Below are 226680 nucleotides of genomic sequence, written 5' to 3' on the forward strand. Positions count from 1 at the left end.
CTCAATATAGCCACGTCGATCACTCCGTTCCCCTGCCCGTTGCCGAGCAGGTCAGTGTTCTACGTGGGTCAATATTCGATGCAAATTACTGCGTAGGGTGGGTCAGGATTCCGTGCAAATCAACAATACAGTCCATTGCCGTCGGTAAGTTTGGTAGGCTTGTTGCCTGCCTTCGCTTGTCGGATCTTGATGTCGGTAAGTGGCACGGTGAAAAAGGGGGTATCGTCTCTGGAAGCTCGAAATGATACCCCCTTTTATACCCCCTTTTTTCTCGGCTGGACACGATTTTCGGCGAACGCGAGCGAACAGTGGAAGGGCGTAGAATGCCCAACTAGTAAGGGCTTTGGGCAGATTGCCGAACCAACACGAACAGGAGCGAACGAAGTGATTAGGCATATCGTCATGTGGAAGTTGAAGGAATCCGCCGAAGGCGCGACGCGCGCACAGAACGCGCTGAAGCTGAAGGAAAAACTCGAAGGCTGCCGCGACCTCGTGCCCGGCACCCTGCAGATCGACGTCGGCCTCGCGACGCCTGGCCTCGACGCGACCGCCGACATCGTGCTCGTCTCCGATTTCACCGACAAGGCGGCGCTCGACGCGTACCAGGTGCATCCGGTTCACCAGGAAGTGAAAAAGTTCGTCGTCGCGGTGGCCGAATCGCGCGAGTGCGTCGACTACATCGTCGACGTCGCACGATGAGCGACGCGGCAACCCCGACGGAAGGCCCGTCGATCGAAAGCCCGTTCGTCGATCTGCTCGGCGTGCAGCTCGTGTCCGCGAAGGATGGTGCGAGCGAGATCGTGTTGCCGCTCGAGGAGCGCCACATGAACACGTGGAGCATCGCGCACGGCGGCGTGACGATGACGCTCGCCGATATCGCGCTCGCGATGGCGGCGCGCAGCCTGACCGACGACGGCATCGGCGTCGTCACGGTCGAGATGAAGGTGAATTTCATGCAGCCGGGCCGCGGCGAGCTGCGCGCTTACGGGCGCGTGATGCACCGCTCGACGACGATGGCCTACTGCGAAGGCGAAGTGCGCGACAGCGACGGCAATTTCGTCGCGAAGGCGCTCGGTACGTTCAAGTACATGCGGCGGCTCGCGGTCGGTCGCGACATCAAGCGGCAACGCTCGCGCACCGCGCCTGACGCCCATCCCGGCCCGAGCGACGCGTAAGCATTCGCCACGCGCGGCCCTGTCTCTTCGATGCGGCAGGGCCGTTTCGTCTGGCAGCATGGAATGCCGGCACACGGCGCGGCGCGCCGCGGCTGTCCGGCCCCCCACGTGGCATCATGTCACGCTTGTCCGTTCACGGCGCCACGCCGCGCCGTCCACTCCGATGCCGCTGAATCCGAAGATCGCCCAGGTGCTCGACATGATCGAGCGCGCGAAACGTCCGTCGTATCACCATCAGACGCCGCAGCAGGCGCGCGCCGCGTACGAGAAGAGCGCGCCGATCCTCGACGTCGCGCCGGCCCCGATGCATTCGGTGGAGGAATGCGTGGTGCCGACGCGCGACGGCCGCACGATCGGCGCGCGGCTGTATCTGCCGGTCGCGCCGAGTCTGGCGGAGCCGCTGCCCGCGCTCGTGTACTACCACGGCGGCGGCTTCACGGTCGGCAGCGTCGACACGCACGATGCGCTGTGCCGGATGTTCGCGCGCGATGCGCAATGCGCGGTGCTGTCGGTCGGCTACCGGCTCGCGCCCGAACACAAATTTCCGACCGCGGTGAACGACGCGGACGACGCGCTGCAATGGCTGCATCGCGAGGCCGCCGCGTTCGGCGTCGACGCCGCGCGGCTGGCGGTCGGCGGCGACAGCGCGGGCGGGACGCTCGCGACGGTCTGCGCGGTGCTCGCGCGCGACGCGGGCATTCGTCTTGCGCTGCAGCTGCTGATCTATCCGGGCGTGACGCGTGACCAGGACACCGAATCGCACGCGCGGCTCGCCAGCGGCCACCTGCTGACGCAGGACACGATCCAGTGGTTCTTCACGCAATACGTGCGCGATCGCGCGGATCGCGACGACTGGCGTTTCGCGCCGCTCGACGGCACGCGCGATGCGCCGTCGTTCGCGGGCGTCGCGCCGGCGTGGATCGCGACGGCCGAATACGATCCGCTGAGCGACGAGGGCGCCGCGTACGCGGACAAGTTGCGTGCGGCCGGCAACGCGGTCACGCTGGTCTGCTATCCGGGGATGATCCACGAATTCTTCAAGATGGGCGGCTACGTGCCGGAGGTGCGGGCCGCGCATGCCGATGCGGTCGCGGCGCTGAAGGCTGCATTCGACGAGGTTTGACGGCGAGCGCCGGAAGGCGCGCGCGCCGCGGGAGGATGGCGATGACGAACGGCGTGGGCGGGGTGGAAACGGGCGACTGGGCGGTGCTGGGCGGCGACGCCGCGCGGATTCGCGACGCGGTGTTCGTGCGCGAGCAGCAGATTCCGCCGGAATGGGAACTCGACGACGACGATCCGCTGTCGCTGCATGCGGTCGCGTACCGGACCGACGCGGCGACCGGGCTGCGCCGTGCGGTCGCGACGGGGCGGCTGCTGCCGTCCGGCACGATCGGCCGTGTCGCGGTACTGGCCGACATGCGCGGGCAGGGTGTCGGGTCGGCCGTGCTGAATGCGCTGCTGGACGCCGCGCGGCGCCGCGGCGAAGCCGTCGTGCGGCTGTACGCGCAGGATTCGGCGGTGTCGTTCTATCTGCGGCACGGCTTCGCGGCGGTCGGCGAGCCGTTCGTCGAAGCCGGCGTGCCGCACGTCGAGATGGCGCGCGCGCCGTAGCGCGCCGCGTGTGCGCTCAGCGCGGCCGCGCCGCGTCGATATCGAACGTAACCGCGCGTTCGAACGCGCCGGGGCGGACGGTGCGGTGCGAGCCGTCGTCGTCGCTGCGCTCCTTCACCTCGACCGTCAGCCGCACGCCTTCCTTCATCGTGACGCGCAGCGCGGTCGTGCCGCGCGTGCCGTATTCGGGCGTTTCGATGAACGCGGCCGACAGCGCGCGCTCGCGCTCGATCGGAATGCCCGTGTGCGGCAGTGCGTCGTCGTCCGCGACGTGCGGGTCGCGCATCAGCGCGATCAGTTCGTCGAGCGACGGCGTCGGGTTGTCGGTGAGCAACGTGCCGAGCTCCGCGCGCTTGCGCACCACTTTCGGCCAGGGCGTATCGAGCCGCGCATTCGACAGCGCATGCACGCCCGGCGCGATCGCGACGGGCGCGGCGACACGGCTTTCGCCTTCGGGCGCACGGTTGCAGAACCACGCGAGCTCGCGCCGGCGCCAGTCGCCGACGAGCAGGTTGAAGCCGTTGTACACGGCCGCATGCTCGGCCAGCTGCGCGAGATAGTCGAGCGGCGCGACAGGCGAGCCGCCGAGAAAGTCGGAGACCAGCTTGCCGCGGGTCGGCGCGCCCGCGCGGATGTCGAACGGCGCGCGGTAGTTGGTCAGCGCCGCGAAGCGGCCGTCGCGCGACACGCCGAGCCACGTGCCGCCCGCTTCGAGATCGCGGCCGGCCAGCACGCCCGGCACGTCCTCCCACCACGAGAGCGGCGCGCTGGTCCGGCGAAAGAACTCGTCGCGATTGGCGACGAGGGTAAAGACGGGACCGGCGGCGGCATCGGGCTGCCAGTCGAAGGCAATCAGACACATCGGGCGAATCTCTCGCAGGAAACGTCGCGCAGCCGGCTGCGACTCGCGAGCCGGCGCGCGAACGGGTTGTCAGTGCATCACGCTTCGGTCGGCCACGCGTACGGCAGCGCGTCGAACGCGAGCGCCGGGCCGTCGGCCGAGCCGAGGTGCACCGTGCCGCTGTCGAGCGCGGCGAGCTTGATCTCGACGAGCGCGTCGACGCCGCCCGCCGGCGCGGCCGCCGCGTTGACGATCATCCCGCACGGCTGGCCCGGGTCGTCGCTGTGGAACAGCTCGACGCCGGCATGCACGGTATCGGTCTCGCCGGCGACGTGCGCGAGCGCGGTGCGGCGCTTGATCGTGCCGCGGTACTGGCTGCGCGCCACCACTTCCTGGCCCGGGTAGCACCCTTTCCTGAAGTTAACGGCACCGATCACGTCGAAGTTGACCATTTGCGGCACGAACTGTTCGACGGCCGGCTGCGTGATGCGCGGCTCGCCCGCGCGCACGTCGAGCCAGTCCCACACGGCGGGCGACACGACGGGCAGCGTGCCGGCGAGCGCCGCGAGGCGCGCGTCGACCTCGGCGCGCGGGCCGATCCACAGATAGCGCTTGCGGCCGGCCGCATCGGGCACGCGGATCAGCGCGCCGGCCGGGCCGTCGACCTTCACGTGCACGCCGTCGGGCAGCGCATCGAAGATGCCCGACAGCGCGTCGCGCACGTCGCCCGCGAAGCCGGCCACCGCGAGCGTGTCGCTGGCGTCGGTCAGCTTCGCCTTCGCGCGCAGCACGAACATCGACAGCCGCTTCTGCACGGCCGGCTGTACGTCCTTCGACACGAGCAGGCGCACGTCGTGGCCGGCGCGCCACGTGAGGAACGACGCGAGCAGCCGGCCCTTCGGCGAGCAATACCCGGACAGCCGCGCGCTGCCGGCATCGAGATGCTCGATGTCGTTGGTGAGCTGGCTGTGCAGGAACGTCGCGGCGTCGTCGCCGGCCACGTCGATCACGCCGAACTGCGGCAGCGGCATGCAGGCGCCCGGCGCATCGAAATCGGCGGCGGACGGGCGGGGGAAAACGGGGAGCGAGGCAGATGCGGCCTGGGCAGCCGGTGAAGCGAACGGTGTGCTCATGGAATGAGGGAACAGTCAACCCTGACTTTGACGGAGGCGAGCAAGTATTATATGGGTCTTACCTGAGTCACGTTTCCATGTCCCTACTGAAGAAATGCGCCGCGACGATCGTGGCGCTGGCCGTCGTTGTGGCCGCTGCCGGCGCGGGCGGCGGGTATTACTGGGCGACCCGGCCGCTGTTGCTGGGCTCGGCATCGCTCGACGTCACGATCAAGCCGCGCAGCAGCGTGAAGAGCGTCGCGCTGCAGCTCAAGCACGGCGGCGTGCCGGTCGAGCCGTTCGCGTTCGTCGCGATGACGCGCGTGCTCGGGCTGTCGAGCCGGCTCAAATCGGGCAACTACGAATTCAAGACCGGCATCACGCCTTACGACGTGCTGCAGAAGATCGCGCGGGGCGACGTGAACGAGTACGTCGCGACGGTCATCGAGGGCTGGACCTTCAAGCGGATGCGCGCGGAGCTCGACGCGAACCCGGATCTGGCGCACGCGACGGCCGGCATGAGCGATGCCGAGCTGCTGCGCGCGATCGGCGCATCGGACGGCGCGGTGCAGCGCGGCAGCGGCGAGGGGCTGTTCTTCCCCGATACCTACCTGTTCGACAAGGGCACGAGCGACCTGAACATCTACCGGCGCGCGTACCACCTGATGCAGACGCGCATCGACGAGGCATGGGCCGCACGCACGCCGGGGCTGCCGTACAAGACGCCTTACGAAATGCTGACGATCGCGTCGATCGTCGAGAAGGAGACCGGCCACGCGGCCGATCGCGCGTTCGTCGCGGCCGTGTTCGCGAACCGGCTGCGCATCGGCATGCCGCTGCAGACCGATCCGTCGGTGATCTACGGGCTCGGCGACGCGTACGACGGCCGTCTGCGCAAGCGCGACCTGCAGGCCGACACTCCCTACAATACCTACACCCGACGCGGGCTGCCGCCCACGCCGATCGCGTTGCCGGGTGTCGCCGCGCTGCAGGCGGCGATCAATCCGGCGCCGACGAGCGCGCTCTATTTCGTCGCGAAGGGCGACGGCACGAGCGTGTTCTCGGACACGCTCGGCGACCACAACAAGGCCGTGGATAAATACATACGAGGTCAATAATGGCGAGCGGTAAATTCATCACGTTCGAAGGCATCGACGGGGCGGGGAAGACCACCCACCTGCAATGGTTCTGCGAACGCCTCCAGGGCCGCCTGGCCGCGGCCGGCCGACAGGTCGTCGTGACCCGCGAGCCGGGCGGCACGCAGCTCGGCGAGAAACTGCGCGAGATCCTGCTGAACCAGCCGATGGATCTCGAGACGGAAGCGCTGCTGATGTTCGCCGCGCGTCGCGAGCACCTCGCGCTCGTAATCGAGCCGGCGCTCGCGCGCGGCGACTGGGTCGTGTCGGATCGCTTCACCGACGCGACGTTCGCGTACCAGGGCGGCGGCCGCGGGCTGCCGCGCGACAAGCTCGAGACGCTCGAGCGCTGGGTGCAGGGCGGCTTCCAGCCCGACCTCACGGTGCTGTTCGACGTCGCGCCGCAGGTCGCGAGCGAGCGTCGCGGCGCCGCGCGCATGCCCGACAAGTTCGAAAGCGAGTCCGACGCGTTCTTTGCCCGCACGCGCGCCGAATACCTGCGGCGCGCGGAAGAGGCGCCGCACCGCTTCGCGATCGTCGACGCGACGCGATCGATCCCGGAGATCCGCCAGCAGCTCGAACGCGTGCTCGCCGCGCTGTAACCCGCAAGGAACGCACCCATGATCTATCCGTGGCAAACCGACGACTGGAACCGCCTGCAGCAACTGCGCGCGCAATGGCCGCATGCGCTGCTGCTGCACGGTCAGGCCGGGATCGGCAAGCTGCAGTTCGCGCAGCATCTCGCGCAGGGCTTCCTGTGCGAATCGCCGCAGCCGAACGGCGAGCCGTGCGGCGCCTGCGCGGCCTGCAACTGGTTCTCGCAGGGCAACCATCCGGACTACCGGATCGTGCTGCCCGAGGCGCTGGCGGGCGAGGCGCCGGGCGCGGCCGACGACGCGAAGCCGGCCGACGCGGACGAAGGCGGCAAGAAGACGCGGGCGCCGAGCAAGGAAATCAAGATCGAGCAGGTGCGTGCGCTGCTCGACTTCTGCGGAGTCGGCTCGCATCGCGGCGGCGCGCGCGTCGTCGTGCTGTATCCGGCCGAGGCGCTCAATGTCGCCGCGTCGAACGCGCTGCTGAAAACGCTGGAGGAGCCGCCGCCGGGCGTCGTGTTCCTGCTCGTGTCGGCGCGCATCGACCGGCTGTTGCCGACGATCATCAGCCGCTGCCGGCAGTGGCCGATGACCGTGCCGGCGCCGGAGGCCGCCGCCGCGTGGCTCGCGGCGCAGGGCGTCGACCACGCCAGCGCGCTGCTCGCCGAGGCCGGCGGCGCGCCACTCGCCGCGCTGGCGCTCGCGAGCGACGAGAACCGCCCGCTGCGCGATTACACGCTGGGGCAACTGGCCGCCGGCGCGGGCTGCGATCCGTTCGCGTGCGGCGAGGCGCTGCAGAAGCTGCCGGTGCCGCTGGTGCTCGGCTGGCTGCAGCGCTGGCTGTACGATCTGCTCGCGCAGCGGATGGCCGGCGCGCCGCGCTACTTCCCGACGCACACGGCCGCCCTGGCGCGCTGCGCCGAAGCGGTCGATGCGAACGCATTCGCGCGCTTCATGAAGGCCGTGACACGGCAGCGGACGGTCGAGAACCATCCGCTCAACGCGCGGCTCGTATTCGAGGAATTGTTTCTCGGATATCGGGAAATATTTGGTTGATCCGGCATTGTTTCCGATGCGTTGCGAAACGATGAACGGATCACGCGGCGGCGCGACCGTGGCCGGCCGGCCCGCCTACGTCGCCCGGTGCCGCATGCCGGCGGGCGCATGAGCGCCCGTCTCACGTATTCAGGAAACACGATGTTCGTCGACTCTCACTGCCACATCAATTTCAAGGGCCTGGCCGACCGCCTGCCGGCCGTTCTCGAGAACATGCGCGAGCACGACGTCACGCACGCGCTGTGCGTGTCGGTCGATCTCGAGACGCTGCCCGACGTGCTCGCGATCGCCGAAGCGCACGACAACGTGTACGCGTCGGTCGGCGTGCATCCCGATCACGAGGACATGCGCGAGCCGACGCTCGCGGAGCTCATCGAGCTGGCCGCGCATCCGAAGGTCGTCGCGATCGGCGAAACCGGCCTCGACTACTACCGTCTCGAAGGCCGCTCGATCGCCGACATGGAATGGCAGCGCGAACGCTTCCGCACGCACATCCGCGCGGCGACCGCGACGATGAAGCCGCTGATCATCCACACGCGTTCGTCGTCGGAAGACACGCTGCGGATCATGGCCGAGGAGCGCGCGGAGGTGCCGGGCGGCGTGATGCACTGCTTCACCGAGCCGTGGCCGGTCGCCGAGCAGGCGCTCGCGCAGAACTTCCACATCTCGCTGTCGGGCATCGTCACATTCAAGAACGCGACCGACGTGCAGGACGTCGCGCGGCGCGTGCCGCTCGACCGGCTGCTGATCGAGACCGACTCGCCGTACCTCGCGCCGGTGCCGTATCGCGGCAAGCCGAATGAACCTGCGTACGTCAGCCATGTCGGACGCTTTATCGCATCCGAGCGCGGGATCGCCGTCGAGGCGCTCGCCGATGCGACGACGCAGAACTTTTTCCGGCTGTTCAAGATCGCCCGCTAACGACGGGCGCGCAGCCGACAACCCAGGGAAGGAGCCCACAACAATGACGAAGCCGACCAACCATCTGCCCAAACGCGCACTCGTTGCCGCCGCATTTGTCGCGAGCGGCCTGTTCGCCGCCGCCGGCGCGCATGCCGAGTCGCTCGACGCGATCGTCAAGGCCGTCAAGTTCGACGACATCGCCGATATCGGCAAGCAACTCAAGAGCGGCAAGCTCGACCCGAACACGATCGCGTCGAACGGCGACCCGATCCTCGTGATCGCCGCACGCGAGAAGTCCGACAAGGTCGCGGCGGCGATCGCCGCGACGCCGAACGTCGATCTCGAGAAGGAAGACAAGGCCGGCGAAAACGCGCTGATGCTCGCGTCGTTGAACGGCGACCTCAATCTCGTCAAGCTGCTGATCGACAAGGGCGCGGAAGTGAGCAAGAAGGGCTGGGCGCCGCTGCACTACGCGGCGACCAACGGCCAGGACGCGGTCGTCAAGGTGCTGCTCGACCACGACGCGTACATCGACACCGCATCGCCGAACGGCACGACGCCGCTGATGATGGCCGCGCGCGGCAACCATGCGTCGACGGTCACGCTGCTGCTCGACCAGGGTGCCGATCCGCAGGTGAAGAACCAGCTCGGCATCACCGCGCTCGAGTTCGCGAAGCACTACAACGCGCCGGACGCGATCGAGATCCTGAGCAAGCGAACGACGCGTATCGGTGCGGCGACGCCGGCAGATGCTCAAAAGAGTGCAAAATAACGGTTTTTGGTGCGGCGGCGCGTGTCCGCCCCGGCCGGCTTTCCGGCCGGAGCAGGGCGTCCGGCGCCGCACCGGCCCAGGCAGCAGGCGGTCTCCGGCCGCATTGACATAAGAAGGAACACCATGTTGCGCGCAATGTTTTGTGCCGCGGCGTTTGCCGTGCCGTTGTCGGCGGCGGCTTTCACGGGCGCGGATCTCGACCGGCTGTGCGCGAAGACGGACGTCAAGTCGCGGGCGTCGTGCGCGGCCTATATCGAAGGCGCCGCCGACGGCGTCTACAACACGATCGATGCGATCGGCGGCACCACGGGGCCGCGTGTCGGCCAGTACTTCTGCCTGCCGCCCGACATCCGGGCGCAACAGATGACGGACGCGGTACGCAAGTACATCGCGGAAAATCCGAAGCTGGCCGACTACAACGCGAGCACCGCGGTGTCGCTCGGTCTCGGCAAGGCGTTTCCCTGCAGGAGCGGCAACTGATCTGACGCCGTGTCCGGGCGCGTGCGTGGCCCGGACGTCGCCGACGCATCCAGGACGAAGCCTGTGCGCTTCATCACTCGAGGGCGCCGATGATTTCAATCGAGGAACTGCAGCGCATCGCCGATGCGCCGTTGCATTCGTGGCTCGGCACGGTGTTCGTGTCGGTCATCGTCATACTGGTCGTCACGGTCGTGCACCGCCTCGGCGCACGCATCGTGAAGCGCATCGCGCAGCCGTATCCGCTGATGAGCGCGATCCTGCGCTACATCGACAAGCCGTCGCTCGTCGTGCTGGCGCTGCTGGCGCTCGAATTGCTGTGGGTCCAGGCCGACGACGGCATATCGTTCGTGCGCGGCATGCGCGCCGCGGCCGCGGTCGGCTCGATCGTGTCGCTCACGTGGCTGCTGGTGCGGCTCGCGGCCGGCGTCGGGGACGCGATCATCCAGGCTCATCCGATCGACACGGCCGACAACCTCCAGGCCCGGCGCGTCCATACGCAGGCCAAGGTGCTCGTGCGGACGGTGATGGTGCTGATCGTGATCATCGGCACCGGCGCCGCGCTGATGACGTTCCCCAACGTACGGCAGGTCGGCGCGAGCCTGCTGGCATCGGCCGGTGTGGCCGGGCTGGTCGCCGGTATCGCCGCGCGGCCGGTGCTCGGCAACCTGATCGCCGGGTTGCAGATCGCGCTCACGCAGCCGATCCGGCTCGACGACGTGGTCGTGATCCAGGGCGAGTGGGGGCGCATCGAGGAAATCACCGGCTCGTTCGTGTCGGTGCGGCTGTGGGACCAGCGGCGTCTCGTCGTGCCGCTGCAGTGGATCATCGAGAACCCGTTCACGAACTGGACGCGCAGCAGCGCGGAGATCATCGGCACCGTCTATCTGTCGGTCGACTACCGCACGCCGCTCGCGCCGCTGCGCGAGGAACTCGCGCGGCTCGTCCATGCCGCGCCCGAGTGGGACGGCCGCGTGCAGGTGCTGCAGGTGACCGACGCGACGGAACGCACGATGCAGTTGCGCGCGCTCGTCAGCGCGGCCGATTCGTCGTCGTGCTGGGATCTGCGCTGCCGCGTGCGCGAAGGGCTGATCGCCTATCTGCAGAACCGCTATCCGCAATGCCTGCCGCGCAGCCGGATGGAGCTGTATCCGCACGAATCGGCGCCGGCCGCGCCGAATCCCGAACGGCCGCATGCGCGGTCGCCTGCCGCCAGTACCGCGGCCAACACCGCAGCCGATCCGCAGGCTGTCGACGGCCGCTGAACGCGGCCCGGCCTGCCATTCCCGCTCCCATTCCCATGACCGCGCTGAAGACGCTCGCCATCGCCAATTACCGCTCGCTGCGCGAGCTGATCGTGCCGCTCGCGGCGCTCAACGTCGTCACGGGACCGAACGGCAGCGGCAAGTCGAGCGTGTACCGCGCGCTGCGGCTGCTCGCCGATACCGCACAGGGCCGCGTGATCCCGTCGCTCGCGCGCGAAGGCGGCTTGCCGTCGACGCTGTGGGCCGGCCCCGAGCGCTTTTCGCGCGCGATGCTGGCGGGCGACGTGCCGGTGACGGGCACCGTGCGCAATGGCCCGGTGAGCCTGAAGCTCGGCTTCGCGTGCGACGATTTCGGCTATTCGATCGATCTCGGCCTGCCGCTGCCGAGCCGCTCGCAGTTCGCGCTCGATCCGGTGGTCAAGCGCGAATGCATCTGGGGCGGCGCGGTGCCGCGCCCGTCCACGCTGCTGGTCGACCGGCAGGGCGCGCAGATCCGTGCGCGCACCGCATCGGGCGACTGGCGGACGATTCCGCAGCCGGTCGCGAGCTTCGACAGCATGATGACCGAGTTCGCCGATCCGACCGGCGCGCCCGAGATGATCGCGATGCGCGAACGGATCCGCTCGTGGCGCTTCTACGACCATTTCCGGACCGATGCGCAGGCGCCGGCGCGCCAGTCGCACATCGGCACCCATACGCCGGTGCTCGCGGACGACGGGGCCGACCTGGCCGCCGCGCTGCAGACGATTCGCGAAATCGGCGACGCGGCGGCGCTCGACGCGGCGATCGACGACGCGTTTCCCGGCGCGTCGGTCGAGATCGACAATCCGGGCGGCCGCGGCCGCTTCGACGTGCTGATGCGCCAGCCGGGGCTGCTGCGGCCGCTGGCGGCGGCCGAGCTGTCCGACGGCACGCTGCGCTACCTGCTGCTCGCGGCCGCGCTGCTGACGCCGCGGCCGCCCGCGTTGATGGTACTGAACGAACCGGAGACGAGCCTGCATCCCGATCTGCTGCCCGCGCTCGGCCGCCTGATCGCGCAGGCGGCCCGGCACTCGCAGGTGCTGGTCGTGTCGCACGCGGCGCGGCTCATCGCGACGCTCGAGCGCGAGGCCGGCTGCGAATCGCTGGTGCTCGACAAGCAGCTCGGCGCGACCGCGCTCGTCGATGCCGATTCGCGCGACCTGCCGGCGTGGAAGTGGCCGTCGCGTTGACAGCCCGCTCGCGTGCTTGGGGGCGCGAGCGGCGCCCCGGTGGCGCCGGATCGGCCCGACCGGGGCCCGACGCGAGGCGGCCGGGCCCGCTCGGTCGAATGTATCCGGTCTGTAACAACCCCCAAAAAATGCAAGACCTGCGGTCCCGCTCGTCGGGATCGCGAATAATAATGAGATATCCGGCCGGCGCCACGCCGGCCGGCGCGGCAGGGAGGGACGGCGCGCGAGCGCGGCCGGGCCGGCCGCGCCGCAACGGACAGGACACAGGAGACGTGGACCATGAGAATTGCCCAGATCGCCCCGCTGACCGAATCCGTGCCGCCGAAGCTGTACGGCGGCACGGAGCGCGTCGTGTCCTACATCACCGAGGCGCTCGTCGAGCTCGGCCACGACGTGACGCTGTTCGCGAGCGGCGATTCGACGACGCGGGCGAAACTCGAGCCCGTGTGGCCGCGCGCGCTGCGGCTCGATTCGTCGATCCGCGATCGCGTCGCGCCGCACATGCTGTTGATGGAGACGGTCGCGCGCCGCGCGAAGGATTTCGACGTGCTCCATTTCCACATGGACTACTACTCGTTCTCGGTCTTCAACCGGCAGGAAACGCCTTACGTGACGACGCTGCACGGCCGGCTCGACCTGCCCGAGCAGCAACCGGTGTTCGACACGTTCAACACGGCGCCGGTGATCTCGATTTCCAATTCGCAGCGCCAGCCGTTGCCGCAGGCGAAATGGCTGACGACCGTCTATCACGGGCTACCCGATACGCTGTACATGCCGCAGCCGGTCGAGCCGCGCTATCTCGCGTTCCTCGGCCGCATCTCGCCGGAAAAACGCGTCGACACCGCGATCCGCATTGCCCGCCAGTGCGGGCTGCCGATCCGGATCGCCGCGAAGATCGACACGGCCGACCAGGAATACTTCGACCGCGAGATCAAGCCGCTCTTCGCGTTGCCGCACGTCGAATACATCGGCGAGATCGCCGATCACGAGAAGGCCGAATTCCTGTCGGGCGCGCATGCGCTGCTGTTTCCGATCGACTGGCCGGAGCCGTTCGGCCTGGTGATGATCGAGGCGATGTCGTGCGGCACGCCGGTGATCGCGTTCAACCGCGGCGCGGTGCCCGAAGTGGTGGACGAGGGCGTATCGGGTTTCATCGTCGAGGATGAAATCAGCGCGGTGGCCGCCGTGAACCGGCTGCATCTGCTGCCGCGTGCGCGCGTGCGGCAGCGCTTCGAGGAGCGCTTCACGTCGCGCCGGATGGCGCAGCAGTACGTTGACGTGTACCAGTCGGTGATCCGCGCGCAGAAGCGCTCGCGCTTCAAGGTGATCGATTCGACGACCTGATCGGCCTGAGCAACCTGTCCGACCTGGCGCGTGGCGCCGGCGGATAAAAAAACGGCGATGCCCGCAAGGACATCGCCGTTTGCGCATGCCCCGCGCGCAATGCGCGCGGGCAGTGCGTCGACGTCAGATCTTGAGCTTCGTGACCTTCGTGCCGTTGATCGACACGTCGCCCATCAGGCCCGCGTTGGTCAGCACGACGACCTGGATCGGCGCCGTGGCCGTGTTGGAGTCGACCGCACCGTTCGCGCCCATCTTCACGAGTGCGACCGATGCGCCGGCGCCGGCTGCCCAGCCGTCCGAGTTGCGGAATTCGTCGAGCGCCTGCTGCGTCATGAACAGGAACACGACCGCCTTCGACTGCGCGCCCGCCTGCAGGCCGACCGACAGCGACGACGTGTTGTAGTAGCCGACGGTGCTGCCGCCCACGCGCAGCGCGCCGTTGCCGGACTGGGCGCCGACGATGAAGCCGGCCTGGAGCACTTCGGGGAAGACCAGCACGCCGCGCGATTTCGCGACGAGCTCGCGCGAACCCTTGACGGTGGAGTACATGCGCGACAGCGTGGCGTCGACGCTCGCGTCGATCGACTGACGCTTCGACGCGTTGGTCGCGGCGTTGTCCGGCTTGTCCGGGGTGGTGGTGCAACCGGTGAGCGCGAGGCTACCGACGATGAGCGCGGCGGCGGCTTTGAGCACAAGAGTCCGTTTTTGCATCGTTGTTCTCCATCGGATGACGTTCGGAGTGAGTCTCGCTCAAGGAGCGGATCACGTCGGCAGTTATATCACAGCGGATTACGGCCTCTTTTCGTTGCCGTGTGAAAAAGCGTCAAATCGCGCGGGGATGTCGCGGCGCGCCAACGGACGAAACGACGCCGACGCGCGACGCGTGGCCCGCGCGTTGCCGGCGTGCGGCGAACGCGAGGGGCGAGCGGAGAGCGGCGGCGCTTGCGGTGTGCGTCGATGTGCGTCGGTGTCAGTGCGTGACGGGCGGAACGGGCGGCTTGATCGGCGGGCGGCGCAGCGCACGGCGGATCAGCGCGATCACGACGCCGCATGCGAACAGGAACGCCGCCGGGACGACCCAGTAGCCGACGAACGCATGCCACAGGTAACCGGCGAGCGTATTGCGGCGCACCACGTATTCGTCGCGGGCCGCCTGCTGGCGCGGCGCGTTGGCGGCGAGCACGTCGGCCGGGCAGCCGGCCGCGCGCGCTTCGTCAGGATCCCCGTGGCACTTCGCGGCGGCGCCGGCGGCCTGTTGCGCGTCGGTGAGCTGCCAGGTGGTCAGCGCGAGTTGCAGGTCCGCCTTGTTGTACGCCATTTCCTCGCGGATCTCGCGCACGGCGATGATCGCGACGGGCACCGCCCAGAACACGATCACGATCAACCAGCGGCGGAACCAGCGGTGTTGTCTCCATGCCATCCAAGCCTCCGTTTGACGCGCGTGCGCGTCTGTCTCGAGGGCGGCCCGATGGCGCTTCTTGGTCTTGGGTGGGCCGCGTTGCAGCCATCATAGAAGAAAACGCGGCGAATTGCCGCACCATGTGGCGGGGCCGGGGCGGCGGGTCGCAAAAACGGGGCGGGAAACGCTGGAATACGTGCGTCGATGCGCGTGCAACGAAAACAAAAATGCCGCGCCCGCCGAAGCGGGGCGCGGCATTCGAGACGGGAGCGCCGGAACTCAGGCGGCCGGCTGGTTGCTCAGGCAGCTCTTCATGAACGCCTTGCGATCGTCGCCCTTCTTGCCGGTGGCCTGCGTGTTGCACGCCTTCATCTTTTCCTGCTGCGTCATCGCCTTCGCGGGCTTCGCCGACAGGCAGTCCTTCATGAACGCCTTGCGTTCATCGCCCGTCTTGCCGGCTGCCTGCGTGTTACAGGCCTTCATCTTGTCCTGCTGGCTGTTCGCCGCGAATGCGGGGGAAGCCAGCATGCCGCCGAGAAGCACTGCGGCTACGAGCGATTGGATTTTCATTTCGACACTCCCATGGGGTGAATTGCGTTTTATATCGACGCCGTCACGAAGCCCGGCGCGACGTGAACAGGGTCGCATCGCGCCGCGCGCTCCGATTATGGCAAATCAATGTGAAAACACCAAAACGGCATTTCTATAACGCGGTGGGGGGCATGGCCGTTGACGGCGCGCACGCGCCGGCGATCGGGACAAACCATGACACGGGGCGCGCAGCGCGCGTTCGCGCCGGACCTACCGGATGCCGGGCGCGAGCCATTACAATCGCGGCCATGAATACACCGAACACCGCATCCCCTTCGTCCGCGGCGGCGCTGCCGCGCATCGCCGTACTCGCCACCGGCGGCACCATCGCCGGCGCCGCGCCCGACGCGGCCAGCACGGCCGGCTATCAGGCCGGCGCGCTCGGCGTCAATTTTCTGGTCGATGCCGTGCCGGCGCTCGCGTCGGTCGCACGCATCGACGCCGAGCAGGTCGCCAGCATCGACAGCAAGGATCTCGCGCTGCCGCTATGGAACACGCTTGCCGCGCGGATCGACGCGCTGATGGCCGATCCGGCCATCGACGGCATCGTGATCACCCACGGCACCGATACGCTCGAGGAAACCGCGTACGCGCTGCATCTGGTCGTCCGGGGCGACAAGCCGGTCGTGCTGACGGCCGCGATGCGGCCGGCCACCGCGCTATCGTCCGACGGCCCGTTGAACCTGTTGAACGCGGTGACCGTGGCTGCCCATCCGGCCGCGCGCGGGCAGGGCGTGCTGGTCGCGTTCAACAACCGGATCCACGGCGCGCGCGACGTCGTGAAGACGAGCACGTACGCGGTCGATGCGTTCCAGTCGCCGGAGCTCGGTGCGCTTGGCTGGGTGCAGGACGGCCGCGTCGAATTCGCCCGCCGGGTCACGCGCACGCGCGACGCGCAACTGGCGATCGCCGCGACCTGGCCGCCGGTCGAAGTCGTCGCGAGCTATGCGGGTGTGACGCGGACGGCCGTCGACGCGCTCGTCGCGGCCGGCGTGCGCGGCCTCGTCGTCGCGGGCACCGGTAACGGGTCGATCCATGCGACGCTGCAGACGGCGCTCGCCGATGCGGTGAGCGCGGGCGTGGCCGTGGTCCGTGCGTCGCGCGTCGGTTCGGGGCACGTGATGCGTAACGGCGCCGCGAGCGACGATGCGCTCGGTTTCGTGAGCGCGGGCTCGCTGCACCCGTTCAAGGCGCGCGTGCTGCTGATGCTCGCGCTCGCGAACGGCATTCACGATCGCGACGCACTCCAACGCGTATTCGACACGCTGTGACCGATGGCCGCCGCTCGGGCGGCGCGTAGAAAGCATAAAAAATGGCAGGCCAATGAATAGCCTGCCATTTTTACGTCAGTGCTGCGCGAATGCTCAGGACTGCGGCGGAATCACGAGCTTCTGGCCCGGGTAGATCCGGTCCGGGCTCGACAGCATCGGCTTGTTCGCCTCGAAGATCGCCGGATACTTGTTCGCGTCGCCGTACACTTCCTTGGCGATCGCCGACAGCGTGTCGCCCGGCTTCACGTCGTGGTACCGCACTTCCGGATCGTCTGGCTGCAGATCGTCGTCGTTGACGCCCGCGACACCCTGCACGTTGCCGGCCGCGACCTTGACCTTCGCCTTCGTGTCGAGATCGGCGACGCTGCCCGACAGCGTGACGGTGCGCGACGCGCCATCGAACGCGACGGTCAGGTTCGACGTGTCGAGACCTTGCGAGTTGATGTAATTCTTGATCGCATCGGCCGCGGTCTGGTTCGCGGCATTCGGATCTTCCGCTGCCTGTGCATCGGCGTGACCCAGCAGTTTTTCACCCGCCTCCTTGATAAACGAAAGAAGACCCATCGTTGCACTCCTTAGGTGGTTGAAAAGAAAACGCGCCGTGAAGTGGCGAAAAAAACACCGCGCTGGGTGCGGGCCCGGAAGGGGCGCGCAGGCGCGGCGGTTTTCTCGAAAGGCGTGGCGAAAGTGTAGGCGTTCATCGCGACGAATGCATGAAAAATCGCACGCTCGAACGTAAAGAAATGTAATACGCGAAATCCGACAGGCGGACACCCGACGACGACGTCTGACCGACCAAGGCTTCCCCGGCGCCGCCGGGTGCCGCTGCGGACCCCACCACGCCGCTCTCAGCCCAGAGCGGCGTTTTTCGCCCCGTCCCGCATGCTTTTCAGCGATGCGGGCGGGGCGCCCCACCGTAATGCGCGTGCGTCGCGCATCGATGCGACCGGCCGTAACCGGATCGCGTGTGTTCGTGATACGCGTTTCACCATTGCAGCGAAACGCGCGTTGCTGCATCCGCGTTACGCGGCCGGCGTCTGGCCGATCTCGAAGTTCGACATGATCTCGAGCGCGCGCACGAGCGCCGAGTGATCCCACGCCTTGCCGCCGTGCGACGCGCATACGCTGAACAGCTGCTGCGCGCTCGCGGTGTGCGGCAGCGCGAGGCTGAGCTTGCGTGCGCCGTCGAGCGCGAGGTTCAGGTCCTTCTGGTGCAGCTCGATGCGGAAGCCCGGATCGAACGTGCGCTTGGTCATCCTCGCGCCGTGCACTTCGAGGATGCGCGACGCGGCGAAGCCGCCCATCAGCGCTTGCCGCACGCGCTCCGGATCGGCGCCCGAGCGCGCGGCGAACAGCAGCGCTTCGCCGACCGCTTCGATATTCAGCGCGACGATGATCTGGTTCGCGACCTTGCAGGTCTGACCCGCGCCGTTGTCGCCGACGAGCGTGATGTTCTTGCCCATCTTCTCGAACAGCGGCTTCGCGCGCTCGAACGCCTTTTCCGGCCCGCCGACCATGATCGTCAGCGTCGCTTCGCGTGCGCCGACTTCGCCGCCGGACACCGGCGCGTCGAGGTAGTCGCAGCCGAGCGCATTGATCTGCTTCGCGAATGCCTGCGTGTCGAGCGGCGAGATCGAGCTCATGTCGATCACGAGCTTGCCGGCCGTCAGGCCCTTCGCGACGCCGTCGTCGGCGAACAGCACGTTACGCACGTCGGGCGTGTCCGGTACCATCGCGATGATGATGTCCGCGTGCTGCGCGACTTCGGTCGAGTTCGCGACGACCTTCGCGCTGCCGCGCAGATCGTCCGGGATCGGGAACGCGCCGTTCACGACGAGCTGATGATCGCCTTTGAGCAGGTTGCGCGCCATGTGCGCGCCCATGATGCCGAGGCCGATGAAACCGATGGTTGCCATGAAAGTCTCCTATGGGGCTGAAAACGGGAAGGGCGCGACTCAGGCGGCGCGACGCGCCGAGGCCGGTGCGCAGCCGGCCACGCTTTGCAGCCAGCCGAGCCCTTCCGTCGTGGTGGTGCGGGGCTTGTATTCGCAGCCGACGTAGCCGGCATAGCCGAGCCTGTCGAGCAGCGCGAACAGGAACGCATAGTTGATTTCGCCGGTGCCCGGCTCGTTGCGGCCCGGGTTGTCCGCGAGCTGGACGTGCCCGATCGATGCGAGGTTGCGTTCGATCGTCGCGGCCAGTTCGCCTTCCATGCGTTGCATGTGATAGATGTCGTACTGCAGGAACAGGTTGTCCGAGCCGACCGCGCGGATCACGTCGAGCCCTTCGGACGAGCGGTTCAGCGCGAAGCCCGGAATGTCGAAGCGGTTGCACGGCTCGACGAGCAGGCGGATGCCTTCGCGCTCGAGCGCATCGGCCGCGAAGCGCAGGTTGTCGACGATCGTCACGAACGTCTTGTCGCGCGCGGTGCTCGCCGACGGAATGCCGACCAGGCAGTTCACCTGCGGCACCTTCAGCGCCTTCGCGTAGTCGATCGCGCGGCCGACCCCTTCCTGGAACTCGCCGACGCGATCGGGCAGGCACGCGATGCCGCGCTCGCCCTGATCCCAGTTGCCGGCGGGCAGATTGTGCAGCAGGAGGCGCAGGCGGTGCGACTCGAGCCGCTCGGCGAGTGCCTCTTTCGCGTACGGGTACGGGAACAGGAACTCGACGGCGTCGAAGCCTGCGTCCGCGGCCGCCTTGAAGCGGTCGAGGAACGGCACTTCGTTGAACAGCATGGTCAGGTTTGCAGCAAACTTCGGCATGAGCTAAGCCTCTTCGGTCGGTCGGTCAAAAATGTCGTGCGGTTCAGTCGAGCATCGAGATCGCGGTCGGTGCGTGCTCGGCCTTATCGGCGAGATCCTCGAATTCGTTGATCGCGTCGATTTCGGTGCCCATCGAGATGTTCGTCACGCGTTCGAGGATCACCTCGACGACCACCGGCACGCTGAACTCTTCCGCGAGCGTTTGCGCCTGGCGCAGCGCCGGCTCGATCTCTTCCGGCTTGAACACACGCAGCGCCTTGCAGCCGAGGCCTTCCGCGACGGCCACGTGGTCGACGCCATACCCGTTCAGTTCCGGCGCGTTCACGTTGTCGAACGCGAGCTGCACGCAGTAGTCCATGTCGAACGCGCGCTGCGCCTGGCGGATCAGCCCGAGGTACGAGTTGTTCACGACGACGTGCACGTACGGCAGCTTGAATTGCGCACCGGCGGCGAGCTCCTCGATCATGAACTGGAAGTCGTAGTCGCCGGACAGCGCGACGATCGGGCGGCTCGGGTCGGCCGCACGCACGCCGAGCGCGGCGGGGATCGTCCAGCCGAGCGGGCCGGCCTGGCCGCAGTTGATCCAGTTGCGCGCCTTGAACACGTGCAGGAACTGCGCGGCGGCGATCTGCGACAGGCCGATCGTGCTGACGTAGCAGGTATCGCGGCCGAACACCTTGTTCATCTCTTCGTACACGCGCTGCGGCTTGACCGGCACGTTGTCGAAGTGCGTCTTGCGCTGCAGCGTGCGCTTGCGTGCCTGGCAGTCGGCGACCCACGCGCTGCGATCCTTCAGCTTGCCGGCGGCCTTCCATTCCTGCGCGACCGCGACGAACAGCTCGAGGGCGGCCTTCGCGTCGGACACGATGCCGAGATCCGGGCCGAACACGCGGCCGATCTGCGTCGGCTCGATGTCGACGTGCACGAACTTGCGGCCCTTCGTGTAGACCTCGACGCTGCCCGTGTGGCGGTTCGCCCAGCGGTTGCCGATGCCGAGCACGAAGTCGGACGCGAGCAGCGTCGCGTTGCCGTAGCGGTGCGACGTCTGCAGCCCGACCATGCCGGCCATCAGCGGGTGGTCGTCGGCAATCGCGCCCCACGACATCAGCGTCGGGATCACCGGCACGCCGATTGTTTCCGCGAACTGCACGAGCAGGTCTTCGGCCGCCGCGTTCAGCACGCCGCCGCCCGACACGATCAGCGGCTTGTCCGCGTCGTTGAGCATCGCGAGCGCCTTCTCGATCTGCGCGCGGGTGGCCGCGGGCTTGTAGACCGGCAGCGGTTCGTACGTGTCGATGTCGAATTCGATTTCGGCGAGCTGCACGTCGATCGGCAGGTCGACCAGCACCGGGCCCGGACGGCCCGAGCGCATCAGGTGGAATGCCTGCTGGAACACGCGCGGCACGAGCGCCGGTTCGCGCACGGTGACCGCCCACTTCGTGACCGGCTTCGCGATCGACTCGATGTCGACGGCCTGGAAATCTTCCTTGTAGAGACGCGCGCGCGGCGCCTGGCCGGTGATCGCGAGGATCGGAATCGAGTCGGCGGACGCGGAGTAGAGGCCGGTGATCATGTCGGTGCCGGCGGGGCCCGATGTGCCGATGCACACGCCGATGTTGCCCGGCGCCGCCCGCGTGAAGCCTTCGGCCATGTGCGATGCGCCTTCGACGTGGCGCGCCAGCACGTGGCTGATGCCGCCCGACTTGCGCATGGCCGAGTAGAACGGGTTGATCGCTGCGCCCGGCACGCCGAACGCGGTCTGGATGCCTTCCTTCTCGAGCACGAGTACGGCTGCGTCGACGGCTCTCATCTTGGCCATGAATGTCTCCTTGGATAGTTGGATCTTGCGAATCGGTCTGTTGAGGACACTTTAGGGATGCAGGAAAGGTTTGATAAGATCAGCCGAAGTCGCTTATTTCGAAACTAAAAGTATGGAATGACGGCCGGACGGGGCTTCCCGCCGGTGTCGGAGCCGGCACGGAGACAGCAGATGGATCGTTTCAAGCAGATCGAGACGTTCGTGCGGGTCGCGGACGCGGGCAGCCTCGCGGCGGCCGCGCTCGAGGAGGGCGTGTCGCCGGTGGTGCTCGGGCGGCGGATCGACGCGCTGGAGAAGCGCCTCGGCGTGAAGCTGATGTACCGCTCGACGCGGCGGCTGGTGGTCAGCGAGGAGGGCGCCGCGTTCCTCGAGCGCTGCCGTGGGCTGCTGTCCGAATGGGATCAGGCCGAGAACGAGCTGGCCGCCGGGCGGCGCGCGGTCAGCGGGCACCTGATCGTGTCGGCGCCGGCCGCGTTCGGCCGCAAGCACGTCGCGCCGCACGCGCCGGGTTTTCTCGCCGACAAGCCGGAAATGCAGCTGTCGTTCAACCTGACCGACCGCGTCGTCGATCTCGTGCGCGAGGGCTATGACCTGTCGATCCGGATCGGCGGCGCGGTCGATCCGAACTTCGTCGCGGTGAAGCTCGCGTCGAACCGGCGCGTGGTGTGCGGCACGCCGGAGTATTTCCGCAAGCACGGCCGCCCGAAGTCGCTCGACGACCTGCTCAAGCACAACTGCCTGGCGTTCAACCTGCAGGGCGGGCAGAACCGCGGCTGGTATTTCCAGCGCCACGGCAAGATCGCGACGATGCGCGTGACCGGCAATCTCGACTGCAACGACGGCGAGCTGCTGCATCGCTGGGTGGCCGAAGGGCTCGGGCTCGGCTGGCGCTCGACGTGGGAAATCGCCGCGCAGCTCGAAACGGGCGAACTCGAGACCGTGCTCGACGAGTACGCGCTGCCCGACTACGACATCCTCGCGGTCTACCCGCAGCAGCGCTACGTGCCGGCGCGCGTGCGCTATTTCATCGACTACCTGCGCGAAGCGTATGCGCGCCCCGGTTACTGGAGCACCACGCCGTAACGGGGCGGGCTGCCCGGCCGTCCGCCGATTTTTTACGCTTCATGCGCGCGGCGCGGGAATAAACTCGACGCAGCAGCGGTAAGGTCATCGAGCGCGCACGTTGCCGGTCTGTCCGGGCGCCGTGCGCGGAACGGGCGCGGCGTCGGCCGCCGGGACCAGGGAGGCCATGTGGGGCAAGCCGGACAGGCGGTCGATGAACGGGCGGCGGACGATGCGCTCGCGCGCGGCGAGCGGTTTCGCGCGCTCGTGCTGCCGCATCTCGACGCCGCGTACAACCTCGCGCGCTGGCTGAGCGGCAGCGCCGGCGACGCGGACGACGTCGTGCAGGACGCGTGCATGCGCGCGCTGCGCTTCGTCGACTCGTGTCGCGGCGACAACGCGCGGCCGTGGCTGCTGACGATCGTGCGCCACACCTGGTACACCGAGTGGCGGCGGCGCACGCAGGCGCATGAGGTCGCGCTGCCCGACACGCTCGACGACGCCGACGTGCCCGACGACTGGCAGCCGGCGACGGAGGACCCGCTCGCGCACCTGCTGCGCGGCGAGAACGTGCGGCTCGTGAACGCGGCGCTCGCGAAGCTGCCGCCCGAATACCGCGAGGTGCTCGTGTTGCGCGAGATGGAGGACCTGAGCTACCGCGAGATCGCGGCGATCGCGGACGTGCCGGTCGGCACGGTGATGTCGCGGCTCGCGCGCGGCCGGCGCAAGCTTGCCGCGCTGCTGGGCGAGGCACAGGCGCCGGCGACCGAAGGCCGGCCGGGCCGTGCGCCGGCGGGCGGAACCGCATCGGAGGCGATCGATGGACTGTAACGAAGCGCGAGCGTTGCTGGACGCGGACGTCGACCGCGAGCTGTCGGCGCCCGATGCGTTGCGGGTCCAGCAGCATGTCGAAGGGTGCGACGCGTGCCGCCGCGAACGCGCACGGATCGTCACGCTGGTGCAGGCGGTGCGGCAGGCCGATTATCACCGTGCGCCGGACGCGCTGCGGGCGAGTATCCTCGCGAGCCTGCCGGCCGCGGCCGACGCGCCGGCCCGTGAGCCGTCGCGGGCCGTGCCGCGGCCTGAACGGCAGTCAGCGCCGCCCCGGCGGCCGCGCGGACGCGACTGGTTCGCCTGGCTGACCGGGCGGGGCGGGTCGGCAGGGGCCGGGTCGGCTGGTACAGGCGCCGGGCCGCGCGTGGCCGCGTGGCCAGGCCTCGGCTGGGGCGTCGCGCTGCTGATGGCGGTCGCGGCGGCGGGCGGCATCACATGGTCCGCCCGCCACGCGGACACCGACCGCACGGTCGACGAACTGGTCGCGAGCCACGTGCGGGCCGACCTGTCGGCGCGAGACATCGACGTGATCTCGACCGACCAGCACACGGTCAAGCCGTGGTTCAACGGCCGGCTCGACTACGCGCCGCCGGTCGAGGATCTCGCCACGGACGGTTTCGCGCTGGTCGGCGGCCGGCTCGACTACGTCGGGCGGCGTCGCGTCGCGGTGCTCGTCTACCGCCACCGGCAGCACGTGATCGACGTCTACGTGCAGCCGGCCGGCGAACGGCCGGCTGCCCCGTACGCGACCGTGTCGCAGGGCTATGCGCTGGACCGCTGGAACGCGGCCGGCATGACGTGGTGGGCGGTGACCGACGCCGAGCCGTCGGCGCTCGCGGCGTTCCGGACGGCGCTCGACGCGCGGCTGGCCGGCGCGCACGGCGAATGACCATGCCGTTATGGGGGGGCGCACTCTTGTTCCGACCCCGGCGGCGAAAGGGCGAAGGGCTGTCACGGGCCCGCATACCCGTTCAAGTCTTTGAAAACACGGCCGAATCAGTCGGCGAATCGTCGATTGGCCTTGCATGCGCCCCGTAACCGGGTTAGAATCTTCGGCTTCTCACTTGCCACACCGGTTCAGACGCCCGGGTGGCTTTAATCCACAAGGAGTGTGTATGCGTCATTACGAAATCGTATTCATCGTGCACCCGGATCAAAGCGAGCAAGTGCCCGCGATGATCGAGCGCTACAAGTCCACGATCACGTCGCACGGCGGCCAGATCCACCGCGTCGAAGACTGGGGCCGTCGCCAGCTGGCCTACATGATCGAGAAACTCGCGAAGGCTCACTACGTCTGCATGAACATCGAGTGCGACCAGACGACGCTCGACGAACTCGAACACGCGTTCAAGTTCAACGACGCCGTGCTGCGTCACCTCATCGTCAAGATGAAGAAGGCCGAAACCGGCCCGTCGCCGATGATGAAGGAAGTTCAGCGCGAAGAAGCCAAGAAGGCGGCTGCCGCTCAGCCGGCCGAAGCGCAGGCTTAAGTTCGTCACTTATTAAGCCATCAAGGAGCGCGCCACTCACGTGAACAGGTTGCAATTGACGGCGAGCGTCGTCGAACGCGCACCGGTGCGATATACGCCGGCCGGTGTTCCGATCGCAAGCGCCACGTTGCATCACCGCACGGAAGTCGTCGAAGCAGGCATTCCCCGTCAGGTCGAAATGACGATCGAGGCGGTGGCGGCCGGTGAGGCGAGCGGCAAGCTGGAAAGTCGTGAAATGGGCGTCGAGACGCTGTTCACGGGCTTCCTGGCCAAGAAAAGCCGCAACGCGAGAACCTTGGTGTTTCACATCACTGCATTGCAGGACACAGGAAAGGACTGAAATCATGGCCCGCCCGACTGGTAAGAAATTCGACAAGCGTCGTCAGCAACAAAACCCGCTCTTCAAGCGCAAGAAGTTCTGCCGTTTCACGGCTGCCGGCGTCGAGCAGATCGACTACAAGGACACGGAAACGCTGAAGGACTTCATCGGCGAAAACGGCAAGATCACGCCGGCTCGCCTGACGGGTACGAAGGCGCACTATCAGCGTCAGCTGGATACGGCGATCAAGCGTGCGCGTTTCCTCGCGCTGCTGCCGTACACCGATCAGCACAAGGCGTAATCAGGCGACGCAATAAGGAGAATTCGAATGCAAATCATTCTGTTGGAAAAAGTCGCCAATCTGGGCAACCTCGGCGACATCGTCAAGGTCAAGGACGGTTACGCTCGCAACTTCCTGATCCCGAACCGCAAGGCTCGCCGTGCAACGAAGGAAGCGATCGCCGAATTCGAAGTGCGCCGCGCTGAACTCGAAAAGATCGCCGCTGAAAAGCTGGCGGCATCGCAGGCAGTCGGCGAGAAGCTGAACGGCCAGTCGTTCGAAATCACGCAGAAGTCGGGCGTCGACGGCCGTCTGTTCGGCTCGGTCACGAACGGCGACGTCGCGGAACTGCTGAAGAAGGCAGGCTACGAAGTCGAGAAGCTGCAAGTTCGCATGCCGGAAGGCCCGCTGAAGATGATCGGCGAGCACAACGTGCAAGTCGCGCTGCATACGGACGTCGTCGTCGACGTCACGATCAACGTGATCGGCGACCACGCGTAAGCGTAGACGCAAGCTTGCCGGGCGGCTTCCGCCGTCCGGACAAGGGCAGGCGCCCGGGTAACCGGGGCCTGCCTTTTTTATTGCCTGCTCGCCGGCAAGCGGTGGTAGCGCTGCCGCCATCTATTCGCGATAATCCCAACCCATGAACGCGCCGCAAGATCCCCAAATCGAATCGCTGAAAGTCCCGCCGCATTCGGTGGAAGCCGAGCAGTCGGTGCTCGGCGGCCTGTTGCTCGACAACGCGGCATGGGACCGGATTGCCGACTTCCTGTCGCAGGGCGACTTCTACCGCTACGACCACCGGATCATCTACGAGCACATCGGCCGCCTGATCGCGTCGACGCGCCCGGCCGACGTCGTGACCGTGTACGAAGCGCTGACCACGTCCGGCAAGGCCGACGACGTCGGCGGGCTCGCGTACCTGAACGCCCTCGCGCAGAACACGCCGAGCGCGGCGAACATCCGCCGCTATGCGGAAATCGTGCGCGACCGTGCGGTGCTGCGCCGGCTCGTGTCGGTCGCCGACGAGATCTCGGCCGACGCGTTCAATCCGCAGGGCAAGGAGGTCCGCCAGCTGCTCGACGAGGCCGAATCGAAGGTGTTCTCGATCGCCGAAGAGGGCGCGCGCGGCAACCAGGGCTTCCTCGAGATCGGCCCGCTGCTCACGCAGGTGGTCGAGCGTATCGACACGCTGTACCACACCGCGAACCCGAGCGACGTCACCGGCACGCCGACCGGCTTCGTCGACCTCGACCGGATGACGTCGGGGATGCATGGCGGCGAGTTGATCATCGTGGCGGGGCGCCCGTCGATGGGTAAGGCGCAGCCGCTCGATGCGCGCGTCAGGACGTTGACGGGCTGGAAGCCGATGGGCGAGCTGGCGGTCGGTGATGCGCTCGCTTCGGTCGACGGCGCACCGTCGATCGTGACCGGCATCTACCCGCAGGGCGAACGCCAGGTGTATCGGGTCCGCTTTTCGGATGGGCGTTCGGCCGAATGCTGCGACGAACACCTGTGGTGCGTCCATTTCCGCGAGTGGGAAAAGCCCCGTGTGCTGTCGACCGCGGAGATTCGCACGTTGCTGACGCGCGAACGCTACCGGAACCGGTTGTGGATCGACATGCCGAGCGGCGAGTTTGGTCATCGCGAGGCGCTGCCGGTTGACCCGTGGGTACTCGGCGCGCTGCTGGGCGACGGTGCGCTCGGCGGGACTGCCGTGCGTTTCAGCGTGAAGGCCGAGGAAACGTTGAACCGGATGCGCGAGCGTGTCGACGCGTCGCTCGAACTCGAATACGCAGGCCAGTACGACTGGCGCATCAAGCGCCGGCCGTCGACGGCCACCGTGGCCCGGCCGTCCGCCAACCCGCTCAAGGCTGCACTCGAGCAACTCGGTGTGTGGGGAAGGACGAGTTACGACAAGTTCATCCCGCGTCTCTACCTCGATGCGGACAAGGACACGCGGCTGGATGTGTTGCGCGGGCTGCTCGACACGGATGGCTGGGTCGAATCGTGGGGTACGGTGCGTTATTCGACCGCCAGTGCGCAGTTGGCGAGCGACGTGCGCGAACTGGCGCGTTCGCTCGGCGCGTGGTGCCAGGTTGCCGAAAAGGCGACGAGCTTCACGGTCGACGGCGAACGCAAGGCCGGTGCGACGGCTTATATTTGCACGATCAGTCATCCGGATCCGCAGAGCCTGTTCCTGTTTGAGGGCAAGCGCGAGCGGCTGACGGCCGGCCGGACGTGCCGCAAGCTGCCGGTAATTATGGGTATCGAGCCGTCGCGCCGGACCGCCACGCAGTGCATCTCGGTGTCGCATCCGTCTCGGCTGTACGTGACCGACGATTACGTCGTCACGCACAACACGGCCTTCTCGATGAACATCGGCGAATACGTCGCGGTCGAGTACGGGTTGCCGGTCGCGGTGTTCTCGATGGAAATGCCGGGCACCCAGCTCGTGATGCGTATGCTCGGCTCGATCGGCCGGCTCGACCAGCACCGGATGCGTACCGGCCGCCTGACCGACGAGGACTGGCCGAAGCTGACGCACGCGGTGCAGAAGATGAGCGAGGCGCAGCTCTTCATCGACGAGACGGGCGGCTTGAACCCGATGGAACTGCGCTCGCGCGCGCGGCGCCTCGCGCGTCAGTGCGGCAAGCTCGGCCTGATCATCGTCGACTACCTGCAGCTGATGTCAGGTTCGTCGCAGGGCGAGAACCGCGCGACCGAAATTTCGGAAATCTCGCGCTCGCTGAAGAGTCTCGCGAAGGAGCTCGACGTGCCGGTGATCGCGCTGTCGCAGCTGAACCGCGGCCTCGAACAGCGCCCGAACAAGCGTCCGGTGATGTCGGATTTGCGCGAATCGGGCGCAATCGAACAGGACGCGGACGTGATCCTGTTCATTTATCGCGATGAGGTCTACAATCCGGACAGCCCCGACAAGGGGACGGCCGAAATCATCATCGGCAAGCAGCGTAACGGCCCGATCGGGCCTGTTCGGCTCACGTTCCTGGGGCAATACACGAAGTTCGACAATTTTGCCGGGGCGCAGACCTTCTACGGCGAGTAAAGCCGGTTGTAAACACCTATTTCGCCAATTGTTGTATCCAATCCCGGCGTGCGCATATGCGCACGTCGCGTCGGGACCGAAACCGGTACAATGTCGCCCGTTTTCGTGACAGTAGTTTGACAATCTCTCAGGAATCCCATGTTCGGTCGATTCATGCCCACCGAGGGCAAGTTCTTTGAACTCTTCAACGCGCACGCGAAGCACATCGTTTCCGGTGGCCGCGAACTCGAACTGCTGATCGACAATCTCGCCGACGCCGAGATTCACAAGCAAAACGTGCAAATCGCCGAGAAGGCCGCCGACAAGCTCACGCACGAGGCGATCGATCTGCTGCACAAGACCTTCATCACGCCGCTCGATCGCGACGAGATCCACAAGCTGATCACGACGATGGACGACATCCTCGACCTGATGGAGGACGTCGCGACGGCCGTGTCGCTGTACGACGTGCAGTCCGTCACGTCCGAGGCGAGCCAGCTCGCGCACATCGTCACGCAGTCGGCGCAGCACGTGCAGCAGGCCGTCGGCTTGCTGTCCGACATGAAGCAGTCGGCACAGATCCTCAAGCAATGCGAGGAAATCGACCGCTGGGAGTCGGAGGCCGATCGCGTGCTGCGCGCGGCGATGTCGAAGCTGTTCCGCGAGGAAGACGACGTGAAGACGCTCATCAAGCTGAAGGCGATCTACGAGCTGCTCGAAGAGATCACCGACAAGTGCGAGGACGTCGCGAACATCATCGAAGGCATCGTGCTGGAAAACGCCTGAGCGGACCACGATGCATTCGATACAACTCGCCCTATGGATGGTCGCGACGCTGGTGCTCGTCGCGCTCGTATTCGACTTCATGAACGGCTTTCACGACGCGGCGAACTCGATCGCCACCGTCGTGTCGACGGGGGTGCTGAAGCCCCAGCAGGCCGTGGTGTTCGCGGCCGCGTTCAACGTGATCGCGTATTTCATCTTCCACCTGAAAGTCGCGCAGACCGTCGGTAAAGGCACGATCGATCCCGAGATCGTCGACCATTACGTCGTGTTCGGCGCGCTGGTCGGTGCGATCGGCTGGAACGTGATTACCTGGTATTACGGGATTCCGTCGAGCTCGTCGCACGCGCTGATCGGCGGCCTCGTCGGCGCGGCGCTCGCGAAGTCCGGCTGGGGTGCGCTGAACGTCGACGGTCTGCTCAAGACGATCGCGTTCATCTTCATTTCGCCGCTGCTCGGTTTCATCCTCGGTTCGCTGTTCATGCTCGGCGTGTCGTGGCTGTATTTCCGCACCGCACCCAGCAAGGTCGACCGGCGCTTCCGCCGGCTGCAGCTGCTGTCGGCGGGCCTGTACAGCCTGGGCCACGGCGGCAACGACGCACAGAAGACGATCGGCATCATCTGGATGCTGCTGATCGCGAGCGGCTACGCGTCGGCGACCGCCGATGCGCCGCCGGCGTGGGTGATCGGCGCGTGCTACCTGTCGATGGGCCTCGGCACGCTGTTCGGCGGCTGGCGTATCGTGCGCACGATGGGTCAGAAGATCACGAAGCTCAAGCCGGTCGGCGGCTTCTGCGCGGAAAGCGGTGGCGCGATCACGCTGTTCGTCGCGTCGTTCCTCGGCATTCCGGTGTCGACCACGCACACGATTACCGGCGCGATCGTCGGTGTCGGCGCGACGCAGAAGCTGTCGGCCGTGCGCTGGGGCGTGGCCGGCAACATCGTGTGGGCGTGGGTGCTGACGCTGCCGGCAGCCGCGCTGTTCGCGGCCGGCGGGTGGTGGCTCGGGCATCAGATCTTCTGATCGCCGACACGCCCGGATCGACATGAAAAATGCGCCGCAAGCCGAAAGGCTGCGGCGCATTTCTTTTGGGGTGGCCAAAGCGTGCTGCGGCGTGGCTAGGGCGGCTGCGAATGCCGTCGACGTCACCGTCGCTCGGCAAGAACGAGCGGTCAGTAACTGCCGTTCGCGAATCGCGCGATCGGATCGTCGGCCGTACTCGTGCGCGGACTGACGGGCGCGGATTGCGTCGACGCGCGCCACACCTGCACGGGCGCGGACTCGCTGCTGCGTACGGGTGCCGACGCGGTGGCGGGCGGCGGTTCGGCATCGAACGCGGCGGCCTGGGCGGCCGTCAGCGCGGTCGTCGGAATCTGCGTGCCGACTTCCGTCGGCGCGGCCGGTACGGCATTGGCCGTCATCGCGGTTGCATCGTCATTTACCGACGTGGCCTGCTGCCGGGCCACCTGCATCCGCGGTGGCGGCGGTTCGTACGGATCGGCGGCCCGGGCTGCCGGTGCAACTGCGGCAGCCGTCACGACCGGCGTGCTCGGAACGGCCGGAGCGGGAGCCGGCGCCTGCGTCGCTCTCGCTTGCGACGACGCAGTCGCGGGCTGCCGCGGCGCGGTGGCAGCCGTCACGACCACCGGCGCGGCTGCGACAGCCGGCGAATTGCGCGGCTCGTCGCGCTTGGCCTCGTAGGTCGGCGCATCGAACGGCGTCGGGGCCGAGCGCGGCGGCGCGACGCGGCGAATGCCGTCGAATCGCTTGGCCCAGTACGGGTTCGTCAGATAGTCGAGCCGCACGGTGCCGCCCGTCGACGGCGCATTGACGAAGCGCAGTTTGCCGACATAGATGCCGACGTGCGAATGCGGCCGTCCGGTCGTGTTGAAGAAAATCAGGTCGCCCGGCGCGATCTCGTCAGGTTCGATCGACACGCCGCGACCGCTCATGTCGGCGGTCGTGCGCGGCAGGTTCACGTCGGCCGCGCGCCCGATCACGTAGCGCACGAGCCCGCTGCAGTCGAAGCCGCTCGTCGGCGTGTTGCCGCCCCAGCGATACGGGACGCCGACGAGACTCATCGCCTGGATCGAGATTTCTTCCTGACCGACGCTGTGGTCGACGAATTTCGGGAAATTGGCGGGCGCGGGGAACGCGCGCGGCGTCGTGATCTTCATGCCCGACGCGGAACGCGATGCCGACTGCGGCGGCACGCTGGAGCAGGCCGCAAGCAGGGAGACGACGGCGACGGGAACCCAGATTCGAAGCATGGCAAGGCGGGCGAGCGCGACGCGCTCGCGAATCGTATGACAACAGACAGACCCGATGGTAGACGCTCGGACGGGGCTTAAGCAACCATTCTTGAGAATTTACTTGAAGTTTCGCGCGTAAACTGCATTGTTGCGTGACGAAGCGTTACCTTTGTCTTCGACCCCAAATAAAAACGGCGCTCCGAAAACGGAGCGCCGCGTGGCGTCGAAAGCCGGCCGATCGGCCGGCGGGCGCGTTACAGAATGTCCGACGCGTAGTCGGCGAGCCGCGAGCGTTCGCCGCGCGCGAGGGTCACGTGGCCGCTGTGGCCCCAGCCCTTGAAGCGGTCGACGACGTAGGTCAGGCCCGAGCTACCTTCGGTCAGGTAGGGCGTGTCGATCTGCGCGATGTTGCCGAGGCACACGATCTTCGTGCCGGGGCCCGCGCGCGTGACGAGCGTCTTCATCTGCTTCGGCGTCAGGTTCTGCGCCTCGTCGATGATCAGGTACTTGTCGACGAACGTGCGGCCGCGCATGAAGTTCATGCTCTTCACCTTCAGACGCGAACGAATCAGCTCCTGCGTCGCCGCACGGCCCCATTCGCCGGCCGCGTCGTCGGTCTTCTGCAGCACCTCGAGGTTGTCGTCGAATGCGCCCATCCACGGCTGCATCTTCTCTTCCTCGGTGCCGGGCAGGAAACCGATGTCCTCACCGACGGGCACGGTCGCGCGCGTCACGATGATCTCGTTGTAGCGCTTGTCGTCGAGCACCTGCGCGAGGCCGGCCGCGAGCGCGACGAGCGTCTTGCCGGTGCCGGCCTGGCCGAGCAGCGTGACGAAGTCGATCTCGGGGTTCATCAGCAGGTTCAGCGCGAAATTCTGCTCGCGGTTGCGCGCGGTGATGCCCCACACGTTATTCTTGTGGTGGCTGTAGTCGCGCAGCGTTTGCAACAGCGCCGTCTTGCCGTTCAGCTCGCGGACGATCGCATGGAACGTCGGCTCGCCGTTCTGCGGCTCGAGATAGACGAACTCGTTGACGAGCATCGACGCGACCAGCGGGCCGGTCACGCGGTAATACGTGGTACCCGTCTTCGTGTCCTGCCAGCTCTCCATGCCCTTCGCATGCTTGGTCCAGAAGTCCTGCGGCAGCTCGCGCACGCCGTTGTACAGGAGATCCGAATCCTCGAGCACCTGGTCGTTGAAGTAGTCTTCCGCGGGCAGGCCGAGTGCGTGCGCCTTGATCCGCATGTTGATGTCTTTCGACACCAGCACGACCTGGCGATCGGGCCGGTCGCGCTGCAGCGCGCGCACGACGCCGAGGATCTGGTTGTCGGCCTTGCCTTCGGGCAGGCCTTCGATGGGCGCGATGTCGGCGAGCTTCGTCTGGAAGTACAGGCGGCCGAGCGCGTCGCGGCTGCCGAGGCGCGACAGCGGAATGCCGGCCGAGATCGGGCCGCCGTCGGCGACGAGCGCGTCGAGCGTACGGCTGACCTGGCGCGCATTGCGTGCGACTTCGGACATCCCCTTCTTGTGGTTGTCGAGTTCCTCGAGCGTCATCATCGGCAGATAGACGTCGTGTTCCTCGAAGCGGAAGAGGCTGCTCGGGTCGTGCATCAGCACGTTGGTGTCGAGCACGAACAGCTTCTGCAGTTCGGCTTCGGCGGGCTTGCGGCTGCGCGACTTCGTCGCGGCGCCGGCATCGCGCGCGGGCGCGGCGGCCGGTTTGTCGGCGGCCGGCTTGTCGTTGCGTGCGACGACCGGTGCCGCCGGTTCGGCGGGCGTCTGCAGCGGCTGCAGCAGCGCGGCCGTCTGCCTCGTCTTGCGGCCGCGCGCGGGGGCGCTTGCGGCCTCGGGCGCCGAAGACGCGACGGCGCGCAGCGGCGCGGCCGTGTTCGCGGCTTCGATCATCGGTTGGGCCACGCTGGCCGGACCATAGTCACCGGCTGTGGATGCGTCCCCTTCGGCGGATTTCTTCGCGGCTTTCGCGGGCCGCGCTTTCGCCTTGTATTCGTCGGGCGGCAGCAGGCTGCCGAGCTTGCTGGGGGGAGTAGGCAAAGGCATGGTGTCCCTCGGGAGGAATCGTGTCGCATGGCGTGCGCCGCTGATCGCATCCTGCGTGACGTAGACGCATGCAGTTTGCGCGCGGTGGCGCACAGGAATTTCGTCTAGCCGGTTCGCCTAAGTGTCGATCAGCTCCTCGATGCGGTAAAGGCCGGACCGGGGCGGGCCGGCGCGCGTTCCATAAAAAAAGCCGCTGCCCCGTCGACAGGGACATGCGGCTCGGCTGATGCCGTCGCGATGCGCGTCAGGTGCCGTGAAGCATTGCAACAGGCACCGGCGCAGCTACGAGAAATATGGGGCGAACTGGCATTCATTGCGGCCCAATATAACGCGCCTCAAAGCGCTTGTACAGCCTTTAGCACGTCGTCCACGTGACCCGGTACCTTGATGCCGCGCCATGCCTGTCGGAGCACGCCGTCGGCGTCGATCAGGAACGTCGAGCGCTCGATTCCGCGCACTTCCTTGCCATACATTTTCTTCATCTTGATGACATCGAACAACGCGCACAGCGCTTCGTCGGCATCGGAGATCAGCGGGAACGGCAGTTCGAGCTTGGCCTTGAAATTGTCGTGCGAGCGGAGGCTGTCGCGCGACACGCCGATGACTTCCGCACCGGCTTTCTTGAACTTCGGATAGAGATCGCGGAACTGCAGCCCTTCGGTCGTGCAGCCCGGCGTGTTGTCCTTCGGATAGAAGTACAGCACGAGCTTCTTGCCCTTCAGGCCGGACAGCGAAATGTCGCCGCCCGTGGCCGGTGCGGTGAAATCGGGAACTTGACGGTCAACTTCGACGGACACGTGCTTCTCCTGTTGTTATGGAATGGCGCCGCTGCGGCGGCGCGGTTCGGCGGGGCGTCGCGGCAGCGCGCCGCAAGGGCGGGGCGGCGACGCCGGCTCGCGCGAATTCAGTCGGGCTGGACGACCAGTTCGCCGGAGCGGCCGGGGATTTCGCCCCACGCGACAGGGTACGATGGCAGCGAGTCGCGGTCCAGCGTCGCGTGGTAGTCGCCCATCGTCGCGAACGTATGGCCTTGCGCGCGCCAGCCGGCGAGCAGTTGCTCGAACACCGGCGCGAGCTTCTGGCCTTCCAGCTCCGCATGCAGCGTGAATACCTGGTCGTGCGGATTGGTTTCGGTGAACTTGAGGATGTGCGCGGCGACGTTGTGCGTGTCGATGCCGTCGACGCCGAGCACTTCGTCGAGCGTCGGCAGCGTGGTCGGCATCTGCACGTGCGACAGCGTGCGGCCGCCGACGACGGGCAGGTACGGCGAATGGCCGCGACCGTCGGATGCGTAGCGCATTCCCCATGCGTCGATCTGCTCGAACGCGGCGTCGTTCATCTGCCAGCCGGCCGCGCCGTGCGTGACGGGCGGCGCGCCGAAGATCTCGACGAAGCGCGCGTGACTCTTCTGCATTTCACGGGCGGTCCAGTCGCGATCGCGTGCACGCACGTTGTCCTGCCAGACCACGTGATCCCACGTGTGGATCCCGCATTCGAAGCCGGCCTCGTGAATCGCGCGCATGTCGGCGATCGCGCGACGGCCGATGTCGGGGCCGGGCAGCAGCACGCCGTACATCAGCTGCTTCACGCCGTAGTGTTCGACCACCGACGTGCGCGACACCTTCTTCAGGAAGCCGGGGCGGAACACGCGCCGCAGCGCCCAGCCCGTGTGATCGGGCCCGAGACTGAAGAGGAAGGTCGCGCGCGCGTTGAAGCGGTCGAAGATGCGCGCGAGGTTCGGCACGCCTTCGCGCGTGCCGCGCAGCGTGTCGACGTCGATCTTGAGGACGATGCGAGCCAAGCGAACGTCCCGGTCAGCCTTGCTGTTCGACGAGCGCGCGCGCGTCGGCGACGTGGCCGCGATACGCTTCGAAGATGTTGCGCAGCGCGTCGTCGAACGTCGCCTGCGGCGCCCAGCCGAGTTCCTGCATCGTGTTGTCGATCTTCGGCACGCGGTTCTGCACGTCCTGGTAGCCGTTGCCGTAGTAGGCGCCGGACGTCGTTTCGACGAGCTTCACCTGCTTGGCCGAATCGGCGTACTCGGGGAATTCCGCGGCCAGTTCGAGCATCTTGTGCGCGAGTTCGCGAACCGAGAAGTTGTTCTTCGGATTCCCGATGTTGTAGATCTTGCCCGACGCGACGCCGCCCTGGTTGTCGATGATCTTCATCAGCGCGCTGATGCCGTCGCCGATGTCGGTGAACGCGCGCTTCTGCGAGCCGCCGTCGACGAGGCTGATGTTCTCGCCGCGCACGATGTGGCCGAGGAACTGCGTGACCACGCGCGAGCTGCCTTCCTTCGGCGTGTAAATCGAGTCGAGGCCCGGGCCGATCCAGTTGAACGGACGGAACAGCGTGAAGTTCAGGCCTTCCATCCCGTAGCCCCAGATCACGCGGTCCATCAGCTGCTTCGAGCACGCGTAGATCCAGCGCGGCTTGTTGATCGGACCGTAGGTGAGCGCCGACGCGTCCGGGTCGAACTGCTCGTCCGAGCACATGCCGTAGACCTCGGAGGTCGACGGGAATACGAGGTGCTTGCCGTACTTGACGGCCGAGCGCACGATCGGCAGGTTCGCCTCGAAGTCGAGCTCGAACACGCGCAGCGGCTGCTGGACGTAGGTCGCCGGCGTCGCGATTGCGACGAGCGGCAGGATCACGTCGCACTTCTTCACGTGATACTCGACCCACTCCTTGTTGATCGTGATGTCGCCTTCGAAGAAATGCATCCGCTCGTGGTTGACGAGGTCGCCCAGCCGGTCGGTCTGCATGTCCATGCCGAACACTTCCCAATCGGTGGTTTCAAGAATGCGCTTCGACAGGTGATGGCCGATGAAGCCGTTCACACCCAGGATCAGGACTTTTTTTGCTTTCATGAATGACGGGAAGAATGAATGAACTGCGCGAATTCCGCGGGCGTCACGACGGTTTCGCTGCCGTCGCGCTGCTGCCAGAGCTCGAGAATGGATAGGGCGCGGCTGTCGCCGCAGACGCCGAATAGCGCATTATCGCTTACGTGCAGGCCGGGCGGCAAATCCGCCGCGGCGGCCGCTGCCGCGCTGCCGGGCGCTGCAAGGCGCGCACGCGCGATCACGAAGCGCGCGCCGTCGACGTCCGTGAATGCGCCCGGATACGGGGGCGCGACCGCGCGCACCAGGTTGTAGACCTGCGCGGCCGGCTTCGACCAGTCGACGCGGCCGTCCTCGGGCTTGCGCCCGCCGTAGTAGCTGCCGGTCGCGAGATCGTTCGGCAGGTGCGGCGCCTCGCCCGCGAGCAGCGCGGGCAGCACGCGCCACAGCGTCTGCTCGGCGGCCACCGTGACCTTGTCGAACACCTGCGCGGCCGTATCGTCCGGCAGGATCGGCACCGCCGTCTGGCCGATGATCGCGCCCGCGTCGGGCTTCGCGGCCATCTCGTGCAGCGTCGCGCCGGTCTCGGTCTCGCCGTTCAGCACGGCCCAGTTGGTCGGTACCCGACCCCGGTATTTCGGCAGCAGCGAACCGTGCATGTTGTACGCGCCGCGCGGCGCGATCGCGAGCAGGTCCACCGGCAGCATGTGCCGGTAGTAGAACGAGAAGATGAAATCGGGCCGCGCGTCGGACACCGCGCGGCGCAGCGCCGGATCGGCCGGGTCGGCCGGCGTGAGCACCGGAATGCCGTGCTCGGCCGCGACGGACGCGACGCTGCCGAACCAGATGTTCTCGTTCGGATTGTCCTCGTGCGTGACGACCAGCGCGACGTCGACGCCGCGCGCGAGCAGCACCTGCAAGCACCGCACGCCGACGTTGTGATACGCGAAGACGACCGCGCGCGGCTTCATTGCGCGGCTCCCGGGCGGTTCGCGGCGGCCGGCACCGGCGGCATGCCGTCGTGCTGCTCGAGCACGGCCTGGATCAGGTAGCGGGGACGCGCGCGCACCTGCTGGTAGATGCGACCGACGTATTCGCCGAGCAGGCCGAGCGCGAAGATGATCACGCCGAGCAGGAAGAACGTGATCGCGAACAGCGTGAACACGCCTTGCACTTCCGCGCCGACGATGAAGCGGCGCACCAGCAGCAGCACGAACAGCGCGGCGGAGCCGAGCGACAGGATCACGCCGATGAACGACAGCCACTGCAGCGGCACGACCGAGAAGCCCGTCACGAGGTCGAAGTTCAGCCGGATCAGGCTGTACAGCGAATACTTCGATTCGCCCGCGAAGCGTTCCTCGTGCGCGACTTCGATCTCGGTCGGGTTCTGCGCGAACGTGTACGCGAGCGCGGGGATGAACGTGTTGACTTCGCCGCACACGTTGATCGTGTCGATGATGCGGCGGCTGTACGCGCGCAGCATGCAGCCCTGGTCGGTCATCTTGATGCGCGTGATGCGCTCGCGCAGCCGGTTCATCATCTGCGACGCCTTGCGCCGCCACAGGCTGTCCTGGCGCTGCTTGCGGATCGAGCCGACGTAGTCGTAGCCCTCGCGCATCTTCGCGATCAGCTTGCCGATTTCCTCGGGCGGGTTCTGCAGGTCGGCGTCGAGCGTGATGACGATCTCGCCGCGCGATTGCGCGAAGCCCGCGAGGATCGCCATGTGCTGGCCGTAGTTGCCGTTGAGCAGCACGACGCGCGTCGTGTCGGGCCGTACGTGGAACTGATCGGCGAGCATCGCGGCCGAGCGGTCGCGGCTGCCGTCGTTGATCAGGATCACTTCGTACGACGTGTCGAGTGCGTCGAGCGCCGGATACAGCCGCGCGAACAGCGCGGCGAGGCCGTCTTCCTCGTTGTATACGGGGATGATGACCGATACTTCGGGCCGGTCGGTGTCCAGATGCGCGGCGCCCGAATGCCCGGCGCGTGCTTCAAGGTGACTCATGTACGCTTATTTTCCGTATTGTTCGCAAATCTGATTGACGGCGTCGGCCACGCGACGCACGTCGCCTTCCGTCATCTGCGTAAACAGCGGCAGCGTGACGGTCGACGCGCCGTACCGTTCGGCGTGGGGGAACATGCCCTCCTTGAAACCGCGCGCACGGTACAGCGTGAAAAGATGGATCGCCGGGTAGTGGATGCCGGTGCCGATGCCGCGTTCCTTCATCTGCGCCATGAATTCGGCGCGCGTGATCGTCAGCCGCTCGAGCGGCAGCGTGACCAGGAACATGTGCCAGTTGCCGTTCTCGAATTCGGCGACCGGCAGGCCAAGGCCCAGCTTCACGGCCGCGCCGCCGTCGAACGCGGCGAAATACGCGCGGGCGAGCGCGCGGCGCTGCGCGGTGAAGCGCTCGATGTGCGGCAGCTGGCCGAGGCCGACGCGCGCGGCGACGTCGGTCAGGTTGTACTTGCCGCCGAGCACGTCGCAGTCCATCCCGTCGAAGCCGGTGCGCGTGATGCCCTGCAGCCGGTACTTCTGCGCGAGCACGGCTTCGTCCTCGTTGTTCAGCACGAGCGCGCCGCCTTCGATCGTCGTCAGATTCTTGTTCGCGTGGAAGCTGAACGACACGATGTCGCCGATCGCGCCGATGCGCTTGCCGTGCCACGTCGAGCCGAACGCCTGCGCGGCATCCTCGATCACGCGCAGTTTGTGCGCGCGGGCGATCGCGTACAGGCGGTCCAGGTCGACCGGCAGGCCGGACAGGAACACGGGGATGATCGCCTTCGTGCGCGGCGTGATCGCCTGCTCGAGCTTGTCGAGGTCGATGTTGCGCGTGACGGGATCGATGTCCGCGAACACGGGCGTCGCGCCGGTTTCGATGATCACGTTGCTGGTCGAGACCCACGACGCCGGCGTCGTGATCACCTCGTCGCCGGGGCCGACGCCCGCGATGCGCAGGCCGATCTCGAGCGTGCAGGTGCCCGAATTGAACGCGCGGACCGGACGGCCGCCGCAGTACTCGGACAGCGCGGCTTCGAATTTCTGGCACTGCGGGCCGGTGGTGATCCAGCCCGAACGGAGCACGTCCACGACGCCCTGGATGGTTTCCTCATCGATCTCGGGGCGGGTGAACGGCAGAAACGGAGCGGTAGTCTGGCTCATGAACGCGTTGGGCCTGTAATGGCGTGTAATAAAAGGGTCGGGCGATCCGTCCGAAACCGGCATTAAACACCGGTTGGCCGATTCGCACCGTGATTTTTTGTAGGCGGACGCTTAACGAACGCCGGGGCCGCGGGCCGCGCTCAACTGCGCGCGAGCACGAGCACGCCGATCAGGATGATGCCGATGCCGACGAATTTCTGGATCGACAGCACCTCGCCGAACAGATACCACGCCGCGAACGCGTTGACGACGTAGCCGAGCGACAGCATCGGGTATGCGATCGACACGTCGACCCGCGACAGCCCGACGATCCACACGACGACGCTCAGCACGTAGCAGCCGAGCCCGCCGATGATCGGCAGCTGGGTCGCGATCTTGAACCCGACCGGGATGATGTTCGCACGGCTGAATTCGAAGTGTCCAACGGCGTTGACGCCGGCTTTCAGCAGAAGTTGCGCACAGGCGTTGAGCATCACGCCGGTGATGATGCAGACGAACGAAACGGGATTCATGCGAAGGACGTCCTTACGATTGCGGTTTCTCGACGATCACGCGGCGGTTGTCGCGCGCGACCACGCGCATCGGCACGCCTTCCTTGGCCAGCGCGTCGTACTGGCCGGGCGGCATGATCGCGAGCGCATGGGTGTCCTGCTTCCAGCGCGTGACCCATTCGCCGACGGTCGGGATCCACTTGTTCGGCTCGACCGAGATTCCGAACGCGAGCTCGTCCTGGCGCTGGACCATGATCGTCGTGTGGCCCATGTAGAACGGGAACGTGTGATCGAGCATTTCGATCGAGTAGAACGGCGTGTCGGGCGGCAGCTTCGCCAGTTCGGCGCGCACGGCCGGCGCGAGCAGCGCGCCCGAGCTGTAGCGGCCGAATTCGTCGTGCCCGGTGCCGCCGATCGTGCCGAACGCGAGCCATGCGGCGCCGAACGCGGCGAGCGCGGCGGCCACGCCCGCGCGGCGGTTCAGCCACGCGGCCGCGAGCGTCAGCGCGGCCGAGACCGCGAGACCGGCGTACAGCCACATCTGGAACGCGCGGTACAGCGCGTTCGGCGTGCGGGCGTCGCCCTGGTACGCGAGGAAGATGATCCCGAACGCCGCGGCGACGAAGAACACGAGATAGCCGAGCAGGTGGCGGCGGAAGCGCTCGGCCGTCATCAGCGGCAGGTACGCGCCGATGATCAGCGCGAGCGCCGGCGCGACCGGCAGCACGTACGAGATCAGCTTCGAATGCGACGCGCTGAAGAACAGGAAGATGAACGCGCTCCAGATCAGCAGCACGAGCATCGGCGAGAAGCCGTTCGGCTGGCGCGGCATGCGCAGCGCATGGCGGATGCTCTGCCACGCGACCGACAGCCACGGCAGGAAGCCGACCAGCAGCACCGGCAGGAAGTAGTACAGCGGGCCCGGGCGGTTCTGTTCCGGGGTCAGGTACCGGCGGAACTGCTGGACGACGAAGAAGAAGTTGAAGAATTCGGGGTTGCGCTGCTGGACGAGCACGAACCACGGCGTGACGATCGCGAAGAAGATCACGAGCCCGCTGACCAGATACAGGCGCTTCCACAGCGCCCAGTCGCGCGCGATCATCGTATACAGCACGAGCACGGCGCCCGGCAGGATCAGCCCGACGAGGCCCTTGGACAGCACCGCGAACGCCATCGCGGCCCAGCATGCCCACATCCAGCCGCGCACCGCGGCCGGGCGCAGCCCGGGCCGCTGCGCGAGCAGCAGCGAGCACAGCGACAGCGCCATCCAGAACGCGAGCCCCATGTCGAGCGCGTTGAAGTGACCCATCAGGTTCCAGTAAGGCGCGCTGGCCAGCACGACGGCCGCGAGGAAGCCCGACAGCGGGTTGAACAGGCGCGCGCCGGTGTAGCCGACGAGCAGCACGCCGGCGAAGCTCGCGACGGCGGTATACAGGCGCGCCTGCCATTCGCCGATGCCGAACCACGCGAACGTCAGCGCGTTCAGCCAGGTTTGCAGCGGCGGCTTCTCGAAGTACTTGTAGCCGTTGTAGCGCGGCGTGATCCAGTCGCCGGTGACGAACATCTCGCGCGCCATTTCCGCATAGCGGCCTTCGTCGCTCGGGATCAGGTGGCGCAGCCCGAGCGGCGCGAACCAGACGATCGCGAACGCGACGAGCAGGAGGACGAGCGTGATGCGATTGAGCGGTAGCCTCGACGGCGTATCGTTCATGGGTTTTCAGCCTGTTGGTTGTTGTGACGGGCCGCCGGCGGGGTGCGCCGGGGGCGGGCGGCCTGGCCGGGGCGATCCGGGGATCGACCCGCTGCGCCGGCCCGTGTTTTACCGCATCGGGGATTAACGTTCAATTAAGAGCGCGGCGGCGACTTTGCGGCCTTCGGCCATCAGGATGTTGTAGGTGCGGCAGGCGGCCTGGAAATCCATCGTCTCGACGCCGATCCGCTTCGCGGTGAGCGCCGCGACGAGCCGCGGGTGCGGGAAGCGCAGCCGCGCGCCGCTGCCGAAGATCACGAGTTCGGGCGTCGGGTCGAGCAGCATCGCGAAATGCTCGGGCGCGAGCGCGTCGAACGACGACACGGGCCAGGCCTGGACCGGCGCGCCGGGCAGCACGATGACGCTCGTTTCATGGCGTTCGAGATTGACGTCGACATAATCGGGGCCGTAGCCGGTGACGGTGTTGAGCGCGCCGCTCGTGTCCTGGTGCAGTTTCAAATCGGTATTCCGCGGTTCCGTAGGGGAATGGATTGGCCCGGCCGCAAGGGCCCGGCGGGCCGGTTTCGCGCGCCCGGCCACGCGCGGACGCCCGACGGCGCGGGCCCGGCGCGGCTATGGTGCATTGCGAAAGTCGGCCAAAATCCGCTAAATTATAACTTTTTGGTCGCCTGCGGGCGCCACTTGCGTCGTGCGTCGCCACAAGCCGCGTCCGACCGCCGCTTTTTCCCAGTCTAGACAGCGCGCACAGACCGGCCGCTTTCCAGTTTTGATCCCGTCCCCCGGCCGCAAGGCCAACCCAGGAACCGTGTCGTCGTGAAACCGATTCAGAAGTCGAACAAGCTGCTCAACGTCTGCTACGACATCCGTGGCCCGGTGCTCGAGCACGCGAAGCGCCTCGAGGAAGAAGGCCACCGCATCATCAAGCTGAACATCGGCAACCTCGCGCCGTTCGGTTTCGACGCGCCGGACGAAATCATCCAGGACATGATCCGCAACCTGCCGGCATCGTCCGGCTATTCGGATTCGAAGGGCGTGTTCTCGGCGCGCAAGGCCGTGATGCACTACACGCAGGAAAAGGGCGTGGTCGGCGTCGGCCTCGACGACATCTACATCGGCAACGGCGCGTCCGAGCTGATCGTGATGGCGACCCAGGCGCTGCTGAACGACGGCGACGAAGTGCTGCTGCCCGCGCCCGACTACCCGCTGTGGACGGCGGCCGTGAGCCTGTCGGGCGGCACGCCCGTGCACTACGTGTGCGACGAGCAGAACGCGTGGATGCCCGATCTCGACGACATCCGCAGCAAGATCACGCCGAACACGAAGGCGATCGTCGTGATCAACCCGAACAACCCGACCGGCGCGCTTTATTCCGACGAATTGCTGCTCGAGCTGCTCGCGATCGCGCGCGAGCACGGGCTGATCGTGTTCGCGGACGAGGTCTACGACAAGATCGTCTACGACGGCCTCGAGCACACGGCGCTCGGCGCGCTGTCGGAGGACGTGATCACCGTCACGTTCAACAGTTTGTCGAAGAGCTATCGGTCGTGCGGCTATCGCGCGGGCTGGATGGCCGTGTCGGGCCTCGGCGGCGACAACCGCCGGCGCGCGAAGGATTACCTGGAAGGGCTCGGCATCCTGTCGTCGATGCGCCTGTGCGCGAACGTGCCCGGCCAGTTCGCGATCCAGACGGCGCTCGGCGGCTACCAGAGCATCAACGAGCTGATCGTGCCGAGCGGGCGCCTGTACAAGCAGCGCGAACTCGCGTATGACATGCTGACGTCGATCCCGGGCGTGACCTGCGTGAAGCCGCAGGCCGCGCTGTACATGTTTCCGCGCCTCGACCCGAAGCTCTACCCGATCCAGAACGACCAGCAGTTCATCCTCGACCTGTTGCTCGAGGAGCGCGTGCTGCTGGTGCAGGGCACGGGTTTCAACTGGGCGACGCCGGACCACTTCCGCGTGGTCTTCCTGCCGAACCTCGACGACCTGACCGATTCGATCAACCGGATCGCACGCTTCCTCGACGGCTACCGCAAGCGCCATTCGGTCTGAGCGGGCAGCGTCTCACGGAACTCACTACTTCTTACTCATCGATCACACGCAGCATGGAACCGATCAAAGTTGGCCTGTTGGGCTTCGGCACCGTCGGCAGCGGCACCTTCACGGTGTTGCACCGCAACCAGGAAGAAATCAAACGACGCGCGGGGCGCGGCATCGAGGTCGCGCGCATTGCCGTGCGCAACCCGGCCAAGGCGCAGGCGGCGCTCGGCGCGCACGCCGGCACCGCGCAGATCACCGACGATTTCAACGCGGTCGTCGACGATCCGTCGATCGCGATCATCGCCGAGATGATCGGCGGCACGGGCATCGCGCGCGAGCTCGTGCTGCGCGCGATCGCGAACGGCAAGCACGTCGTGACGGCGAACAAGGCGCTGCTCGCGGTGCACGGCACCGAGATCTTCGAAGCCGCGCGCGAGAAGGGCGTGATGGTCGCGTTCGAGGCGGCCGTCGCCGGCGGCATCCCGATCATCAAGGCGCTGCGCGAGGGCCTGACCGCGAACCGCATCCAGTACATCGCCGGCATCATCAACGGCACGACGAACTACATCCTGTCCGAAATGCGCGACCGCGGGCTCGACTTCGCGACCGCGCTGAAGGCCGCGCAGGCGCTCGGCTACGCGGAGGCCGATCCGACCTTCGACATCGAGGGCGTCGACGCCGCGCACAAGGCGACGATCATGAGCGCGATCGCGTTCGGCGTGCCGGTGCAGTTCGACCGCGCGTATGTCGAGGGCATCAGCAAGCTCGACGCGACCGACATCCGCTACGCGGAAGAGCTCGGCTACCGGATCAAGCTGCTCGGCATCGCGCGCCGCGCCGCAAACGGCATCGAGCTGCGTGTGCACCCGACGCTGATCCCGGAAAAGCGCTTGCTCGCGAACGTCGAGGGCGCGATGAACGCGGTCGTCGTGCACGGCGACGCAGTCGGCACGACGCTGTACTACGGCAAGGGCGCGGGCGCGGAGCCGACCGCTTCGGCCGTCGTCGCGGATCTCGTCGACGTCACGCGCCTGCATACGGCCGATCCCGAGCATCGCGTGCCGCACCTCGCGTTCCAGCCGGACAGCCTGTCGAACACGCCGATTCTGCCGATCGAGGAAGTGACGAGCGGCTACTACCTGCGCCTGCGCGTCGCCGATCAGACCGGCGTGCTCGCCGCGATCACGCGCATCCTCGCCGAATCGGGCATCTCGATCGACGCGCTGCTGCAGAAGGAGTCCGAGCAGATCGACGGCGCGAACGGCGAAACCGACATCATCCTGATCACGCACGAGACGGTCGAGAAGAACGTCAACGCGGCGATCGCGCAAATCGAGAGCCTCGCGACCGTCGTGTCGAAGGTGACGAAGCTGCGCATGGAAGCGCTGAACTGAGGCTGACGACATGAACTACATCTCCACGCGCGGCGCCGGCATCGGCGAGCGCCATACGTTCTCCGACATCCTGCTCGGCGGTCTCGCGAAGGACGGCGGGCTCTACCTGCCGGCCGAGTATCCGAAGGTGTCCGCCGACGAGCTCGCGCGCTGGCGCACGCTGCCGTACGCGGATCTCGCGTTCGAGATCCTGTCGAAGTTCTGCGACGACGTGCCGGCCGACGACCTGCGCGCGATCACGCGCCGCACGTACACGGCTGCCGTGTACAGCAACACGCGCCACGGCGAGAACGCATCCGACATCACGCCGCTGAAGACGCTCGGCACCGAGCACGGCACGGCGCTGTCGCTGCTCGAACTGTCGAACGGCCCGACGCTCGCGTTCAAGGACATGGCGATGCAGCTGCTCGGCAACCTGTTCGAGTACACGCTTGCGAAGCACGGCGAAGCGCTGAACATCCTCGGCGCGACGTCGGGCGATACCGGCAGCGCGGCCGAATACGCGATGCGCGGCAAGGCCGGCGTGCGCGTGTTCATGCTGTCGCCGCACAAGAAGATGAGCGCGTTCCAGACGGCCCAGATGTTCAGCCTGCAGGATCCGAACATCTTCAACCTCGCGGTCGAAGGCGTGTTCGACGACTGCCAGGACATCGTGAAGGCCGTATCGAACGATCACGCATTCAAGGCGCAGCAGAAGATCGGCACCGTCAACTCGATCAACTGGGCGCGCGTCGTCGCGCAGGTCGTGTACTACTTCAAGGGCTATTTCGCGGCGACGCAGTCCAACGACGAGCGCGTGTCGTTCACGGTGCCGTCGGGCAACTTCGGCAACGTCTGCGCGGGCCACATCGCGCGGATGATGGGGCTGCCGATCGCGAAGCTGGTGGTCGCGACCAACGAGAACGACGTGCTCGACGAGTTCTTCCGCACCGGCGCATACCGCGTGCGCAGCGCCGAGCACACCTATCACACGAGCAGCCCGAGCATGGACATCTCGAAGGCATCGAACTTCGAGCGCTTCGTGTTCGACCTGCTCGGCCGCGATCCGGCCCGCGTGATGCAACTGTTCCGCGACGTCGAGGAGAAGGGCGGCTTCGATCTCGCGGCCAGCGGCGATTTCGCGCGCGTCGCCGAATTCGGTTTCGTGTCCGGCCGCAGCAGCCACGCCGACCGCATCGCGACGATCCGAGACGTGTTCTCGCGCTACGACACGATGATCGATACGCATACGGCCGACGGCGTGAAGGTCGCGCGCGAGCATCTGGAGGCCGGCGTGCCGATGGTCGTGCTCGAGACGGCGCAGCCGATCAAGTTCGGCGAGACGATCCGCGAAGCGCTCGATCGCGAAGCCGAGCGGCCGGCCGCATTCGACGGGCTCGAGGCGCTGCCGCAGCGCTTCGAGGTCGTGAAGGCCGACGCGCAGCAGGTGAAGGACTTCATCGCCGCCCATACGGGCGCATGATGTGCCGCCGGGCGCGAGCCCGGCGTGCAGGCAGGACGGCCGGAATGCCGATTCGTCGAACGGATCGGGGTTCCGGCCGTTTCGTTTGGCCCGCGGGTTGGGTACGCGGACATCGCATGTGGCGCGAAATGCGCGAAACAAGTGTCAGACCTGCGGGTTCGCGCCGATCACAGTCTTCGCATGTTCGCCATGTCGCGCATGCGTACGGCGGCGTCGCTACAATGACGTATTGATTCCAACGATCCCCGATTCCATCGATGTCGAACCCGAATCCCGCGGCGCCGCGCGCGCCGATGCTGTCGACCGCCGAGGCGCTCGCCGCGCTGCTCGATGCCGCGAAGCCGCTGCCCGGCGCCGAAACCGTCGCCACGCTCGACGCGCTCGGCCGCGTGCTAGCGGCCGACGTCAGCTCGCCGCTCGACGTGCCGCCGATGCATACCAGCGCGATGGACGGCTATGCGGTGCGCGTGGCCGACCTGCTGCACGGCGATCGGCGCTTGCCGGTGTCGCAACGCATTCCGGCCGGGCATCCGGCCGCGCCGCTCGCGGCCGGCACGGCCGCGCGGATCTTCACCGGCGCGACGGTGCCGCCCGGCGCCGACGCCGTCGTGATGCAGGAGCAGACGTTGGCCGACGGCGACGCTGTCGAGATCCTGCACACGCCGAAGGCCGGCGAATGGATCACCGCGCAGGGCGCGGACATTCGTCAGGGTTCGGTGATCCTGTCGGCCGGCACGCGGCTCACGCCGCAGGCGCTCGGCCTCGCCGCATCGGTCGGCTGCGCGCAACTGTCGGTCGCGCGGCGGATTCGCGTGGCGGTGTTCTTCACCGGCGACGAACTGACGATGCCCGGCGAGCCGCTGAAGCCCGGCGCGATCTACAACTCGAACCGCTTCACGCTGCGCGGGCTGCTCGAGCGGCTCGGCTGCCACGTGACCGACTACGGAATCGTGCCCGACTCGCTGGCCGCGACGCGCGACACGCTGCGCGAGGCCGCCCGCGATCACGACGTGATCCTGACGAGCGGCGGCGTGTCGGTCGGCGACGAGGATCACGTGAAGCCGGCCGTCGAGGCCGAAGGGCGGCTCGCGCTGTGGCAGATCGCGATGAAGCCCGGCAAGCCGCTCGCGTACGGCGCGGTGCGCCGCGGCGACGCGCGCGCCGACGCGCACTTCATCGGGCTGCCCGGCAACCCGGTTTCGAGCTTCGTCACGTTCCTGCTGTTCGTGCGGCCGTTCCTGCTGCGCCTGTCCGGCGTGCGCGACGTCGCGCCGCGCGCGTTGTCGCTGCGTGCCGATTTTTCGCAGAGCAAGGGCGACCGGCGCAACGAATTCCTGCGCGCGCGCGTCAATGCGGCCGGCGGCCTCGACCTGTTCCCGAACCAGAGTTCGGCCGTGCTCACGTCGACGGTCTGGGGCGACGGCCTGATCGATAATCCGCCGCAGCACGCGATCAGCGCGGGCGAGACCGTGCGTTTCATTCCGTTTTCCGAATTGCTGTCGTAACGCGGCGGCTTCCGAACCATGAAGATTCAGCTTAAATTTTTTGCAAGCGTGCGTGAAGCATTGGGCGTGGCCGACGAAGAAGCCGACGTGCCGGACAGCGTGACGACCGTCGGCGACGTGCGCGCGTGGCTGCGCGTGCGCGGCGGCGCGTGGGCCGACACGCTCGCCGAAGGGCGCGCGTTGCGCATGGCGTGCAACCACGAGATGACCGATCCCGACACGCGGCTCACCGAAGGCTGCGAGGTCGCGTTTTTCCCGCCGGTGACGGGCGGTTGAGGCGGGCGTCATGGCAACGATACGAGTCCAGACCGACGATTTCGACCTGAACGCCGAAGTGGCGGCATTGCGCGCGCGCAACCCGAAGATCGGCGCGCTCGCGTGCTTCGTCGGCACGGTGCGCGACCTGAACGAAGGCGATGCGGTCGCCGCGCTGGAGCTCGAGCACTATCCGGGCATGACCGAGAAGGCGCTCGAGAAGATCGCGGCGGAGGCCGGCCGGCGCTGGCCGGGCATCGACGTCGCGATCGTGCATCGCGTCGGCAGGCTGCTGCCGCTCGACCAGATCGTGATGGTCGCGACGGTCGCGTCGCACCGCGGCGATGCGTTCGCGTCATGCGAGTTCGTGATGGACTATCTGAAGACCGAAGCGCCGTTCTGGAAGAAGGAAACGACACCGGACGGCGAGCGTTGGGTCGATGCGCGCAGTACCGACGACGCCGCGCTCGCGCGCTGGGGCGTCGAGTCGGGCAATACGCGGCGCTGAGTGCGGCGCGCGGACGATGCGGCGATGTACCGCAGGTGCGGCGTCGTCGCGCGTGACGGGTATTACGCGTCCGGGTCGACGCCGCGCCCGATGATCTTCGTCGGAAACGGCTCGCCGCGAGCGCGCGACGGCAACGCGTGCGGATCGTCGCCCGTGTCGCGACGGCGCGGCGCGACCGCGTCGAGCAGTGCCTGCTGTTCGGGCGGAATCCGGTAGTCCCAGCCGAACCGGCTCAACTGCAGGCTCTGCGCGATCCGCAGCGCGGGCTCCATGAAACGGATCGCCGCGGCCGGCGCGTAACGCGCTTCGACGGTGTTCAGGAACAGCGACAGCCAGCGGCTGAAATGGGCCGGCTCGATGCCGTCGAGCGGCTGGTGCGCCTGCTGCACGTTGCCGCGATAGCCCTTGGTGCCGAGCACGAGGCTCGACCAGAACATCACCATCTTCGGCAGATGATCGTCCCAGCGGCCGGCGAGCTTCGCGTCGAACACGGGCCCGAGCAGCGGATCGGCGCGCACGCGGTCGTAAAACGCGTAGACGAGAGCGCGGATGTTGTCTTCGGTCGGCTCGGCGTCGCGGGGGCGGGCCGGTACGGGTTCGGGCGAGGCAGGCAGGGCAGTCATGACAAAAAGGGCCGGTGGAGCAGGGCAGCGACGGGGCGCCGGCGTAGGCAACGAGCAGGACGCCGGCCGGATTTTGACGCAAAATAGCGTCCTGTAACCCCTGGAAAACGTGCAGATATCACGCATCTTATTGCGCGCACGCGATCCCGGCAACCCGGGGCCGCGCCGCGGGATCCTCGATCGGCGTTGCACGCGTCGCGATCGGCCCGGCTCACGTCGTTGGGGCACGATCGATCTTTTCCGTATTCGCTCATGAGACTCACCGACTACACCGACTATTCGCTGCGCGTGATGCTGTACCTCGCCGTGCGCGGCGAGGGACTCGCGACGATCCAGGAGATCTCGGACGCCTACGGCATCTCGAAGAACCATCTGATGAAAGTCGTCCAGCAGCTCGGCGAGCTGGGCTGGGTCGACACCGTTCGCGGCCGCAACGGCGGGCTGCGGCTGTTCGCCGATTCGCTGCAACTGACGGTCGGCCAGGTCGTGCGGGCGACCGAAAACGACTTCGCGCTGGTCGGCTGCTTTTCGCCCGACGGCGGCGAGTCGCGCGGCTGCGCGATCGAGCCGCAGTGCCGGCTGAAGGGCGTGCTGGCGGCCGCACGCGATGCGTTCTTCGCGGAACTCGATCGTCACACGCTCGGCGAACTGGCCGAGCCCGCGTCGCCGCTCGCGGCGCTGCTCGGCATCCGTCCGGTCGCGCTCGTGCGCGCCGCGCCGACGCCGGACGAAGCGCCGACGGCCGCCGAGCCGTCGTCCAACGCCCACTGACGCGCGGGCGCCGCGGGTCCCTGCGTCCATCCGATCACACCGCCGGGCCGTTTTCAGGGTATCCGGCATTTTTTGCGCTGAATCAACCCGAATTTCGCTTGAAAGCCGCATAACCATCCTCATCTTGGTGTTAATCGAAAATTGGAGGTCTCAACCAAATGAGAATCGACAAGCTCACCACCAAGTTCCAGGAAGCACTCGCGGACGCGCAAAGCCTCGCGGCCGGCCGCGACAATCAATACATCGAACCCGTTCACGTGCTCGCGGCGCTGGTCGCGCAGCAGGACGGGTCGGCCCGCTCGCTGATGTCGCGCGCGGGCGTTCACGTGCAGGCGCTGCAAGGCGCGCTGAACGAAGCCATTTCGCGCCTGCCGCAAGTGACGGGCACGGGCGGCGACATCCAGATCGGCCGTGAGTTGGCCGGGCTGCTGAACCAGGCCGACAAGGAAGCGCAGAAGCTCAACGACACGTTCATCGCGAGCGAGATGTTCCTGCTCGCCGTGTCCGACGACAAGGGCGACGCCGGCAAGCTCGCGCGTCAGCACGGCCTCACGCGCAAGGCGCTCGAAGCCGCGATCGCCGCGGTGCGCGGCGGCTCGCAGGTGCACAGCCAGGACGCGGAAAGCCAGCGCGAGGCGCTGAAGAAATACACGGTCGACCTGACCGAGCGCGCCCGTGCGGGCAAGCTCGATCCGGTGATCGGCCGCGACGACGAAATCCGCCGCTCGATCCAGATCCTGCAACGCCGCACCAAGAACAACCCGGTGCTGATCGGCGAGCCGGGCGTCGGCAAGACCGCGATCGTCGAAGGGCTCGCGCAGCGGATCGTCAACGGCGAGGTGCCCGAGACGCTGAAGGGCAAGCGCGTGCTGTCGCTCGACATGGCCGCGCTGCTCGCCGGCGCGAAGTACCGCGGCGAGTTCGAGGAACGCCTGAAGGCGGTCCTCAACGACATCGCGAAGGACGAAGGCCGGACGATCGTCTTCATCGACGAGATTCACACGATGGTCGGCGCGGGCAAGGCCGAAGGCGCGATGGATGCGGGCAACATGCTGAAGCCGGCGCTGTCGCGCGGCGAACTGCACTGCATCGGTGCGACCACGCTCGACGAATACCGCAAGTACATCGAGAAGGACGCCGCGCTCGAACGCCGCTTCCAGAAGGTGCTCGTCGACGAGCCGAGCGTCGAGGCGACGATCGCGATCCTGCGCGGGCTGCAGGAGAAGTACGAACTGCACCACGGTGTCGACATCACCGATCCGGCGATCGTCGCCGCGGCCGAGCTGTCGCATCGCTACATCACCGACCGCTTCCTGCCCGACAAGGCGATCGACCTGATCGACGAAGCCGCTTCGAAGATCAAGATGGAAATCGATTCGAAGCCCGAAGAGATGGACAAGCTCGACCGTCGTCTGATCCAGCTGAAGATCGAGCGCGAAGCCGTGAAGAAGGAGCAGGACGAAGCGTCGCAGAAGCGCCTGCAGCTGATCGAGGAAGAGATCGACCGCCTCGGCCGCGAATATGCGGACCTGGAAGAGATCTGGACCGCCGAGAAGGCCGCGGTGCAGGGCAGCGCGCAACTGAAGGAAGAGATCGAGAAGGTGCGGGCGGACATCGCGCGCCTGCAGCGTGAAGGCAAACTCGAGAAGGTCGCCGAGCTGCAGTACGGCAAGCTGCCGCAGCTCGAGTCACAGCTCAAGCAGGTCACGCAGGCCGAAGAGCAGGAGCAGCACAACCCGACGCGCCCGCGCCTGCTGCGCACGCAGGTCGGCGCCGAGGAAATCGCGGAAGTCGTGTCGCGTTCGACCGGGATTCCGGTGTCGCGGATGATGCAGGGCGAACGCGAGAAGCTGCTGCACATCGAGGAAAAGCTGCACGAGCGCGTGGTCGGCCAGGACGAGGCGATCAGCGCGGTGGCCGACGCGATCCGTCGTTCGCGCGCGGGTCTCGCCGATCCGAACCGTCCGTACGGCTCGTTCCTGTTCCTCGGCCCGACGGGGGTCGGCAAGACCGAGCTGTGCAAGGCGCTGGCGTCGTTCCTGTTCGATTCGGAAGAGCATCTGATCCGCATCGACATGAGCGAGTTCATGGAGAAGCACAGCGTCGCGCGGCTGATCGGCGCGCCGCCGGGCTATGTCGGCTACGAGGAAGGCGGCTACCTGACGGAAGCCGTGCGCCGCAAGCCGTATAGCGTGATCCTGCTCGACGAGATCGAGAAGGCGCATCCGGACGTATTCAACGTGCTGCTGCAGGTGCTCGACGACGGCCGCATGACCGACGGGCAGGGGCGCACGGTCGACTTCAAGAACACGGTGATCGTGATGACGTCGAACCTCGGCTCGCAGGTGATCCAGGCGATGACGGGCGCGCCGCAGGACGAGATCAAGGAGGCGGTGTGGCTCGAGGTGAAGCAGCATTTCCGCCCCGAGTTCCTGAACCGGATCGACGACGTCGTCGTGTTCCATGCGCTCGACCGCAGCAACATCGAGTCGATCGCGAAGATCCAGCTCGCCCGCCTGCACGACCGGCTCGCGAAACTCGACATGGCGCTCGACGTGTCGCCGTCGGCGCTCGAGCAGATCGCGAAGGTCGGCTACGATCCGGTGTTCGGCGCGCGGCCGCTGAAGCGCGCGATCCAGCAGGAGATCGAGAACCCGGTCGCGAAGCTGATCCTCGCCGGCCGCTTCGGTCCGAAGGACGTGATCCCGGTCGACGTCAACGACGGCCAGTTCGTGTTCGACCGCGTCGTGCACTGATCGGCGGTAATCGGCGGTGCGTCCGGTTTGCACCGCCGGGCGCGCAAAAACAAACACCCCGCTCAGGCGGGGTGTTTGCTTATGGAGCGGCCGAAACGTTCGAAGCGGCCGCCCGGGCTGTCAGGCGTGCGGGCTCAGGCCTTGTTGCCGCCGAACATGCCGGCGAGCTGCGTGAGCGTGCCGAGCACGTTCGACGTGTCGAGCTGGCCGCTGGCCGGCACTTCGCCGTTCGGCGTCGCGCCGTTGACGACGTGCGGCAGCACCTGCGCGAGGATCGACGACGCTTGCGACGGATCGATGCCGACCTTGCTCGCGAGCGAGCCGACGACGTCCGAGCCGAGCACGTTTTGCAGCGTATCCGGCGAGATCGGCTGGTTTTCGCCGGTGCCGACCCACGAACCGATGATCTCGCCGGCGCCGCCGGCCTTGAACTTCTCGATCAGCCCGTTCAGGCCGCCCGGCTGGTTGTTGATGAATTCGAGCGCGGTCGCGATGAGCGCGCTTTGCGAGTTGCCGCCGGCCTGGCCGCCGATCAGACCGCCAACGATGTCGAGGAGACCCATGGTTCTTCACCTTCACTGAAAAGGGCGCCGTGACGACGGCGCCCGTTGAACGAATGCCGCGCGCATGCCGTCGCGCGCGCGGCGCACATCAGGCGCCCGACGCCGCGGCGGCGGAGGCGGCCTTGTCCTTCTTGCTCTTCTTCTTCGAACCCTTGGTCGCCTTCGCGGACGACGCGGCGGCCGGTGCGCTCGCGCCGGCGTCGGCGGATGCCGCCGCAGCCGCTGCCGCTTTTTCCTTCTTCGACGCGCGCTTGGTCTTGGCCGGCTTGCTCGCCGCTTCCGGTGCGCTCGCCGACGGCGCGGGCGCCGCGGTCGTCGTGCCGGCCGTCGCGGTCGTGGACGTCGAGGCAGTACCTGCCGACGTCGTGGTCGACGTGCCCGCCGACGTCGTCGCGGCCGGCTTCGACAGCTTCACGCCCTTCGGCGGCGTCGACGCGCCGCCGATCGTCAGGCCGTTTTCCTCGAGATGCCCGACCGACTTCGTGCCGAGGCCCTTCACGCGGTTCGCGAGATCGTCGGCGTCCTTGAACGGGCCGTTCTTGGTGCGTTCGTCGATGATCGCCTTCGACTTCACGGGCCCGAGCCCCTTCACGGATTCGAGCGCGGCCTGGTCGGCCGTGTTGACTTCGACGGCCGCGGCAAGGCCGGCGGCGAGCGACAGCGACAGCGCGACGAACAGCATCAGCAGCTTTTTCAGCATGGCAAGGGCTCCCTGGTTCTGACGGATGAATGGCTGTTGCAACGGACGACGACGCGCGAGCGGGCCGGGCGTCGCCGTTAAGCATAGGACAAATGCGTGCCCTTTTTGAGACAGGCTGACCGAATCTTGCTGAAGGCTTGCGGTGCTGTAAAGGCCGAAACCGCTGCGGGGCGCCGATTTTGACCATTCTTTACGGTGTCGCCGGGTATCGCGAGCGGATCGCGGGCGAACGCCGCACTGGCCGTCAGACAATGCTTGACTTAGAGTGAACTCTAACTCCTAACCTTGTTCCTGCCATGTCGAAAACCGTATCCCAACCCTCCGCCGCCGGTCCGCTGACGATCGGGCAAGTCGCCGAACTGACGGGCGTGTCGACGCACACGCTGCGGTATTACGAGCAGGCCGGCCTGCTGCGCGCGATTTCGCGCACGGCGGCCGGGCACCGGCTCTATGCGCCGGCCGACCTTGACTGGCTGGCCTTCGTGATGCGCCTGAAGGCGACCGGCATGCCGATCGCGCAGATGCAGGCGTTCGCGGTGCTGCGCGAGCAGGGCGCGTCGACGTTCGGCGCGCGGCGCGACTTGCTGGTCGCGCATCGCGACGCGGTGCGTGCGCATATCGCGGAGCTGCAGGCAAGCCTCGATGCGATCGGCGACAAGATCGCGTACTACGAGGCGCAGGAACGGGAAACGGAACGACGGGCGAAACCTTCTCACTCTTTATCGGAACAGGACGGACACGATGGAACGACTCGTTGAGGATCGCTACACGCGCGGCTGGAACAAACTGAAGGAAATCGACGGCGAAGCGGGCGAACGCGTGATCGCGGCGCTTGCGCCGATCGCGCCGGACTTCGCGCGGCTCCTGGTCGAATTCAGCTTCGGCGACATCTACAGCCGGCCGCAGCTCGACCTGAAGGCGCGCGAAATCGCGACGATCGCGGCGCTGGCCGCGCTCGGCAACGCGCAGCCGCAACTGAAGGTGCACATCGAGGCCGCGCTGAACGTCGGCTGCACGCGCGACGAAATCGTCGAGGTGTTCATGCAGATGGCCGTGTATGCGGGGATGCCGGCCGCGCTGAACGCGCTGTTCGCCGCGCGCGAGGTGTTCGCGCGGCGCGACGAAGCGGCCGGCGTGACGGACCACGCGAACGAAGCGGCCGGACAGCCCGCATGACGGGGCGTGCGCCCGTGCGTCACGCGCGGTGCGGCGCGACGATCCGGTACTTCGCGATGCGCCGGTACAGCGTCGCGCGCGACATGCCGAGCGCCCGGGCGGTCGCGTCGGGCCGCCAGCGATGCGCGGTGAGCGCGGCGACGATGCGGCCGCGTTCGTCGTCGGGCAGCGCGCCCGGCGGCGCGCCGCCGAGTTGCGCGGCAAGGTCGGCCGGCAGGTCGCGACGCGTCACGCGCGCGGCGTCGCACACCGCGCACGCATAGCGCAGCACGTTGCGCAGTTGCCGCACGTTGCCCGGCCATGCATACGCGGCGAGCTGTTCGGCGAGCGTCGCGTCGAGCGTGAGCACGTGGCCGGTCGCCTGCGCTTCCTCGGCGAACACGGCGGCGATCACGTCGCGCACGTCCGCGCGTTCGCGCAGCGGCGGCAGGTCGAACGTCGCGCCGCTCAACCGGTAGTACAGATCCTCGCGGAACGTGCCGTCGGCGACCATCCGCGCGAGATCGCGGTGTGTCGCGCAGATCACGTCGAGATCGACGCGCACGGGCGTATCGCTGCCGAGCGGCACGACCTCGCCGTCGGCGAGCACGCGCAGCAAGCGCGTCTGCAGCGCGAGCGGCATGTCGCCGATTTCGTCGAGAAACAGCGTGCCGCCGTCGGCGAGCGCGATCTTGCCGCGTGCGCCGTGCTTGCGTGCGCCGGTGAACGCGCCGGCCGCATAGCCGAACAGTTCGCTCTCGATCAGCGCTTCCGGCAGCGCGCCGCAGTTGACGGCGACGAACGGCCGCGCGCGACGCGCGCCGGCGTCGTGGATCGCGCGGGCGAACACTTCCTTGCCCGCGCCGGTTTCGCCGAGCACGAGGATCGGCAGCCGCTTGCTCGCGACGCGCAGCGCGAGTTCGGCCTGTTGCGCGATGCGCGCATCGCTGCTGTGCAGGAACGGCGTCAGCGCGCCGACGTGACGCGGCGCGGCGGTGCCCGGGCGGCGCGACGCCGCGCCGGGGTCGCGGCCGGCGCGTCGTAGCGGCGCACGCAGCCGCGCGTAGAGCGGGGCGCCGGTCGCGCGCACGCGCAGCGCGACGATCGCATCGAGCCGCGCGGCGTCGCGCAGCGGCATCTCGGTCGCATCGAAGATCTCGTCGATATGGCGCGGCTCGCGCAGCGCCGGCAGCGCGTCGCGCGCCTGCCGGTTCGCGGCGACGATGTTGCCGCATTCGTCGAATGCGATCAGCCACTCGGGCTGCGCCTCGACGTAGTGACGGTTCGGATGCCCGAACAATATCCAGTGCTGCGCGGTGCTGTGCACGAAGTAGCCGTCCTCGATCAGCGCCGCGCTCTGCCGCACGAGCTGGTAGACGAGACGCTGGCTGTCGCGGCCGTCGGGCGAATGCACGGCCGACGCGTCGAGCACGCCGATCAGTTCGCCGCCCGGCGAGAAGATCGGCGCCGCGCTGCACGTGAGCGTCGTGAACGCCGCGCGAAAGTGATCGGTCTTGTGCACGGTGATCGGTGCGAGATCGGTCAGCACGCTCGCGACGCCGCACGTTCCTTCCTCGCTTTCCGACCAGCACGAGCCGATGTGCAGCCCCGCATGGCGGAAGTCGTTGCGGCGTTCGCGGTCGATCCGGTAGTCGATCGTCACGCCATGCGCGTCGGTCAGCATCACGCAGTAGTCGGCGACGCGAATCATGTCGTGCAGCCGCGTCAGGCACTGGCCCGACGCGCGCAGGAAGGCTTCCTCCTTGTCGCGCACTTCGCGCAGCTCCGCCGCGGTCAGCACGCGCGGGCCGATCGACGAAGCGGGGTCGAGACGGTAGCGCTCCAGCGACCGTTGCCACGACGACACGAGGCGCGCGGAATCCGCCGGCGCGGGCAGGCGTCCGGCGAGCGCGCCGAGTACACGGTCGGCGTGCTGGGCCTGGGGGACGGCGTAGGGCATGGTCGGCTCCGGTTCCGTACGGCGGGGATGTCGCTGTTCTTGTAGCACATCCGGTTCGGCGAATCACATTGCATCGCAGCACGCGGCGCGCATGAGACGGTCGTCTCACCGGTATCGCGCCGTGTCTCGCGCAGTTGAGACGGCCGCATGCGCGGCGCGCGGCGGCCGTGCGGCGGGGCGTCGCGTGCGCGGCGCCGTGCGAACGCTGGGTTTGCGGGCGCAACGCCGCGCATGCACGGGGCGCCGCGGCAATCGCGTCGCCGTATCGGCGACGTGAGACGTCAGCGCGAATTCGACGCGCGCTGCGTCGTCACGGCTGCGCATCCGGAACCCGCGCATGCCCGCCGCGCCAGCGTCCACGCGGGTTTCGCGGCGATCGCACGCACGATGGCACGCCGCTTGCAGTAATGACGGGCAAGCCGCCGCGATCGCGTCGGCGACGACGATCCGCCGCCCGTCGATGGCTGCGGACGAAACAGGCGGAGCCGGCGCGCGTCAATGCGCCGGCTCCGTCGACTGGATGGAGACAAACCCGTGACGACGCCCGTTACCGTCGGCGTGATCGCGAACCCCGCATCGGGGCGCGACATCCGCCGCCTCACGACGCATGCATCCGTGTTTCCGACCGCGGAGAAGGCGAACATGATCGTGCGCCTGCTGGCCGGCCTCGGCGCGATGGGCGTCGAGCGCGTGCTGACGCTGCGCGACCGCACGGGCATCGCGACGCTGCTGCTGCGCGCGATCGACACGCATCGCGCGGTCGCGCCGCACGAGCGCTGGCCCCAGGTCGAATTCGTCGACCTGCCGATCACCGACAGCGTCGCCGACACGCAAGCGGGCGCGGCCTATCTGCACCGGATGGAAGTGTCGCTGATCGTCGTGCTCGGCGGCGATGGCACCCATCGCGCGGTGGCCGCGCATTGCGGCGCGACGCCGCTCGTCGCGCTGTCCACCGGCACCAACAACACGTTTCCCGAACATCGCGAGGCAACCGTCGCCGGCGTCGCCGCAGGGCTCGCCGCGACCGGCGCCGTGCCGGCCGAGGTCGCGTTCGTGCGTAACAAGCGGCTCGTCGTGCGCTGCGTCGCGGGCGCGCAGCCGGGGCGCGAGGAGATCGCGCTCGTCGACGTGTGCGCCGCGCGGCAGCGCTTCATCGGCGCGCGCGCGATTTCCGGGTCCGACGACATCGACTCGCTCTACCTGACGTTTGCGGAACCGGACGGCATCGGTCTGTCCGCGCTCGGCGGCGCGTGGGCGCCGCTCGAGCGCAGCGCGCCGCACGGGCTCGCGATGCGCTTCGCGCAAGCCGGCAACGCGGCCGGCACGCCGCTCGTCGCGCCGATCGCGCCGGGGCGCGTCGACCGTGTCGTGATGCGCAGTTGCGAGCGGCTCGAACCCGGCACGTGGCACGCGATTCCGTTCGAGCGCGGCACGCTCGCGTTCGACGGCGAGCGCGAGATCGAGGTCGCGCGCGGCGATCGCTACGAGATCGCGCTCGACTGGCGTGGACCGTTGACGGTCGACGTCGGCCGCACGCTGCGCTACGCATCGTCGCGACAGCTGCTGCGCGACGCCGGCGCGTGGCACGACTGATACACCGGTTTGACGAAGACGCTTCGCCATCCATAACGATCATCAAGGAGACATCGCATGACAGCCCCCCTCGAAGGACAGGTCGCCATCGTCACGGGCGGCGCGCGCGGCATCGGCCGCGGCATCGCGCTGACGCTTGCCGGCGCCGGCGCGGACATCCTGCTGGCCGACCTGCTCGACGACGCGCTCGACGCCACCGCGCGCGAGGTCCGCGCGCTCGGCCGCCGGGCCGCGATCGCGAAGGTCGACGTCACGCAGGCCGCGCAGGTCGACGCGATGGTCGCGCAGGCGCTCGCCGAGCTAGGCCGGCTCGACATCCTCGTGAATTGCGCGGGCGTGATCAGCATTCATCCGGTCGCCGAACTGACCGAGCGCGACTGGGATTTCGTGATGGACGTGAACGCAAAGGGCACGTTCCTCGGCTGCCGGGCGGCACTGGCCCACCTGAAGACGCAGGGCCGCGGCCGGATCATCAACGTCGCGTCGATCGCGGGCAAGGAAGGCTTTCCGAATCTCGCGCATTACAGCGCATCGAAATTCGCGGTCGTCGGCTTCACCAACGCGCTGGCGAAGGAACTCGCGCGCGACGGCGTGACCGTCAACGCGATCTGTCCCGGCATCGTCCGCACTTACATGTGGGACCGGCTGTCCGACGAATGGAAGACCGACGGCGAATCGGTCGAGCAATCGTGGCAGCGGCACCAGTTGACGCTGATTCCGCAGGGCCGCGCGCAGACGCCGGAAGACATGGGCCGGCTCGCGCTGTTCTTCGCGACGATGGACAACGTGACGGGCCAGGCCGTGAACGTCGACGGCGGCTTCACGTTTCACTGACGGCCGCGAGGCCGTGCAATCCGCCGCCACGGCACGGCCGGGGCGGCATTCGCAGTCAGACCTAACCAGGAGACACACATGACCGCTTCGACACAGCTCGGCAGGGACACGCTGCTGGATGCCTATCGGCTGATGCGCACGATCCGCGAATTCGAGGAACGCCTGCACGTCGAATTCGCGACCGGCGAGATTCCCGGCTTCGTTCACCTGTACGCGGGCGAGGAGGCGTCCGCCGTCGGCACGATCCTGCACCTCGGCCTCGACGACTACGTGGCGACCACGCACCGCGGCCACGGCCATTGCATCGCGAAGGGCGTCGACGTGCACGGGATGATGGCCGAGATCTACGGCAAGAAGACGGGCGTTTGCCGCGGCAAGGGCGGCTCGATGCACATCGCCGACCTGTCGATGGGGATGCTCGGCGCGAACGGGATCGTCGGCGCGGGCGGCCCGCTCGTGTGCGGCGCGGCGCTCGCGGCCAAGCACAAGAAGACGGGCGGCGTCGGCGTGTGCTTCTTCGGCGACGGCGCGTCGAACCAGGGCGTGATCTTCGAATCGATGAACCTCGCGTCGGTGTGGCGGCTGCCCGCGATCTTCGTCGCCGAAAACAACGGCTATGCGGAAGCGACGTCGTCGAGCTGGTCGGTCGCGACCGACAACATCGCCGATCGCGCGAACGGGTTCGGGATGCCGGGCGTGATCGTCGACGGCTTCGATTTCTTCGCGGTGCACGAGGCGCTCGGCGAGGCCGTCGAGCGCGCGCGCAACGGCGGCGGCCCGACGCTCGTCGAGGTGAAGTTCACGCGCTATTTCGGCCACTTCGAGGGTGATGCGCAAACCTACCGCGCGCCGGGCGAAGTGCAGAAGCTGCGCGACGAGAAGGACTGCCTGAAGCATTTCGAAACGCGCGTCGTGCGCGCCGAAGCGCTGACGACCGACGACCTGCGCGCGGTCGATGCGCAAGTGAAGGCGCTGATCGACGACGCGGTCGCACAGGCGAAGGCCGCGCCGCTGCCGGATGCCGCCGACCTGCTGGCCGACGTCTACGTGTCGTATCCGTGAGCGCGAGCTGACCCGGCAGCCGGCACGGCAACCCAACATTCCAGGAGACAGACATGGCAAGGAAGATCACTTATTCGCAGGCGATCAACGAGGCGCTCGCGCAGGAAATGGCGCGCGACGACAGCGTGATCGTGATGGGCGAGGACAACGCGGGCGGCGCGGGCGCGCCGGGCGAGGACGACGCATGGGGCGGCGTGCTCGGCGTGACGAAGGGGCTGTTCCACAAGTTTCCGGGCCGCGTGCTCGATACGCCGCTGTCGGAGGGCGGCTACATCGGCGCGGCGGTCGGCGCGGCCGCGTGCGGGATGCGGCCCGTCGCGGAACTGATGTTCATCGATTTCATGGGCGTGTGCTTCGACCAGATCTTCAACCAGGCCGCGAAATTCCGCTACATGTTCGGCGGCAAGGCCGTGACGCCCGTCGTGATTCGCGCGATGTACGGCGCGGGCCTGCGCGCGGCCGCGCAGCACTCGCAGATGCTCACGTCGCTGTTCACGCACATTCCCGGGCTGAAGGTCGTGTGCCCGTCGACGCCGTACGACGCGAAGGGGCTCCTGATTCAGGCGATCCGCGACAACGATCCCGTGATCTTTCTCGAACACAAGCTGCTCTATACGCGCGAGGGTGACGTACCGGAGGAGTCCTATGCGATTCCGTTCGGCGAGGCGAACGTGCTGCGCGACGGCGACGACGCGACGATCGTCACGTACGGCCGGATGGTGCATCTCGCGATGGACGCGGCCGCGACGCTCGCGAAGGACGGCATCCAGTGCGACGTGATCGACCTGCGCACGACGTCGCCGCTCGACGAGGAAACGATCCTCGAAAGCGCGGCGCGCACCGGGCGCGTGGTGGTCGTCGACGAAGCGAATCCGCGCTGCTCGATCGCGACCGACATCGCCGCGCTCGTCGCGCAGCGTGCGTTCCATTCGCTGAAGGCGCCGATCGAGCTCGTGACCGCGCCGCATACGCCCACGCCGTTCGCCGGTGTATTGGAAGACCTGTATATCCCGTCCGCCGATGCGATCGCGCAGGCGGTACTCAAGACGAGGAGCTGACACGATGTCGATTCACATGATCACGATGCCCAAGTGGGGGCTGTCGATGGAGCAGGGGCAGGTCAACGGCTGGCTGAAGGCGATCGGCGAACGCGTGGCGAAGGGCGACGAGGTGCTCGACGTCGAGACCGACAAGATCTCGTCGGGCGTCGAATGCGCGTTCGACGGCACGCTGCGCCGGCAGGTCGCGCAGGAGGGCGAGACGCTGCCCGTCGGCGCGCTGCTCGGCGTCGTCGCGGCGGCCGATGCGAGCGACGCCGACATCGACGCGGCGATCGCCGACTTCCAGCGCGATTTCGTGCCGAGCGCGGCGTCCGACGAGGCGGCCGGCCCGCAGCCGGAGAAGGCGCAGATCGGCGGACGCACGATCCGTTTCCTGAAGCTCGGTGACGGTTCGGGCACGCCGGCCGTGCTGATCCACGGCTTCGGCGGCGACCTGAACAACTGGCTGTTCAATCACGCGGAGCTCGCCGCGCACCGGCCGGTGTGGGCGCTCGATCTGCCCGGCCACGGCGAATCGGGCAAGGCGGTCGAGAGCGGCAGCCTCGACGAACTGGCCGACGCGGTGCTCGCGCTGCTCGATGCGCAGCACATCGAGCGCGCGCACCTGATCGGCCATTCGATGGGCGGCGCGGTGGCGATGACGTTGGCCGACAGCGCGCCGGCGCGCGTGGCGTCGCTCACGCTGATCGCGAGCGCCGGGCTCGGCGCCGACATCAACCGCGCGTACATCGACGGCTTCGTCGCCGGCAACAGCCGCAACACGCTGAAGCCGCACCTCGGCGCGCTGTTCGCGGACGACGCGCTGGTCACGCGGCAACTGGTCGAGGATCTCGTCAAGTACAAGCGGCTCGAAGGCGTGCAGGCCGCGCTGGAGAAAATCGCGCATGCCGCGTTCGACGGCACGATCCAGCGCCGCGTGTTCCGTGAGCGCATCGCGTCGCTGGCGCCGCGCACGCTCGTGATCTGGGGTGAGCGCGACCAGGTGATTCCGGCGCAGCATGCGCAGGGCTTGCCGGACGGCGTGCGCGCCGAGGTGATCGCCGGCAGCGGGCACATGGTGCAGATGGAGTCGGCCGCCGACGTGAACCGCCTGATCGTCGCATTCCTCGGAGACTGACGATGGCCGCCGCGCTCGAACGACCCAGCCTCACGGCGCTCGGCCAGCCCGGCGCGAGAAGTCGCGACAAGCTCGCGCGCATTCCGGTGCGCGTCGAGCCCGCGGCCGGCGCGGCGCTGCCGAAGCCGCCGTGGCTGCGCGCGCGGCCGATGATGAGCGCGGCGGTGGCCGACATGGCCGCCGTGCTGCGCGAGCATCGGCTGCATTCCGTCTGCGAGGAGGCGATGTGTCCGAACATCGGCGAATGCTTCGCGCAGCGCACCGCGACCTTCATGATCATGGGCGGGCTGTGTACGCGGCGCTGTCCGTTCTGCGACGTCGCGCACGGTCGTCCCGAGCCGCTCGATCCCGCCGAGCCCGCGCGGCTGGCCGACGCGGCGGCGGCGCTCGGGTTGCGCTACGTCGTGATCACGTCGGTCGACCGCGACGATCTGCGCGACGGCGGCGCCGCGCATTTCGCCGCATGCATCGCGGCGGTGCGCGCGAGCGTGCCGGGCATCGGCGTCGAGGTGCTGACGCCGGACTTCCGCGGCCGCGCGGCGCGTGCGCTCGACGCGCTGTCGTCGGCGTGGCCCGACGTGTTCAACCACAACATCGAGACGGTGCCGTCGCTGTACCGGGCGGCGCGGCCGGGCGCCGACTATCGCGGCTCGCTCGAACTGCTCGCGCACGCGAAGGCCGCGCGGCCGACGCTCGTGACGAAATCGGGATTGATGCTCGGGCTCGGCGAACGCGACGACGAGGTGCGCGACACGTTGCGCGACCTGCGCGCGCACGAGGTCGACGTGCTGACGCTCGGCCAGTATCTCGCGCCGTCGGCGCACCATTTGCCGGTGCGGCGCTACGTGAGCCCGGACGCGTTCGCCGCGTGGCGCGACGAGGCGCTCGCGCTCGGTTTCAGGGAAGTCGTCGCCGGCCCGCTCGTGCGGTCGTCATATCACGCAGCCGACGTGCTGGAGGACGCGTAGCGCACCCGCGCGTCAGGCGGCGGCCACGGCGGCGTGCGCGCGACTGATGCGGCGCAGGTACAGCACGAGCCCCGCGCCCGCCAGCATCAGGCTGACCGTGTTCGCGAACCAGAAGCCGCGCGCGCCGGTCAGCCACGCGGGCGCGATGCCGCCGACGTCGAAGCCGAGCACGTAGCCGCCGCTGAGGCCGACGCCCCACAGCGCGACCGCGTAGATCACGGTCGGCACGACCGCCACCTTGTACGCGCGCAGCACGAACGCCGACGTGACCTGCAGCGCATCGAACACGTGGTAGCACGCGACGATCGCGACGAGCGGCATCGCGGCCGCGGCGACGGCCGGGTTCGGCGTATAGCCGCCGATGATCAGCGGGCGCAGCGCGAACACGAGCACGCCGTACGCGGCGGCAACCCCGCACGCGAACATCACGCTGTGCCGGCCGAGCAGCCGGGCTTCGTCCGCGCGTCCGGCGCCGAGCGCGCGTGCGACCAGCGTCGACGCCGCCACGCCGATCGACAGCGGCGTCATGTACAGCACCGCGCCGATGTTGCCGGCGATCTGGTGGCCGGCGAGCGTCGTCGTGCCGAACTGCGCGATGAACAGCGCCATGCACGTGTACGACGTGACCTCGATCAGGTACGACAGGCCCATCGGCACGCCGAGCTTCAGGATGGCCTTCTGCCGTTCCCACACGGGCCAGCAGAAGCGCGAGAAGATCGCGAGCGGCGCGAATACGTCGAGCCTCGCGAGCAGCGTGTAGCCGATCAGCGCGAGCGCCCAGTTGATCAGCGTGCTGGCGAGCCCGCAGCCGGGGCCGCCGAGTGCCGGTACGCCGAAGCCGCCGAAGATGAACCACACGTTCAGCGGAAACTTGAGCAGCAGCGCGCCGATCTGCAGGATCATCGCGAGCCGCGGCTTGCCGGCCGCGTTCGTCAGCGCGTTGTAGATGCGGAACACGAGGCTGGCGGGCAGCCCGTACGACAGGATGCGCAGGTAGTCGACGGTGCGCTCGTGCAGCGCGGCGGGTGCGTGCGCGACGCGCAGCAGCGGTTCCGGAAAATGCAGCAGCAGGAAGCCGGGAATCGAGAGCAGCAGCGCAAGCCACAGCGCCTGGCGCACTTCCTCGCCGATCTCCGCATAGCGCCGCGCGCCGTACAGTTGCCCGGTGATCGGCTGCAGTGCGGACAGGATGCCGGTCAGGCCGATGTAGATCGATACGTAGATCGACGAGCCGAGCCCGAGCGCGGCGAGATCGACGGCCGAGTAGCGGCCGACCATCGCGGTGTCGATCACGCCGAACGCGATGATCGCGAGCTGGCCGACCAGGACCGGCCACGCGAGACCGACGATCCGGCGGATGTCGCCGAACATCGTCAATCGGCCGCCTGGCGGCGCGGCGGACGTCGCTTGACGGGCGTCTTCGGCCGTTCGATGCGCTCGTACAGGCGGAAGCGCTCGTCGCGGTCGGCGACGCGGCGGCCTTCCCAGACGAGACGCCACACGTATTGCGACATCGAACTCGGCTCGCCGAAGTCCGCGCGGTCCTGACGCAGGATCACGTCGCAGTCGCCGGAGAAATCGAAGTGCATGTTGCCGAAGTACGCGAAGGTCGCGATCTGTGCGTCGCCGAGCCGCACCGGCGAGATGCACTCGTAGTCGGACGGCAGGTGCACGGCGATCTGTTGCGCGACGTCGCGATAGGTCCGGCCGTAGTTGACGATCGGCAGCCACAGCGTCATCAGCAGCACCCACATCAGCGTGGTGCCCGCGCCCGACAGCACGACGCTGCGCCACAGCACCTTCGGCTGTCGCGACACGCGCCAGCGCACGATGAAGCACCAGCACACGGTGACGATCACCGCGCAGATGAACGACAGGATCTTGAAATGCGGTTCGTAGCCGGGCACGAGGCGCGCGAGGTTGCGCGCGAGCGGATGCGGGAAGCCGGTGAGCGACGCGAGCCACACCAGCCACACGAAGGTGCCGAGGATCGTGAAGCTCAGCACCGCGAACCAGTCGATCGCGTTGATCGCGCCGCGCTTGAGGGTCGGCAGCGCGAACGTCGCGAGCACCGCGAGCGGCGGCAGCAGCAGCATGTACATACGGTTCGACTGCTGGCTTTGCAGGATCACGAGCGCGACGAGCGGTACGGCGACCGACAGCGGAATCGCGATGTGCGCACGGCGGCGCATGCCGGCCCAGCTCCACCACGCCCAGATCGCGAGCGGCCACGCGGGCCACGTAAACAGCGGCAGGTTCTTCGCCGCATAGCCGAGCACGGCCGTCGGCGGGCCCGAAAAGCGCATCAGGCTGCCGTGGATCCACTGGTTGAAGAACCACGCGGCGTCGTCGGGCGCCGCGACGTACGCGGCGAGCGGCCACAGCGCGGAGATCGCGGCCGCGAGCGGCAGGCCGAGCAGCGGCAGGCGCAGATTGCGCATCTCGGGCGTGACGAGCCACAGCGCGGCCGTGCCGGCGAGCAGCGCGACGACCAGCACCGGATTGCCGGACAGCGCGACGAGGCCCATCGCGAGGCCCCACCACAGTGCGCCCTGCAGCGGCTTGTCGATGCCGCGCACGATCCCGTACACGAGCATCGCGATCCACGCGAACTGCGCGAGCTGCGGCGTCGTTTCGTGCCCGCGTTCCGCGAGACCGAAGCACGCGACGAGCACCAGCAGCGCGCCGTCCGCGAGCGTGCGGCCGTAGTCGCGCGGCTCGGGTTCGCCGCCGAATGCGTACTTGAACGGTTGAACCTCGGCGCGCCGGCCGAGCAGGTAGGCCGCGTACCAGACGAACGCGCACGCGACGCAGAACAGCACGCCGGTATCGACGCGCGACGCGTTGCTCGCGTCGACCCACGGGCCGAGGCCGCGGATCGACAGCGCGCCGAGCCAGTAGCCGAGCGGCCCGTCGGTCGTGATGAACTTGCCGACCAGGTTCGGCAGCAGCCAGTCGTGCCAGCCGCCCTTGGCCATCGTCCACATCACGCCGAAGCCCGCCGCGTCCTCGTTTTTCCACGGGTCGCGGCCGAACAGGCCGAACGCCGCGTAGACGAAGCAGAGCGTGAGCAGCAGCCAGCGCGGCAGCGCGCGCGTGGCGGAGGCGGTGAGACGGACGACAGGCTTCATGCAGATGAGCGATTTGTTATGGGCGGGCAGCCGGCGCGATCGCGCGCGGCCGAGCCGGTTTCGAGCATCCGGCATTGTAGTCGCGCCCGCTGTTGTGCGTCAGGTCGTTTCCCGGGCGCCGGCCGGCGCCTTCCGGGCGAGCAGAGACAAAAAAGGGCAGCCTGGGCTGCCCTTTCGTGCGGTACCGGTGCGTTGCCGCCGCCGGATCGGTGCAAGGCTTACTTTGCTGCAGCCTTGCCGTTGGCGCGTGCGCCGAACTTGTTCTTGAACTTCTCGACACGGCCTGCCGTGTCCATGATCTTTTGCTGACCCGTGTAGAACGAGTGCGATTCCGACGACACTTCGATCTTGGCGAGCGGGTAGGTCTTGCCGTCGAGTTCGATGTTTTCGCGCGTCTGGATCGTCGAGCGCGTGATGAACTTGAAGCCGTTCGACATGTCTTGGAAGACGACTTCGCGGTAATTCGGGTGGATGCCTTCTTTCATGGTCTTTCCTTGGTGAGAGCGGTAGCCAACCCGCCGCTTGCCGTGCCGGGTACGCCCATTTGCGTATCACCAGACGACGCCAAGCCCGGCGCGAGCCACTTGCCTAAGGTCGAAAAACGGCGATTATGCCAGAAAATCAGACGGTTGACGAATAATTTTCACGGTGCGTCGAGCGCGCCGGTGCCGGCCGGATCCTGCCGGTAGTAGCGCGCGAGCAGCCGGTACAGCTCCGGAAATTCGGACTCGAACGCCTTCGGCCGCACGAACAGCGCCTCGCTGCACACCGCGAAGAATTCCGACGGGTGGTGGGCCGCATAGGGATCGATCAGCGAATCCCGCTCGAAGCGCGCCCACGCGCGGTCCGGCACCGCGTCGACGCGCGCGCAAAACTGGTCGTACGCATGTTCGAACACGTCGGCCCACGCCTGCGCGTCCAGGTGCGGCGCATGCCAGCGGCGAAAAAGGGGCGGATAGCCGTCGGCCGCGCCGTTGACCATGTCGATCTTGTGCGCGAACTCGTGGATCACGACGTTGTACGCGTCCCGGCCGTCCGTCATCTGCGCGTCTTCCCACGACAGGATCACCGGGCCGCCTTCCCATGCCTCGCCGCTCGCATCCTGCTCGACTTCGTGGACGACGCCGTCCTCGTCCTGCACGGTCTTGCGGATCACGAATTCGCCCGGATACACGACGACGCCGACCCAGCCGTCGTACAGCGACAGGTCGAGATTCAGCACGGGCAGGCAGGCCTGCGCGGCGATCGCGACGATCATCGCGTCGGTCAGCTCGAGCCCGTGCGCGGTCGAAAACGATTTTTTCGCGACGAACAGGCTCGTCAGTTCGCGCAGCCGGCCGAGCGCGTTGGGCGGGAGGGCGGCGAGGAACGGCAGGCGCTCGACGGTTTCTTGCCACAGCGCGTCCGGAATCGGATGGCTGCGCAGCGCGCGGTCGCGGCGGCGGTCGTCGAACCAGCGGGTCAGTTTCGAGAGCATGGAGGCTGCGGACGAAAATCCAAAGCCTGTCTTTTAACTCAATCGATCTGTTTTTGCCATGCCGCGAAGAGGCCGCCGACGAGCGCGACGCCCGCGAGAAAGTAAAAGCCGTCGAGCGATGCGAGGAACGACGCCTGTTGCGCGACCATCCGCGCGATCGACGCGATCGCGAGGCTGTGCGCGTCATTCAGCGCGTGGCCGGCGGCCGCATAGCCGCGCGTCAGTGCGTCGGCGGTCTGCTGGAACAGCGGATCGAACACGTTCGCGCGCTCGACGAGCCGCGTCTGATGCATGGCCAGCCGGTGCTGCTCGACGATGATCACCGAGGACGTCGCGAACGAGATCGTCAGTTGCCGCACGATGTTCTTCACCCGATAGCCATGCGAGTATTCGTCGATCGCGAAGATCCGGAACGTGAGGTTCGCGACCGGCAGCACGATGAACAGCAGCAACAATCCGCGCAACAGCAGCGGGACGACCAGCGCCGCTTCGCCGACCTGCGGCGTCATCCGCGTCATCGATAGCGCGGCCGTGACGGCGATCGCGAACCCCGGTACGACGAACCACTTCTTGTGCGTGACGAATTTCGCGTAGCGCAGGTAGGCGAACAGCGCGGTGGCCGAAAGCAGCGACGTCGTGCCGACGAGGCGCCCGGCATTCTCGACCGGATAGCCGAGGCCGCCCTCGAGCAACCGCGCCGTCAGGTAGCTGAAGCCCGTCGTCTCGTAGTAATAGAACATATAGAGCAGCAGCCCGACCTGGAACGTCCGCTCGCGAAACGCATGCAGCCGCACGAGCGGCGTCGGGTGATGCCACTGGTGATACGCAAACCATGCGAGCGCGCCGAGCCCCGCGATCGTCAGCACGATCAGCATTGGCGAGCCGCTGTAGAGCTGGTAATGCACCTGCTGCAGCACGATCTGCAGCGCGCCTTGTGCGAGCGCGAACACGACGTACGGCCAGAAATGGCCGGAGCCGCGTTCGTCGTCGGGCGTGCGGCCCGAATCGGGCAGCGTGAGCAACGCGAGGACCGCGAACGCGATGCCGGCCGGCGCCGTGCACGCGAACAGCGCGCGCCACGTCGAATGCGCGACCAGCAGCCCGCCGACGATCGGCGCGAGCGCGCTGCCGAGCAGGATCATGATCAGGAACGCGCGCGTCGCGGGCGGCCGTGCCTGCGGCTTGAAGCTGATCTGGATCAGGATCCGGCACGCGCCCATCATCGGGCCGATGAAATAGCCCTGGAAGCCGCGCGCGAACGCGAGCGCCAGCGACGTGTCGGCCAGCGCAGCCGCGATTGCGCCGAACGAGAACATCAGCATGCAGCCCGCGACGTAGCGGCGATGGCCGAGCCGGTCGACCCACCATTGCTGCTGCAGGATGCCGAGCACGGCCGTGACCGCGTAGGCGCTCGACGACCACACGAGTTCGTCGGGCGACGCGTTGATGCCGCCCGCAATGTAGCTCGCGAAGAACGAGAAGACGGCGTTGTCGAAGTAGTCGATGCCGGTGACGAGCGCGAGCGCCCATGGAAACAGGCCCGCACGCAGGTTCGCGCGGCTCCACAGCGGCCGGCCCGGCACCGCGTTCATTCGCGATCCTTGCGTGCGCGCCGCGTGCCGGCCTCGGCCCGTCGCTGGGCGATCAGCGCATCGGCGTTCTCGCCGGCGAGGCGTCGCTCGACGTAGTCGATGTCGTGCTGCAGTTCCTTGCGCAGCGAAACGGCTTCCTTCAGTTCGCGCTGGACGGCCGCGATCCGCCGATCGAGCGTGTCGATCTGCTCGGCGAGGCCGGCGCGGATGTCGCGCAGCGACGCATCCGAATAGCGGCGCCGGCCGTCGCCGGTTTCTTCCAGCGGGCGCTTGAGCATTTCGGTGATGCCGTGCAGCGAGAAGCCGAGCGCGCGCAGCCGCAGGATGCGCGCGAAGCGCTCGAGGTCGGCTTCGTCGTAGAGGCGGTAGCGGCCTTCGCTGCGCGATGGCGTGACGAGCCCGCGCTCTTCGTAGTATTTGAGCGTGCGTGGCGTCACGCCGAGCCGCGACGCGGCGTCGCCGACGGTCAATAGCGGGGCGGAGGCGTCGTTCGGCATCGGAGGTGGGGAATTCGGCGGGACAATGACGCGATTATAGATCAACCTGTACGTTCACGTTCAGGTTGGGATCGAAAAACGGCCGCCGGGCAGGATGCGCGGGCGGCCGCGTTGCGGAGCGGGACGGCGATCAGCCGCCGCGGCGCATCAGGTCGAAGAACTCGGAATTGCTCTTCGTCTGGCGGATCTTGTCGAGCAGGAATTCCATCGCCTCGACTTCGTCCATGTCGTGGATGAACTTGCGCAGCACCCAGATCTTCTGAAGGATCTCGGGCTTGATCAGCATTTCCTCGCGACGCGTGCCCGATTTGTTCAGGTTGATCGACGGGTACACGCGCTTTTCCGCGAGACGGCGCTCGAGGTGCACTTCCATGTTGCCGGTGCCCTTGAACTCTTCGTAGATCACGTCGTCCATGCGGCTGCCGGTTTCGATCAGCGCGGTGCCGATGATCGTCAGCGAGCCGCCTTCCTCGATGTTGCGCGCCGCGCCGAAGAAGCGCTTCGGACGCTGCAGCGCGTTCGCGTCGACACCGCCCGTCAGCACCTTGCCCGACGCCGGGATCACGGTGTTGTACGCACGCGCCAGACGCGTGATCGAGTCGAGCAGAATCACGACGTCGTGCTTCATTTCGACGAGGCGCTTCGCCTTCTCGATCACCATTTCGGCGACCTGGACGTGGCGCGTGGCCGGTTCGTCGAACGTCGACGCGATCACTTCGCCGGCGACGGAGCGCTGCATTTCGGTCACTTCTTCCGGACGCTCGTCGATCAGCAGCACGAACAGGATCACGTCCGGGTGGTTCTGCTTGATCGCGTGCGCGATGTGCTGGAGCATCACGGTCTTGCCCGACTTCGGCGACGCGACGAGCAGGCCGCGCTGGCCCTTGCCGATCGGCGCGATCATGTCGATGATGCGGCCCGTGACGTTTTCCTCGCCGCGCATTTCGCGTTCGAGCGACAGCGGCTTGTTCGGGTGCAGCGGCGTGAGGTTCTCGAACATGATCTTGTGTTTCGAGGCCTCGGGCGGCTGCCCGTTGACTTTGTCGACCTTCACCAGCGCGAAGTAGCGCTCGCCGTCCTTCGGCGTGCGGACTTCACCTTCGATGGTGTCGCCGGTGTGCAGGTTGAAGCGGCGGATTTGCGACGGGCTGATATAGATGTCGTCGGTGCTCGCGAGGTACGACATTTCCGGCGAGCGCAGGAAGCCGAAGCCGTCCGGCAGCACTTCGAGCGTACCGTCGCCGAAGATCGTCTCTCCCGTCTTGGCGCGCTTTTTGAGAATGGCGAACATCAGCTCCTGCTTGCGCAGGCGGTTCGCGTTTTCGATCTCCAGGCCATTGGCCATTTCGATCAGTTCGGAGACGTGCAGAGACTTGAGCTCGGATAAATGCATACGGAGAACCCGCCAGGGAGGAGATGCGACGAAAGAAAATAAGGGAGGAGGGCGAGCGGAAGCGCTCAGAGACTTAAATGCGTCTTGTCGACGTTTTTTAATTCTAGCATAGCCCGATTCGCGCTTGAGCGAGCGATCGGCGGCTTGACAACGGACGTGTTGCCGACTGACAACACGTCCGCGGAACTGCCGGTATTACAGGTGGCTGTCCAGGAATGCGGTGAGCTGCGACTTCGACAGCGCGCCGACCTTCTGCGCGGCGGCCGCGCCGTTCTTGAACAGGATCAGCGTCGGGATGCCGCGCACGCCGAACTTCGCGGGCGTGGCCTGGTTGTCGTCGACGTTGATTTTCGCGATCTGCAGCTTGTCGCCGTAGTCCTTCGCGACTTCGTCGAGGATCGGGGCGATCATCTTGCACGGGCCGCACCATTCGGCCCAGAAATCGACGAGCACGGGCTTGTCGGACTTGACGACGTCCTGTTCGAACGATGCGTCGCTGATGTGTTTGATCTGTTCGCTCATTGGGTCAATACCTCTTACGGTTCGGGGACTGCCTGCTTGCGCGTTGCAGCGTACCGGCCGCCGCAGGCTGCCGGCCGCTGTGGCAGGGCACTCCGCCTTCCGGGAAGGAGGGACGTAAGCGCTGCATGCCGCGGCTCGCGGGTCGTTCGGGCGTCATATTAGCCTAAATTGCTATCTGCTGCGGGCGGCGATAGTAGCCGCTACGCGAGTAGGGGTACGACGCGACGTTCGACCGTTGTGTCACGCAGGTGGAGGCCGGTTCGCCGATTACAAGGGGCGGCCGCGTGCAACGCGTCTGAATGAGTGACGCGCCGGTTTGCCCGGCGAGATTCGCATTGATGCGAACAAACGGTCGCATTCGTCCGGAAGCGGTGATAGAATATGCCGTGACGGGCCTCCTCGCATGGTGGGGCGGTGAACCTGGTCAGGTCGGGAACGAAGCAGCCACAATCGTTTTCCGCCAGTGCCGAGGGTTGGGCTCGTCACCTTCCTTCTCGCCCCGTTCGCAGGGCGTTTTTTATTTCTGCGTCACACTCCGTTCGACCTGCGCCTTGCCCGTGTTCCGCACCGTTTCGCGTGTCGGCGCGACGCAGCGTTACTGATACAATTTCCCGATGACCTATCAAGTTCTCGCACGCAAGTGGCGTCCGAAGGATTTCGCTTCGCTCGTCGGCCAGGAGCACGTCGTCAGGGCGCTCACGCACGCGCTCGACGGCGGGCGTCTCCATCACGCCTATCTGTTTACCGGAACCCGCGGTGTCGGCAAGACGACGCTGTCGCGGATCTTCGCGAAGGCGCTCAACTGTGAAACCGGCGTCACGTCGCAGCCGTGCGGCGTGTGTCGCGCCTGTCGCGAGATCGACGAGGGCCGTTTCGTCGATTACGTCGAGATGGACGCGGCGAGCAACCGCGGCGTCGACGAGATGGCCGCGCTGCTCGAGCGCGCGGTGTACGCGCCCGTCGATGCGCGCTTCAAGGTCTACATGATCGACGAAGTGCACATGCTGACGAACCACGCGTTCAACGCGATGCTGAAGACGCTCGAAGAGCCGCCGCCGCACGTCAAGTTCATCCTCGCGACGACCGATCCGCAGAAAATCCCCGTCACCGTGCTGTCGCGCTGCCTGCAGTTCAACCTGAAGCAGATGCCGGCCGGGCACATCGTGTCGCATCTCGAGCGGATCCTCGGCGAAGAGCAGATCACGTTCGAGCCGCAGGCGCTGCGCCTGCTCGCGCGCGCCGCGCAGGGCAGCATGCGCGACGCGCTGTCGCTGACCGACCAGGCGATCGCCTATTCGGCGAACGAGGTGACCGAGTCGGCGGTGTCGGGCATGCTCGGCGCGCTCGACCAGACTTACATGGTGCGCCTGCTCGACGCGCTCGCGGCCGGCAACGGCCCGGAAATCCTCGCGATTGCCGACGAGATGTCGCTGCGCAGCCTGTCGTTCTCGACCGCGCTGCAGGATCTCGCGAGCCTGCTGCACCGGATCGCGTGGGCGCAGTTCGCGCCGGGCTCGGTGCTCGACGAATGGCCGGAAGCGGCCGACCTGCGCCGTTTCGCGGAGACGCTGAGCCCCGAGCAGGTGCAATTGTTCTATCAGATCGCGACGGTCGGGCGCGCCGAGCTCGGCCTGGCGCCGGACGAATACGCCGGCTTCACGATGACGCTGCTGCGGATGCTCGCGTTCGAGCCGGCCGCTGGTGCCGGCAGTGCGCCGGCCGGTCAGCCGTCCGTGCCGCCGCGTGCGGTGCCGGCCCCGCGCGCTGCTGCGGCGAAGCCGGTAGCGGCCGCGCCCGCTGCCGCAGCACGGCCGCAAGTCGCGGCGCCGGCTGCGCCGGTCGCGCGTTCGGCGCCGGCGCAGTCCAGTGACGAAGCCGCCCGGCCGGTCGCCAAGCCGGCGGTCGTTTCGGCACCGGCAGAAGCACCCGTTTCGGCGCCCGAAAAGGCAGCACCGGCACCGGTCGCGGCCGACGTTCAAGCGGTCGAGCCGCCGCAGCCGCAGCCGGAGGAGAAGGCTTCGCCCGCTGGCGACGCGCCGCCTCCCGCCCGCAAGGAACCCGAGCCGCCTGCCGTTGCCGCCGTGCAGCGAAACGACGAACCGGCGCCGCAGCCCGAACCGGCGCCGCGCGCCGCGCCGCCCGAGCCGGCCGCCGCCCGTCCGGCGGCGCGCGCGGGCGGTGCCGCCGCCGCGCTCGACGTGCTGCGCAATGCAGGGATGCGCGTGTCGTCGGACCGCGGGCGCGCAGGCGCTGCTGCCAAGCCGGCGGCGGCCCAGCCGGCCGCCGAAAAACCGGCCGCGCCGCGTCCCGCCGTTCAGGTGCCGACGCCGCGTGCCGCTGCGCGTGCGCCGCAAGCAGCCGATTCGCGCCAGCCGTCGCCGCCGTGGGAAGACATCCCGCCGGACGACTACGTGCCGCTCAGCGCCGACGAGATGTTCGGCGGTTCCGACGACGGCTTCGTGCCGGTGTTCGACAGCGGTCCCGACGATGTGCGCGTGACGCCGAAGCCGGCGGAAGCCCGTCCGGCCGCGCCGATCGACACGCGCCCGTTGCCGCCGGCGATCGCGCTCGATCCGATCGGCTTCGACGGCGAATGGCCGGCGCTGGCCGCGCGGCTGCCGCTGAAGGGCGTCGCGTATCAGCTTGCGTTCAACAGCGAACTGACGGCCGTTGATGCGAGCGCATTGAAATTGTCGGTGCCGGTGCCGCAGTATGCGGACGCCGCGCAGGTGGCGAAGCTGAAGGCCGCACTGGCCGATGCGCTCGGCAAGCCGGTCGAGGTGAGCGTCGAGGTCGGGCCCGCCCGGCGCACCGCGGCGGCGCTCGATGCGGCCGCGCGCGCGGCACGCCAGCGCGAAGCCGAGCAGGAGATTCACGGCGACCCGTTCGTCCAGCAGCTCGTGCGCGACTTCGGTGCGCGCATCGTCGAGGGCTCGGTGCGCCCGCTCGCCGATTCGGCGCCGGACGGCGCGCCGCCTACGCTGCATTGAACTGACCGCCCCGCGACAGGCACAATCACGCCCCGCACACATTGGCCGGCACGCGCCGCGTGCCGGTTTTCACACGATCAAGAAGGAGTATTCCCATGTTGAAAGGCAACCTCGCCGGACTGATGAAGCAAGCGCAGCAAATGCAGGAAAACATGAAGAAGATGCAGGAGCAGCTTGCGCTGATCGAGGTCGAAGGGCAGTCGGGCGCCGGCCTCGTCAAGGTGACGATGACGTGCCGCAACGAAGTGCGCCGCGTGTCGATCGACCCGAGCCTGCTCGCGGACGACAAGGACATGCTCGAGGATCTCGTCGCCGCTGCGTTCAACGACGCGGTGCGCAAGGCCGAAGCCACGTCGCAGGAAAAGATGAGCGGCATGACGTCGGGCCTGCCGCTGCCCCCGGGCTTCAAGCTGCCGTTCTGAGCGCCGCGTCCTTGCCACCGTTTGCCGCCGTATGAAACAGCCGTCCGCCTTGTCCGCTCTCGTCGAAGCGTTGCGCGTGCTGCCCGGCGTCGGGCCGAAATCCGCGCAGCGCATGGCGGTTCACCTGATGCAGCACGACCGCGAGGGCGCGGAGCGGCTCGGCCGGTCGCTGCTGTTCGCGACCGAGCACCTGCAGCACTGCGAGAAGTGCAACACGTTCACCGAAGCGCAGATCTGCGAGGTCTGCAGCGACGAGGAGCGTGATCCGACGCTGCTGTGCGTCGTCGAGACGCCTGCCGACCAGATCATGCTCGAGCAGACGATGACCTACCGCGGGCTGTATTTCGTGCTGATGGGCCGACTGAGCCCGCTCGACGGAATCGGTCCGAAGGAAATCCATTTCGACCGCCTCGTGCGGCGCGCATCCGACGGCGTCGTCAAGGAAGTCGTGCTCGCGACCAACTTCACGAACGAAGGCGAAGCCACCGCCCACTACCTCGGCCAGACGCTCAAGGCGCGCGGGCTGGCCGTCACGCGCCTCGCGCGCGGCGTGCCGGTGGGCGGCGAGCTCGAGTACGTCGACGCGGGCACTATCGCCCGCGCGATGCTCGACCGCCGCACGATGTAAGCCGGGCGCCGCCTGCCGGCGGCGTCGTTCCTCATGCCAGGGAGACACATGAGCACCAGCCAGGGCCCGCTCGCGGGCGTCAAAGTGCTCGAATTCGGAACGCTGATCGCGGGGCCGTTCGCGTCGCGGCTGTTCGCCGAATTCGGCGCGGAAGTGATCAAGATCGAGGATCCGAACGGCGGCGACCCGCTGCGCAAGTGGCGCAAGCTCCATCCGGAGCAGGGCGGCACGTCGCTGTGGTGGTCGGTGCAGGCGCGCAACAAGAAATCGGTGACGCTGAACCTGAAAGCCGACGCCGGCAAGGCGATCGCGCGGCAGCTCGCGAGCGAGGCCGACATCGTGATCGAGAATTTCCGTCCGGGCCTGCTCGAAAAGCTCGGGCTCGGCTACGACGTGCTGTCGGCCGACAATCCGGGCCTCGTGATGGTGCGCCTGTCCGGCTACGGGCAGACGGGCCCGTACCGCGACCGCCCCGGCTTCGGCGCGATCGCCGAATCGATGGGCGGGCTGCGCCACATCACCGGCTATCCGGATCTGCCGCCGCCGCGCATCGGGATCTCGATCGGCGATTCGATCGCCGCGCTGCACGGCGTGATCGGCGCGCTGATGGCGCTCCATCACCGCAAGGTCAACGGCGGCGCGGGGCAGGTGGTCGACGTTGCACTCTATGAAGCCGTCTTCAACATGATGGAAAGCGTGGTGCCCGAGTACGGCGTGTACGGGATGGTGCGCGAGCGCACCGGCGCGTCGCTGCCGGGCATCGTGCCGTCGAATACGTACGCGTGCCGCGACGGCAGCATCGTGATCGGCGGCAACAGCGATCCGATCTTCAAGCGGCTGATGAAGGCGATCGAGCGCGACGACCTCGCCGACGATCCCGCGCTCGCGCAAAACGACGGGCGGGTGCCGCGCACGCAGGAAATCGACGACGCGATCGCCGCGTGGCTCGCGCCGCGCACGATCGACGAGGCGCTCGTCGTGCTCAATGCGGCCGACGTGCCGGCCGGGCGCATCTACAGCGCGGCCGACATGTTCACCGATCCGCAGTTCGTCGCGCGCGAGATGATCCAGCGTTTCAAGCTGGCCGACGGCACCGACATTCCGCTGCCGAACATCACGCCGAAGCTGTCGGACACGCCGGGCGAAACGCGCTGGCTCGGTCCCGAGCTCGGCGAGCATACCGACGAGGTGCTGCGCGGCCTCGGCTACGACGCGCCCGCGATTGCCGCGCTGCGCGAGGCGGGCGCGATCTGAGCGCAGCCGGCGCGGCGCTTTGCGCCGGGCCGCTCGACGAAGGGTTCCCCGACGAGATTTTCGGCGGGCGGAAAACTCGGCGGCCCGGTGTTTTCCCCAACGCGCGGAACGCCGCCGCGCAGTGCGGCGGCGCATCGCGTGCCCATGCGTATACCCGCCCGTCCGCGGCGGCCGGACTGTCGCTCTCGCGCCATCTTTCCTCGGTTACAATCGCCGGATGCGAATCCTACTCAGCAACGACGACGGCTATCTCGCCCCCGGTCTCGCCGCGCTCAGCGAAGCGCTGCAGCCGCTGGCCGAGCTTACGGTGATCGCGCCCGAGCAGAACTGCAGCGGCGCGTCGAATTCCCTCACGTTGTCGCGGCCGCTGTCGGTGCAGCGCGCAGCGGGTACGGGTTTCTTCTACGTGAACGGCACGCCGACCGATTCGGTGCACGTCGCGCTGACGGGGATGGCCGACGCGCGGCCGGACATCGTCGTGTCCGGCATCAACAACGGCCAGAACATGGGCGAAGACACGCTCTATTCGGGGACAGTTGCGGCCGCCACCGAAGGCATCATGTTCGGCGTGCCGGCCATCGCGTTCTCGCTGGTCGACAAGGGCTGGGCCCATCTGGCCGACGCCGCGCGCGTCGCCGCGGAAATCGTCGAGCACTACCTCGCGCATCCGCTGCCGGGCAACCCGTTGCTGAACGTCAATATTCCGAACCTGCCGTACGATCAACTGAAGGGCTGGCAGGTCACGCGCCTCGGCAAGCGTCATCCGTCGCAGCCAGTGATTCGCCAGACCGATCCGCGCGGCGAGCCGATCTACTGGATCGGCGCCGCGGGCGACGCGCTGGACGCCAGCGATGGCACCGATTTCCACGCCGTCGCAAACGGTTTCGTATCGATCACGCCGCTGCAGCTCGATCTCACGCATACGCAGATGCTGCCCGCGACGCGCGAATGGGCGCGCGCCGGAGGGCGGGCTTCATGAGCGGCGAGCGCGCGAAGCGGTTCCCGCTCGCGCTCGAAGATCTCAAACGAGCGCCACGCAAATCGGAAGGTCGGCCCGGCGAACGCCAAGCGGCGGGTGCGGTGCCGAAGGCCGCCGACAAACCCGCAGCCGTACTGAAACCGGTTGCGGCGAAGCCGGCCGCCGCGCGGGCGCCGCTGCCGGGTATCGCCGCCGCGAAGCCGGCGACCGCACCGAAGCCGACCGCGCTGAAACCCGCGCTGCCGAAGCCGGCTGCGCCGAGCATCGCGCCGACCGGCGCGTTCGCGCTCACGTCGGAACGTGTGCGCGAGCGGATGGTCGAACGGCTGCGCGCGAACGGCGTGACCGATGCGCGCGTGCTGGACGCAATGGCCGCGGTGCCGCGCCACCTGTTCGTGGATCCCGGGCTCGCGACGCAGGCCTACGAGGATTCGGCGTTGCCGATCGGCCACCAGCAGACCATTTCAAAGCCGTCGGTCGTCGCGCGCATGATCGAGCTCGCGATGGCCGGCCGCACGCTCGAGCGCGTGCTCGAGATCGGCACGGGTTGCGGCTATCAGGCCGCCGTGCTGAGCCACGTGGCACGCGACGTGTATTCGATTGAACGCATCAAGCCGCTCTACGAGCGCGCGAAGCTGAACCTGCGGCCGCTGCGCGTGCCGAACATCCGTCTGCATTACGGCGACGGGCGTGTCGGCCTGCCGTCCGCGGCCCCGTTCGACGCGATCGTGATCGCCGCGGCGGGGCTCGACGTGCCGCAGGCGCTGCTCGAGCAGCTCGCGATCGGCGGGCGGCTCGTCGCGCCGGTCGGCGCGCAGAGCGGGCAGCACCAGGTGCTCACGCTCGTCGAGCGCGTCGCGCACGCGCAATGGCGAGAGTCCCGGCTTGATCGCGTTTTCTTTGTCCCTTTAAAATCCGGAGTGATTTGAAACCGATGAGTATGTTGCGCGCGATGCAAAACAACCGATCCAGGGAACCGCTCACGCTCGCTCAGCGCGCGATCTGTGTGGCTGCGTTCTCCACGCTACTGGCCGCCTGTGCGACGCGGCTCGACAACGCGCCCGTCGTCGACCGCTCCGGGTCGCTCGGCACGACCGCCGCCGCGCAGCCCGCGGCGCCGCTTCCGCCGGCGCCACCGGGTTACTACCGGGTGAAGCCGGGCGACACGCTGTACCGGATCGCACTCGAGAACGGGCAGAACTATCGCGACATCGCGGCGTGGAACAATCTGTCGAACCCGAATCAGATCGAAGTCGACCAGCTGCTGCGCGTGTCGCCGCAGGCCGGTGCCGCGGTCGCGGGTACGCAGGTCGCCGCGCCGATCGGAGGCGCCGCCGTTGCGACCGCGCCGCTCAGCAGTGGCCCCGCGACGCCGGCTGCCGGTACGTCGTCGTCGAGCGCGACGGCGCCTGCCGCGGCAGCCGCGTCGAGCGATACGGCGGCTGCTCCGAGCGGCCCCGTGACGTTCGCGTGGCCCGCGCGCGGCCCCGTGCTGAACGGGTTCGACGATGCGAAGAACAAGGGTGTCAATATCGGCGGGACGGCTGGCGAGGCCGTGAAGGCGGCGGCGGACGGCCGCGTCGTTTACTCCGGCAACGGTCTGCGTGGCTACGGCAACCTCATTATCATCAAACACGATGCAACTTACCTCACGGCGTATGCACACAATCGCGCTTTGATGGTAAAAGAGGGGGACGCGGTAACGAAGGGGCAGAAGATCGCCGAGATGGGTAACAGCGATGCCGACCGCGTGATGCTGCATTTCGAGGTTCGCCGGCAGGGTAAGCCTGTCGATCCGCTGAAGTATTTGCCGCCTCAATAACCGAGACGACCATGCCGAAATCGAAGCGCCACGAGCCGCAAGCCGAGTCTGAGAAGATCAGTCGTGCCACGCAAGCATCGGTGGGGCGAGCAGGTGCTTCGACGGACGACGAGGACGACGTCGCGGAAAACGAACGCGATCTCGAGGCGCGCGACGCCGACACGGACGGCGGCGACGACGAGCGCGAAGGCCGCCAGGAAGCCGCGCCCGACGTCGACGATTTCCGCACGCTGCTGCAGGCCGAGCTCACGGCCGACACGATCCAGCATTACCTGAACCGCATCAGCGTGAAGCCGCTGCTGACCGTCGAGGAAGAGCAGCGCTATTCGCGCCTGGCGAAGGCCGGCGAATTCGAGGCGCGGCAGGTGATGATCGAGCGCAACCTGCGTCTCGTCGTCAGTATCGCGAAGGGGTACCTGAACCGCGGCGTGCCGCTGCTCGACCTGATCGAGGAAGGCAATCTCGGCCTGATGCACGCGATCGAGAAATTCGACCCGACGCGCGGTTTCCGCTTCTCGACCTACGCGACGTGGTGGATCCGGCAGAGCATCGAGCGGGCGATCATGAACCAGGCCCGCACGGTGCGCCTGCCCGTGCACGTGATCCGCGAACTGAACCAGGTGCTGCGCGCGAAGCGCCATCTCGAAAAGAACTCGATGTCGACGGGCGAGGCGGCCGAGCGCCGCGAAGCCAGCATCGACGACATCGCCTATCTCACCGGCAAGACCGCCGAGGAAGTCACCGATATCCTCGCGCTCAACGAACACACGGCGTCGCTCGACGCGCCGCTCGATCTTGATCCCGCGAGCAGCCTGCTCGACCTGCTGCCCGACGACCAGAGCCAGTCGCCCGACGCCGAAGTGCAGCACCGCGAGCTCGAAACGCTGACGCGCGCGTGGCTGTCGCGGCTGTCCGACAAGCACCGGCATGTGATCGAGCGCCGCTTCGGCCTGAACCACATCGAACCGGCGACGCTCGAGGAGCTCGCCGACGAGATGGGGCTCACGCGCGAGCGCGTGCGGCAGATCCAGCAGGAAGCGCTGGTGCGCCTCAAGCGGTTCTTCGCCTCCAACGGCGTGCGCAAGGACGCCGTTCTGTAACCGATGACTCCGATTCTTGTTTTTGACATCGAGACGATTCCCGATGTCGACGGCATTCGCCGTCTGGAAGACCTGCCCGCGACGCTCGACGATGCGGCGGTGGCCGAACATGCGTTTGCCGCACGCCGCGAGAAGACCGGCGGCGATTTCCTGCCGCATCATCTGCAGCGGATCGCGGCGATCTCGTGCGTGTTCCGCGACAACAACGGTTTTCGCGTGCGCTCGCTCGGGACGCCGCAGGACAACGAAGCGACGTTGATCCAGTCGTTCTACCGCGTGATCGAGAAATACACGCCGCAGCTCGTGTCGTGGAACGGCGGCGGTTTCGATCTGCCGGTCCTCCACTACCGCGCACTCGTGCACGGCATTCCCGCCACCCGCTACTGGGATCTCGGCGAGGACGACCGCGAATTCAAGTGGAACAACTACATCGCACGCTATCACTCGCGGCATACCGACCTGATGGACGTGCTCGCGATGTATCAGGCGCGCGCGAACGCGCCGCTCGACGCGCTGGCGAAGCTGTGCGGTTTCCCGGGCAAGCTCGGGATGGACGGCAGCCAGGTGTGGCCGGCGTTCCGGGACGGCCGGATCGACGAAATCCGCAACTATTGCGAAACCGACGTCGTCAATACATACCTGCTGTATTGCCGGTTCCAGTTGATGCGCGGTGGCCTGACGCCGAGCGAGTACGCGGACGAGATCCTGCTCGTGAAGAACGCGCTCGCGCTGGAGCCGGCGCCGCACTGGGCCGAATACCTGGCCGGCTTCGACGCGTAGTGCGGGCAGGTCGCGCCGTAGCCGGCGCGATCAGCCGAGTTCGAGCAGCACCGGCTGGTGATCGGACGCGCGTACGTCGCCGTCGATCTCGCAGCGGATGACGCGCGGCAACAGCGTGTCGGTCACGAACACGAAGTCGCACGCGAGCGGCCCGTCCGACCATTGCACCGTATCGTAGACGCCGGCCGTCGGCGGCGGCGTACGACCGGGATGCCGTGCGACCCACGCGTCGACGAAACCTGGTGCGTCGGCAATCGGCTCCAGGAAGCGGCGGTACGCATCGGCGCCGAATGCACTGTTGAAATCGCCGCAAACGATCGCATCGCGCGGTTGTCCGGTCGCGCTGAACGGCCCGTCGGCGGTTTCGGCGGGAGCGGGATGGTCCGCATGCGCGCAGGCTTCGCGATGCCGGTCGCGTAGCGCATCGACCTGCGCCAGCCGCTGGCGCGCCGAGTAATACTCCAGATGCGTGGTGACCACGCGCAACCACCCGAAAGGCGCCCGCAACGCGATATCGAGCGCGACGCGCGGCATCGACGGCGCGCCGGCGTCGGCTGGCCACGGCAGCGATTGGCGCAGCACGCGCCCGACCGGCAGCCGCGTCGCGATCGCGTTGCCGAACTGGCGGCGCGGTGCACCTGGCCGGATGGCCGGCAGATCCGCGCCGATGGCGTCGACGATCGTATAACCAGGCAGCAACGCCGCGAGTTCGGCGAACTGGTCCGGCCCTGGCCGGCCGGGCAGTGCGTCGAAGCCGCGCGTGATTTCCTGCACGCACAGCACGTCGAAATCGCTCAACTGCCGGGCGGCGGCGATCGTGCGCGGGAGGTCGACGATGCCGTCCGCATCCCGACCCCATTGGATGTTCCAGTCGATCAATCGCATGGTCGAGTCTCCTTGGCTCGGTGCTGCGAGCAGAACCCGTGCCGCGGTGGGGCCGCGGCACGCATTGCGCGCGGCAGGTCGGCGCGCAACGGGCGCGCGGTTGTCAGCCGCTCACGCGCCACGCGCCACGCATCGCGCCATGCGCATCGGCATCGGCATCGGCGCTTGCGTGACGAAAGCGCGCGACGGGAGCCTTCGTCGTCTACAATCTCGCCTTCTTCAACGTTTGTCAGGAAAAGCAGGTGTCCGAAGCCGTCCCCACTTCTGCGCGCAAATCGAAAAACGCGCCCGTCGCGCCCGGGCCCGCCCCGGTTCTCGAGATCGAATCGCTCGACATGGAAGCGCGCGGTGTCGGCCGCACGATGACCGAGGACGGTCAGCCGGGCAAGGTGATCTTCGTCGAAGGCGCGCTGCCGGGCGAGCGCGTGACCTATTCGAGCTATCGCCGCAAGCCCAGCTACGAGCAGGCGACGGTTGTCGACATTCTGCGCCCGAGCGTGATGCGCACGCAGCCGAAGTGCGCATTCTTCGGCACCTGCGGCGGCTGCTCGATGCAGCATCTCGACATGCGTGCGCAGGTGGCGGTCAAGCAACGCGTGCTGGAAGACAATCTGTGGCATCTGGCGAAGCTGCGCGCGGAAACGATGTTCGCGCCGATCCACGGCCCGTCGTGGGGCTATCGCTACCGGGCGCGCCTGACCGTGCGCAACGTCGCGAAGAAGGGCGGTGTGCTGGTCGGGTTCCACGAGAAGAAGAGCAGCTACGTGGCCGACATGACGAGCTGCGAAGTGCTGCCGCCGCACGTGTCGGCGATGCTCGTGCCGCTGCGCCGGCTCGTCGAGGGGCTGTCGATTCGCGACCGGATGCCGCAGATCGAACTCGCGGTCGGCTCGGCCGTCACCGCGCTCGTGCTGCGCGTGCTGGAGCCGATCAACGCGGACGACGAAGCGCTGCTGCGCGCGTTCGCGGACGAGCACAACGTGCAGTTCTGGCTGCAGCCGAAGGGGCCGGACACGGTGACGCCGTTCTACCCGCTCGACGTATCGCTCGATTACACGCTGCCGGAATTCGGCATCCGCATGCCATTCAAGCCGACCGACTTCACGCAGGTCAATCACCAGATCAACCGTGTGCTGGTGGGCCGTGCGCTGCGTCTGCTCGCGCCGTCGCGCGACGATCGCGTGCTCGACCTGTTCTGCGGGATCGGCAACTTCACGCTGCCGCTCGCGCGGCTGTCGCGCGAAGTGATGGGCATCGAGGGCAGCGACACGCTGACCACGCGTGCGCTCGCGAACGCCCGCGAGAACGGTGTCGACGGCCACACGACGTTCGCGTGCCGGAACCTGTTCGAGGTGACGGGCGACGATCTGCGCGCGCTCGGCGCATTCGACAAGTTCCTGATCGACCCGCCGCGCGAGGGCGCGCTTGCGGTGTCGAAGGCGCTGGCCGAGATCGCGCAGAGCGGCGAAGGCCCGCTGCCGAAGCGCATCGTCTACGTATCGTGCAACCCGTCGACGCTCGCGCGCGATGCGGGGCTGCTCGTGCACGAAGCCGGCTATCGGCTGAAGGGCGCCGGGGTCGTGAACATGTTCCCGAATACGTCGCACGTCGAATCGATCGCGCTGTTCGAGCGCGACTGAGCCGAGCGGCGGACGTAAAAAAACCGGCCCGCGGGCCGGTTTTTCATGGCGCGTGCCGAACGTCAGTTGCGGTTGCCGCCGAAGATGCCGAGCAGCGCGAGCAGGTTCGTGAACACGTTGTACAGGTCGAGGTAGATCGCGAGCGTGGCCGAGATGTAGTTCGTCTCGCCGCCGTTCACGACGCGCTGGACGTCGAACAGCATGTAGGCCGAGAAGATCGCGATCGCGAGCACCGACACGGTGAGCATCAGCGCCGGCAGTTGCAGGAAGATGTTCGCGACCGACGCGAGCAGGATCACGATCACGCCCATGAACAGCCACTTGCCGAGCCCGGAAAAGTCGCGCTTGCTGACGGTGGCGATCGTCGCCATCGTGGCGAAGATGATGCCGGTGCCGCCGAACGCGAGCATGATCAGCGACGGGCCGTTCGAGAAGCCGAGGATGAAGCTCAGCAGCCGCGACAGCATCAGGCCCATGAAGAACGTGAAGCCGAGCAGCACGAACACGCCGGCCGCGCTGTTCTTGGTCCGCTCGATCGCGAACATGAAGCCGAACGCGATCGCGAAGAACGCGAGCAGGCTCATCATCGGGCTCGTGGCCGCGAACAGCGAGAAGCCCGTCGCGACGCCGACCCAGGCGCCCAGCACGGTCGGCACCATCGACAGCGCGAGCAGCCAGTACGTGTTCCGCAGCACGCGGTTGCGAACCTCGGCGGTGCTGACGGAACCGCCGCGGCCGAAATTGTACGGATAGTCGTTCATGGTTTCTCCTAACATTGAACGCGTGGGCGTCCGGGGCCGGTTCGGCGCGCGCGATGTGCGGCGCAGCAAACCGGGGCAGCTATGGCTAAGATACGTTCCGTGCCCGGAGGTTTCAATGGCCCGGCGGAACAAAACATACGGATTCTGAACCTTTCATGCGTGTAAGGGTTCAATCGCAATGATACACGGGATCGTGCTACAATAGCGGATTCATTTGAACCTGTAACTTCTTAATTTTTTGGAGTTTTTATGGCAATCGAGCGCACCCTGTCGATCATCAAGCCGGATGCGGTGGCAAAGAACGTGATCGGCCAGATCTATAGCCGTTTCGAAGGCGCCGGCCTGAAGATCGTCGCATCGCGCATGGCGCACCTGTCGCGTGCTGACGCAGAGAAGTTCTACGCAGTTCACGCAGCGCGTCCGTTCTTCAAGGATCTCGTCGATTTCATGATCTCGGGCCCGGTGATGATCCAGGTTCTGGAAGGCGAAGGCGCGATCCTGAAGAACCGCGACCTGATGGGCGCGACGGATCCGAAGAAGGCGGAAAAGGGCACGATCCGCGCCGACTTCGCCGACAGCATCGACGCGAACGCCGTGCACGGCTCGGACGCTGCGGAAACGGCAGCGGTCGAAATCGCGTTCTTCTTCCCGGAAATGAACGTTTACTCGCGTTAAGCCCTGGCTGACAGCAAGTAGGCAGGATTCAGCGCACGCGGCAAGGCAGCACATCATGACGAGCGAAACTTCCGTCAATCTTCTCGACTTCGACGCCGAGGGTCTTGTCGCGTACTGCGGCAGCCTGGGCGAGAAGCCGTTCCGCGCCAAGCAGTTGCAGCGCTGGATCCACCAATACAACGCCGGCGATTTCGACGGCATGACCGATCTCGCGAAGTCCCTGAGGGAAAAACTCAAGGGCCGCGCATCGATCGTGATGCCGGACATCGCCAGCGATCACGTTTCCGCCGACGGCACGCGCAAGTGGCTGATCGACGTCGGAAACGGCAATGCGGTCGAAACCGTGTTCATCCCGGAAGAGACGCGCGGCACGCTGTGCGTGTCGTCGCAGGCCGGGTGCGCGGTGAACTGCCGCTTCTGTTCGACGGGCAAGCAGGGCTTCTCCCGCAACCTGTCGACAGCCGAAATCATCGGCCAGCTCCGGATGGCCGAATTTGCATTGCGAGCGTCGCTGGGCCGCGCGCCCGGACCGAACGGCAAGGCCGAACGGGTCGTCACCAACGTGGTGATGATGGGCATGGGCGAGCCGCTGCTGAATTACAGCGCGGTCGTACCCGCGATGCGGCTGATGCTCGACGACAACGCATACGGCCTGTCGCGCCGTCGCGTCACGCTGTCGACGTCCGGCGTGGTGCCGATGATGGACCGCCTCGGCGCCGAGTTGCCGGTCGCGCTGGCCGTTTCGCTGCACGCGCCGAACGATGCGCTGCGCGACGAGCTGGTGCCGCTCAACAAGAAGTATCCGCTGCGCGAGCTGATGGCCGCGTGCCAGCGTTATCTGAAAGTCGCGCCGCGCGATTTCATTACATTCGAATACTGCATGCTCGACGGCGTCAACGACACCGAAGCGCATGCGCGCGAACTGCTGGCCGTCACGCGCGACGTGCCGTGCAAGTTCAACCTGATCCCGTTCAATCCGTTTCCGGAGTCGGGCCTCATCCGCTCGAAGCCGGAGCAGATCAAGCGCTTCGCGCAGGTCCTCATCGACGCGGGTGTCGTCACGACCGTGCGCAAGACGCGCGGCGACGACATCGATGCCGCGTGCGGGCAGCTGGCCGGCGCGGTGAAGGATCGCACGCGCCTCGCGGAGCGGACGGGCGCAGCAGGAAAAATCATCGAAGTTCGGGCAGTTTGACGGGGGCACCTGGCCGGGGTGCCCGAACCCTTTGGCGGTGCAACACGCGAATAGCGATCGGTCGCGGCGCCTCGGCGCCGCGCATGGTATGAACCGTAGCGGGTGCCGGCCGGCAGGAGCCGGCGGCAGCCGCCAGTGAAGAAGAATCGACGCGAGGACAAGGATGAGTGAGCCGCAGCCGTCTAACGGCGCAGAGACGAATGCCGCGAAGCCGGCACCGGCGGGACTGGAAACGCTGGTCGCGGTCGGCAGCCGCCTGGCGCAGCTTCGGGAGACGAAGGGCTGGTCGGTCGACGACGTGTCGGCGCGACTCAAGGTCGCACCGCAAAAGCTCCGGGCGCTCGAGGCCGGCGACATCAGCCATTTGCCCGGCGTGACGTTCGCGCTCGGCGTCGTGCGCAGCTACGCGAAGATGCTCGGCGTCGATCCGGAACCGTTCGCGCAGGCACTGCGCCGCGAGCGCGGGGTGCCGGAAGTCGACCTGTCGATGCCTGCGTCGTCGGGCACGGATCTGCCGCGCGGCCGCGTGTCGATTCCGCTGGGCGGCTCGTCGCGCCACCATCCGTGGCTGTGGGGAACGGGGATCGTCATCGTCGCGGTGGTCGCCGTACTGATGTGGCACACTGGCGGCGATTCGTCGAGCCTGCTCGCGCGCTTCAAGGGCGGCGACGCCGAACATGCGTCGGCCGCGAGCGCGGCGGCGGCATCGTCGTCCGCCGAAGAGGCGGCGGCGAACGGCGCGTCGGCGGCGGTTGCGAATGAGGTTCCGGCCCCGGCTGCTGCATCGGCTGCTCCGGCGCAGGCGATCGCGTCGGCCGTTCCCGCGCCCGCGGCCCCGGTCGCGACGGCGGCTGCGTCGCAGCCCGTGGCGGAAACGGCGGCGGCAAGCACGGCCGCGCCGGCCCAGCCGGCGAGCGTCGTGGTGGCGGCAGGCCAGTCGATGATCGAACTGAAGGTCAAGCAGGATTGCTGGTTCAGCGTGCGCGACAAGAACGGCAAGGAGCTGTTCTCGGCGCTCGTGCGCGCCGGCGAGACGAAACAGGTGGCCGGCGACGGGCCGTTCAAGGTCACGATCGGCAACAAGGCCGGCCTCGACGCGGTTGCGTTCGACGGAAAACCGGTCGATCCGGCAAAATATTCGGCAGCGCGGGGTAACGTGGCGCGGTTCACGTTGCCCTGACGTCAAGCGCCGTGGCGAAGGCTTGCCGTCGATACCGGCAGGCCGTGAGGGCACGGCGCTTTTTCAATTCATGCGCCGCGTCGCGGCGCATTCCGCGTAAATGGATCTATCGATGCAATCCGAAGCTCAATCCCCACGCAGCAGTCAGATTTGTTCAACCGAGCCGGTGTTCGGCGGGCATCAGCCGCGCCGCGTATCGCATGCGGTGGATGTCCGCTGGGGCGGGCAACTCGTGACGATCGGCGGCGACGCGCCGGTGCGCGTGCAGTCGATGACGAATACCGACACGGCCGATGCGATCGGCACAGCGATCCAGATCAAGGAACTCGCGAACGCGGGCTCCGAACTGGTGCGCATCACGGTCAACACGCCCGAAGCCGCGGCCGCCGTGCCGGCGATTCGCGAGCAGCTCGACCGGATGGGCGTGACCGTGCCGCTCGTCGGCGATTTCCACTACAACGGCCACCTGCTGCTGCGCGACTACCCGGGCTGCGCGGAGTCGCTGTCGAAGTACCGGATCAACCCCGGTAACGTCGGTCAGGGCGCGAAGCGCGACACGCAGTTCGCGCAGATGATCGAGGCCGCGGCGAAGTACGACAAGCCGGTGCGGATCGGCGTGAACTGGGGCAGTCTCGACCAGGACCTGCTCGCGCGCATGATGGACGAGAACGGCGCGCGTGCGCAGCCGTGGGACGCGCAGAGCGTGATGTACGAGGCGCTGATCCAGTCGGCGATCGGCTCTGCCGAACGCGCGGTCGAGCTCGGCCTCGGCCGCGACCGCATCGTGCTGTCGTGCAAGGTCAGCGGCGTGCAGGACCTGATCGCCGTGTATCGCGAACTCGGCCGCCGCTGCGGCTTCGCGCTGCACCTCGGGCTGACCGAGGCCGGCATGGGCTCGAAGGGCATCGTCGCGTCGACGGCGGCGCTTGGCGTGCTGCTGCAGGAAGGGATCGGCGACACGATCCGCATCTCGCTGACGCCGGAACCGGGCGCGTCGCGCACGGGCGAGGTGATCGTCGGCCAGGAAATCCTGCAGACGATGGGCCTGCGCTCGTTCGCGCCGATGGTGATCGCGTGCCCGGGCTGCGGCCGCACGACGAGCACGCTGTTCCAGGAACTCGCGATGCAGATCCAGACGTATCTGCGCGAACAGATGCCGGCGTGGCGCAAGGAATATCCGGGCGTCGAGAAGATGAACGTCGCGGTGATGGGTTGCATCGTCAACGGCCCGGGCGAATCGAAGCACGCGAACATCGGCATCAGCCTGCCGGGTTCGGGCGAGAACCCGGCCGCGCCCGTCTTCATCGACGGCGAGAAGGTCAAGACGCTGCGCGGCGAGCGGATCGCCGAGGAATTCCAGCAGATCGTCAGCGACTACGTCGCACGCAATTACGGCCGCACCGAGGCCCTGAACTAATTCGTCCACACACACGAACGATGACTGAACAGAAACGCAAGATCGAGAAGCTCACCGGCGTCAAAGGCATGAACGACATCCTTCCGCAGGATGCCGGCCTGTGGGAATTCTTCGAAGCTACCGTGAAATCGCTGCTGCGCGCGTACGGCTACCAGAACATCCGCACGCCGATCGTCGAACACACGCAGCTGTTCACCCGCGGCATCGGCGAAGTCACGGACATCGTCGAGAAGGAGATGTACAGCTTCACCGACGCGCTGAACGGCGAGAACCTGACGATGCGTCCGGAAAACACCGCGGCCGTCGTGCGTGCGTCGATCGAGCACAACATGCTGTACGACGGCCCGAAGCGCCTGTGGTACATCGGCCCGATGTTCCGTCACGAGCGTCCGCAGCGCGGCCGCTATCGCCAGTTCCACCAGGTGGGCGTCGAGGCGCTCGGCTTCGCGGGTCCCGATGCGGATGCCGAGATCATCATGATGTGCCAGCGCCTGTGGGACGACCTCGGCCTGACCGGCATCAAGCTCGAGATCAACTCGCTCGGCCTCGCCGAGGAGCGCGCCGCGCACCGCGTCGAGCTGATCAAGTACCTCGAGCAGTTCGCCGACGTGCTCGACGAGGACGCGAAGCGCCGCCTGTATACGAACCCGCTGCGCGTGCTCGACACGAAGAATCCCGCGCTGCAGGACATCGCGCAGAACGCGCCGAAGCTGATCGACTTCCTCGGCGACGAATCGCGCGCGCACTTCGAGGGGCTGCAGCGCCTGCTGCTCGCGAATAACATTCCGTTCAAGATCAATCCGCGTCTCGTGCGCGGCCTCGATTACTACAACCTGACCGTGTTCGAGTGGGTCACCGACAAGCTCGGCGCGCAGGGCACGGTCGCGGCCGGCGGCCGCTACGATCCGCTGATCGAGCAGCTCGGCGGCAAGCCGACCGCCGCGTGCGGCTGGGCGATGGGCATCGAGCGCATCCTCGAACTGCTGAAGGAAGAAGATCTGACGCCCGAGCAGGAAGGCGTCGACGTGTACGTCGTGCACCAGGGCGAGACCGCGCGCGAACAGGCGTTCATCGCGGCCGAGCGCCTGCGCGACACGGGCCTCGACGTGATCTTCCACTGCAGCGCCGACGGCGCGCCGGCGAGCTTCAAGTCGCAGATGAAGCGGGCCGATGCGAGCGGCGCCGCGTTCGCGGTGATCTTCGGCGAAGAAGAGGTCGCGAACGGCACGGTGGGCGTGAAAGCGTTGCGCGGCGCGGGTGCGGAAGGGGAAAAGAACGTTCAGCAGACCGTACCGGTCGAAAGCTTGACCGAATTCCTAATCAATGCGATGGTTGCATCCGCCGAAGACGGCGACGACTGATCGCGCTGGCATCCGCTCGACAAGAAAAGCCTGAACAGGAAGAAGGAATCGCTCGCCGATGAGTTATCACGACGAACAAGAATCGATTGAAAGTCTCAAGGCGTGGTGGGCCCGCTGGGGCAACCTCACCACGTGGATCGTGCTCGCGGCGCTCGTCGTCGCGGCCGGTTTCAACGGCTGGAACTACTGGCAGCGCCGTCAGGCTGCCGAGGCGTCCGGGCTGTACGAGCAGGTCCAGAAGGCCGCCGCCGCGAACGACAAGGCGACGATGGCCCGCGCGGCCGCCGACATGGAAGACAAGTTCGGCAGCACGCCGTATGCGCAGATGACGGCGCTCGCGGCCGCGAAGACGCTGTACGCGGCCGGCGACGCGGCAGGCGCGAAGGCGCAGCTGCAATGGGCCGTCGATCACGCCAAGGACGACGAGTACAAGCAGATCGCGAAGCTGCGTCTCGCGTCGCTGCTGCTCGACGAGAAGGCGTACGATGCGGGCCTCGCGTTGCTGTCGGGCACGCCGGTCGATGCATTCAAGGGCCTCGTGGCCGATCGTCGCGGCGATCTGCTTGCCGCGCAAGGCAAGACCGACGATGCGCGCGCGGCTTACAAGCTCGCGCTCGACGGCCTGTCGAAGGACGACCAGTCCGCGCGCCAGCTCGTGCAGTTCAAGCTGGACGCGCTCGGCGGCTGAATCCCGGTCCCCTCAACCTCTTAACTCTGCTTCGCTAACCGATGAATTTGCTGAAACGTTACGCTGTGCCCGTTGCCTGCGCGGCGGCTGTCCTCGCTTTGGCGGCTTGCTCGTCGTCGAAGGACGCGCGCCGCGTGCCGACGCCGCTCACCGAGTTCAAGCCCGTCATGGACGTGCAACAGGTCTGGAAGGCGAGCGTCGGCAAGGGCGGACGCTACCTGTTCTCGCCGGTGGCCGTGGGCGACGCCATCTATGCGGCGGGCGAAAACGGTTCGGTCGAGAAGATCGACGCGAAGACGGGCCAGACGCTGTGGCGCTCGAAGGTCGGTTCCGACCTGTCGGCCGGTGTCGGCAGCGACGGCAACCTCACCGCGGTCGGTGCGCTGAAGGGCGGCGTGTTCGTGCTGGGCCCGGACGGCAAGCAGCTGTGGAAGACCAGCGTGCAGGGCGAGATCTTCTCGCCGCCGCTCGTCGGCAACGGCCTCGTGGTCGTCCGCACGATCGACGGCCAGGTGATCGCGTTCAACGCGCAGACGGGCGAGCAGAAGTGGAACTACCGCAACCGTGCGGTGCCGCTGAACCTGCGCGTGTCGGCCGGCATGACGTTCGCGGGCGACGCGGCCGTGCTCGCGGGCTTCCCGGGCGGCGGTCTGGTCGCGATCAACCTGCAGACGGGCGAGCCGTTCTGGCAGACCCCGGTGTCGTTCCCGAAGGGCGTGACCGAAGTCGAGCGCATCAACGACGTCAGCGGTCCGCCGACGCTCGTGGGCGCGCAAGCCTGCGCGGTGACGTTCCAGGGTCAGCTCGGCTGCTTCGATGCGAACTCGGGCCGGCCGCTGTGGGAAAAGCCGTTCTCAAGCCGCAGCGGCCTCGCGCAGGACGATTCGGTGGTCGCCGGCGGCGACGACTGGTCGGTCGTCACCGCGTACGACGCGGCCACGGGCAACCAGCTCTGGCGCAACGACAAGCTGAAGAGCCGTGACGTCGGCGTGCCGTACCTGCTCGGGCACGCGGTCGTGATGGGCGATTACCAGGGCTTCGTGCACTTCCTGTCGCGCGAAGACGGCAGCTTCATCGCGCGGATGAAGACCGACGGCAGCGCGATCACGGCGGCGCCGGTCCTCGCGGGCAATACGCTCGTCGTGCAGACGAAGGACGGCGGCCTGTACGGGTTCCGCCCGCGCTGACGCGCAGGAAACCGATGCGGCCGTGGCGCGGCGGGCAGGTCCCGCACGCCGCGGCCGCGCGACTTGAAGGCGGCCGGCGTTCCCGGCCGCTCGGTATTTGAAAGGCAGTTCGAGACGAAAGACGACGGCGCGCAACGCGCGCCGGGCGCGCGCATCCGGCGCGGCGCGAATTCGTGATATTTTCATTCAGCGCAGCCGCCCGCAGCAGCGGGCCTCCCGCTGCTGCGCATCACCGTAGAAAACACAGATGAAACCGGTCATTGCCCTCGTTGGGCGCCCCAATGTGGGGAAATCCACGCTGTTCAACCGGCTCACGCGCTCGCGCGATGCGCTGGTCGCCGACTTGCCGGGCCTCACGCGCGATCGCCATTACGGCGAAGGGCGCGTCGGCGAACGACCGTACCTGGTCGTCGATACCGGCGGCTTCGAGCCCGTCGCGAAGGACGGCATCCTGCACGAAATGGCGCGCCAGACGCGGCAGGCCGTCGAGGAAGCCGACGTCGTCGTGTTCATCGTCGACGGCCGTAACGGACTCGCGCCGCAGGACAAGTCGATCGCCGACTACCTGCGCAAGACCGGCCGGCCGATCTTCCTCGTCGTCAACAAGGCCGAGGGGATGAAGTACACGGCGGTCGCGACGGACTTCTACGAGCTCGGGCTCGGCGACCCGCGCGCGATCTCGGCCGCGCACGGCGACGGCGTGACCGACATGATCAACGAGGCGCTGGAAGTCGCGTATGCGGGCCAGCCCGAGGAAGCGGACGAGGACGATCCGTCGCGCGGCATCAAGATCGCGATCGTCGGCCGCCCGAACGTCGGCAAGTCGACGCTCGTCAACGCGCTGATCGGCGAGGACCGCGTGATCGCGTTCGACATGCCGGGCACGACGCGCGACTCGATCTACGTCGACTTCGAGCGTAACGGCAAGAAATACACGCTGATCGACACGGCCGGCCTGCGACGCCGCGGCAAGGTGTTCGAGGCGATCGAGAAGTTCTCGGTCGTGAAGACGCTGCAGTCGATCTCCGACGCGAACGTCGTCATTCTTCTGCTGGATGCGCAGCAGGACATTTCCGACCAGGACGCGCACATCGCCGGCTTCGTCGTCGAGCAGGGCCGCGCGCTCGTGATCGGCGTCAACAAGTGGGACGGCCTCGACGATCACGCGCGCGACCGTGCGAAAGCGGATTTGACCCGCAAGCTGAAATTCCTCGACTTCGCGAAGTCGCACTTCATTTCGGCCGCGAAGAAGACGGGTATCGGCACGCTGATGCGCTCGGTCGACGACGCGTACGCGGCGGCGATGGCGAAGCTGCCGACGCCGAAGCTCACGCGCGCGCTGATCGACGCCGTCGAATTCCAGCAGCCGCGCCGTCGCGGCCCGGTGCGTCCGAAGCTGCGCTATGCGCACCAGGGCGGCCAGAATCCGCCGATCATCGTGATCCACGGCAACGCGCTCGACGCGGTGACGGAAACCTACAAGCGTTACCTCGAAAACCGATTCCGCGAAACTTTCTCGCTGACCGGGACTCCATTGCGCATAGAGTTCCGTTCGTCGAACAACCCGTACGCGGACAAGGGCTGAAGCACGCCCCGCAAGGCATCGGCCGCATGGCCAGTGGCCGGGCGGGGCAGGCAAAATCAGCTATAGTGTAGCGATTGGCGCCGGATCTCTTTTTCTTCGCCGCCAATCCAGATCAACCTGCAAAAAAAGATGGAGTACGCCATGAGCAACAAAGGGCAATTGTTACAAGACCCGTTTTTGAACGCACTGCGCAAAGAGCACGTTCCCGTTTCGATCTACCTCGTCAACGGCATCAAGCTTCAAGGGAACATTGAATCGTTCGACCAGTACGTCGTGTTGCTCCGTAATACGGTGACCCAGATGGTTTACAAGCACGCCATCTCGACGGTCGTGCCGGCGCGTCCGGTGAATTTCCACCCGGACGCGGAAGCCTCGTCCTAACCTATCGCAGCGGCCGGCATCCGGTCGCCGCGAGCGACCGATGCCAGCCGCCTTATCTTGACACCCGATAATTTGATCAACGCAGCGCTCGTCGGCATCGATTTCGGCAAGACCGATTTCGAAGCCAGTCTCGAAGAACTCAGTCTTCTCGCCTCCAGTGCGGGGGCCCGTCCCGCCGTCACCCTCACGGGTCGTCGCGCCAGTCCCGATGCCAAGATGTTCATCGGCAGCGGCAAAGCCGAAGAACTGCGGCTTGCCTGCGACGCGCACAACGTCGAAATCGTCATCTTCAACCACGCGTTGGCGCCCGCCCAGCAACGTAATCTGGAGCAGGCGCTTAACAGGCGCGTGGTCGATCGCACGAGCCTCATCCTCGACATCTTCGCGCAGCGCGCCCGCAGCCACGAAGGCAAGCTGCAGGTCGAGCTCGCGCAGCTTCAATATCTGTCGACCCGGCTCATTCGCGCGTGGACCCACCTCGAGCGGCAAAAGGGCGGTATCGGCCTGCGCGGCCCCGGCGAAACCCAGCTCGAAACCGACCGCCGGCTGATCGGCGAACGCATCAAGATGCTGAAGTCGCGGCTCGACCGGCTGCGCCGCCAGCACAGCACGCAGCGCCGGCAGCGCGCGCGCAGCGGCACGATGTCGGTGTCGCTCGTCGGCTATACGAACGCGGGCAAGTCGACGCTGTTCAATGCGCTGACGAAAGCACAGGCGTATGCGGCCGACCAGTTGTTCGCGACGCTCGATACGACGTCGCGGCGCGTGTACCTCGGCGACGAGGTCGGCCAGATCGTCGTGTCCGATACGGTCGGGTTCATTCGCGAGCTGCCTCACCAGCTCGTCGCGGCGTTCCGCGCGACCCTCGAGGAAACGATCCACGCAGATCTGCTGCTGCATGTGGTCGATGCGTCGAGCGCGGTCCGACTCGAGCAGATCGAGCAGGTCAACGGCGTGCTGCACGAGATCGGCGCGGACACGATCCGCCAGGTGCTGGTGTTCAACAAGATCGACGCCGTGCCCGAGCTGGCGGCCCGCGGCGACGCGGTCGAGCGGGACGAGTATGGTAATATTTCGCGCGTCTTTTTGAGCGCGCGCACCGGTCAGGGTCTCGATACGTTGCGTGCCGCCATCGCCGAAATCGCCTCCGCGGAACATCTCTCCAGCGCGACGTTGTCCGACGCGCTCGATGGCACGTCCGCTGAACCGCACGAAGACCACACGATTTCCGAACACGGGCGCTAACCGGTCCCGGCCGGTTCGCCGGCGTCCAATCTGGTGAACAAACTCTGGTGAACGAATACAACGAGCGGAGTACCTGGCGGCGGATGCGCGCCTTGCTGTCGATCAACGATCCCCGCTGGGGACGCGGCGAAGGCAATGGCAAGGACGGATCCCGCCCCCGCGCGAACGAATCGAAGCGTCCGCAAGGCGGCGACGGCGACGGTCCGCCCGATCTCGACGAGATGTGGCGCAACTTCAACCGGCGCCTGAGCGGCCTGTTCGGCGGCAAGGGCGGCAACGGCTTCCGTCCCGACAACGGCCGGGCCGCCCGGGTCGGCGTCGGCATCGTGATCGGCGTGCTGGTCGCGGTGTATGCGGGCAGCGGGCTGTTCGTCGTGCAGGAAGGCCAGACGGGCGTCGTGCTGCAGTTCGGCAAGCTGTCGGGCACGGTCGGCCAGGGCGTGCACTGGCGCGCGCCGTATCCGTTCGCGTCGCACGAGATCGTCGACACGTCGCAGGTCCGCTCGATCGAGATCGGCCGCAACAACGTCGTGCGCCTCGCGAACGTGAAGGAAGCCGCGATGCTGACGCGCGATGCCGACATCGTCGACGTGCGCTTCATCGTCCAGTACCGGATCCGTTCCGCCACCGATTATCTGTTCCGCAGCGTCGATCCCGAGCGCAGCGTGTCGCAGGCCGCGCAGGCCGCGGTGCGCGCGATCGTCGGCACGCGCAGCGCGGCCGACATGCTGAATCAGGATCGCGATGCGCTGCGCGAGCAGCTGTCCACCGCGATCCAGCGCGATCTCGACCGCTACCAGTCGGGGCTCGAGGTGACGGCCGTCACGATACAGAGCGTCGCGGCGCCCGAGCAGACCCAGGCCGCGTACGCCGAAGTCGCGAAGGCGCGCGACGAGCGCGAGGCCGCGAAGCGCGCCGCGCAGGCGTATGCGAGCGACCTGCTGCCGAAGGCCCAGGGCGATGCGGCGAAGCTCGTCGACGAAGCGAAGGCGTATGCCGATCGCGTGGTCACGCAAGCCGAGGGCGACGCGGACCGCTTCAAGCAGGTCTATGCGCAGTACTCGAAGGCGCCTGCGGTCATCCGCGAGCGGATGTACCTCGAGACGATGCAGGAAATCTATTCGAACGCGACGAAGGTGTTCGTCGGCAACAAGGGCGGCAACAGCGTCGTGTACCTGCCGCTCGACAAGCTCGTCGAGCAGGGGCGGCAAAACGCCGCGGCGTCGACCGGCGCGTCCGCGCCCGATGCGGCGTCGGTACCGGCGGCCACGGCGCCGGCGGCAGCCGCGCCGGCGAGCGCCGCACCGGCGGCCACGGCGTCGGGTGTCGACGTGCTGCGATCGCGTGAAGCGTTTCGCAGCCGGTCGCGTGAAGACGATACGAAGTAACGGGGAGCGCAGAACATGAACCGAATCATTGCGCTCGTCGTCGCAATCGTGATCGTTGCCTTCGCGGCGTCGTCGACGGTCCTCACCGTCGATCCGCGCCATGCGGCCGTGCTGTCGGGTCGCGACGGCGCGCAGCCGGAGCTCGCGGGCCCCGGCGTCCATTTCAAGCTGCCGCCGCCGTTGCAGACGGCCACGCTGATCGACACGCGCGTGCAGTCGCTCGAGTCGTCCGATCCGCTGCAGTTGGCGACCGAAGACAAGCACGACCTGCTCGTCGCGTATGCGGTGAAGTACCGGATCAGCGATCCGATGAAATATTTCACCGCGACGGGCGGCGATTCGGCGGCGGCGGCCGACCGGCTGTCCGGCGCGCTGAAGGGCGCGCTCGGCGACGCATTCGGCAAGCGCGCGCTCGACGACGCCCTCGGCGGTCAGCGCGCGATCGCCGATGCGGCGCGCGATACGGCGAAGGCGCAAGCGTCCGGTTTCGGCGTCGACGTGGTCGACGTGCAGCTGACGCGTGTCGACCTGCCCGCCGCGCAGACGGACGCGGTCTATCAGCGGATGATCGGCGCGCTGCGCGATCAGGCGGCCCAGGTGCGTGCGCAAGGCGCGGCCGACGTCGAGCAGATCAAGGCCGACGCCGAACGCGAGCAGCAGGCCGTGCTCGCGAACGCATACAAGTCCGCGCAGACGATCAAGGGCGAGGGCGATGCGAAGGCCGCGACGATCGCCGCCGACGCGTTCGGCCGCGATCCGCAGTTCTATCAGTTCTACGCGAGCCTGCAGGCGTACCGGAACACGTTCAAGCGCAACGACATCATCGTCGTCGATCCCGACAGCGAGTTCTTCCGCTTCATGCGCAGCCCGACGGGCGGTGCCGCACCGGCGGCGCCTGCTCCCCGCAAACATTGACCTTGGGGCGCCGCGTCGAGCGGCGCCGTCGCTCGCATGGACCTGGCTGGCTCGTTGTTGCTCGCAGTAGCGCTGATGCTGATTATCGAGGGTGCATTCCCCTTCGTGTTTCCGTCCGCATGGCGCGACACGTTTCGTAGAATAGCGGAGCGACCGCCGCATCATATCCGGATCGGCGGGCTGATCGTGATGGTGCTCGGGCTCGTGCTGCTGTTGCTCGCGACCTGACCGGCACCCCGATCCGGACGGCGCATCCGCCGTTCGTTCCGCCCGATTTCGAAGTTCCGATTCAACTCGCGGCGCGCGTGACGCGCGCCGTTTCCCGTCGTAGGACCGTACCGATGTCGACCTGGTTACTTCCCGAGAATATCGCCGACGTACTGCCGTCGGAAGCGCGCAAGATCGAGGAGCTGCGCCGCAGGCTGCTCGACCGCTTCCGTTCGTACGGCTACGAAATGGTGATGCCGCCGCTGCTCGAATATCTCGAGTCGCTGCTGACGAGCGGCGGCGCCGATCTGCGCCTGCGCACCTTCAAGCTGGTCGATCAGCTGTCGGGCCGCACGCTCGGCCTGCGCGCGGACATCACGCCGCAGGTCGCACGGATCGACGCGCACCTGCTGAACCGTCAGGGCGTGACGCGCCTTTGCTACGCGGGCCACGTGATGCATACGCGTCCGCGCGGCCTGCACGCGACGCGCGAGCAGATCCAGATCGGCGCCGAAATCTACGGGCACGCCGGGCTCGAAGCCGATCTCGAGATCCAGCAACTGATGCTCGACGCGCTGCATCTCGCGGGCCTGTCGCGCATCCGGCTCGACCTCGGTCACGCGGGCGTGCTCGCGGCGCTGCTGGCGCGCGACGCGCAGGCCGCCGAGCGCGGCGAGTCGCTGTACGACGCGCTGTCGGGCAAGGACGTGCCGCTGCTGAACGAACTCACCGACGATCTCGGCGCCGATACGCGCGCCGCGCTGCGCGCGCTGCCGAATCTGTACGGCGATGCGAGCGTGCTCGCCGAGGCGCGCACGCGCCTGCCGGTGCTGCCCGAAATCACGCGGGCGCTCGACGATCTCGCGCAGCTTGCGTCGCAGGCGAAGGGCGTCGAAGTCGCGATCGATCTCGCCGACCTGCGCGGCTACGCATATCACAGCGGCGCGATGTTCAGCGCCTACGTCGACGGCGTGCCGAACGCGATCGCGCGCGGCGGCCGTTACGACCACGTGGGGCAGGCCTATGGTCGTGCCCGTCCGGCGACCGGCTTCTCGCTCGACCTGCGCGAGCTCGCGCGGATTTCGCCGGTCGAGGCGCGCGGCACCGCGATTCTCGCGCCGTGGGCGCAGGACGACGCGCTGGGCGCGGCCGTCGCGGCGCTGCGGGATGCGGGCGAGGTCGTGATCCAGGCGCTGCCGGGCCACGACCACGTGCTCGACGAGTTCGCGTGCGATCGTTCGCTCGTCGAGCGCAACGGCGCATGGGTGGTCGAACCCCGATAAAGAGGTGTTCGCGGGCCGTGCTTCGGCGTGCATATCGTTGAAGCGAAACGGAAAAATTCGGAAACGCCCGCGAACATAGGTAGAATACGTTTTTAACCAGCTAACGAATCAACATGTCTGCCAGCGCAGTGAACGTGACTCCCGGGCGCAATGTCGTCGTCGTGGGAACGCAATGGGGTGATGAAGGCAAGGGCAAGATCGTCGACTGGCTGACGGACCACGCTCAGGGCGTCGTGCGTTTCCAGGGCGGTCACAACGCCGGCCACACCCTCATCATCGGCGGCAAGAAAACGATCTTGCGCCTCATTCCGTCGGGCATCATGCGTGAAGGCGTCGCCTGCTACATCGGCAACGGCGTCGTGCTGTCCCCCGAAGCACTGTTCAAGGAAATCGGCGAGCTTGAAGAAGCCGGCGTGAACGTGCGCGACCGTCTGTTCATCTCCGAAGCCACGACGCTGATCCTGCCGTACCACATCGCGATCGACCAGGCGCGCGAAGCGCGCAAGGGCGCGGGCAAGATCGGCACGACCGGCCGCGGCATCGGCCCCGCGTACGAAGACAAGGTCGGCCGCCGCGCGCTGCGCGTGCAGGACCTGTTCGACGCGAAGACCTTCGCCGATCGTCTGCGCGAAAATCTCGATTTCCACAATTTCGTGCTGACCCAGTATCTGGGCGGCGCGGCCGTCGATTTTCAGGCCACGCTCGACACGATGCTCGGCTATGCCGACCGCCTGAAGCCGATGGTGGCCGATGTGTCGCGCCGTCTGTACGACGCGAACAACGCGGGCCAGAACCTGCTGTTCGAAGGCGCGCAAGGCACGCTGCTCGACATCGACCACGGCACCTATCCGTTCGTCACGTCGAGCAACTGCGTCGCGGGTGCGGCGTCGGCCGGCGCGGGCGTCGGTCCGCAGAAGCTCAACTACATCCTCGGCATCACGAAGGCGTATTGCACGCGCGTCGGCTCGGGCCCGTTCCCGAGCGAGCTGTACGATGCGGACAACCCGCAGCGTCAGGACCAGATCGGCGTCACGCTCGCGAACGTCGGCAAGGAATTCGGTTCGGTCACCGGCCGTCCGCGCCGCACCGGCTGGCTCGATGCGGCTGCGCTGCGTCGCTCGATCCAGATCAACGGCGTGTCGGGCCTGTGCATGACGAAGCTCGACGTGCTCGACGGCCTCGACGAAGTGAAGCTGTGCGTCGGCTACCGGGTCGACGGCAAGGACGTGGACATCCTGCCGCGCGGCGCGGTCGACGTCGCGCGTTGCGAGCCGGTGTACGAGACGTTCCCCGGCTGGAAGGAAAGCACCGTCGGGATCAATACGTGGGACGCGCTGCCGGCGAATGCGCAGGCCTACCTCGCCCGCGTCCAGGAAGTGGCTGGCGTGCCGGTCGACATGGTGTCGACGGGCCCGGACCGCGACGAAACGATCCTGCTCCGCCATCCGTTCAAGGTGTAATTGCCAGATGACGCAGCAAATCACGATGACGGCGGCAGACTTGATGACCGATCCGCGCAACGACGACAAGAATCTGTGGGTAGGCTGGGACGAGTATCACCGTCTGATCGAGCTGCTCGCGCTCCAGGTGCATGCGTCGGGCTGGAAGTTCGACCAGATCCTGTGCCTCGCGCGCGGCGGCCTGCGCGTCGGCGACCAGCTGTCGCGCATCTATGACGTGCCGCTCGCGATCCTCGCGACGAGCTCGTACCGGGAAGCGGCCGGCACCGAGCAGGGCGAGCTCGACATCGCGCAGTACATCACGATGACGCGCGGCCATCTCGCGGGCAACGTGCTGCTGGTCGACGATCTCGTCGATTCGGGCGTCACGCTCGCGCGCGTGCAGGAGCACCTGAAGGAGCGCTATCCGGCGGTCACGGCCGTGCGTTCGGCCGTGCTCTGGTACAAGGGTTGCTCGAAGGTCAAGCCGGACTATCACACGCAGTTCCTGCCCACGAATCCGTGGATTCATCAGCCGTTCGAGGAGTGGGACACCGTGCGTCCGCACAACCTCGAGGCGTGGATCAAGCGCGGTCGCGCGCAGCGCGACGGTTCGGGCGCATAAGCGGCCGGCCGATCGAAGGAAAGCCTTGTACGGCGCCGCTTGCGGCGCCGTTTTTCGTTGGCGCGCGCGGTGCGCCACGCGGTGCGCGTTGCGCACCCGATAGGCAGGCGGCGCGGCCCCGGCTATGATGGCAGCCCTGCCACAGCTCGCGTCGGATTGCATGCGCAGCGTGGATCGCGTGGTTCCACGGCAACACGGCAGGGCGGTGTTTCACGGGGGCGCGAGTAGAATAGCGCTCGTTTTGTCCGACCCGGACCCGATTATTACGCTTCATATGAACGACACGACTCACGCGACCGACGCCGCACACGCGCCGCATTCGACGCAACAACACTCGATGCGGGCGCTAGCGATAGCAGCCATCGGCGTCGTGTTCGGCGACATCGGCACCAGCCCGTTGTATTCGCTCAAGGAGGCGTTCAGCCCCGCGCACGGCATCCCGCTGACCGAAGGGTCGATTCTCGGCGTGATTTCGCTGCTGTTCTGGGCGATCGTGCTGGTGGTCGGCGTCAAGTACCTGCTGTTCGTGATGCGGGCGGACAACAACGGCGAAGGCGGCGTGCTCGCGCTGATGGCGCTGTCACTGCGGCCGCTCGATTCCAAAACCCGGGTCGCGGGCGCGCTGATGGCGCTCGGGATATTCGGCGCGTGCATGTTCTACGGGGACGCGGTGATCACGCCGGCGATCTCGGTGATGTCGGCCGTCGAAGGTCTGGAGATCGCGACGCCGCACCTGTCCCATCTCGTGCTGCCGATCACGATCGTGATCCTGATCGCGCTGTTCTGGATCCAGCGGCACGGCACCGCGCTGGTCGGCAAGCTGTTCGGCCCGATCATGGTGCTGTGGTTCGTCGTGATCGCGGCGCTCGGCGTGTACCACATCGTGCGCGTGCCGGGCATCATCGCGGCAATCAATCCGTATTACGCGGCGTCGTTCATGGCCGACCACCTGCTGCAGGCGTACGTCGTGCTCGGCTCGGTCGTGCTGGTGCTGACCGGCGCGGAAGCGCTCTACGCGGACATGGGGCACTTCGGCGCAAAGCCGATCCGGTACGCCGCGTACGGGCTCGTGATGCCGTCGCTCGTGCTGAACTACTTCGGCCAGGGCGCGCTGCTGATCCAGAATCCGAAGGCGATCGAAAACCCGTTCTTCCTGCTGGCGCCCGAATGGGGGCTGCTGCCGCTCGTCGTGCTGTCGACGGTCGCGACCGTGATCGCGTCGCAAGCGGTGATCTCGGGTGCGTATTCGTTGACGTCGCAGGCGATCCAGCTCGGCTACGTGCCGCGCATGAAGGTGCTGCATACGTCCGAACTCGCGATCGGCCAGATCTACGTGCCGGTCGTGAACTGGCTGCTGCTGGCCGTGATCCTCTGTATCGTCGTCGGCTTCAAGAGCTCCGACAACCTCGCGGCCGCGTACGGCATCGCGGTGACGGCGACGATGGTGATCACGACCGTGCTCGCGTGCGTCGTGATGGTCAAGGTGTGGAACTGGAACCGGCTGCTGGTCGGTGCGATCATCACCGTGTTCCTCGCGATCGACCTCGGCTTTTTCGGCGCGAACCTGCTGAAGGTCGCGCAGGGCGGCTGGCTGCCGCTCGGCATCGGCGCGCTGTTGTTCTTCCTGTTGATGACCTGGTACAAGGGGCGTCACATCGTCAAGGAACGCACGGCGGCCGACGGTATCCCGCTCGAGCCGTTCCTGCAAGGGCTGCTCGCGCATCCGCCGCACCGCGTGTCGGGCACCGCGATCTACCTGACCGGCAACGACAAGCTCGTGCCCGTCAGCCTGCTGCACAACCTGAAGCACAACAAGGTGCTGCACGAACGGACCATTTTCCTGACGTTCGTCACGCGCGACATTCCGTACGTGCGCGACGACAAGCGCCTGAGTTCGCGCGATGCGAGCGGCGGGCTGTACATCGTCAAGGCCGAGTACGGCTTCAACGAGACGCCGGACGTGAAGGCCGTGCTCGAGGAATTCGGTCGCACGCACGACATGACGTTCGAACTGATGGACACGTCGTTCTTCCTCGCGCGCGAAACGGTGGTGCCGACGCATCTGCCGGGCATGTCGATCTGGCGCGAGCGCGTGTTCGCGTGGATGCATCAGAACGCGGCGAAGCCGACCGACTTCTTCTCGATTCCGGCGAACCGCGTCGTCGAGCTCGGCACCAAGATCGAGATCTGACGGGCGCGATGGGGCCGCCCATGCGGCGGCCCATGCCGAGCAGGCGACGCGTGTCGCCGAAGCAATAAAAAACCCGCCTTTCGGCGGGTTTTTTGTGCGTCGACGCTTCGCGTGCTCAGCGCTTCAGCTTCGCGAATGCGGCGGCCATCGCGCCGGCCGGTTCCGGCTCGCGCGAACGCTGCGGGCGGGCGGCGCCGCGGCCCGCGTTGCCGCGATCCTGGCCGCCGCGCGACGTCATGCCGGGCGCTGCCGCGTCGTCGTCGAGGCGCATCGTCAGCGCAATGCGCTGGCGCTTCACGTCGACGTCGATCACCTTCACCTTGACGACCTGGCCGGCCTTCACGACTTCGTGCGGGTCCTTGACGAACTTCGTCGACATCGCGGACACGTGGACGAGGCCGTCCTGGTGCACGCCGATATCCACGAACGCGCCGAACGCGGCGACGTTCGTCACGACGCCTTCGAGCGTCATGCCCGGCACGAGATCCGATACCTTCTCGACGCCTTCGCGGAACGTGGCCGTCTTGAATTCCGGGCGCGGATCGCGGCCCGGCTTCTCCAGTTCGGCCAGGATGTCGCGCACGGTCGGCAGGCCGAAACGTTCGTCAACAAATTCCGTCGGGGACAGGCCCGACAGCGCTTCGCGGTTGCCGAGCACGTCGTCGATGCGCTTGTTGATCTTCGCGAGCATCCGTTCGACGACCGGATACGCTTCCGGGTGCACCGACGAGCGGTCGAGCGGATTCTCGCCGCCGTTGATGCGCAGGAAGCCGGCGGCTTGTTCGAAGGTCTTGTCGCCGAGGCGCGGCACCTTGCGCAGGTGCTCGCGCGACGGGAACGGGCCGTTCGCATCGCGGTAGTCGACGATGTTGCGCGCGAGCGTCGCGTTCAGGCCCGACACGCGGGCGAGCAGCGGGGCCGACGCCGTGTTCGCGTCGACGCCGACCGCGTTCACGCAATCCTCGACGACCGCGTCGAGCGAGCGGGCGAGTTCGCGCTGGTTCACGTCGTGCTGGTACTGGCCGACGCCGATCGCCTTCGGCTCGATCTTCACGAGCTCGGCGAGCGGGTCCTGCAGGCGGCGGGCGATCGACACGGCGCCGCGCAGCGACACGTCGAGGTCCGGGAATTCCTTCGCGGCGAGCTCGGACGCCGAGTAGACCGACGCGCCGGCCTCGGACACGACGATCTTCTGCAGCCGCAGCTCCGGGTGTTTCGCGATCAGTTCGCTCGCGAGCTTGTCGGTTTCGCGCGATGCGGTGCCGTTGCCGATGCTGATCAGTTCGGCCTGCGTCTGCGCGGCGATGCGCGCGAGTTTCGCGATCGAGCCGTCCCAGTCGCGGCGCGGCTCGTGCGGGTAGATCGTATCGGTCGCGAGCACCTTCCCGGTGCGGTCGACGACCGCGACCTTCACGCCCGTGCGCAGGCCCGGGTCGAGGCCGATCACGGCCTTCGGGCCGGCCGGCGCGGCCAGCAGCAGGTCGTTCAGATTGCGTGCGAACACGCGGATTGCTTCGGTTTCGGCCGTTTCGCGCAGCTGCGTGAGCAGTTCGTTTTCGATATGCGGCTGCACCTTCACGCGCCAGCACCAGCGGCAGACGTCGGACAGCCATTTGTCGGCCGGACGGTTCTGGTTCGCGATGCCGAAATGGCGCGCGATCATCGCCTCGCCCGGATGCGGCACCTGCGCGTCGAGTTCCTCGCCGAGGCCGAGCTTGATCGTCAGCACGCCCGCGTTGCGGCCGCGGAACAGCGCGAGCGCGCGGTGCGACGGCACGGTCTTGATCGTTTCCGCGTAGTCGTAATAGTCGCGGAATTTCTCGCCTTCCTCGTTTTCCTTGCCCTCGACGACGGCCGACGACACGACGCCCTGGCTGTGCAGGTAGTCGCGCAGCTTGCCGAGCAGCTCCGCCGTCTCGCCGAACTGCTCGGACAGGATGTCGCGCGCGCCATCGAGCGCCGCTTTCACGTCGGCGACGCCCTTGTCGGCGTCGACATACGCGGCCGCCTCGGCCTGCGGGTCGAGCAGCGGGTTCGCGAGCAGCGCGTGCGCGAGCGGCTCGAGGCCGGCCTCGCGGGCGATCTGCGCCCGGGTGCGGCGCTTCGGCTTATACGGCAGATAAAGGTCCTCGAGCACCTGCTTGCTGTCGGCCGCATCGATCGCGGCGCGCAGTTCGTCGGTCAGCTTGCCCTGTTCGTCGATGCTCGACAGGATCGCGGCGCGGCGATCCTCGAGCTCGCGCAGGTACAGGAGGCGTTCCTCGAGGTTGCGCAGCTGCGTGTCGTCCAGGTTGCCGGTCACTTCCTTGCGGTACCGGGCAATGAACGGAACGGTCGAGCCTTCGTCGAGGAGTTGCACGGCCGCCGCGACCTGGCGCGGCTGGACGGACAGTTCGGTGGCGATGCGCTGTACGATCTTGAGTGCTACGGTTTCCGTCATGTCGTGGATGGTCTGTCTGCCTGCTGAAATCGCGGTGCGGGCCGGCAGGCCCGAAGCGGCGGGCTGCTCGGCGGGCCCGGCGGGCCAGAGGCCGCGGGTGAATGAAGCGGGGCATTTTGCCATAAATGGCGGAGCGTCCAGCCGGGGGTGATAGAATTTGACACATGTCCCGCAGCTTTCCTACGACGTTGCCAACTTCCCGTATTTCTCTCGTCGCGCTCGGCGCAGCGCTCGCCGCGGCTTTGTCTGCCGGGCCTTCCGGTGCATTCGCGCAGGCCTCGGACGCCGCCGCGTCCGCGCCCGTTGCCGCCTCCGCCGCCCCGGATTTCGACGCCCGTCAAAAAGTGCTCAATCAACGCTCCGCGGAAAACGATTATCGTTATGCGGTGGCGGAGCATGAGTGCTACAGCAAATTCTTCGTCAATCACTGTCTGGGCAAGGCGCGCGACCAGATGCGCGAGGAGCGCGCGAGCATCCGCCAGGAGCAGCTCGCGCTCAACGACGAGCAGCGCGCGGTGCGGGCGCAGCAGCGCGACCAGCAGCAGGCGCTGAAGCAGGCCCAGAACGCGGCGGAAGCGCCGCAGCGGGCGGCGAACGACGCGGCCAACGCGGCTGCATTCCGCGACAAGCAGGAGCAGAATGCACTGAAGCAGGCGCAGCGCGGCGCGGAAGGGCCGCAACGCGCGGCGAGCAAGCAGGCATACGACCAGAAGCAGGCGGATTTCCAGCGCAAGCTCGACCAGGCGCACCAGCAGGCCGCGCAGAAGGCGCAGGAGCGGGCGGACAACGCCACGCGCTACGAGCAGAAGCAGAAGGAAGCCGCGCAGCACAAGGCCGATGTCGAGCGGCGTCAGCAGGAAGCGGCCCAGAAGGCCAAGCAGCAGCAACAGCAGGGGCAGTAACGTGTTGAATTGATCGGGATCAGTCTCGGGCGCGTCGGCACGCCAGTCGTCGCGCTGCTTCGATGAGGAGGCAAGTATGCAAAACCGTCACACGGAACAGCAGCAGGAATTGCACAACCGTTTGGCTGCATTGCAGGAGCAGCACCAGCAGCTCGCTCGGGAGATCGAGCTGAAGGAAGGACACTCCGACATCGACGACATCACGCTGCACCGGCTGAAGAAGGAAAAGCTGGCGGCCAAGGACAAAATCATTTTGCTGCAATCGCAGCTCGAACCGGATAAGCGCGCCTGAGCGCGGCCTGGCAAGCGCCGGCGCCGCCCGGGCGCTGGACACAGGAACGCTTGCCTTGAATTCACCGCTTGAAGCCACCCCCGATGCCCGGCGTGACACGACGTCCGCCGGGCGCGCTCGTGCGCCCGAAGGCACCTTCGAGCTGAGCCGTAAGCGCGTCGACGAACTCGACACGATCTTCGGCGTTGGCGGGTTGCTGGCGCGCGCGCTCGACGGCTATCGGCCGCGTACGTCGCAGATCGAGATGGCGCGCGCGGTCGCGTCCGCGATGGAAGCGTCGGCACGCCGGATGCCCGAGCCCGAGATCTTCGAAACCCGCAAGCGGCCGGCGCGCCGCCTGGGCGACGCCGACAAGCCGGGCGGGCCGGCCGCGGAGGATGCGGCGGCAACCGAATCCGACAGCGACGCCGGCGACAACACGCTGATCGTCGAGGCCGGCACGGGTACCGGCAAGACCTACGCGTATCTGGTGCCCGCGATGCTGTGGGGCGGCAAGGTGATCGTGTCGACCGGCACGAAGCACCTGCAGGACCAGCTGTTCCAGCGCGATATCCCCACCGTGCGCAACGCGCTCGCGGTGCCGGTGACGGTCGCGATGCTCAAGGGCCGCGCCAACTACCTGTGCCACTACTACCTGCAGCGCACGGCCGACAACGGCCGGCTGCCGTCGCGGCAAGATACCGCTTATCTGCAGGAAATCGTCCGCTTCGCGAAAATCACGAAGAGCGGCGACAAGGCCGAACTCGCGAGCGTGCCGGAAAACGCGCCCGTGTGGTCGATGGTCACGTCGACGCGCGACAACTGCCTCGGCCAGGAATGCCCGCACTACAAGGAATGCTTCGTGATGCAGGCGCGGCGCGAGGCCCAGCAGGCCGACGTCGTCGTCGTCAACCATCACCTGTTCTTCGCGGACATCATGCTGCGCGACACGGGGATGGCCGAACTGCTGCCGAACGCGAACACGATCATCTTCGACGAAGCGCACCAGTTGCCGGAGACGGCGACGCTGTTCTTCGGCGAGACGCTGTCGACGACGCAGATCCTCGAGCTCGCGCGCGACACGGTGGCCGAAGGCCTGAGCCATGCGCGCGACGCGGTCGAGTGGGTGAAGCTCGGCGGCGATCTCGAGCGCGCGGCGCGCGACTTGCGCCTCGCGTTCGCGAACGACCAGATCGTGCGCATGTCGCTCGCGCAGCTCGGCGACGATCACCCGATGTTCGGTGCGCTCGACGCGCTCGACGCTGCGCTCGATGCGCTCGCATCGGCGCTCGCGGGCCAGGCAGAGCGCGCGGAATCGCTCGGTGCGTGCCTGCGGCGGGCCCGCGAGCTGCAGGACCTGCTGGCCGGCTGGGTCGCGCCCGGCGCGGCGGAAGCAGCCGCGCAGGCCGATGCGTCGGTGGCCGGCGACAAGGCGGCCGCCGACGGCGATCCGAACGAGAAGGTGCGCTGGGTCGAGGTGTTCGCGCATACCGTGCAGCTGCACGAAACGCCGCTGTCGGTCGCGCCGATTTTCGCGAAGCAGCGGGCGGGCGTGCCGCGCGCATGGGTGTTTACGTCGGCCACGTTGTCGGTGCGCGGCGATTTCACGCACTACGCGGCGCAGATGGGCCTCAGTTCGCGTCGTTCGATGACGCTCGCGAGCCCGTTCGATTACCAGTCGCAGGGGCTGCTGTACGTGCCGCGCAACCTGCCGCAGCCGTCGTCGCCGGCGTTTACCGATGCCGTCTTCGATGCCGCGCTGCCGGCGATCGAGGCATCTGGCGGCGGCGTGTTCATGCTGTGCACGACGCTGCGCGCGGTCGACCGGATCGCGTCGAAGCTGCGCGACGTGATCGAATCGCGCGGCTGGAACATGCCGCTGCTCGTGCAGGGCGACGCCAGCCGCACCGAGTTGCTCGACCGCTTTCGCGCGTACGGCAATGCGATCCTGGTCGGCAGTCAGAGTTTCTGGGAAGGCGTCGACGTGCGCGGCGATGCGTTGTCGCTGGTCGTGATCGACAAGCTGCCGTTCGCGCCGCCGGACGATCCGGTGCTGGCCGCGCGGCTCGATGCATTGACGAAGAAGGGGCTGAGCCCGTTCGCCGTGCACCAGTTGCCGCAGGCCGTGATCACGCTGAAGCAGGGCGCGGGCCGGCTGATTCGGGCGGAGACGGATCGCGGCGTGCTGATGATCTGCGACACGCGGCTCGTCGACAAGCCGTACGGGCGCCGGATCTGGCAAAGCCTGCCGCCGTTCAAGCGCACGCGCGAGATCGCGGTCGTGCAGGATTTCTTCGACGAGCGCCGCTCCGACAAGGGCGCGTGACGCACGCGCGGCGCATGCCGCGCGAACGCCCCGGCGCCGCCCGAATGCGGCGCCAATAAAAAACCCGGCTCGATGGCCGGGTTTTTTGCGTGCGCAACGGATGTTACATCGCGCCGTGCGTCAGAACTGCCACCATGACTTCTTCGTGCCGGGGCGCGAATGGCCGGTCACGTACGGGCTGTCGGGGAACGTGCCGGCGAGCACGCGCTTGGTGTCCTCGGCGAGTTCCGGCTGGTTCAGCTTGCCGTACGACAGGATCATGATGTGCAGCGCATCCTCGATCGCCGGCGCGCCCTTGTAGTCCTTGATCGCGAGCTGCGCGCGGTTGATGGCCGCGACATACGCGCCACGCCGGTAGTAGTAGTCGGCCGCGTGCACTTCGTGCGATGCGAGCGCGTTGACGATGTAGCGCATCCGTGCAGCCGCGTCGGGCGCGTACTTGCTCTTCGGGAAGCGGTCGACGACGACCTTGAACGCATCGTACGATTCGCGCAGCGCCTGTGGATCGCGCTCGCTCATGTCCTGGCCGGAGAAGCGCCCGAACAGGCCGAGATCGTCGTTGAAGTGGATCATCCCCTTCAGGTAGTACGCGTACGGGATGTCCGGATGATCGGGGTGGAGCTGGATGAAGCGATCGACGGCCTGGTCGGCGGCTGCCGCTTCGTTGTCCTTCCAGTTGCAGTAGGCAACGTTGATCTGCGCCTGTTGCGCGAAATGGCCGAACGGATCGCGGCCTTGCAGCGATTCGAAATATTTCGCGCACTTGCCCCAGTCGCCGCCGGACAGTGCGTCCTGGGCCTCTGAGTATAATTTGTTGTTCGACCAGGTAGCCGTCTCGTCCTGCTTCTGCGGCAAGCCGTGGCAGCCGGCGATGAGGGCCGCGGCCGCTACCGCCGCAGCCCGGGCGGCGACGGTTCTGGCCGTGCGTTTGGTCGAATTCATCATGCTCGCATGTCCTAGCTTCAAGTCTCGGTGACCCAGTCTAAATGACCCGTTCAAGTTCGCAGAATGCCCAGCCGGGCACACCAAATCGCGAAGATTATAGCCCAAGCGATCGGCCCGCCGACGCTGCGTCGGGGGATTCCCTCGATGACGATCTGGCCGGCGACGCATTGCAGCCGCCCGTGGTGCCGTCCGCGGCGCGCGACGACGCGCCGCGTATCGTCGAAGTGCCGCTGTCGCTCGCGGGCGAACGCCTCGACAAGGCGCTTGCCCAACTGTTCCCCGAATTCTCGCGCAGCCGCCTGCAGAGCTGGATCGACGCGCAGCGCGTGCTCGTCGACGGCGCGCCGGCGAAGATCCGTCAGCCGGTGCCGCTCGGCGCGAAGATCCAGCTCGTGCCCGATCTGCTGCCCGAGCAGCTCGCGTTCACGCCGGAGCCGGTGCCGCTCGACGTGATCTACGAGGACGACGCGCTCGTCGTCATCAACAAGCCCGCCGGCCTCGTCGTCCATCCGGCCGCCGGCAACTGGAGCGGCACGATCCTCAACGGTCTGCTGCATCGTTATGGCGACGCGGCGGCCGGCCTGCCGCGCGCGGGGATCGTCCACCGGCTCGACAAGGAAACCTCCGGCCTGATGGTGGTCGCCCGCACGCTGGCCGCGCAGACGGACCTCGTGCGCCAACTGCAGGCCCGCACGGTGAAGCGCCGTTATTTCGCGCTGGTGTGGGGCACGATGCCCGAGGAGGGCACGATCGACGCGCCGATCGGCCGCGACCCGCGCGAGCGCACGCGCATGGCTGTCGTCACCGGCGCGTCGGGCAAGCCCGCGCGTACGCATTTCCGAACGGTTGACACATGCCTGTGGCAACGTCAGCCGGTATCGGCGATTCAGTGCGATCTCGAGACCGGCCGCACGCACCAGATCCGCGTGCACTGCGCGCACGCCGGGCACCCGCTGCTCGGCGATCCCGTCTACGGGCGCGCGCGCGGCAAGCGCTCGGTCGCGCCGCTGCCGGACGGGTTCGCGCGACAGGCGCTGCATGCGTGGCGGCTCGGCCTCGTGCATCCGGTCACGGGCAAGGCGATGCAGTGGCGCTGCCCGCTGCCGGACGACATGAACGCACTGGTCGCGGCGCTCGGCTTCGGGCAGGGCGACGAGGAATTCGACGACGACGACGGTGTCTACGACGATGACGATTTCGGCGGCGAGTATCACGACGACGAGCCGTACCTGGACGATGAGGAGGAGTGAGTGTCGATGACGAACCTGGCGCCGTTGACGTGGCAGGACTGCGTGCGGCCCGACTGGCGGGTATCGCCGCGCGTGCGCGCGCTGATCACGACGCGCGACGGCGGTGTGAGCGAAGGCCCGTACGGGCGTTGGCGGGACGGTGCCGCGCTGCCGGGCGGAATGAATCTCGGCCTGCATACCGGTGACGATCCCGACCATGTCGCCGTCAATCGCGCGCGCGTGCTCGCCCTCGCCGGCCAGTCGGGCGCCGCGTGGCTCGAGCAGGTTCACGGCGCGCAGATCGTGCAGGCGGACGAGGTGATCGCCGCGGCGCCCGCTGCAACGGCGCCGGTGCGGGCCGACGCGAGCGTCACGAACCGGCCAGGCGCCGTCTGCGTGGTGATGGTGGCCGATTGCCTGCCCGTGCTGCTGTGCGACGCGCAGGGCCGCGCGGTCGGCGCCGCGCATGCAGGCTGGCGCGGGCTTGCGGCGGGCATCGTCGAGCAGACGGCCGCGCGCGTCGCGGCGCTCGCGGGCGGCGCGATCGACGCGCTGCATGCGTATCTCGGTCCGGCGATCGGTCCGCAGGCGTTTGAGGTCGGCGCCGACGTGCGCGACGCGTTTCTCGACACGGCTCCGCAGTCGGAGCATGATGAAACCCGTCATGCGTTCGTCGCGATCGACGGCGCGCCCGGCAAGTTTCTGGCCGACCTCTACGCGCTTGCGCGCCTGCGCCTCGCGCGTGCGGGCGTGGCGCACGTGAGCGGCGGGACGGCGTGCACGGTCGCCGAACGCGCGCGCTTCTATTCGTACCGGCGCGACCGCGTGACGGGCCGCATGGCCGCGGCAATCTGGCTGGCCGATTGACGGCATGCGCATGCGCGCGTGGTTTTGTTGCGCCGCGAAATCAGGTTATCTCGATATTGAGGCGACAATGCGGCGTTGCATGCGCGACTGAATGAAAAATCCCGAGGTCAAGCCGGAAAAAATGTTTTATGTTTTGCCGGAACCCTTGTCCCGTCTGTCGTGCACGGATTATCTCCGTGCTGAAATGTTCAGTGGTTTGACCGTGCGCTTCACATGGGGGAAAACGATAATGATAAAAATACCGCACTGCGGCAGAATCTGGAGACGCCTCTCCAGAGCATGACGGCCCGGCTCGCAGCCGGCACGCCGCGCGCGAGCAGGATTTCACGATTGACGCTCACGAATCACCGGTAAGGCAGGTAATGACAGCATCGAAAAATTCGTCGACGTCCGCGCATGCGGGCACTTCCGCGGGCAGCGCCGGTGTCGATCCGGCCGCCCAGCCGATGCAGCAGATGTTCGAGTCGTGGTTGAACGCGTGGCGCGGTTTTGCCGATCCGGCGCGTGCCGCGACGGTATCGGCCTCCGTCAATCCGTTCGCGACATTCCAGTTTCCGACGTCGTTTCCGTTCCAGATGCCGTCGATGCCCGACTTCGGCGCGATGGCGTCGCCGTTCGCGGGGCTGAAGCTGCCGGTGGCCGCGATTCCGCCGGAACGGCTCCAGGCATTGCAGGCCGATTACGCGCGCGACTGCATGACGCTGATGCAGCAGGCGGCCGCCGCGAAGCTCGAGTCGCCGGAATTGAAAGACCGCCGCTTCAGCGGCGACGCGTGGAAGGCGTCGCCCGCGCATGCGTTCGCGGCCGCCTGGTATCTGCTCAACGCGCGCTATCTGCAAGAACTGGCCGACGCGCTGCAGACCGATCCGAAGACGCGCGAGCGCATCCGTTTCACGGTCCAGCAATGGACGGCCGCCGCCGCGCCGAGCAACTTCCTCGCACTCAATCCCGACGCACAGAAATCGATCCTCGAAACGCACGGCGAAAGCCTGCGGCAGGGGATGATGAATCTGCTCGGCGACTTGCAGCGCGGCAAGATTTCGCAGACCGACGAATCGCAGTTCGTGGTCGGCAAGAACCTTGGGTGTACCGAAGGCGCGGTCGTGTACGAGAACGACCTGATCCAGCTGATCCAGTACACGCCGAAGACGGACAAGGTGTTCGAGCGGCCGCTGCTGATCGTCCCGCCGTGCATCAACAAGTTCTACATCCTCGACCTGCAACCCGAGAATTCGCTCGTCGCGCACGCGCTGTCGAGCGGCCATCAGGTGTTCCTCGTGTCGTGGCGCAATGCGGACGCATCGGTCGCGCACAAGACGTGGGACGACTACATGAACGAAGGGCTGCTCGCGGCGATCGACGCGGTGCAGCAGGTCAGCGGCCGCGAACAGATCAACACGCTCGGCTTCTGCGTCGGCGGCACGATGCTCGCGACCGCGCTCGCGGTGCTCGCCGCGCGCGGCGAACATCCGGCCGCATCGATGACGCTGCTCACCGCGATGCTCGACTTCACCGATACGGGCATCCTCGACGTGTTCGTCGACGAGGCGCACGTGCAGATGCGCGAGCAGACCATCGGCGGCAAGAACGGGGCGCAACCGGGGCTGATGCGCGGCGTCGAGTTCGCGAACACGTTCTCGTTCCTGCGGCCGAACGATCTCGTGTGGAACTACGTCGTCGACAACTACCTGAAGGGCCGCACGCCCGCGCCGTTCGACCTGCTGTACTGGAACAGCGACTCGACGAGCCTGCCGGGCCCGATGTACGCGTGGTACTTGCGCCATACCTATCTCGAAAACAAGCTGCGCGAACCGGGCGCGCTGACTGTATGCGGCGAATCGGTCGACCTGTCGCTGATCGACGTGCCGACCTTCATCTACGGTTCGCGCGAGGATCACATCGTGCCGTGGCAGACGGCCTACGCGTCGACGTCGATCCTGTCGGGGCCGCTGAAGTTCGTGCTCGGTGCATCGGGGCACATCGCGGGCGTGATCAATCCGCCGGCGAAGAAGAAACGCAGCTACTGGATCAACGACGACCTGCCCGAATCCGCGGACGACTGGTTCGCCGCGGCGACCGAGCAGCCGGGAAGCTGGTGGACGACGTGGGTCGAGTGGCTCGACGCGTACGGCGGCCGCAAGGTCGCGCCGCCGGCCCAGCCGGGTTCCGCGCAATTCCCGGTGATCGAGCCGGCGCCCGGGCGCTACGTATTGCAGCGCGATTGACGAAAACCGGACAGCGGCGCACGCTGTCCGGCGCACCGCAGTTTTTTTAACAGGGCCGGTAACGATGCGCCGTGTCGTGCGGGCCTGGAGGAAAGGGAAATGACGGATGTAGTGATCGTATCGGCCGCGCGGACCGCGGTCGGCAAATTCGGCGGCTCGCTCGCGAAGATTGCGGCGCCGGAACTGGGCGCGACGGTGATCCGCGCGGTGCTGGAGCGTGCGGGCGTGAAGCCCGACCAGGTCAGCGAAGTGATCATGGGCCAGGTGCTGACGGCCGGCTCGGGGCAGAACCCGGCGCGGCAGTCGCTGATCAAGGCCGGGCTGCCGAGCGCGGTGCCGGGCATGACGATCAACAAGGTGTGCGGCTCGGGCCTGAAGGCCGTGATGCTGGCGGCGAACGCGATCGTCGCGGGCGACGCGGAGATCGTGATCGCGGGCGGCCAGGAGAACATGAGCGCGGCGCCGCACGTGCTGCCGGGCTCGCGCGACGGGTTCCGGATGGGCGACGCGAAGCTGGTCGACACGATGATCGTCGACGGGCTGTGGGACGTGTACAACCAGTACCACATGGGCATCACGGCGGAGAACGTCGCGAAGGAATACGGGATCACGCGCGAAGAGCAGGACGCGTTCGCGGCGCTGTCGCAGAACAAGGCGGAAGCCGCGCAGAAGGCCGGGCGCTTCGACGACGAGATCGTGCCGGTGTCGATCCCGCAACGCAAGGGCGAGCCGCTGCAGTTCGCGACCGACGAGTTCGTGCGGCACGGCGTGACGGCGGAGTCGCTGGCCGGGCTGAAGCCGGCGTTCGCGAAGGATGGCTCGGTGACGGCGGCGAACGCGTCGGGGCTGAACGACGGCGCGGCGGCGGTGCTGGTGATGTCGGCGCAGAAGGCGGCGGCGCTGGGCCTGACGCCGCTGGCGCGGATCAAGGCGTACGCGAACGCGGGCGTGGATCCGAGCGTGATGGGCATGGGCCCGGTGCCGGCGTCGCGCCGGGCGCTGGAGCGCGCGGGCTGGACGCCGGGCGACCTGGACCTGATGGAGATCAACGAAGCGTTCGCGGCGCAGGCGCTGGCGGTGCACAAGCAGATGGGCTGGGACACGTCGAAGGTGAACGTGAACGGCGGGGCGATCGCGATCGGCCACCCGATCGGCGCGTCGGGCTGCCGGATCCTGGTGACGCTGCTGCACGAGATGGTCAAGCGCGACGCGAAGCGCGGGCTGGCGTCGCTGTGCATCGGCGGCGGGATGGGCGTCGCGCTCGCGGTCGAGCGTCCGTGACCGGCCGTCCGTAACCGGCTCTCCGTCACCGGCCGTTCGCCACTGGCGAACCGAATTCGTGCGCCGGCCGATTGCGGCTTCGGCCGGCGTCACGTGAAGTCAGAGGGGGCTCCGGCAGCTCTCGAAACCAAAAAATGGAGTGAGATTTATGTCTCAGCGAATTGCGTACGTAACGGGCGGGATGGGCGGCATCGGCACCAGCATCTGCCAGCGCCTGTCGAAAGACGGCTTCAAGGTGGTCGCAGGTTGTGGCCCGAACTCGCCGCGCCGGGTGAAATGGCTCGAGGACCAGAAGGCGCTCGGGTACGACTTCATCGCGTCGGAAGGCAACGTCGGCGACTGGGACTCGACCAAGGAAGCGTTCGACAAGGTCAAGGCCGAAGTCGGCGAGATCGACGTGCTGGTCAACAACGCGGGCATCACGCGCGACGTCGTGTTCCGCAAGATGACGCATGAAGACTGGACGGCCGTGATCGACACCAACCTGACGAGCCTGTTCAACGTGACGAAGCAGGTGATCGACGGCATGGTCGAACGTGGCTGGGGCCGCATCATCAACATTTCGTCGGTGAACGGCCAGAAGGGGCAATTCGGCCAGACCAACTACTCGACCGCGAAGGCCGGTATTCACGGCTTCACGATGTCGCTCGCGCAGGAAGTCGCGACGAAGGGCGTGACGGTCAACACCGTGTCGCCGGGCTACATCGGCACCGACATGGTGAAGGCGATCCGTCCGGACGTGCTGGAGAAGATCGTCGCGACGATTCCGGTGCGGCGTCTCGGCGGCCCGGAGGAAATCGGCTCGATCGTCGCGTGGCTCGCGTCGAACGATTCCGGCTTCGCGACGGGCGCCGACTTCTCGCTGAACGGCGGCCTGCACATGGGCTGAGCGTCCGGGCTGCGCGAGCCGGACGGCCGCGCAGCCGGGCGTTTTCCGAAGGCCCCCGCCTCCCGGATTCGGGCGGCGGGGATTCGTCACTTGCGCTACGCTGCACTCAAAGGCGTTACATGACTACTACAAAGAAGACGGCCGAACGGCTCATCAAGAAATACCCGAACCGCCGGCTCTACGATACCGAGACAAGCACGTACATTACGCTGACCGACGTGAAGCAACTCGTGCTGGAGCAGGAGGATTTCAAGGTCGTCGATGCGAAATCCAATGAAGACCTGACGCGCAGCATCCTCTTGCAGATCATCCTCGAAGAGGAAAGCGGTGGCGTGCCGATGTTCTCGTCGTCGATGCTGTCGCAGATCATCCGTTTCTACGGTCATGCGATGCAGGGCATGATGGGCACGTACCTGGAAAAGAACATCCAGGCATTCATCGACATCCAGAACAAGCTCGCGGATCAATCGAAGAACCTCTACGAAGGTAACGCGATGAATCCGGAAGTCTGGTCGCAGTTCATGAACATGCAGGCGCCGATGATGCAAGGGATGATGACCAGCTACATCGAGCAGTCGAAGAACATGTTCGTGCAGATGCAGGAGCAGATGCAGAACCAGGCGAAGTCGATGTTCAGCACGTTCCCGTTCAAGCAGCCGGGCGCGCCGGAGCCCGAAAAGAAGTAAGCGGCGAGCCGGCGTGGACGCGCAAAGTGTCGCGCCGGCATCGTGCGGGACGGCCGTTTGGGACGACCCATTCGGGACGGCAACGGGCCGCGTCGCGGAACGATTGTTCGCACGGCGGCATCGCACGCGCGTGCATGGGCGTCGTCGTGCCGTAGCGCCTCAGTGCAAATAAAACGCACAAGGCCGACCGGCAAAGCCTGGTCGGCCGAATATCAGATAAAGCGCTGATTGTAAAAGATGCCGATGGCCGGAATTTCGGCCGGCTTATCGAACTGCAAAGCGGCTTGCCGCCGATCCGTTCGAGCAGTTATTTCCGTAAATAAAGAGATTTCTATTTTCGGAAAATGCCGAGTAGATGATCGGGAAAACTTCCTTGGCGCTGAACGAGTAAATGCCATCGTTGATGGATACGAGGAGGTTGCCGCTCGTATCGGTTTCGATCTTGTCGATCTTGCCTGCCTTGCAAAGCGATTCCGCGGACGCGTACGAGGATGCAGCAAGCGTCATGGCGCAAACGAGGGTGGCCGCGAGTTTTCTCATGGTCTTTCCTTGGTGAATGAGTGGATTGCTGGGGTTGTGATGCGGGTCATGCACGGTTCAGTATTGGCTGGCCGAATAGGTGCCGATGTCTGATCGACGTGAAATGTATCGGAGATTAATCGGGTGTTGAATGGGGATGGCGGATTTGGAAATGGTTTTTTTGGATTGTTGAGTGTTTTGAATTATTCTGGTGAATTGTGTTGTGCTGGAGGGTGAGGGCTGGGAATAAAGGGGGGGTGAGGATAAATAGATCCGCCGATTATTTTTGGTTGATGATTTTTTGTTGTGGCGTCGCTTGCGGTTATTTTTATTTATTTCTCTATTTTTATTTGATTGGCCGGATTTTTTTGAAAATGAGATGCGGTACACGTGCAGCATCGCTGCAGCCAGAGCGAGGATGGGCGGGCGGTGCGGTTTGTCAGTACCGCGGTGAGGGCGGTCGATGGTGGGAAGATTCGCCCGGTGCCGTTCTGCGAGGCGCTGGCGCAGGCATGCGATAACGGCGGTGTGCAGGCTGCGTGCGTGAGGGGGCGGTCGATAGCGATAGTGACGCGCCCGCGCCGACAACCGGCTGGCCGCCACTCGATGTGGCGTTGCGGCTGATCGGCGATGGCGACGATGCGGTCTGGTTCAAACGGTGCCTGACGGCACCGACGTATTCGAAGTGCGCATCGGATCGAGTACGGGCCCGCTTTGGCGGGCGTTTTGCGATTTCGTCACGGGATGGGAAGCGTCACGACTCGGGATCGAATCCGTTTTCGCCATCCGGCGGCGGCAGATCCAGAACGAGCTTGACCGCGCTGTAGTTGGCCTTGAGCGAAAACACGCGGCCGATCACGAGAAACGTCTGCCGGGAATTTTCGAGCTCGACGAAATCGCCGGGCTGCGGCACGTGGGCACCCTGGTCGTAGGAGAAGCTGGTGCTGGTCTGCTCACCGATGGCTTCTGCGGCGTGTTCGGTGAATTCGATCGTGATGTGGGTGGTCATGCGAATCCCGTTGAGTGGATGGAAGAGAGCGATGGCTTCGATTTTCGCATAGCGGCGCCGCGAATCCGTGCCGATTTTTGTGCGATACGCTTGACCACAGCTTCACATCTCCGGATGTGCGTGTGCTCTTTCGCGACAAGCTCCGCGTTACCCAACAGCAGAACGCCCCCCGGCAGTGTCAGGCCGATCTTCTTCTGATGCTCAATTTTCTCGTCGCATCAGGATGTCCGTTGAATGCGTCGTCGGCGACGGGCAGGCTGTCGAAAAGCAGTTCTTCTTGACAACGGGGCAGTGTTTAAAAGGATTTCGTATGCGATCGGCCGCCGAGTGGCAGGCGTGTCGTGCGCGGCGAGCGGGCTGGCCGGCGCGTTGCCACGTAACAGCTGCTCGCCCGATTTATGCGACAACGCCATCCTGTCGCGTAATCGCATGTAATTGATTCGGCGATGTGATCGGCATAATGTTTATCCCAGGCAGAAGCCCATCCTCGAACCTTGCCAATAAGACGATGATTTTCAGTCGATTATATGCAGGTACATCACGGATATTACGGAAAGGATGATTTCCGTGTGAGGCTGCTGTCGGGAAGGAAGCATTGATTTATCGACTCATTCAATTACCTCTCAGAGGAAAAAATGGCAAAAATTTATTACACGGCCGATACCAACTGGATCATCGGCGTCACCGATCGCGTCAAAGGCAACAGGGTGGTGCTCGTTCCCGCCAGTACCGACCATCTGTATACAGAGTGGGATTTCCAATCGGATGGCGGAATCACGCTGCACAGCGACCCCACGCTCGCCATCGACTGCGGAACGGTATCCGACGAACAATACCTTGCCCTGAACACCTACGTGAAAAACCACGCGTCGGCCTCTCAGCAATGGCAATTCGACCCGCAATCGGATGACACGCAATCGGGCTACATCGAAAACGTGACCAATTCGCAACTTGTCTTCGACCTTCAATGGAGAAAGGTCGCGAATGGCACGCCCATCTGGACATTCGCGGCAAACGCATCGGATGCGGAGATCTGGAGCCCGGTTCCGGTCCCCCAGGATTCTTTCAAGAAGTGACTGACACATACTTCGATGGTGCGCCGATCTACTTGTTCGGCGCACCATCGTAACTGCCGGTGGGCACGCCTACACTCGATTACATGGCTAAGTCATTTGAATTCCCGTGATTGTCTGAAAGCAATAAGCTCGAGGCTGTCTTACACCTAACCAGCCCGGTGAGATCCAGTGCGGTGTTCGGAAAGGATATTGGGGTCGGGGGCTTGAACGCGAGTGTCCATTACATGGGCTCGCGTTCCGCCGTCGCTGCATCCGGCATAGAGTTGTCCCGCGCACGATTTGCGTGGGCGGCGAACGTGCCGGTTCCCGCAACCGCCCGTCATTCATTTTGGGTCGCTGGACCCTAAATCGCTGTAAACTCACGCTTTTGCTGCCACGCCCCCCATTCCAGATGTCCCAATCCCCCAAAGTAGGGTTCGTATCCCTCGGCTGCCCGAAAGCGCTCGTCGATTCCGAACAAATCATCACGCAACTGCGCGCCGAAGGTTATGAAATCTCCGGCAGCTACGACGGCGCCGACCTCGTCGTCGTGAACACCTGCGGCTTCATCGACGAAGCCGTGCAGGAAAGCCTCGACGCGATCGGCGAAGCGCTGACCGAGAACGGCAAGGTGATCGTCACCGGCTGCCTCGGCGCGAAATCGAGCGCGAGCGGCTCGAACCTGATCGAGGAAGTCCACCCGAAGGTGCTCGCCGTCACCGGCCCCCACGCGGTGGGCGAGGTGATGCAGGCCGTGCATTCGCACCTGCCGAAGCCGCACGACCCGTTCGTCGATCTCGTGCCCGCGGCCGGCATCAAGCTCACGCCGCGTCACTACGCGTACCTGAAGATCTCCGAAGGCTGCAACCACCGTTGCACGTTCTGCATCATCCCGTCGATGCGCGGCGACCTCGTGTCGCGTCCGGTCGCCGAAGTGATGCTGGAAGCCGAGAACCTGTTCAAGTCGGGCGTGAAGGAACTGCTCGTGATCTCGCAGGACACGAGCGCATACGGCGTCGACGTGAAGTACCGCACGGGCTTCTGGAACGGCAAGCCGATCAAGACGCGCATGACCGACCTGGTCGCCGCGCTCGGCGAACTCGCCGCGCAGTACGGCGCGTGGGTGCGCCTGCACTACGTGTATCCGTACCCGAGCGTCGACGAAGTGATTCCGCTGATGGCCGAAGGCCCGTTCAAGGGCCACGTGCTGCCGTATCTCGACGTGCCGTTCCAGCACGCGCATCCGGAAGTGCTGAAGCGCATGAAGCGGCCGGCGAACGCCGAGAAGGTGCTCGAGCGCGTGCAGAAGTGGCGCGAGATCTGCCCGGACCTGACGATCCGCAGCACGTTCATCGCGGGCTTCCCTGGCGAGACGGAAGCACAGTTCGAAACGCTGCTCGATTTCATCCGCGAAGCGGAACTCGATCGCGTCGGCTGTTTCGCGTATTCGCCGGTCGAAGGCGCGACCGCGAACGACCTGGATGGCGCGCTGCCGGACGAGGTCCGCGAGGAGCGTCGCGCGCGCTTCATGGAAGTGGCGGAGGAAGTGTCGGCAAAGCGCATGCAGCGCAAGGTCGGCAAGACGCTCAAGGTGCTGATCGACGAAGTCAGCGCGGAAGGCGGCATCGGCCGTACGGCAGCCGATGCGCCGGAGATCGACGGCGTCGTCTACGTCGAGCCGGCGGCGAAGGCGTCGAAGCGCTACAAGGTCGGCGATTTCGTGTCCGTGAAGATCACGGGCGCCGACGGCCACGATCTGTGGGGCGAGGTGTAAGCGATGGCCGCCGCATTCCCGGAGATCCTCGCGCTCGGCGAGGCGATGATCGAATTCAACCAGTCGCAGCCGGGTCGTCCTGAATTCCTGCAGGGCTTCGGCGGCGACACGTCGAACTTCTGCATCGCGGCGGCGCGCCAGCGCGCATCGACGGGCTTCGTGTCGGCGATCGGCGACGATCCGTTCGGCCGCCTGCTGGCCGACATGTGGGCGTCGGAGCAGGTCGACACGACGTACGTGCGGATCGACCGCTCGGCGCCGACCGGCGTGTATTTCGTCACGCACGGCGCCGACGGCCATCAGTTCGACTATCTGCGCGCGGGGTCGGCGGCGAGCCGCTACGCGACGGCCGACCTGCCGCTCGACGCGCTCGCGGCCGCGAAGGCCGTGCACCTGTCGGGCATCAGTCTGGCGATCAGCACGGCCGCGTGCGACGCGGCGTTCGCGGCGATCGACCATGCGCGTCGCAGCGGCGCGAAGGTCAGCTTCGACACGAACCTGCGCCTGAAGCTGTGGCCGCTGCCGCGTGCCCGTGCGGTGATGCGCGAGGCGCTGCGGCAGACGGACATCTGCCTGCCGAGCTGGGACGACGTCACGGCGCTCACGGGCGCGAACGATCGCGACGCGATCGTCGACGCGATGCTCGAACACGGGCCGCAGGTCGTCGCGCTGAAGCTCGGCAAGGAAGGCGCGTATGTCGCGACGCCGCACGAACGGCGCGTCGTGCCGGGCTTCGCGGTCGAGGCCGTCGACGCGACCGGTGCGGGCGACTGCTTCGGCGGTGCGTTCGTCGCGCGGATCGTCGCGGGCGATGATCCGTTCGCGGCCGCGCGTTATGCGAACGCGGCGGCGGCGCTGTCGACGACCGGTTACGGCGCGGTCGCGCCGATTCCGCACCGCGATGCGGTGGAACGCCTGATGCAGGGCTGACGCGACACGCGCCCGCCCGCGCATTCGCGGCGCAGGTTTGCGCGGTCATGCAGGAACCGGGTCCCGGCCCGGCGCGGTCCGCGATGGTCGGGCGAATCTGAAGCAAGGAGCAACACAAGGTGGGTCGATATTCGGAATGGCAACGGGCGCTCGTCGTCGCGGGTGCGCTGGCAGCGGGCATCGCGATGCCGACGGTGGTCGCCGCGCAGGCGGTCGCACCGGGCGTGCAGCAGGATGAACCGGCGCCCGCGCGGCCGCTGAAGCCGAATCCCGAGTTTGCCCGCCTGCCGCGCTACGAAGGCACGCTCGGTGATCGGCCGATCGTCGTGCACCTCGGCCCGAAGACGGACGAGGAAGGCGTGCACGGCGAATACCAGTTCGCCGACACGGGCGAAGTCGTGCTGCTCGCGGGCGACCGCGACGGCGATACGCTCGAGATCGAGGAGTCGAACGACGGCACGAACATCACCGGCGTATGGATCGGCCGCTTCGACGCGACGGGCGACCTGAAGGCAGACCGGATGAATTCGGACGAATCGGACCCGCAGCCGGTCGTGCTGCACCTGGCGCCGGGCAAGCGCGCGGCGCTGCAGGTGCGCGACGGCCGGGTGCAGGAAATCGAGACGGTGGGCGGCGTCGTCAACCTGCGTACCGACGACTGAGCGCGTGCTGGCTCGGTGCGCGCGGCGCGCATTGTACCGGGCCAAGCGCGCCGATTTTGGCTACTCTAACGACATATTCCGCAACCGAACGGCCTCGTGCCCGGCCCCCAGTCATGACTGCATCCACTCCCAAGCGCGCGCTGCAAACCCGCATCGTTCAACCCGACGACGTCATTCCGGAAGGCTTCCGTTCGTTCGTGCCGCCGGTCGCGCGCGCGTCGACGGTCGTGTTCCCCGATCTCGCGACGATGCGCGCGCTGGTCTGGCACGACGACAACCAGTGGCGCTACGGGCTGCACGCGACGCCGACGTCGCTCGCGCTCGCGCAGCGGCTCGCCGAGATCGAAGGCGGCACGCACGCGCTGCTGCAACCGTCGGGCCTCGCGGCGATCATGAACGTCTACTTCGGGATCGTGAAAGCGGGCGACGACGTGCTGATTCCGCATAACGTGTACGGCCCGAACGCCGATTTCGGCAACTGGCTCGCGAACGATTTCGGCATCACCGTGCGCGGTTACGATCCGCTGATCGGCGCCGGCATCGCCGAGTTGATCCAGCCGAACACGCGGCTGATCTGGCTCGAGGCGCCGGGCTCGGTGACGATGGAAGTGCCCGACGTGCAGGCGATCACGGCCGCCGCGAAGGCGCGCGGCATCGTCACCGCGATCGACAACACCTTTTCGGCGGGGCTCGCGTTCAAGCCGTTCGCGCATGGCGTCGACATTTCGGTGCAGGCGCTGACCAAGTATCAGTCGGGCGGCAGCGACGTGCTGATGGGCGCGACGATCACCGCGAATGCGGAACTGCACGCGAAGCTGAAGCTCGCGCGGATGCGCTGCGGGATCGGCGTATCGGTCGACGATTGCTCGCTCGTGCTGCGCAGCCTGCCGAGCATGCAGGTGCGCTTCGATGCGCACAGCAAGAGCGCGCTCGCCCTCGCGCAGTGGCTGAAGGCGCGGCCGGAGATCGCGACGGTGCTGCACCCGCAGATCGCCGACTGCCCGGGGCATGCGTCGTTCATGCGCGATTTCACGGGCGCGGGCGGGCTGTTCTCGGTGGTGTTCGACGCACGCTACGGCGCGGAGCAGATCGACCGTTTCGTCGAGTCGCTCGAGCTGTTCGCGATCGGCTGGAGCTGGGGCGGCGCGTGCAGCCTCGCGATGCCTTACGACGTCGCGTCGATGCGTCCGGACTGGCCGCATCGCGGCACGCTGGTGCGTTTCTACGTGGGTCTGGAAGACGAAGCGGATTTGCGCGCCGACATCGAGCGGGCGATGCAGGCCACGCTCGGCTGATTGCACGCCGGCAACGTCCGGCAGAAAAACGAAACGCCGGCGCGATATCGCATCGCGCCGGCGTTTTTCATTGACGGTGCCGCGGGATCAGAACAGGCGCAGCAGCCCGTCGAGGCCGACATGGTCGAATGCGACGGTCGCCGCATCGCGCACGACGGGCTTCGCGTGGAACGCGACCGACAGCCCGGCTTCGGCCATCATCTTCAGGTCGTTCGACCCGTCGCCCATCGCGATCGCGCGGCTCGGCTCGAGGCCGAGCGACGCGCACGTGTCGCGCAGCAGGCGCGCCTTCACGTCGGCGTTGACGATCTCGCCGAGCACCTTGCCGGTCAGCTTGCCGTCGACGATCTCGAGCGTGTTCGCGTGCGCGTAGTCGAGGCCGAGGCGGGCTTTCAGCCGCTCGGTGAAGAACGTGAAGCCGCCCGACACGAGCAGCGTCTTCAGGCCGGCGGCCTTCACGCCGGCCAGCATCGTCTCGGCGCCCGGCGACAGTTGCAGCCGTTCTTCGTACACGCGCTCGAGTGCGTGCGCGTCGAGCCCGGCCAGCAGCGCGACGCGGCGCGTGAGGCTTTCGTTGAAATCGCGGATCTCGCCGCGCATCGCCGCTTCGGTGATCTCCGCGACCTGCGTTTTCAGCCCGCAGAAATCGGCGATCTCGTCGATGCATTCGATCGTGATCAGCGTCGAATCCATGTCCATCACCGCGAGCCCGAAATCGCCGAGCGTGCGGCCAGCCTCGACGAAGCCGAAGTCGAGCGCATGCGTGCCGCAGTACGCGTCGATGTCGAGGCGTTGCGCCGGGCTCGCGTTTTCGATGCGCAGCGCGTGATCGTCGGTCTGCACGACACGGGTGCCGCGCGACAGCGCGAGCAGCGGTTTGTGATGGGCGTCCGACAGCGGCGCAAGACTCTGGATGACGAGATTGTGGGTCATGACGAGTGGTTGGGAAGCGAATGAATGACGTGCGCGGCCCACGGGTGGCCGCCTGCGCGCGCGGGCCCCGTGCGGCTGCGGGCCAGTGCGTCGCGAACGCGCCATTGTAGCCGGTTGGTCGCGCGTGGCGGCCGGCGCCGGCGCGAAACCGGGCGCGGTACGGCGGCGGTCACCCGTTTGCGCGATCCCAGTACGGCGGATCGCCGAAATGCTCGGCCAGGAACGCGATGAACGCGAGCGTTTTCAGCGGCACGTGCGCGCGGCTCGGATAGACGGCCCAGATCGCGACGTCGTCCGCGAACGGATAGTCGTCGAGCACGGTGACGAGCGCGCCGCTCGCGAGCAGCGGGCCGACGTCCCAGGTCGATTTGATCGCGATCCCGAAGCCATCGACGAGCGCTTCGCGGATCGCCTCGCCGTTGCTCGCGACGAGCCGGCCGCCGACCCGCACCGTGAGCGGGCCCTGCGGCGTCGCGAACGACCAGTCGCGCTGGTCGCCGAGGATCACGCACTCGTGCTGCGTCAGATCGGCCGGATGCCGCGGCGTGCCGTGTTCGGCGAGATAGGCGGGCGAGCAGCACAGCACGCGGCGGTTGGCGGCGAGCTTGCGGGCGACGAGCGTCGAATCCTTCAGCGCGCCGAGGCGGATCGCGACGTCGTAGCCGTCGTCGACCAGATCGACGATCTCGTCGGACAGGCGCAAATCGAGCGACACGGACGGGTAGCGGCGCAGGAACGCCGGAATCACCGGCGCGACGTGCTGGCGGCCGAACGACGACGACATCGACACCTTCAGCCGCCCGTACGGCTCGCTGCGACCGCGGCCGACCGACGCGCGCGCGGCGTCGGCGGCGGCCAGCAGCGCGTCGGCGCGTGCCATGAAGATTTCGCCGTCCTGCGTGAGGCTGATGCGGCGCGTGGTGCGGTGCAGCAGCCGCGCGCCGAGCTGGCGTTCGAGCTGGGCGATGCGCGCGCTCGCGACCGCGGCCGACACGCCGAATTCGCGCCCGGCCGCGCTGACGTTCGCGAGCAGCGCCGCGCGCACGAACAGCGCGACGTCGAGCAGGTCGAGCGGCTTGTCGGGCGCGGGAATGGGATCAGGCGTCGGATCGGACGTCATTATTCTGAAATTCCTGAAAATGTTTCAGGAAATATAGCGGTTTTCTCGAATGATCGGGTTGCCTACGATGGCACGCATGGAGGTTGCGCCGCAGCCTGCCGTATCCCCTGAAAGGAGTATCGAGATGAAAGCCGTTGGATTGACCCGTTATCTGCCGATCGACGACCCGCAAGCGTTGCTCGACGTCGAACTGCCGCAGCCCGTGCCGGGCTCGCGCGACCTGCTCGTGAAAGTCGATGCGATTTCCGTGAACCCGGTCGACACCAAGGTGCGTGCGCCGAAGCCGCAGGTCGAGGAGACGCCGCGCGTGCTCGGCTGGGATGCGGCCGGCACGGTCGTCGCGGTCGGCGCCGACGTCACGCTGTTCCGGCCCGGCGACGAAGTGTTCTACGCGGGCAGCATCATGCGGCCCGGCGCGAACAGCGAATTCCATGCGGTCGACGAGCGGATCGCCGCGCTGAAGCCGCGCACGCTCGACTTCGCGGCGGCGGCCGCGCTGCCGCTCACCGCGCTGACCGCGTGGGAAGCGCTGTTCGACCGGTTGCGCGTGTCGCCGCAGGGCGCGGACGCCGGCAAGTCCGTGTTGATCATCGGCGGCGCGGGCGGCGTGGGCTCGATCGCGATCCAGCTCGCGAAGACGCTCGGCAAGCTGCACGTGATCGCGACCGCGTCGCGGCCGGCATCGGCCGAATGGGTGCGCACGCTCGGCGCGGATGCGGTGGTCGACCATTTCGGCGATTTGCCGGCGCAATTGCGCGAGACCGGGCATCCGAGCGTCGACTACGTACTGATCTTCAACGATACCGACCGTCATTTCCCGGCCGCGGCGGAAGTCATCCGGCCGCAGGGCGGCATTTGCACGATCGTCGAGAACGCGAAGCCGGTGCCGGTCGAATTGCTGAAGGCGAAGAGCGCCGCGTTTCACTGGGAGTTCATGTTCACGCGCGCGATGTTCGAGACGCCGGACATGATCGAGCAGCACAAGATCCTGAGCGAGGTCGCGCGGCTCGTCGACGGCGGCACGCTGCGCACGACGCTCGGCGAACAGCTCGGCGCGATCAATGCCGAGAACGTGCGGCGCGCGCACCGGATGCTCGAGGGCGGGCGCGCGATCGGCAAGCTCGTGCTGAGCGGCTTCTGAGCCGGCAGCGCGCGTAAGGCGGCGGCGCCGCGAACGCAAGCGGGGTAACACCCGATGCGTTCGCGGCGCATTGCGCCCCGCTTGGCGGTAGACTGGCAACGCATCATGCATCTAAAACCGCGGCACGCGCGTGCCGCCGCATGACAAGGAGGTCAGCATGAGCCAACGCAGCTTGTCGGTCGCCGCATCGTGGTCGGTCGTGTTCGCGGCGGCGTGCGCCAGCGCGAGCGTATTCGCGGCGCCGCCGGTCAAGGGCAGCCTGAAGGGCGGCGGGAGGGGGCAGCTCGAATACACCGTCAAGGTCGACTCGAAGACCTTCGGCAATACGCAGGAGACCCGCAAGATTCGCTCGGGCGAGACGGACGATTTCAACTGGAAGTCGGTGCCGCCGAGCGGCGCGGTCGCGATGCCGGACGGCTGCCCGAACGCCGACAACCTGCCGCGCGACGCGAACGGCGCGATGGTGCGGCAGACCCAGGTGCGGCTCGCGCCGTCGGTCGACGCGAAGGGTGTCGCGAACGTGCAGTTGAGCTTCCAGGCGGCCGCGCCGAAGGGCATGCGCAGCGTGACGGCCGGCGGCAAGTCGCTGCAGTGTCCGGACGTCGTGTCGGTGAGCCAGGTGAAGTGGGTGTCGCTGCCGACCAACGGCGGGTCGAAGGCCGTGACGATGAGCGACGGCACCAAGGTGACGGTGTCGATCAAGCATTGAGCGGCGCGCGTGGGCCGGCGTTTCGTCCGGTGCGCGCGCAACCGGTTCGATTTGGCGGAACGAGCAGGGCGGCACGCGAGCAGATCGCGCCGCGCCGCCGTTGCCATGCGTTTCCGCTATCTGCTTCGCGGTACGGCGCGCCGACCGTGCAACGGCGCTGCGTGACGTCATGCGGATGTCACGTTATGCTCGCCCGCATTCTTTCCTTTCCGTCACGACATCCCGATGAAACTTCGAATGCGTGCGGTGCTGTCCGCCATTGCGTTCGTCGCCGCGCACGCTCATGCGGCCGACGAGTGCAGTTTCGTGAAGAAGGTCGAGCTGCCGTCGCGACAGCAGGTGGCGGTGGTATCCAGCGGCGCACTCGAACCGTGCTCGACCGGCAGCTACGCGGTGCGCGTGTATTCGACCGCGCATGCCGCCCCGGGCTTCGATACCGACGATTACGTGACCGGCACGCTGCACGCGCGCGACGGTACCGTCGCCGATGCGTACACGGCCGACCTCGGCGCACGCGCGCCGCAGGCGCTCGTCGTGACCACGCGCTCGGCCGGCAGCGGCGGCTACGTCGGCGCGCAGGCGTATGTGACGACGCCGCGCGCGGTGCGGCTCGTCGCATCGGTCGACGGGCTCGCGCCCGACGCGGATATCGCGGCCGCCCTTCGGCAGGCAATCGGCAAGCGACGCGGCGCGCACTGATCGCACCGATCGCCCGATGTGCCGCCGCCGCGCGTCAGTGCGTTCGCTCTTCGAGCCGCGACGCGAGAAAGCGGTGATCGGCCGAGAACAGCCGGCGATAGGTCATCAGCACCGCGCCGACGGTGCCGAGCGCGGACGCCGCCGCGATCAGGAACATGATCACGATCTGGTAGCGCACGGCCTGCAGCGGCGACTGACCGGCCAGCACCTGGCCCGTCATCATCCCCGGCAGGCTCACGACGCCGACCACCGCCATCTGGTTCAGCGTCGGCAGCATGCCGGCGCGCACGGCCTGGCGCGCGGCGTCCTGCGCGGCTTCCCAGCGCGTCGCCCCGAGCGCGAGGGCGGTCTCGACACGATCGCGGCGCGCGGTGAGTTCTTCCATCATCCGCTCGACGCCGAGCGAGACGCCCGTCAGCGTATTGCCGAGAATCATCCCGAGGATCGGGATCGCGTATTGCGGCGCGAACCACGGATGGATGCGGATCACGACGAACAGTCCGACCGCCGCGACGAACCAGCTGCTGAACCAGATCGACGCGATGCTGTCGATGCGCTGGCCGCGATACGTGCGCTTGCCGCGCCCCGCGCCGGCGAAACCGGCGATCAGCGTCATCAGCGCGGTGAGCGGCAGCACGACGTACCAGTGCGGATGGCCGAACACCCAGCCGAGCACGTAGCCGATCGCGAGCAATTGCACGACGGTGCGCACCGCCGCGAGCGCGAGCTTGCGGCCGAGGCCGAGCGACAGCGCCGCCGAGATCGCGCCGTTGACGGCGACGAGCGCGGCCGCGATGCCGACGTCGACGAGGCTCAGGTCCTGCAGGGCCGGGCTCATTGCGCGGCCTCCGTCGGGTTCGCCGCATGCAGGACGCCCGCCTGCATCACGAGCCGCATCGTGCCGATCCGCGCGGCCTGGGCCGGATCGTGCGAGATCCACATGTACGCGCGGGCGTCGGGCGCCGCGTCGAACCACGCGCCGACGAGCGCTTCGATCGCGCGCGCCGATTCGGGATCGAGCGCGGACGTCGGCTCGTCGAGCAGCAGCACGTCGGGATCGAGCTGCAGCACGCGCAGCAACGCGGTGATCTGCGCTTCGCCGCCGGACAGGTCGCTCGCGCGCTTGTCGAGAAAATCGGCGCCGCGGCCGGCCTGCGCGGCGAGCGCTTCGGCGCGGGAGCGATCGAACGCGACGTCGCGATAGATCGCGAGCGAGTACGGGTAGCGCAACTGCGATTCGACGGTGCCGTCCATCTGCGCGGGGCGCTGGCGGACATAGGCGATGCTGCGCCGATAGCGCGGAATCGCGCTGCGCCGGATCCGGCGGCCGCGCCACAGGAGGTGGCCGCCGTCGAGCGGATCGAGCAGCGCGAGTGCGCGCAGCAGCACGCTCTTGCCCGACCCGGATGGTCCGGTGATAGCAATTTGCGATCCCGCGGCGAGGCTGAAATCGGTCGGAGCGAGCAGCGTCTTGCCGCTGCTGGTGTCGCGCCGCGTGATGTGCTGCGCGTCGATGAGGCCGGTGGGGGAGGTCATGTCACAAATGAAAAAAAGCGTTAATGGCGCCGAAAGGCCGCCATGTCGTGCGCCATAATACCCATTGAAAAGTCGCCGTTGTCGTGCGCCGTTCGTCCACGCAAGCGGCCCGGCATCGTGCGGCAACGCTTCAGAACAACAACGGAACCGCCATGACGCTAACCCGAACCATCGGCAAATCGGCTGCATGGATCGTCGGTATCGTCGCGGTGCTCATCGCGGCGGCCGGCATCTTTATTCTCACGTTCGACTGGAACCGCGCGAAACCGTGGGTCAACGAACACGTGAGTACCGCGCTCGGCCGCCCGTTTGCGATCAACGGCGACATCAAGGTCGGCTGGCGTCGTCCCGATGGCGAGACCGGCTGGCGTGCATGGATACCCTGGCCGAGCTTCTCGGCCACGCAACTCGAGATCGGCAATCCCGACTGGGCGCAGGCGCCCAAGTTCGTCACGCTCGATGCCGCGCACTTCGATCTCGCGCTCCTGCCGCTGCTGGCGCATGAAATCGTCATCCCTTCGATCGACGTCGTCAATCCTGCCGTCGATCTCGAACGGCGCGCGGACGGCAGCAATACATGGACCTTCCAGTTCAAGCAATCGGGGCAACCGAACAAGTGGAAAGTGCGGCTCGACAGCTTCGGGTTCGCGAAGGGTACCGTCGTCTATCGCGATGCGATCACCCAGGCCGATCTGACGATCGGGATCGATACGCTCGGCCAGCCGATCCCGCTCGGCGACGTGCTGAAGGAGCAGGAACAGAAGTCGCGCGCGGCGTCCGCCCAGCGCGTCGGCAAGCGCGGCGCCGCGCAATTGAGCGCGAAGGCGAACGCCGAGGCTGCGTCGGATGCATCCCGCGCATCGGCGGCGCAGGTCCCGAGCGCGGCATCGACGTCCGGGTCCGCATCGGGTGTGCTGCCTGCGTCCGTGGTGAATACGGCTTCGTCCGCATCGACGGTTGCGTCCGCATCCGGCGCGAGCGGCGCATCGGCCGCCTCCGGTGCCACCGTGCCCGCGAAGCCGTCCGGCCCGACCTATGCGTTCGGCCTGAAGTTCGACGGCCGCTACAAGAACGTGCCGGTCACCGGCACCGGCAAGGTGGGCGGCGTGCTGGCGATCGAGAACGCGACGCAGCCGTTCCCGCTGCAGGCCGACGTGAAGGCCGGGGACACGCGGCTCGCGATCGTCGGCACGCTGACCGATCCGATGCATCTGGCGGCGCTCGACCTGCGACTGTGGCTGCAGGGCACGTCGATGTCGCATCTCTACCAGCTGACCGGCATCACGCTGCCCGACACGCCGCCGTATGCGACGGAGGGGCGCCTGATTGGCCAGATCAAGCAAAATGCGAGCACGTTCCGCTACGAGAACTTCAACGGGCGCGTCGGCGGCAGCGATCTGCACGGCACGCTGACGTGGGCGCAGCGCGAGCCGCGTCCGAAGCTGTCGGGTGAGCTCGTGTCGAACCTGCTGCAGTTCTCCGACCTCGCGCCGGTGATCGGCGCCGACTCGGCCGCCAGCAAGAAGAAGCGCGGCGACACGACGCGCCAGCCGCCGGACCGCGTGCTGCCGGTCGCGGCGTTCCGCACCGAACGGTGGAGCGCGATCGATGCGGACGTGAAGTTCACCGGCCGCAAGCTGATCAAGAGCCCGCAGTTGCCGATCACCGACCTGTATACGCATATCCTGCTGCAGGACGGCGTGCTGACGCTCGAGCCGCTGCAGTTCGGCGTCGCGGGCGGCACGCTCGCGACGAATGCGCATCTCGACGGCAGCCGCACGCCGCTGAAGGGCCGCTTCACGCTGGCCGCGCGGCATCTGAAGCTCAAGCAACTGTTCCCGACGCAGAAGGTGATGCAGACGGCCCTCGGCGAAATCAACGGCGATGCGTCGCTGTCGGCAACGGGCAACTCGCCGGCCGCGCTCGCGGCGACGTCGACCGGCGAAGTGAAGGCGCTGATCACCAACGGCCGCATCAGCCGCTTGCTGATGGAGGCGGCGGGGTTGAACGTCGCGAACGTCGTCTACGAGAAGCTGTTCGGCAACCGCGACGTCAACATCAACTGCGCGGCGATCGACTTCGTGGCGACCGACGGCATGCTCGATCCGAAGGTGTTCGCGCTCGATACCGACGATGCGCTGATCAACGTCGACGGCCCGATCAACCTGCGCGACGAATCGATCGACCTGAAGATCCATCCGCACACGAAGGGCTTCCGGATCTTCTCGCTGCGCTCGCCGTTGTATGCGAAGGGCACGTTCAAGAACCCGAAGGTCGGCGTCGATGCGGGCGCGCTCGCGCTGCGCGCCGGCGCGATGGTCGGACTCGGGCTGCTCAACCCGTTCGCGGCGCTGATCCCGCTGATCGCGCCGAGCAACAACCGCGACGTGCCGTGCGCCGAACTGTTCGGGCAGATGAAGGCCAAGGCGGCGCAGAAGGGGGCGGCGAAGGCCGGCAAGTGACGCGCGGCCACGGGCGCGGCATGCGCGACCGTGCGGCTTCGGCGTCGTTGCCGCGCCTGGCTGAGCGTCGGCCGCGCTGCGCTGCCAGCGCGCTCAGCGGCGGGCGCGCGCCCAGACGATCACCGGTTCGACCTCCCGGCCGGCGATCCGCACCGGTCCGGCGGTGCCGAGCTGCAGCCGGTCGCCATCCAGGCTGACGACACGCTGCTGGACGTTGCCGATCCAGTTCGGATACAGGCTGACGTCCATTTCATGGGTCAACGTGCCGTCGTCGTCGACGCTAAAGGGGCCCGAATACGCGATGTAGCCGTGCGCCGCGGCCGCGCGCTCCTCGACGCTGCCGCCTTGCAGGTCGCCGTCCGCGTAGGGCGGGCGGCCGGCCGCCATCAGTTGTGCGGACATGTAGCCGTCGGGCGTGTAGAGGATCCAGCCGCGCGCGTCGCGGCCGAGCGGATAGGTGACGGTGCTGCCGTCGCGCGGGCGGATTTCGTACGAGACGAGGCGCCATGCGCCGACGAGTTGTTCGCGAAGCTGGCTGGCGAGCATGCGGGATTCCGGTGAGACGGCGGTGACGCGCGTGCCGTCATGTTGACGGGCCGCCGGGCGGCGGGCGTGAGGGCCGGGAATACGCTGCCGGGGCGGGGCGGTCGGCAGTTTCTCCGACACCTGCTAAAATACACGGTTTTCCGTCGATTTCTCTCTTAACGGGACCTGCCGTGCTTTCTACTGCCAACATCACGATGCAATTCGGGCCGAAGCCCTTGTTCGAGAATATCTCGGTCAAATTCGGCGAGGGCAACCGCTACGGTCTGATCGGCGCGAACGGCTGTGGCAAGTCGACCTTCATGAAGATCCTCGGCGGCGACCTCGAGCCGAGCGCCGGCAACGTCGCGCTGGAGCCGAACGTCCGCCTCGGCAAGCTGCGCCAGGACCAGTTCGCGTACGAAGACGTGCGCGTGCTCGACGTCGTGATGATGGGCCACACCGAGATGTGGGCCGCGATGACCGAGCGTGACGCGATCTACGCGAACCCGGAAGCCACCGACGACGACTACATGCACGCGGCCGAGCTCGAAGGCAAGTTCGCCGAATACGGCGGCTACGACGCCGAAGCGCGCGCGGGTGCGCTGCTGCTGGGCATCGGCATCGAGGAGAAGTTCCACAACGGCACGATGGCCGACGTCGCACCGGGCTGGAAGCTGCGCGTGCTGCTCGCGCAGGCGCTGTTTTCGAAGCCGGACGTGCTGCTGCTCGACGAACCGACCAACAACCTCGACATCAACTCGATCCGTTGGCTCGAGCAGACGCTCAACGAGTACAACTCGACGATGATCATCATCTCGCACGATCGTCACTTCCTGAACTCGGTATGCACGCACATGGCCGACATGGACTTCGGCACGCTGAAGGTCTGGCCGGGCAACTACGACGACTACATGCTCGCATCGGCACAGGCGCGCGAGCGCCAGGCCGCGGCGAATACGCGTGCGAAGGAACGCGTGGCCGAACTGCAGGACTTCGTGCGCCGCTTCTCGGCGAACAAGTCGAAGGCGCGCCAGGCCACCAGCCGCGCGAAGCAGATCGACAAGATCAAGATCGAGGAATTCAAGCCGTCGTCGCGCCAGAATCCGTTCATCCGTTTCGAGTTCGAGAAGAAGCTGCACAACGTCGCGGTGGTCGCCGAAGAGATCACGAAGAAGTACGAGCGCACGATCTTCCAGAACTTCAACCTGTCGGTGCAGCCGGGCGAGCGCATCGCGATCATCGGCGAGAACGGCGCGGGCAAGACGACGCTGCTGCGTTCGCTGCTCGGCGCGCTGCCGCTCGATCACGGCACGGTGAAGTGGTCCGAGAACGCGAACGTCGGCTACATGCCGCAGGACACGTACGAGGAATTCCCGAACGACATCACGCTGATGGACTGGATCGACCAGTACCGCAAGGACGGCGACGACGAAACGATGGTGCGCGGCACGCTGGGCCGCCTGCTGTTCTCGTCGGACGACATCAGGAAGTCGGTGAAGGTGCTGTCGGGCGGCGAAAAGGGCCGCATGATCTGGGGCAAGCTGATGCTTGGCCGCCACAACGTGCTGCTGATGGACGAGCCGACCAACCACATGGACATGGAGTCGATCGAGTCGCTGCAGATCGCGCTCGAGCAGTTCGAAGGCACGCTGATTTTCGTGTCGCACGACCGCGAGTTCGTGAGCGGGCTGGCGAACCGGATCATCGAAGTGAAGACGGACGGGACGCTGTTCGACTTCGGTGGGAATTATGAGGAGTTCCTGACGAGTCAGGGGCAGGAGTAAGTGTCCCGAGGTTTCCTCCGGTCGTGAGTCGAGCTTAGGCATCACCGCACGGAGCGAGCCAGAAGCGCTACAGGCCCGCATCGACAGCCATGTCGATGCGGGCTTTTTCATTTCCCCGCGGCCAAACCCCGCCGCGCGGCGCTTTCCAGTTTCCTCCGCGTAATCGACTTCAGGTAAATTACCCACCCAACGCCCCCATCATTCCCCATTTCACCCCGGAGTCGCCCTCGATGCAGGACCATCCTCTCCCGCTCGACCTGTCCGGCCTTGCGCCCAGCCTGTACGCGCAGGGCACCGAGGAGGGCATCCTGTCGCGCCTGATGGAGCGGATCGCGCCGACCAACCGCTTCTGCGTCGATATCGGCGCGAGCGACGGCCTGCGCAACAGCAACACCGCGCGGCTGCTGCGCGAACAGGATTGGGCCGGCGTCCTCGTGGAAGGCAGCGCATACCGGTTCGGCAAGCTTGTCGCGCACTACGCGGGCGCGGAGCGCGTCCGCCTGCACCACGATCGCGTGCAGCCCGATACGGTCGATCCACTGCTCGCCGATGCGAACGTACCGACCGACTTCGACCTGCTGTCGATCGACATCGACGGCAACGATTACTGGGTGTGGCGCGGCCTGCAGGCGTTCCAGCCGCGCATCGTCGTGATCGAATACAACCCGTACTACACGCCGCCCGAGCGCTGGGTCATGTGCTTCAATCCGGACCACGAATGGGACGGCTCGACCTATTACGGCGCGAGCCTCGAATCGCTCGTGCACCTCGGCCGCCAGAAAGGCTATGAACTCGTCTGCTGCGACGACATGGGCAACAACGCGTTCTTCGTGCGACACGACCTGTACCCGCTGCTCGGCATCGCGAGCAACGATCCGTCGGTGTTGTTCCGGCCGGCGATGTACAAGCTGCGCTACGTCGGACACAACACGTTCCTGACCGGTCATCCGTATCGGCACGGGCCGGCCGAGCATATCTGAATGGATTCGCTCGCCGTCACCTTCGACGAGATTCGCGATGCCTATGGGCTCGGTCGCGGCGGCCCGCCGACGCAGGTCAGCGAGCGGGTGTGGCATCTGCCGACCAGCAGCGGCGCGGGCGTGGCGGTCAAACTCTATGAACTCGAACACCATGCGCGCGCAGTCAAGGAAGCCGCCGTCCTCGCGCATCTGGAAACGCATGGCGATACGCGCTTCCACGTGCAGACGCTGAAGCGCACGACGTCCGGCGAATCGCTTTGGTCGGGACAACATTCCCATGCGATGCTGACGCGCTGGGAAGCCGGGCAATTCAAATCCTACGATACGTTCTCGCCAGCCGAATGGGACGCGCTCGGCGCGAGCCTGGCCGCGTTGCACGTGAGCCTCGAACGACTGCACCTGCCGTCGCTCGATACGATCCGCGCACGGTTGACCTCGATCGACGCGGACGCGGTGCGCCGCAGCCTGCTGGACGCACTCGATCGAGCCGATGCGAGCGCCACCGCCGCCGCGAACCTGCGCCGCTACGTCGATCTCGCGCTGCGCATGCTCGACCGCTACTATCCGGGCAGCATCGATGCGTTTCCGGCCAACGATCCGCAGCACCCGATCCACAACGACTACAACCAGTTCAACTATCTGTTCACGGGCACGCTGCCGCCGCTGATCGTCGACTGGGAAGCGTCGATCGGCGCGCCGCGCGAATACGAGCTGGTGCGCTGCCTGAATCATTTGCCGCTGGAAGCGCCGCACCTCGCGGAAGCGTTCGTGCGTGCGTACCGACGCGTGCGGCCGGTGAACCCGGCGCACATCGCGTGGGCGGTGGATGCCGCATGCGTGCAGCACGCGCTCAAGCTGTGGATCGTGCAAGGCTGGCTCGACGATCCGTCGCGCTTCGCGTCGCACCTGAACGGCGCGGTGACGATGGCGTCCGCGATGGTGGACGCGCGTGGCCGTCTGATCGATTTCTTTTCCCGTTGCGTGGAAGCAGGAAGCTGATGTGAGTGCGAATCCGAACGAGATCCCGAATCCGCTGCGCGCCGACGAGCGGCAGCATGTGTTTCCGCCGCCGCTGGATCGCGATTACCGCGTCGAGGACGGGCGCGTCCAGACGCGCTCGCTGGAAGCGCATATCGTCGATCACTGCAACCTCACCTGCGCGGAATGCTGCTCGCTGTCGCCGCTGTTGCCGGAGTGGTACGCGAGCCCCGAATCGATCGAAGCCGATCTGCGCAAGGCCGCGAAGGTGTTGCGTCCGCGCATGTTCAAGCTGGTCGGCGGCGAACCGCTGCTGCATCCGGCGCTCGTCGAACTCGTCGACCGCGTGCGCGGCACCGGCATCGCGCCCGTGATCTCGGTCACGACGAACGGGCTGAAGCTCGGCGAGATGCCCGACGCGTTCTGGCAGGCAGTGGATGCACTGACGATCTCGCGCTATCCGAAACCCGCGCTTTCCGCCGACCTGATCGCGCATGTCGAGCGTCAGGCCGCGCGCTTCGACGTACGGCTGAACTGGAAGGTGCAGGACGTATTCACGACGATGAACCGCGCACAGCCCGGCACGGATCGCGACGAAGCCCGGCGCCTGTATCACGATTGCTGGATCCGCGAGCGCTGCCATATGATTCGCGACGGCATGTTCTACACGTGCACGCGTCCCGCGCACTTCCACACGCTGTACAAGGGCGAGAAGGATTTCCAGGCCGACGGCCTCGCGCTGCGCGACGACGCGGGCATGCTCGACGCGATGCTCGCCTATCTGCAACGCGAGACGCCGCTCGAAGCCTGCCTGCATTGCCAGGGCGGCAGCGCGCCGGTGGCGCCGCATCGCATCCTGAAACGCATCGAAGTGAACACCTTGAAGGCTCGTTATCCATGATCGTTGGCGCGCGCGACCCGTTCGGTTTCGATCGGCTGCACTACCATCCGCGCAGCGGCGTGTCGGCGTCCGGCATCCGCGCCGTATTGCGGGCGTCGGGGCAACCGGCCGGCGCGCCGGACACGGCCGCCATCGCGGGCTACCTGAGCGGCGAGCGCCTGATCGGCCGCACCGTGCTGCGCGACGTGCTCGCGGTGCCGCCCGGTCATGAACTGATCCGGTCGCCGCAAGGGCTGACGGTGCAGCCGGCACCGGAGCGGCCGCAGCATTCAGACCTCGACGCCGTGCTGCGCGCGTCGCTGCAACGCGCGCTCGACAGCGGCAAGCGCGTCGCGCTGGCGCTGAGCGGCGGACTCGATTCGGCGCTGCTGCTCGCATTGCTGCGCGAACTCGGCGCGCTGCGACACGTGACGGCCTACATCCTCGTGACCGACATGCCCGATTACTGCGAACGCGACGCGGCGCTCGAACTCGCCGCGCAGATGCAGGCGAACGTGAAGATCGTGCGCGCGAACGAGGCCGATTTCATCGCGGCGCTGCCGAGGACAACCTACGCGGTCGAGGAGCCGATGTTCAACCTGCACCCGGTCGCGAAGCTGCTGCTGGCCGACGCGATGGCGGCGGACGGCGTCGAGGTGGCGATTACCGGCGACGGCGCGGACCAGGTGTTGCGCCGCGACCGGTCGGCCAACTATCTGCCGCTGTGCCATGCGTTGTTCGACGCCGCGTCGGTCGATCTGCATCCGCCGTTCGTCGACGCCGCCGTCGTCGCGCATCTGACGAGCATCGCGCCCGACCCGGACAAGCAGTGCCTGCGCGATCTCGGCGCGCGCCTGAACTTGCCGGAGCGTCTCGTGCACGGCCCGAAGCGCGGGCGGCTCGCGCCGGCGATGAATCTGGCGCCGCTGCTCGATCGCGACCGCACGCATGCGCTGGCCGACACGCTTGGCCTTGCCGCGCCCGCTTTGCAGACGGATACCGAACGCGTGCTGTGGACGACGCTGACACTGCTCCTCGATCATCTCGACCGCCTTCATCCCGATGCCGCGCATCGCCCAACCTGAGCCGCTGATGAAACGCATCCTGTTCTGCGTGGTGCCGGAGAAGGGCCACGTCAATCCGTGCATCGGCCCGGCCCAGCATTTGCGCGCGGCCGGCTGCGACGTCGCGTTCTATGCGCCGGCCGACATCAGCGCACAGCTCGACGGCGCCGGCGACTTCGCGTTCGTCGGGCCGCGCGAGACGCCCGAGCGCCACGACCTGTCGCGCGGCGCGAGCTTCGCCGCGAACATTCGCGACGCCGACTGGCTGCGGCACTGGATCCGCACGCTGCTGATCGACCTCGCGCCCGCACAGGTGGACGGCATCCGCGCGGTGCTGCGCGACTGGCAGCCCGACGTGGTCGTGATCGACCCGCTGCTCTACGCCGCGGCGATTGCGGCCGAGCTGCAAGGGCTACCGTGGGTGTCGATGTCGAATTCGCTGAATCCGGTGCTGCCCGACGATCTCGATTCGGAACTGCTGCGCACGGTGCGATGGCTCGAACCGGAACGCACGCGCCTGTTCGCGCGCTACGGCCTCGACGCACGCTTTCGCGGTTGCGACGTGCTGTCGCCGCACCTGACGCTCGCGTTCACGACCGACGCGCTGGTCGGCGCGCCGCCGCCCGGTGTCGAACTGGTCGGCCCCGCGATGCCGTCGGGCCCGCGCGGCGACGAGACGGCATTTCCATGGGAACGCCTGGACGCGGATCGTCCGCTCGTCTACATGTCGCTCGGCAGCCAGCTTTACTACCACCCGGAGGTGTTCGCGAAGGTCATCGACGCGACGCGCGCGACGTCTGCGCAACTGGTGCTGTCGGTCGGCGAACTGGTCGATTCGGATCTGCTGCCGGCCGGCGACGAGCGCGTGATCGCCGCGCGTTACGTGCCGCAACTGGCGCTGCTGCGGCGTACGCACGCGTTCGTCAGCCACGGCGGCGCGAATTCGGTGATGGAGTCGCTCGCGTGCGGCGTGCCGATGCTGCTGTCGCCGTTCTGCAACGACCAGTTTCATTCGGCGCACTTCGTCGAGCGGGCCGGCGCGGGCTGCGTGCTCGATCTGCAGCAGGCCGGCGTCGCGGCCATCACCGATGCGCTCGAACGCCTGTTGCGTCCCGGATCGTTGCGCGAGCAGGCGGCGCGGATCCGCGACAGCTATGCCGCGCGCGACGGCTCCGCGCAAGCCGCCCGCCTGATCAGCGCACTCGCTTCAGGAAGCCGCCTGGCGACAGCGTCATGAGGACGCGGTCCTCGATGTCGTGGTCGATGTCGAACCGGTCGTCGCGCGCGAGAAATTCGCGTGTGGCGGGCCGGATTGTTGCCGCGGCCGTACGGCTTGCCGTCGAACATCGACTCGGGCAGGTACTCCATGATGGTGTCCATCACGATCGCGTAGCTGTCGGGCGTCACGAACGGCGCATAGCATTCGAGTTCGCGCAGCACGTGCGCGTGCGTATGCGTGAGATCGAGGATCGCCATCACGCGCGCGCCGTCGTGGATCTGCGCACGCACCGAGGCGAGCGTGTCGGCCGCGCACGATTCGCCTTCGATCAGCACCATGCGATGGGCGAGCCGGTGCGATTGCAGGCGCTGGCGGACCTCGTCGCGCAGGCGCGGTTCGATCGCGACGACGCAGCCCTCGGTGCCCGCCAGCTCCAGCATCGACGCGGTGAACACGACGCCGCCGCCCGCCGCGATGCCGGTCTGCACGATGCAGTCGGGGCGCGCGCGCCAGATCAGTTCCTGGAGCGCGAGCATGTCGCCGGGCAGATGGAAGAAGCGCTCGCCGAGCCAGCGGGTCTGGAACAGATGGCCGAATTCGGCGGCGCGCGTCAGCCATTCGATGTTGATGTCCCGCATGCGGGCCGAAGGACGCTCTGACATGGTCAATGCAACGAGTAGGGGTGACGTGAAAACGCTGGAACCGTGGCTTCACCGGTACTGGAACATCGGCCCGGCGCGCCTGCAGGCGCTGGCGTCGGGCCATACTAACAAAACCTATCTCGTCGAGTGCGATGCGGGGCGCACGGTGCTGCGCGTGTCGTGGGCCGGCAAGCCGGTCGCGCAGATGCGGCGCGAGGCGTCGATACTCGGTCGTCTTGGCCCGCTCGGCGATGTGCGCACCGCGCCGCGGCTGCCTGCGCTGCCACGGCTGCGGCCGACCGTCGATGCACGAACCGGCGTGCAGATGCCGGACGGAAGCTGGCTGCATCTGTTCGAGCATATCGACGGCCGTCCCGGCTTGCCGGACGACACGCACGCCGGGGCGACCGATGCGATGCGCACGCTCGCACATCTGCATACGGCGCTGGTCGCGATACCCGCGAGCGAAGCGGCGCCGCTCGCGTGGCTGTCCGCACGTCATGCACGCGTGGCGGCGCATGCGATGCCGTCGCTGCCGGCCGACTTGCACGACGACTACGACACGGTGATCCGGCGGATCGGCGCGCATCTCGACGCGGCGGCGTCGTGGCTCACGGGGCCCGTGCAGTGGCTGCACGGCGACTATCACGCGGGCAACCTGCTGTATGTCGGCAACGCGGTGAACGGCGTGCTCGATTTCGACGATGTGGGGCAGGGCGCGCAATGGCTCGAGGCGGCCTTCGCGTCGTTCGCGCTGTCGCGCGATGCGGGCCGGGACGACGGCTTCGTATTCGACCGCAGGCGATGGACGGCCTGCCTGCACACTTATACGGCGACGCGGCCGGATGCGGCGCCCGATTGGCTGCGCGACAACCACGACACGCTGACGACGCTGTTCTGTGCGGACCAGACGCTGATCCATCTCGAAGCCGCGCAGCGTGGCCTGTGGATGCCGGGGCCCGGCATCGGGTTCCTCGGCGGCTGGCGCCAGTTGCTGGACGGCGCGGCGCCCGCGGGCTAGCCGGCCGTCGCGTCAGCGCTGCCGGTTCAGGAACAGCCGCACGGCTTCGACCGTGTTGGGCCGCGCGTCGCCGTGCCGCGATCGGTCGTGCAGGCAGAACAGCACGTCGCGATGCTGCGCCGTGCACGCGTCGACATGTGCGCACATCGCGTCGAACAGCGCTTGCGACGAGGGCGCCGGCCGTTGCCAGTCGTCCAGTATCGCGGTCCAGCCCGTGTGTTCGCGTTGCAGGTGCGCGAGCACGGCGGCGCGATCGTCGTGCGGCATCAACCCGTACGGCAGCCGTAGCGGGATCGCATCCGGCGCGGCAACGCCGGCGCGGCGATAGACGTCGCGAATCAGCGCGTCGGTCGTGTCGATTTCGTCGATCAGTGCGGCGTCCGCGAGCGCGCCGGGCTTCGCATGCGAATAGGTGTGGTTGCCGAGCCGGTGGCCTTCGCGCGCGATGCTCGTCGCGACGTCGCGCGCGCCCGGCAGGTGCTTGCCGAGCACGAAGAAGGTCGCCGCGCACGACGCATCGCGCAGCACGTCGAGCAGCGCGGGCGTCGAGGGCCCGGGGCCGTCGTCGAAACTGAAATGAATGGATGTCATGGGTTGCCCGGGCCGCTCACTGAGCCGGTTCGATGGCCAGCGGGCAGGTGCCGACCGGACGCAGCCGGGTGCCGGTCCATTCGTAGAAGAATCGGGCTGCTTTCGCATTGCCGTCGCCGCAATCGTCGTTGAAGCAGCCGGCGACGATCAGCAGCCTGCTGCCGGCACGGAAGTCGACGCGCTCGTCGTCGTTGCCCATCACGCCCGAGACGGCCTGCACGCCGGGCATCGTGTACGTTGCGCCCGTGTCCTTGTCGACGATCGCGAAATTTCGGCAATCCGTTCCGCAACCCCAGAGCGCGACGCGGTAGTGACCGGCAAAGTTGGCCGGTTGTGCGAACGCGTCACGAATGACGGTGCGGTACAGGCGCGCTTCGTGGCTGGTGAGCCGAGGCGCGGCAGCCGGTTTGCGCGGCGCGCGGGCGGCGGCGGCCGGTGCCGGGTAACGGTCGAACGCAGGCGATGCACAGGCTGCGGCCGCCGTGGCTGCGGGCGCAGCACCGGCGGCGCCGGCCGTCAGTGCGGCCGATGCGGCGGCGATCAGCAGAAGTCGATGGGCGAGCGCCACGCGAGTGTCTTTCATGGTCGAGATCGAGATCGGGCCGCGGCGGCCGAATGGCCGGCCGCGACGATTGTATGACGCTTCGCGCGTGCGGGCGCCCGGTCAGCGCGCATGCACCGTACCCCGACAATCGTTCCGGCCGTGACGATCGTCACGGCGAAAGGGCGTCGCGCCCGGCGACACCGCGACTCGCGCACCGGGCGGCGCCGGTGCCGCTCAATCGGCCAGCCGCTTGTCGGCGAGCGCCTTGCAGCAGTCTTCGTACACCCACTGCACGAGTTTGGCTCGATAGTCGAGATCGTCGGTATCGACGATTTCCTCGACCGCGTCGCGCGCCCACGACGCGTCGACGAAGCCCGCATGCCGCTTCGCGATGTCCTGCGCGAGCGCCGCGAGCCGGGCGACCGAGAGCCAGTCGGCCTGGCGGTGATGGCGATCGAGCCAGCGGTGCGCGGCCTGGACCTGGAACGCGGCGTCCGGCCAGGTTTCGTTCAGGTAAAACGCGCCGAGGTTGCCGCAGGTGAGCCAGCAAAGCAGCTCCAGGCGGTCTTGCGAGCCGAGGGTATGGGATGCGTCGGACATGGCAGCGCTCACGAAGTGCGTCGATTCCGGGCGGCGCCGGCCGCAACGGGCCGATGCCGATACTAAAAACATAGCACGATGCGGGCCCGGCCGCGCACCCGGGCGGATGCCGACGTGACGGCGGCCCGAAGCGTGCGGCGCCGGCCGTGCGCGGCGCGCGGCGGAGCACCGGCGCGACGGCGTGCCGGTCCTTTCGAATGGCTGTCATTCGTCACACCAGCCACCGAAACGCTCGCTAGAATGGCGGCTTCCCTGGAGGCGGAACACGATGAAAATCTACGACCAGTTCTACATCGACGGCGCATGGCGCAAACCGGCCGGTACCGGCACGATCGACGTGATCGATTCGGGCACCGAAGCCGTGATCGGCCGGATTCCCGAGGGCGTCGCGTCCGACGCGCAGGACGCGATCCGCGCGGCGCGCGCGGCCTTCGATGCGTGGGCGGCCACGCCGGCCTCGACGCGCGCGGGCTACCTGCGCAAGATCGTCGAGCATCTGCAGGCGCGCAGCGAGGAACTCGCGCAGTCGATCACCGGCGAAGTCGGCATGCCGATCAAGCTGTCGCGCGCGATCCAGGTCGGCGGCCCGATCTACAACTGGAAGGCGTACGCGAAGCTCGCCGAATCGTTCGAATTCGAGGCGCGGGTCGGCAATTCGCTGGTGGTGCGCGAGCCGGTCGGCGTCGTCGCGGCGATCACGCCGTGGAACTATCCGCTCAACCAGATCACGCTGAAGGTCGCGCCGGCGCTCGCGGCCGGCTGCACGGTGGTGCTGAAGCCGTCGGAAGTCGCGCCGCTCAACGCGTTCATGCTCGCCGAAGCGATCCACGAAGCCGGGCTGCCGGCCGGCGTGTTCAACCTCGTGTGCGGGTATGGCCCGGTCGTCGGCGAGGTGCTGGCCACCGATCCGGACGTCGACATGGTGTCGTTTACCGGCTCGACGCGCGCGGGCAAGCGCGTGGCCGAGCTGGCGGCCGCGGGCGTCAAGCGCGTCGCGCTGGAGCTGGGCGGCAAGTCGGCGTCGGTGATCCTCGACGATGCCGATTTCGCGACGGCGGTGAAGGGCACGGTCAACGCGTGCTACCTGAACGCGGGCCAGACCTGCTCCGCGCATACGCGGATGCTGGTGCCGGAAGCCCGCTACGACGAAGCGCGCGAGATCGCGAAGGCCGCGGCCGAAACGTACGTCGCGGGCGACCCGCGGCAGGACACGACGCGCCTCGGCGCGCTGGCGTCGGCCGCGCAGCAGCAGCGCGTGCAGGCATACATCCAGCGCGGAATCGACGAGGGCGCGGAACTCGTGACGGGCGGCACCGGTTTGCCGGAAGGGCTCGCGAAGGGCTTCTTCGTGAAGCCGACCGTGTTCGGCCGCGTCGATCCGAAAGCGACGATCGCGCAGGAAGAGATCTTCGGGCCGGTGCTGTCGATCATCACGTATCGCGACGAAGACGAGGCCGTGCGGATCGCGAACGATTCGCCGTACGGGCTCGGCGGCGCGGTGTGGGCCGGCAGCGACGAACGCGCGATGCGCGTCGCGCGCCGCATCCGCACGGGGCAGGTCGACATCAACGGCGGCACGTGGAACGGCGCCGCGCCGTTCGGCGGCTTCAAGCAGTCGGGGCACGGCCGCGAGAACGGCGTGTACGGGCTCGAGGAATACCTCGAATACAAGTCGATGCAGCTGAAGCCGGCGAAGCCGGCCTGAGCGTTTCATCCCGCATGACCGCGCAACGGCACGCTCGCGTGCCGTTTTTTATTGACGGCCGTCAAGGTGCGCGGCGGTGGATCGTCGATCATCGCGATTTCGATGTTCCGACGAGGGTTCAGATGACCGTACGCACTTCCTTCCCGCCGCTGACGATCCGCGGCCGCACCTTGCTGCCCGTCGTGCAGGGCGGCATGGGCGTCGGCATCTCCGCGCACCGGCTGGCGGGCAGCGTCGCGCGCGAAGGCGCGGTCGGCACGATCGCGAGCATCGACCTGCGCCACCATCATGCGGATCTGCTCGCGCGTTGCCGCGCGCACCCCGATCGCGCGACGCTCGAAGCGGCGAACCTCGACGCGCTCGCGCGCGAGATCCGTCTCGCGAAAACGTACAGCGAAGGGCGCGGGATGATCGCGGTCAACGTGATGAAGGCGGTGAGCGCGCATGCGGACTACGTGCGGGTCGCGTGCGACGAGGGCGCAGACGCGATCGTGATGGGCGCGGGCCTGCCGCTCGATCTGCCCGATCTCACGCAAGGGCACGACATCGCGCTGATTCCGATCCTGTCGGACAGCCGCGGGATCGCGCTGGTGCTGAAGAAGTGGATGAAGAAGGGGCGCCTGCCCGATGCGATCGTGATCGAGCATCCGGCGCACGCGGGCGGCCACCTCGGCGTCACGCAGATCGACGACATGCACGACGGTCGTTTCGATTTCGCGCGCGTGCTCGACGAGACCGCGCAGGTGATGGCGTCGCTCGGCCTCGCCCGCGACACGATCCCGTTGATCGTGGCCGGCGGGATCAACAGTCACGACACGGTACGCGCGGCGTTCGCGGCCGGCGCGAACGGCGTGCAGGTCGGGACGCCGTTCGCGGTGACGGAAGAAGGCGATGCGCATCCGCACTTCAAGCGCGTGCTCGCCGATGCGACGCCCGACGACATCGTCGAATTCGTCAGCGTGACGGGGCTGCCCGCGCGTGCGGTGAAGACGCCGTGGCTCGATCGTTACCTGCGCAATGAGACGCGCATTCGCAACAAGCTCGGCGCGTTCAAGCAGCGCTGCCCGACCGCGCTCGAATGCCTGAGCGTATGCGGGCTGCGCGACGGCATCGAGAAATTCGGCCACTTCTGTATCGACACGCGGCTCGCGGCCGCGCTGCGCGGCGACGTCTCGAACGGGCTGTTCTTCCGCGGCCGCGAAGCATTGCCGTTCGGCCGCGCGATCCGCAGCGTGCGCGATCTGCTCGACCTGCTGCTGACGGGCAGTGCGACCGAGCCTGCGGCAAACCGTCCCACGTTTACGCTGGCTTGACCAATATCAAGATAACGAAAAGACCCTACAGGGAGAATGGAAACCATTCTTTGGGGGTCCGTACCATGCATAAAACGATTCGAACTTGTGTCACCGCAGCCGCCGTCGCGGCCAGCTTCGTCGCGATGCCGTCGCTGTCGCACGCGGCGTCGCCGGGCGACGGCATCAATCAGGGTGACGTACTGGTCCGGCTTCGCGCGATCAGCATCCAGCCGAACGAGCGCGCGAGCGACACGCTCGGCGCGATCAACACCGGCGTGAACAACGCGATCGTGCCCGAGCTCGACTTCACGTACATGATCCGCGACTACCTCGGCGTCGAGCTGATCCTCGGCACGTCGCGGCATCAGATGACGTCGAGCCTCGGCAATCTCGGCGGCGTGGGCGTGCTGCCGCCGACGCTGCTGCTGCAGTATCACTTCAACCATGCGGGCAAGGTGCGTCCGTACGTCGGCGCCGGGTTGAACTACACGTACTTCTACAACAACGGGCTCAACGTCGGCGGGGAGGGCGTGTCGATCAACAAGAGCAGCTTCGGCCCCGCGCTGCAGTTCGGCGTGGACGTGCAGTTGACGAAGAAGGTGTTCATGAACGTCGACGTGAAGAAGATCTGGATGAGCACCGATGCGACGCTCGGCGACAAGGGCATCGGCACGCTGCACATCGATCCGCTGATCGTCGGCGTGGGCGTCGGGATGAAGTTCTAGATGCGACGGAACAAGAACAGAGTTGGGGTTGGCGGCATGGCGGTCGGCATGCCGCTCTTTTTTTTTGTGCGTCGTCCGCGACGGGCGTCGACAGCGGCTCGCACCGCGCGTCGGCCCGCTCGTAATAGCGGGTCGTCACAGGCGCCGCGTCGGGCAGCGCGAACGTCACGCGGCAGACCGTTCCATCGGGCAACGCGGCCCGCAGCGACGTGTTCAGTTGCGCGCCAGCGAGCAGCAGCCGGCCTTCGCTTCCGGTGACGGTGACGAAGCGGTCGTTGTCGTCGACGACGGTCGACAGCACCGGTAGCGCGGTGCCGTCCGCCTGCGTCACGGTCAGCAGCACGCGCCGCGTCTGCTCGACGGCGAATTCGACGCGGCCGACCGAGCCGCGGCCGGCCTCGAGGGTTTGCATCCCGTTCTTCACGTCGACATTGCGGGGCAGACTTTTCGTGTTGATCCGGATGGCCGTTCGCGCGTAGGCGGGCAGCGACGCGATGACGGCGCGGCCGCGCCGATCGGTCCATACGGGGCCGGACGGCGTGGCGAGTTCGATGCCAGCGTGATTGCCGACGCGCGCCAGTGCGAACGTGTCGCGGATGTCGTACGGAGACAGCATGCCGACGCCGTCGAGCAGCGCGACCGCGCCGCGCACGTTCATGCCGATCGTCGCACGGTCGGTGCCGTACATGCCTGCGTTCACGATCGTGCGCACGGGGCCGGGCGTCGCGCTGAGCGTCGCGCGAATCGACGGCGACCGCGATGCGGTGTCGTAGTCGGCCGCGACGCTGTAGCTTCCGGTCCGGCCGAACGTGTCGGCATAGCGCGCGCCGGAGCGAACCGCATCGCCGCTGACGTTGGCGAACGTGCTGACGCTGCGCGTGCCGATCGGTACGGTGGCGCTCACGTAGACTTGCGTGCCTGCGCCGCCGCGGGTGCCGAACGTACGGTTCACGTTCAACGCGACCGAGCCGCGTCCCACAGAGCGGGTCCACATGCCGGTGACGCGCTGCATCGCGGAGCCGTCGAACACAGCGATCCGCGAGTAGTCGAGCGACAGCATGCCGAGCGTCCGATCGCGCCAGCCGAGCGTCGCCGCCAGCTGTGAGCGCGACGGCGGCGTGAACGCATCCATCGGACTCACCGCGTCGGTCAGTTGACGATACCCGGAGGTGCGCCGGACGAACGACGCACTGGCGCTCAATGCCGCGTCGCGGCTGCTTGCCAGCGCGACTCGGGTCTGCATGCCGTGGCGACCGGCGCTGCGGCTGACGTCGACGCCGACGGCGGCCGAGACGCCGGCAAGCGGCGCGAGCTCGACGCTCGCGGCGCCCGACTGCAGCGGCGACGACACGAGGAGGCCGCCATTCACCCGTGCACGCTGCCCGATCTGCCAGCCGCGCGTGGCGGTCGCGAGCCACGGGGCTTGCGCGTATCCGTCGTCCTGCAGGCGGCCGACCGCGATCGACAGCCCTTGCGCGGCGGCCAGGCCGGCGCCGGGCAGCGAAGAACCGGGCACGGTGAAATGCTGCACGTCGCCCGTCGCTTCGACGACGGTCACGTCGAGATCCGCGGTGCCGCTGACGAGCGGCAGGCCGCTCAGCGCAAACGGGCCGGGCGGCAACTGCGACGCGTGAATCAGCACGCCGAGCTGGCGCACCTCGACGCGCGCCTGCGTGCGCGCGATGCCGATCACGCGGGCGCCCGATCCGGGCGCGGCGGACAGCGCTTCGTCGGGAAACGTCTGCACGCCGAACAGGCGGCCGACCGCGAACAGCGTCGAGCGCGGGATGATCTGCCCGACCTGCAGCGTCGTGCCGAGCGACGCGAACGTGCGCTGTGCGTAGGCGCCCTGATGATCGACGCCGGGCCGGCCGTTGGCGACCGTGGCGATCTGGCTGCTGCGCACGATCCAGTCGGCCGCATTGAAGCCGGCTTCGGTCGTCGCTTGCCAGTATTGCGACGTGCCGGCCGGATTGCGTGTGGCCGTCGCGAGCAGGTCGTAGTTGACGAGCGCGGCGAAGCCGCCGTGTTCGAACGTGTCGGCCGTGCGTGGGACCGTATCGAGTGCATCGGCCGGCACGACGAAGTCGATGGCGCCGTCGGCGGGCCGCAGCGTCACGATCGCCTGCGGATAGGCGTGCCGGTAGTCGTAGCACGGCGGTGAGCCGCTGCCGACGTCCCCCGTGGACGCACCGCGCAGCGCGGCGGGCACGACGAGACCGGCGGCCCGCAGCAGGCCGGGCGTCGCGCACAGATTGCCGTCGTGGTCGAACCGTGCGCCGGCGCGGCCGGCGCGCTTGCCGTTGACCGTCAGCCGGACCTCCACCGTGCCGGGCATGAAGCGCGGCGCGCGCGCGAAATAGCGGCTGGCCGTGGCGTCGATGCCGAGCCCGCGCAGCACGCCGTCATCGAACTCGAGCGAGTCGGGCGGCGTGCTGCCCGCGCTGGCCGCCGCGACGCACGGCAGTAAGCCGACGACGGTGGACAGCCCGAGCGCGAGCAGGCCATCGCGGACATAGATGACGCTCGACATGGCAAATCGGGGAAACGAAGACGTGCGGCTTACCGGCCCGGGTTCGGATCGGTCGTGCTCGCGGCGAGCGCCGCGTCGTAGTGATCGACCGAGAAGCCATAGACGGTGGCGGGGAAGAGGCGCACGCGCGCGGGTGTCGCGGCCCGGGGGGCCAGCGCGATGCGGCGCGTCTGGCCGGCCAGCACGTAGGGCGCCGGCAGCGATACGATCTGCTGCGTCGGCAGCAACTGTACCTTCTGTTCGAGACGCACGACGTAGCGGCTGTCGTTGCGTACGACCAGCTCGCCATTTTCGACCGACCACTTGAGCAGTTCCCACGGCTTGTCGTTGCGCGCGAGATCGTGCGGGTGGATCAGCACCGGCAAGTTCTGGCGGATGATCGTCTGGATCTCGTTCTTGCCCGGGCGTTTCGGCGGAATGCCGGAGAACGACACACGCGCGAGGCGCTGCGTGGCGAGCGGTTCGTTTCCCGCGAGCACGAAACGGACAAGCTGCGCCGCGCCGCTTTCGACACGCGCGATCGGGGGCGTCGCGATGACGAGTTCGGCTTTGTCTTCGGGAATCGGCTCGATCGTCGTATGCAGGAGTGTCGGATGGCTGTCCGTGTTCTTGACCGAGACGGTTCCTTCGCCGTCGGTTTCGTCGACGATCACGACCGACGTGTCGGGCACGACGCCCATTGCGTATGCGGCGGGGGTACCGATGAGGCAACCGAGTAGCGTGGCGAGCAGTGACGCCCGCAGGCAGTGGCGTGCAGGAAGTTTCATGGAGGTGGATGGCTAGGCGTGGCGCAAGCGTGCGGTGCGCCGCCGCTTCGGCGAAGCAGCGGCGCGTTCGACGCCTGTCAGGCGATCAGGTCAATGGAACGATGCGTACCGGAATTACAGGTATACGAGCGACACGGTGGCGAGACCATCGAGGTTGATCTCCTTGCTCAGATCGAGGTTCGACGTCTTGTCGATTGCCGCCTGCACGTCGAGCGTGCCGGTGAAGACCTTCGCCGCGACCGGAACGGTCAGGCCTTTCTTCGCCCATGACTCGTAGCCGCCGGTGTTGCTGACGATGCCGTTGGACGTCGTCCAGGTGGCGCCGCTGGTGCTCGAATAAATCGAATCGACCGCTACGCCGTCCGCCTGGAACGTATTCGTTCTGAAGCGGAAGGCAAAGGCGCCGATATTCTTGCCACTCGCCGTGCCGAGGCCGAATTGCGTGCTGGGCGAATTGGACGAACCGAAGAAATTGATACTGCCGGTAAATGCACCGGTGCCGGCGCGATTATCCTGCGCGGTCAGTGCCACGCGGGCGGCCGCATCGCACGTGATCGTGATCGAATCCGAAAGGACCGGCAGCAGGGTGGGCGCGACCGGGCTGAGTTCGGCCACGCCGATCAATCCGTAATCGAACGTGCCGCCGCCGGCAAGCGTCGGCGTGCACGCGCCCGGCTTGATCTTGCCGGTGACCTTGACGTCGAACGAGTCGGCGAACGCGGATGCGCTGCCCAGCGCCAGCAGGCCCGCGATCACGAGGTGCGAGGTTTTGTTCGTCATCTTAACGAATTTCATCTGAAAGTCCTGGTAACTGACCGGAATTCCGAAGCCGGTTCGGTGATCCGATTTTTTTGATTAAAGAAATTGAAATGCTCGCCGTAATTCCAAGTGAGCGGGTGGAATTTATCAATTCGGTTTGTGAATTGAAATCGTACTCGTACAGATTTTCGTGGCTATTTTTGAGAAATTGGCGGTGTTAAATCGAGAAAATAATCCGATTTATCGCGGCATGATGGTGTTTTGATCGTCACGAATGTCAGATGCGATATTTTTCAGCTTCGATTTCGACCGAGCGGCATGGATTCGCACTGAGCGGACGATGTCGAAGATTGACGGCGATTCCGAATGTCGCCCCGCGCCGGACGATCGTGAACGGCGGGCGAGCGGCGTCGCCGCGGCCATGGCGTTTGCCGGCAGCGGGAGATCGGAGCAGAAATGGCGCTGGTCGCGGCGATTGCGACGACGCGTGCGCGGTGGCGCGCGATGCAGGAGGGGGCAGGTGAGGGGGCGAGGTTCGGCCCGTCGGCCGGCGGCCCGTGACGCGGGCGGAGACAGTGGCGCCCGCGGCGCGCATCGCGTCGGCATGCGCCGACGCGGGAGGGATTACAGCTTGTCGTACTGGAAACGCATCGCGGTGCCTTCGCGCGTGATGCGCTCCCACACCGCGCGCTTTTCGTCGTCGCTCAGGAACACCCAGTTCGACACTTCGGCGGCCGTGCGGCCGCAGCCCTTGCAGACTTCGTCGAAGAGCGTCGAGCACACGCCGATGCAGGGGCTGTCGGGGAGGTCGTGAAGATCGGAGGCCATCGGGAGGGTTCGCGCAGTTGAATCGTCAGCCGCCATTTTAATGCATCGCGACGGCCCGGCCGGCCGTCGGCGGCGGGCGGACCCGCGCGCCATCCGAACGCCGCTTCGCCGCTGCCCGTTTTTCCCGGTGGACAGCCGCCGATTACCCGATAGAATTCCCCCGGAACGCCCCGCCGCACGGGCGGTTCGACCGACCGGCGGCGAGAATCTGTTCCGTTTGCGCGACACCGGCATGATTTTTTTGTGACGGGGCGCGAATGATGGTAGTTTTCGGGGTTTTCGAGGGGCGGCGCGCCAGAATGCGCCGCCATGACGAGGCAGACGGCAGCCGGGCAACGCGTCCGGCCGAAGGGAGAACGGGATGAAAGCAAAGGTAGTGGGCCGGTTCGCAGCGCTCGCGCTGTGCGTGGGGGCGTCGGCGGCAGCGGCGAAGGATACGCAGCTCAATGTCTATAACTGGTCGGACTACATTGCGAAGGACACGATCCCGAACTTCGAGAAGCAGGCGGGCGTCAAGGTTCGCTACGACAACTACGACAGCGACGACACGCTGCAGGCGAAGCTGCTGACCGGTAGCTCGGGCTACGACATCGTTGTGCCCACCAGCAACTACGCGGGCAAGCAGATCGCCGCCGGCATCTTCGCGCCGCTCGACAAGTCGAAGCTGCCGAACCTCAAGTACCTCGATCCGCAACTGATGGCGCTCGTCGCCGGCGCGGACCCGGGCAACAAGTATTCGGTGCCCTGGGCATACGGCACGACCGGCCTCGCATACAACCTGACGAAGGCGCACCAGGCGCTCGGCAAGGTGCCGCTCGACAACTGGGACATCCTGTTCAAGCCGGAAAACCTCGCGAAGCTGAAGACCTGCGGCGTGTCGGTGCTCGACGCACCCGACCAGATGTTCGCGGCGACGCTGCACTATATCGGCAAGGATCCGATGAGCACGAACCCGGCCGACTACAAGGCCGCGATGGAAGTGCTGAAGAAGATCCGTCCGTACATCACGCAATTCAACTCGTCGGGCTACATCAACGACCTGGTCGGCGGCGACATCTGCTTCGCGTTCGGCTGGTCGGGCGACGTCGTGATCGCGAAGCATCGTGCGATCGAGGCGAAGAAGCCGTACAAGGTCGAGTACTACATTCCGAAGGGCGGCGCGCCGGTTTGGTTCGACGTGATGGCGATCCCGAAGGATGCGAAGAACAAGGAAGCCGCGCTGCAGTGGATCAACTACATCGAGGATCCGAAGGTGCATGCGGCGATCACGAACGCGGTGTACTACCCGAGCGCGAACGCCGAGGCACGCAAGTACGTGCGGCCCGACGTCGCGAACGACCCGGCCGTGTACCCGCCGGCCGACGTCGTGAAGACGCTGTTCCTGCTCAAGCCGCTGCCGCCTGAAATCCAGCGTCTGCAGACGCGTCTGTGGACCGAGTTGAAGTCGGGCCGCTGACGCGAGCCGAAGTGAACCCGCAGTCATGAAGCCCCTGGTGCCCCCGGGGGCTTTGTTCGTCTAACGCAGGAGAGAAGCAGCACATCATGAATAGCCAGTCGGGCGCGCCGGTCGCGGGCGCGCCGTTCTCCGTTTCCTCCTCCGGCGCCGATGCGCGCGCCGAGAACTTTGTCCAGATCGTCGACGTCGTCAAGAAATTCGGCGACACCGAAGCCGTGCGCAGCGTCAACCTGACCGTGCGCCAGGGCGAGCTGTTCGCGCTGCTCGGCAGCTCGGGCTGCGGCAAGTCGACGTTGCTGCGGATGCTCGCGGGCCTCGAGACGGTCACGTCGGGCAAGATCCTGATCGACGGCGAGGACCTCGCGCAGATGCCGCCGTACAAGCGGCCCGTGAACATGATGTTCCAGTCGTATGCGCTGTTCCCGCACATGTCGGTCGAGTCGAACGTCGCGTTCGGGCTGAAGCAGGAAGGCACGCCGAAGGCCGAGCTGAAGGCGCGCGTCGCGTCCGCGCTCGAACTCGTGCAGATGGGCAAGTATGCGAAGCGCAAGCCGCATCAACTCTCCGGCGGCCAGCAGCAGCGCGTTGCGCTTGCGCGTTCGCTGGTCAAGCGCCCGAAGCTGCTGCTGCTCGACGAGCCGATGTCCGCGCTCGACAAGCAGATCCGCCAGCGTACGCAGATCGAGCTCGTCAACATCCTGAACAAGGTCGGCGTCACCTGCATCATGGTCACGCACGATCAGGAAGAGGCGATGACGATGGCGAACCGCCTCGCGGTGATGAGCGAAGGGCAGATCGTGCAGATCGGCTCGCCGAACGAAGTGTACGAATACCCGAACAGCCGCTTCTCGGCCGAATTCATCGGCTCGACGAACCTGTTCGACGGCGTGACGGTCGAGGACGAACCCGATCACGTGTACATCGAATCGCCCGAACTGCCGAGCCGGCTGTACGTGAGCCACGGGATCTCGGGCCCGCTCGGGATGCCGGTCACGGTGTCGGTGCGCCCCGAGCGGATCGCGCTCACGCGCAAGCCGCCCGAAGGCGCGTTCAACTGGGCGCGCGGCCGGATCAGCAACGTCGCGTACATGGGCGGCTATTCGCTGTATCACGTGAAGCTCGACGGGGGCAAGACGGTGATCGCGAACGTGTCGAGCCTCGCGATTTCCGAACTCGACACGCCGGCGCTCGCCGACGAGATCTACGTGCGCTGGAGCGCGACCGCCGGCGTGGTGCTGACGTCATGAACGCGTTCAAGTCCCTGCTCGAGTGGCCGGTGCGGCGTTTCAACCTGACGGGCGCCACCGCGGTCGTGGCCGGGCCGTTCACGTGGCTCGTGCTGTTCTTCCTCGTGCCGTTCGTGCTGGTCGTGAAGATCAGCTTCGCGGAGCTGCAGCTCGGCATCCCGCCGTATACGGAGCTCGCGTCGTACGCGGACGGCGTCGTGCACGTCGCGCTGAACCTGTCGCACTACGCGTTCCTGTTCACGGACAGCCTGTATTTCGCGACCTACGTGAACTCGGTGTGGGTCGCCGCGATCACGACGCTGCTGTGTTTGCTGCTCGGCTATCCGATGGCGTATTACATCGCGCGCTCGAACCCGGCCACCCGCAACCTGCTGATGATGGGCGTGATGCTGCCGTTCTGGACGTCGTTCCTGATCCGCGTGTATGCCTGGATCGGGATCCTGAAGAACAACGGGCTCCTGAACAACTTCCTGATGTGGATCGGGCTCACGCATACGCCGATCGAGCTGTATCGCACGAACTACGCGGTGTATATCGGGATGGTGTATTCGTACCTGCCGTTCCTCGTGATGCCGCTCTACGCGCACCTCGTGAAGATGGACCTGCGCCTGCTCGAAGCCGCGTACGACCTCGGCGCGAAGCCTTGGAAGGCGTTCGTGCAGATCACGCTGCCGCTGTCGAAGAACGGGATCATCGCGGGCTGCCTGCTGGTGTTCATCCCGGCGGTCGGCGAGTACGTGATTCCGGAGCTGCTCGGCGGCGCGAATACGCTGATGATCGGCCGCGTGATGTGGAATGAGTTCTTCAACAACGCGGACTGGCCGATGGCGTCTGCCGTGACCTGCGCGATGGTGCTGCTGCTGCTCGTGCCGATGGCGATGTTCCAGCACTTCCAGGCGAAGGAACAGGGAGGCCGTCGATGAAGCCGAATCGTTTCCTGCAGTTCGCGGCGCTGTTCGTCGGCTTCGCGTTCCTGTACATCCCGATCATCAGCCTGATCGTCTATTCGTTCAACGAGTCGAAGCTCGTCACCGTGTGGTCGGGCTTTTCGTTCCGCTGGTACGCGGCGCTCGTGGAGGACGACGAACTGCTGACGGCCGCGTGGCTGTCGCTGAAGATCGGCGTGCTGACCGCGTTCGCGTCGGTGTTCATCGGCACGTGGGCCGGCTTCGTGCTCGCGCGGATGGGCCGCTTTCGCGGCTTCGCGCTGTTCAGCGGGATGATCAACGCGCCGCTCGTGATCCCCGAGGTGATCCAGGGGATCTCGCTGCTGCTGCTGTTCATCGAGCTCGCGAAGTGGATCGGCTGGCCGGCCGAGCGCGGCGTGTTCACGATCTGGCTCGGCCACGTGATGCTGTGCATCTCGTACGTCGCGATCATCGTGCAGTCGCGCGTGCGCGAGCTGAATCCGTCGCTGGAAGAAGCCGCGCTCGATCTCGGCGCGACGCCGCTGAAGGTTTTCTTCACGATCACGCTGCCGCTGATCTCGCAGGCGCTGATCGCGGGCTGGCTGCTGTCGTTCACGCTGTCGATCGACGACCTCGTGCTGTCGGCGTTCCTGTCGGGCCCCGGCTCGACGACGCTGCCGCTCGTCGTGTTCTCGCGCGTGCGCCTCGGCCTGAACCCGGAGATGAACGCGCTCGCGACGCTGTTCATCATCGCGGTGACGGCCGGCGTCGTGATCGCGAACTTCGTGATGCTGCGTCAGGAGCGCAAGCGGATGGCGGGGTTTGCGGCCTGATACGCCGGTTGTGGCCTTCAAGAAAAACGCCCGGTGCCGACGATGGGTCGGCCCGGGCGTTTTGTTTGGCGGCGCGTGACGATCGCGTGCCCGTCGTCGGCGTTCACGCGCCGAACGCCGCCTTCGCCAGCAACCCCACCGCGACACAGACGAGCACGGCCGCGAACCCAGCTTGCACGTGCCGCGCGGCGAGGTGGCGCGACGCGCCGCGGCCGGCGGCCATGCCGAGCGCGGTCGCGACGCTAAACCACAGCGTCACGTCGAGCGGCGCGCGCGTGCCCGACACGAGCGTCGCGAGCACGCCGCCGGTGCCGACCAGCGCGATCACCATCAGCGACGTCGCGACCACCCCATGCATCGACACGTTCGTGAACTTGCGCAGCATCGGCACGATCACGAAGCCGCCGCCGACACCGAGCAGCCCCGTCATCAAGCCCGTGACCGCGCCGGTCGACGCCAGCGCGATGCCCACGGGCCACGACCACACGAGCCGGCCCGTATCGGGATTCACGCGGCCGACGCACAGCGGCGACGCGTCCGCGTCGGTCGCCCGCCGCCGCAGCGCCTGTCGTAGCAGGCGGCTGGCGACGACCAGCATCGTCAGCGCGAACAACGTGAGCAGCAGGCGCTGCGGCAGTACGTGCGCGAGCCGCACGCCGAGCGTGGTCAGCGGCACGCCGGCCACGGCCATCAGCAGCGCCGCGCGATAGCGCACGAGCCCGCGGCGGAAGCCTTCGAGTGCGCCGAGCGCGGCGCTGCCGGCCACTGCGACGAGCGCAACGGGCGTCGCTTGCTGCATCGGCCAGCTCATCCCGACGACAAGCGCGGGTACCGCGAGAATGCCGCCGCCGGCGCCGGTCAAACCGAGCACGGCACCGACGAAGCCGCCGAGTACGAGCGAAATCAGCATGACGTCATCGCGCTCCGGTCAACGGGCGATCGCGGGCTTCGCGAGCCATTCGCGGCCCTTGAGCATCGCCTTCCAGTAGAGCGGCGGCAGCACGCGTTCCTTCAGCAGCCACGCGAGCCGCGACGGTCGCTTGCCGTCGATCAGCCACGCGGGGAAGGTCGGTGCGACCTTGCCGCCGTACAGGAATTCGGCGAGCACGATCTTGCCGCGCTCGACGGTGAGCGGGCACGAACCGTAGCCGTCGTACGCGGCGTCGCCCAGTGCGCGGCCGAGCGACGCGAGCAGATTGTGCGCGACGACGGGCGCCTGCTTGCGCGCGGCCGCGGCCGTTTTCGCATTGGTCGTGTTGGTGACGTCGCCGAGCGCGTAGATGTCCTCGAATTGCTTGTGGCGCAGCGTCGCCGGATCGACGTCGATCCAGCCGGCCGCGTCGGCGAGCGGGCTCGCGCGTACGAAATCGGGGGCCTTCTGCGGCGGCACGACGTGGATCATGTCGAACGAACGCTCGACGGTTTCCTTGCCGCCTTCCGGCAGCGTGCGCGAGAACGTCGCACGGCGCGCGGGCCCGTCGATCGCGACGAGGTTGTGGCCGAACGACAGCGCGATGTCATAGCTTTTCACGTACTCCATCAGCGCGGGCACGTAGTCGGCGACGCCGAACAGCGCGCCGCCCGCATTCAGGAATTCGACGTTCGCGGCGTCGAGACGCCCCATGCGCCGCCAGTGATCGCACGACAGGTACATCGCCTTTTGCGGCGCGCCCGCGCACTTGATCGGCATCGGCGGCTGTGTGAAGAGCGCGTGGCCGCCGCGGAACGCGCGCACGAGCTCCCACGTGTACGGCGCGAGATCGTAGCGGTAGTTCGACGTGACGCCGTTGCGGCCGAGCGTGTCGGCGAGGCCGTCGATCGCATGCCAGTCGAGCTTGAGCCCCGGACACACGACGAGCCTGCGATAGCCGATGCGCCGGCAACCGTCGAGCACCACCACGTGCGCGTCGGGCTCGAAGCCCGCGACCGCGGCCTGGATTCGCCGCACGCCGCGCGGCAGTACGTCGGTCATCCTGCGCGCGGTCGTCTCGGGCCGGAACACGCCCGCGCCGACCATCGTCCAGCCGGGCTGGTAATAGTGGACGTCGGCGGGATCGATCACCGCGATGTCGAGCGACGCGTCGCGCGCGAGCAGGCTCGACGCGACCGCGATGCCGGCCGCGCCCGCGCCGACGATCACGATGTCGTGTCGCGCGTCCACGGCCGGCGCGCTCTGGCGGCCGTCCTGCGCGATACGCGAGGCGAGCGCGCTCAGGTCGTAGCCGGCCGCGCCGGCGGTGGCGACGAGGTCGTCCAGCGGGCGAAGCCCCGCCTGCGACAGCGCCCACAGCGTGGCCGACCGCGTGCCGCTGCGGCAGTACGCGAGCACGGGCCCGTCGAGCGACGCAAGCAGCGCGCCGAACTGCGCGGCCTGGTCGTCGGTCACCTTGCCGGTATCGACTGGCAGGTAATGCACGTCGATGCCGAGCGGCGCGGCGGCCGCGCGGATCTCGGTGACGGTCGGCTGGTCGGCGCCTTCGCCGTCGGGCCGGTTGCAGATGATCGCGCGGATGCCCGCCGCGTGAAGCGCGGGCAGGTCGGCCGCCGCGATCTGCGGCGAGACCGACAGCGTGTCGGTCAGCTTGCGGATGGTGTTCATGTCGGGGCTCTCGGTGGGGCGTAGGCGCTCAGATCGCGTCGAGCGGAATCTTCAGGTAGCGCACGCCGTTGTTCTCGGGTTCGGGCAGGTGGCCGGCGCGCATGTTGACCTGCACGGACGGCAGCATCAGCACCGGCATGTCGAGCGTCGCGTCGCGCGCGGTGCGCATCGCGACGAAATCGTCCTCGGTCACGCCGTCCCTCACGTGCACGTTCGCGCGGCGCTGCTCGGCGACGGTCGTCACGAACTGCACGTCGCGGCCGCCCGGCTGGTAGTCGTGGCACAGGTACAGGCGCGTGTCGGGCGGCAGCGCGAGCACACGCATGATCGAGCGGTACAGCGTGCGCGCGTCGCCGCCGGGGAAGTCGCAGCGGGCCGTGCCGTAGTCGGGCATGAACAGCGTGTCGCCGACGAACGCCGCGCGCTGCGTCGCGTCGTCGACGCAGTAGGTCATGCACGCGGGCGTGTGGCCCGGCGTGTGCAGCGCGCGAATCGTCAGCGCGCCGAGCGCGAGCGTGTCGCCGTCGTCGACGAGCCGGTCGAACTGGCGGCCGTCTTCCGCGAAGCCGGGGCCTGCGTTGAACAGCGCGCCGAACACGTGCTGCACGCGGCGCACGTGCGAACCGATCGCAATCTGGCCGCCGACCTGCGCTTTGAGGTAGGGCGCGGCCGACAGGTGGTCGGCGTGCACGTGCGTCTCCAGCAGCCAGTGGACGGTCGCGCCGAGTTCGGCGACGCGCGCGATCAGCCGGTCGGCGCTGGCGGTGCGCGTGCGGCCGGATTTCGGGTCGTAGTCGAGCACGCTGTCGATCAGCGCGCATGCGCGGCTTGTCGTATCGAGCAGGAGATAGCTGACGGTGTGGGTCGCCGGGTCGAAAAAGCCTTCGACCGACAGGGCGGGGGCGTTGCTCACGGGGTGTCCTCGATCGGGTGCTGCATCTGCAATCGCGGTCTTTATCTCAAGAAGCGTGCCAACCGGCGGCGCGGATCCGGTCGACGTGGCAACGACTTGATTCGGCTCGGGTTTTCGGCGCATCGGCGGCGTCGAGAAGGCCGGCTGGGACATCCGATGGCGGTCTGAGACTGCCACGAATGGCAGTGTCATGGCAGAATTGGCAGTCAGCCTGGCAGTCCGTCCGGGCGCCTCTTCGCTGAGCGAGCCGCCGCATGAATCCGCACGACACCATTCCGATCGTCCCCTCCGCGCGCCGCGACGCGATGCCCGACGTGCGCGCACTCGTCGCGTATCTCGAGCAGGACCCGCAGCCGATGATCGTCGTCGACCCCGACTACCGGATCCTCGCGGCGAACGACGCGTACCGGCGCCAGTTCGGCGTGGCCGGCGTCGAGCACGTGGGCCGGCACTGTTTCCAGGTGTCGCATCACTACGACGTGCCGTGCGACCAGGCCGGCGAGCATTGCCCGATGAAGCCGGCGCTCGAATCGCGCGGGCTCAACCGCGTGCTGCACATCCATCACACGCCGCGCGGCCCCGAGCATGTCGATGTCGAACTGCGGCCGATCTTCGATGCGGACGGCAACGTGATCGCGTACGTCGAGCGGCTGACGACGGTGCGCAGCGCGTCCGCGCAGCCGAGCGCGGAAGGGCTCGTCGGCGGCTCGGACGCGTTCAACGCGGCGCTCGGCGCGCTGCAGCGCGTAGCGCCGTCGACGCTGCCGGTGCTGCTGCTCGGCGAATCGGGCACCGGCAAGGAGCTGTTCGCCCGCGCGCTGCACGAGGCGAGCGATCGCGCGATGGGGCCGTTCGTCGTCGTCGATTGCTCGGGGATCGCCGAGACGCTGTTCGAGAGCGAACTGTTCGGCTACGAGAAAGGCGCGTTCACGGGCGCGAACCAGCGCAAGCCGGGCCTCGTCGAAACCGCGCAGGGCGGCACGCTGTTTCTCGACGAGATCGGCGACGTGCCGCTGCCGATGCAGGTGAAGCTGCTGCGGCTGATCGAATCGGGCACGTTCCGGCGCGTGGGCGGCGTCGAGGCGCTGCGCGCCGATTTCCGGCTCGTCGCGGCCACGCACAAGCCGCTGCGCGAGATGATCGACGACGGTCGGTTCCGGCAGGATCTTTACTACCGGATCAATGCGTTTCCGATTCCGCTGCCGGCGCTGCGCGAACGGCAGGGCGACGTCGCGCTGCTGGCCGAATCGATCCTGCGGCGGATCGCGAACGCGCGCGGCAAGGCGGGCGATGCGAATGCGCGACCGTTCACGCTGACCGAGCGTGCGCGCGCGTGCCTCGACGCGTATGCGTGGCCCGGCAACATCCGCGAGCTGCGCAACGTGCTCGAACGCGCGTGCCTGTTCGCGGACGACGGGACGATCCGCGTCGAGCATCTGCCGGCCGAACTCGTCGCGGCCGCGGCGGCGCCGCATGCGCAGGCGGCGGATGCACGCAGCGTGTCGGACGCGGAGCTCGTCCGGATCGCGCGCGCGTTCGACGGTACCCGCAAGGCGCTCGCCGAACAGCTCGGATTGAGCGAACGGACGCTGTACCGGCGGATGAAGGCGCTCGGGCTCGGCTCGCGCGAGCGCTGAACGGGCGTGGTGCGTGCGGCTGGCGGCGGCACGCGGCTTTGTCGATAATGGCGCGTTCGATTCCGGCTCTCTCTCCATCTCCGATGAAAAGACATGTTCTTTCGCGTTGTCTGTTGCTCACAGTCGCAGCGCTGGCCAGCCCGGCGCACGCCGCCGATTACACGTGGACCGATGCGGCCGGCGCGCACGCGGTGACGCTCGCCAGAACCGCGTCCGGCGACGACGTCGAACTCAAGGTGTCCGCGACGCTCGACGGCCGCCCCGACTGGGCAGTGCGCGACTACGTGAAGGCATGTCCGGTCGACGTGATTCTCGACGTCGTGCCGAAGTCGATCGAAATGCGCGACCTGCTCGGCAACGGCCGCAAGCAGTTCCTGTTCGCATACAAGATCGGTTGCCGCGGCGACGTGAGCGCCGATCAGGTCAAGTACTTCCTGATCGATGCGGGCACGAAGTACGTGCTGCGCGGCGAAGAGATCGTCATGGTCAACGGCAAGTTGATCGACGGCGGCGCGGCGCCCGTGCCGAACGCGGACTTGAAGGCGCAGCCCGCGTTTCTGCGGTACATGATGAAGCGCTGGCGCGGGATCAGCATGCGCAACGACTAGACGGGCGCCTGGCCGTTGGGCGTGAGATACCGGCTGCCAATGGTGAAACGGGCGGCACCCGGGAAATCCGCGTGCCGCCCGCCCGTCATGCGATCAGCGCGCCGGCGCCAACTGCGCCATCGCCTCGCGCATGAAACCGAGCAGCGTGTCGTCGGTCCACGAATCCTTCGTCAGCGCCGGCTCGTTCATCAGCGCGTGGCGGAATTTCGCGTGCGTGGCCGGATCGTGGCCCGCGTAACTGCAGAACAGCTCGAGCCAGCGCTGCGCGAGCGCGCGGCCTTGCGGCGAATCGGCCCGCGTGCCCGCATCGATCGCGTCGCGCACGTCGGCCATCAGTTGCGGCCATTCCATCGCGCGTTCGCGGTAGTGCGCGCGCATGAAGCGGCTCTCGTCCGGCGTGAGGTACTTCTCGAACAGCCGCATCTTCGTTTCCGACGAGGCCCGCAGCACATAGTCGCGTAACGCGGTCGAAATGCCGATCTTCGACTGCATCGACGGTTCTTGCTCGTGCATCAGGTTCAGCTTCGCAAGCAGCCGCGGATCGTTGTTCGTGTCGCGTACCAGTAGCGCCATCCAGCGCGCGGCAAGCGCACGCACGCGCTCGTCCTCGGCGGGCACGCCCGCCTCGTGCAGCGTACGGACCTCGTCGACGAGCGCGATCCATTCCGCGTCGCCGGCCTGGCTCTTCTGGTACATCGGCAGGCGCGCGAGTTCTTCCTCGGAGAAATATTTGTCGTACACGGTCATCAACTCCAGTGTGGTGAGCCAATCGGCCAGTTCCGGCTCGGTGCCCGCCGCGAGCTGCGCATGCAGGCTCGCGAGCCGCTCGCGCAGCTGCGCGGTTTGCGCGAGCTGGCGGTCGAGCGACGCGATCTGCTTCGCGACGAGATCGACGAGCGGCGTGCCGGGCCGGTTCAGGTAATCGCCGATTTCGGCGAGCGACAGTCCGAAGCGACGCAGGGCCTGGATCTGGTGGAGCCGGGCGATGTCGTCGCGGTCGTACAGCCGGTAGCCGTTGTCGGCGCGCGCCGAAGGCGTCAGCAGACCGATTGCGTGATAGTGATGAAGCGTGCGGACGGTCAGCCCGCTGCGTTTCGCCAGGTCTCCCACTTTCAGCCGCATTCGTTCCTCCGTTCGGTGCGCACACTGGAGTCTCGAACGTTACGCTACGTGAGGGTCAAGCGGAAGATCGGCGATCGGACGCGCGTGGCGGGGAGTCGCACGCGCGTTCGATCGGAGGGGGGTATGGCGGTTATTGCGCCGAAGGAGCGGGGTCGGGCGCGGCGGCGCGTGCTTGCGTGCCGGTCGTGCCGTCGCCGGCGGCGTGGCCGCTTTTACCGGACGTGTCGCCGTTGTCGGCCGGCGGCGTGCCCATCGCCTGGTAAAGCCGCGCGGTATCCGCGAACCGTGCGCCGGTCGCGCGAATCTCGTCGAGCCGCGCATTGCGGTACTGCAACTCGCTCGCGCGCGCGGCCGACGGCGGCAATGCACCGAGCCGCACGCGGGCGGCCGCGTCGTCGTACGCGCCACGCGCGGACAGCGCGGCGCGCGACGTCGCATCGAGCGCCTCCGCGTCGTGCTCGAGCGCCGCGAGCGAATCGGCGACGTTCTGGAACGCGCCGAGCACCGCCTGCTTGTACTGGTCGACCGCGGCCTCGTAGGTCGCCTTCGCCGCGCGGCGCTGCGCGAGCAGCGCGCCGCCGTGGAAGATCGGCTGGCTCAGCGACGCGCCGACGTTCCAGATCGCGCCGGCGCCCGACAGCATCGCCGGCCAGCTGAAGCCGCCTTTGCCCATCGCCGCCGACAGCGACAGTTGCGGAAACATTTGCGCGGTCGCGAGGCCCACTTCGGCGGCGGCGGCCTTCAGCCCCGCGTCGGCGGCCTGGATGTCCGGGCGGCTTTGCAGCAGGTCCGACGGCACGACGACGGGCACCTGCTCGGGCAGATGCAGATCGGCGAGCGCGAGATCGGCCGGCGGCCGGTCGGGCGTACGGCCGACCAGCACGGCGAGCGCGTGGCGCGCCGAGTCGCGCTGCTGGCGCAGCGCGGGCAGGCTTGCCGCGAACGTGTCGGCGCTTTGCCGGGCGTTCAGCGCGTCGCTGCGCGAGGCCGAACCGAGCGCATGGCGGCGCTCGGCGTCGTGCGCCTGGTCGTTCGCGAGCGCGACGAGCCGCTCGGTCGTGTCGATCTGCGCATTGAGCACCGACACGGTGATCGACGCGGTCACGATGTTCGCGGCCAGCGCGCGCCGCGCGGATTCGAGCTGGAACGCGCTGACGTCGACGCGTTTCGCGAGCGCGCGGTTCGCGAAGCGCGACACGCCGAACAGGTCGACCGTGTAGCTCGCCTGCAGTTGCCCGACGAACGTGTCGTACAGCAGCGTCGGCGCGCCGAGCGCGGGAATCGGCACGCCGAGCGCGCGCTGGCGCGTGGCCTGGCCGACCGCGTCGATCGACGGCAGCATCGAGCTGCCGATCTGCCCGCGCAACTGTTCGCGCGCCGCATCCAGCGAATGCGACGCCGCGCTCAGCGTCGGGCTGTTGCGCAGCCCTTCGTCGACGAGCGCGTTCAGCGCATCGGAACGGTACTGTTTCCACCAGTCCGGCACCGGCTGCGCGCCGACCTCGAACTGTTGCGCGACGCCTTGCGCGGACACCGTCTGCTGGACTTGCGGCGCGGCGCCGTAGTGCGCGGGCGACGGCATCGCGGGCGGCTCGCCGCTCGGCGCGAACCACGCGCAGCCCGCGAGCGGGCCGGCGACGCTCGCCGCGGCGAGCACCCGCACGGCTTTCTTTTTCAGGGTCATCGATCGATCCATGGTCAGGCTCCCGACGGCGCGGCAGGCGTGCCGCCTGGCGGCGGGCCGTCCTGCGGGTCGCGTTCGTCGCGCTTCACGCGGAACCACGTCGCGTACAGCGCAGGCAGGTAGAACAGCGTCAGCACGGTCGCGCTCGTGATGCCGCCCATCAGCGCGGTCGCCATCGGCCCGAAGAAGTTCGAGCGCAGCAGCGGGATCAGCGCGAGCACGGCGGCCGCGGCCGTCAGCGTGATCGGGCGGAAGCGCCGCACGGTCGCGCCGATGATCGCGTCGACGCGGCCGTGGCCGGCCGCGATGTCCTGCTCGATCTGGTCGACCAGGATCACCGAATTGCGCATGATGATCCCGAACATCGCGATCACGCCGAGCATCGCGACGAAGCCGAACGGCTGGCCGAACAGCAGCAGCGTCGCGGCCACGCCGATCAGCCCGAGCGGCGCGGTCAGCACGACCATCAGCACGCGCGAGAAGCTCTGCAGCTGGATCATCAGCAGCGTGAACACGGCGATCGCCATCAGCGGCATCTGCGCGTTGATCGACGTCTGCGCCTTCGCGCTTTCCTCGACCGAGCCGCCGATGTTGATCTGATAGCCGACCGGCAGTTGCGCGCGCAGCGCGTTCAGCTTCGCGTCGACCGCATGCGTGACGTCGATGCCCTGGGCGCCGGCGCGCACGTCCGACTGCACGGTGATGGTCGGCTGACGGTCGCGCTCCCACACGACGCCGTATTCGAGCGTCGGCGTGAAGCGGCCGAGCGAGCCGAGCGGCACGGGGCCGTTCGGCGTCGGCAGCGCGAGGCCCGCGAGCTTCGCCGGATCGACGCGGTCGGCGCGCGGCGCGCGCAGGTCGACGGCGATCAGCTTGTCGCGCTCGCGATACTGCGTGACGGTCGTGCCGGACAGCGTCATCGCGAGGAAGCTCGACACGTCCTGCGACGTGACGTTCAGCTCGCGCGCCTTCTTCTGGTCGAGCTCGAAGCGCACCGAGCGCTCGGCCGGCTCGTCCCAGTCGAACTGCACGTTGACCGTGCGCGCATCGCCGCGCATCGTCGCCGCGACCTTCTCGGCGATCGAGCGGACCGTCGCGATGCTGTCGCCGCTCACGCGGAACTGCACCGGATAGCCGACCGGCGGGCCGTTCTCGAGCCGCGACAGGCGCCAGCGCACGGCAGGAAATTTGTCGCGCAGCGTAGTTTCGAGCCAGGTCGCGAGCTTCTCGCGATCCTCGACCGATTTCGCGGTGATCACGAACTGCGCGAAGTTCGGCAGTTGCAACTGCTGGTCGAGCGGCAAATAGAAGCGCGGCGCGCCGCTGCCGACGAAGTTCACCGCATGGTCGATCTCGGGCCGTTTGTCGATCGCTTTCTCGAGGCGCTCCGTCTCGCGCAGCGTCGCCGCGAACGACGCGCCTTCGGGCAGCCGCAGGTCGACCAGCAGCTCGGGCCGGTCGGAACTCGGGAAGAACTGCTGCGGCACGAGCGAGAAGCCCATCATCGCGACGACGAACAGCACGCCCGTGATCAGCAGCACGACGAAGCGCCGCTCGATGCACCAGTCGATCCAGCCGCGCAGCCGCCGGTAGAAGCGGGTGTCGTAGATGTCGTGCTCGTGATCGTCGGGCAGGTGCGCCTCGTGCGCGTGCCGCTTGCGCTCGGGCAGCATGTGGAAGCCCAGCAGCGGGATCAGCACGACGGCCGCGAACCACGACGCGATCAGCGCGATCGCCGACACCTCGAAGATCGAGCGCGTGTATTCGCCGGTGCTCGATTTCGCGAGCGCGATCGGCAGGAAGCCCGACACCGTGACCAGCGTGCCGGTCAGCATCGGGAACGCGGTGCTGGTGTACGCGAACGCGGCGGCGCGCGCGCGGCTGTAGCCCTGTTCGAGCTTCACGGCCATCATCTCGACCGCGATGATCGCGTCGTCGACGAGCAGCCCGAGCGCGAGCACGAGCGTGCCGAGCGAGACCTTGTGCAGCCCGATGTCGAACAGGTACATGAACAGCGCGGTGACCGCGAGCACGACCGGAATCGAGATCACGACGACCATCCCGGTGCGCAGCCCGAGCGACACGAGGCTCACGACCAGCACGATCGCGACCGCTTCGGCGACGGCTTCGAGGAAGTCGTCGACCGAATGCGAGACCGCGTGCGGCATGCTCGACACCTCGGTCAGCTTCAGTCCGGCCGGCAGTTGCGCCTGCAGCGCCTTCGATTCGGCGTCGAGCGCCTTGCCGAGCCGGATCACGTCACCGCCCGGCTGCATCGTCACGCCGATGCCGAGCACGGCTTTGCCGTTAGTCCGCATCTGCGTGACTTGCGGATCGTCGTACCCGCGTTTCACGGTCGCGAGATCGCCGAGCCGGAACGTGCGGCCGTTGATGCGGATCAGCGTATTCGCGATCGCGTCGACGTTGTCGAACTGGCCGCTCGGCCGCACGAACACGCGATCGTCGGCGGTCGTCAGCACGCCGGTCGACGAGATGTCGTTCTGCGCGTTGATCGCCTGCCCGAGCTGCTGCGGCGAGATGCCGAGGCGCGTGAGCTGCGCGTTGTTGACCTCGATGAAGATCCGCTGGTCGGGGTCGCCGAAATAGTCGACCTTGCCGACGCCCGGCACGCGCAGCAGCACGGTGCGCAACTGGTCCGCGTAGTCGTGCAGCTGCGCGGGCGTGAAGCCGTCGCCCTCGAGCGTCCAGATGTTGGTGTAGACGTCGCCGAATTCGTCGTTGAAGAACGGGCCCTGCACGCCGGGCGGCAGCGTATAGCCGATGTCGCCCACTTTCTTGCGGATCTGGTACCAGGTTTCGGGCACGTCCTTCACGGGCGCCGAATCCTTCATCGTGAAGAAAATCAGCGATTCGCCGGGGCGCGAATAGCTGCGCAGGAAGTCGATGGCCGGCGTTTCCTGCAGCTTGCGGCCGATCCGGTCGGTCACCTGTTCCTGCACCTGCCGCGCGCTCGCGCCGGGCCAGAAGGTGCGGATCACCATCACGCGGAACGTGAACGGCGGGTCTTCGGATTGCGCGAGCCGCGTGTAAGCGAGGATGCCCGCGAGCGTCGCGAGCGCGATCAGGTAGACGACCAGCGCCTGGTGGCGCAGCGCCCATGCGGACAGGTTGAAGCGGCCTTCTTCGTGGGAGACGCTCACGATGCGAAGTCCTCCGGATGCAGCGGCGCGATCGCGCGCACCTTCTCGCCCGCGCTGACCGTATGCACGCCCTGCAGCACGACGCGCTCGCCCGGCTGCAGCCCGTGCGACACGGTGACCGTGCGCTCGTTGAAGCGCGCGACGTCGACGCGGCGCAGTTCGAGCGTGTCGTCCTTGGTGCGCACGACCCACACGGCCGGTTGCGCGCCGTCGTGGAACAGCGCGGTCGCGGGCAGCGTGATCGGCCGCGCGTCGCCGGCGGCCGGCGCGCCGTCGAACGCGACGTCCGCGGTCATCCCGAGCCGGATCGCCGGATCGGGCGCGCCGAGCGTGAGCTTCACGCGGTAGGTACGGCTTTGCGGATCGGCGGCCGGCGCGATTTCGCGCACCTTCGCGGCGAACTGGCGGCCCGGCAGCGACGGCAGCGTGACGGTCGCCGCATGACCGGGCGCGAGCGACGCGAGCGCGGCCTCGGGCACGTCGCTGACGACGTCGACGTCGCCCGACCACGCGAGCTGGTAGACCGGCTGGCCGGCCGACACGTTCTGGCCGGTGTCGGCCTGTTCGGCCGTGATGGTGCCCGCATGGTCGGCGACGAGCGTCGCGTAGCGGAGCTGGTTCTTCGCGAGCGCGAGCTGCTGCTGCGCCTGGTCGCGCTGCGCGAGCGCCGACGCGTAGCTGTTCTGCGTCTGCTCGAGCTGCGCGGTCGCGATCAGGTTTTCGCGGGCCTGCGCGCGATCGCGGTCGAGCTGCTGTTTCGCGAACGCGAGGCTGTGCGACGCGGCATCGAATTGCGCCTGCGCGCTCGCCGCGTTCTTCTCGACGTCGGACGGATCGAGCAGCGCGACGACCTGGCCGACCTTCACCGTATCGCCGAGCCGCACCCGGCGCTCGATGATCTTGCCGGCGAGGCGGAACGACAGCGGGGTGGCATAGCGCGGCTGGATGTCGCCGGGCAGCGTGCGCGCGGCCGCGACGGTGTCGGCCCGCGCGGGCAGCGCGACGACGGGGCGCGGGGCGGGCGGCGCGGATTCTTTCGGATGACAGGCGGCAAGGACGAGCGCGGCGCCGATCAGCAGCGCGGCGCGGGAACCGGAGCGATTCACGAAACCCCCAGGTGAGGTGGAGCGGAACGAGGCCGGCAAGCGCGGCGGGCGCTTGCCCCAGAGCGGCGCCGGCATCGGCGCACACGGACAGACGAACGACATCTTCGGAAACTGTGGCGGATTCTAATACACACCTGTATCTGAATGCAAAGATGAATCCGAAAGGGAAGAGATGCTAGACTGCGCGGCATGAAACCACAGCGCTTAACTCGCGAGCAGAGCAGGGACCAGACGCGCGAGCGTCTGCTGAAAGCCGCGCATCGCATTTTTCTGAAGAAAGGCTATGTGGCCGCGAGCGTCGAGGACATCGCAGCGGCGGCCGGCTATACGCGTGGCGCGTTCTACTCGAATTTCCGCAGCAAGTCCGATTTGTTGCTGGAGTTGCTGGAGCGCGATCACGCGGAGGTGCAGGCCGACTTCGAGGCGATTTTCGAAGGCGGCGGCACGCGCGAGCAGATGGAATCGATGGCGCTCGCGTATTACCGGACGCTGTTTCGCGACGACGAATACTCGCTGCTGTGGGGCGAGGCGAAGCTGCAGGCGGCGCGCGACGCGAAGTTCCGCATGCGCTTCAACCAGTTCCTGCACGGCAAGCGCGTGCAGATGGCCGAATTCATCGAGCGCTTCGCCGAGCGCTCGGGCACGCCGCTGCTGCTGCCGGCCGACACGCTCGCGTTCGGGCTGATGTGCCTGTGCGACGGCGTGCAGTCGTACTACACGGCCGATCCGCAGCACGTGTCGGCCGACGTGGCCGAAACGGTGCTGGCGGGGTTCTTCGCGCGGGTCGTGCTGGGGCGCGCGCCGGACTGAACACGGCAGGCGGCGCGGGCGATGCGCGTCAGCGCTCGCCGGTCATCCGCCGGTACGCGTCGAGCAGCGACGTCTTGTAGACGACGCCCGCGAGCGTCGGCTCGGCTTCGCTCTCGATCACCGGCAGCCGCTCGCCCTGGAACGCCATGAAGCGCTCGAGCGCGGTCGCGAGCGGCATGTCGGGCGTGAGCAGCGGAAACGGCGTATGCGCGTAGTGCGCGGCCGTCTTGTCGGTCGTGTCGCGCTTGTCGAGCAGGTCGGACGTGATGTCCTTCAGCGCGACGGCCCCGCGAAAGCGCCCGGCGTCGTCGGTCACGTACAGATATTTCACCGGATATTCGAGAAACACGCGCGTCATGTCGGCGACGCTCGCGGTGAGCGGCACGACCGTCTGCGCGGGCTGGATCAGCGCGCGCATCTGCGTGGTGCGCAGCCGCTGCCGCTCCTGCGCGTCCTGGTAGTGGTGCTGCGTGATGTCGTACATCGACGTCGTGCCCGTCGCGCGCGCGACGAAATACGCGAACACGCACGACACCAGCAGCGGCAGCACGACCTGATAACTCAGCGTCATCTCGAAGATCATCAGGATCGCCATCAGCGGCGCCTGCGTGGCGCCCGCCATGAACGCGCCCATCCCGACGATCGCGTACGCGAAATACGCGGACGTATGGCCCGGCCACAGCGCGTCCATCGCGAGCCCGAACAGCGAGCCGAACACCGCGCCGACGAACAGCGTCGGCGTGAACACGCCGCCGATCGCGCCCGAGCCGGCCGTCGCGGCGGTCGCGATCACCTTGAACACGAGGACCGCGACGAGCGCCTGCCAGGTCCACGGCGAATGGAGGATGTGGTTCACGACGCTGTAGCCGTTGCCCCACACGTCCGGAATCCATACCGAGATCACGCCGACCACGAGGCCGCCGAGCGCCAGCCGCACGGGCAACGGCACCGGCAGCCGCTTGAACTGCGTCTTCGACGCGTCGAGCAGATGCAGGAACTGCGGCGCGAGCACGCCGCACAGCGCGCCGAGCACGACGAACGGCAGCACCTCGGCGCCCGTCACGGCCGGAAACACCGGCATCTCGTACGGCGGCCGGTAGCCGGCGAATTCGCGCATCACGATGTTCGCGACGACCGACGCGACGACCATCGGCCCGAAGCTCTCCATCGCGATCGTGCCGAGCACGATCTCCGACACGAAGAACGCGCCGGCGATCGGCGCGTTGTACGCGGACGTGATGCCGGCCGCGGCCCCGCATGCGACCAGCAGGCGCAGGCGCGGCGGGTCGAAGTGCGCGAAGCGGCCGACGAGCGACGCGGCGAGCGCCGCGAGCTGCACCATCGGGCCTTCGCGGCCGATCGAGCCGCCGCTGCCGATCGTCAGCAGCGACGACACGCTGCGCCACAGGCTCTGCCGCACCGGCACGACGCCGTTGCCGAGCGCGACCGATTCCATGTAGTCGGTCTTGGCGGCCGCCTTGTCGCCGCGCGTCGCGAGCAGCAGCACGCAGCCGGCGAGGAAGCCGCCCGCGGCCGGCATCCAGAATCGCACGTACCACGGCAGGCTCTTCGCCATCTGCACGAAGCTGCCGCTGTGCCCCGAGATCAGGCGCTGCATCAGGTCGATGCCTTCGCGGAACGCCATCGTGGCAAAGGCGCCGCCGACGCCGACGATGGCCGACCAGATCAGCATCGTATGGGCGTCCGACAGGCGGAGCAGCGTTCGCGCGCGAGTGCGCAGCTTCAGCAGGAACGAGAGCACGGCTGAAAGGGGGCGATGGAAAACGACGCGAAGCATAGCACTGCGCCGCGCCCGCGGGACTTCCCCGTCGGGCTTCCCGTAGGGCGCGGCGCGCGAGCCGTCGCGGACGTGCGGCTCAACCAAGCCAATGCTGCACGGCCCAGGTGATCGCGTAGCCGCCGGCGATCAGCCACACGTACAGGATCAGGCCGGTCATCAGCGCGCGCGGGCCGGCCGCGCGGATCTGTGCGACGCGCGTCTCGATGCCGAGTGCGGTCATGGCCATCGTCAGCGCGAAGGTGTCGAGCACGTTCAGCGTATGCGTGACGTCCGCGGGCAGCACGTTCAGCGAATTGACGATCACGAAGCCGAGGAAACCGAGCGCGAACCACGGCACCGCCACCTTGCGCTTGCCGTGCGTGCCGCCGGCCGCGTCGTGCGCCGAGCGCGCCGAACGGGCGAGCCACCAGCCGAGGGCCAGCAGCACCGGCACCAGCAGCATCACGCGCGTCATCTTCACGATCGTCGCGACGTGCACGACCTGCGGGCTGATGTCGCTCGCCGCGCCGACCACCTGCGCGACTTCGTGGATCGTGCCGCCGAAGAACAGGCCGAGGCCGGCCGGATCGAGGTTCAGCAGCCCGGCGTGATAGGCGAGCGGATACAGGAACATCGACAGCGTGCCGAACAGCACGACGCTGCCCACGGCCATCGCGCTCTGATGCGGCTTCGATTGCAGCGTCGATTCGAACGCGAGCACGGCGGCCGCGCCGCAGATCGCGCTGCCGGCGGCGGTCAGCAGCGCGGCGTCGCGGTCGAGCTTCATCAGCTTCATGCCGACCCAGGTGCCGATCACGAGCGTGCTGACGACGACCAGCACCGATACCGCGAGGCCCGGCAGCCCGACCTGCGCGATTTCCTGCAGGCTCACGCGCAAGCCGAAGAACGCGACCGCGATGCGCAGCAGCTTGCGGGCGGAGAAATTGACGCCGGCCGCCCAGCTGGCCGGCATGCCGTCGTGCAGCGCGTTGCCGTACAGCGCGCCGGCGACGATGCCGACGATCAGCGGCGACAGGCCGAGCCCCGCGATCGCGGGAAGCTCGGACAGGCTCGTGACGGCGGCGGCGAACAGCGCGACGAACAGCACGCCGTTCAACTGACCGCGCATCGACGGCGCGGCGTGGCTGAGAGGGGAAGTCGGAGCAGTGGACATGGAAGCACCGTGATGGAGCGTGTGGCGATGGTGTAATCCTAATTTCGTTATATCGATATGAAAAATTGTGATTTGTGACATAAACTATCCGGAAAGCCGATAATTCATCCCCATGACCCCGGATCAACTGATAACGTTCGCCGCCGTCGCCGAGCATCTGAACATCAGCCGCGCCGCCGTGGCGCTGCATCTGTCGCAGCCGGCCGTGTCGGGCCAGTTGCGGCTGCTGCAGGACGAGTTCGGCGAGCCGCTGTACCAGCGCGATGGCCGCGGCATCCGCCTGACACCGGTTGGCGAACAGCTCGCGCAGTACGCGAACGCGCAGCGCGACACGTTCGCGCAGGCGCGTGCGTTTCGCGACGCGGTGCGCGGGCTGGAAGCCGGCACGCTGCGCATCGGCGCGAGCACGACGCCCGCGAGCTACCTGCTGCCGTACCTGATCGCGGCGTTCCAGCCGCGCGCGCCGCGCGTGGCGATCCAGACGATGAGCGGCAACACGGCCGACGTGGTCGCGGCGCTGCCGTCGCTCGACCTCGCGCTGATCGAAGGGCCGCCGGGCGAGGCGCTGCCGCCGGGGACGGCCGTGCATGCGTGGCACGAGGACGAGATCGTCGCGATCGTGCCGGCCGGCCATCCGCTCGCGGCGCCCGGCTACGACGCGGGCGTGACGCTCGACGCGCTCGCCGCGCATCCGCTGGTGCTGCGCGAGGCGGGCTCCGCCGTGCGGCAGCTCGTCGAGCGCGCGTTCGCGCATGGCGGCGCGCCGATGCGCGTCGCGTTCGAGATCGCCGGGGTCGAGGCCGTGAAGGAGGCCGTGCGGGCGGGGATGGGCGTCGGGTTCGTGTCCGCGATGTCACTGCGTCACGACGATGCGGCGCTCGTGCTGCGCTCGCTGGCGCCCGCGCCGCTCACGCGGCATTTCTCCATTCTCGTCCCGCATGGCGGCGCGCCGTCGCGGGTCGCCGCGCAATTCCTCGAAATGAGTCTCGCGCAGCGCCTCGCGTAGTCGACCGAAGCCGCGCCGGGAACATGCGTTGCACGCGGGCGCGACGCGCATTCGTGCGATAACGGAGCGTTAGGGATTTCCTCTATGGCGTGCGTCCGAGGCGAAGCGCACCATCCGTCTCAAGCAAATGGAACCGGTTCCATTCCGGTGAAAAAGGGCAACATGGCAGACATCGTGATCGTGGCGAGCGCATTCGGGATGGACCGGGTGCGCCAGGAGGGCCACAGTGCATTCATCGCGACCGTGGCGGCATCCGGCGCGGCCGGCTTCGAGGTGCGGCGCGAACTGTTCGCGTCGGACGACGACACGGCGCCCGGCGCGCTGGCCGCGCTCGGTGCGCAGATCGCCGGCCACGGGCTGTGGTCGGTCTATTCGACGCCGGACTCGCTGTATACGGAAACGGGCGCGCTCGACGTCGACGCACTGCGCGACGGGCTCGCGCAAGCCGATGCGCTCGGCGCACGCTTCGTGAAATTCCAGCTCGGCGGCTTCGCCGGCGACGCGCATGCGGCCGAAATCGTCGCGCTGTCGCGCGGCGCGCAGGCCCGCGTGGTGGTCGAGAACGGCCAGCTCGAGGTCGGCGGCGCGTTCGCGCAGTTCCGTGGGCTGTTCGATGCGCTCGCCGATGCCGGCATGCGCGATGCGCTCGGCATGACGTTCGACATCGGCAACTGGCAGTGGCGCGGCGAAGCGCCGCTCGACTGCGCACAGGTGCTCGCGCCGCATGTGGAATACATTCATTGCAAGGCCACCGAAGGCGAGGGCGCGCGCCGGTTCGCCGTCGCGCCGGCGCCGAACGATCCGCTCGTGACCGGCGTGCTCGCGGCGCTGCCGCAGCATGCGCCGCGCGGCATCGAGTTTCCGTTCGACGCGGCCGACCTGGCCGGCGATGCGTGCCGGCGCGTCGCGTGGCTTGCAACCGCGTGACCCGGAAGGATCCTGAGGAGTTCAGTCATGAAAGCAGCACTCGATGTCGTGACCTATGGCGAAGCGATGGCGATGTTCGTCGCGACGGAGCCCGGCCACCTCGCGCACGCCGGTCAATTCGCGAAGCGGATCGCCGGCGCCGATCTCAATGTCGCGATCGGGCTGTCGCGGCTCGGCTTCCGGGTCGGCTGGATGAGCCGGGTCGGTAGCGATTCGTTCGGCCGCTACGTGCTCGACACGCTGGCGCGCGAGGGCATCGACGCGTCGTGCGTGACCGTCGACCCGCGCTACCCGACCGGTTTCCAGCTGAAGTCGCGCAACGACGACGGCAGCGACCCGACCGTCGAATATTTCCGCAAGGGTTCGGCGGCGAGCCACCTGTCGTGCGACGACTACGTGGCCGATTACGTGCTCGGCGCGCGCCACCTGCACCTGACCGGCGTCGCGCCGGCGATCTCGGCGACGTCGTGCGAACTCGCGTTCCGGCTCGCGCGCGAGATGCGGGCCGCCGGCAAGACGATCTCGTTCGACCCGAACCTGCGCCCGACGCTGTGGCCGTCCGCCGACGTGATGGCGAAGACGCTGAATGCGCTCGCGACGCTCGCCGACTGGGTGCTGCCGGGCCTCGCCGAAGGGCGGCAGCTCACCGGGCACGACACGCCGGCCGACATCGCGGGCTTCTATCTCGCGCAGGGCGCGCGCGGCGTCGTGATCAAGCTCGGCGAGCAAGGCGCGTATTTCCGCACGGCCGACGGCCGCGAAGGCACGGTCGCCGGCGAGCGCGTTGACAAGGTCGTCGATACGGTCGGCGCCGGCGACGGCTTCGCGGTCGGCGTGGTCAGCGCGCTGCTCGAAGGGCGCAGCGTCGAGCAGGCGGTCGCGCGCGGCAACCGGATCGGTGCGCTCGCGATCCAGGTGATCGGCGATTCGGAAGGGTTGCCGACGCGCGACGCGCTCGACCGGCTCGAAAAGGTCAGCAATCGCGCCGATCGCTTAGAGGAAACCGTCACCGCGCAATGAGAGGCCGGACACGGCACAATCCGCGGATCCATTTCGTGCTTCATGCACGGTTTTGCATGAGACCGGACGACGCAACGATGCGCCGATGCCGGTCTACTCAGGAGACACTCTGATGGCAGCCAATCTCGCAGCTCGACGCTGGTGGACGATCATGCCGATCGTCTTCATCACGTACAGCCTCGCCTACCTCGATCGCGCGAACTACGGGTTCGCGGCCGCAGCCGGCATCAACCAGGATCTCGGCATCAGCAAGGGCCTGTCGTCGCTGATCGGCGCGCTGTTCTTCCTCGGCTATTTCTTCTTCCAGATCCCCGGCGCGATCTACGCGGAACGCCGCAGCGTGAAGAAGCTCGTGTTCGTCAGCCTCGTGCTGTGGGGCGGCTGCGCGGCGCTGACCGGCGTGGTCAGCAACATTCCGTCGCTGATGGCGATCCGCTTCGTGCTCGGCATCGTCGAGGCGGCCGTGATGCCGGCGATGCTGATCTACATCAGCAACTGGTTCACGAAGAACGAGCGCTCGCGCGCGAACACGTTCCTGATCCTCGGCAACCCGGTCACCGTGCTGTGGATGTCGATCGTGTCCGGTTATCTCGTGCATGAATTCGGCTGGCGCCACATGTTCATCGCCGAAGGCGTGCCGGCCATCATCTGGGCCGTGTGCTGGTGGGTGCTCGTGCAGGACAAGCCGGCCGATTCGCCGTGGCTCAGCGCCCAGGAAAAGCGCGACCTCGACGCCGCGCTCGCGGCCGAGCAGGCGGCGATCAAGCCGGTGCGCAACTATGGCGAGGCGTTCCGCTCGCCGGCCGTGATCAAGCTGTGCGCGCAGTATTTCTGCTGGAGCATCGGCGTGTACGGCTTCGTGCTGTGGCTGCCGTCGATCGTGAAGAACGGCTCCGACCTCGGGATGGTCGCGACCGGCTGGCTGTCCGCGCTGCCGTACCTCGCGGCGACGATCGCGATGCTCGCCGCGTCGTGGGCGTCCGACAAGGTCGGTTCGCGTCGCGGTTTCGTGTGGCCGTTCCTGCTGGTCGGCGCGGCCGCGTTCGCCGCGTCGTACGCGCTCGGCTCGTCGCATTTCTGGATCTCGTATGCGCTGCTGGTCGTCGCGGGCGCCGCGATGTATGCGCCGTACGGCCCGTTCTTCGCGATCGTGCCGGAACTGCTGCCGAGGAACGTCGCCGGCGGCGCGATGGCGCTGATCAACAGCATGGGCGCGCTCGGTTCGTTCGTCGGCTCGTATTTCGTCGGCTACCTGAACGGCGCGACCGGGTCGCCCGTCGCGTCGTACGCATTCATGAGCGCCGCGCTCGTCGCCGCGGTGATCCTCACGCTGTCCGTCAAACCCCAGGCGCGCGATGCGCATCCGCTCGCCGCGCCGCTGCAAGGAAAATGAAACGATGAAGCCCCGTATCGTCGCGTACAAGCCGCTGCCCGATGACGTTCTCGCCTACCTGCGCGAGCATGCGGACGTCGTGCAGGCCGACGGCGCCGACGCGCTCGCCGCCGCGCTCGGCGACGCGGACGGCGCGATCGGCGCGAGCCTGAAGGTCACGCCGCAGATGCTCGATGGCGCGCCGCGGCTGAAGGCGTGGTCGACGATCTCGGTCGGCTACGACAACTTCGACGTCGCCGATCTCACGCGACGCGGCATCGTGCTCGCGCATACGCCGGACGTGCTGACCGAGTCGACGGCCGATACGGTGTTTTCGCTGATCCTGGCCTCCGCCCGGCGCGTGGTCGAACTGGCCGAGTGGGTGAAGGCCGGCCACTGGCATCGCAGCATCGGCCCGGACCTGTACGGCACCGACGTGCAGGGCAAGACGCTCGGCATCGTCGGGCTCGGGCGGATCGGCGGCGCGGTCGCGCGCCGCGCGGCGCTCGGCTTCCGGATGCAGGTGCTGTACGCGAACCGGTCCGCGCATGCGGAGGCCGAGACGCAGTACGGCGCGCGGCGCGTGACGCTCGACGAGCTGCTCGCGCAGTCGGATTTCGTGTGCCTGCAGGTGCCGCTGTCGCCCGACACGCGCCACCTGATCGGCGCGCCCGAATTCGCGAAGATGAAGCGCGGCGCGATCCTGATCAACGCGTCGCGCGGGCCGGTCGTCGACGAAGCCGCGCTGGTCGATGCGCTGCGCGCGGGGACGATCCGCGGCGCGGGGCTCGACGTATTCGAGAAGGAGCCGCTGCCGGCGGATTCGCCGCTGCTGCAGATGAAGAACGTCGTCGCGCTGCCGCATATCGGCTCGGCGACGCACGAGACGCGCGATGCGATGGCGCGTTGCGCCGCGGAGAACCTGGTCGGCGCGCTGGCCGGCACGCTGCGCACGAATCTCGTCAATCCGGATGCGCTGGCGCACGCCTGAGCCGCCGGCGATAACCGCCCGGCGCCATTAGAGTCGATGATCTTGGTGCGAGAGGGCTGGCTGCGTTATGATCGCCCGCGCTCGTCGTATCGACGGCCGGCCACGCGGCCGGCGGTGTCGCGCGATGGGCATCCGCGCCAGGTCCGGTGCGGCCGACTGCCGTAGCACGCTGCTGGCGGGCGCGGCTCGACAGCGCACCGGGCCAGCGCAGGCGCCCACGCGCCACGACAGGGGAGGCCGCCGGTTGGCTTACGTTTCCAACAACAATGGTCCGTCTGCTCACGAAGCGGCGCGGATCGTACGTCGCGAGGCACGACAGTGACCGATTCGCAACCTTCCACGACGCGTCCGGCGACGATCAGCGACGTCGCGCGCGAGGCCGGCACGGGCAAGACCAGCGTTTCGCGCTATCTGAACGGCGAGACGCATGTGCTGTCCGTCGATCTGCGCCAGCGGATCGAGGCGGCCATCGCGCGGCTCAACTACCGGCCGAACCAGATGGCGCGCGGGCTCAAGCGCGGCCGCAACCGGCTGCTCGGCATGCTCGCGGCCGACCTGACCAATCCTTATACCGTCGAAGTGCTGCAGGGCGTCGAGGCCGCGTGCCATGCGCTCGGCTACATGCCGCTCATCTGTCACGCGGCGAACGAAGTCGAGATGGAGCGCCGCTTCCTGCAGCTGCTCACGACCTACCGCGTCGAAGGGCTGATCGTCAACGCGCTCGGCGCCGACGAAGACGTGCTGCGCCCGCTGCGCGGCGCGGGCATTCCGGCCGTGCTGGTCGACCGCACGGTCGAGGGCTTCGAGGCCGACCTGATCGGCCTCGACAATACCGACGCGATCGAGACGGCGCTCGCGCACCTGGTCGAACACGGCTTCGACGCGATCCATTTCGTCGTGCAGCCGTTCGAGCGCGTCAGCTCGCGGCGCGTGCGCGAGACCGCGTTCCGCGCGGCACTGGCGGCGCGCGGGCTGCCGGTGCCGCCGACGGTCGTGCTCGACCTGAACGAACCCGACGCGGCCGCGGCGGCGCTCGCCGACGTCGATGCCCGCCTCGACGATGCGGCGCGGCGCGGCGTGCGCGCCGCGCTGTTCGCCGCGAATGCGCCGGTCGCGCTGGCGATCGCGCGCCATCTGCGCGCGCGCTTCGGCGCCGCGTGGCAGCAGCAGGCGGCGCTGCTGTCGATCGACGATCCGGAATGGGCCGAGCTGATCGGCATCACGACGATCCGTCAGCCGACCTATGAAATCGGCTACAAGGCCGTCGAATTCGTGCACGAGCGGATCGACGGCGCGGCGGGCGACGTGCGCGTCGCGATGCTGCCCGGCGAGCTGATCGCGCGCGCGTCGACCGCAAGCTGAGTATCATTCGGGGCACGCGGCGCGTCAGGTGCGCTGCCCCGAACCAAGGAAATACATGACTGTCGCTCCCGTCACGCTGGCGGCGCTGATCGCCGCCACGCTGATCATCGCGCTGCTGCCGCTCGTCCTTTACCGCATCCTGCGCAAGCCGCTTGCGCTCAACCGCCGCGACACGATCGTCGGCGTCGCCGTCTTCACGTTGTTCGCGATGATTCTCGAGCGCGCGTTCCACGGGCTCGTGCTGAGCCACACGCCCGAGGACGGTTGGCTGACGCAGCCGCTCGCATTCGTCGCGTACGGCGCGCTCGCGACCGCCGTATTCGAGGAAGTCGGCCGCTATCTCGGGATGCGTTTTCTGAACCGCCGCTACGGCGCATCGGCCGGCGACGGTCGCGGGATTGGCTACGGGATCGGCCACGGCGGCGCCGAAGCGTGGTTCGTCGGCGTGCTCGTGTGGGGCCAGTGGTCGTATCTCGCGTGGCTCGCGAGCCGCGGCCAGCTCGAGACGCAGCTGGCCGACCTGCCGGTGGACACCGTGGTGCGGCTGCACATGATGCTCGCGACGCTGTCGGCCCAGTCGATCCTGCTGTTGCTGCTCGAACGCTGCGCGGCATTCGCGGTGCAACTGGCGCTGTCGGTGCTGGTGTGGCGCGGCGTGCGGGCCGGCCGAATCGCCGTGTTGCCGCTCGCGATCGTGCTGCATGCGTTCGCGGCGACGCCGACGCTGCTGTACCAGGTGCGCGTGCTGCCGGCCGCGTGGGTCGAGGCCGCGTATTTCGTGCTGGCCGCGGTGCTGGTGGTCGTGCTGGTGAAGACGTGCCGGTCGTCGCGTGCGGCGGCCTGACGGGAGAGACGGAATGGACGACTACCTGATCGAATGCCAGAGCGCGGAATTCGACGCGCTCGCGCGCGTGATCTGCGATCTGTTTCCGGAGCAGACGCGCTTCGCCGAAAGCAGCGACGCGCGCGGGCGCTTCCTGTCCGTGCACTGGCTGGCGATGCGGTTCGGCGCGACGCCGAAGCGGATGACGCTCGACATCCGGATCGTGCCGGCCGCGCTCGCGCGCTACCTGGCGCTCAAGCCGATGCAGCGCGCGCGCAGCCATGCGGTGCTGCATGCGTATACGGAAGCGATGCTCGGGTCGCTCGAAGAACGGCACGCGGCCGGCGAGGCGGTCGAGCGCGACGCGGAACTCGAGCTCGACGAAGACTTTGCGTGAGCGGTGGCGCCGGCCGCGTGCCGGCACGTGACGCGTTACGCGTCGCGGTAGACTTGCGCGAAGCGCTGCGCCTGCACGACGCCGTAGTCGCCGGGCGCGTATTGCATCACCCAGTCGCCGGCCACGCCGCGCAGCGTGTCGCCGTTTTCCGAGCGGGCGATCGTAAACGGTTCGTCCATCCGGCGCGCGAGCACGACGGCCGGCCGGTTGCGGTAGGCGCCCGCTGCGCCGTGCGCGAGCGCCGGATCGGCGGGCAGGTATTTGGCGTCGAAGCGCGCGCGCGACACGACCCAGCGGTCGCCGGTCGAGCCGGTGATCAGCGCGTCGCCCGTCACGTAACGGTTCGGGCCTTCGAGGCTCATCAGTTCGCCGTCGGCGTCCGCGAAGGACACGGCGACGGTTTCGTCCTTGACGACACGACGGGCCTGCGGATCGGTACGCAGATCGAGTTGCTTGAGTTCGAGCATGGCGGGGAAGGGCGGGAAAGCGGGAAAAGCCGGGAGCTTATCCCGAATTCGGCGCGCCGTGTGACGCGCCGTCGCCGATCGCGGCACGGCGCCGTTCGGCCCGAGCGGGCCGGCACGGCGCCGGCGGGGCGCGTCAGGGCTGCGCGGGCGCGCTCGCGGCCGGTGCGGCGGCCGCCTTGCCTTCCTTGCCCTTCGTCCTGCCCTTGCCGTGGTGCTCGCCGCCGTGGTGCAGCCAGCTGCGGAAGGTCGTGTCGGCCAGCGCCTTCTGCTCGGCCGGGAAGCTCTCATAGAGCGGCGCGAACGCGTCGGCGAGCTTCTTCGCGCCGTCGGCATTCGCCTGCGACAGTTCCGCATACTGCTTGATGTCGTCGAGTGCGGACACGTCGTGCTTGGCCATCCGTTCGCTGTAGAGGCGGCCCATCGTGGCGCCGTTGTCGCGCATCGTATCGGCGAACGTCTTCCATTGCGGCTCCTGCGCCGACGTGATCTTCAACTGGTCGTGCAGGTACTTGATGCGCTGCTCGGTGCGCGCTTCGTGGCGTGCCGCGCGCTGCTCGGCGCTCGGGGCCGATGCCGCGGCCGTCGTGGCCGGAGCCTGGGCCGGTGCTTGCGGCTGCGCCGGGGTTTGCGCGAATGCGCTGGCTGCAACGACGAGCGTAGCGAGGGTGAGCGAGATTTTCTTCATGGTTGGCTCTCCGGGGTGGTGTCTTGCGAGCGGGCGCGGCGGCCATTGCCGCCGGCGCGCCTCTCGCGTCGTCGTTATTAGTAGCACGTTGCCTGCGGGGTGGCAGTGAATGCGACACTTGCTTACATCCGATACGAATCGAAATCGACGGTTCGAATCCGGGCCATGCCGGTTGGGCGCGCCGGCGTTCGGCGCTATCATCGCGTCACTTTCCACTCCGCCGGCACGTGCGTGCCGGCCCAGCGTCATGCGTCCACCCCGCCTCGACCAACTCGACGATCTCGACCGGCAGCTCGTCGCGCTGCTGCAAGCCGATGCGCGCGCGAGCGTCGCGGATCTCGCGCGCCAGCTCGACGTGGCGCGCACGACGGTCGTCGCGCGCATCGCGCGGCTCGAACGCACCAACGTGATCGCCGGGTACAGCGTGCGACTCGGGCAGGACGTGCTCGACGCCAGCATCTATGCGTACGTCGGCATCATCCTCACGCCGAAGTTCGGCAAGGACGTATTGCGCAAGCTCGACCGGATGCCGGAAGTCCAGCTGCTGTGCGCGGTGAGCGGCGAGTACGACTACGTCGCCTGGCTGCGCGCCGATTCGCCCGAACGGCTCAACGATCTGCTCGACCAGATCGGCACGCTCGAAGGCGTCGAGCGCACGACGACGTCGATCATCCTGTCGCGCAAGATCGATCGCGGGACGATCGGCGGCTGACTTGTTGCTGCACGCGGCGCCGTGCATGACGGCGCGCGTGCATGCACGGCGCAGGGAGCGGTGCGTCACAGGTGCTCGGCTTGACGACGGGTACGCATTCGTATTGGCCTTCGTTGTACTTCATGATCGACACGGGTGACCGCGGTCGTCCCTTCGCGCATCTCTCCCGAATCTCCTTTCGTATTCCGCTTTGACCGGCGTGTTGCATCTTGACGCATGGTCAGTGCGTGCATCCGATGTCACGCGGTGTGTCCTCGTTTTCTTCCTCGCAATGCGCAACCGCCAACGGCCGGTTCGCGACAGCGCCTCTACGCGATTTTTAGATGAATTGGTCGTTTAGACGAAATGGATCGTCATAACGTCGAAACTACAGGTCGTTTCGCATCATTCTTCGTCTTGGAACTGATTTTGAGCGTCCCTACACTGTGTCCATGGCTCAACGCCGTCCACCACACCAACCCATCATCAGGAGATAAGCGCATGAAAATCGCCATCGTCGGCGCAGGTCTGATCGGCCACACCATTGCTCACATGCTGCGCGAAACGGGCGACTACGAAGTCGTCGCGTTCGACCGCGACGCGGATGCGCTCGCGAAGCTGTCGCGCGAAGGCATCGCGACGCAACGGGTCGACTCGGCCGACGCGAATGCGATTCGCGAAGCGGTGAAGGGCTTCGATGCGCTCGTCAACGCGCTGCCTTACTACCTCGCTGTCAATGTGGCCGCCGCCGCGAAGGCCGCGGGCGTTCACTACTTCGACCTGACCGAAGACGTGCGCGCCACCCATGCGATCCGCGAACTGGCCGACGGCTCCGACCGCGCGTTCATGCCGCAATGCGGCCTCGCGCCGGGTTTCATCGGCATCGCCGCGCACGAGCTCGTGAACGGCTTCAGCGAAGTGCGCGACGTGAAGATGCGCGTCGGCGCGCTGCCCGAATATCCGACCAACGCGCTGAAGTACAACCTGACGTGGAGCGTCGACGGCCTGATCAACGAATACTGCCAGCCGTGCGAAGCGATCCGCGACGGCCGCAAGCAGTGGGTGCAGCCGCTCGAAGGCCTCGAGCACTTCTCGCTCGACGGCACCGAATACGAAGCGTTCAACACGTCGGGCGGCCTCGGTACGCTGTGCGAGACGCTGTCGGGCAAGGTCGAGACGCTCGACTACAAGTCGGTGCGCTACCCGGGCCACCGCGAACTCGTGCAGTTCCTGCTGGAAGACCTGCGCCTGTCGACCGATCGCGACACGCTGAAGTCGATCATGCGCCGCGCGGTGCCGTCGACGAAGCAGGACGTCGTGCTCGTGTTCGTCACGGTGACGGGCGTGAAGGACGGCCAGCTGGTGCAGGACGTGTTCACGCGCAAGATCTTCGCGAAGGACGTGTGCGGGATGCACATGAGCGCGATCCAGATCACGACGGCCGGCGCGATGTGCGCGGTGCTCGATCTGTTCCGCGAAAAGAAGCTGCCGCAGAGCGGTTTCATCCCGCAGGAAAAGGTGTCGTTGAAGGCGTTCCTGTCGAACCGCTTCGGCAAGCTGTACGACGGCGGCACGATGGAGCGCGTGCACGCGGTCGCCTGACCGTCGTTATCAGACGATTCGCCAGCCCATCTCCGGCACGAGGGCCGTACGACGCCGGGAGCGCAGCAGCGCTTCCGGCGTTGTTTTTTTGGAGAAGCGGGAACGGCGCCGGGCGGCGCGCTCAGGCCGGCAGCGGCGGGACGATCGTCGCCGGTTGCGGCGGCGGCACGATGCGGTACAGCAGCGCGTCGATGTCCGCGTCGGACGGCGCGGTGTTGTCGAACATCACGATGCCGTCGCATTCGCGGCCGGTCGGCACGAAGCGGCGCTGCCGGTATTCGTCCCAATGCGCGAGCTTGTACGCATCGTTCGGATTGGCGCGCGCGACGATCCGCTGGTGCGCGACGTCTTCCGACGTGTGGACCCAGACGACCGTCAGCGTGATGTCGGGCGCGATGCCGAGCCATGCGCGATCGAGGATGCGCCGGTCGCGCACTTCGCGCGACAGCGGGCCGACGACGAGCGCGCCGATGCCGAGCGCGAGATTTTCACGGGCCGTGTCGAGCAGGCCCTGGTATTCGGGATCGCGAAGATGCTTCAGGTAGAGCGGGCTGTCGCGGTCGTTCGGATCGTCGGTGAGCGCGCCCATCGCGGCCGCGCTGTAGCGGCCGTACAGCGTGTCCTTGTCGAGCAGGCAGAACGCTTCGCCGGTCGCGCGCATCAGCGGCCCGATGAGCCGCTTCGCGAGCGTGGTCTTGCCGGTGCCGGCGTGACCGCAGAAGAACACGAGATGCGTCACGAATACCGGCTCCCCGCCTCCTGGCGCGACGTGTCGCTGCGCTTGTCGCCGCGCGAGAACACTTCCGCTTCCAGCCACATCGCGTTGATGATGCCGAAGCCGAGCGCCACGCCGATGCCGAGTATCCACGAGAAATACCACATAGGTCTGTCTCCTTGACGGTGGGGTCGCACGGTCGTTGTGCATTGCGCAACGCAGGCCCGGCGGGCCTGTCGACGTGCCCCGACGCGCGTGCTGCGGCGCACGCAGCACGATCATGACCAATATCGGCGTACCGCGCAAGCCGGGCCGTCCGTGCAGCAAACCGGTAAACTGATGCGCAAACCGCAACATCGTGGACAACATGCTGATCAACTGCGCTGCTTACCAGGACGGCCGCAAGCTGGCCGATATCGACATCGACGCCATCAGCGATTACGTGTCGAAGCCCGAATGCTTCGTATGGGTCGCGCTGAAGGATCCGACGCCCGAGGAAATCGACCTGATGGGCGAGGAATTCGGGTTGCACGAGCTTGCGCTCGAGGACGCCCGCAAGGGGCATCAGCGGCCGAAGATCGAGGAATACGGCGATTCGCTGTTCGCGGTGCTGCATACCGTCGAACTCGAGGATGACGGCGAATTCAAGGTCGGCGAACTGAACGTGTTCGTCGGCCCGAATTACGTGCTGTCGATCCGCAACCATACCGAGCACGATTTCCGCGACGTGCGCAAGCGCTGCGAGCGGGAGCCGCATCTGCTGCGGGAGGGTTCGGCGTTCGTGTTCTACGCGTTGATGGACCAGGTCGTCGACCGGTATTTCCCGATCCTCGAAACGCTCGGCGCCGAACTCGAGGAACTCGAGGATCGTATCTTCGCGAAGGCGACGCCCGCGTCGTCGCGCGCGATCATCGAGGATCTCTATTCGCTGAAGCGCCGGCTCGTGCTGTTGTACCAGCACACGGCGCCGCTGATGGAGCCGCTCGCGAAGCTCACCGGCGGGCGCGTGCCGCAGGTCTGCAGCGGGATGGCGGCCTATTTCCGCGATGTGTACGACCATCTGCAGCGGATCGTGAAGACGATCGAAGGGCGCCGCGAGATGGTCGTCACCGCGATCCAGGTCAACCTCGGGATGATTTCGCTCGCGGAGAACGAGGTGACCAAGCGGCTCGGCTCGTTCGCCGCGCTGTTCGCGATACCGACGATGATCGCCGGCATCTACGGGATGAACTTCGCGAACATGCCCGAGCTGCACCTGAAATACGGGTTCTACGGCTGCATCGCGGTGATGGCCATCGCCGATCTCGCGCTGTGGTGGCGCTTCAAGCGGGCAGGGTGGCTGTAGGGCCTGTTCACGCTAATAACGGGCTTGCGCCGGCCCGATTTCACGCGGGACGCGGCGCGTGCTTGCCGACCACGACGCGCCACGGCCGCACGCGCCACGATTTCACGAGGCCGTTCTGCACGTACGGATCGGCGCGCGCGAACGATTCGGCCGCTTCCGGCGAATCGCCTTCGAACACGAGCACGGCCTGATCGGCCGGCTCCGCCAGCGCGCCGGCGAGCACGAGTTCGCCGCGCTCGGTCGCGGCCTGCGCGAGCGCGAGATGCTCCGCACGGAACGCGTCGCGCCGCGACAGGTAATCGTCGACGAGTTCGTAGATCAACTGGTAATGCATGATCGCTCCAGGAGTCGGTTTCCGCCGCGGGAGGGTGGGCGGCCGGCTCAGTATAGGGCACCGGGAAAGCCGTTGGCGACGGGGTTGGCCCGCGTGCATTGGGGTGCTCGCTTCGGAACGATGCGTGCCGGCAGGTATCCTGGTGTTCTTCCTGAAATGCAACTAACGGTCGAGTTTCTCACCATCGGCTAATTGCCGGGCGCGACCGCATCTACGTGCGCGCTGCCCAAAATCTGTCTGCAGAAATGAGGGTTTGCGGAACGTATTCCGGGGCCCGATTTCACATGCCGGCGAGGGCGCGCGGCCCGGATGGAAACGGAGGGCGGCGGCTGCCGGGCCGGGTGGACTGGCGTCGCACGCGAGCGTTTCCATTGGGCCGAAATGCGACCTATGCTGAACGAATCCGGAGCGAACGCCGTTCGCCCGATTGACCCGATTCGCCCAGACGAGGTGCGCCATGCCGGTCTCAGCCACCCTGCAGGATTGCCTGCGCCAGAAGTCATCGCGGTACGAAGTCGTGTACCACCCCTATAGTCATACGAGCATGGAGACGGCCGCCGCCGCGCATATTCCCGGCGATCGCCTCGCGAAAACCGTGCTCCTCGAGGACGCCGAGGGTTACGTCGCCGCCGTGCTGCCGACGACGCACGCCGTGCGTCTGTCGGATCTCTGGGTGAAGACGGGACGCCATCTCGTGCTCGCCCGCGAGGTCGAATTGCGCGAGCTGTTCAAGGACTGCGACATGGGCGCGCTGCCGCCGGTGTGCATGGCGTACGGGATGAAGACGTTCCTCGAGGAGCACCTCGCGCAGCAGCCGGAAGTCTATTTCGAGGCCGGCGATCATGAGGCGCTGATTCACATGACGCAGGACGAATTCCTGATGCTGATGGAGACGGCCGAGCGCGCGCATTTCTCGCACCGGATGCAGGGGATGATGCTGTCCTGAGCGATGCCGGTCGTTCGTCGATGAAGGATGGGCGCGGGCATTTTTCGCCGGGTTAGGTGAGGGAGAGATGCCGGTGCGCGCAGAGGGCGGGGAATGAATTCATGCTGATGCAGCGGTGTCCTTAGTCGAAAAATAGATTGGTTGTACGAATCATTGAATGGAAATCGGCCGAGCGGAGAGATCTATTTGTTTTGATTTGTAATCCTTGATATATGGTCGATGCTAGCGCCATCCGAGCATCGCGGAGCCGCCGTGGAATCGGCTAGAGCCTGCGCGCAGATGCAAGCCCGTTCCCCGCATGCGTGGGCTGTGGCCTCGCACGGTATGCATGCGCGGCAGGGGTTCATCGGCTGCCGTCGCCGGGCGCGCCAACGAAACACATCCGGCAACACGCGCACCGAGCGGGCCAATTCGGTGCACCGCACTAAACTGGTGATTATTTATTCGCAAGTCACTAAATGAGTGCGATACCATACAAATCAATTACTAAATCAATGAAAAATGATTCATGAAGTTTACTAACTCGTTATTCGAGTAATGCCTCCAAACTTTGTATTCGGCTATCAAATAAAGTTTGACGCCCAAATTTTTTCCTTGCTATCTTCTGCACCCAAGACGAACGGCTTGGCTGACATCGGCGTGTAACGAAGATCCAATCGTCATACGAAAAGTGTGCCTGTGTCGACGCAGCTGACAATTGCCTGAATGAGCTGCTTCGCGGTAGACGCCGGATAGGGCGGCTATCCCGTTGCGGTTGAAACGATTCCTTGAAATTGCATAAATCGGGATCCGGATTCGATGCTTTCAATTCGGATTACCAATTGAATTAAAAATGAAATTTCGGGTTGAGGCGGAGACGGAACCGACCCGGTTCCGGCGCCGGCCATCATCGCGAAACTGGGCGATTCGCTTGGGGGAAGGATAGTGGGCATGAAAGTCGAAGAGCATCTGGTTGCTTCGAACAGCGGACTGGCCACGCTGGGCCGTCCGCGGGAATTCGGCAAGAAGCAGCAGAATCCGGTGCGCCGTTTCGGCGGCATCGCAGTCGTCCTCCTGTTGCATGCAGTGCTGATCTACGCATTGCTCAACGGCCTCGCGACCAAGGTCGTGCAGGTGATCCAGCATCCGATCGAAACCCGCATCATCGAGCCGGTGAAGCCGCCGCCGCCCCCGCCGATGCCGGTCGTCAAGCTTCCGCCGCCGAAGTTCGCGCCGCCGCCGCCGCCGTTCGTGCCGCCGCCCGAAGTGCCGGTGCAGGCGCCCCCGCAGCAGGCGACGATTACGCACCAGTCGGCCCCGGCGCCGTCCGCGCCGGCCGTGCAGGCGCCGGTCATCGCACCGCCCGCGCCGGCCAAGCCGGTCAGTCACGAAGTCGGGGTCGTCTGCCCGAATTCGGACTCGATTCGCGCGTCGATGCAGTACCCGAAGGAAGCGCAGGAAAACAACATCACGGGCGACGTGACGATCGAGTTCGTCGTGGATGCGGAAGGGAACATCACGAACGAACGCGTGGCCCAGTCGGCCGACCCGGTGCTCGATCGCGCGGCCTACAACACCGTGAAGCGCTTCAAATGCGTGGCGCAAGGCCAGGCGGTGCGGGTCCAGGTGCCGTTCTCGTTCAATCTGAATTGATGCAGTGGGCGGTCCGGCGGGAGCCGGGCCGGGGAAAACCGGCTTGAACTCAAATCGTAAGTTCAACGAAAGAATTGGAGTGGGGTATGACGAAACGTTCTCTGGCCGCGCTGGCGGCAAGCCTGTTGATGTCCGTCGCTGCGATCGACGGGCTCGTTGCGCCGCAACTCGCTTACGCGCAAGCGAGCGGAGCCACGGCGACATCCGACGCGTCGACACAGGCCGCGGCGTCGACGCAGGCGCCCGCCGCCGCCGAGTCGGCCCCGCCGCCGGCGCCGGCCGCGACCGAAGCGGTCGAGAATCCGTACGGGCTCGGCGCGCTCTGGAAGAACGGCGACTTCGTCGCGCGCTTCGTGCTGATCCTGCTCGTGATCATGTCGATGGGGAGCTGGTACATCATGATCACGAAGTTCGTCGAGCAGTTGCGGGCTAACCGCCGCGCGAAACTCGCCGACGCGCAGCTCTGGAGCGCGCCGTCTCTGGCCGAGGGCGCGAAGCTGCTCGACGAGGCGTCGCCGTTCCGCTTCATCGCCGAAACGGCGATCGAGGCGGGCGAGCATCACGACGAGGCGCTGCTCGAAGCGGTGGACCGCAACACGTGGATCGACGTGTCCGTCGAACGCTCGATCACGAACGTGTCGAACCGCATGCAGGACGGGCTCGCGTTCCTCGCGACGGTCGGCTCGACCGCGCCGTTCGTCGGGCTGTTCGGCACGGTCTGGGGGATCTATCACGCGCTGACGGCGATCGGCATCGCGGGGCAGGCGTCGATCGACAAGGTCGCCGGCCCGGTGGGCGAGGCGCTCATCATGACGGCGATCGGCCTCGCGGTCGCGGTGCCTGCCGTACTCGGCTACAACTTCCTGGTCCGGCGCAACAAGTCGGTGATGGAGCGGGTGCGCAACTTCGGCGCCCAGCTGCATACCGTGCTGCTGGCCGGCAGCAAGCGTCCCGCTCGCGTGCCGTCGGCCGCCGCGTCGCTCGTGAACTGACCGGCTGACGGAGGCGCGCGATGGGCATGAACGTCGGGCAGGACGAAAGCGACGAGGTGATCGCGAACATCAACACGACGCCGCTCGTCGACGTGATGCTGGTGTTGCTGATCATCTTCCTGATCACGATTCCGGTCGTCACGCACACGATCCAGCTGCAGTTGCCGAAAGAGGTCGTGCAGCCGCTGCAGACCACGCCGAAGAGCGTCGAGATCGCGGTGAACCGCGACGGCGATTTCTTCTGGGGCGAGCAACGGGTGGACGCGTCGGCGTTGCTCGCGAAGCTGAAGGGGGTGTCGCAGCAGCAGCCGCAGCCGAGCGTGCACGTGCGCGGCGACCAGAACACGCGCTACGAGTTCATTGGCCGGGTCATCACGATGTGCGAGCGCGCGGGTATCGCGAAGGTGTCGTTCATTACGGAACCGCCGGCGCGTGGTGGTTAACGTTGCGTGGGAACGGCATACGCGCCGCTGCCGATCGACGGCGACGCAGCGGATCGGAGCAGGCATCGACAGGAGCAGACGATGGGAATGAACGTGCCTTCGGGCGGGGGCGGCAGCGAGCCGGACGTGATGGTCGACATCAACACCACGCCGCTGATCGACGTGATGCTGGTACTGCTGATCATGCTGATCATCACGATCCCGATCCAGATGCATTCGGTGAAGATGGACCTGCCGGTGGGCAATCCGCCGCCGCCCGCCACACAGCCGGAAGTCGTGCAGATCGACATCGACTTCGACGGCACGACGACGTGGAACGGTGCGCCGGTGCCGGACCGCGCGGCACTCGAGGCGAAGCTGACGCAGGTCGCGCACGAGCCCGTGCAGGCGGAGATCCATCTGCGGCCGAACAAGCTGGCGCCGTACAAGGACGTGGCGGCCGTACTGGCGTCCGCGCAGCGCGTGGGCGCGACGAAGATCGGCCTGATCGGAAACGAGCAGTTCATGCAATGACGGGACAGATCGACCGATGAACCAGCGACGATGGAAACGGATGATGGCGCTGACGGCGCTCGGTGCGGCTTGCTTGCTCGGCCGGCCGGCGTGGGCGGCCGACGCGTTGCGGCCCGATGTGGCGAAGCCGCTGGCGGCGGCGCAGGACCTGTATCGCGCGCACAAGTATCGCGACGCGCTCGGCAAGATCGCGCAGGCGGCCGCCGTGCCCAACCGCACGCCGTATGAAACCTACATGGTTGAAGCGACGCGCGGCGCGGCGGCGATGGCGGCCGGCGATACGGGCGTGGCCGCGCAGGCCTACGAAACCGTGCTGAATTCGGGGCGCCTGTCGGGCGAGGACGAGCAGCGGACGACGGCGGCGCTCGCGGGGATCTACTTCCAGCAGAAGAACTATCCGCAGGCGATCCGAATCGCGCAGCGCTACCTGAAGGCGGGCGGCACGGATCCGGAAATGCGTACGCTGCTCACGCAATCGTATTACCTGTCGAACGATTGCGGCCAGGTCGTGAGCCAGTTGAAGGCAAGCGCGGACGCACAGGTGAAGGCCGGCCGCGCGCCCGACGAAGGGCAGTTGCAGATGCTCGCGACCTGCGCGCAAAAGAGCAAGGATGCCGGTGCGTATCGCAGCGCGCTCGCCATGCTGGTGGCTTATCATCCGAGCCCCGCGTACTGGGAGGAAATGGTCTCGGCGATTCGCGGCAGCCCCGGTTACCTGTCGTCGCTCGACCTCGACATCTACCGGCTGCGCAGGGCGACGGGCTCGCTGACGACGGCCGACGCCTATATGGAGATGACGCAGCTCGCGCTGGTGGCGGGCACGCCGGCCGAAGGCCGGCAGGTGATCGACCAGGGTTTCGCATCCGGCGTGCTGGGCAAGGATGCACAGGCGGACCGCGAGAAACGGCTGCAGGCGCTGGCCGCGAAGCGCGCGCAGTCGGGCGCGGACGCCGCCGATCCGGTGTTGCCGATCGACGCCGGCATGAATCTGGTGTTCGCGGGCCACGCGGCGCAGGGGCTGTCGATGATGGAGCAGGCGATCGCGAAGGGCGGGCTCGAGCATCCCGATGCGGCGCGGCTGCGGCTCGGCGAGGCGTACTACGTGGCGGGCCAGAAGGCGCACGCGGTCCAGGTGCTGCGCACGGTGAAGGGTACCGACGGATCGGCGGATCTGGCGAAGCTCTGGGCGGTTGTCGCGTCGCGGTAAGGCGACGCCGGCGGACGCAGGGGGCAGAGGCGGGATGGGCGCCGTACGGCATATACGTGCCATTGCGGCCACCTGAAGGCAGGGAAGTCTGACTGGACGGGTAAAAGGGGCAGCCTTGTTAATTAGTAAACCGAATGAAATGAGCGAGAATCGCGCGACCACGAATCGGGCATCCCGTTTCGCGCCGCGTGCGACGTGCGCGCGGCGGCGAAGGGCCGCTCAGCCTCGCGCTGCGGCGGCAGCCTCATGGCGTCGGACAAGGCCTGCCGACATCAAACCGATTTCGATTGAGAGGGTCCGTTCTTCCATGGTCTTGCCTCCCGATGAATCGGTGCTCGTCGCGGTTTCGCTCGGCAACAAGATCCGCGCGCTTCGGCAGCGGCTGAAACTCACGCTCGACGAAGCGGCCACGACGGCAGGGATCTCGAAGCCATTCCTGTCGCAGGTCGAGCGCGGACGCGCGACGCCGTCGATCACGTCGCTGGTCCGAATCGCGAAGGCGCTCGGCGTGACGATGCAGTACTTCATCGACACGCCGACCGAGGCGCGCTCGGTGTGCCGCGGCGACGCATTGCAGTATTTCCAGTTCGCGAACTCGGCGAGCTCCTTTGCGCGGCTGACCAATCTGGTGGACGGTCGCAAGCTCGACGCGATTCTCGTCAGGATACCGGTGGGGCAGTCGCCGTCGGAAGTGACGACGCATGCGGGGGAGGAGTTTCTCTACGTGATGCGCGGAAGGGTTGTGCTCACGCTGGAGGATTGCACGTTCGTGTTGAGTGCGGGCGACACCGCGCACTACGAGTCGACGCTGCCGCATGCGTGGCACAACACGGCCGACGAAGAGGCGGTGATCGTCTGGGTCGGTACGCCGCGGCTGTTCTAGCGGAGGCGGCAGGTGCTGCACGCCGCGATGCAGGAGAAGTACCCGATCGATGGAAGGGAGCACGCAGTATGGTGCACGAGCATTTTCGTCGACGGCGGAGCTGGGCTCGCCATCCCTCGAATCGGAAGTAGCAGGAAGCGCGCTCAGGACATGTAGTAAGTAGCACGAATCGAAATATATAGAGATGGTGATGCCGAGCGGCACGGGTGCCCCTGAGGCCGATCCGTTCGAGTCACGGCAGTCGGAAGAGTGGCTATCGCGGGTTCCGTTAGACGGGCACCCAGGACGCGCAAGGAATTCACAAGGTTCCGGCACGCAGCAGGCGGGGTCTTACTACGAGCGAGAGGGAACAAGATGAAGCAGAGAATTTTGGCGTTGGCCATCAAGAGGATAGTCTGGGCGGAACTGGCGCTGACGGCCGCGCTGGCGCCGCCTGCGTTCGCCCAGAGCCAGCCGGCGCCGGGCGCCGCATCGATCGCGGATGCGGTCGCGAACGGCGCACCGATGATCGTTGCACAGGCGGACGGTGCGGCGAGCGCTGTCGCTGCCACGGGCGCCTCGGCGTCTGGTGCGGCAGCCGAGGCGACGCCTGCCACGCCCGGCGCGAACGGACAGGGCAAGGTCGCGCAGATCAAGCGGTTCGAAGTGACCGGTTCGCTGATCCGGCAGGCCGACAAGGTCGGCTTCAACCAGGTTCAGACCGTCACGAGCAAGGACATCGAGAACAGCGGCCAGACCAGCGTCGCTGACTACCTGCGCAGCACCTCGGCTAACTCGGCAAGCAGCTGGAGCGAGGGCTCGACGAACAGCTTCGCGCCGGGCGGCGCAGGTATCGCGCTGCGCGGCCTCAGCGAGAAATACACGCTGGTGCTGATCGACGGCATGCGGGTGTCGCCGTATGCGTTCGCAGTGAACGGCAGCGATCAATTCTTCGACCTGAACACGCTGCCGCTCAACATCATCGACCGTATCGAAATTGTCAAGACAGGCGCGGTGTCTCAGTATGGTTCCGACGCAATCGCGGGCGTGGTCAACATCATCACGAAGAAAAACTTTCAGGGTCTTGAATTGGGGGGCAGCTACGGTGGCGCGACGAACGGTGAAGGCGGTCAGGGCACGACGAAGTTCAGCATCCTCGGCGGCTTCGGCGACCTGAACGCCGACCGCTTCAACGTGACGGCGGCGGCCAGCTACTACAAGTCGAACGGCATCTCGATCGCCGATCGCGACACGACGCAGAACCAGAACTTCTCCAATTTCCCGGGCGGCTTGTCGAACCAGAGCGTCTCCTACTGGCGCAATCCGACCACCGGCGCGAAGGTGCCGCTGAGCCCGTGTCCGAACGGAGGCCAGGCCGTGCCGGGCGGCTCCGTCGCGCAGGTCAACGGTCCCGGCACGGTCTGCGCAAACAACACCGCGTACGCATCGTCGCTGTCGCCGTGGACTGAACGCCTGAGCGCGAAGGTGCACGCCGACTTCAAGATCAACGACGCGATGCAGGCGTTCGCCGATCTCTGGGAAAGCAACAATACGACGGTCACGAACAACTTCGTCGGCCGCCTCGGCAACAGCGCGCAGACCTATGATCCGGCAACGGGCGGTCTCACGCCGATTTCGAACCTTGTGCCGGGCAGCAACCCGTATAACCCGTTTGGCGTGCCGGCCAAACTGGTCTACGCATTCCCGGCCGCGCAGGCCGTGCATACGAGTTCCAACTTCTGGCGTGCCGCGACGGGCGTGAAAGGCTCGTTCAGCACGCCGCGCGTGGGGGATTGGGACTGGACGGCGTCCTACACGCATTCGCAGGACACGGTGTCGAACAACTATTCGAACCTGATCAACGCGGCCGCACTGGAAAATATCGTCCAGAACGGCGTGTTCGACTTCGCCAATCCATCGTCGACACCGAACGGGTTGAACGGACTGTACGGAAGCACGTCGACACAGGCCATCACGAAGCTCGATGCTGTCGACGCGACGCTGTCGACGCCGAACCTGTTCACGTTGCCCACGGGTAACGTCGGCCTGGGTCTCGGTACGCAATTCACGCACCAGAGCCAGTACATCGGTACGGGCGCGGACTACGCGAATGGCACGCTCATTCAGCCGTCGCTGCAATCGGTCAACGGGGAGCGCAACGTCGCGGCGGTCTACTACCAGATCGACATTCCTATCCTGAAGAACCTCACGTTCAGCCAGTCCGGGCGCTACGACCACTACAGCGACTTCGGTGGCGCGTTCTCGCCGCGCTTCGCGTTGCGCTTCCAGCCGATCCGCGAGCTGACGATGTACGGTTCGTACAACCGTGGCTTCCGCGCACCGACGCTGATCGAAAACACCTCGTCGCGGACCTACGGCGCGCAGGGCGCGGTCGATGCGAACGATCCTAACAACCCGAACGCATACAACCTCGTCGAGGAAGTGCAGACCGGTAACAGCAAGCTGCAGCCGGAGCGGACCAAGAACTACAACATCGGCTTCCAGCTGTCGCCCACCCGCAATACCGATTTCGGCTTCGACTGGTACAAGATCCACATCGACAACGTGATTGGCACGGAAGACATCCAGACGGTGGTCGACCAGAATGATCCGTCGAAGGTGATCCGTAACCCGAACGGCTCGATCGCGTATGTGCTGCTGCCGTATATGAACCTGTCGTCGCTCGATACGGACGGCTTCGAGACCACCTTCCGTCAATCGGTGTCGACCAAGATCGGTACTTTCACGCTGTCGGGTGACTGGGCCTACGTATGGCACTTCAAGATGCCGGTGGGCGGCGAGACGACCGACTTCGCGGGCAACAACGGTTCGCTGAACGAGCCGTTCGGCGGCAGCTTCCCGCGCTGGAAGGGCAACACGAGTCTGAACTGGAACTACCACAACCAATGGAACGCGACGTTGACGTGGATGTTCACGGGACCGTATAGCCAGGCCATCCTGTCGCCGGGCCAATATCCGAACATGCAGGACAGCGTGGCTTCGTACAGCCAGTTCAACCTGATGGTCAGCTACACCGGCTTCAAGCACTGGACGATCTACGCGGGCATCGACAACATCTTCAATCGTGCACCGCCGTTCGACCCGGTTTATATGAACGCGAGCTACCAGACGGGCTACGACACGTCGCTGTACACGTATGTCGGCCGATTCGCGCAGGTTGGCGCGACCTACAAGTTCTGATGGCGATGGCGATGCACTGATGGGCTTTAGACCGGCCGCTCCACGTCCACCTCCCCATTTTTTGGAGCGGCCCTTTTTCGCCTGGCGCCACGACGGCCTGCAACCGGGACGTGCGGCGATGCAGTTCGCAGGATCGTTTTCAACACGAACAACCAGTGGGATGCAGGTGGCACGCGGCAACCTGCACAGGAATCTACCGCGCGCAGGCATCGCGCCCGCACGCTTTCGGACAGACGGACCATGAAACTGTTGAAATGGCGATGGGCAGGCGTGCCGCGCGCGGCGCTGTTCGCATGCGCCGTGCTGCTCGTGTCGGGTAGCGCCATGCCACGTGCGGCGCTCGCGGTGTCGGCGATCGCGGTGTCGGCGATCGCGCAATACGACCAGCCCAAGTACCTGGTCAATTTTACGCATTTCGATTATGCCGATCCCGACGCGCCGAATGACGGCACGCTCAACTTCGAGAACTACGATCAGGCACAGAGCTACGACTCTCTCAACCCGTTTCTGACCCGCGGCTCGCCCGCACCCGACATCAAGAACCTGATGTTCGACACGCTGATGCAGCGCAGCTGGGACGAGCTCGCGTCCGAATACGCGCTGATCGCCGACGACGTCGAGGTGGCGCCCGACGGGCAGTCGGCCACGTTCCACATCAACCCGGCCGCGCGCTTCTCGAACGGCGACCCGATCACCGCGGCCGACGTCAAGTATTCGTTCGATACGCTGACGAGCCCGCAGGCGTCGCCGCTGTACAACGCGCAGTTCTCGATCATCCGGCGCGCGGTGGTCGTCGACGGTCACACGATCCGCTTCGAGTTCAGGCACGCGGAGCGCGACGCCGCGCTGATCGCGGGCGACCTGCCGGTGTTCTCGCCGAAGTGGGGGCAGCGCGCGGACGGTACGCGGCCGCCGTTCGACCAGATCGCGAACGTGCCGCCGATCGCGAGCGGCGCGTACCTGATCGAGCAGCGCAGGAACGACAAGCAGATCGCGTACGTGCGCAACCCGCACTACTGGGCCGCGAACCTGCCGTCGCGGCGCGGGATGTTCCGTTTCGCGCGCGTGTCGTTCAAGCTGTATCTCGACCAGTACACGGCGCTCGAGGCGTTCAAGGCCGGCGATGTCGACGCGCGGATGGAGTACAGCTCGACGCAGTGGGCGCGCAAGTACGTCGGCAAGAATTTCGGCAACGGCATGCTGAAGAGGGGCGAGTTCCCGGACGGCCCCGCGCAGATGCAGGGCTTCCTGATGAACCTGCGCAAGCCGATGTTCCAGGACGTGCGCGTGCGGCACGCGCTTGCGCTGGCATTCGACTTCGACTGGATGAGCCGGATGATGTTCTACGGGCAGTACCGCCGCACCAACAGCTTCTGGGACGCGAGCCCGTTCGCCGCGTCCGGCATGCCGAGCGCGAAGGAGCTCGCGCTGCTCGAACCGTACCGCTCGACGCTGCCGCCGGAGGTGTTCGGCCCGATGGTCAAGCAGCCGTCGACGCTGCCGCCGGGCTCACTGCGCGCGAACCTCAGGCAAGCGCGCGACCTGCTCGCGCAGGCCGGCTGGCACTACCGGGACGGCGCGCTGCGCGACGCGAACGGCACGCCGATGTCGATCGAGATCATCGACGACCAGCCCGGCATGGATCGCCTGATCCTGCCGTACACGCAGGCGCTCGCGACGCTCGGCATCCATGCGTACCTGCACGAGATCGACAGCGCGCTCTACCAGAAGCGGCTCGACAATTTCGAGTACGACATGACGACGTATATCTACTCGCCCGTGACGATCCCCGGCGCGGAGCTGACGCGTCGTTTCGGCAGCGAGGCCGCGTCGCAGCCCGGCTCGGAGAACTATCCGGGCGTGAAGTCGAAGGCCGTCGATGCGCTGATCCGCGCGGCGCTCGCGGCCAATACGCTCGACGATCTCGAGACGGCCACGCACGCGCTCGACCGCGTGCTGATCAACCTGTACGTGCTCGTTCCGCAGTACTACATGCCGAACGCGCGGATCGCGTACAAGACGACGCTCGGCCATCCGCCGGTCGTGCCGGCTTCCTATCAGTACGAGGACTGGATCATCGACTACTGGTACGTGAAGAAGCCGGTAGCACGGCCACAACCCGCCGCGGCGGCCTGACGAGGGAGCGACGATGCTTGCATACATATTGAGGCGCCTGCTGCTGATGATCCCGACGCTGATCGGCGTCGTGACGATCACGTTCGCGGTTACGCAGTTCGTGCCGGGCGGCCCGGTCGAGCAGGTGCTCACGCAATTGCGCCACGGCAGCGCGGGTGGAGGCGAGGCGGGCGGAGGCGGGGGCGGCTACCACGGCAGCCAGGGCGTCGATCCGCAGCAGATCGAGCAGATCCGCAAGCAGTTCGGCTTCGACAAACCGCCGCTCGAACGCTACGCGCTGATGCTGAAAAGCTATGCGACGTTCGACCTCGGGCAGTCCTATTTCGCGCACCGCAGCGTATGGGCCGTGATCCGCTCGAAGCTGCCGGTGTCGATCACGCTGGGCTTGTGGACGGTGATCCTCACGTACTTCGTGTCGGTGCCGCTCGGCATCGCGAAGGCCGTGCGCAACGGCTCGCGTTTCGACACGGTAACGAGCGTGCTCGTGCTCGCCGGCTACGCGATTCCAGGCTTCGTGCTCGGCGTGCTGCTGCTGATGCTGTTCGGCGGCGGCACGTTCTGGCAGGTGTTTCCGATGCGCGGCCTGACCTCGGACGACTTCGACGAGCTGACGCTGATCGGCAAGGCTCTCGACTATCTGTGGCATATCGCGTTGCCGGTGACGGCGTCGGTGGTCGGCAATTTCGCGATCGTCACGATTCTCACGAAGAACACGTTCCTCGACGAAATCGGCCGGCAATACGTGCTGACCGCACGCGCGAAGGGCGCGCCGGAGCGCGACGTGCTGTGGAAGCACGTACTGCGCAATGCGGCGATTCCGCTGCTCACCGGGTTGCCGGCCGCGTTCGTCGGCGCCTTCCTGAACGGCAACCTGCTGATCGAGACGCTGTTCTCGCTCGACGGCATGGGGCAGCTCTCGTACGACTCGGTGATTCGCCGCGACTACCCGGTGGTGCTCGGTTCGCTGTTCCTGTTCACGCTCATCGGCCTTCTGACCAAACTCATTGCTGACGTCTGCTATGTCCTCGTCGACCCCCGTATCCAGTTCAACCGCCTGGACCACTGATCCGGCCGCCGTCGCATGCGCGGCGTCGCCGTCGCCATGGCGACGCACGTGGCGACGGTTTCGCGCGCAGCGGCTCGGCTACTGGAGCCTCGTGATCTTTGCCACGCTGTTCTCGCTCAGCCTGCTGGCCGAAGGATTGTCGAGCGATCGGCCGCTGGTGGTGCGCTACGACGGGCATTTCTATTTCCCGATCGTGAAGGACTATCCGGAGACGCAGTTCGGCGGCGATTTCCCGGCGAAGACCAACTATCTCGATCCGTACATCCGCGCGAAGATCGAGTCGCACGGCAACTTCGCGATCTACCCGCCGAACCGCTACCGCTACGACACGATCGACTATTTCGCATCTCGGCCGTATCCGGCGCCGCCGTCCGCGAGCAACTGGCTCGGCACCGACCAGTTCGGCCGCGACGTGCTCGCGCGGCTGCTGTACGGATTTCGGCTGTCGGTGCTGATGGCGTTCGCGCTGACGGTTTCGGGCGTCGCGATCGGCGTGCTGACGGGCGCGCTGCAGGGCTTCTACGGCGGGCGCACCGATCTCGTCGGGCAGCGCCTGATCGAGATCTGGAGCGCGCTGCCCGACCTGTACCTGCTGATCATCTTCGCGTCGATCTTCGAGCCGTCGCTGTGGCTGCTGTTCGTCCTGCTGTCGATGTTCGGCTGGCTCGTGCTGTCCGACTACGTGCGCGCGGAGTTCCTGCGCAACCGCGCGCTCGACTACGTGAAGGCCGCACGCACGATGGGACTGTCGAACTGGCAGATCATGTGGCGGCACGTGCTGCCGAACAGCCTGACGCCGGTGATCACGTTCCTGCCGTTCCGGATGAGCGCGGCGATCCTGTCGCTGACGAGCCTCGACTTCCTCGGCCTCGGCGTGCAGCCGCCGACGCCGAGCCTCGGCGAACTACTGCAGGAAGGCAAGAACTACCTCGACGCGTGGTGGATCTCGATCTCCGCGTTCTCGGCGCTGGTCGTCACGCTGCTGCTGCTCACGTTCATGGGCGACGCGCTGCGCAATGCGCTCGACACGCGCGCGCGCGGCTCGGCCTTCGGCGGGGAGCAACGATGACGACCCCTTTGCTGGACATTCGACGCTTCTCCGCGCACTTCGGCGCGAAAGCCGCCGTGCAGGACCTGAGCCTCGCGGTCGGGCGCGGCGAGCGCGTGGCGCTCGTCGGCGAGTCGGGCTCGGGCAAGAGCGTGACTGCGCTGTCGATCCTGCGGCTCGCGCAGCAGGCGACGCTGTCGGGACAGATGCTGTTCGACGGCGAGGATCTGCTCGCGAAGACCGAGCAGCAGATGCGCGGCATCCGCGGCGCCGATATCGCGATGGTGTTCCAGGAGCCGATGACGGCGCTCAATCCGCTGTATACGATCGGCAAGCAGATCGCCGAGAGCCTGCGGCTGCACGAGGGACTGCGGCCGGGCGACGCGCGCGAGCGCGGCATCGCGCTGCTGCGGCGCACCGGGATTCCGGAGCCGGAGCGGCGCATCGACAGTTTTCCGCACCAGTTGTCGGGCGGCCAGCGGCAACGCGCGATGATCGCGATGGCGCTCGCGTGCCGGCCGCGGCTGTTGCTCGCGGACGAGCCGACGACGGCGCTCGACGTGACGGTGCGCCAGCAGATCGTCGACCTGCTGATCGAACTGCAGGAGCAGGAGGCCGCCGCGCGCGGGATGGCCGTGCTGCTGATCACGCACGACCTGAATCTCGTGCGGCGCTTCGCGCAGCGCGTGGCCGTGATGGAGCAGGGCGTGCTCGTCGAAACGAACACCACCGGCGCGCTGTTCGCCGCGCCGCAACACGCGTACACGCGCCGGCTGCTCGACAGCGCGCCGCAACGTGCGGTCGAACCGGTCGCGGCCGGTGCGCAGACGATCCTCGACGTGCGGCAGCTCGCCGTCGATTACCGCATCGCGACGAAGGGCTGGCGCGCGGTGTTCGGCAAGACGGCGTTCCGGGCCGTGCACGACGTGAAGCTGAGCCTGCGGCGCGGCGAGACGCTCGGGATCGTCGGCGAATCCGGGTCGGGCAAATCGACGCTGGCGGCGGCCGTGCTCGGCCTGCAGCGGCCGGCGTCGGGCGGCATCGAGATCGACGGCATGCCGCTGGCGTCGCTGCGCACGACACGCGGCCGGCGCGCGCTGTATGGCCGCATGCAGGTCGTGTTCCAGGATCCGTTCGGCTCGCTGTCGCCGCGCATGACGGTCGAGCAGATCGTCGGCGAGGGGCTTGCCGTGCACCGGCCGGAGGTGGCCGGCGCCGCGCGGCGCACGCGGGTCGCTGCCTTGCTGCAGGAGGTCGGCCTGCCGGCCGACGCGATGCTTCGCTATCCGCATGAATTTTCCGGCGGCCAGCGTCAGCGCATCGCGATTGCGCGCGCGCTGGCCGTGGAGCCGGAACTGCTGGTGCTGGACGAGCCGACGAGCGCGCTCGACGTGTCGATCCAGAAGCAGGTGCTGAATCTGCTGACGAACCTGCAAAAGAAGTATCAACTGAGCTACCTGTTCATCACGCACGATCTCGCGGTGATGCGCGCGATGGCCCATCGGGTCATCGTGATGAAGGCGGGGCGCGTGGTCGAGGAGGGCGATACGCTCGACGTGTTGCACGCGCCGTCCCACCCGTATACGCAGGCGCTGCTCGTGTCGTCGATGCTCGCACCGGAACCGGGTCCGCTGCAGCGGGAAGGAGGCGCGGATGAGTGACGTGAAGCGGGCGCGGCGCGCCCGTACCGTTCGCTGACGCACGCCGATGCCATCGTTCTTCATCGACCGCCCGGTGTTCGCGTGGATCGTCGCGCTCGCGATCGTCGTCGCGGGCGTGCTCGCCATTCCGCAATTGCCGATCGCGCAGTATCCGCGCCTTGCGCCGCCGCGCGTCGTGATCAGCGCGACCTATCCGGGCGCGTCGACCGAGACGGTCGACGCCGACGTCGGCAGCATCATCGAGGAAAGCCTCGACGGTGCCGACGGGCTGCAGTACTACGAGACGAGCAGCGACGGTCACGGCAATCTCGAGATCGACGTGACGTTCGCGCCCGGCACCGATCCGGACATCGCGCTCGTCGACGTCAACAACCGGCTGAAGCAGGTCGAGCCGCGGCTGCCGCAGCAGGTCGTGCAGCAGGGCATCGGCGTGTTCAAGGCGGCCAACACGTTCCTGATGCTCGTCACGCTGACGTCGACCGACGGCACGCGCGACTCCGCCCAGCTCGGCGACTATCTGAACCGTTACGTGCTGCGCGAGCTGAAGCGCGCGCCCGGGGTCGGCGCGGCCCAGCTGTGGGACGCCGACGAGGCGCTGCGGGTCTGGCTCGATCCCAGCAAGTTGCGCGAATACGACCTCGGCGCCGACGACGTGATCGCGGCGATCGGCGTGCAGAACGCGACGGTGACGGCCGGCGCGATCGGCGATGCGCCGTTCGTGCGCGGCCAGCAGCTCACCGCGACGATCGTCGTCAAGGGACAGCTGACGTCGCCGGAGGAGTTCGGCCGGATCGTGCTGAAGTCGAAGCAGGACGGTTCGGTCGTGCGCGTCGCCGATGTCGCCCGCATCGAAATCGGCCGCGACGACTATTCGTTCTATTCGCGGCTGAACGGCCGTCCGGCGGCCACCGTCGGCATCCAGCTCGGCCCGCGCGGCAACGCGCTCGAAACGTCGAACGCGATCCGCGCGCGGCTTGCCGAGCTGTCGAAGACGCTGCCGCCGGGTGTCGCGGTCGAGATTCCGTTCGACGGCGCGCATTTCGTGAAGATCGCCATCCGGGAAGTCGTGCTGACGCTCGTCGAGGCCGTCGTGCTGGTGTTCTGCGTGATGTGGCTGTTCCTGCGCGAGCTGCGCTACACGCTCGTGCCGACCGTCGTGATTCCGGTCACGCTGATGGGCGCGTTCGTCGCGATGTGGGTGTTCCGGCTGTCGATCAACGTGTTCACGATGTTCGGGCTCGTGCTGGCGATCGGCATTCTCGTCGACGATGCGATCGTCGTCGTCGAGAGCGTGCACCGGGTGATGGAGGCGGGCGTATCGCCGCGCGATGCGACGCGGCACGCGATGAAGCGGATCGGCGGGGCGATCGTCGGCGTGACCGCGGTGCTGACCGCCGTGTTCGTGCCGATGGCGTTCTTCCCGGGCAGCGTCGGCGGCATCTACCGGCAGTTCGCGGTGTCGATGATCGCGTCGATGCTCGTGTCGTCGTTCATGGCGTTGTCGCTTACGCCCGCGCTGTGCGCGAATCTGCTGAAACCGGTCGGCCGTCACGAAGGCGGGGGCGTGCCGCGCCGCAGCCTCGGCGCGCGCGTGGCCGACCGCTTCGGCGTCGCGTTCGCGCGCGCCGAGGCCAGCTATCGGCGCGTGACCGTGTCGGCGGTACGCCGCACGGGTGCGGTCGTCGGCATCTATGCCGCACTCCTGGCCGTGTGCGGGCTGCTGTACTGGACGATGCCGGGCGGTTTCCTGCCGACCGAGGACCAGGGGCAGCTGCAGGTGATGATCCAGTTGCCTGCTGGCGCCACGCAGGCGCGCACGCTCGCGGTCGTCGAGCGTGTCGAGGCGATCCTGCGCGCGGAGCCGGCCGTCGCGAACGTGACGAGCGTGATCGGCTGGAGTTTCGCGGGCAGCGGGCAGAACGTCGGGATGGCATTCGTCGACCTGAAGGACTGGGCGCAGCGCGACGTCGATGCGATGACGTTGCGCGATCGCCTCAACCGGCGTTTCGACGCGATTCTCGACGGCGACGTACAGGCGACGCTGCCGCCGTCGGTGCCCGGCATCGGTCACGCGGACGGCTTCACGTTCCGTCTCGAGGATCGCGGCGGGGTCGGGCTCGACGCGCTGAAGGCCGCTCGCGACCAGCTGGCCGCGCGTGCGAAGGCGGACCCGGCGCTCGCGTCCGTGCATTTCGAGGACTTGCCGGACGCGCCGCGCATCGAGCTCGACGTCGATCGCGCGAAAGCGTATGCGCTCGGCGTGCCGTTCGAGCGCATCGCGGGGCTGCTCGGCGGCACGTTCGGCTCGAACTACATCAACGATTTTCCGGCGTCGGGCCGGATGCGCCGCGTGATCGTCGAGGCCGACCCGGCCGCGCGTGCGACCGACGCGCAACTGATGGCGCTGACGGTACCGAACCGGACGGGGGACATGGTGCCGCTGTCGGCCATCGCCGCGCCGCACTGGACGGTCGGGCCCGTGATGCTGAATCGCTACGACGGCTATCCGTCGCTCGACGTCAGCGGCCGGGCGGCGACCCACACCAGTTCGGGTGCGGCGATGGCGGAGATGGAGCGGCTGGCCGCCATGCTGCCGGCAGGGATCGGTTACGACTGGGTCGCCGCGGCGCGCGAGGAGCGGATTGCCGAGCGGCAGACGCCGCTGCTGGTCGGGTTGTCGGTGCTCGCGGTGTTCATGGCGCTCGCCGCCTTGTATGAAAGCTGGACGATTCCGTTGTCGGTGCTGACGATCGTGCCGCTCGGCATCGTGGGCGCGTTGGCGGCGGCGTTCGCGCGCGGGATGCCGAACGACGTGTACTTCAAGGTCGGGATGATTACGGTGATCGGATTGTCGGCGAAGAATGCGATTCTGATCGTGCAGTTCGCGCGCGAACTTGTCGGGCGCGGCGTGCCGCTGCGGCAGGCTGTGGTGGAGGCCGCGGCCGTGCGGTTTCGGCCGATCGTGATGACGTCGATGGCGTTTCTGCTCGGCGTCTTGCCGTTGGTGCTGGCGACCGGCGCGGGTGCGGAAAGCCGGCGTTCGATCGGGACCGGCGCGTTCGGGGGCGTGCTGGCGGCGACGATATTTGGCTTGGTGTTCGCACCGGTGGCGTTTCGGGTAGTCGTGTCCATAGGCCGGCGCGGGCGGCATGCAGCGGTGACGAAGCGCGAGGCGCCGCGCGTGGGAACGGCCGGGAATCTGGAGATCGACTGATGGTAGTGATCGGGATTCATCGATCGCGCGTTCGGACTGTTTCTATGCCGAGGATTCGTGCCTTCCCTCTGGTAAACAAAAAAGTTCGGACTGGCGAGTACCGGCCGCATGCTCCGTTGCGGCGCATGCGCGAACGGGTGAAAAAGCAGCCGAACAAGGAAGACAAGACAACGGTAGCGGCTGATGAACCATATCGATTTTTATTCGGCACCAACCGAGTGCATCTATTGCACCTAAACAAAGTTATGCGTCATCAAATATTTTTTGACGCGTCGATTCTGTCCTGCTATGTTCGCGACCAATGTAAAACTTGGTAGGGGACGGTAATGCAGGTTCCTTGCATTAAGGCTTCCAAGGTGAATACGTAAAGCAGCCCTTCAACGGGCGACTGCCTTTCTTGGCAACGCGTATGCGCTAATTGACGAAGCGCCATGGTGAGAATGTTCCAGAGCGTGGCGTGTATGCGGTTTCGATGCGCGGAAAGATCGATTCATGCAATTAGGTTTCCTAACTATATAGGAATGCCGTTTCTTGCATTTCAAATTCATTCCACTCAGAAGTGGAAGAAATAATTTTGAAAGAAATAGAAAGGCGGGCGGAATGGTTGCGATCGCCGGATGACGAATCAGGAACGCGGGGCAACGCTATTTAAAGGCCGGCGAGTCTCCGTGCATACAAAAAGGTCAGGCCTTGCGACGACAAAGGGAAAGGGGTGTTATGAAACCAACGGCTTTGGGATCGGCAATACGCAGCATCGCATGGGCTGAAGTCGCGTTGACGGCGGCTTTGGGTACCTCCGCTTACGCGCAGACAACGCCTGTCGACGGGAGCGTCGCCGCCGAGCAAACCGGCAGCACGGCCGCCGCCGCGCCCGCGCCGGCGTCCGACGCGGCTGCGGGCGGGCAGACCGTGAAAAAGCTCGACAAGTTCGAAGTGACGGGCTCGCTGATCCGCACATCGGATAAGGTCGGCCACACCGAAGTGCAGGTCATCACCGCGAAGGAAATCCAGCAAAGCGGATACACGACGGTCGCCGATTTCCTGCGTTCGACCTCGGCCAATTCCGCAAGCAGCTGGGGCCAGACGACGATGAACAGCTCGGCACCCGGCGGCGCCGGCATGGCGTTGCGCGGGCTCAGCGAGAAATACACGCTCGTGCTCGTCGATGGCCAGCGCGTCGCGAACTATGCGCAGTCGGTGAACTTCACCGACACGTTCTTCGATGTCAACGCGATCCCGCTGAACATGGTGGAGCGCGTCGAGATCGTCAAGACCGGCGCGGTATCCGTCTACGGCTCGGACGCGATCGCGGGCGTCGTCAACATCATTACGAAGAAGAACTTTCAGGGCCTGCAGATCGACGGCCAACTCGGCAAGGCGCAGCATCCGGGCGACGGGCAGGGCAACTTCAGTGTACTGGCCGGCTTCGGCGACCTGAATTCGGATCGCTTCAACGTCACCGCGGCCGCCAGCTATTACCGCGATTCGGGCTCGACGCTCGGCGATCGAGACATGACGTCGGCGCAAGACTTCACGCAATATCCCGGCGGACTGGCAGCGCCGCTCGGGCCGAACCAGCAATCGTACTGGTCGCTGGCGGACGGCTCCAAGGTGCCGCTTTCGCCGTGCCCGCCGGGCAGCAAGACGAACGCGACCAATTGCACGTACAACCCGGCCGCGTCGACGTCGCTCGTTCCGTCCACGACGCGCCTGAACGCGAAGGTGCGCGCCACCTTCAAGATCGACGACAACACGCAGGCCTATGCGGGCTTCTGGGTGAGTCGCGATGAAACCGTCCAGTTGCAGGGACCGGCGTCGATCTCGAGCACGACGAACGTCTACAACCCTTCGACCGGGTCCGTTTCGCCGCTGCCGCGCACCGTACCGGTGAGCAATCCTTATAACCCGTTCGGCGTGCCGACGGCGATCAACCTGACCTTCCCGGGCAACGTCGTGAGGGCGGACACGGTATCGACGTTCTGGATGGCGAACACGGGCGTCAAAGGCTCGCTCGACGCGGGCAGATTCGGCGCGTGGGACTGGTCGGCCGATTACGGCCACTCGCAGAGCACCGTCGATACGACGTATCGCAACCGGATCAACGCCGCGGGCCTCGAGAACATGCTCGCGAACGGCACCTATAACTTCTCGAACCCGGCCTCCACGCCAAACGGCCTGAACGGCGTTTTCACGGACGACGATCAGCAGGCCATCTCGAAGGTCGACAGCGTGACGGCCAAGGCCTCGACGTCGAATCTCTTCACGCTGCCCGGGGGCCCGGTCGGCCTGGGCCTGGGCACCGAGTTCCGCCACGAATCGTCGACGATCAATCCGCAGACGCTCGCGTCGCAGGGCGTATCCGCACCGGCGAACGTGCAGACGGTGGAGGGTTCGCGCAACGTCGCCGCCGCGTTCTACCAGGTCGACATTCCGATCCTGCATAATCTGACGTTCACGCAGGCGGGCCGCTACGATCACTACAGCGACTTCGGTGGGGCGTTTTCGCCGAGCTTTGCGCTGCGTTTCCAGCCGGTGCAAATGCTGACGACGTATGCATCGTACAGTCGCGGCTTCCGCGCGCCGACCCTCGTCGAAAACTCGCAGGCCGTCTATCTCTCTCACCAGAACCTCGTCGATCCGAACGATCCGAGCGGTGTGCCGACCAAGCACTTCACGACGGAGCAAGTCGCGGGCAATCCGAATCTTCAGCCGGAGCACACGAAGAACTACAACATCGGCTTCCAGCTTTCGCCCGATGCGATGACCGATATCGGCGCGGCGTTCTACAAGGTCCGCATCGACGGCGTCATCGGCACCGACGATCCGAACGCGGTGCTCGTCGCCAACGATCCCTCCCGCGTCGTGCGCAACGCCGACGGGTCGGTGCGTTACCTCGTTCAGCATTTCGTGAACCTCGGTGCGCTCGATACCGATGGCTTCGATCTCAACTTCCGCAAAGCGCTGCGCACCAAGTACGGCACGTTCACGCTCGCAGGCGACTGGACTTATGTGTGGCACTTCAAGCTGCACAGCCCCGGAACCGCACCGCAGGACTTCGCCGGCAACAACCTTGCGCTGCTGCAGCCGTTCGGCGCGAGCAACCCACGCTGGAAGGGCAATACGAGCCTGAGCTGGGACTACCGGCAGCTGACCACCACGCTGACCTGGCAATACACCGGGCCCTATACGAACGCCGTGGCCGCGGAATTCGGCGACGGCGGTACGGGATCGGTGGCGTCGTACAGCCAGTTCAACCTGATGTTCAACTATCGCGGCTTCAAGCATTGGACGATTTACGGCGGCATCACGAACCTCTTCGACAAGAAACCGCCGTTCGACGTCGAGTGGCAAGCCGTGCCCGACATCACTGGCTATGACCAGTCGCTCTACACGGATCTCGGCCGCTTCTTCCAGATCGGGGCGACGTACCGGTTCTGACGGCGAGGAGGCCGCCAAGCGGCAACCGGTCCCGGCGCGCGGCCCGCGCCGGGACGACGAAGAATGAGCGCATCGGTTCCTGCGAGGATCAGCGGTGGAGGGTTTGAACGCGAAGGCGCTCGGCCAGCAGCACCTCGTGCAGTCGATCTTTGTTATTTGACATAATCAACATTATCGACATTTTTTGTTGTAGCAGCCATATCCTAATGTCGTGTTCTGGCTATTTACAGATGTCGTGTTTTTGACTGCTGGCATGCTGGCGGCGGTTTGAACTGCCGGAGCGCATCGTGAGCCAACCTGGACTGATCACCATGAAAATCGACTGAACGTCCTGCCAACGACGTTGCAGCGAAGGCAACACCGTGGTTCGCGAATCTGGCTTCCGGGGCGAATCGCTACACGATACCGTTGTACTGAACGCTTACCCTTCAACGGAGCACATCATGCGATCGAGGATTTCATTTCCCGCGATTCTATGCACTTCAGCGGCACTAGCGGTCATCCCGGCGACCGCCAGCGCGGCGCCGTTCACCATCACGGTCGATGATCTCAGTCACGGGCATTTTACGAACGAACACGTGTATGGAGGCTTTGGCTGTCGCGGTCAGAACGTTTCGCCGCGCATTTCGTGGACTCACGTTCCGCGCGGCACGAAGAGCATCGTCGTCACAATTTTCGACCCCGATGCGCCGACCGGCGGGCTCGGCTGGACCCACTGGGAGATCGTCAATATTCCACCTTCGGAGTCGTCGATCGAAAAAGGCGCTTCCGGCAATCCGAAATTCCTGCCGGTGGGCGCTGTCGAGACGTTGACGGACTTTGGCGAATCCGGATACGGCGGGCCCTGCCCGCCTCCGGGGGCGTCGCATCGATATGTCGTGACGGCGTCGGCCTTGGACGTGGCAAAAATTGACGTGGCGCCGGCGGCGAGTCCTGCACTCGTCGCCTATCAGATGCACGGGAAAGTCATCGCTCAGGCGAAATACGTCGCCCGATATCGTCGCGCCTTGACTCACGATTGATGGTTGTCATTACGCCAATGACATTCCACCATCACTAGAAATTGCGCGCCACGCCGACCATGAACATGTCCTGGTCCTTGTCGTTGCCGGTTGCGACACGATTGAAGCGCAAGCTCGCCGCCCACTCGTTCGTGATCCGATAGGCCACTTGCGCGCTGAGCAACGCATTGAGTCGTGTCGTGCCGGAAACGTCGTTCCGATCCCGCGAGAGATACGGACCGACGCCTGCCGAAAGCGTCCATTTGCTCGTGACCGGCGCGACGTACCACAATTGCGCGGCCACGCCTCGGCGGCCGGCCACGCCATTGTTGCCTTCATAGATGAAGCTCGCCGAATAGGCCCACGCATTGCCGAGCGGCCGCTTGACTTCGACCATGTATCCCTTTTCGATCGGCACTCGAGGACGGTTCGTCTGCGACGTCCCGGCCCAAACGCCGACCTGCGTCTTGCCGTCCGAAAACACCGGGCCAGGAGCGCCGCCGAAATCCGAGCCGATACCGAAGAGCACCGCGTCGGAATTGAATCCGCCAATCATCTGGACGTGGTTGTACTGCAGCTTGAGGAAGAAGCGGTTGGGAACGACGTAATACCGCACCGCTGCCGACGCACGCACGCCCCAGCGCTTTTCATTGCGTGGCTGGTCGTCGACATGTGTCGTGTCCATGCTGAAATACGGGCCCGCCGAAAATTCGAGCGCCACACGACTGCCGAGCGGCCAACGGAACGAACCCAAGGCCGCGAAACCGTCACGGTGGTGATCCAGCGGATGCCCTTCGTTCAAATAGGCAAGATAAGACGGAGAGGTAGTCATTCAAGACGTCGCCGAAGCCGACTTCGTACGCACGCCAATGCATGTCGCCGCCCTCGGTCGCGCGTCCGTCGCCATACACCGCATAGGCGTTGAGCGTTCGCTCCGATGATTTGGGCCCGCTCGGTGAGCTCGAAGGACCGTCCTCGGCGTGCGCGTGTACCGGGCACGACAGTATTGTCAGACCAGCGATCGAGCTTGCGAGGACGAAGCGCGAACGGATGCGACGGCATTGTCCCATTTGGACACCCCCTCACCTTGGTCACCGCGATTTCGTGGAGAAGTTGATAGCGATTATAGGCGGCGTCCGGTCAGGCGGCTGACATGCATCGCATGCCGACATCGGGCAGGCGCATCGACGACGAAGCCATCGACGATGCAACCGCTCGCCTGCTCGCCCGTCGTTCCCGCGAGCCGCGCGGCGATGTCGCAAACCGTTCGCGGAACGCGCGGCTGAAATGCGGCATGTCGTTGATCCCGCCGCAACGCGACGCCCCTTTTTGTCTACATAGATCAGGCTCGTGTCGCCCTCTCCCGATCCCGCCAAACCGCTCATTCACCCTGCAACTACCACTACTGCCAGTACCTGCGCTGTCCCTGCCCCCTTACCCTTGTCGTCATCGCTGGCGCGCCGTCGAAGGCCGCGCCGCTTCGACCGGAGACACGACAGATGCCATTCGACTGGACACAGGAACAGCACGCGACACGTGCGCGCTTTCGCGATATCGGCGCGGAGATCGCCGCGGCCGTGGAGCAGGACGGCCGCACGCCGGCCGAATTCGACGAGGCCGGCTGGACGCGGCTCGGGCACGAAGGACTGTGGGACATGATCGTGCCCGACACGTATGGCGGCGACGGTCACGGCTGGTGGCATTTTTCCGCGGCGCTCGAAGGGCTTGCGTCGTCGATCCGCCGCCCGGCGCTGCTGCTGTCGGTGATCGCGCAGGCCGGCATGGTGCGCGCACTCGAGCGCCATGGCACGGCGGCGCAGCAGGACCGCTATTTCGGCGCGATCCTGCGTGGCGAACTGAGCGCGACCGCGATTGCCGAGCCGGGCACCGGCACCGACGTGCGCAGCATCGCGACGACGCTCGCCGAGCACGGCGACGGCTACCGGCTGACCGGCAGCAAATTCAATATCGCGCATGCGCCGCTCGCGCGCTTCATTCTCGTCGTCACGCGCATCGAAACGCCGGGCCGGCGCAACACCGCGCTCGTCATCGTCGATCGCGATCAGCCGGGCATGACGGTAGCCCCGCCCGACCGCAAGCTCGGCCTCGAAGACTTGCCCACCGGTGCGCTGCATTTCGACGACTGTCCGATCACGCGCGGCCAGTTGCTCGGCGAACCGGGCGCCGGGCTCGGCAACCTGATCGACATCATCTCGCTCGGCCGTCTCTATTACGGCCTCGTCGCGGCGCAGGTGACGGCGCCCTATCTGCGCGATGCGATCGGCTATTGCCGCGAGCGACGCAGCTTCGACAGCACGATCGATGCCCACCAGTACGTGCAGCGCCGCCTCGTCGACCTGCAGATCGGCATCGAGCGCGGCACGTGGCTCGCGCGTGGCGCGCTCGCACAGTTGCTGACGGATCACCCGCAGGCGTTGATGACGTGCTCGATCGCGAAGCTGGTCGGCGCACAGGATCTCGTCGACGGCGCGATCGGTCTCGTGCGGCTGTACGGCAGCCTCGGCTATCAGGCCGGGCCCGTGGCCGCGTTCGCGGCGGACGCGCTGGGCTTCATGAGCGTCGGCGGCACCGAGGAAATGCATCGCAAGAACATCTTCAACCAGATGATGCGCGCCGGCTGAGTGCCCGCGCCATCGCCACGCGCACCCCGCGCCCTACAGGAAACCACGCATGACACCGACGAACCGACGCCCTTCCCGCCTGCGCCGCTCCTGGCTGTTTCTCGCCGGCGCCGATCACGATGCGCTCGTTGACGGCACCGCGAGCGGCGCGGATGTGCTGATCCAGGAACTCGAAACCTTTACGCCTCCCGACCGGCGCCCGGCCGCGCGCGAACTGAGCGAGCGGGTGCTCGCCGGCTGGCGCGACGCCGGCGTGCTGGCGTCCGTACGCGTGAATCCGCTCGACGCGGGCGGCATCGACGACCTGCGCGCCGCGATGCGCGGCCGCCCGGACATCGTGATGATGTCGTACGTCGCGACGCCCGAGCAGGTCGTCGCGCTCGACGAAGCCGTCACGCGCTTCGAGCGCGAATACGACATCGCGCCCGGCTCGACCGAACTGGTGCCGAACGTCGAGACGACGCTCGGCCTCGTGAACACGATGGCGATCGCGCGCTCGAGCCCGCGCGTGTCGGCCGTGCTCGTCGCGACCGAGGACATGGTGGCCGACATGGGTGCCGAGCGCACCCGTGCGGGCCGCGAGCTCGACTACGTGCGCTCGCGCTTTCGCGTCGAATGCGCGGCGGTCGGCGTAACCGCGATCGACTGCCCGTACAGCTATGCCGACAACGAAGGCGCGGAGCTCGACATGCGCGTGTCGCGCGGCCTCGGCTACCAGGCGAAAGCGATCGTCAACGCGCAGTTCGTGCCGGTCGTCAATCGCGTGCTGACGCCGACGGCCGATGAAGTCGCTCTCGCCCGCCGCGTGATCGACGCGTTCGATCACGCGCGGCGTACCTCCGGCGGCCGCCGTGTAGCCGCCGCCGTCGTCGACGGCTTCCTCGCGGAAGTCCCCGACTATCTCGCCGCGCATCGGCTGATCGCCCGCGCGACGCAATTCGGCATCGCATGAGGGTCGCCATGGATACGATCGCCACGCGCCTGAAGGCGCTGAAAACCCTCGCGCATGCCGCGCCGCACGTGCCGGCCGACAACTGGGCCGCCACGCCGCACGCGCAGTTCGAACGCTGGCTCGACGAGGCCGTGACGGCGGGCGCGCTCGAACCGCAGGTGACGACGCTGTCGACGGTCCGCCCGGACGGACGGCCCGATGCACGTTCCGTCGTGCTGCTGAACCTCGACGCGCGCGGCTGGCATTTCGCGGCGAACGCGCGCAGTCCGAAGGGGCGCCAGCTCGCGAACCTGCCGTTCGCGGCGCTGACGTTCTACTGGCCCGCGATCGCGAGCCAGATCCGGCTGAGCGGCCCGGTCGAGCGCTTGCCCGACGCCGAAGGCCATGCCGATTTCGCGAGCCGCCCCGAGCGGTCGCGCGCGAGCATCCTGGCGGGACGGCAAAGCGAACGGCTCGACGATCCGGCCGACCTGACGCGTGCGATCGACGCGCAGCTCGAACGGCTGGCCGCCGATCCGGCGCTCGTGTCGGACGACTGGCACCTGTATACGCTGGCGCCGGACGATGTCGAGTTCTGGCGGGCCGACAGTTCGCGCCGTTTCGCGCGGCAGGCTTATCGCCGCGCCGGCGAGCGCTGGGAGCGGTGCGCGCTATGGCCGTGAAGCGTGACGAACCGCCGTCGCTGCCGCGCGACGGCATGCATGACCGCCTGCACGACGACACGCGGCTCGCGCACGCGGGCCGCGACAGCGCCGCATGGCACGGCTTCGTCAATCCGCCCGTCTACCATGCGTCGACCGTGCTCAGTCCGACGGTGTCGGATCTGCTGAACCGCACGCAGCCGTATATCTACGGCCGTCGCGGTACGCCGACGACGGACGCGCTCGAGCGCGCGGTGACGAGCCTCGAAGGCGGCGCCGGCGCGGTGCTGTGCCCGTCGGGCCTGTCCGCGTGCACGCTCGCGCTGCTGTCGTGCCTGACACCCGGCGACCATCTGCTGATGACCGCATCGGTCTACGGCCCGGTGCGTCACGCATGCGAAGGCGTGCTGGCGCGGCTCGGCGTCGAGACGACGTGGTACGACGGCAGCACGCCCGTCGCAGCCGCGTTTCGTCCGAACACGCGCGCGCTGTACGTCGAGGTGCCCGGCTCCTACACGTTCGACATGCACGACATCCCTGCCCTCGTGCGGCTCGCGCACGCGCACGGCGCGCAGGTCATCGCGGACAACAGCTGGGCCACGCCGCTGTTCTTTCAGCCGCATGCGTTCGGGATCGACGTGTCGATCCAGGCCGGCACCAAGTATCTGGTCGGACACTCGGATGCGATGCTCGGCACGGTGTCGGCCAACGCGCGCGCGTGGCCCGCGCTGAAGCAACTGCATGGCGATCTCGGACTGTGCGCGGGCCCCGACGACGTGTATCTCGCGCTGCGCGGGTTGCGCACGCTCGGCGTGCGGCTGCGGCAGCACCAGCGCAACGCGCTCGCCGTCGCGAGCTGGCTCGAACGGCGTCCCGAGGTGCAGCGGGTGCTGTATCCGGCATTGCCGGCCGACGATGGCCACGCTCTGTGGCGCCGCGATTTCCGCGGCGCGTCGGGGCTGTTCTCGATCGTGCTGCAGCCGGCGCCCGCGCACGCGATCGACGCGTTTCTCGATCACCTGACGCTGTTCGGGCTCGGCTATTCGTGGGGCGGCTACGAGAGCCTCGCGCTGCCGTTCGAGCTGGACGCGCACGGCCTCGCGGCGCGCTGGCCGTCCGGTAGCCGCGGCGTGCGCCTGCACATCGGGCTCGAGGATGCGGACGACCTGATCGCCGATCTTGCGGCGGGCCTCGACCGCTACGCGGCATGCGCGTCGATCGCCGCTTGCGAGGATGCCGCGCGATGCTGACCGTCTGGGGCCGCCGCACGTCGTTCAACGTGCAGAAGGTGTTGTGGCTCATCGGCGAGCTCGGCCTGCCTTACCGGCATATTGCGGTCGGCGGCGAGCATGGCTCGCTGCAGACGCCCGCGTTCGCGGCGCTGAATCCGACCTGCCGGATTCCGGTGATCGACTGGGACGGCGACGTCGTGTGGGAGTCGCACACGATCCTGCGCTATCTTGCCGCGCGCGTGCCGAACAATCCGTTCTGGTGCCGCGATACGTTCGCCCGTTCCCGCGCGGAGCGCTGGATGGACTGGTCGCAGACCGCGCTCGAACCCGACGTGATGACCGGCTTGTTCTGGGCGCTCGTGCGAACGCCGCCGGAGCGGCGCGACGAGGCGATCGTGCGCGACAAGGCCGCGCGTAGCGCGACGCATTACCGGCTGCTCGACCGGCTGCTGTCGACCCAGCCGTTTCTCGGTGGCGCGTCGCCGGGCCTGGCCGACATTCCGGCCGGCGCGACGCTGTTCCGCTATTTCTCGCTCGACGTCGAGCGGCCGCCGTTGCCGCACGTCGAGGCCTGGTACGCTCGCCTGCGCCGACGGCCCGCCTATCGCGAACAGGTGATGGTGTCGTTCGACGCGTTGCGCGGCCAGCCGGGCTGACCTTCTACCGACCACCCGACATGACGCACTCCACCCTTCGTCCGATCCTGATCGTGCTGCATCGCGAACAGTCGAGCCCCGGCCGGATCGGCCGGCTGCTCGCCGCTCGCGGCCATCCGCTCGACATCCGCCGCCCGCCGCTCGGCGATCCGTTGCCGGCGACGCTCGCCGACCATGCGGGCGCCGTGGTGTTCGGCGGGCCGATGAGCGCCAACGACGGCGATCGCTGGATCCGCGACGAGATCGACTGGATCGGTGTGCCGCTGCGCGAGGCGGCGCCGTTTCTCGGCGTCTGCCTCGGCGCGCAGATGATGATTCGCCATCTGGGCGGCAGCGTGAACGCACATCGCGACGGGCGCGCGGAAATCGGCTACTGGCCGATCGCCGCGACGCCGGCCGGCCGTCGGCTCGGTTCATGGCCGTCGCACGTGTACCAGTGGCATCGCGAAGGCTTCGAGCGCGTGGCCGGGCTCGAGATCCTCGCGACCGGCGAGCATTTCGAGAACCAGGCCGTCCGTTACGGGCCGCGCGCGTACGGCGTCCAGTTCCATCCGGAAGTGAGCTATTCGATGATGCGGCGCTGGAGCACGGCGGCCGCGCACAAGCTGACGGTGCCCGGCGCGCAGGATCTGGCGACGCAGGCCAGCGAAGGGTGCCGGCACGACCGCGCGACGGCCGCGTGGCTCAGCGCGTTTCTCGACCGCTGGCTCGACGAGACGCCGGCGTCAGGTCGGCACCGTCACGTCGGAGATGCTGATCAACCCCCACTCGACCGCGCGCAGCACGGCTTCGTGCCGACGTGACACGTTGAACTTGCGGCGGATGTTCATGAAGTGGAAGTTGATGCACGACTCGGTCACGTTCAGGATGTGGCCGATTTCCCACGAGGTCTTGCCGGCCGCATGCCAGCGCAGGCATTCGACCTCCCGCCGGCTGAGGCGCGGCACGCTGTCGGGCGGTGCGTGGCAGCGCGCGCCGGCGATCGCTTCGCAGGCGATGTCGCGCAACAGCGTGAGCGCCGCCAGATGCCGGTCGCAGCGCTCGCACGTGGTGGCGAGATCGTCCGCGCTCGCGCACGACAGCATGCCGACCTCCCCCTTCGGGCCGCGCACGGGCAGCACGACGCCGCTGCGCATGCCGTACGCGGCCGCCGCTTCGTAGCATGGCCGTTGCCCGGCCAGCCCGAACAGCGCGCCGTCCCAGACGAGCGGCAGCGCCGAACGGAAGCAATGCTGCAGCATCGGGTCGATGCGGTCGAACTGCCGCTGCCGGTACAGCGCCGTCCAGCCCGGCACGCCGCTGCTCCACTTGCGCGCGAGATCGAACGACGCGCCGGCGAACGGCAACACGATCAGCACGACCTTGTCGAACCCCATGTCCGCGGCCGCGTCGGTCATCCTCTGCCATGACGCGTCCGTGTCTCCGGGTACCAACCATTTCAGACAATCCAGTCCTTTCATCAGTTGCTCCGAGAAACCCCGTCCCTCAGGACGGGGAGGAAAGGAGCGCCGCCGTTTGACAGCGACATTCCACCGTTAAAATGGCCGGCATGATCTTTGTCTACCGCTACCGGGTGAAATCGCTCAACGGACTGCTCAACAAGCAGAGCCGTGTGGTGAACTACGTCTGGAACTTCTGCAACGACACGCAGAAGCACGCGCTCAAGTGGGGCAAGAAATGGCCGACAGGATTCGACCTGAACGTGCTGACGACGGGGAGCAGCAAGGAACTCGATATCCACTCCGGCACGATTAACGCGACGTGCGAGCAATACGCGAAGTCGCGCAGTCAGCACCGTCGGCCGTACCTGCGTTATCGCGGCAGGAAGTCGCTGGGCTGGGTGCCGCTGAAGGGGCGTGATTTGAAGCGCGAGGGCGACGCGTTCCGCTTCGCCGGCAACACCTTTCGCGTGTTCAACAGCCGACCGCTTCCCGAAGGCAAGATCAAGGACGGGACCAACTTTGCGCGGGATGCACGCGGCAACTGGTTTCTCAACATCGTGATCGAGATGCCGGATGTTCCGGCCCGACCTATCCGTTCCGGCGTCGGCATCGATCTCGGCCTGAAAGACTTCGCCACACTTTCGACTGGCGAGAAACTGCCCAATGACCAGTTCGGTCGACGAGCGGCGGAAAAGTTGGCGAAAGCGCAACGGGCGCGAAAGCACAAGCGGCATATCGCGAAGCTGCACGCCAAGGTCGCGAATGCCCGCGCCGACTTCCAGCACAAGCTCGCGCTCGATCTGGTGCGGCGTTTCGATTACATCGCGGTCGGAAACGTGTCGGCCGCGAAGCTCGCCAGAACCAGGATGGCGAAGAGCGTCTACGACGCATCCTGGTCGTCCTTCCGAAACAAGCTCCGCTACAAAGCGATCGCGCACGGGGCCACGTTCGAGGAAGTCGACGAAAGCGGTTCGACCCAGTCCTGTTCGTCGTGCGGATCGAAAGACAGCACGACGCGGCCGAAAGGTGTCGCGGGACTGCGAATAAGGGAATGGACGTGCAGTAGCTGTGGTGTCGAGCATGATCGAGATACCAACGCTGCGTTGAACATTCTCCGATGCGGACGTGCATCGCCAGGTGTGGGAATCCTCTCCCTTTAGGGAGAGGTGGACGTCAAACAAGCCACCCCGTTTATTCGTTTGAATCTGCAATCAGGCGGACTTGCGCAACCGGTTCGAGGCGTTGCGCGCGAACGGGCCGCGCTAGACCGCCTCCGTCAAGCGTCGCCGACCGGCCTGCTTCGCGTCGTCGAGCGAAGCCGTCACGTCGAACGGAATCCCGAACGCCTTTTCGATGCCGGCCGCGTTGGCGATGGCCGCTTCACGCTCGCGCGGGTCCGGTTCGACCGACACGAGCGCGCGGCAGACCGCGGCGAGCGCGGCGCGGTTCTGCTTGAGCCACATGCCGCGCTCCTTGCGGTCGTCGTGCTGCTCGTCGGGCCGGGCCGGCGGGAAGATCATGACAAACGGCTCGCCGTGCCGCATCAGCGCGTGCATGTCGTCGAGCCAGCGCTGCGCGTAGCCGGCGGATGCGATCGCATCGTTGCGCACGACGACGAGCGGAAATTCCGTGACGTCGAACACGGCGAGCGCCGCCAGTGCGGACGGCGCGTTTTCAGCGTGGTGGGTAGGCATCGGGTCAATCTCCATCGAATTGAACAGCATGGGTCGGAACGGGCCGCGCGGCGCCCGCTTCATCGTTTCGCGCCGGCGCCGGGGCCAAACGGCGGGCGGGTGAGCCACACCACCGCGATCACCGCGAGATACACGCAGCCGAGCGCGAACGACACGTCGTTGAACGAAATCTGGTAGGCCTGCGCGTCGACCAGGTTGCCGAGCAGCGTCGCCGCGCGTTGCGGATCGCCGCCGCCGAGTTGCGCGAGTTCGGCGCGAACGGCTGGATCGAACTTGCTCAGGTGCTCGCTGAGCTGCGCGTAATGCAGGATCGCGCGCCGGTCCCACAGGAACGACGTGATCGACACGGCGAAGCTCGCGCCGAGCGTGCGCAGGAACGTGGACAGGCCGGAGCCCGCGGCGATCTCGTCCGGCTTCAGGTCGGACAGCAGGATGCTGTTGATCGGCATGATGAACAGCGCGAGGCCGAGGCCCTGCAGCAGCTGGATCAGCGCGATGTGCGTGAAGTCGACGTCGGGCACGAAGCCCGCGCGCAGGAACGACGACGTGCCGAGGATCGCGAACGCGCAGCACACGAGCACGCGCATGTTGAAGCGCGGCGCGTACTTGCCCATGAACGGCGTCATCAGCACGGGGATCACGCCCATCGGCGCGACGGCCAGCCCCGCCCAGAACGCCGTATAGCCGAGGGTGCGCTGCAGCCATTGCGGCACGATCACGTTGACCGCGAAGAACGCCGAGTACGCGAGCACGAGCGTCAGCGTGCCGGCCGCGAAGTTGCGATGCTTGAACAGCCGCAGGTTCACGATCGGGTTCGGCTCGTTGAGCTCCCAGATCAGGAACAGCGCGATCCCGAACGCGGCGACCACCGACATCACGACGATGAACGTCGAGTTGAACCAGTCGGCTTCGTTGCCCTTGTCGAGCACGATCTGCAGCGCGCCGACGCCGACCACGAGCGCCGCGAGACCGACATAGTCGACGCGCGCGGCAACCGTCGTCTCGACGCGCGCGCGCATCTGCGCGAACACGCACATCGCGGCGAACACGCCGATCGGCAGATTGATCAGGAACGCCCAGCGCCACGAGTAATGTTCCGTCACCCAGCCGCCGAACACGGGGCCCGCGATCGGCGCGACGACGGTGACCATCGCGATCATCGACAGCGCGAAGCCGCGCCGCTGCGGCGGGTAGATCGACAGCATCAGCGCCTGGGTGGTCGGGATCATCGGCCCGGCCACGAGGCCCTGCAGCGCGCGGAACGCGACGAGCTGCGGCAGGTTTTGCGCAAGGCCGCACAGCAGCGACGCGAACGTGAACGCCAGCGTCGCCCACACGAACAGCCGGACCTGCCCGACGCGCTTCACGAGAAACCCGGTCAGCGGCAACGCGATCGCATTGCTGACCGAGAACGTCGTGACGACCCATGCGCTCTGCGTGGTGCTGACGCCGAAGTTGCCGGCGATCGTCGGCAGCGACACGTTCGCGACGGTGCCGTCGAGCACCTGCATGAACACCGCGAGGGCGAGGCCGAACGTCGTCAGCGCGACGCTCGACGGACGAAAGCCGGCGTCGGCGGCCGGCATCGGGCCGCTCATCGCACACGCTCCGCACGCACGGCCGCCGGCAGATTCGCATGCACGACGTCGGCGATCAGGCTGTCGGCGCGCGCGAGCTCGTCGCGGTACACGTCGGTCCGGAACACCGGCGCATCCTGCGCGCGATGCGACAGCATCGCACCGCTGCGGTCGTGCTGGTCGACGCGCGCATGCATCGACAGGCCGATGCGCAGCGGATGCGCGTCGAGTTGCGACGGGTCCGTCAGTTCGATGCGCACCGGCAAGCGCTGCACGATCTTGATCCAGTTGCCGGTCGCGTTCTGCGCGGGCAGCAGCGAGAACGCGCTGCCGGTGCCGACGCCGAGGCTCTGCACGCGGCCCGTATAACGCACGGTGTCGCCGTACAGGTCGGCGGTCAGCTCGACCGGTTGGCCGATCCGCATGTGTTCGAGCTGCTTTTCGGTGAAGTTCGCGTCGACCCACAGCTCGCGCAGCGGCACGACCGCGAGCAGCGGCACGCCCGGCGACACGCGTTGCCCGACCTGCACCGTGCGCTTCGCGACATAGCCGGTGACGGGCGCGACGATGTCGGTGCGCGCACGGGCCAGATAGGCGGCGCGCAGCCGCGACGCCGCGGCCTGGACGTCGGGATGCGACGCGACCGCGGTGTCGTCGACGAGCGCCTTGCTCGTCTGGTGCTGTTCGGTCAACGTCGCGAGCGCGCTTTGCGCGGCGGCGTACGCGCTTTGCGCGGACGTCAGCGTGTCGAGCGCATGCGCGAGCTCCTCGCGCGAGATCGCGCCGGAGCGGCCGAGATCCTCGCGGCGCCGATAGTCGGCTTTCGCCTTGTCGAGCGCGGTGCGCCGTGCGTCGAGGTCGGCGCGCGCGCCGTCGATGCTGTTCGCGAGCCCGCGCTCGTTGCTGTACAGGCCGCGCACCTTGCGCACCGTGGCCGCGAGGTCGGCCTGCGCGGCCGCGAGCGCGATCTGCGCATCGCTCGCGTCGAGACGGACGAGCGGCGTGCCGGCGCGAACGAGGTTGCCGTCGTCCGCGTCGATCGACACGACGGTGCCCGTCACCTGCGGCGTCAATTCGACGACGTTGCCTTGCGCGTACGCGTTGTCGGTGGACTCGTACCAGCGGCCGACGATCCCGTACCAGATGCCCCAGCCGACGATGCCGAGCGCGAACACGGCGACGAGCGCGCGCACGAGGTGCTTGCGTCGTGCGGGCGGCGGCGTGGCCGGTGCGGCGCCGCCCGGCGCCGGTTGCGTGCGGGCGTCCGCCCCGCCCGGCGCGCGCGGCGCACCGGTGTGGTCGGCCGACGGGGGCTGGCGGGCGCTGGCGGGATCGGCGGTTGCGGGCCGCGCGGGAGTCTGCAGGGTGTTGTCGCTGCTCATGGTTCGATGTCAAGGACGGTGGGAAGGAGTGGCGGCGAGCGCGACGTCGTCCGGCTCGGCATGGAAGCCGCCGCCGAGCGCGGCGACGAGCTGCAGCGACTGGTCCGCGCGCTGGGCGCGCAACGCGGCGACTTCGCGACTCGCGATCAACAGCTGCTGGCGTACGACGAGCGCGTCGAGGTAGCTGCCGACGCCGGCCCGGTAGCGCGCGTCCGCGAGCCGCCATGCATCGGTGGCGGCGTCGAACGCGCGCTGCTGCGCGTCGGCCTGCACCGCGAGCGAATGCAGCCGGTGCAGATCGTCGGCCACCTCGCCGATCGCGCCGATCAGCGTCTTGTTGTAGCCGGCGACCGCGACGTCGTATTGCGCGTCGCGCTTGCGCAGCACGCCGCGCCGTTCGCCGCCGTCGAAGATCGGCAGGCTCACGGCCGGGCTGGCGTTGTAGGTGCGCGAGGCGGCCTGGAACAGCGATGCGCCGCCGCGCGTCGCTAGACCGATCAGCGCGGTGAGACTCACGTCGGGCAGGAAGTCCGCGCGAGCGGCCGCGACGTTGCGGCTCGCGGCTTCCACGCGCCAGCGTGCGGCGACGAGATCGGCGCGCCGGCCGAGCAGCGCGGCCGGCAGGTCGGCCGGCACCGCGAGCACGGCGGTGGGCAGCGGCGCGGGCCGGACGAGCGCGAGGCCGCGATCGGGGCCTGCGCCGAGCAGGATCGCGAGCGCGATGCGCGCGCTGTCGATCGCCTGCGCCGCGCGTGCCTGCTCGCGCATCGCGGCCGCGACTTCGCTTTCGGCCTGACGCTGCTGCGCGACGTTGTCGATGCCTTTCGTGACACGTTGCCGCGTCAGCGACAACGCTTCGTCGGCGCGGTCGTATTCGGCCCGCGCGACGTCCTGCTGATCGAACGCATAGGCGAGATTCACGTAGGCGCGCGCGACGTTGACGGACAGCAGCACGCGCGCGGCCCGTGCATCGATTTGCGCGGCCCGCGCTTCGCCGAGCGCGGCTTCCCACGCGGCGCGGCGGCCACCCCACAGATCGAGATCCCAGCTCAGGCCGAGATTGATCTCGCGCGTGTGGCTGAAGACACCGCCGCCCTCGCCCGTCGAGAACTGCGTGGCGGACGTGCGTTCCCCTTTCGCGCCGGCGCGGCCGACGAGGTGCGGCAGCCGGGCGGCCTGCGCTTCGATCACGAGCGCCTGCGCTTCGCGCGCACGCGCATCGGCGGTCGCGAGATCCGGGTTGCCGGCAAGCGCTTCGTCGATCAGCGCATTCAGTTGCGTATCGTTCAGCGCAACCCACCAGTCGGCGGCCGGCCAGTCGGCGGCCGGCGCCTGCGCGAGGCTGCGCGATGCGGCGAGCGTATCGGCGCCGCGCAGCGTGCCGGCGGGCGTGAGCCCGTCGCGGCTCGCGCAGGCGCCGAGCATGGCGAGCACGACGGCGACGGCCAGTCGCGACAGGACGCGCGGCGCGACGGCATCGCGCGGCGGCGGAGCAAGTACTGCATGCATCGCATTCCTCGGATTCGTTTGAGTTTGAATACGACACGCATTGTTGGACGCTCCCCGGCAAAGCTGATAATGTTGTTTAGACAAAAAATAATGAATTCCGGCCATGCCCATCCGAGACACCTCTCCCGCCCGCGCGGCGCAACGCGCCGACGCCGATCCGAGCGAACGCGCGGACGGCCCGTCGCTGATCGCCGTCTGGGGCGAGGACGACGGCAGCAACACCTACCAGCTCGGCACGCGCGAGGTCGACTGGCACAGCCATCTGCGTGGTCAGGTGTTCTGCGTCGAAAGCGGGTTCGCGCACGTGCGCACGCCGCACGGTTCGTGGCTGCTGCCGCCGCATCGCGCGGGCTGGATTCCGCCGGGCGAGCAGCACAAGGTCAGCATCAGCGGTGCGTTGAGCGGCTGGAGCGTCGTGATCGCACCGGCCGCGAGCCGCCGGATGCCCGACCAGCCGTGCGTGATCGCGATCAGCGAACTGATGCGCGCGCTCGTGCGGCGCGCCGTGTCGTGGGCCGACCAGGACCGGCTCGACCTCGAGCAGGCGCGCATGAGCGTCGTGCTGCTCGACGAGATGCGCCGCGCGCCACACGAACCGCTGCACTTGCCGATGCCGCGCGACCGGCGGTTGCTGCGGAT

General features: G+C 67.2%; 206 protein-coding genes, 1 other RNA gene and 4 pseudogenes (1 of these 211 only partly in view). 139 read left to right on the top strand and 72 right to left on the bottom strand.

Annotated features, from left to right (window positions below):
• From HWX55_RS35940 to HWX55_RS09780, 5 genes are all read left to right on the top strand, one after another.
• The coding region (locus HWX55_RS35940; protein ID WP_208458709.1) for a hypothetical protein at positions 1-245 on the top strand (245 nt) is incomplete at its 5' end.
• A 139-nt stretch (positions 246-384) separates the two neighbouring features.
• Positions 385-699 (top strand): Dabb family protein, encoded by a 315-nt coding sequence (locus HWX55_RS09765; RefSeq protein ID WP_012328683.1) that lies wholly within the window; start codon positions 385-387, stop codon positions 697-699.
• Complete coding sequence (locus HWX55_RS09770) at positions 696-1175, top strand: PaaI family thioesterase (protein ID WP_126361949.1); 480 nt, start codon at positions 696-698, stop codon at positions 1173-1175. The genes HWX55_RS09765 and HWX55_RS09770 overlap by 4 nt, the downstream gene beginning before the upstream one ends.
• Before the next feature lie 163 nt (positions 1176-1338).
• On the top strand, positions 1339-2298 hold the full coding sequence (locus HWX55_RS09775) for an alpha/beta hydrolase (protein ID WP_175975454.1): 960 nt from the start codon (positions 1339-1341) through the stop codon (positions 2296-2298).
• A 41-nt stretch (positions 2299-2339) separates the two neighbouring features.
• Positions 2340-2786: a GNAT family N-acetyltransferase gene (locus tag HWX55_RS09780; protein WP_175975455.1), complete on the top strand. Its 447-nt coding sequence runs from the start codon at positions 2340-2342 to the stop codon at positions 2784-2786.
• Between the two features lie 16 nt (positions 2787-2802).
• On the opposite strand, the gene HWX55_RS09785 is transcribed toward HWX55_RS09780, so the two are convergent.
• Positions 2803-3648 (bottom strand): NRDE family protein, encoded by an 846-nt coding sequence (locus tag HWX55_RS09785; protein ID WP_175975456.1) that lies wholly within the window; start codon positions 3646-3648, stop codon positions 2803-2805.
• Between the two features lie 77 nt (positions 3649-3725).
• Positions 3726-4760 carry a folate-binding protein YgfZ gene (locus HWX55_RS09790; protein WP_175975457.1) on the bottom strand — a complete coding sequence of 345 codons (1035 nt, stop codon included), beginning with the start codon at positions 4758-4760 and terminating at the stop codon, positions 3726-3728.
• 77 nt (positions 4761-4837) lie between these two features.
• Here HWX55_RS09790 and mltG point away from each other — a divergent pair, with 77 nt between their 5' ends.
• The 9 genes from mltG to HWX55_RS09835 all read left to right on the top strand — a co-directional run bounded on the left by mltG (position 4838) and on the right by HWX55_RS09835 (position 13496).
• On the top strand, positions 4838-5857 hold the full coding sequence (mltG, locus tag HWX55_RS09795) for an endolytic transglycosylase MltG (protein ID WP_124652569.1): 1020 nt from the start codon (positions 4838-4840) through the stop codon (positions 5855-5857).
• Entirely contained in the window at positions 5857-6477 is a 621-nt protein-coding gene (gene tmk / locus HWX55_RS09800) for a dTMP kinase (RefSeq protein ID WP_050013257.1), read from the top strand. The genes mltG and tmk overlap by 1 nt, the downstream gene beginning before the upstream one ends.
• An 18-nt stretch (positions 6478-6495) precedes the next feature.
• Entirely contained in the window at positions 6496-7524 is a 1029-nt protein-coding gene (locus HWX55_RS09805) for a DNA polymerase III subunit delta' (protein ID WP_175975458.1), read from the top strand.
• 141 nt (positions 7525-7665) lie between these two features.
• On the top strand, positions 7666-8445 hold the full coding sequence (locus HWX55_RS09810) for a TatD family hydrolase (protein ID WP_175975459.1): 780 nt from the start codon (positions 7666-7668) through the stop codon (positions 8443-8445).
• 43 nt (positions 8446-8488) lie between these two features.
• Positions 8489-9199 (top strand): ankyrin repeat domain-containing protein, encoded by a 711-nt coding sequence (locus tag HWX55_RS09815; protein ID WP_175975460.1) that lies wholly within the window; start codon positions 8489-8491, stop codon positions 9197-9199.
• A gap of 123 nt (positions 9200-9322) precedes the next feature.
• Positions 9323-9679 (top strand): Rap1a/Tai family immunity protein, encoded by a 357-nt coding sequence (locus tag HWX55_RS09820; RefSeq protein WP_006485939.1) that lies wholly within the window; start codon positions 9323-9325, stop codon positions 9677-9679.
• An 89-nt stretch (positions 9680-9768) separates the two neighbouring features.
• Positions 9769-10941 (top strand): mechanosensitive ion channel domain-containing protein, encoded by a 1173-nt coding sequence (locus HWX55_RS09825; RefSeq protein ID WP_175975461.1) that lies wholly within the window; start codon positions 9769-9771, stop codon positions 10939-10941.
• Between the two features lie 35 nt (positions 10942-10976).
• The gene (locus tag HWX55_RS09830) at positions 10977-12152 is read left to right on the top strand and encodes an AAA family ATPase (RefSeq protein WP_175975462.1); all 1176 of its coding nucleotides are present in this window, start codon (positions 10977-10979) and stop codon (positions 12150-12152) included.
• A gap of 279 nt (positions 12153-12431) precedes the next feature.
• Entirely contained in the window at positions 12432-13496 is a 1065-nt protein-coding gene (locus tag HWX55_RS09835; protein ID WP_069617849.1) for a glycosyltransferase family 4 protein, read from the top strand.
• Between the two features lie 123 nt (positions 13497-13619).
• Here HWX55_RS09835 and HWX55_RS09840 read toward each other — a convergent pair whose 3' ends face one another.
• The 3 genes from HWX55_RS09840 to HWX55_RS09850 form a co-directional block, all read right to left on the bottom strand.
• Positions 13620-14207: a YSC84-related protein gene (locus tag HWX55_RS09840; protein WP_050013250.1), complete on the bottom strand. Its 588-nt coding sequence runs from the start codon at positions 14205-14207 to the stop codon at positions 13620-13622.
• A gap of 259 nt (positions 14208-14466) precedes the next feature.
• The gene (locus HWX55_RS09845) at positions 14467-14916 is read right to left on the bottom strand and encodes a membrane protein (protein ID WP_012328676.1); all 450 of its coding nucleotides are present in this window, start codon (positions 14914-14916) and stop codon (positions 14467-14469) included.
• A 258-nt stretch (positions 14917-15174) separates the two neighbouring features.
• The gene (locus HWX55_RS09850) at positions 15175-15465 is read right to left on the bottom strand and encodes a PsiF family protein (protein ID WP_011549641.1); all 291 of its coding nucleotides are present in this window, start codon (positions 15463-15465) and stop codon (positions 15175-15177) included.
• A gap of 269 nt (positions 15466-15734) precedes the next feature.
• On the opposite strand from HWX55_RS09850, the gene HWX55_RS09855 reads away from it, so the two are divergent.
• Entirely contained in the window at positions 15735-16757 is a 1023-nt protein-coding gene (locus HWX55_RS09855; protein ID WP_175975463.1) for an asparaginase, read from the top strand.
• Positions 16758-16850: 93 nt separating this feature from the next.
• Here HWX55_RS09855 and lysM read toward each other — a convergent pair whose 3' ends face one another.
• The 4 genes from lysM to gcl all read right to left on the bottom strand — a co-directional run bounded on the left by lysM (position 16851) and on the right by gcl (position 21341).
• Entirely contained in the window at positions 16851-17321 is a 471-nt protein-coding gene (gene lysM / locus HWX55_RS09860) for a peptidoglycan-binding protein LysM (RefSeq protein WP_050013247.1), read from the bottom strand.
• Positions 17322-17779: 458 nt separating this feature from the next.
• Positions 17780-18673 (bottom strand): 2-hydroxy-3-oxopropionate reductase, encoded by an 894-nt coding sequence (locus HWX55_RS09865; protein WP_175975464.1) that lies wholly within the window; start codon positions 18671-18673, stop codon positions 17780-17782.
• A gap of 39 nt (positions 18674-18712) precedes the next feature.
• Entirely contained in the window at positions 18713-19522 is an 810-nt protein-coding gene (hyi, locus tag HWX55_RS09870) for a hydroxypyruvate isomerase (protein WP_175975465.1), read from the bottom strand.
• Positions 19523-19565: 43 nt separating this feature from the next.
• Positions 19566-21341, bottom strand: coding sequence for a glyoxylate carboligase (gcl, locus tag HWX55_RS09875; RefSeq protein ID WP_050013244.1), 1776 nt, complete (start codon positions 21339-21341; stop codon positions 19566-19568).
• 171 nt (positions 21342-21512) lie between these two features.
• Between gcl and HWX55_RS09880 the strand changes: the two genes are divergently transcribed.
• The 10 genes from HWX55_RS09880 to HWX55_RS09925 all read left to right on the top strand — a co-directional run bounded on the left by HWX55_RS09880 (position 21513) and on the right by HWX55_RS09925 (position 30179).
• Entirely contained in the window at positions 21513-22424 is a 912-nt protein-coding gene (locus HWX55_RS09880) for a LysR family transcriptional regulator (protein WP_175975466.1), read from the top strand.
• A 168-nt stretch (positions 22425-22592) separates the two neighbouring features.
• A complete protein-coding gene (locus HWX55_RS09885; protein WP_175975467.1) occupies positions 22593-23234 on the top strand; it encodes an RNA polymerase sigma factor in 642 nt (213 codons plus the stop codon).
• On the top strand, positions 23224-24126 hold the full coding sequence (locus HWX55_RS09890) for a zf-HC2 domain-containing protein (protein ID WP_175975468.1): 903 nt from the start codon (positions 23224-23226) through the stop codon (positions 24124-24126). The genes HWX55_RS09885 and HWX55_RS09890 overlap by 11 nt, the downstream gene beginning before the upstream one ends.
• Positions 24127-24352: 226 nt before the next feature.
• Positions 24353-24727 carry a 30S ribosomal protein S6 gene (gene rpsF / locus HWX55_RS09895; RefSeq protein ID WP_006486255.1) on the top strand — a complete coding sequence of 125 codons (375 nt, stop codon included), beginning with the start codon at positions 24353-24355 and terminating at the stop codon, positions 24725-24727.
• 40 nt (positions 24728-24767) lie between these two features.
• The gene (gene priB, locus HWX55_RS09900) at positions 24768-25067 is read left to right on the top strand and encodes a primosomal replication protein N (protein ID WP_011549649.1); all 300 of its coding nucleotides are present in this window, start codon (positions 24768-24770) and stop codon (positions 25065-25067) included.
• A 4-nt stretch (positions 25068-25071) separates the two neighbouring features.
• Entirely contained in the window at positions 25072-25347 is a 276-nt protein-coding gene (gene rpsR / locus HWX55_RS09905) for a 30S ribosomal protein S18 (protein WP_004193360.1), read from the top strand.
• Positions 25348-25374: 27 nt separating this feature from the next.
• Entirely contained in the window at positions 25375-25827 is a 453-nt protein-coding gene (gene rplI, locus HWX55_RS09910) for a 50S ribosomal protein L9 (protein WP_006486256.1), read from the top strand.
• Between the two features lie 142 nt (positions 25828-25969).
• Positions 25970-28393 carry a replicative DNA helicase gene (gene dnaB / locus HWX55_RS09915; RefSeq protein ID WP_175975469.1) on the top strand — a complete coding sequence of 808 codons (2424 nt, stop codon included), beginning with the start codon at positions 25970-25972 and terminating at the stop codon, positions 28391-28393.
• Positions 28394-28531: 138 nt separating this feature from the next.
• A complete protein-coding gene (locus HWX55_RS09920) occupies positions 28532-29158 on the top strand; it encodes a DUF47 domain-containing protein (RefSeq protein ID WP_006478627.1) in 627 nt (208 codons plus the stop codon).
• 10 nt (positions 29159-29168) lie between these two features.
• On the top strand, positions 29169-30179 hold the full coding sequence (locus HWX55_RS09925) for an inorganic phosphate transporter (RefSeq protein WP_050013240.1): 1011 nt from the start codon (positions 29169-29171) through the stop codon (positions 30177-30179).
• A 149-nt stretch (positions 30180-30328) separates the two neighbouring features.
• On the opposite strand, the gene HWX55_RS09930 is transcribed toward HWX55_RS09925, so the two are convergent.
• Complete coding sequence (locus HWX55_RS09930; protein ID WP_175975470.1) at positions 30329-31426, bottom strand: C40 family peptidase; 1098 nt, start codon at positions 31424-31426, stop codon at positions 30329-30331.
• Positions 31427-31662: 236 nt separating this feature from the next.
• Positions 31663-33465, bottom strand: a complete 1803-nt coding sequence (locus HWX55_RS09935) for a PhoH family protein (RefSeq protein ID WP_050013238.1) — start codon at positions 33463-33465, stop codon at positions 31663-31665.
• Here HWX55_RS09935 and HWX55_RS36085 point away from each other — a divergent pair.
• Positions 33361-33587: pseudogene (locus HWX55_RS36085) on the top strand (hypothetical protein); the annotation flags it as partial. The gene HWX55_RS09935 and the pseudogene HWX55_RS36085 sit on opposite strands and share 105 nt — an antisense overlap.
• 213 nt (positions 33588-33800) lie before the next feature.
• Here HWX55_RS36085 and HWX55_RS09940 read toward each other — a convergent pair.
• The 9 genes from HWX55_RS09940 to HWX55_RS09980 all read right to left on the bottom strand — a co-directional run bounded on the left by HWX55_RS09940 (position 33801) and on the right by HWX55_RS09980 (position 42171).
• Positions 33801-34262 (bottom strand): peroxiredoxin, encoded by a 462-nt coding sequence (locus HWX55_RS09940; protein WP_050013237.1) that lies wholly within the window; start codon positions 34260-34262, stop codon positions 33801-33803.
• 107 nt (positions 34263-34369) lie between these two features.
• On the bottom strand, positions 34370-35266 hold the full coding sequence (locus HWX55_RS09945) for a polysaccharide deacetylase family protein (protein ID WP_050013236.1): 897 nt from the start codon (positions 35264-35266) through the stop codon (positions 34370-34372).
• A 13-nt stretch (positions 35267-35279) separates the two neighbouring features.
• The gene (locus tag HWX55_RS09950; protein WP_175975471.1) at positions 35280-36335 is read right to left on the bottom strand and encodes a bifunctional UDP-4-keto-pentose/UDP-xylose synthase; all 1056 of its coding nucleotides are present in this window, start codon (positions 36333-36335) and stop codon (positions 35280-35282) included.
• Positions 36332-37279 carry a formyltransferase gene (locus HWX55_RS09955; RefSeq protein WP_124554579.1) on the bottom strand — a complete coding sequence of 316 codons (948 nt, stop codon included), beginning with the start codon at positions 37277-37279 and terminating at the stop codon, positions 36332-36334. Before HWX55_RS09955 ends, HWX55_RS09950 begins: the two co-directional genes overlap by 4 nt.
• Positions 37276-38313 (bottom strand): glycosyltransferase, encoded by a 1038-nt coding sequence (locus HWX55_RS09960; protein WP_175975472.1) that lies wholly within the window; start codon positions 38311-38313, stop codon positions 37276-37278. Before HWX55_RS09960 ends, HWX55_RS09955 begins: the two co-directional genes overlap by 4 nt.
• Positions 38314-38319: 6 nt before the next feature.
• On the bottom strand, positions 38320-39471 hold the full coding sequence (locus HWX55_RS09965; RefSeq protein ID WP_124594399.1) for a DegT/DnrJ/EryC1/StrS aminotransferase family protein: 1152 nt from the start codon (positions 39469-39471) through the stop codon (positions 38320-38322).
• 140 nt (positions 39472-39611) lie between these two features.
• On the bottom strand, positions 39612-39983 hold the full coding sequence (locus tag HWX55_RS09970; protein WP_050013231.1) for an EamA family transporter: 372 nt from the start codon (positions 39981-39983) through the stop codon (positions 39612-39614).
• A 13-nt stretch (positions 39984-39996) separates the two neighbouring features.
• Entirely contained in the window at positions 39997-41673 is a 1677-nt protein-coding gene (locus tag HWX55_RS09975) for a glycosyltransferase family 39 protein (protein WP_175975473.1), read from the bottom strand.
• 123 nt (positions 41674-41796) lie between these two features.
• Positions 41797-42171, bottom strand: coding sequence for an Mth938-like domain-containing protein (locus HWX55_RS09980; RefSeq protein WP_012328660.1), 375 nt, complete (start codon positions 42169-42171; stop codon positions 41797-41799).
• A 315-nt stretch (positions 42172-42486) separates the two neighbouring features.
• Between HWX55_RS09980 and HWX55_RS09985 the strand changes: the two genes are divergently transcribed.
• The 6 genes from HWX55_RS09985 to HWX55_RS10010 all read left to right on the top strand — a co-directional run bounded on the left by HWX55_RS09985 (position 42487) and on the right by HWX55_RS10010 (position 48837).
• Positions 42487-43725 carry a pyridoxal phosphate-dependent aminotransferase gene (locus tag HWX55_RS09985; RefSeq protein ID WP_175975474.1) on the top strand — a complete coding sequence of 413 codons (1239 nt, stop codon included), beginning with the start codon at positions 42487-42489 and terminating at the stop codon, positions 43723-43725.
• Positions 43726-43778: 53 nt separating this feature from the next.
• A complete protein-coding gene (locus HWX55_RS09990) occupies positions 43779-45107 on the top strand; it encodes a homoserine dehydrogenase (protein ID WP_124594398.1) in 1329 nt (442 codons plus the stop codon).
• Positions 45108-45117: 10 nt separating this feature from the next.
• Positions 45118-46569: a threonine synthase gene (gene thrC, locus HWX55_RS09995; RefSeq protein ID WP_124554576.1), complete on the top strand. Its 1452-nt coding sequence runs from the start codon at positions 45118-45120 to the stop codon at positions 46567-46569.
• A 257-nt stretch (positions 46570-46826) separates the two neighbouring features.
• Complete coding sequence (gene glp, locus HWX55_RS10000) at positions 46827-48074, top strand: gephyrin-like molybdotransferase Glp (RefSeq protein WP_175975475.1); 1248 nt, start codon at positions 46827-46829, stop codon at positions 48072-48074.
• Positions 48075-48092: 18 nt separating this feature from the next.
• Positions 48093-48350: a molybdopterin converting factor subunit 1 gene (gene moaD / locus HWX55_RS10005; protein WP_050013225.1), complete on the top strand. Its 258-nt coding sequence runs from the start codon at positions 48093-48095 to the stop codon at positions 48348-48350.
• 10 nt (positions 48351-48360) lie between these two features.
• Positions 48361-48837 carry a molybdenum cofactor biosynthesis protein MoaE gene (locus HWX55_RS10010; RefSeq protein ID WP_175975476.1) on the top strand — a complete coding sequence of 159 codons (477 nt, stop codon included), beginning with the start codon at positions 48361-48363 and terminating at the stop codon, positions 48835-48837.
• A gap of 62 nt (positions 48838-48899) precedes the next feature.
• Here the strand turns inward: HWX55_RS10010 and HWX55_RS10015 are convergent, their stop codons facing one another.
• A complete protein-coding gene (locus HWX55_RS10015) occupies positions 48900-49460 on the bottom strand; it encodes a group III truncated hemoglobin (protein ID WP_089488503.1) in 561 nt (186 codons plus the stop codon).
• Between the two features lie 252 nt (positions 49461-49712).
• Here HWX55_RS10015 and HWX55_RS10020 point away from each other — a divergent pair, with 252 nt between their 5' ends.
• Both HWX55_RS10020 and clpB read left to right on the top strand, forming a co-directional pair.
• Positions 49713-50231, top strand: coding sequence for an Rrf2 family transcriptional regulator (locus tag HWX55_RS10020; protein WP_175975477.1), 519 nt, complete (start codon positions 49713-49715; stop codon positions 50229-50231).
• A 158-nt stretch (positions 50232-50389) separates the two neighbouring features.
• Positions 50390-52987 carry an ATP-dependent chaperone ClpB gene (gene clpB / locus HWX55_RS10025; protein ID WP_175975478.1) on the top strand — a complete coding sequence of 866 codons (2598 nt, stop codon included), beginning with the start codon at positions 50390-50392 and terminating at the stop codon, positions 52985-52987.
• A gap of 134 nt (positions 52988-53121) precedes the next feature.
• Here clpB and HWX55_RS10030 read toward each other — a convergent pair whose 3' ends face one another.
• The gene (locus HWX55_RS10030; RefSeq protein WP_050013221.1) at positions 53122-53550 is read right to left on the bottom strand and encodes a YidB family protein; all 429 of its coding nucleotides are present in this window, start codon (positions 53548-53550) and stop codon (positions 53122-53124) included.
• An 88-nt stretch (positions 53551-53638) separates the two neighbouring features.
• A complete protein-coding gene (locus HWX55_RS10035; RefSeq protein ID WP_175975479.1) occupies positions 53639-54250 on the bottom strand; it encodes a helix-hairpin-helix domain-containing protein in 612 nt (203 codons plus the stop codon).
• A 296-nt stretch (positions 54251-54546) separates the two neighbouring features.
• Between HWX55_RS10035 and HWX55_RS10040 the strand changes: the two genes are divergently transcribed.
• Both HWX55_RS10040 and HWX55_RS10045 read left to right on the top strand, forming a co-directional pair.
• Entirely contained in the window at positions 54547-55008 is a 462-nt protein-coding gene (locus HWX55_RS10040; protein ID WP_124554574.1) for a MerR family transcriptional regulator, read from the top strand.
• Positions 54992-55426 (top strand): carboxymuconolactone decarboxylase family protein, encoded by a 435-nt coding sequence (locus tag HWX55_RS10045; protein ID WP_175975480.1) that lies wholly within the window; start codon positions 54992-54994, stop codon positions 55424-55426. The genes HWX55_RS10040 and HWX55_RS10045 overlap by 17 nt, the downstream gene beginning before the upstream one ends.
• Before the next feature lie 19 nt (positions 55427-55445).
• Here the strand turns inward: HWX55_RS10045 and HWX55_RS10050 are convergent, their stop codons facing one another.
• Positions 55446-57365 (bottom strand): sigma-54-dependent Fis family transcriptional regulator, encoded by a 1920-nt coding sequence (locus HWX55_RS10050; RefSeq protein WP_175975481.1) that lies wholly within the window; start codon positions 57363-57365, stop codon positions 55446-55448.
• 534 nt (positions 57366-57899) lie between these two features.
• Between HWX55_RS10050 and HWX55_RS10055 the strand changes: the two genes are divergently transcribed.
• The 6 genes from HWX55_RS10055 (at position 57900) to lipA (ending at position 64000) form a co-directional block, all read left to right on the top strand.
• The gene (locus HWX55_RS10055; RefSeq protein WP_175975482.1) at positions 57900-58958 is read left to right on the top strand and encodes an NAD(+)/NADH kinase; all 1059 of its coding nucleotides are present in this window, start codon (positions 57900-57902) and stop codon (positions 58956-58958) included.
• Positions 58959-59015: 57 nt separating this feature from the next.
• Complete coding sequence (locus tag HWX55_RS10060; protein WP_175975483.1) at positions 59016-59792, top strand: SDR family NAD(P)-dependent oxidoreductase; 777 nt, start codon at positions 59016-59018, stop codon at positions 59790-59792.
• A 78-nt stretch (positions 59793-59870) separates the two neighbouring features.
• Positions 59871-60854 (top strand): thiamine pyrophosphate-dependent dehydrogenase E1 component subunit alpha, encoded by a 984-nt coding sequence (locus tag HWX55_RS10065; RefSeq protein WP_175975484.1) that lies wholly within the window; start codon positions 59871-59873, stop codon positions 60852-60854.
• A gap of 53 nt (positions 60855-60907) precedes the next feature.
• The gene (locus HWX55_RS10070; protein ID WP_175975485.1) at positions 60908-61912 is read left to right on the top strand and encodes an alpha-ketoacid dehydrogenase subunit beta; all 1005 of its coding nucleotides are present in this window, start codon (positions 60908-60910) and stop codon (positions 61910-61912) included.
• Positions 61913-61916: 4 nt separating this feature from the next.
• Positions 61917-63032: an acetoin dehydrogenase dihydrolipoyllysine-residue acetyltransferase subunit gene (locus tag HWX55_RS10075; RefSeq protein WP_175975486.1), complete on the top strand. Its 1116-nt coding sequence runs from the start codon at positions 61917-61919 to the stop codon at positions 63030-63032.
• Between the two features lie 2 nt (positions 63033-63034).
• A complete protein-coding gene (gene lipA / locus HWX55_RS10080; RefSeq protein ID WP_175975487.1) occupies positions 63035-64000 on the top strand; it encodes a lipoyl synthase in 966 nt (321 codons plus the stop codon).
• 12 nt (positions 64001-64012) lie between these two features.
• Here lipA and HWX55_RS10085 read toward each other — a convergent pair whose 3' ends face one another.
• The 8 genes from HWX55_RS10085 to trxA form a co-directional block, all read right to left on the bottom strand.
• The gene (locus HWX55_RS10085; RefSeq protein WP_175975488.1) at positions 64013-65371 is read right to left on the bottom strand and encodes an MATE family efflux transporter; all 1359 of its coding nucleotides are present in this window, start codon (positions 65369-65371) and stop codon (positions 64013-64015) included.
• A gap of 2 nt (positions 65372-65373) precedes the next feature.
• Positions 65374-67206: a glycosyltransferase family 39 protein gene (locus tag HWX55_RS10090; protein WP_175975489.1), complete on the bottom strand. Its 1833-nt coding sequence runs from the start codon at positions 67204-67206 to the stop codon at positions 65374-65376.
• A gap of 143 nt (positions 67207-67349) precedes the next feature.
• The gene (locus HWX55_RS10095; RefSeq protein WP_050013208.1) at positions 67350-67616 is read right to left on the bottom strand and encodes a type B 50S ribosomal protein L31; all 267 of its coding nucleotides are present in this window, start codon (positions 67614-67616) and stop codon (positions 67350-67352) included.
• A gap of 158 nt (positions 67617-67774) precedes the next feature.
• A complete protein-coding gene (locus HWX55_RS10100) occupies positions 67775-68608 on the bottom strand; it encodes a M90 family metallopeptidase (protein WP_175975490.1) in 834 nt (277 codons plus the stop codon).
• A 38-nt stretch (positions 68609-68646) separates the two neighbouring features.
• Positions 68647-70200 carry an MFS transporter gene (locus HWX55_RS10105; protein WP_175975491.1) on the bottom strand — a complete coding sequence of 518 codons (1554 nt, stop codon included), beginning with the start codon at positions 70198-70200 and terminating at the stop codon, positions 68647-68649.
• Positions 70197-70697, bottom strand: coding sequence for a MerR family transcriptional regulator (locus HWX55_RS10110; protein WP_175975492.1), 501 nt, complete (start codon positions 70695-70697; stop codon positions 70197-70199). Before HWX55_RS10110 ends, HWX55_RS10105 begins: the two co-directional genes overlap by 4 nt.
• Positions 70698-70827: 130 nt before the next feature.
• Positions 70828-72090, bottom strand: coding sequence for a transcription termination factor Rho (gene rho, locus HWX55_RS10115; protein ID WP_006478662.1), 1263 nt, complete (start codon positions 72088-72090; stop codon positions 70828-70830).
• A gap of 195 nt (positions 72091-72285) precedes the next feature.
• On the bottom strand, positions 72286-72612 hold the full coding sequence (gene trxA, locus HWX55_RS10120) for a thioredoxin TrxA (RefSeq protein ID WP_006402348.1): 327 nt from the start codon (positions 72610-72612) through the stop codon (positions 72286-72288).
• Between the two features lie 388 nt (positions 72613-73000).
• Between trxA and ffs the strand changes: the two genes are divergently transcribed.
• From ffs to HWX55_RS10170, 10 genes are all read left to right on the top strand, one after another.
• An RNA gene (gene ffs, locus HWX55_RS10125) (signal recognition particle sRNA small type) lies at positions 73001-73099 on the top strand.
• A 127-nt stretch (positions 73100-73226) separates the two neighbouring features.
• Positions 73227-75602 (top strand): DNA polymerase III subunit gamma/tau, encoded by a 2376-nt coding sequence (locus tag HWX55_RS10130; protein WP_175975493.1) that lies wholly within the window; start codon positions 73227-73229, stop codon positions 75600-75602.
• Positions 75603-75697: 95 nt separating this feature from the next.
• A complete protein-coding gene (locus HWX55_RS10135; protein WP_006482124.1) occupies positions 75698-76024 on the top strand; it encodes a YbaB/EbfC family nucleoid-associated protein in 327 nt (108 codons plus the stop codon).
• A 31-nt stretch (positions 76025-76055) separates the two neighbouring features.
• The gene (gene recR, locus HWX55_RS10140; protein WP_006478665.1) at positions 76056-76652 is read left to right on the top strand and encodes a recombination mediator RecR; all 597 of its coding nucleotides are present in this window, start codon (positions 76056-76058) and stop codon (positions 76650-76652) included.
• A gap of 48 nt (positions 76653-76700) precedes the next feature.
• Positions 76701-77906 carry a CaiB/BaiF CoA-transferase family protein gene (locus HWX55_RS10145; protein WP_175975494.1) on the top strand — a complete coding sequence of 402 codons (1206 nt, stop codon included), beginning with the start codon at positions 76701-76703 and terminating at the stop codon, positions 77904-77906.
• Between the two features lie 217 nt (positions 77907-78123).
• The gene (gene surE, locus HWX55_RS10150; RefSeq protein ID WP_124554564.1) at positions 78124-78885 is read left to right on the top strand and encodes a 5'/3'-nucleotidase SurE; all 762 of its coding nucleotides are present in this window, start codon (positions 78124-78126) and stop codon (positions 78883-78885) included.
• On the top strand, positions 78882-79814 hold the full coding sequence (locus HWX55_RS10155) for a protein-L-isoaspartate(D-aspartate) O-methyltransferase (RefSeq protein ID WP_175975495.1): 933 nt from the start codon (positions 78882-78884) through the stop codon (positions 79812-79814). Before surE ends, HWX55_RS10155 begins: the two co-directional genes overlap by 4 nt.
• 5 nt (positions 79815-79819) lie before the next feature.
• Positions 79820-80707, top strand: a complete 888-nt coding sequence (locus HWX55_RS10160; protein ID WP_175769138.1) for a peptidoglycan DD-metalloendopeptidase family protein — start codon at positions 79820-79822, stop codon at positions 80705-80707.
• A gap of 11 nt (positions 80708-80718) precedes the next feature.
• Positions 80719-81807, top strand: coding sequence for an RNA polymerase sigma factor RpoS (gene rpoS, locus HWX55_RS10165; protein ID WP_175975496.1), 1089 nt, complete (start codon positions 80719-80721; stop codon positions 81805-81807).
• Between the two features lie 3 nt (positions 81808-81810).
• Positions 81811-82587: a 3'-5' exonuclease gene (locus tag HWX55_RS10170; protein WP_050013198.1), complete on the top strand. Its 777-nt coding sequence runs from the start codon at positions 81811-81813 to the stop codon at positions 82585-82587.
• A gap of 30 nt (positions 82588-82617) precedes the next feature.
• Here the strand turns inward: HWX55_RS10170 and HWX55_RS10175 are convergent, their stop codons facing one another.
• Positions 82618-83472, bottom strand: a complete 855-nt coding sequence (locus tag HWX55_RS10175; protein ID WP_175975497.1) for an endonuclease/exonuclease/phosphatase family protein — start codon at positions 83470-83472, stop codon at positions 82618-82620.
• 335 nt (positions 83473-83807) lie between these two features.
• Between HWX55_RS10175 and rlmD the strand changes: the two genes are divergently transcribed.
• Positions 83808-85112 (top strand): 23S rRNA (uracil(1939)-C(5))-methyltransferase RlmD, encoded by a 1305-nt coding sequence (rlmD, locus tag HWX55_RS10180; RefSeq protein WP_245170362.1) that lies wholly within the window; start codon positions 83808-83810, stop codon positions 85110-85112.
• Positions 85113-85174: 62 nt separating this feature from the next.
• Here the strand turns inward: rlmD and HWX55_RS10185 are convergent, their stop codons facing one another.
• Positions 85175-85873 (bottom strand): Bax inhibitor-1/YccA family protein, encoded by a 699-nt coding sequence (locus tag HWX55_RS10185; RefSeq protein WP_006484459.1) that lies wholly within the window; start codon positions 85871-85873, stop codon positions 85175-85177.
• 249 nt (positions 85874-86122) lie between these two features.
• On the opposite strand from HWX55_RS10185, the gene ndk reads away from it, so the two are divergent.
• From ndk to HWX55_RS10270, 17 genes are all read left to right on the top strand, one after another.
• Entirely contained in the window at positions 86123-86548 is a 426-nt protein-coding gene (ndk, locus tag HWX55_RS10190; protein WP_006478674.1) for a nucleoside-diphosphate kinase, read from the top strand.
• Positions 86549-86603: 55 nt separating this feature from the next.
• On the top strand, positions 86604-87743 hold the full coding sequence (rlmN, locus tag HWX55_RS10195) for a 23S rRNA (adenine(2503)-C(2))-methyltransferase RlmN (RefSeq protein WP_027784585.1): 1140 nt from the start codon (positions 86604-86606) through the stop codon (positions 87741-87743).
• A gap of 163 nt (positions 87744-87906) precedes the next feature.
• Complete coding sequence (locus HWX55_RS10200; RefSeq protein ID WP_175975498.1) at positions 87907-88923, top strand: helix-turn-helix domain-containing protein; 1017 nt, start codon at positions 87907-87909, stop codon at positions 88921-88923.
• 112 nt (positions 88924-89035) lie between these two features.
• Positions 89036-90340 (top strand): flavodoxin-dependent (E)-4-hydroxy-3-methylbut-2-enyl-diphosphate synthase, encoded by a 1305-nt coding sequence (gene ispG / locus HWX55_RS10205; protein ID WP_027806072.1) that lies wholly within the window; start codon positions 89036-89038, stop codon positions 90338-90340.
• Positions 90341-90360: 20 nt separating this feature from the next.
• On the top strand, positions 90361-91701 hold the full coding sequence (gene hisS / locus HWX55_RS10210) for a histidine--tRNA ligase (RefSeq protein ID WP_175975499.1): 1341 nt from the start codon (positions 90361-90363) through the stop codon (positions 91699-91701).
• A 58-nt stretch (positions 91702-91759) separates the two neighbouring features.
• A complete protein-coding gene (locus HWX55_RS10215; RefSeq protein ID WP_006478678.1) occupies positions 91760-92389 on the top strand; it encodes a tetratricopeptide repeat protein in 630 nt (209 codons plus the stop codon).
• Between the two features lie 41 nt (positions 92390-92430).
• Entirely contained in the window at positions 92431-93576 is a 1146-nt protein-coding gene (gene bamB, locus HWX55_RS10220) for an outer membrane protein assembly factor BamB (protein ID WP_175975500.1), read from the top strand.
• Positions 93577-93823: 247 nt separating this feature from the next.
• Positions 93824-95161, top strand: a complete 1338-nt coding sequence (gene der, locus HWX55_RS10225; RefSeq protein WP_050013191.1) for a ribosome biogenesis GTPase Der — start codon at positions 93824-93826, stop codon at positions 95159-95161.
• 141 nt (positions 95162-95302) lie between these two features.
• A complete protein-coding gene (gene hfq, locus HWX55_RS10230) occupies positions 95303-95542 on the top strand; it encodes an RNA chaperone Hfq (RefSeq protein WP_006399927.1) in 240 nt (79 codons plus the stop codon).
• Positions 95543-95614: 72 nt separating this feature from the next.
• Positions 95615-96787 (top strand): GTPase HflX, encoded by a 1173-nt coding sequence (gene hflX, locus HWX55_RS10235; RefSeq protein WP_175975584.1) that lies wholly within the window; start codon positions 95615-95617, stop codon positions 96785-96787.
• A gap of 47 nt (positions 96788-96834) precedes the next feature.
• The gene (gene hflK, locus HWX55_RS10240) at positions 96835-98175 is read left to right on the top strand and encodes an FtsH protease activity modulator HflK (RefSeq protein WP_175975501.1); all 1341 of its coding nucleotides are present in this window, start codon (positions 96835-96837) and stop codon (positions 98173-98175) included.
• A 15-nt stretch (positions 98176-98190) separates the two neighbouring features.
• Positions 98191-99090, top strand: coding sequence for a protease modulator HflC (gene hflC, locus HWX55_RS10245; RefSeq protein ID WP_175975502.1), 900 nt, complete (start codon positions 98191-98193; stop codon positions 99088-99090).
• Positions 99091-99126: 36 nt separating this feature from the next.
• On the top strand, positions 99127-99318 hold the full coding sequence (locus tag HWX55_RS10250) for a DUF2065 domain-containing protein (RefSeq protein ID WP_012328623.1): 192 nt from the start codon (positions 99127-99129) through the stop codon (positions 99316-99318).
• Between the two features lie 113 nt (positions 99319-99431).
• Positions 99432-100580 carry an ATP phosphoribosyltransferase regulatory subunit gene (locus tag HWX55_RS10255; protein ID WP_069620837.1) on the top strand — a complete coding sequence of 383 codons (1149 nt, stop codon included), beginning with the start codon at positions 99432-99434 and terminating at the stop codon, positions 100578-100580.
• A 113-nt stretch (positions 100581-100693) separates the two neighbouring features.
• The gene (locus tag HWX55_RS10260) at positions 100694-102040 is read left to right on the top strand and encodes an adenylosuccinate synthase (protein WP_050013186.1); all 1347 of its coding nucleotides are present in this window, start codon (positions 100694-100696) and stop codon (positions 102038-102040) included.
• 7 nt (positions 102041-102047) lie between these two features.
• Positions 102048-102644, top strand: coding sequence for a phosphoribosyltransferase (locus HWX55_RS10265; RefSeq protein WP_006478688.1), 597 nt, complete (start codon positions 102048-102050; stop codon positions 102642-102644).
• A 274-nt stretch (positions 102645-102918) separates the two neighbouring features.
• Positions 102919-104835: a potassium transporter Kup gene (locus HWX55_RS10270; protein WP_050013185.1), complete on the top strand. Its 1917-nt coding sequence runs from the start codon at positions 102919-102921 to the stop codon at positions 104833-104835.
• A 115-nt stretch (positions 104836-104950) separates the two neighbouring features.
• Here the strand turns inward: HWX55_RS10270 and HWX55_RS10275 are convergent, their stop codons facing one another.
• Positions 104951-107275 (bottom strand): Tex family protein, encoded by a 2325-nt coding sequence (locus tag HWX55_RS10275; RefSeq protein WP_124637690.1) that lies wholly within the window; start codon positions 107273-107275, stop codon positions 104951-104953.
• Positions 107276-107439: 164 nt separating this feature from the next.
• Between HWX55_RS10275 and HWX55_RS10280 the strand changes: the two genes are divergently transcribed.
• The 3 genes from HWX55_RS10280 to HWX55_RS10290 all read left to right on the top strand — a co-directional run bounded on the left by HWX55_RS10280 (position 107440) and on the right by HWX55_RS10290 (position 110774).
• Positions 107440-108177 (top strand): hypothetical protein, encoded by a 738-nt coding sequence (locus tag HWX55_RS10280; RefSeq protein WP_175975503.1) that lies wholly within the window; start codon positions 107440-107442, stop codon positions 108175-108177.
• A gap of 76 nt (positions 108178-108253) precedes the next feature.
• Positions 108254-108469, top strand: a complete 216-nt coding sequence (locus HWX55_RS10285; protein ID WP_006478692.1) for a YdcH family protein — start codon at positions 108254-108256, stop codon at positions 108467-108469.
• 55 nt (positions 108470-108524) lie between these two features.
• Entirely contained in the window at positions 108525-110774 is a 2250-nt protein-coding gene (locus HWX55_RS10290) for an ATP-dependent DNA helicase (RefSeq protein WP_175975504.1), read from the top strand.
• 120 nt (positions 110775-110894) lie between these two features.
• On the opposite strand, the gene HWX55_RS10295 is transcribed toward HWX55_RS10290, so the two are convergent.
• The gene (locus tag HWX55_RS10295; RefSeq protein ID WP_046545840.1) at positions 110895-111719 is read right to left on the bottom strand and encodes an outer membrane protein assembly factor BamD; all 825 of its coding nucleotides are present in this window, start codon (positions 111717-111719) and stop codon (positions 110895-110897) included.
• A 41-nt stretch (positions 111720-111760) separates the two neighbouring features.
• Here HWX55_RS10295 and HWX55_RS10300 point away from each other — a divergent pair, with 41 nt between their 5' ends.
• From HWX55_RS10300 to phaR, 6 genes are all read left to right on the top strand, one after another.
• A complete protein-coding gene (locus HWX55_RS10300) occupies positions 111761-112969 on the top strand; it encodes an RluA family pseudouridine synthase (RefSeq protein ID WP_175975505.1) in 1209 nt (402 codons plus the stop codon).
• A 6-nt stretch (positions 112970-112975) separates the two neighbouring features.
• The gene (pgeF, locus tag HWX55_RS10305) at positions 112976-113815 is read left to right on the top strand and encodes a peptidoglycan editing factor PgeF (RefSeq protein ID WP_175975506.1); all 840 of its coding nucleotides are present in this window, start codon (positions 112976-112978) and stop codon (positions 113813-113815) included.
• 362 nt (positions 113816-114177) lie between these two features.
• Positions 114178-116040 (top strand): class I poly(R)-hydroxyalkanoic acid synthase, encoded by a 1863-nt coding sequence (gene phaC, locus HWX55_RS10310; protein ID WP_175975507.1) that lies wholly within the window; start codon positions 114178-114180, stop codon positions 116038-116040.
• Positions 116041-116139: 99 nt separating this feature from the next.
• A complete protein-coding gene (locus tag HWX55_RS10315) occupies positions 116140-117321 on the top strand; it encodes an acetyl-CoA C-acetyltransferase (RefSeq protein ID WP_069620830.1) in 1182 nt (393 codons plus the stop codon).
• A 148-nt stretch (positions 117322-117469) separates the two neighbouring features.
• Positions 117470-118210 (top strand): 3-ketoacyl-ACP reductase, encoded by a 741-nt coding sequence (locus HWX55_RS10320; RefSeq protein WP_006491801.1) that lies wholly within the window; start codon positions 117470-117472, stop codon positions 118208-118210.
• Between the two features lie 119 nt (positions 118211-118329).
• Positions 118330-118896, top strand: coding sequence for a polyhydroxyalkanoate synthesis repressor PhaR (gene phaR, locus HWX55_RS10325; RefSeq protein WP_011549704.1), 567 nt, complete (start codon positions 118330-118332; stop codon positions 118894-118896).
• A gap of 264 nt (positions 118897-119160) precedes the next feature.
• Here the strand turns inward: phaR and HWX55_RS10330 are convergent, their stop codons facing one another.
• From HWX55_RS10330 to HWX55_RS10340, 3 genes are all read right to left on the bottom strand, one after another.
• Positions 119161-119436 carry a hypothetical protein gene (locus HWX55_RS10330; RefSeq protein WP_089435108.1) on the bottom strand — a complete coding sequence of 92 codons (276 nt, stop codon included), beginning with the start codon at positions 119434-119436 and terminating at the stop codon, positions 119161-119163.
• Between the two features lie 57 nt (positions 119437-119493).
• On the bottom strand, positions 119494-120018 hold the full coding sequence (locus tag HWX55_RS10335; RefSeq protein WP_175975508.1) for a hypothetical protein: 525 nt from the start codon (positions 120016-120018) through the stop codon (positions 119494-119496).
• 151 nt (positions 120019-120169) lie between these two features.
• A complete protein-coding gene (locus HWX55_RS10340; RefSeq protein ID WP_124593055.1) occupies positions 120170-120424 on the bottom strand; it encodes a hypothetical protein in 255 nt (84 codons plus the stop codon).
• Positions 120425-121059: 635 nt separating this feature from the next.
• On the opposite strand from HWX55_RS10340, the gene HWX55_RS10345 reads away from it, so the two are divergent.
• The 5 genes from HWX55_RS10345 (at position 121060) to HWX55_RS10365 (ending at position 126140) form a co-directional block, all read left to right on the top strand.
• Positions 121060-121500: a hypothetical protein gene (locus HWX55_RS10345; protein WP_175975509.1), complete on the top strand. Its 441-nt coding sequence runs from the start codon at positions 121060-121062 to the stop codon at positions 121498-121500.
• 391 nt (positions 121501-121891) lie between these two features.
• A complete protein-coding gene (gene rimO / locus HWX55_RS10350; protein WP_175975510.1) occupies positions 121892-123253 on the top strand; it encodes a 30S ribosomal protein S12 methylthiotransferase RimO in 1362 nt (453 codons plus the stop codon).
• 3 nt (positions 123254-123256) lie between these two features.
• Positions 123257-124183 (top strand): sugar kinase, encoded by a 927-nt coding sequence (locus HWX55_RS10355; RefSeq protein ID WP_050015553.1) that lies wholly within the window; start codon positions 123257-123259, stop codon positions 124181-124183.
• A gap of 119 nt (positions 124184-124302) precedes the next feature.
• Positions 124303-124845 (top strand): hypothetical protein, encoded by a 543-nt coding sequence (locus HWX55_RS10360; protein ID WP_124593058.1) that lies wholly within the window; start codon positions 124303-124305, stop codon positions 124843-124845.
• Positions 124846-124958: 113 nt separating this feature from the next.
• A complete protein-coding gene (locus HWX55_RS10365) occupies positions 124959-126140 on the top strand; it encodes a cystathionine beta-lyase (RefSeq protein WP_175975511.1) in 1182 nt (393 codons plus the stop codon).
• 87 nt (positions 126141-126227) lie between these two features.
• On the opposite strand, the gene serB is transcribed toward HWX55_RS10365, so the two are convergent.
• Both serB and HWX55_RS10375 read right to left on the bottom strand, forming a co-directional pair.
• Positions 126228-127073, bottom strand: coding sequence for a phosphoserine phosphatase SerB (serB, locus tag HWX55_RS10370; protein ID WP_050015547.1), 846 nt, complete (start codon positions 127071-127073; stop codon positions 126228-126230).
• A 169-nt stretch (positions 127074-127242) separates the two neighbouring features.
• Positions 127243-128193 carry a LysR family transcriptional regulator gene (locus HWX55_RS10375; protein ID WP_175975512.1) on the bottom strand — a complete coding sequence of 317 codons (951 nt, stop codon included), beginning with the start codon at positions 128191-128193 and terminating at the stop codon, positions 127243-127245.
• 124 nt (positions 128194-128317) lie between these two features.
• On the opposite strand from HWX55_RS10375, the gene HWX55_RS10380 reads away from it, so the two are divergent.
• The 3 genes from HWX55_RS10380 to HWX55_RS10390 all read left to right on the top strand — a co-directional run bounded on the left by HWX55_RS10380 (position 128318) and on the right by HWX55_RS10390 (position 130742).
• Positions 128318-129334, top strand: a complete 1017-nt coding sequence (locus HWX55_RS10380; protein ID WP_175975513.1) for a zinc-binding alcohol dehydrogenase family protein — start codon at positions 128318-128320, stop codon at positions 129332-129334.
• A gap of 157 nt (positions 129335-129491) precedes the next feature.
• Positions 129492-130043, top strand: coding sequence for a DUF6013 family protein (locus HWX55_RS10385; protein ID WP_175975514.1), 552 nt, complete (start codon positions 129492-129494; stop codon positions 130041-130043).
• A 225-nt stretch (positions 130044-130268) separates the two neighbouring features.
• Positions 130269-130742, top strand: a complete 474-nt coding sequence (locus HWX55_RS10390; protein ID WP_175975515.1) for a PliI family lysozyme inhibitor of I-type lysozyme — start codon at positions 130269-130271, stop codon at positions 130740-130742.
• 34 nt (positions 130743-130776) lie between these two features.
• Here the strand turns inward: HWX55_RS10390 and fetB are convergent, their stop codons facing one another.
• Positions 130777-131580 (bottom strand): iron export ABC transporter permease subunit FetB, encoded by an 804-nt coding sequence (gene fetB, locus HWX55_RS10395; RefSeq protein ID WP_027784553.1) that lies wholly within the window; start codon positions 131578-131580, stop codon positions 130777-130779.
• Positions 131577-132278: an ATP-binding cassette domain-containing protein gene (locus HWX55_RS10400; RefSeq protein ID WP_175975516.1), complete on the bottom strand. Its 702-nt coding sequence runs from the start codon at positions 132276-132278 to the stop codon at positions 131577-131579. The genes fetB and HWX55_RS10400 overlap by 4 nt, the downstream gene beginning before the upstream one ends.
• A gap of 152 nt (positions 132279-132430) precedes the next feature.
• Between HWX55_RS10400 and HWX55_RS10405 the strand changes: the two genes are divergently transcribed.
• Positions 132431-134740, top strand: a complete 2310-nt coding sequence (locus tag HWX55_RS10405) for an AsmA family protein (protein WP_175975517.1) — start codon at positions 132431-132433, stop codon at positions 134738-134740.
• A 93-nt stretch (positions 134741-134833) separates the two neighbouring features.
• Here the strand turns inward: HWX55_RS10405 and HWX55_RS10410 are convergent, their stop codons facing one another.
• Positions 134834-135286, bottom strand: a complete 453-nt coding sequence (locus HWX55_RS10410; protein WP_175975518.1) for a lipocalin-like domain-containing protein — start codon at positions 135284-135286, stop codon at positions 134834-134836.
• Positions 135287-135456: 170 nt separating this feature from the next.
• On the opposite strand from HWX55_RS10410, the gene HWX55_RS10415 reads away from it, so the two are divergent.
• From HWX55_RS10415 to HWX55_RS10440, 6 genes are all read left to right on the top strand, one after another.
• Positions 135457-137049, top strand: a complete 1593-nt coding sequence (locus HWX55_RS10415; protein ID WP_175975519.1) for an ABC-F family ATPase — start codon at positions 135457-135459, stop codon at positions 137047-137049.
• A 230-nt stretch (positions 137050-137279) separates the two neighbouring features.
• Positions 137280-138029, top strand: a complete 750-nt coding sequence (locus HWX55_RS10420) for an FkbM family methyltransferase (protein ID WP_175975520.1) — start codon at positions 137280-137282, stop codon at positions 138027-138029.
• Positions 138030-139028, top strand: a complete 999-nt coding sequence (locus HWX55_RS10425; protein WP_175975521.1) for a phosphotransferase — start codon at positions 138030-138032, stop codon at positions 139026-139028. It abuts the gene before it with no gap.
• A 1-nt stretch (position 139029) separates the two neighbouring features.
• Positions 139030-139908 (top strand): 4Fe-4S cluster-binding domain-containing protein, encoded by an 879-nt coding sequence (locus HWX55_RS10430; RefSeq protein ID WP_175975522.1) that lies wholly within the window; start codon positions 139030-139032, stop codon positions 139906-139908.
• The gene (locus tag HWX55_RS10435) at positions 139905-140972 is read left to right on the top strand and encodes an asparagine synthase-related protein (protein ID WP_175975523.1); all 1068 of its coding nucleotides are present in this window, start codon (positions 139905-139907) and stop codon (positions 140970-140972) included. Before HWX55_RS10430 ends, HWX55_RS10435 begins: the two co-directional genes overlap by 4 nt.
• A 7-nt stretch (positions 140973-140979) precedes the next feature.
• Entirely contained in the window at positions 140980-142188 is a 1209-nt protein-coding gene (locus tag HWX55_RS10440) for a glycosyltransferase (protein WP_175975524.1), read from the top strand.
• Here the strand turns inward: HWX55_RS10440 and HWX55_RS10445 are convergent.
• Positions 142145-142832, bottom strand: a pseudogene (locus HWX55_RS10445) (CmcI family methyltransferase). The gene HWX55_RS10440 and the pseudogene HWX55_RS10445 sit on opposite strands and share 44 nt — an antisense overlap.
• Before the next feature lie 25 nt (positions 142833-142857).
• Between HWX55_RS10445 and HWX55_RS10450 the strand changes: the two are divergent.
• A complete protein-coding gene (locus HWX55_RS10450; RefSeq protein ID WP_175975525.1) occupies positions 142858-143832 on the top strand; it encodes a phosphotransferase in 975 nt (324 codons plus the stop codon).
• A 12-nt stretch (positions 143833-143844) separates the two neighbouring features.
• Here the strand turns inward: HWX55_RS10450 and HWX55_RS10455 are convergent, their stop codons facing one another.
• From HWX55_RS10455 to HWX55_RS10465, 3 genes are all read right to left on the bottom strand, one after another.
• Positions 143845-144423: a polysaccharide deacetylase family protein gene (locus HWX55_RS10455; protein WP_175975526.1), complete on the bottom strand. Its 579-nt coding sequence runs from the start codon at positions 144421-144423 to the stop codon at positions 143845-143847.
• 16 nt (positions 144424-144439) lie between these two features.
• Positions 144440-144991: a hypothetical protein gene (locus HWX55_RS10460; RefSeq protein WP_175975585.1), complete on the bottom strand. Its 552-nt coding sequence runs from the start codon at positions 144989-144991 to the stop codon at positions 144440-144442.
• A 210-nt stretch (positions 144992-145201) separates the two neighbouring features.
• Positions 145202-145567, bottom strand: a complete 366-nt coding sequence (locus tag HWX55_RS10465; protein ID WP_175975527.1) for a hypothetical protein — start codon at positions 145565-145567, stop codon at positions 145202-145204.
• A 268-nt stretch (positions 145568-145835) separates the two neighbouring features.
• Between HWX55_RS10465 and HWX55_RS10470 the strand changes: the two genes are divergently transcribed.
• From HWX55_RS10470 to HWX55_RS10480, 3 genes are all read left to right on the top strand, one after another.
• Positions 145836-147272, top strand: a complete 1437-nt coding sequence (locus HWX55_RS10470; protein ID WP_175975528.1) for an aldehyde dehydrogenase family protein — start codon at positions 145836-145838, stop codon at positions 147270-147272.
• A gap of 122 nt (positions 147273-147394) precedes the next feature.
• The gene (locus HWX55_RS10475; RefSeq protein WP_175975529.1) at positions 147395-148585 is read left to right on the top strand and encodes a nitronate monooxygenase family protein; all 1191 of its coding nucleotides are present in this window, start codon (positions 147395-147397) and stop codon (positions 148583-148585) included.
• A 65-nt stretch (positions 148586-148650) separates the two neighbouring features.
• Positions 148651-149292, top strand: a complete 642-nt coding sequence (locus HWX55_RS10480; RefSeq protein WP_175975530.1) for an OmpW family outer membrane protein — start codon at positions 148651-148653, stop codon at positions 149290-149292.
• A 208-nt stretch (positions 149293-149500) separates the two neighbouring features.
• Here HWX55_RS10480 and HWX55_RS10485 read toward each other — a convergent pair.
• The 4 genes and pseudogenes from HWX55_RS10485 to HWX55_RS10500 form a co-directional block, all read right to left on the bottom strand.
• Positions 149501-151825 (bottom strand): annotated as a pseudogene (locus HWX55_RS10485) (fimbria/pilus outer membrane usher protein); the annotation flags it as partial.
• Positions 151826-151854: 29 nt separating this feature from the next.
• Complete coding sequence (locus HWX55_RS10490; protein ID WP_175975531.1) at positions 151855-152592, bottom strand: fimbria/pilus chaperone family protein; 738 nt, start codon at positions 152590-152592, stop codon at positions 151855-151857.
• A gap of 114 nt (positions 152593-152706) precedes the next feature.
• Positions 152707-153348 (bottom strand): DUF1120 domain-containing protein, encoded by a 642-nt coding sequence (locus HWX55_RS10495; protein WP_244140534.1) that lies wholly within the window; start codon positions 153346-153348, stop codon positions 152707-152709.
• A gap of 627 nt (positions 153349-153975) precedes the next feature.
• Complete coding sequence (locus tag HWX55_RS10500) at positions 153976-154179, bottom strand: DUF1289 domain-containing protein (RefSeq protein ID WP_175975533.1); 204 nt, start codon at positions 154177-154179, stop codon at positions 153976-153978.
• 361 nt (positions 154180-154540) lie between these two features.
• On the opposite strand from HWX55_RS10500, the gene HWX55_RS10505 reads away from it, so the two are divergent.
• From HWX55_RS10505 to HWX55_RS10520, 4 genes are all read left to right on the top strand, one after another.
• Positions 154541-155635, top strand: a complete 1095-nt coding sequence (locus HWX55_RS10505; RefSeq protein ID WP_175975534.1) for a polyamine ABC transporter substrate-binding protein — start codon at positions 154541-154543, stop codon at positions 155633-155635.
• Positions 155636-155721: 86 nt separating this feature from the next.
• Complete coding sequence (gene potA, locus HWX55_RS10510) at positions 155722-156882, top strand: polyamine ABC transporter ATP-binding protein (protein ID WP_069620801.1); 1161 nt, start codon at positions 155722-155724, stop codon at positions 156880-156882.
• A complete protein-coding gene (locus tag HWX55_RS10515; protein WP_050015507.1) occupies positions 156879-157805 on the top strand; it encodes an ABC transporter permease subunit in 927 nt (308 codons plus the stop codon). The genes potA and HWX55_RS10515 overlap by 4 nt, the downstream gene beginning before the upstream one ends.
• The gene (locus HWX55_RS10520) at positions 157802-158623 is read left to right on the top strand and encodes an ABC transporter permease subunit (RefSeq protein WP_175975535.1); all 822 of its coding nucleotides are present in this window, start codon (positions 157802-157804) and stop codon (positions 158621-158623) included. The genes HWX55_RS10515 and HWX55_RS10520 overlap by 4 nt, the downstream gene beginning before the upstream one ends.
• A 103-nt stretch (positions 158624-158726) precedes the next feature.
• Here the strand turns inward: HWX55_RS10520 and HWX55_RS10525 are convergent, their stop codons facing one another.
• Genes HWX55_RS10525 through HWX55_RS10535 form a run of 3 tightly spaced genes read right to left on the bottom strand, consistent with a single transcriptional unit; the run spans position 158727 to position 162135 of the window.
• Entirely contained in the window at positions 158727-159533 is an 807-nt protein-coding gene (locus HWX55_RS10525; RefSeq protein ID WP_175975536.1) for a sulfite exporter TauE/SafE family protein, read from the bottom strand.
• An 18-nt stretch (positions 159534-159551) separates the two neighbouring features.
• Positions 159552-161222, bottom strand: a complete 1671-nt coding sequence (locus HWX55_RS10530) for a bifunctional protein tyrosine phosphatase family protein/NAD(P)/FAD-dependent oxidoreductase (protein WP_175975537.1) — start codon at positions 161220-161222, stop codon at positions 159552-159554.
• A gap of 28 nt (positions 161223-161250) precedes the next feature.
• Positions 161251-162135, bottom strand: coding sequence for an MBL fold metallo-hydrolase (locus tag HWX55_RS10535; protein ID WP_175975538.1), 885 nt, complete (start codon positions 162133-162135; stop codon positions 161251-161253).
• A gap of 254 nt (positions 162136-162389) precedes the next feature.
• Between HWX55_RS10535 and HWX55_RS10540 the strand changes: the two genes are divergently transcribed.
• A complete protein-coding gene (locus HWX55_RS10540; protein ID WP_175975539.1) occupies positions 162390-163772 on the top strand; it encodes a sigma 54-interacting transcriptional regulator in 1383 nt (460 codons plus the stop codon).
• 83 nt (positions 163773-163855) lie between these two features.
• A complete protein-coding gene (locus tag HWX55_RS10545) occupies positions 163856-164380 on the top strand; it encodes a DUF4124 domain-containing protein (protein ID WP_175975540.1) in 525 nt (174 codons plus the stop codon).
• 93 nt (positions 164381-164473) lie between these two features.
• Here the strand turns inward: HWX55_RS10545 and HWX55_RS10550 are convergent, their stop codons facing one another.
• The 4 genes from HWX55_RS10550 to HWX55_RS10565 all read right to left on the bottom strand — a co-directional run bounded on the left by HWX55_RS10550 (position 164474) and on the right by HWX55_RS10565 (position 171453).
• Positions 164474-165502, bottom strand: a complete 1029-nt coding sequence (locus tag HWX55_RS10550; RefSeq protein ID WP_175975541.1) for a MerR family transcriptional regulator — start codon at positions 165500-165502, stop codon at positions 164474-164476.
• 130 nt (positions 165503-165632) lie between these two features.
• Positions 165633-167198 carry an efflux transporter outer membrane subunit gene (locus HWX55_RS10555; protein ID WP_124652714.1) on the bottom strand — a complete coding sequence of 522 codons (1566 nt, stop codon included), beginning with the start codon at positions 167196-167198 and terminating at the stop codon, positions 165633-165635.
• Positions 167199-167200: 2 nt separating this feature from the next.
• Positions 167201-170347, bottom strand: coding sequence for an efflux RND transporter permease subunit (locus HWX55_RS10560; protein WP_175975542.1), 3147 nt, complete (start codon positions 170345-170347; stop codon positions 167201-167203).
• Positions 170344-171453 carry an efflux RND transporter periplasmic adaptor subunit gene (locus HWX55_RS10565; protein ID WP_175975543.1) on the bottom strand — a complete coding sequence of 370 codons (1110 nt, stop codon included), beginning with the start codon at positions 171451-171453 and terminating at the stop codon, positions 170344-170346. The genes HWX55_RS10560 and HWX55_RS10565 overlap by 4 nt, the downstream gene beginning before the upstream one ends.
• A 189-nt stretch (positions 171454-171642) precedes the next feature.
• Between HWX55_RS10565 and HWX55_RS10570 the strand changes: the two genes are divergently transcribed.
• Positions 171643-172263 carry a TetR/AcrR family transcriptional regulator gene (locus HWX55_RS10570; protein ID WP_175975544.1) on the top strand — a complete coding sequence of 207 codons (621 nt, stop codon included), beginning with the start codon at positions 171643-171645 and terminating at the stop codon, positions 172261-172263.
• A 28-nt stretch (positions 172264-172291) separates the two neighbouring features.
• Here the strand turns inward: HWX55_RS10570 and HWX55_RS10575 are convergent, their stop codons facing one another.
• Together HWX55_RS10575 and HWX55_RS10580 are read right to left on the bottom strand one after the other, a co-directional pair.
• Positions 172292-174025, bottom strand: a complete 1734-nt coding sequence (locus HWX55_RS10575; protein ID WP_208458711.1) for a ClcB-like voltage-gated chloride channel protein — start codon at positions 174023-174025, stop codon at positions 172292-172294.
• Positions 174026-174140: 115 nt separating this feature from the next.
• Positions 174141-175217 carry a YeiH family protein gene (locus HWX55_RS10580; protein ID WP_175975546.1) on the bottom strand — a complete coding sequence of 359 codons (1077 nt, stop codon included), beginning with the start codon at positions 175215-175217 and terminating at the stop codon, positions 174141-174143.
• A 112-nt stretch (positions 175218-175329) separates the two neighbouring features.
• Here HWX55_RS10580 and HWX55_RS10585 point away from each other — a divergent pair, with 112 nt between their 5' ends.
• From HWX55_RS10585 to HWX55_RS10620, 8 genes are all read left to right on the top strand, one after another.
• Positions 175330-176223 carry a LysR family transcriptional regulator gene (locus tag HWX55_RS10585; protein WP_175975547.1) on the top strand — a complete coding sequence of 298 codons (894 nt, stop codon included), beginning with the start codon at positions 175330-175332 and terminating at the stop codon, positions 176221-176223.
• Positions 176224-176385: 162 nt separating this feature from the next.
• On the top strand, positions 176386-177150 hold the full coding sequence (locus HWX55_RS10590) for a TIM barrel protein (protein ID WP_175975548.1): 765 nt from the start codon (positions 176386-176388) through the stop codon (positions 177148-177150).
• Between the two features lie 27 nt (positions 177151-177177).
• The gene (locus HWX55_RS10595; RefSeq protein ID WP_175975549.1) at positions 177178-178170 is read left to right on the top strand and encodes a sugar kinase; all 993 of its coding nucleotides are present in this window, start codon (positions 177178-177180) and stop codon (positions 178168-178170) included.
• Between the two features lie 112 nt (positions 178171-178282).
• Positions 178283-179563, top strand: coding sequence for an MFS transporter (locus tag HWX55_RS10600; protein WP_050015472.1), 1281 nt, complete (start codon positions 178283-178285; stop codon positions 179561-179563).
• A 4-nt stretch (positions 179564-179567) separates the two neighbouring features.
• A complete protein-coding gene (locus HWX55_RS10605) occupies positions 179568-180533 on the top strand; it encodes a D-glycerate dehydrogenase (RefSeq protein WP_175975550.1) in 966 nt (321 codons plus the stop codon).
• A 318-nt stretch (positions 180534-180851) separates the two neighbouring features.
• Complete coding sequence (locus HWX55_RS10610) at positions 180852-181895, top strand: LacI family DNA-binding transcriptional regulator (protein ID WP_175975551.1); 1044 nt, start codon at positions 180852-180854, stop codon at positions 181893-181895.
• A 55-nt stretch (positions 181896-181950) separates the two neighbouring features.
• Complete coding sequence (locus HWX55_RS10615; protein ID WP_175975552.1) at positions 181951-182739, top strand: YhfC family glutamic-type intramembrane protease; 789 nt, start codon at positions 181951-181953, stop codon at positions 182737-182739.
• Between the two features lie 13 nt (positions 182740-182752).
• Positions 182753-183115 (top strand): DUF3022 domain-containing protein, encoded by a 363-nt coding sequence (locus tag HWX55_RS10620; RefSeq protein ID WP_050015466.1) that lies wholly within the window; start codon positions 182753-182755, stop codon positions 183113-183115.
• Between the two features lie 35 nt (positions 183116-183150).
• On the opposite strand, the gene HWX55_RS10625 is transcribed toward HWX55_RS10620, so the two are convergent.
• A complete protein-coding gene (locus HWX55_RS10625) occupies positions 183151-183582 on the bottom strand; it encodes a PGDYG domain-containing protein (RefSeq protein WP_124556894.1) in 432 nt (143 codons plus the stop codon).
• Between the two features lie 133 nt (positions 183583-183715).
• The gene (locus tag HWX55_RS10630) at positions 183716-184267 is read right to left on the bottom strand and encodes a Spy/CpxP family protein refolding chaperone (RefSeq protein WP_050015462.1); all 552 of its coding nucleotides are present in this window, start codon (positions 184265-184267) and stop codon (positions 183716-183718) included.
• 247 nt (positions 184268-184514) lie between these two features.
• On the opposite strand from HWX55_RS10630, the gene HWX55_RS10635 reads away from it, so the two are divergent.
• Both HWX55_RS10635 and HWX55_RS10640 read left to right on the top strand, forming a co-directional pair.
• On the top strand, positions 184515-184979 hold the full coding sequence (locus tag HWX55_RS10635; RefSeq protein WP_006481526.1) for an Lrp/AsnC family transcriptional regulator: 465 nt from the start codon (positions 184515-184517) through the stop codon (positions 184977-184979).
• Positions 184980-185459: 480 nt separating this feature from the next.
• Positions 185460-186560 (top strand): saccharopine dehydrogenase C-terminal domain-containing protein, encoded by a 1101-nt coding sequence (locus tag HWX55_RS10640; RefSeq protein ID WP_006481527.1) that lies wholly within the window; start codon positions 185460-185462, stop codon positions 186558-186560.
• A 121-nt stretch (positions 186561-186681) separates the two neighbouring features.
• Here HWX55_RS10640 and HWX55_RS10645 read toward each other — a convergent pair whose 3' ends face one another.
• Positions 186682-187299 carry an ATP-binding protein gene (locus tag HWX55_RS10645; RefSeq protein ID WP_175975553.1) on the bottom strand — a complete coding sequence of 206 codons (618 nt, stop codon included), beginning with the start codon at positions 187297-187299 and terminating at the stop codon, positions 186682-186684.
• A complete protein-coding gene (gene cydX, locus HWX55_RS10650) occupies positions 187296-187442 on the bottom strand; it encodes a cytochrome bd-I oxidase subunit CydX (protein WP_063772904.1) in 147 nt (48 codons plus the stop codon). The genes HWX55_RS10645 and cydX overlap by 4 nt, the downstream gene beginning before the upstream one ends.
• A 200-nt stretch (positions 187443-187642) precedes the next feature.
• Here cydX and corA point away from each other — a divergent pair, with 200 nt between their 5' ends.
• Positions 187643-188620, top strand: coding sequence for a magnesium/cobalt transporter CorA (gene corA, locus HWX55_RS10655; RefSeq protein ID WP_050015565.1), 978 nt, complete (start codon positions 187643-187645; stop codon positions 188618-188620).
• A 40-nt stretch (positions 188621-188660) separates the two neighbouring features.
• Here the strand turns inward: corA and HWX55_RS10660 are convergent, their stop codons facing one another.
• The gene (locus HWX55_RS10660) at positions 188661-188954 is read right to left on the bottom strand and encodes a YciI-like protein (protein WP_050015457.1); all 294 of its coding nucleotides are present in this window, start codon (positions 188952-188954) and stop codon (positions 188661-188663) included.
• Positions 188955-189411: 457 nt separating this feature from the next.
• On the opposite strand from HWX55_RS10660, the gene HWX55_RS10665 reads away from it, so the two are divergent.
• The 15 genes from HWX55_RS10665 (at position 189412) to HWX55_RS10735 (ending at position 212335) form a co-directional block, all read left to right on the top strand.
• Positions 189412-189900: a YbaK/EbsC family protein gene (locus tag HWX55_RS10665; protein WP_050015455.1), complete on the top strand. Its 489-nt coding sequence runs from the start codon at positions 189412-189414 to the stop codon at positions 189898-189900.
• Positions 189901-190830: 930 nt separating this feature from the next.
• Positions 190831-191532: an energy transducer TonB gene (locus tag HWX55_RS10670; RefSeq protein ID WP_050015453.1), complete on the top strand. Its 702-nt coding sequence runs from the start codon at positions 190831-190833 to the stop codon at positions 191530-191532.
• Positions 191533-191618: 86 nt separating this feature from the next.
• Positions 191619-192524 carry a MotA/TolQ/ExbB proton channel family protein gene (locus HWX55_RS10675; RefSeq protein WP_124640114.1) on the top strand — a complete coding sequence of 302 codons (906 nt, stop codon included), beginning with the start codon at positions 191619-191621 and terminating at the stop codon, positions 192522-192524.
• A gap of 20 nt (positions 192525-192544) precedes the next feature.
• Positions 192545-192967, top strand: a complete 423-nt coding sequence (locus HWX55_RS10680) for a biopolymer transporter ExbD (protein WP_069620776.1) — start codon at positions 192545-192547, stop codon at positions 192965-192967.
• An 81-nt stretch (positions 192968-193048) separates the two neighbouring features.
• Entirely contained in the window at positions 193049-193480 is a 432-nt protein-coding gene (locus HWX55_RS10685) for a biopolymer transporter ExbD (RefSeq protein ID WP_069620775.1), read from the top strand.
• Positions 193481-193496: 16 nt separating this feature from the next.
• Positions 193497-194687 (top strand): tetratricopeptide repeat protein, encoded by a 1191-nt coding sequence (locus tag HWX55_RS10690; protein ID WP_175975554.1) that lies wholly within the window; start codon positions 193497-193499, stop codon positions 194685-194687.
• 307 nt (positions 194688-194994) lie between these two features.
• Positions 194995-195570, top strand: coding sequence for a cupin domain-containing protein (locus HWX55_RS10695; protein ID WP_175975555.1), 576 nt, complete (start codon positions 194995-194997; stop codon positions 195568-195570).
• A 354-nt stretch (positions 195571-195924) separates the two neighbouring features.
• The gene (locus HWX55_RS10700) at positions 195925-198750 is read left to right on the top strand and encodes a TonB-dependent receptor (RefSeq protein WP_175975556.1); all 2826 of its coding nucleotides are present in this window, start codon (positions 195925-195927) and stop codon (positions 198748-198750) included.
• A 240-nt stretch (positions 198751-198990) separates the two neighbouring features.
• Positions 198991-200886 carry an extracellular solute-binding protein gene (locus HWX55_RS10705; RefSeq protein WP_175975557.1) on the top strand — a complete coding sequence of 632 codons (1896 nt, stop codon included), beginning with the start codon at positions 198991-198993 and terminating at the stop codon, positions 200884-200886.
• A gap of 13 nt (positions 200887-200899) precedes the next feature.
• Entirely contained in the window at positions 200900-201952 is a 1053-nt protein-coding gene (locus HWX55_RS10710) for an ABC transporter permease subunit (protein ID WP_175975558.1), read from the top strand.
• Positions 201906-203021, top strand: coding sequence for an ABC transporter permease (locus HWX55_RS10715; protein WP_175975559.1), 1116 nt, complete (start codon positions 201906-201908; stop codon positions 203019-203021). Before HWX55_RS10710 ends, HWX55_RS10715 begins: the two co-directional genes overlap by 47 nt.
• Complete coding sequence (locus HWX55_RS10720) at positions 203018-204661, top strand: dipeptide ABC transporter ATP-binding protein (protein ID WP_175975560.1); 1644 nt, start codon at positions 203018-203020, stop codon at positions 204659-204661. The genes HWX55_RS10715 and HWX55_RS10720 overlap by 4 nt, the downstream gene beginning before the upstream one ends.
• Positions 204662-204707: 46 nt before the next feature.
• Positions 204708-207875, top strand: coding sequence for a multidrug efflux RND transporter permease subunit (locus tag HWX55_RS10725; RefSeq protein ID WP_175975561.1), 3168 nt, complete (start codon positions 204708-204710; stop codon positions 207873-207875).
• A gap of 717 nt (positions 207876-208592) precedes the next feature.
• The gene (locus HWX55_RS10730) at positions 208593-211313 is read left to right on the top strand and encodes a TonB-dependent receptor (protein ID WP_175975562.1); all 2721 of its coding nucleotides are present in this window, start codon (positions 208593-208595) and stop codon (positions 211311-211313) included.
• A gap of 443 nt (positions 211314-211756) precedes the next feature.
• Complete coding sequence (locus HWX55_RS10735) at positions 211757-212335, top strand: YbhB/YbcL family Raf kinase inhibitor-like protein (RefSeq protein WP_175975563.1); 579 nt, start codon at positions 211757-211759, stop codon at positions 212333-212335.
• 34 nt (positions 212336-212369) lie between these two features.
• On the opposite strand, the pseudogene HWX55_RS10740 reads toward HWX55_RS10735, so the two are convergent.
• Positions 212370-213384, bottom strand: a pseudogene (locus HWX55_RS10740) (hypothetical protein).
• Positions 213385-213813: 429 nt separating this feature from the next.
• On the opposite strand from HWX55_RS10740, the gene HWX55_RS10745 reads away from it, so the two are divergent.
• Genes HWX55_RS10745 through HWX55_RS10770 form a run of 6 tightly spaced genes read left to right on the top strand, consistent with a single transcriptional unit; the run spans position 213814 to position 219240 of the window.
• A complete protein-coding gene (locus HWX55_RS10745) occupies positions 213814-214956 on the top strand; it encodes an acyl-CoA dehydrogenase family protein (protein ID WP_175975564.1) in 1143 nt (380 codons plus the stop codon).
• A gap of 49 nt (positions 214957-215005) precedes the next feature.
• On the top strand, positions 215006-215908 hold the full coding sequence (locus tag HWX55_RS10750; RefSeq protein ID WP_124556487.1) for a CoA ester lyase: 903 nt from the start codon (positions 215006-215008) through the stop codon (positions 215906-215908).
• 8 nt (positions 215909-215916) lie between these two features.
• Complete coding sequence (locus HWX55_RS10755; protein WP_175975565.1) at positions 215917-216570, top strand: pyridoxal 5'-phosphate synthase; 654 nt, start codon at positions 215917-215919, stop codon at positions 216568-216570.
• The gene (gene metC / locus HWX55_RS10760; RefSeq protein ID WP_175975566.1) at positions 216561-217799 is read left to right on the top strand and encodes a cystathionine beta-lyase; all 1239 of its coding nucleotides are present in this window, start codon (positions 216561-216563) and stop codon (positions 217797-217799) included. The genes HWX55_RS10755 and metC overlap by 10 nt, the downstream gene beginning before the upstream one ends.
• A complete protein-coding gene (locus tag HWX55_RS10765) occupies positions 217793-218437 on the top strand; it encodes a glutathione S-transferase (protein WP_175975567.1) in 645 nt (214 codons plus the stop codon). The genes metC and HWX55_RS10765 overlap by 7 nt, the downstream gene beginning before the upstream one ends.
• Positions 218438-218457: 20 nt before the next feature.
• Entirely contained in the window at positions 218458-219240 is a 783-nt protein-coding gene (locus tag HWX55_RS10770) for a glutamine amidotransferase (protein ID WP_175975568.1), read from the top strand.
• Here HWX55_RS10770 and HWX55_RS10775 read toward each other — a convergent pair.
• Positions 219163-219897 carry an autoinducer binding domain-containing protein gene (locus HWX55_RS10775; RefSeq protein ID WP_175975569.1) on the bottom strand — a complete coding sequence of 245 codons (735 nt, stop codon included), beginning with the start codon at positions 219895-219897 and terminating at the stop codon, positions 219163-219165. The two genes, HWX55_RS10770 and HWX55_RS10775, sit on opposite strands and share 78 nt — an antisense overlap.
• 89 nt (positions 219898-219986) lie before the next feature.
• Here HWX55_RS10775 and HWX55_RS10780 point away from each other — a divergent pair, with 89 nt between their 5' ends.
• Positions 219987-221039, top strand: coding sequence for an RNA-guided endonuclease TnpB family protein (locus tag HWX55_RS10780; protein ID WP_175975586.1), 1053 nt, complete (start codon positions 219987-219989; stop codon positions 221037-221039).
• Between the two features lie 102 nt (positions 221040-221141).
• On the opposite strand, the gene HWX55_RS10785 is transcribed toward HWX55_RS10780, so the two are convergent.
• The 4 genes from HWX55_RS10785 to HWX55_RS10800 are packed head-to-tail and all read right to left on the bottom strand — an operon-like array spanning position 221142 to position 226041.
• Positions 221142-221573 (bottom strand): hypothetical protein, encoded by a 432-nt coding sequence (locus tag HWX55_RS10785; protein WP_050012700.1) that lies wholly within the window; start codon positions 221571-221573, stop codon positions 221142-221144.
• 59 nt (positions 221574-221632) lie between these two features.
• Positions 221633-223171, bottom strand: a complete 1539-nt coding sequence (locus HWX55_RS10790; RefSeq protein ID WP_175975570.1) for a DHA2 family efflux MFS transporter permease subunit — start codon at positions 223169-223171, stop codon at positions 221633-221635.
• Positions 223168-224532 carry an HlyD family efflux transporter periplasmic adaptor subunit gene (locus HWX55_RS10795; protein WP_175975571.1) on the bottom strand — a complete coding sequence of 455 codons (1365 nt, stop codon included), beginning with the start codon at positions 224530-224532 and terminating at the stop codon, positions 223168-223170. Before HWX55_RS10795 ends, HWX55_RS10790 begins: the two co-directional genes overlap by 4 nt.
• Before the next feature lie 9 nt (positions 224533-224541).
• Positions 224542-226041 (bottom strand): efflux transporter outer membrane subunit, encoded by a 1500-nt coding sequence (locus HWX55_RS10800; protein WP_175975572.1) that lies wholly within the window; start codon positions 226039-226041, stop codon positions 224542-224544.
• Between the two features lie 103 nt (positions 226042-226144).
• On the opposite strand from HWX55_RS10800, the gene HWX55_RS10805 reads away from it, so the two are divergent.
• Positions 226145-226680 carry the 5' portion of a helix-turn-helix transcriptional regulator gene (locus tag HWX55_RS10805; protein WP_050012673.1) on the top strand. 301 nt of this gene lie beyond the right edge of the window, so the window shows 536 of its 837 coding nt (coding positions 1-536); it begins with the start codon at positions 226145-226147; its stop codon lies off the right edge, out of view.

This window comes from Burkholderia sp. BCC1047, assembly GCF_902833155.1.
Taxonomy (GTDB): domain Bacteria; phylum Pseudomonadota; class Gammaproteobacteria; order Burkholderiales; family Burkholderiaceae; genus Burkholderia; species Burkholderia sola.

What these genes read in the sequence shown, in the direction of transcription:
- HWX55_RS09770 (WP_126361949.1), top strand. Translation starts at nt 696, where the DNA reads ATGAGCGACGCGGCAACCCCGACGGAAGGCCCGTCGATCGAAAGCCCG.
- HWX55_RS09775 (WP_175975454.1), top strand. Translation starts at nt 1,339, where the DNA reads ATGCCGCTGAATCCGAAGATCGCCCAGGTGCTCGACATGATCGAGCGC.
- HWX55_RS09780 (WP_175975455.1), top strand. Translation starts at nt 2,340, where the DNA reads ATGACGAACGGCGTGGGCGGGGTGGAAACGGGCGACTGGGCGGTGCTG.
- HWX55_RS09785 (WP_175975456.1), bottom strand. Translation starts at nt 3,648, where the DNA reads ATGTGTCTGATTGCCTTCGACTGGCAGCCCGATGCCGCCGCCGGTCCC.
- HWX55_RS09790 (WP_175975457.1), bottom strand. Translation starts at nt 4,760, where the DNA reads ATGAGCACACCGTTCGCTTCACCGGCTGCCCAGGCCGCATCTGCCTCG.
- mltG (WP_124652569.1), top strand. Translation starts at nt 4,838, where the DNA reads ATGTCCCTACTGAAGAAATGCGCCGCGACGATCGTGGCGCTGGCCGTC.
- tmk (WP_050013257.1), top strand. Translation starts at nt 5,857, where the DNA reads ATGGCGAGCGGTAAATTCATCACGTTCGAAGGCATCGACGGGGCGGGG.
- HWX55_RS09805 (WP_175975458.1), top strand. Translation starts at nt 6,496, where the DNA reads ATGATCTATCCGTGGCAAACCGACGACTGGAACCGCCTGCAGCAACTG.
- HWX55_RS09810 (WP_175975459.1), top strand. Translation starts at nt 7,666, where the DNA reads ATGTTCGTCGACTCTCACTGCCACATCAATTTCAAGGGCCTGGCCGAC.
- HWX55_RS09815 (WP_175975460.1), top strand. Translation starts at nt 8,489, where the DNA reads ATGACGAAGCCGACCAACCATCTGCCCAAACGCGCACTCGTTGCCGCC.
- HWX55_RS09820 (WP_006485939.1), top strand. Translation starts at nt 9,323, where the DNA reads ATGTTGCGCGCAATGTTTTGTGCCGCGGCGTTTGCCGTGCCGTTGTCG.
- HWX55_RS09825 (WP_175975461.1), top strand. Translation starts at nt 9,769, where the DNA reads ATGATTTCAATCGAGGAACTGCAGCGCATCGCCGATGCGCCGTTGCAT.
- HWX55_RS09830 (WP_175975462.1), top strand. Translation starts at nt 10,977, where the DNA reads ATGACCGCGCTGAAGACGCTCGCCATCGCCAATTACCGCTCGCTGCGC.
- HWX55_RS09835 (WP_069617849.1), top strand. Translation starts at nt 12,432, where the DNA reads ATGAGAATTGCCCAGATCGCCCCGCTGACCGAATCCGTGCCGCCGAAG.
- HWX55_RS09840 (WP_050013250.1), bottom strand. Translation starts at nt 14,207, where the DNA reads ATGCAAAAACGGACTCTTGTGCTCAAAGCCGCCGCCGCGCTCATCGTC.
- HWX55_RS09845 (WP_012328676.1), bottom strand. Translation starts at nt 14,916, where the DNA reads ATGGCATGGAGACAACACCGCTGGTTCCGCCGCTGGTTGATCGTGATC.
- HWX55_RS09850 (WP_011549641.1), bottom strand. Translation starts at nt 15,465, where the DNA reads ATGAAAATCCAATCGCTCGTAGCCGCAGTGCTTCTCGGCGGCATGCTG.
- HWX55_RS09855 (WP_175975463.1), top strand. Translation starts at nt 15,735, where the DNA reads ATGAATACACCGAACACCGCATCCCCTTCGTCCGCGGCGGCGCTGCCG.
- lysM (WP_050013247.1), bottom strand. Translation starts at nt 17,321, where the DNA reads ATGGGTCTTCTTTCGTTTATCAAGGAGGCGGGTGAAAAACTGCTGGGT.
- HWX55_RS09865 (WP_175975464.1), bottom strand. Translation starts at nt 18,673, where the DNA reads ATGGCAACCATCGGTTTCATCGGCCTCGGCATCATGGGCGCGCACATG.
- hyi (WP_175975465.1), bottom strand. Translation starts at nt 19,522, where the DNA reads ATGCCGAAGTTTGCTGCAAACCTGACCATGCTGTTCAACGAAGTGCCG.
- gcl (WP_050013244.1), bottom strand. Translation starts at nt 21,341, where the DNA reads ATGGCCAAGATGAGAGCCGTCGACGCAGCCGTACTCGTGCTCGAGAAG.
- HWX55_RS09880 (WP_175975466.1), top strand. Translation starts at nt 21,513, where the DNA reads ATGGATCGTTTCAAGCAGATCGAGACGTTCGTGCGGGTCGCGGACGCG.
- HWX55_RS09890 (WP_175975468.1), top strand. Translation starts at nt 23,224, where the DNA reads ATGGACTGTAACGAAGCGCGAGCGTTGCTGGACGCGGACGTCGACCGC.
- rpsF (WP_006486255.1), top strand. Translation starts at nt 24,353, where the DNA reads ATGCGTCATTACGAAATCGTATTCATCGTGCACCCGGATCAAAGCGAG.
- rpsR (WP_004193360.1), top strand. Translation starts at nt 25,072, where the DNA reads ATGGCCCGCCCGACTGGTAAGAAATTCGACAAGCGTCGTCAGCAACAA.
- rplI (WP_006486256.1), top strand. Translation starts at nt 25,375, where the DNA reads ATGCAAATCATTCTGTTGGAAAAAGTCGCCAATCTGGGCAACCTCGGC.
- dnaB (WP_175975469.1), top strand. Translation starts at nt 25,970, where the DNA reads ATGAACGCGCCGCAAGATCCCCAAATCGAATCGCTGAAAGTCCCGCCG.
- HWX55_RS09920 (WP_006478627.1), top strand. Translation starts at nt 28,532, where the DNA reads ATGTTCGGTCGATTCATGCCCACCGAGGGCAAGTTCTTTGAACTCTTC.
- HWX55_RS09925 (WP_050013240.1), top strand. Translation starts at nt 29,169, where the DNA reads ATGCATTCGATACAACTCGCCCTATGGATGGTCGCGACGCTGGTGCTC.
- HWX55_RS09930 (WP_175975470.1), bottom strand. Translation starts at nt 31,426, where the DNA reads ATGCTTCGAATCTGGGTTCCCGTCGCCGTCGTCTCCCTGCTTGCGGCC.
- HWX55_RS09935 (WP_050013238.1), bottom strand. Translation starts at nt 33,465, where the DNA reads ATGCCTTTGCCTACTCCCCCCAGCAAGCTCGGCAGCCTGCTGCCGCCC.
- HWX55_RS09950 (WP_175975471.1), bottom strand. Translation starts at nt 36,335, where the DNA reads ATGAAAGCAAAAAAAGTCCTGATCCTGGGTGTGAACGGCTTCATCGGC.
- HWX55_RS09955 (WP_124554579.1), bottom strand. Translation starts at nt 37,279, where the DNA reads ATGAAGCCGCGCGCGGTCGTCTTCGCGTATCACAACGTCGGCGTGCGG.
- HWX55_RS09960 (WP_175975472.1), bottom strand. Translation starts at nt 38,313, where the DNA reads ATGAGTCACCTTGAAGCACGCGCCGGGCATTCGGGCGCCGCGCATCTG.
- HWX55_RS09965 (WP_124594399.1), bottom strand. Translation starts at nt 39,471, where the DNA reads ATGAGCCAGACTACCGCTCCGTTTCTGCCGTTCACCCGCCCCGAGATC.
- HWX55_RS09970 (WP_050013231.1), bottom strand. Translation starts at nt 39,983, where the DNA reads ATGAATCCCGTTTCGTTCGTCTGCATCATCACCGGCGTGATGCTCAAC.
- HWX55_RS09975 (WP_175975473.1), bottom strand. Translation starts at nt 41,673, where the DNA reads ATGAACGATACGCCGTCGAGGCTACCGCTCAATCGCATCACGCTCGTC.
- HWX55_RS09990 (WP_124594398.1), top strand. Translation starts at nt 43,779, where the DNA reads ATGGAACCGATCAAAGTTGGCCTGTTGGGCTTCGGCACCGTCGGCAGC.
- thrC (WP_124554576.1), top strand. Translation starts at nt 45,118, where the DNA reads ATGAACTACATCTCCACGCGCGGCGCCGGCATCGGCGAGCGCCATACG.
- glp (WP_175975475.1), top strand. Translation starts at nt 46,827, where the DNA reads ATGTCGAACCCGAATCCCGCGGCGCCGCGCGCGCCGATGCTGTCGACC.
- moaD (WP_050013225.1), top strand. Translation starts at nt 48,093, where the DNA reads ATGAAGATTCAGCTTAAATTTTTTGCAAGCGTGCGTGAAGCATTGGGC.
- HWX55_RS10010 (WP_175975476.1), top strand. Translation starts at nt 48,361, where the DNA reads ATGGCAACGATACGAGTCCAGACCGACGATTTCGACCTGAACGCCGAA.
- HWX55_RS10015 (WP_089488503.1), bottom strand. Translation starts at nt 49,460, where the DNA reads ATGACTGCCCTGCCTGCCTCGCCCGAACCCGTACCGGCCCGCCCCCGC.
- HWX55_RS10020 (WP_175975477.1), top strand. Translation starts at nt 49,713, where the DNA reads ATGAGACTCACCGACTACACCGACTATTCGCTGCGCGTGATGCTGTAC.
- clpB (WP_175975478.1), top strand. Translation starts at nt 50,390, where the DNA reads ATGAGAATCGACAAGCTCACCACCAAGTTCCAGGAAGCACTCGCGGAC.
- HWX55_RS10030 (WP_050013221.1), bottom strand. Translation starts at nt 53,550, where the DNA reads ATGGGTCTCCTCGACATCGTTGGCGGTCTGATCGGCGGCCAGGCCGGC.
- HWX55_RS10035 (WP_175975479.1), bottom strand. Translation starts at nt 54,250, where the DNA reads ATGCTGAAAAAGCTGCTGATGCTGTTCGTCGCGCTGTCGCTGTCGCTC.
- HWX55_RS10040 (WP_124554574.1), top strand. Translation starts at nt 54,547, where the DNA reads ATGTCGAAAACCGTATCCCAACCCTCCGCCGCCGGTCCGCTGACGATC.
- HWX55_RS10045 (WP_175975480.1), top strand. Translation starts at nt 54,992, where the DNA reads ATGGAACGACTCGTTGAGGATCGCTACACGCGCGGCTGGAACAAACTG.
- HWX55_RS10050 (WP_175975481.1), bottom strand. Translation starts at nt 57,365, where the DNA reads ATGCCCTACGCCGTCCCCCAGGCCCAGCACGCCGACCGTGTACTCGGC.
- HWX55_RS10060 (WP_175975483.1), top strand. Translation starts at nt 59,016, where the DNA reads ATGACAGCCCCCCTCGAAGGACAGGTCGCCATCGTCACGGGCGGCGCG.
- HWX55_RS10065 (WP_175975484.1), top strand. Translation starts at nt 59,871, where the DNA reads ATGACCGCTTCGACACAGCTCGGCAGGGACACGCTGCTGGATGCCTAT.
- HWX55_RS10070 (WP_175975485.1), top strand. Translation starts at nt 60,908, where the DNA reads ATGGCAAGGAAGATCACTTATTCGCAGGCGATCAACGAGGCGCTCGCG.
- HWX55_RS10075 (WP_175975486.1), top strand. Translation starts at nt 61,917, where the DNA reads ATGTCGATTCACATGATCACGATGCCCAAGTGGGGGCTGTCGATGGAG.
- lipA (WP_175975487.1), top strand. Translation starts at nt 63,035, where the DNA reads ATGGCCGCCGCGCTCGAACGACCCAGCCTCACGGCGCTCGGCCAGCCC.
- HWX55_RS10085 (WP_175975488.1), bottom strand. Translation starts at nt 65,371, where the DNA reads ATGTTCGGCGACATCCGCCGGATCGTCGGTCTCGCGTGGCCGGTCCTG.
- HWX55_RS10090 (WP_175975489.1), bottom strand. Translation starts at nt 67,206, where the DNA reads ATGCCGGATGCTCGAAACCGGCTCGGCCGCGCGCGATCGCGCCGGCTG.
- HWX55_RS10095 (WP_050013208.1), bottom strand. Translation starts at nt 67,616, where the DNA reads ATGAAAGAAGGCATCCACCCGAATTACCGCGAAGTCGTCTTCCAAGAC.
- HWX55_RS10100 (WP_175975490.1), bottom strand. Translation starts at nt 68,608, where the DNA reads ATGCTCTCGAAACTGACCCGCTGGTTCGACGACCGCCGCCGCGACCGC.
- HWX55_RS10105 (WP_175975491.1), bottom strand. Translation starts at nt 70,200, where the DNA reads ATGAACGCGGTGCCGGGCCGGCCGCTGTGGAGCCGCGCGAACCTGCGT.
- HWX55_RS10110 (WP_175975492.1), bottom strand. Translation starts at nt 70,697, where the DNA reads ATGCCGAACGACGCCTCCGCCCCGCTATTGACCGTCGGCGACGCCGCG.
- rho (WP_006478662.1), bottom strand. Translation starts at nt 72,090, where the DNA reads ATGCATTTATCCGAGCTCAAGTCTCTGCACGTCTCCGAACTGATCGAA.
- trxA (WP_006402348.1), bottom strand. Translation starts at nt 72,612, where the DNA reads ATGAGCGAACAGATCAAACACATCAGCGACGCATCGTTCGAACAGGAC.
- HWX55_RS10130 (WP_175975493.1), top strand. Translation starts at nt 73,227, where the DNA reads ATGACCTATCAAGTTCTCGCACGCAAGTGGCGTCCGAAGGATTTCGCT.
- HWX55_RS10135 (WP_006482124.1), top strand. Translation starts at nt 75,698, where the DNA reads ATGTTGAAAGGCAACCTCGCCGGACTGATGAAGCAAGCGCAGCAAATG.
- recR (WP_006478665.1), top strand. Translation starts at nt 76,056, where the DNA reads ATGAAACAGCCGTCCGCCTTGTCCGCTCTCGTCGAAGCGTTGCGCGTG.
- HWX55_RS10145 (WP_175975494.1), top strand. Translation starts at nt 76,701, where the DNA reads ATGAGCACCAGCCAGGGCCCGCTCGCGGGCGTCAAAGTGCTCGAATTC.
- surE (WP_124554564.1), top strand. Translation starts at nt 78,124, where the DNA reads ATGCGAATCCTACTCAGCAACGACGACGGCTATCTCGCCCCCGGTCTC.
- HWX55_RS10155 (WP_175975495.1), top strand. Translation starts at nt 78,882, where the DNA reads ATGAGCGGCGAGCGCGCGAAGCGGTTCCCGCTCGCGCTCGAAGATCTC.
- HWX55_RS10160 (WP_175769138.1), top strand. Translation starts at nt 79,820, where the DNA reads ATGAGTATGTTGCGCGCGATGCAAAACAACCGATCCAGGGAACCGCTC.
- rpoS (WP_175975496.1), top strand. Translation starts at nt 80,719, where the DNA reads ATGCCGAAATCGAAGCGCCACGAGCCGCAAGCCGAGTCTGAGAAGATC.
- HWX55_RS10170 (WP_050013198.1), top strand. Translation starts at nt 81,811, where the DNA reads ATGACTCCGATTCTTGTTTTTGACATCGAGACGATTCCCGATGTCGAC.
- HWX55_RS10175 (WP_175975497.1), bottom strand. Translation starts at nt 83,472, where the DNA reads ATGCGATTGATCGACTGGAACATCCAATGGGGTCGGGATGCGGACGGC.
- rlmD (WP_245170362.1), top strand. Translation starts at nt 83,808, where the DNA reads ATGGAAGCGCGCGGTGTCGGCCGCACGATGACCGAGGACGGTCAGCCG.
- HWX55_RS10185 (WP_006484459.1), bottom strand. Translation starts at nt 85,873, where the DNA reads ATGAACGACTATCCGTACAATTTCGGCCGCGGCGGTTCCGTCAGCACC.
- ndk (WP_006478674.1), top strand. Translation starts at nt 86,123, where the DNA reads ATGGCAATCGAGCGCACCCTGTCGATCATCAAGCCGGATGCGGTGGCA.
- rlmN (WP_027784585.1), top strand. Translation starts at nt 86,604, where the DNA reads ATGACGAGCGAAACTTCCGTCAATCTTCTCGACTTCGACGCCGAGGGT.
- HWX55_RS10200 (WP_175975498.1), top strand. Translation starts at nt 87,907, where the DNA reads ATGAGTGAGCCGCAGCCGTCTAACGGCGCAGAGACGAATGCCGCGAAG.
- ispG (WP_027806072.1), top strand. Translation starts at nt 89,036, where the DNA reads ATGCAATCCGAAGCTCAATCCCCACGCAGCAGTCAGATTTGTTCAACC.
- hisS (WP_175975499.1), top strand. Translation starts at nt 90,361, where the DNA reads ATGACTGAACAGAAACGCAAGATCGAGAAGCTCACCGGCGTCAAAGGC.
- HWX55_RS10215 (WP_006478678.1), top strand. Translation starts at nt 91,760, where the DNA reads ATGAGTTATCACGACGAACAAGAATCGATTGAAAGTCTCAAGGCGTGG.
- bamB (WP_175975500.1), top strand. Translation starts at nt 92,431, where the DNA reads ATGAATTTGCTGAAACGTTACGCTGTGCCCGTTGCCTGCGCGGCGGCT.
- der (WP_050013191.1), top strand. Translation starts at nt 93,824, where the DNA reads ATGAAACCGGTCATTGCCCTCGTTGGGCGCCCCAATGTGGGGAAATCC.
- hfq (WP_006399927.1), top strand. Translation starts at nt 95,303, where the DNA reads ATGAGCAACAAAGGGCAATTGTTACAAGACCCGTTTTTGAACGCACTG.
- hflC (WP_175975502.1), top strand. Translation starts at nt 98,191, where the DNA reads ATGAACCGAATCATTGCGCTCGTCGTCGCAATCGTGATCGTTGCCTTC.
- HWX55_RS10250 (WP_012328623.1), top strand. Translation starts at nt 99,127, where the DNA reads ATGGACCTGGCTGGCTCGTTGTTGCTCGCAGTAGCGCTGATGCTGATT.
- HWX55_RS10255 (WP_069620837.1), top strand. Translation starts at nt 99,432, where the DNA reads ATGTCGACCTGGTTACTTCCCGAGAATATCGCCGACGTACTGCCGTCG.
- HWX55_RS10260 (WP_050013186.1), top strand. Translation starts at nt 100,694, where the DNA reads ATGTCTGCCAGCGCAGTGAACGTGACTCCCGGGCGCAATGTCGTCGTC.
- HWX55_RS10265 (WP_006478688.1), top strand. Translation starts at nt 102,048, where the DNA reads ATGACGCAGCAAATCACGATGACGGCGGCAGACTTGATGACCGATCCG.
- HWX55_RS10270 (WP_050013185.1), top strand. Translation starts at nt 102,919, where the DNA reads ATGAACGACACGACTCACGCGACCGACGCCGCACACGCGCCGCATTCG.
- HWX55_RS10275 (WP_124637690.1), bottom strand. Translation starts at nt 107,275, where the DNA reads ATGACGGAAACCGTAGCACTCAAGATCGTACAGCGCATCGCCACCGAA.
- HWX55_RS10280 (WP_175975503.1), top strand. Translation starts at nt 107,440, where the DNA reads ATGTCCCGCAGCTTTCCTACGACGTTGCCAACTTCCCGTATTTCTCTC.
- HWX55_RS10285 (WP_006478692.1), top strand. Translation starts at nt 108,254, where the DNA reads ATGCAAAACCGTCACACGGAACAGCAGCAGGAATTGCACAACCGTTTG.
- HWX55_RS10295 (WP_046545840.1), bottom strand. Translation starts at nt 111,719, where the DNA reads ATGATGAATTCGACCAAACGCACGGCCAGAACCGTCGCCGCCCGGGCT.
- HWX55_RS10300 (WP_175975505.1), top strand. Translation starts at nt 111,761, where the DNA reads ATGACCCGTTCAAGTTCGCAGAATGCCCAGCCGGGCACACCAAATCGC.
- pgeF (WP_175975506.1), top strand. Translation starts at nt 112,976, where the DNA reads ATGACGAACCTGGCGCCGTTGACGTGGCAGGACTGCGTGCGGCCCGAC.
- phaC (WP_175975507.1), top strand. Translation starts at nt 114,178, where the DNA reads ATGACAGCATCGAAAAATTCGTCGACGTCCGCGCATGCGGGCACTTCC.
- HWX55_RS10315 (WP_069620830.1), top strand. Translation starts at nt 116,140, where the DNA reads ATGACGGATGTAGTGATCGTATCGGCCGCGCGGACCGCGGTCGGCAAA.
- HWX55_RS10320 (WP_006491801.1), top strand. Translation starts at nt 117,470, where the DNA reads ATGTCTCAGCGAATTGCGTACGTAACGGGCGGGATGGGCGGCATCGGC.
- phaR (WP_011549704.1), top strand. Translation starts at nt 118,330, where the DNA reads ATGACTACTACAAAGAAGACGGCCGAACGGCTCATCAAGAAATACCCG.
- HWX55_RS10330 (WP_089435108.1), bottom strand. Translation starts at nt 119,436, where the DNA reads ATGAGAAAACTCGCGGCCACCCTCGTTTGCGCCATGACGCTTGCTGCA.
- HWX55_RS10340 (WP_124593055.1), bottom strand. Translation starts at nt 120,424, where the DNA reads ATGACCACCCACATCACGATCGAATTCACCGAACACGCCGCAGAAGCC.
- HWX55_RS10345 (WP_175975509.1), top strand. Translation starts at nt 121,060, where the DNA reads ATGGCAAAAATTTATTACACGGCCGATACCAACTGGATCATCGGCGTC.
- rimO (WP_175975510.1), top strand. Translation starts at nt 121,892, where the DNA reads ATGTCCCAATCCCCCAAAGTAGGGTTCGTATCCCTCGGCTGCCCGAAA.
- HWX55_RS10355 (WP_050015553.1), top strand. Translation starts at nt 123,257, where the DNA reads ATGGCCGCCGCATTCCCGGAGATCCTCGCGCTCGGCGAGGCGATGATC.
- HWX55_RS10365 (WP_175975511.1), top strand. Translation starts at nt 124,959, where the DNA reads ATGACTGCATCCACTCCCAAGCGCGCGCTGCAAACCCGCATCGTTCAA.
- serB (WP_050015547.1), bottom strand. Translation starts at nt 127,073, where the DNA reads ATGACCCACAATCTCGTCATCCAGAGTCTTGCGCCGCTGTCGGACGCC.
- HWX55_RS10375 (WP_175975512.1), bottom strand. Translation starts at nt 128,193, where the DNA reads ATGACGTCCGATCCGACGCCTGATCCCATTCCCGCGCCCGACAAGCCG.
- HWX55_RS10380 (WP_175975513.1), top strand. Translation starts at nt 128,318, where the DNA reads ATGAAAGCCGTTGGATTGACCCGTTATCTGCCGATCGACGACCCGCAA.
- HWX55_RS10385 (WP_175975514.1), top strand. Translation starts at nt 129,492, where the DNA reads ATGAGCCAACGCAGCTTGTCGGTCGCCGCATCGTGGTCGGTCGTGTTC.
- HWX55_RS10390 (WP_175975515.1), top strand. Translation starts at nt 130,269, where the DNA reads ATGAAACTTCGAATGCGTGCGGTGCTGTCCGCCATTGCGTTCGTCGCC.
- fetB (WP_027784553.1), bottom strand. Translation starts at nt 131,580, where the DNA reads ATGAGCCCGGCCCTGCAGGACCTGAGCCTCGTCGACGTCGGCATCGCG.
- HWX55_RS10400 (WP_175975516.1), bottom strand. Translation starts at nt 132,278, where the DNA reads ATGACCTCCCCCACCGGCCTCATCGACGCGCAGCACATCACGCGGCGC.
- HWX55_RS10405 (WP_175975517.1), top strand. Translation starts at nt 132,431, where the DNA reads ATGACGCTAACCCGAACCATCGGCAAATCGGCTGCATGGATCGTCGGT.
- HWX55_RS10410 (WP_175975518.1), bottom strand. Translation starts at nt 135,286, where the DNA reads ATGCTCGCCAGCCAGCTTCGCGAACAACTCGTCGGCGCATGGCGCCTC.
- HWX55_RS10420 (WP_175975520.1), top strand. Translation starts at nt 137,280, where the DNA reads ATGCAGGACCATCCTCTCCCGCTCGACCTGTCCGGCCTTGCGCCCAGC.
- HWX55_RS10425 (WP_175975521.1), top strand. Translation starts at nt 138,030, where the DNA reads ATGGATTCGCTCGCCGTCACCTTCGACGAGATTCGCGATGCCTATGGG.
- HWX55_RS10435 (WP_175975523.1), top strand. Translation starts at nt 139,905, where the DNA reads ATGATCGTTGGCGCGCGCGACCCGTTCGGTTTCGATCGGCTGCACTAC.
- HWX55_RS10440 (WP_175975524.1), top strand. Translation starts at nt 140,980, where the DNA reads ATGAAACGCATCCTGTTCTGCGTGGTGCCGGAGAAGGGCCACGTCAAT.
- HWX55_RS10455 (WP_175975526.1), bottom strand. Translation starts at nt 144,423, where the DNA reads ATGACATCCATTCATTTCAGTTTCGACGACGGCCCCGGGCCCTCGACG.
- HWX55_RS10465 (WP_175975527.1), bottom strand. Translation starts at nt 145,567, where the DNA reads ATGTCCGACGCATCCCATACCCTCGGCTCGCAAGACCGCCTGGAGCTG.
- HWX55_RS10470 (WP_175975528.1), top strand. Translation starts at nt 145,836, where the DNA reads ATGAAAATCTACGACCAGTTCTACATCGACGGCGCATGGCGCAAACCG.
- HWX55_RS10475 (WP_175975529.1), top strand. Translation starts at nt 147,395, where the DNA reads ATGACCGTACGCACTTCCTTCCCGCCGCTGACGATCCGCGGCCGCACC.
- HWX55_RS10480 (WP_175975530.1), top strand. Translation starts at nt 148,651, where the DNA reads ATGCATAAAACGATTCGAACTTGTGTCACCGCAGCCGCCGTCGCGGCC.
- HWX55_RS10490 (WP_175975531.1), bottom strand. Translation starts at nt 152,592, where the DNA reads ATGAAACTTCCTGCACGCCACTGCCTGCGGGCGTCACTGCTCGCCACG.
- HWX55_RS10500 (WP_175975533.1), bottom strand. Translation starts at nt 154,179, where the DNA reads ATGGCCTCCGATCTTCACGACCTCCCCGACAGCCCCTGCATCGGCGTG.
- HWX55_RS10505 (WP_175975534.1), top strand. Translation starts at nt 154,541, where the DNA reads ATGAAAGCAAAGGTAGTGGGCCGGTTCGCAGCGCTCGCGCTGTGCGTG.
- potA (WP_069620801.1), top strand. Translation starts at nt 155,722, where the DNA reads ATGAATAGCCAGTCGGGCGCGCCGGTCGCGGGCGCGCCGTTCTCCGTT.
- HWX55_RS10515 (WP_050015507.1), top strand. Translation starts at nt 156,879, where the DNA reads ATGAACGCGTTCAAGTCCCTGCTCGAGTGGCCGGTGCGGCGTTTCAAC.
- HWX55_RS10520 (WP_175975535.1), top strand. Translation starts at nt 157,802, where the DNA reads ATGAAGCCGAATCGTTTCCTGCAGTTCGCGGCGCTGTTCGTCGGCTTC.
- HWX55_RS10525 (WP_175975536.1), bottom strand. Translation starts at nt 159,533, where the DNA reads ATGCTGATTTCGCTCGTACTCGGCGGCTTCGTCGGTGCCGTGCTCGGT.
- HWX55_RS10530 (WP_175975537.1), bottom strand. Translation starts at nt 161,222, where the DNA reads ATGAACACCATCCGCAAGCTGACCGACACGCTGTCGGTCTCGCCGCAG.
- HWX55_RS10540 (WP_175975539.1), top strand. Translation starts at nt 162,390, where the DNA reads ATGAATCCGCACGACACCATTCCGATCGTCCCCTCCGCGCGCCGCGAC.
- HWX55_RS10545 (WP_175975540.1), top strand. Translation starts at nt 163,856, where the DNA reads ATGAAAAGACATGTTCTTTCGCGTTGTCTGTTGCTCACAGTCGCAGCG.
- HWX55_RS10550 (WP_175975541.1), bottom strand. Translation starts at nt 165,502, where the DNA reads ATGCGGCTGAAAGTGGGAGACCTGGCGAAACGCAGCGGGCTGACCGTC.
- HWX55_RS10555 (WP_124652714.1), bottom strand. Translation starts at nt 167,198, where the DNA reads ATGGATCGATCGATGACCCTGAAAAAGAAAGCCGTGCGGGTGCTCGCC.
- HWX55_RS10570 (WP_175975544.1), top strand. Translation starts at nt 171,643, where the DNA reads ATGAAACCACAGCGCTTAACTCGCGAGCAGAGCAGGGACCAGACGCGC.
- HWX55_RS10580 (WP_175975546.1), bottom strand. Translation starts at nt 175,217, where the DNA reads ATGTCCACTGCTCCGACTTCCCCTCTCAGCCACGCCGCGCCGTCGATG.
- HWX55_RS10585 (WP_175975547.1), top strand. Translation starts at nt 175,330, where the DNA reads ATGACCCCGGATCAACTGATAACGTTCGCCGCCGTCGCCGAGCATCTG.
- HWX55_RS10590 (WP_175975548.1), top strand. Translation starts at nt 176,386, where the DNA reads ATGGCAGACATCGTGATCGTGGCGAGCGCATTCGGGATGGACCGGGTG.
- HWX55_RS10595 (WP_175975549.1), top strand. Translation starts at nt 177,178, where the DNA reads ATGAAAGCAGCACTCGATGTCGTGACCTATGGCGAAGCGATGGCGATG.
- HWX55_RS10600 (WP_050015472.1), top strand. Translation starts at nt 178,283, where the DNA reads ATGGCAGCCAATCTCGCAGCTCGACGCTGGTGGACGATCATGCCGATC.
- HWX55_RS10605 (WP_175975550.1), top strand. Translation starts at nt 179,568, where the DNA reads ATGAAGCCCCGTATCGTCGCGTACAAGCCGCTGCCCGATGACGTTCTC.
- HWX55_RS10615 (WP_175975552.1), top strand. Translation starts at nt 181,951, where the DNA reads ATGACTGTCGCTCCCGTCACGCTGGCGGCGCTGATCGCCGCCACGCTG.
- HWX55_RS10620 (WP_050015466.1), top strand. Translation starts at nt 182,753, where the DNA reads ATGGACGACTACCTGATCGAATGCCAGAGCGCGGAATTCGACGCGCTC.
- HWX55_RS10625 (WP_124556894.1), bottom strand. Translation starts at nt 183,582, where the DNA reads ATGCTCGAACTCAAGCAACTCGATCTGCGTACCGATCCGCAGGCCCGT.
- HWX55_RS10630 (WP_050015462.1), bottom strand. Translation starts at nt 184,267, where the DNA reads ATGAAGAAAATCTCGCTCACCCTCGCTACGCTCGTCGTTGCAGCCAGC.
- HWX55_RS10635 (WP_006481526.1), top strand. Translation starts at nt 184,515, where the DNA reads ATGCGTCCACCCCGCCTCGACCAACTCGACGATCTCGACCGGCAGCTC.
- HWX55_RS10640 (WP_006481527.1), top strand. Translation starts at nt 185,460, where the DNA reads ATGAAAATCGCCATCGTCGGCGCAGGTCTGATCGGCCACACCATTGCT.
- cydX (WP_063772904.1), bottom strand. Translation starts at nt 187,442, where the DNA reads ATGTGGTATTTCTCGTGGATACTCGGCATCGGCGTGGCGCTCGGCTTC.
- corA (WP_050015565.1), top strand. Translation starts at nt 187,643, where the DNA reads ATGCTGATCAACTGCGCTGCTTACCAGGACGGCCGCAAGCTGGCCGAT.
- HWX55_RS10660 (WP_050015457.1), bottom strand. Translation starts at nt 188,954, where the DNA reads ATGCATTACCAGTTGATCTACGAACTCGTCGACGATTACCTGTCGCGG.
- HWX55_RS10665 (WP_050015455.1), top strand. Translation starts at nt 189,412, where the DNA reads ATGCCGGTCTCAGCCACCCTGCAGGATTGCCTGCGCCAGAAGTCATCG.
- HWX55_RS10670 (WP_050015453.1), top strand. Translation starts at nt 190,831, where the DNA reads ATGAAAGTCGAAGAGCATCTGGTTGCTTCGAACAGCGGACTGGCCACG.
- HWX55_RS10675 (WP_124640114.1), top strand. Translation starts at nt 191,619, where the DNA reads ATGACGAAACGTTCTCTGGCCGCGCTGGCGGCAAGCCTGTTGATGTCC.
- HWX55_RS10680 (WP_069620776.1), top strand. Translation starts at nt 192,545, where the DNA reads ATGGGCATGAACGTCGGGCAGGACGAAAGCGACGAGGTGATCGCGAAC.
- HWX55_RS10685 (WP_069620775.1), top strand. Translation starts at nt 193,049, where the DNA reads ATGGGAATGAACGTGCCTTCGGGCGGGGGCGGCAGCGAGCCGGACGTG.
- HWX55_RS10690 (WP_175975554.1), top strand. Translation starts at nt 193,497, where the DNA reads ATGAACCAGCGACGATGGAAACGGATGATGGCGCTGACGGCGCTCGGT.
- HWX55_RS10695 (WP_175975555.1), top strand. Translation starts at nt 194,995, where the DNA reads ATGGTCTTGCCTCCCGATGAATCGGTGCTCGTCGCGGTTTCGCTCGGC.
- HWX55_RS10700 (WP_175975556.1), top strand. Translation starts at nt 195,925, where the DNA reads ATGAAGCAGAGAATTTTGGCGTTGGCCATCAAGAGGATAGTCTGGGCG.
- HWX55_RS10705 (WP_175975557.1), top strand. Translation starts at nt 198,991, where the DNA reads ATGAAACTGTTGAAATGGCGATGGGCAGGCGTGCCGCGCGCGGCGCTG.
- HWX55_RS10710 (WP_175975558.1), top strand. Translation starts at nt 200,900, where the DNA reads ATGCTTGCATACATATTGAGGCGCCTGCTGCTGATGATCCCGACGCTG.
- HWX55_RS10715 (WP_175975559.1), top strand. Translation starts at nt 201,906, where the DNA reads ATGTCCTCGTCGACCCCCGTATCCAGTTCAACCGCCTGGACCACTGAT.
- HWX55_RS10720 (WP_175975560.1), top strand. Translation starts at nt 203,018, where the DNA reads ATGACGACCCCTTTGCTGGACATTCGACGCTTCTCCGCGCACTTCGGC.
- HWX55_RS10725 (WP_175975561.1), top strand. Translation starts at nt 204,708, where the DNA reads ATGCCATCGTTCTTCATCGACCGCCCGGTGTTCGCGTGGATCGTCGCG.
- HWX55_RS10730 (WP_175975562.1), top strand. Translation starts at nt 208,593, where the DNA reads ATGAAACCAACGGCTTTGGGATCGGCAATACGCAGCATCGCATGGGCT.
- HWX55_RS10735 (WP_175975563.1), top strand. Translation starts at nt 211,757, where the DNA reads ATGCGATCGAGGATTTCATTTCCCGCGATTCTATGCACTTCAGCGGCA.
- HWX55_RS10745 (WP_175975564.1), top strand. Translation starts at nt 213,814, where the DNA reads ATGCCATTCGACTGGACACAGGAACAGCACGCGACACGTGCGCGCTTT.
- HWX55_RS10750 (WP_124556487.1), top strand. Translation starts at nt 215,006, where the DNA reads ATGACACCGACGAACCGACGCCCTTCCCGCCTGCGCCGCTCCTGGCTG.
- HWX55_RS10755 (WP_175975565.1), top strand. Translation starts at nt 215,917, where the DNA reads ATGGATACGATCGCCACGCGCCTGAAGGCGCTGAAAACCCTCGCGCAT.
- metC (WP_175975566.1), top strand. Translation starts at nt 216,561, where the DNA reads ATGGCCGTGAAGCGTGACGAACCGCCGTCGCTGCCGCGCGACGGCATG.
- HWX55_RS10765 (WP_175975567.1), top strand. Translation starts at nt 217,793, where the DNA reads ATGCTGACCGTCTGGGGCCGCCGCACGTCGTTCAACGTGCAGAAGGTG.
- HWX55_RS10770 (WP_175975568.1), top strand. Translation starts at nt 218,458, where the DNA reads ATGACGCACTCCACCCTTCGTCCGATCCTGATCGTGCTGCATCGCGAA.
- HWX55_RS10775 (WP_175975569.1), bottom strand. Translation starts at nt 219,897, where the DNA reads ATGAAAGGACTGGATTGTCTGAAATGGTTGGTACCCGGAGACACGGAC.
- HWX55_RS10780 (WP_175975586.1), top strand. Translation starts at nt 219,987, where the DNA reads ATGATCTTTGTCTACCGCTACCGGGTGAAATCGCTCAACGGACTGCTC.
- HWX55_RS10785 (WP_050012700.1), bottom strand. Translation starts at nt 221,573, where the DNA reads ATGCCTACCCACCACGCTGAAAACGCGCCGTCCGCACTGGCGGCGCTC.
- HWX55_RS10790 (WP_175975570.1), bottom strand. Translation starts at nt 223,171, where the DNA reads ATGAGCGGCCCGATGCCGGCCGCCGACGCCGGCTTTCGTCCGTCGAGC.
- HWX55_RS10795 (WP_175975571.1), bottom strand. Translation starts at nt 224,532, where the DNA reads ATGAGCAGCGACAACACCCTGCAGACTCCCGCGCGGCCCGCAACCGCC.
- HWX55_RS10800 (WP_175975572.1), bottom strand. Translation starts at nt 226,041, where the DNA reads ATGCATGCAGTACTTGCTCCGCCGCCGCGCGATGCCGTCGCGCCGCGC.